The organism is Streptomyces sp. DSM 116795 (assembly GCF_055792905.1).
Genome location: NZ_CM147707.1, coordinates 1,370,972 through 1,601,657, shown reverse-complemented (window position 1 = coordinate 1,601,657; position 230,686 = coordinate 1,370,972). Strand labels below are relative to the sequence as shown.

General features: G+C 70.6%; 188 protein-coding genes and 4 pseudogenes (2 of these 192 cut by a window edge). 123 read left to right on the top strand and 69 right to left on the bottom strand.

The genetic code is table 11. From position 1 onward, the window contains the following. From ACSMXX_RS06785 to ACSMXX_RS06745, 9 genes are all read left to right on the top strand, one after another. Positions 1–2,641: the final stretch of a HAMP domain-containing protein gene (locus ACSMXX_RS06785; protein WP_473183138.1), read on the top strand. 3,071 nt of this gene lie to the left of the window's left edge; only the last 2,641 of its 5,712 coding nucleotides appear in the window; its start codon lies beyond the left edge, outside the window; it ends in the stop codon at positions 2,639–2,641. Positions 2,642–2,887: 246 nt separating this feature from the next. Further along, positions 2,888–3,595: a response regulator gene (locus tag ACSMXX_RS06780; protein WP_473183137.1), complete on the top strand. Its 708-nt coding sequence runs from the start codon at positions 2,888–2,890 to the stop codon at positions 3,593–3,595. Between the two features lie 201 nt (positions 3,596–3,796). Next, complete coding sequence (locus tag ACSMXX_RS06775) at positions 3,797–5,530, top strand: DNA translocase FtsK (RefSeq protein ID WP_473183136.1); 1,734 nt, start codon at positions 3,797–3,799, stop codon at positions 5,528–5,530. Beyond that, positions 5,515–6,549, top strand: coding sequence for a DNA translocase FtsK (locus ACSMXX_RS06770; protein ID WP_473183135.1), 1,035 nt, complete (start codon positions 5,515–5,517; stop codon positions 6,547–6,549). The genes ACSMXX_RS06775 and ACSMXX_RS06770 overlap by 16 nt, the downstream gene beginning before the upstream one ends. Positions 6,550–6,739: 190 nt before the next feature. Continuing rightward, complete coding sequence (locus ACSMXX_RS06765; RefSeq protein WP_473183134.1) at positions 6,740–7,564, top strand: helix-turn-helix domain-containing protein; 825 nt, start codon at positions 6,740–6,742, stop codon at positions 7,562–7,564. 150 nt (positions 7,565–7,714) lie between these two features. Then, positions 7,715–9,286, top strand: coding sequence for a 30S ribosomal protein S12 methylthiotransferase RimO (gene rimO / locus ACSMXX_RS06760; protein ID WP_473183133.1), 1,572 nt, complete (start codon positions 7,715–7,717; stop codon positions 9,284–9,286). Beyond that, positions 9,283–10,023 (top strand): CDP-diacylglycerol--glycerol-3-phosphate 3-phosphatidyltransferase, encoded by a 741-nt coding sequence (gene pgsA, locus ACSMXX_RS06755; RefSeq protein WP_473183132.1) that lies wholly within the window; start codon positions 9,283–9,285, stop codon positions 10,021–10,023. Before rimO ends, pgsA begins: the two co-directional genes overlap by 4 nt. After that, a complete protein-coding gene (locus ACSMXX_RS06750; protein ID WP_473183131.1) occupies positions 10,020–10,586 on the top strand; it encodes a CinA family protein in 567 nt (188 codons plus the stop codon). Before pgsA ends, ACSMXX_RS06750 begins: the two co-directional genes overlap by 4 nt. A gap of 132 nt (positions 10,587–10,718) precedes the next feature. Further along, complete coding sequence (locus ACSMXX_RS06745; protein ID WP_070010621.1) at positions 10,719–11,102, top strand: helix-turn-helix domain-containing protein; 384 nt, start codon at positions 10,719–10,721, stop codon at positions 11,100–11,102. A gap of 576 nt (positions 11,103–11,678) precedes the next feature. Here ACSMXX_RS06745 and ACSMXX_RS06740 read toward each other — a convergent pair. Together ACSMXX_RS06740 and ACSMXX_RS06735 are read right to left on the bottom strand one after the other, a co-directional pair. Further along, the gene (locus ACSMXX_RS06740) at positions 11,679–12,503 is read right to left on the bottom strand and encodes an Fpg/Nei family DNA glycosylase (RefSeq protein ID WP_473183130.1); all 825 of its coding nucleotides are present in this window, start codon (positions 12,501–12,503) and stop codon (positions 11,679–11,681) included. 171 nt (positions 12,504–12,674) lie between these two features. Continuing rightward, positions 12,675–17,429: an ATP-dependent helicase gene (locus ACSMXX_RS06735; protein WP_473183129.1), complete on the bottom strand. Its 4,755-nt coding sequence runs from the start codon at positions 17,427–17,429 to the stop codon at positions 12,675–12,677. Positions 17,430–17,486: 57 nt separating this feature from the next. Here ACSMXX_RS06735 and ACSMXX_RS06730 point away from each other — a divergent pair, with 57 nt between their 5' ends. From ACSMXX_RS06730 to recX, 6 genes are all read left to right on the top strand, one after another. Then, entirely contained in the window at positions 17,487–18,314 is an 828-nt protein-coding gene (locus ACSMXX_RS06730; protein ID WP_473183128.1) for an AraC family transcriptional regulator, read from the top strand. A gap of 107 nt (positions 18,315–18,421) precedes the next feature. Further along, on the top strand, positions 18,422–19,261 hold the full coding sequence (locus ACSMXX_RS06725) for an AzlC family ABC transporter permease (RefSeq protein WP_473183127.1): 840 nt from the start codon (positions 18,422–18,424) through the stop codon (positions 19,259–19,261). Further along, positions 19,258–19,572 carry an AzlD domain-containing protein gene (locus ACSMXX_RS06720; RefSeq protein WP_473183126.1) on the top strand — a complete coding sequence of 105 codons (315 nt, stop codon included), beginning with the start codon at positions 19,258–19,260 and terminating at the stop codon, positions 19,570–19,572. The genes ACSMXX_RS06725 and ACSMXX_RS06720 overlap by 4 nt, the downstream gene beginning before the upstream one ends. Before the next feature lie 55 nt (positions 19,573–19,627). Further along, on the top strand, positions 19,628–19,822 hold the full coding sequence (locus ACSMXX_RS06715; RefSeq protein ID WP_473183125.1) for a DUF3046 domain-containing protein: 195 nt from the start codon (positions 19,628–19,630) through the stop codon (positions 19,820–19,822). Positions 19,823–20,091: 269 nt separating this feature from the next. Further along, positions 20,092–21,225 (top strand): recombinase RecA, encoded by a 1,134-nt coding sequence (gene recA, locus ACSMXX_RS06710; protein ID WP_473183124.1) that lies wholly within the window; start codon positions 20,092–20,094, stop codon positions 21,223–21,225. 3 nt (positions 21,226–21,228) lie between these two features. Next, on the top strand, positions 21,229–22,134 hold the full coding sequence (gene recX, locus ACSMXX_RS06705; RefSeq protein ID WP_473183123.1) for a recombination regulator RecX: 906 nt from the start codon (positions 21,229–21,231) through the stop codon (positions 22,132–22,134). Between the two features lie 69 nt (positions 22,135–22,203). Here the strand turns inward: recX and ACSMXX_RS06700 are convergent, their stop codons facing one another. From ACSMXX_RS06700 to ACSMXX_RS06680, 5 genes are all read right to left on the bottom strand, one after another. Then, positions 22,204–24,096, bottom strand: coding sequence for an FAD-dependent monooxygenase (locus tag ACSMXX_RS06700; RefSeq protein WP_473183122.1), 1,893 nt, complete (start codon positions 24,094–24,096; stop codon positions 22,204–22,206). A gap of 353 nt (positions 24,097–24,449) precedes the next feature. After that, positions 24,450–25,322, bottom strand: a complete 873-nt coding sequence (locus tag ACSMXX_RS06695; protein WP_473183121.1) for an amino acid ABC transporter permease — start codon at positions 25,320–25,322, stop codon at positions 24,450–24,452. Next, a complete protein-coding gene (locus ACSMXX_RS06690; RefSeq protein ID WP_473183120.1) occupies positions 25,319–25,966 on the bottom strand; it encodes an amino acid ABC transporter permease in 648 nt (215 codons plus the stop codon). The genes ACSMXX_RS06695 and ACSMXX_RS06690 overlap by 4 nt, the downstream gene beginning before the upstream one ends. 156 nt (positions 25,967–26,122) lie before the next feature. Next, complete coding sequence (locus ACSMXX_RS06685) at positions 26,123–27,046, bottom strand: glutamate ABC transporter substrate-binding protein (RefSeq protein ID WP_473183119.1); 924 nt, start codon at positions 27,044–27,046, stop codon at positions 26,123–26,125. Between the two features lie 302 nt (positions 27,047–27,348). After that, entirely contained in the window at positions 27,349–28,125 is a 777-nt protein-coding gene (locus tag ACSMXX_RS06680) for an amino acid ABC transporter ATP-binding protein (RefSeq protein WP_473183118.1), read from the bottom strand. A gap of 274 nt (positions 28,126–28,399) precedes the next feature. On the opposite strand from ACSMXX_RS06680, the gene ACSMXX_RS06675 reads away from it, so the two are divergent. Next, positions 28,400–29,119: a response regulator transcription factor gene (locus ACSMXX_RS06675; RefSeq protein WP_473183117.1), complete on the top strand. Its 720-nt coding sequence runs from the start codon at positions 28,400–28,402 to the stop codon at positions 29,117–29,119. Positions 29,120–29,148: 29 nt separating this feature from the next. Then, positions 29,149–30,618, top strand: coding sequence for a sensor histidine kinase (locus tag ACSMXX_RS06670; protein ID WP_473183116.1), 1,470 nt, complete (start codon positions 29,149–29,151; stop codon positions 30,616–30,618). A 340-nt stretch (positions 30,619–30,958) separates the two neighbouring features. Here the strand turns inward: ACSMXX_RS06670 and ACSMXX_RS06665 are convergent, their stop codons facing one another. The 3 genes from ACSMXX_RS06665 to ACSMXX_RS06655 all read right to left on the bottom strand — a co-directional run bounded on the left by ACSMXX_RS06665 (position 30,959) and on the right by ACSMXX_RS06655 (position 35,191). Next, positions 30,959–33,994, bottom strand: a complete 3,036-nt coding sequence (locus ACSMXX_RS06665) for an alpha-mannosidase (RefSeq protein ID WP_473183115.1) — start codon at positions 33,992–33,994, stop codon at positions 30,959–30,961. A gap of 76 nt (positions 33,995–34,070) precedes the next feature. After that, on the bottom strand, positions 34,071–34,349 hold the full coding sequence (locus ACSMXX_RS06660; RefSeq protein ID WP_473183114.1) for a DUF397 domain-containing protein: 279 nt from the start codon (positions 34,347–34,349) through the stop codon (positions 34,071–34,073). Further along, a complete protein-coding gene (locus tag ACSMXX_RS06655; protein WP_473183113.1) occupies positions 34,346–35,191 on the bottom strand; it encodes a helix-turn-helix domain-containing protein in 846 nt (281 codons plus the stop codon). Before ACSMXX_RS06655 ends, ACSMXX_RS06660 begins: the two co-directional genes overlap by 4 nt. Positions 35,192–35,346: 155 nt before the next feature. On the opposite strand from ACSMXX_RS06655, the gene ACSMXX_RS06650 reads away from it, so the two are divergent. From ACSMXX_RS06650 to ACSMXX_RS06640, 3 genes are all read left to right on the top strand, one after another. Next, positions 35,347–35,832 carry an ATP-binding protein gene (locus ACSMXX_RS06650; protein ID WP_473183112.1) on the top strand — a complete coding sequence of 162 codons (486 nt, stop codon included), beginning with the start codon at positions 35,347–35,349 and terminating at the stop codon, positions 35,830–35,832. A gap of 166 nt (positions 35,833–35,998) precedes the next feature. Continuing rightward, positions 35,999–37,810 (top strand): P-loop NTPase fold protein, encoded by a 1,812-nt coding sequence (locus ACSMXX_RS06645; protein ID WP_473183111.1) that lies wholly within the window; start codon positions 35,999–36,001, stop codon positions 37,808–37,810. A 369-nt stretch (positions 37,811–38,179) separates the two neighbouring features. Further along, the gene (locus ACSMXX_RS06640; RefSeq protein ID WP_473183110.1) at positions 38,180–40,369 is read left to right on the top strand and encodes a WD40 repeat domain-containing serine/threonine protein kinase; all 2,190 of its coding nucleotides are present in this window, start codon (positions 38,180–38,182) and stop codon (positions 40,367–40,369) included. A gap of 9 nt (positions 40,370–40,378) precedes the next feature. Here ACSMXX_RS06640 and ACSMXX_RS06635 read toward each other — a convergent pair whose 3' ends face one another. From ACSMXX_RS06635 to ACSMXX_RS06625, 3 genes are all read right to left on the bottom strand, one after another. Further along, positions 40,379–40,726 (bottom strand): toxin-antitoxin system YwqK family antitoxin, encoded by a 348-nt coding sequence (locus tag ACSMXX_RS06635; protein ID WP_473183109.1) that lies wholly within the window; start codon positions 40,724–40,726, stop codon positions 40,379–40,381. 148 nt (positions 40,727–40,874) lie between these two features. After that, the gene (locus ACSMXX_RS06630) at positions 40,875–41,897 is read right to left on the bottom strand and encodes a TAXI family TRAP transporter solute-binding subunit (protein ID WP_473183108.1); all 1,023 of its coding nucleotides are present in this window, start codon (positions 41,895–41,897) and stop codon (positions 40,875–40,877) included. 217 nt (positions 41,898–42,114) lie between these two features. After that, a complete protein-coding gene (locus ACSMXX_RS06625; RefSeq protein ID WP_473183107.1) occupies positions 42,115–42,705 on the bottom strand; it encodes a TetR/AcrR family transcriptional regulator in 591 nt (196 codons plus the stop codon). Between the two features lie 99 nt (positions 42,706–42,804). Here ACSMXX_RS06625 and ACSMXX_RS06620 point away from each other — a divergent pair, with 99 nt between their 5' ends. The 3 genes from ACSMXX_RS06620 (at position 42,805) to ACSMXX_RS06610 (ending at position 46,231) form a co-directional block, all read left to right on the top strand. Next, a complete protein-coding gene (locus ACSMXX_RS06620) occupies positions 42,805–43,710 on the top strand; it encodes an oxidoreductase (RefSeq protein WP_473183106.1) in 906 nt (301 codons plus the stop codon). Positions 43,711–43,821: 111 nt separating this feature from the next. Next, complete coding sequence (gene miaB, locus ACSMXX_RS06615; protein ID WP_473183105.1) at positions 43,822–45,336, top strand: tRNA (N6-isopentenyl adenosine(37)-C2)-methylthiotransferase MiaB; 1,515 nt, start codon at positions 43,822–43,824, stop codon at positions 45,334–45,336. A gap of 157 nt (positions 45,337–45,493) precedes the next feature. Next, positions 45,494–46,231, top strand: a complete 738-nt coding sequence (locus tag ACSMXX_RS06610) for a class III extradiol dioxygenase subunit B-like domain-containing protein (protein WP_473183104.1) — start codon at positions 45,494–45,496, stop codon at positions 46,229–46,231. Between the two features lie 183 nt (positions 46,232–46,414). On the opposite strand, the gene ACSMXX_RS06605 is transcribed toward ACSMXX_RS06610, so the two are convergent. Then, the gene (locus ACSMXX_RS06605) at positions 46,415–46,642 is read right to left on the bottom strand and encodes an antitoxin (protein ID WP_473183103.1); all 228 of its coding nucleotides are present in this window, start codon (positions 46,640–46,642) and stop codon (positions 46,415–46,417) included. Positions 46,643–47,084: 442 nt separating this feature from the next. Between ACSMXX_RS06605 and miaA the strand changes: the two genes are divergently transcribed. The 6 genes from miaA to hflX all read left to right on the top strand — a co-directional run bounded on the left by miaA (position 47,085) and on the right by hflX (position 55,635). Beyond that, entirely contained in the window at positions 47,085–48,074 is a 990-nt protein-coding gene (gene miaA, locus ACSMXX_RS06600; RefSeq protein WP_473183102.1) for a tRNA (adenosine(37)-N6)-dimethylallyltransferase MiaA, read from the top strand. A gap of 272 nt (positions 48,075–48,346) precedes the next feature. Then, positions 48,347–48,835 (top strand): hypothetical protein, encoded by a 489-nt coding sequence (locus tag ACSMXX_RS06595; RefSeq protein ID WP_473184667.1) that lies wholly within the window; start codon positions 48,347–48,349, stop codon positions 48,833–48,835. A gap of 37 nt (positions 48,836–48,872) precedes the next feature. Continuing rightward, positions 48,873–49,742, top strand: coding sequence for a diaminopimelate epimerase (gene dapF / locus ACSMXX_RS06590; RefSeq protein ID WP_473183101.1), 870 nt, complete (start codon positions 48,873–48,875; stop codon positions 49,740–49,742). A gap of 231 nt (positions 49,743–49,973) precedes the next feature. Then, positions 49,974–52,187, top strand: a complete 2,214-nt coding sequence (locus ACSMXX_RS06585; RefSeq protein ID WP_473183100.1) for a RelA/SpoT family protein — start codon at positions 49,974–49,976, stop codon at positions 52,185–52,187. A gap of 99 nt (positions 52,188–52,286) precedes the next feature. Further along, positions 52,287–53,786, top strand: coding sequence for a M1 family metallopeptidase (locus ACSMXX_RS06580; protein WP_473183099.1), 1,500 nt, complete (start codon positions 52,287–52,289; stop codon positions 53,784–53,786). A 346-nt stretch (positions 53,787–54,132) separates the two neighbouring features. Then, positions 54,133–55,635 carry a GTPase HflX gene (gene hflX / locus ACSMXX_RS06575; RefSeq protein ID WP_473183098.1) on the top strand — a complete coding sequence of 501 codons (1,503 nt, stop codon included), beginning with the start codon at positions 54,133–54,135 and terminating at the stop codon, positions 55,633–55,635. A gap of 102 nt (positions 55,636–55,737) precedes the next feature. Here hflX and ACSMXX_RS06570 read toward each other — a convergent pair whose 3' ends face one another. Further along, positions 55,738–56,937, bottom strand: a complete 1,200-nt coding sequence (locus ACSMXX_RS06570) for a trypsin-like serine peptidase (RefSeq protein ID WP_473183097.1) — start codon at positions 56,935–56,937, stop codon at positions 55,738–55,740. A 526-nt stretch (positions 56,938–57,463) separates the two neighbouring features. Further along, positions 57,464–58,675, bottom strand: coding sequence for a trypsin-like serine peptidase (locus tag ACSMXX_RS06565; protein WP_473183096.1), 1,212 nt, complete (start codon positions 58,673–58,675; stop codon positions 57,464–57,466). 412 nt (positions 58,676–59,087) lie between these two features. Between ACSMXX_RS06565 and ACSMXX_RS06560 the strand changes: the two genes are divergently transcribed. From ACSMXX_RS06560 to ACSMXX_RS06545, 4 genes are all read left to right on the top strand, one after another. Next, positions 59,088–61,166, top strand: a complete 2,079-nt coding sequence (locus tag ACSMXX_RS06560; protein ID WP_473183095.1) for an IucA/IucC family protein — start codon at positions 59,088–59,090, stop codon at positions 61,164–61,166. 36 nt (positions 61,167–61,202) lie between these two features. Further along, positions 61,203–62,066, top strand: coding sequence for a GNAT family N-acetyltransferase (locus tag ACSMXX_RS06555; RefSeq protein WP_473183094.1), 864 nt, complete (start codon positions 61,203–61,205; stop codon positions 62,064–62,066). 154 nt (positions 62,067–62,220) lie between these two features. Next, positions 62,221–64,098, top strand: a complete 1,878-nt coding sequence (locus ACSMXX_RS06550; protein WP_473184666.1) for an IucA/IucC family protein — start codon at positions 62,221–62,223, stop codon at positions 64,096–64,098. Between the two features lie 52 nt (positions 64,099–64,150). Beyond that, entirely contained in the window at positions 64,151–66,208 is a 2,058-nt protein-coding gene (locus ACSMXX_RS06545; RefSeq protein WP_473183093.1) for an ATP-dependent DNA helicase, read from the top strand. Positions 66,209–66,389: 181 nt separating this feature from the next. On the opposite strand, the gene lexA is transcribed toward ACSMXX_RS06545, so the two are convergent. Continuing rightward, positions 66,390–67,202, bottom strand: a complete 813-nt coding sequence (gene lexA, locus ACSMXX_RS06540) for a transcriptional repressor LexA (RefSeq protein ID WP_473183092.1) — start codon at positions 67,200–67,202, stop codon at positions 66,390–66,392. A gap of 441 nt (positions 67,203–67,643) precedes the next feature. Here lexA and nrdR point away from each other — a divergent pair, with 441 nt between their 5' ends. From nrdR to ACSMXX_RS06505, 7 genes are all read left to right on the top strand, one after another. Then, the gene (gene nrdR / locus ACSMXX_RS06535) at positions 67,644–68,315 is read left to right on the top strand and encodes a transcriptional regulator NrdR (RefSeq protein WP_473183091.1); all 672 of its coding nucleotides are present in this window, start codon (positions 67,644–67,646) and stop codon (positions 68,313–68,315) included. A gap of 138 nt (positions 68,316–68,453) precedes the next feature. Continuing rightward, a complete protein-coding gene (locus tag ACSMXX_RS06530) occupies positions 68,454–71,342 on the top strand; it encodes a vitamin B12-dependent ribonucleotide reductase (RefSeq protein ID WP_473183090.1) in 2,889 nt (962 codons plus the stop codon). A gap of 184 nt (positions 71,343–71,526) precedes the next feature. Next, on the top strand, positions 71,527–72,405 hold the full coding sequence (locus ACSMXX_RS06525; RefSeq protein ID WP_473183089.1) for an SDR family oxidoreductase: 879 nt from the start codon (positions 71,527–71,529) through the stop codon (positions 72,403–72,405). 88 nt (positions 72,406–72,493) lie between these two features. Then, positions 72,494–73,102 carry a YdbC family protein gene (locus tag ACSMXX_RS06520; RefSeq protein WP_070010587.1) on the top strand — a complete coding sequence of 203 codons (609 nt, stop codon included), beginning with the start codon at positions 72,494–72,496 and terminating at the stop codon, positions 73,100–73,102. Between the two features lie 27 nt (positions 73,103–73,129). After that, complete coding sequence (locus ACSMXX_RS06515) at positions 73,130–73,789, top strand: histidine phosphatase family protein (protein WP_473183088.1); 660 nt, start codon at positions 73,130–73,132, stop codon at positions 73,787–73,789. Positions 73,790–74,101: 312 nt separating this feature from the next. Continuing rightward, entirely contained in the window at positions 74,102–74,797 is a 696-nt protein-coding gene (locus ACSMXX_RS06510; RefSeq protein WP_473184665.1) for a ribonuclease HII, read from the top strand. Between the two features lie 264 nt (positions 74,798–75,061). After that, positions 75,062–75,487 carry a hypothetical protein gene (locus tag ACSMXX_RS06505; protein ID WP_473183087.1) on the top strand — a complete coding sequence of 142 codons (426 nt, stop codon included), beginning with the start codon at positions 75,062–75,064 and terminating at the stop codon, positions 75,485–75,487. A gap of 160 nt (positions 75,488–75,647) precedes the next feature. Here the strand turns inward: ACSMXX_RS06505 and ACSMXX_RS06500 are convergent, their stop codons facing one another. After that, the gene (locus ACSMXX_RS06500; protein WP_473183086.1) at positions 75,648–77,840 is read right to left on the bottom strand and encodes a RecQ family ATP-dependent DNA helicase; all 2,193 of its coding nucleotides are present in this window, start codon (positions 77,838–77,840) and stop codon (positions 75,648–75,650) included. Between the two features lie 139 nt (positions 77,841–77,979). On the opposite strand from ACSMXX_RS06500, the gene ACSMXX_RS06495 reads away from it, so the two are divergent. From ACSMXX_RS06495 to ACSMXX_RS06465, 7 genes are all read left to right on the top strand, one after another. Continuing rightward, positions 77,980–79,224, top strand: a complete 1,245-nt coding sequence (locus tag ACSMXX_RS06495; RefSeq protein WP_473183085.1) for a DUF4192 domain-containing protein — start codon at positions 77,980–77,982, stop codon at positions 79,222–79,224. Positions 79,225–79,322: 98 nt separating this feature from the next. Further along, positions 79,323–81,485, top strand: a complete 2,163-nt coding sequence (locus ACSMXX_RS06490) for a glycogen debranching N-terminal domain-containing protein (protein WP_473183084.1) — start codon at positions 79,323–79,325, stop codon at positions 81,483–81,485. Between the two features lie 148 nt (positions 81,486–81,633). Beyond that, a complete protein-coding gene (locus tag ACSMXX_RS06485; RefSeq protein ID WP_473183083.1) occupies positions 81,634–82,395 on the top strand; it encodes an NUDIX hydrolase in 762 nt (253 codons plus the stop codon). Positions 82,396–82,595: 200 nt separating this feature from the next. Then, on the top strand, positions 82,596–85,190 hold the full coding sequence (locus tag ACSMXX_RS06480; RefSeq protein WP_473183082.1) for an ATP-binding cassette domain-containing protein: 2,595 nt from the start codon (positions 82,596–82,598) through the stop codon (positions 85,188–85,190). Positions 85,191–85,332: 142 nt separating this feature from the next. Next, positions 85,333–86,346 carry a FadR/GntR family transcriptional regulator gene (locus tag ACSMXX_RS06475; protein WP_473183081.1) on the top strand — a complete coding sequence of 338 codons (1,014 nt, stop codon included), beginning with the start codon at positions 85,333–85,335 and terminating at the stop codon, positions 86,344–86,346. A gap of 409 nt (positions 86,347–86,755) precedes the next feature. Further along, positions 86,756–88,378, top strand: a complete 1,623-nt coding sequence (locus ACSMXX_RS06470; RefSeq protein WP_473183080.1) for an RNA polymerase sigma factor — start codon at positions 86,756–86,758, stop codon at positions 88,376–88,378. A 209-nt stretch (positions 88,379–88,587) separates the two neighbouring features. Then, a complete protein-coding gene (locus ACSMXX_RS06465; protein ID WP_473183079.1) occupies positions 88,588–89,421 on the top strand; it encodes a serine protease in 834 nt (277 codons plus the stop codon). A gap of 244 nt (positions 89,422–89,665) precedes the next feature. Here ACSMXX_RS06465 and ACSMXX_RS06460 read toward each other — a convergent pair whose 3' ends face one another. Then, the gene (locus ACSMXX_RS06460; RefSeq protein ID WP_473183078.1) at positions 89,666–89,893 is read right to left on the bottom strand and encodes a DUF7455 domain-containing protein; all 228 of its coding nucleotides are present in this window, start codon (positions 89,891–89,893) and stop codon (positions 89,666–89,668) included. A 424-nt stretch (positions 89,894–90,317) separates the two neighbouring features. Between ACSMXX_RS06460 and ACSMXX_RS06455 the strand changes: the two genes are divergently transcribed. The 4 genes from ACSMXX_RS06455 (at position 90,318) to ACSMXX_RS06440 (ending at position 96,017) form a co-directional block, all read left to right on the top strand. Continuing rightward, a complete protein-coding gene (locus ACSMXX_RS06455; RefSeq protein ID WP_473183077.1) occupies positions 90,318–92,465 on the top strand; it encodes a DNA gyrase/topoisomerase IV subunit B in 2,148 nt (715 codons plus the stop codon). Positions 92,466–92,611: 146 nt separating this feature from the next. After that, entirely contained in the window at positions 92,612–93,226 is a 615-nt protein-coding gene (locus ACSMXX_RS06450) for a DUF485 domain-containing protein (RefSeq protein WP_473183076.1), read from the top strand. Beyond that, complete coding sequence (locus ACSMXX_RS06445) at positions 93,223–94,809, top strand: solute symporter family protein (protein ID WP_473183075.1); 1,587 nt, start codon at positions 93,223–93,225, stop codon at positions 94,807–94,809. Before ACSMXX_RS06450 ends, ACSMXX_RS06445 begins: the two co-directional genes overlap by 4 nt. 347 nt (positions 94,810–95,156) lie before the next feature. Next, positions 95,157–96,017 carry a glycoside hydrolase family 16 protein gene (locus tag ACSMXX_RS06440; RefSeq protein WP_473183074.1) on the top strand — a complete coding sequence of 287 codons (861 nt, stop codon included), beginning with the start codon at positions 95,157–95,159 and terminating at the stop codon, positions 96,015–96,017. A 140-nt stretch (positions 96,018–96,157) separates the two neighbouring features. Here the strand turns inward: ACSMXX_RS06440 and ACSMXX_RS06435 are convergent, their stop codons facing one another. Then, positions 96,158–97,900, bottom strand: a complete 1,743-nt coding sequence (locus tag ACSMXX_RS06435; RefSeq protein ID WP_473184664.1) for an ATP-binding protein — start codon at positions 97,898–97,900, stop codon at positions 96,158–96,160. A 371-nt stretch (positions 97,901–98,271) separates the two neighbouring features. On the opposite strand from ACSMXX_RS06435, the gene ACSMXX_RS06430 reads away from it, so the two are divergent. After that, a complete protein-coding gene (locus ACSMXX_RS06430; protein WP_473183073.1) occupies positions 98,272–99,510 on the top strand; it encodes a CobW family GTP-binding protein in 1,239 nt (412 codons plus the stop codon). 100 nt (positions 99,511–99,610) lie between these two features. Here the strand turns inward: ACSMXX_RS06430 and ACSMXX_RS06425 are convergent, their stop codons facing one another. Then, a complete protein-coding gene (locus ACSMXX_RS06425) occupies positions 99,611–102,055 on the bottom strand; it encodes a DNA gyrase/topoisomerase IV subunit A (protein ID WP_473183072.1) in 2,445 nt (814 codons plus the stop codon). Positions 102,056–102,349: 294 nt separating this feature from the next. Here ACSMXX_RS06425 and ACSMXX_RS06420 point away from each other — a divergent pair, with 294 nt between their 5' ends. The 3 genes from ACSMXX_RS06420 (at position 102,350) to ACSMXX_RS06410 (ending at position 106,637) form a co-directional block, all read left to right on the top strand. Next, positions 102,350–103,714: a M16 family metallopeptidase gene (locus tag ACSMXX_RS06420; RefSeq protein WP_473183071.1), complete on the top strand. Its 1,365-nt coding sequence runs from the start codon at positions 102,350–102,352 to the stop codon at positions 103,712–103,714. A 59-nt stretch (positions 103,715–103,773) separates the two neighbouring features. Next, positions 103,774–105,144 carry a M16 family metallopeptidase gene (locus ACSMXX_RS06415; protein ID WP_473184663.1) on the top strand — a complete coding sequence of 457 codons (1,371 nt, stop codon included), beginning with the start codon at positions 103,774–103,776 and terminating at the stop codon, positions 105,142–105,144. A gap of 650 nt (positions 105,145–105,794) precedes the next feature. After that, positions 105,795–106,637: a M23 family metallopeptidase gene (locus ACSMXX_RS06410; RefSeq protein ID WP_473183070.1), complete on the top strand. Its 843-nt coding sequence runs from the start codon at positions 105,795–105,797 to the stop codon at positions 106,635–106,637. 171 nt (positions 106,638–106,808) lie between these two features. On the opposite strand, the gene ACSMXX_RS06405 is transcribed toward ACSMXX_RS06410, so the two are convergent. Continuing rightward, positions 106,809–107,093, bottom strand: a complete 285-nt coding sequence (locus ACSMXX_RS06405) for an HPr family phosphocarrier protein (protein ID WP_473183069.1) — start codon at positions 107,091–107,093, stop codon at positions 106,809–106,811. A 140-nt stretch (positions 107,094–107,233) separates the two neighbouring features. Here ACSMXX_RS06405 and ACSMXX_RS06400 point away from each other — a divergent pair, with 140 nt between their 5' ends. From ACSMXX_RS06400 to ACSMXX_RS06385, 4 genes are all read left to right on the top strand, one after another. Beyond that, positions 107,234–110,137 carry a bifunctional acetate--CoA ligase family protein/GNAT family N-acetyltransferase gene (locus tag ACSMXX_RS06400; protein WP_473183068.1) on the top strand — a complete coding sequence of 968 codons (2,904 nt, stop codon included), beginning with the start codon at positions 107,234–107,236 and terminating at the stop codon, positions 110,135–110,137. A gap of 28 nt (positions 110,138–110,165) precedes the next feature. Continuing rightward, the gene (locus tag ACSMXX_RS06395) at positions 110,166–110,750 is read left to right on the top strand and encodes a DUF5998 family protein (protein WP_070011286.1); all 585 of its coding nucleotides are present in this window, start codon (positions 110,166–110,168) and stop codon (positions 110,748–110,750) included. Continuing rightward, complete coding sequence (locus ACSMXX_RS06390) at positions 110,750–111,943, top strand: alkaline phosphatase family protein (protein WP_473183067.1); 1,194 nt, start codon at positions 110,750–110,752, stop codon at positions 111,941–111,943. The genes ACSMXX_RS06395 and ACSMXX_RS06390 overlap by 1 nt, the downstream gene beginning before the upstream one ends. An 82-nt stretch (positions 111,944–112,025) precedes the next feature. Then, entirely contained in the window at positions 112,026–112,694 is a 669-nt protein-coding gene (locus tag ACSMXX_RS06385) for a thymidine kinase (protein ID WP_473183066.1), read from the top strand. On the opposite strand, the gene ACSMXX_RS06380 is transcribed toward ACSMXX_RS06385, so the two are convergent. Together ACSMXX_RS06380 and ACSMXX_RS06375 are read right to left on the bottom strand one after the other, a co-directional pair. After that, on the bottom strand, positions 112,691–113,482 hold the full coding sequence (locus tag ACSMXX_RS06380; RefSeq protein ID WP_473183065.1) for a class I SAM-dependent methyltransferase: 792 nt from the start codon (positions 113,480–113,482) through the stop codon (positions 112,691–112,693). The two genes, ACSMXX_RS06385 and ACSMXX_RS06380, sit on opposite strands and share 4 nt — an antisense overlap. Before the next feature lie 109 nt (positions 113,483–113,591). After that, entirely contained in the window at positions 113,592–114,386 is a 795-nt protein-coding gene (locus ACSMXX_RS06375; RefSeq protein ID WP_473183064.1) for a VOC family protein, read from the bottom strand. Positions 114,387–114,611: 225 nt separating this feature from the next. Here ACSMXX_RS06375 and ACSMXX_RS06370 point away from each other — a divergent pair, with 225 nt between their 5' ends. Further along, on the top strand, positions 114,612–115,454 hold the full coding sequence (locus ACSMXX_RS06370) for a sulfurtransferase (RefSeq protein ID WP_473183063.1): 843 nt from the start codon (positions 114,612–114,614) through the stop codon (positions 115,452–115,454). Positions 115,455–115,547: 93 nt separating this feature from the next. On the opposite strand, the gene sepH is transcribed toward ACSMXX_RS06370, so the two are convergent. Together sepH and ACSMXX_RS06360 are read right to left on the bottom strand one after the other, a co-directional pair. After that, a complete protein-coding gene (gene sepH, locus ACSMXX_RS06365) occupies positions 115,548–116,645 on the bottom strand; it encodes a septation protein SepH (RefSeq protein ID WP_473183062.1) in 1,098 nt (365 codons plus the stop codon). Positions 116,646–117,308: 663 nt separating this feature from the next. Beyond that, positions 117,309–118,676 carry a D-arabinono-1,4-lactone oxidase gene (locus tag ACSMXX_RS06360; RefSeq protein WP_473183061.1) on the bottom strand — a complete coding sequence of 456 codons (1,368 nt, stop codon included), beginning with the start codon at positions 118,674–118,676 and terminating at the stop codon, positions 117,309–117,311. 154 nt (positions 118,677–118,830) lie between these two features. Here ACSMXX_RS06360 and ACSMXX_RS06355 point away from each other — a divergent pair, with 154 nt between their 5' ends. Then, the gene (locus ACSMXX_RS06355) at positions 118,831–120,006 is read left to right on the top strand and encodes a ferrochelatase (RefSeq protein ID WP_473183060.1); all 1,176 of its coding nucleotides are present in this window, start codon (positions 118,831–118,833) and stop codon (positions 120,004–120,006) included. A 119-nt stretch (positions 120,007–120,125) separates the two neighbouring features. Next, positions 120,126–120,935, top strand: a complete 810-nt coding sequence (locus ACSMXX_RS06350; RefSeq protein WP_473183059.1) for an inositol monophosphatase family protein — start codon at positions 120,126–120,128, stop codon at positions 120,933–120,935. 202 nt (positions 120,936–121,137) lie between these two features. Here the strand turns inward: ACSMXX_RS06350 and ACSMXX_RS06345 are convergent, their stop codons facing one another. Next, positions 121,138–121,311, bottom strand: a complete 174-nt coding sequence (locus ACSMXX_RS06345; RefSeq protein ID WP_171904292.1) for a hypothetical protein — start codon at positions 121,309–121,311, stop codon at positions 121,138–121,140. Between the two features lie 342 nt (positions 121,312–121,653). Here ACSMXX_RS06345 and ACSMXX_RS06340 point away from each other — a divergent pair, with 342 nt between their 5' ends. From ACSMXX_RS06340 to ACSMXX_RS06325, 4 genes are all read left to right on the top strand, one after another. Further along, complete coding sequence (locus ACSMXX_RS06340; protein ID WP_473183058.1) at positions 121,654–122,307, top strand: response regulator transcription factor; 654 nt, start codon at positions 121,654–121,656, stop codon at positions 122,305–122,307. A gap of 5 nt (positions 122,308–122,312) precedes the next feature. Then, positions 122,313–123,596: a sensor histidine kinase gene (locus ACSMXX_RS06335; RefSeq protein ID WP_473183057.1), complete on the top strand. Its 1,284-nt coding sequence runs from the start codon at positions 122,313–122,315 to the stop codon at positions 123,594–123,596. A gap of 443 nt (positions 123,597–124,039) precedes the next feature. After that, positions 124,040–124,339, top strand: a complete 300-nt coding sequence (locus ACSMXX_RS06330) for a DUF4193 domain-containing protein (RefSeq protein WP_473183056.1) — start codon at positions 124,040–124,042, stop codon at positions 124,337–124,339. Positions 124,340–124,535: 196 nt separating this feature from the next. Then, positions 124,536–125,219, top strand: a complete 684-nt coding sequence (locus tag ACSMXX_RS06325) for a hypothetical protein (protein WP_473184662.1) — start codon at positions 124,536–124,538, stop codon at positions 125,217–125,219. A gap of 112 nt (positions 125,220–125,331) precedes the next feature. On the opposite strand, the gene ACSMXX_RS06320 is transcribed toward ACSMXX_RS06325, so the two are convergent. Then, a complete protein-coding gene (locus ACSMXX_RS06320) occupies positions 125,332–125,820 on the bottom strand; it encodes a DUF3093 domain-containing protein (protein WP_473183055.1) in 489 nt (162 codons plus the stop codon). A gap of 161 nt (positions 125,821–125,981) precedes the next feature. Between ACSMXX_RS06320 and ACSMXX_RS06315 the strand changes: the two genes are divergently transcribed. The 5 genes from ACSMXX_RS06315 (at position 125,982) to ACSMXX_RS06295 (ending at position 129,367) form a co-directional block, all read left to right on the top strand. After that, positions 125,982–126,545, top strand: coding sequence for a PaaI family thioesterase (locus tag ACSMXX_RS06315; protein ID WP_473184661.1), 564 nt, complete (start codon positions 125,982–125,984; stop codon positions 126,543–126,545). 20 nt (positions 126,546–126,565) lie between these two features. Next, complete coding sequence (gene dut / locus ACSMXX_RS06310) at positions 126,566–127,063, top strand: dUTP diphosphatase (RefSeq protein ID WP_473184660.1); 498 nt, start codon at positions 126,566–126,568, stop codon at positions 127,061–127,063. Position 127,064: 1 nt separating this feature from the next. Then, positions 127,065–127,850, top strand: a complete 786-nt coding sequence (locus ACSMXX_RS06305; protein ID WP_473183054.1) for a DUF3710 domain-containing protein — start codon at positions 127,065–127,067, stop codon at positions 127,848–127,850. Positions 127,851–128,028: 178 nt separating this feature from the next. Further along, positions 128,029–128,439 (top strand): OB-fold nucleic acid binding domain-containing protein, encoded by a 411-nt coding sequence (locus tag ACSMXX_RS06300; protein ID WP_473183053.1) that lies wholly within the window; start codon positions 128,029–128,031, stop codon positions 128,437–128,439. Positions 128,440–128,443: 4 nt separating this feature from the next. Next, positions 128,444–129,367 carry a DUF3159 domain-containing protein gene (locus ACSMXX_RS06295; RefSeq protein ID WP_473183052.1) on the top strand — a complete coding sequence of 308 codons (924 nt, stop codon included), beginning with the start codon at positions 128,444–128,446 and terminating at the stop codon, positions 129,365–129,367. Between the two features lie 82 nt (positions 129,368–129,449). Here the strand turns inward: ACSMXX_RS06295 and ACSMXX_RS06290 are convergent, their stop codons facing one another. Together ACSMXX_RS06290 and ACSMXX_RS06285 are read right to left on the bottom strand one after the other, a co-directional pair. Next, positions 129,450–130,121 (bottom strand): potassium channel family protein, encoded by a 672-nt coding sequence (locus ACSMXX_RS06290; protein ID WP_079123449.1) that lies wholly within the window; start codon positions 130,119–130,121, stop codon positions 129,450–129,452. Positions 130,122–130,155: 34 nt separating this feature from the next. Then, entirely contained in the window at positions 130,156–130,824 is a 669-nt protein-coding gene (locus ACSMXX_RS06285; protein ID WP_473183051.1) for a potassium channel family protein, read from the bottom strand. A gap of 78 nt (positions 130,825–130,902) precedes the next feature. On the opposite strand from ACSMXX_RS06285, the gene ACSMXX_RS06280 reads away from it, so the two are divergent. Further along, positions 130,903–133,020 (top strand): APC family permease, encoded by a 2,118-nt coding sequence (locus ACSMXX_RS06280; protein ID WP_473184659.1) that lies wholly within the window; start codon positions 130,903–130,905, stop codon positions 133,018–133,020. Positions 133,021–133,134: 114 nt separating this feature from the next. Further along, positions 133,135–134,487: a class I SAM-dependent RNA methyltransferase gene (locus tag ACSMXX_RS06275; RefSeq protein WP_473183050.1), complete on the top strand. Its 1,353-nt coding sequence runs from the start codon at positions 133,135–133,137 to the stop codon at positions 134,485–134,487. A gap of 462 nt (positions 134,488–134,949) precedes the next feature. Here ACSMXX_RS06275 and ACSMXX_RS06270 read toward each other — a convergent pair whose 3' ends face one another. Further along, complete coding sequence (locus ACSMXX_RS06270) at positions 134,950–135,654, bottom strand: DUF2470 domain-containing protein (RefSeq protein WP_473183049.1); 705 nt, start codon at positions 135,652–135,654, stop codon at positions 134,950–134,952. Positions 135,655–135,829: 175 nt separating this feature from the next. On the opposite strand from ACSMXX_RS06270, the gene ACSMXX_RS06265 reads away from it, so the two are divergent. Next, complete coding sequence (locus tag ACSMXX_RS06265; RefSeq protein ID WP_473183048.1) at positions 135,830–136,495, top strand: SIP domain-containing protein; 666 nt, start codon at positions 135,830–135,832, stop codon at positions 136,493–136,495. Positions 136,496–136,626: 131 nt separating this feature from the next. Next, positions 136,627–136,781, top strand: a pseudogene (locus ACSMXX_RS06260) (GNAT family N-acetyltransferase); the annotation flags it as partial. 31 nt (positions 136,782–136,812) lie between these two features. On the opposite strand, the gene ACSMXX_RS06255 reads toward ACSMXX_RS06260, so the two are convergent. The 4 genes from ACSMXX_RS06255 to ACSMXX_RS06240 form a co-directional block, all read right to left on the bottom strand. Continuing rightward, positions 136,813–137,700 (bottom strand): carbohydrate ABC transporter permease, encoded by an 888-nt coding sequence (locus ACSMXX_RS06255; protein ID WP_473183047.1) that lies wholly within the window; start codon positions 137,698–137,700, stop codon positions 136,813–136,815. Then, positions 137,697–138,545, bottom strand: a complete 849-nt coding sequence (locus ACSMXX_RS06250) for a carbohydrate ABC transporter permease (protein ID WP_473183046.1) — start codon at positions 138,543–138,545, stop codon at positions 137,697–137,699. Before ACSMXX_RS06250 ends, ACSMXX_RS06255 begins: the two co-directional genes overlap by 4 nt. 71 nt (positions 138,546–138,616) lie before the next feature. Then, the gene (locus ACSMXX_RS06245) at positions 138,617–139,948 is read right to left on the bottom strand and encodes an ABC transporter substrate-binding protein (RefSeq protein ID WP_473183045.1); all 1,332 of its coding nucleotides are present in this window, start codon (positions 139,946–139,948) and stop codon (positions 138,617–138,619) included. 125 nt (positions 139,949–140,073) lie between these two features. Then, positions 140,074–141,705, bottom strand: a complete 1,632-nt coding sequence (locus ACSMXX_RS06240; RefSeq protein ID WP_473183044.1) for an FAD-dependent oxidoreductase — start codon at positions 141,703–141,705, stop codon at positions 140,074–140,076. 43 nt (positions 141,706–141,748) lie between these two features. Here ACSMXX_RS06240 and ACSMXX_RS06235 point away from each other — a divergent pair, with 43 nt between their 5' ends. After that, entirely contained in the window at positions 141,749–142,594 is an 846-nt protein-coding gene (locus ACSMXX_RS06235; RefSeq protein ID WP_473183043.1) for a helix-turn-helix transcriptional regulator, read from the top strand. A gap of 126 nt (positions 142,595–142,720) precedes the next feature. Here the strand turns inward: ACSMXX_RS06235 and ACSMXX_RS06230 are convergent, their stop codons facing one another. Further along, positions 142,721–143,674, bottom strand: a complete 954-nt coding sequence (locus ACSMXX_RS06230) for a TIGR01777 family oxidoreductase (protein WP_473183042.1) — start codon at positions 143,672–143,674, stop codon at positions 142,721–142,723. Positions 143,675–143,807: 133 nt separating this feature from the next. Between ACSMXX_RS06230 and ACSMXX_RS06225 the strand changes: the two genes are divergently transcribed. Then, positions 143,808–144,446 carry a TetR/AcrR family transcriptional regulator gene (locus ACSMXX_RS06225; RefSeq protein ID WP_473183041.1) on the top strand — a complete coding sequence of 213 codons (639 nt, stop codon included), beginning with the start codon at positions 143,808–143,810 and terminating at the stop codon, positions 144,444–144,446. A 59-nt stretch (positions 144,447–144,505) separates the two neighbouring features. On the opposite strand, the gene ACSMXX_RS06220 is transcribed toward ACSMXX_RS06225, so the two are convergent. The 5 genes from ACSMXX_RS06220 to ACSMXX_RS06200 form a co-directional block, all read right to left on the bottom strand. Further along, positions 144,506–145,600 carry an ABC transporter permease gene (locus tag ACSMXX_RS06220; protein ID WP_473183040.1) on the bottom strand — a complete coding sequence of 365 codons (1,095 nt, stop codon included), beginning with the start codon at positions 145,598–145,600 and terminating at the stop codon, positions 144,506–144,508. Then, complete coding sequence (locus ACSMXX_RS06215) at positions 145,597–146,559, bottom strand: ABC transporter permease (protein ID WP_473183039.1); 963 nt, start codon at positions 146,557–146,559, stop codon at positions 145,597–145,599. Before ACSMXX_RS06215 ends, ACSMXX_RS06220 begins: the two co-directional genes overlap by 4 nt. Next, positions 146,552–148,180, bottom strand: a complete 1,629-nt coding sequence (locus tag ACSMXX_RS06210) for a sugar ABC transporter ATP-binding protein (protein WP_473183038.1) — start codon at positions 148,178–148,180, stop codon at positions 146,552–146,554. The genes ACSMXX_RS06215 and ACSMXX_RS06210 overlap by 8 nt, the downstream gene beginning before the upstream one ends. After that, the gene (locus ACSMXX_RS06205; protein WP_473183037.1) at positions 148,180–149,253 is read right to left on the bottom strand and encodes an ABC transporter substrate-binding protein; all 1,074 of its coding nucleotides are present in this window, start codon (positions 149,251–149,253) and stop codon (positions 148,180–148,182) included. The genes ACSMXX_RS06210 and ACSMXX_RS06205 overlap by 1 nt, the downstream gene beginning before the upstream one ends. Before the next feature lie 255 nt (positions 149,254–149,508). Further along, positions 149,509–150,540, bottom strand: coding sequence for a LacI family DNA-binding transcriptional regulator (locus ACSMXX_RS06200; protein ID WP_473183036.1), 1,032 nt, complete (start codon positions 150,538–150,540; stop codon positions 149,509–149,511). Positions 150,541–150,713: 173 nt separating this feature from the next. Here ACSMXX_RS06200 and ACSMXX_RS06195 point away from each other — a divergent pair, with 173 nt between their 5' ends. Continuing rightward, positions 150,714–153,410, top strand: a complete 2,697-nt coding sequence (locus tag ACSMXX_RS06195) for a PA14 domain-containing protein (protein WP_473183035.1) — start codon at positions 150,714–150,716, stop codon at positions 153,408–153,410. A gap of 179 nt (positions 153,411–153,589) precedes the next feature. On the opposite strand, the gene ACSMXX_RS06190 is transcribed toward ACSMXX_RS06195, so the two are convergent. The 6 genes from ACSMXX_RS06190 to ACSMXX_RS06165 all read right to left on the bottom strand — a co-directional run bounded on the left by ACSMXX_RS06190 (position 153,590) and on the right by ACSMXX_RS06165 (position 160,175). After that, positions 153,590–154,357: a S1 family peptidase gene (locus ACSMXX_RS06190; protein WP_473183034.1), complete on the bottom strand. Its 768-nt coding sequence runs from the start codon at positions 154,355–154,357 to the stop codon at positions 153,590–153,592. Positions 154,358–154,537: 180 nt separating this feature from the next. Next, positions 154,538–155,155 carry a TOPRIM nucleotidyl transferase/hydrolase domain-containing protein gene (locus ACSMXX_RS06185; protein ID WP_473183033.1) on the bottom strand — a complete coding sequence of 206 codons (618 nt, stop codon included), beginning with the start codon at positions 155,153–155,155 and terminating at the stop codon, positions 154,538–154,540. A gap of 197 nt (positions 155,156–155,352) precedes the next feature. Next, positions 155,353–156,165, bottom strand: a complete 813-nt coding sequence (locus tag ACSMXX_RS06180) for an enoyl-CoA hydratase-related protein (RefSeq protein ID WP_473183032.1) — start codon at positions 156,163–156,165, stop codon at positions 155,353–155,355. Beyond that, complete coding sequence (locus ACSMXX_RS06175; protein WP_473184658.1) at positions 156,089–158,368, bottom strand: acetate--CoA ligase family protein; 2,280 nt, start codon at positions 158,366–158,368, stop codon at positions 156,089–156,091. The genes ACSMXX_RS06180 and ACSMXX_RS06175 overlap by 77 nt, the downstream gene beginning before the upstream one ends. Continuing rightward, positions 158,368–159,597, bottom strand: coding sequence for an acyl-CoA dehydrogenase family protein (locus ACSMXX_RS06170; protein WP_473183031.1), 1,230 nt, complete (start codon positions 159,595–159,597; stop codon positions 158,368–158,370). The genes ACSMXX_RS06175 and ACSMXX_RS06170 overlap by 1 nt, the downstream gene beginning before the upstream one ends. An 11-nt stretch (positions 159,598–159,608) precedes the next feature. Further along, on the bottom strand, positions 159,609–160,175 hold the full coding sequence (locus ACSMXX_RS06165) for a thioesterase family protein (RefSeq protein WP_473183030.1): 567 nt from the start codon (positions 160,173–160,175) through the stop codon (positions 159,609–159,611). Positions 160,176–160,349: 174 nt separating this feature from the next. Between ACSMXX_RS06165 and ACSMXX_RS06160 the strand changes: the two genes are divergently transcribed. Continuing rightward, a complete protein-coding gene (locus ACSMXX_RS06160; RefSeq protein WP_473183029.1) occupies positions 160,350–161,186 on the top strand; it encodes an IclR family transcriptional regulator in 837 nt (278 codons plus the stop codon). Positions 161,187–161,354: 168 nt separating this feature from the next. On the opposite strand, the gene ACSMXX_RS06155 is transcribed toward ACSMXX_RS06160, so the two are convergent. The 3 genes from ACSMXX_RS06155 to ACSMXX_RS06145 form a co-directional block, all read right to left on the bottom strand. Next, positions 161,355–161,825 carry a hypothetical protein gene (locus ACSMXX_RS06155; RefSeq protein ID WP_473183028.1) on the bottom strand — a complete coding sequence of 157 codons (471 nt, stop codon included), beginning with the start codon at positions 161,823–161,825 and terminating at the stop codon, positions 161,355–161,357. A 446-nt stretch (positions 161,826–162,271) separates the two neighbouring features. Then, the gene (locus tag ACSMXX_RS06150; RefSeq protein ID WP_473183027.1) at positions 162,272–162,697 is read right to left on the bottom strand and encodes a hypothetical protein; all 426 of its coding nucleotides are present in this window, start codon (positions 162,695–162,697) and stop codon (positions 162,272–162,274) included. 28 nt (positions 162,698–162,725) lie between these two features. After that, on the bottom strand, positions 162,726–167,315 hold the full coding sequence (locus ACSMXX_RS06145) for a DUF6531 domain-containing protein (RefSeq protein ID WP_473183026.1): 4,590 nt from the start codon (positions 167,313–167,315) through the stop codon (positions 162,726–162,728). Between the two features lie 352 nt (positions 167,316–167,667). On the opposite strand from ACSMXX_RS06145, the gene ACSMXX_RS06140 reads away from it, so the two are divergent. From ACSMXX_RS06140 to ACSMXX_RS06100, 9 genes are all read left to right on the top strand, one after another. Then, positions 167,668–168,159, top strand: coding sequence for a DUF6069 family protein (locus tag ACSMXX_RS06140; RefSeq protein WP_473183025.1), 492 nt, complete (start codon positions 167,668–167,670; stop codon positions 168,157–168,159). 150 nt (positions 168,160–168,309) lie between these two features. After that, positions 168,310–168,549 carry a DUF6411 family protein gene (locus ACSMXX_RS06135; RefSeq protein ID WP_473183024.1) on the top strand — a complete coding sequence of 80 codons (240 nt, stop codon included), beginning with the start codon at positions 168,310–168,312 and terminating at the stop codon, positions 168,547–168,549. Between the two features lie 90 nt (positions 168,550–168,639). Then, positions 168,640–168,855: a hypothetical protein gene (locus ACSMXX_RS06130; protein WP_473183023.1), complete on the top strand. Its 216-nt coding sequence runs from the start codon at positions 168,640–168,642 to the stop codon at positions 168,853–168,855. A gap of 32 nt (positions 168,856–168,887) precedes the next feature. Then, positions 168,888–169,220 (top strand): hypothetical protein, encoded by a 333-nt coding sequence (locus tag ACSMXX_RS06125; RefSeq protein WP_473183022.1) that lies wholly within the window; start codon positions 168,888–168,890, stop codon positions 169,218–169,220. Beyond that, a complete protein-coding gene (locus tag ACSMXX_RS06120; protein WP_473183021.1) occupies positions 169,217–169,585 on the top strand; it encodes an ArsR/SmtB family transcription factor in 369 nt (122 codons plus the stop codon). Before ACSMXX_RS06125 ends, ACSMXX_RS06120 begins: the two co-directional genes overlap by 4 nt. Then, positions 169,582–169,953, top strand: coding sequence for an MmcQ/YjbR family DNA-binding protein (locus tag ACSMXX_RS06115; protein ID WP_473183020.1), 372 nt, complete (start codon positions 169,582–169,584; stop codon positions 169,951–169,953). The genes ACSMXX_RS06120 and ACSMXX_RS06115 overlap by 4 nt, the downstream gene beginning before the upstream one ends. Before the next feature lie 106 nt (positions 169,954–170,059). Beyond that, positions 170,060–170,770, top strand: a complete 711-nt coding sequence (locus tag ACSMXX_RS06110; protein WP_473184657.1) for a haloacid dehalogenase type II — start codon at positions 170,060–170,062, stop codon at positions 170,768–170,770. Positions 170,771–170,911: 141 nt separating this feature from the next. Continuing rightward, a complete protein-coding gene (locus tag ACSMXX_RS06105) occupies positions 170,912–171,472 on the top strand; it encodes a dihydrofolate reductase family protein (protein ID WP_473183019.1) in 561 nt (186 codons plus the stop codon). 176 nt (positions 171,473–171,648) lie between these two features. Beyond that, complete coding sequence (locus ACSMXX_RS06100; RefSeq protein ID WP_473183018.1) at positions 171,649–172,374, top strand: HAD family acid phosphatase; 726 nt, start codon at positions 171,649–171,651, stop codon at positions 172,372–172,374. A 130-nt stretch (positions 172,375–172,504) separates the two neighbouring features. Here the strand turns inward: ACSMXX_RS06100 and ACSMXX_RS06095 are convergent, their stop codons facing one another. Continuing rightward, positions 172,505–172,870, bottom strand: a complete 366-nt coding sequence (locus ACSMXX_RS06095; RefSeq protein WP_473183017.1) for a DUF805 domain-containing protein — start codon at positions 172,868–172,870, stop codon at positions 172,505–172,507. A gap of 250 nt (positions 172,871–173,120) precedes the next feature. On the opposite strand from ACSMXX_RS06095, the gene ACSMXX_RS06090 reads away from it, so the two are divergent. From ACSMXX_RS06090 to ACSMXX_RS06075, 4 genes are all read left to right on the top strand, one after another. Next, complete coding sequence (locus ACSMXX_RS06090; RefSeq protein WP_473183016.1) at positions 173,121–173,741, top strand: L-threonylcarbamoyladenylate synthase; 621 nt, start codon at positions 173,121–173,123, stop codon at positions 173,739–173,741. Positions 173,742–173,958: 217 nt separating this feature from the next. Next, positions 173,959–174,363, top strand: a complete 405-nt coding sequence (locus ACSMXX_RS06085) for a GntR family transcriptional regulator (RefSeq protein WP_473183015.1) — start codon at positions 173,959–173,961, stop codon at positions 174,361–174,363. 42 nt (positions 174,364–174,405) lie between these two features. Then, the gene (locus ACSMXX_RS06080) at positions 174,406–175,353 is read left to right on the top strand and encodes an ATP-binding cassette domain-containing protein (protein WP_473183014.1); all 948 of its coding nucleotides are present in this window, start codon (positions 174,406–174,408) and stop codon (positions 175,351–175,353) included. Further along, positions 175,350–176,294, top strand: a complete 945-nt coding sequence (locus ACSMXX_RS06075; protein WP_473183013.1) for a hypothetical protein — start codon at positions 175,350–175,352, stop codon at positions 176,292–176,294. Before ACSMXX_RS06080 ends, ACSMXX_RS06075 begins: the two co-directional genes overlap by 4 nt. A 240-nt stretch (positions 176,295–176,534) precedes the next feature. On the opposite strand, the gene ACSMXX_RS06070 is transcribed toward ACSMXX_RS06075, so the two are convergent. Genes ACSMXX_RS06070 through ACSMXX_RS06060 form a run of 3 tightly spaced genes read right to left on the bottom strand, consistent with a single transcriptional unit; the run spans position 176,535 to position 178,572 of the window. After that, positions 176,535–176,819, bottom strand: a complete 285-nt coding sequence (locus ACSMXX_RS06070) for a hypothetical protein (RefSeq protein WP_473183012.1) — start codon at positions 176,817–176,819, stop codon at positions 176,535–176,537. Positions 176,820–176,866: 47 nt separating this feature from the next. After that, positions 176,867–178,234, bottom strand: a complete 1,368-nt coding sequence (locus tag ACSMXX_RS06065) for a hypothetical protein (RefSeq protein WP_473183011.1) — start codon at positions 178,232–178,234, stop codon at positions 176,867–176,869. Positions 178,235–178,239: 5 nt separating this feature from the next. Continuing rightward, positions 178,240–178,572, bottom strand: a complete 333-nt coding sequence (locus ACSMXX_RS06060) for a hypothetical protein (RefSeq protein ID WP_473183010.1) — start codon at positions 178,570–178,572, stop codon at positions 178,240–178,242. A gap of 706 nt (positions 178,573–179,278) precedes the next feature. On the opposite strand from ACSMXX_RS06060, the gene ACSMXX_RS06055 reads away from it, so the two are divergent. The 12 genes and pseudogenes from ACSMXX_RS06055 (at position 179,279) to ACSMXX_RS06000 (ending at position 192,873) form a co-directional block, all read left to right on the top strand. After that, a complete protein-coding gene (locus tag ACSMXX_RS06055) occupies positions 179,279–180,310 on the top strand; it encodes a 2,5-dihydroxypyridine 5,6-dioxygenase NicX family protein (RefSeq protein WP_473183009.1) in 1,032 nt (343 codons plus the stop codon). Positions 180,311–180,366: 56 nt separating this feature from the next. Then, positions 180,367–181,635, top strand: coding sequence for an FAD-dependent monooxygenase (locus ACSMXX_RS06050; protein ID WP_473183008.1), 1,269 nt, complete (start codon positions 180,367–180,369; stop codon positions 181,633–181,635). 132 nt (positions 181,636–181,767) lie between these two features. Beyond that, on the top strand, positions 181,768–183,186 hold the full coding sequence (locus ACSMXX_RS06045; RefSeq protein ID WP_473183007.1) for an MFS transporter: 1,419 nt from the start codon (positions 181,768–181,770) through the stop codon (positions 183,184–183,186). 186 nt (positions 183,187–183,372) lie between these two features. Then, on the top strand, positions 183,373–184,242 hold the full coding sequence (locus ACSMXX_RS06040; protein WP_473183006.1) for an FAD binding domain-containing protein: 870 nt from the start codon (positions 183,373–183,375) through the stop codon (positions 184,240–184,242). After that, the gene (locus ACSMXX_RS06035) at positions 184,239–186,743 is read left to right on the top strand and encodes a xanthine dehydrogenase family protein molybdopterin-binding subunit (protein ID WP_473183005.1); all 2,505 of its coding nucleotides are present in this window, start codon (positions 184,239–184,241) and stop codon (positions 186,741–186,743) included. Before ACSMXX_RS06040 ends, ACSMXX_RS06035 begins: the two co-directional genes overlap by 4 nt. Next, positions 186,740–187,246, top strand: a pseudogene (locus ACSMXX_RS06030) ((2Fe-2S)-binding protein); the annotation flags it as partial. The gene ACSMXX_RS06035 and the pseudogene ACSMXX_RS06030, both read left to right, overlap by 4 nt. A 128-nt stretch (positions 187,247–187,374) precedes the next feature. Further along, on the top strand, positions 187,375–188,172 hold the full coding sequence (locus ACSMXX_RS06025) for an SRPBCC family protein (RefSeq protein WP_473183004.1): 798 nt from the start codon (positions 187,375–187,377) through the stop codon (positions 188,170–188,172). Positions 188,173–188,315: 143 nt separating this feature from the next. Beyond that, complete coding sequence (locus tag ACSMXX_RS06020) at positions 188,316–188,930, top strand: isochorismatase family protein (protein WP_473184656.1); 615 nt, start codon at positions 188,316–188,318, stop codon at positions 188,928–188,930. Positions 188,931–189,023: 93 nt separating this feature from the next. Then, positions 189,024–189,878 carry an alpha/beta fold hydrolase gene (locus tag ACSMXX_RS06015; RefSeq protein WP_473183003.1) on the top strand — a complete coding sequence of 285 codons (855 nt, stop codon included), beginning with the start codon at positions 189,024–189,026 and terminating at the stop codon, positions 189,876–189,878. 218 nt (positions 189,879–190,096) lie between these two features. Continuing rightward, positions 190,097–190,579 carry a MarR family winged helix-turn-helix transcriptional regulator gene (locus ACSMXX_RS06010; protein WP_473183002.1) on the top strand — a complete coding sequence of 161 codons (483 nt, stop codon included), beginning with the start codon at positions 190,097–190,099 and terminating at the stop codon, positions 190,577–190,579. A 246-nt stretch (positions 190,580–190,825) separates the two neighbouring features. Further along, a complete protein-coding gene (locus tag ACSMXX_RS06005; protein WP_473183001.1) occupies positions 190,826–191,557 on the top strand; it encodes a maleate cis-trans isomerase family protein in 732 nt (243 codons plus the stop codon). A 161-nt stretch (positions 191,558–191,718) separates the two neighbouring features. Then, entirely contained in the window at positions 191,719–192,873 is a 1,155-nt protein-coding gene (locus ACSMXX_RS06000) for a S8 family peptidase (protein ID WP_473183000.1), read from the top strand. Between the two features lie 88 nt (positions 192,874–192,961). Here the strand turns inward: ACSMXX_RS06000 and ACSMXX_RS05995 are convergent, their stop codons facing one another. Beyond that, positions 192,962–194,146, bottom strand: coding sequence for an L-talarate/galactarate dehydratase (locus ACSMXX_RS05995; RefSeq protein ID WP_473182999.1), 1,185 nt, complete (start codon positions 194,144–194,146; stop codon positions 192,962–192,964). A 356-nt stretch (positions 194,147–194,502) separates the two neighbouring features. Between ACSMXX_RS05995 and ACSMXX_RS05990 the strand changes: the two genes are divergently transcribed. Beyond that, on the top strand, positions 194,503–195,840 hold the full coding sequence (locus ACSMXX_RS05990; protein WP_473182998.1) for a gluconate:H+ symporter: 1,338 nt from the start codon (positions 194,503–194,505) through the stop codon (positions 195,838–195,840). 312 nt (positions 195,841–196,152) lie between these two features. Here ACSMXX_RS05990 and ACSMXX_RS05985 read toward each other — a convergent pair whose 3' ends face one another. Next, complete coding sequence (locus tag ACSMXX_RS05985; protein ID WP_473182997.1) at positions 196,153–196,836, bottom strand: GntR family transcriptional regulator; 684 nt, start codon at positions 196,834–196,836, stop codon at positions 196,153–196,155. 102 nt (positions 196,837–196,938) lie between these two features. Between ACSMXX_RS05985 and ACSMXX_RS05980 the strand changes: the two genes are divergently transcribed. Continuing rightward, the gene (locus ACSMXX_RS05980) at positions 196,939–198,105 is read left to right on the top strand and encodes a mandelate racemase/muconate lactonizing enzyme family protein (protein WP_473182996.1); all 1,167 of its coding nucleotides are present in this window, start codon (positions 196,939–196,941) and stop codon (positions 198,103–198,105) included. Between the two features lie 159 nt (positions 198,106–198,264). Then, complete coding sequence (locus ACSMXX_RS05975; RefSeq protein ID WP_473182995.1) at positions 198,265–199,605, top strand: cation:dicarboxylate symporter family transporter; 1,341 nt, start codon at positions 198,265–198,267, stop codon at positions 199,603–199,605. A 329-nt stretch (positions 199,606–199,934) separates the two neighbouring features. Here the strand turns inward: ACSMXX_RS05975 and ACSMXX_RS05970 are convergent, their stop codons facing one another. From ACSMXX_RS05970 to ACSMXX_RS05960, 3 genes are read right to left on the bottom strand one after another with little or no spacing between them, the layout of a single operon-like run. Continuing rightward, positions 199,935–200,156, bottom strand: coding sequence for a glycine zipper domain-containing protein (locus ACSMXX_RS05970; RefSeq protein ID WP_473182994.1), 222 nt, complete (start codon positions 200,154–200,156; stop codon positions 199,935–199,937). A gap of 23 nt (positions 200,157–200,179) precedes the next feature. After that, positions 200,180–200,386 (bottom strand): DUF397 domain-containing protein, encoded by a 207-nt coding sequence (locus tag ACSMXX_RS05965; RefSeq protein ID WP_473182993.1) that lies wholly within the window; start codon positions 200,384–200,386, stop codon positions 200,180–200,182. After that, a complete protein-coding gene (locus tag ACSMXX_RS05960; protein ID WP_473182992.1) occupies positions 200,383–201,207 on the bottom strand; it encodes a helix-turn-helix domain-containing protein in 825 nt (274 codons plus the stop codon). Before ACSMXX_RS05960 ends, ACSMXX_RS05965 begins: the two co-directional genes overlap by 4 nt. Positions 201,208–201,427: 220 nt before the next feature. On the opposite strand from ACSMXX_RS05960, the gene ACSMXX_RS05955 reads away from it, so the two are divergent. Then, on the top strand, positions 201,428–201,835 hold the full coding sequence (locus tag ACSMXX_RS05955) for an ATP-binding protein (RefSeq protein WP_473182991.1): 408 nt from the start codon (positions 201,428–201,430) through the stop codon (positions 201,833–201,835). Between the two features lie 31 nt (positions 201,836–201,866). Here the strand turns inward: ACSMXX_RS05955 and ACSMXX_RS05950 are convergent, their stop codons facing one another. From ACSMXX_RS05950 to ACSMXX_RS05920, 7 genes and pseudogenes are all read right to left on the bottom strand, one after another. Further along, on the bottom strand, positions 201,867–203,249 hold the full coding sequence (locus ACSMXX_RS05950; RefSeq protein ID WP_473182990.1) for a DUF6895 family protein: 1,383 nt from the start codon (positions 203,247–203,249) through the stop codon (positions 201,867–201,869). Next, positions 203,246–204,046 (bottom strand): ABC transporter permease, encoded by an 801-nt coding sequence (locus ACSMXX_RS05945; protein WP_473182989.1) that lies wholly within the window; start codon positions 204,044–204,046, stop codon positions 203,246–203,248. The genes ACSMXX_RS05950 and ACSMXX_RS05945 overlap by 4 nt, the downstream gene beginning before the upstream one ends. Then, positions 204,043–204,993, bottom strand: a complete 951-nt coding sequence (locus tag ACSMXX_RS05940; RefSeq protein ID WP_473182988.1) for an ABC transporter ATP-binding protein — start codon at positions 204,991–204,993, stop codon at positions 204,043–204,045. The genes ACSMXX_RS05945 and ACSMXX_RS05940 overlap by 4 nt, the downstream gene beginning before the upstream one ends. A gap of 26 nt (positions 204,994–205,019) precedes the next feature. Next, a complete protein-coding gene (locus ACSMXX_RS05935; protein WP_473182987.1) occupies positions 205,020–206,375 on the bottom strand; it encodes a lanthionine synthetase C family protein in 1,356 nt (451 codons plus the stop codon). After that, a pseudogene (locus tag ACSMXX_RS05930) lies at positions 206,372–207,366 on the bottom strand (thiopeptide-type bacteriocin biosynthesis protein). The gene ACSMXX_RS05935 and the pseudogene ACSMXX_RS05930 overlap by 4 nt, the downstream one beginning before the upstream one ends. Before the next feature lie 126 nt (positions 207,367–207,492). Then, positions 207,493–209,391 (bottom strand): annotated as a pseudogene (locus ACSMXX_RS05925) (lantibiotic dehydratase family protein); the annotation flags it as partial. A gap of 317 nt (positions 209,392–209,708) precedes the next feature. Next, the gene (locus ACSMXX_RS05920) at positions 209,709–209,879 is read right to left on the bottom strand and encodes a gallidermin/nisin family lantibiotic (protein WP_473182986.1); all 171 of its coding nucleotides are present in this window, start codon (positions 209,877–209,879) and stop codon (positions 209,709–209,711) included. Positions 209,880–210,108: 229 nt separating this feature from the next. On the opposite strand from ACSMXX_RS05920, the gene ACSMXX_RS05915 reads away from it, so the two are divergent. The 7 genes from ACSMXX_RS05915 (at position 210,109) to ACSMXX_RS05885 (ending at position 215,782) form a co-directional block, all read left to right on the top strand. Continuing rightward, positions 210,109–210,666, top strand: a complete 558-nt coding sequence (locus ACSMXX_RS05915; protein ID WP_473182985.1) for an RNA polymerase sigma factor — start codon at positions 210,109–210,111, stop codon at positions 210,664–210,666. Further along, the gene (locus tag ACSMXX_RS05910; protein ID WP_473182984.1) at positions 210,663–211,610 is read left to right on the top strand and encodes a hypothetical protein; all 948 of its coding nucleotides are present in this window, start codon (positions 210,663–210,665) and stop codon (positions 211,608–211,610) included. Before ACSMXX_RS05915 ends, ACSMXX_RS05910 begins: the two co-directional genes overlap by 4 nt. A 214-nt stretch (positions 211,611–211,824) precedes the next feature. Continuing rightward, entirely contained in the window at positions 211,825–212,511 is a 687-nt protein-coding gene (locus tag ACSMXX_RS05905) for a hypothetical protein (protein WP_473182983.1), read from the top strand. Beyond that, complete coding sequence (locus ACSMXX_RS05900; protein WP_473182982.1) at positions 212,508–213,299, top strand: hypothetical protein; 792 nt, start codon at positions 212,508–212,510, stop codon at positions 213,297–213,299. The genes ACSMXX_RS05905 and ACSMXX_RS05900 overlap by 4 nt, the downstream gene beginning before the upstream one ends. Next, the gene (locus ACSMXX_RS05895; protein WP_473182981.1) at positions 213,296–214,198 is read left to right on the top strand and encodes an ATP-binding cassette domain-containing protein; all 903 of its coding nucleotides are present in this window, start codon (positions 213,296–213,298) and stop codon (positions 214,196–214,198) included. The genes ACSMXX_RS05900 and ACSMXX_RS05895 overlap by 4 nt, the downstream gene beginning before the upstream one ends. Next, complete coding sequence (locus tag ACSMXX_RS05890) at positions 214,195–214,692, top strand: DUF2511 domain-containing protein (protein ID WP_473182980.1); 498 nt, start codon at positions 214,195–214,197, stop codon at positions 214,690–214,692. Before ACSMXX_RS05895 ends, ACSMXX_RS05890 begins: the two co-directional genes overlap by 4 nt. A gap of 97 nt (positions 214,693–214,789) precedes the next feature. Beyond that, entirely contained in the window at positions 214,790–215,782 is a 993-nt protein-coding gene (locus ACSMXX_RS05885) for a helix-turn-helix domain-containing protein (protein WP_473182979.1), read from the top strand. 160 nt (positions 215,783–215,942) lie between these two features. Here ACSMXX_RS05885 and ACSMXX_RS05880 read toward each other — a convergent pair whose 3' ends face one another. Both ACSMXX_RS05880 and ACSMXX_RS05875 read right to left on the bottom strand, forming a co-directional pair. Next, positions 215,943–216,692, bottom strand: a complete 750-nt coding sequence (locus tag ACSMXX_RS05880) for an ABC transporter ATP-binding protein (RefSeq protein WP_473182978.1) — start codon at positions 216,690–216,692, stop codon at positions 215,943–215,945. Position 216,693: 1 nt separating this feature from the next. Next, complete coding sequence (locus tag ACSMXX_RS05875) at positions 216,694–217,497, bottom strand: lantibiotic immunity ABC transporter MutE/EpiE family permease subunit (protein ID WP_473182977.1); 804 nt, start codon at positions 217,495–217,497, stop codon at positions 216,694–216,696. A 304-nt stretch (positions 217,498–217,801) separates the two neighbouring features. Here ACSMXX_RS05875 and ACSMXX_RS05870 point away from each other — a divergent pair, with 304 nt between their 5' ends. The 7 genes from ACSMXX_RS05870 to ACSMXX_RS05840 all read left to right on the top strand — a co-directional run bounded on the left by ACSMXX_RS05870 (position 217,802) and on the right by ACSMXX_RS05840 (position 223,878). Beyond that, positions 217,802–218,110: a hypothetical protein gene (locus ACSMXX_RS05870; RefSeq protein ID WP_473182976.1), complete on the top strand. Its 309-nt coding sequence runs from the start codon at positions 217,802–217,804 to the stop codon at positions 218,108–218,110. A gap of 62 nt (positions 218,111–218,172) precedes the next feature. Next, a complete protein-coding gene (locus ACSMXX_RS05865; protein ID WP_473182975.1) occupies positions 218,173–218,448 on the top strand; it encodes a hypothetical protein in 276 nt (91 codons plus the stop codon). A gap of 490 nt (positions 218,449–218,938) precedes the next feature. Next, positions 218,939–219,841 (top strand): S1 family peptidase, encoded by a 903-nt coding sequence (locus ACSMXX_RS05860; RefSeq protein ID WP_473182974.1) that lies wholly within the window; start codon positions 218,939–218,941, stop codon positions 219,839–219,841. 277 nt (positions 219,842–220,118) lie between these two features. Then, on the top strand, positions 220,119–221,540 hold the full coding sequence (locus tag ACSMXX_RS05855) for a molybdopterin-dependent oxidoreductase (protein ID WP_473182973.1): 1,422 nt from the start codon (positions 220,119–220,121) through the stop codon (positions 221,538–221,540). A gap of 53 nt (positions 221,541–221,593) precedes the next feature. After that, positions 221,594–222,097, top strand: coding sequence for a hypothetical protein (locus ACSMXX_RS05850; protein ID WP_473184655.1), 504 nt, complete (start codon positions 221,594–221,596; stop codon positions 222,095–222,097). A gap of 235 nt (positions 222,098–222,332) precedes the next feature. After that, the gene (locus tag ACSMXX_RS05845; protein ID WP_473182972.1) at positions 222,333–223,214 is read left to right on the top strand and encodes a hypothetical protein; all 882 of its coding nucleotides are present in this window, start codon (positions 222,333–222,335) and stop codon (positions 223,212–223,214) included. A 73-nt stretch (positions 223,215–223,287) separates the two neighbouring features. Further along, positions 223,288–223,878 (top strand): PadR family transcriptional regulator, encoded by a 591-nt coding sequence (locus tag ACSMXX_RS05840; protein ID WP_473182971.1) that lies wholly within the window; start codon positions 223,288–223,290, stop codon positions 223,876–223,878. Positions 223,879–223,999: 121 nt separating this feature from the next. Here the strand turns inward: ACSMXX_RS05840 and ACSMXX_RS05835 are convergent, their stop codons facing one another. Beyond that, a complete protein-coding gene (locus tag ACSMXX_RS05835; RefSeq protein WP_473182970.1) occupies positions 224,000–226,183 on the bottom strand; it encodes a hypothetical protein in 2,184 nt (727 codons plus the stop codon). Positions 226,184–227,199: 1,016 nt separating this feature from the next. On the opposite strand from ACSMXX_RS05835, the gene ACSMXX_RS05830 reads away from it, so the two are divergent. After that, on the top strand, positions 227,200–230,686 hold the start of the coding sequence (locus tag ACSMXX_RS05830; protein WP_473182969.1) for an SDR family NAD(P)-dependent oxidoreductase. The gene runs 3,965 nt beyond the window's last position; 3,487 of the gene's 7,452 nt are visible here — the first part of the coding sequence; it begins with the start codon at positions 227,200–227,202; its stop codon lies beyond the right edge, outside the window.

Genomic DNA, 230,686 nt, shown 5'->3' with positions numbered 1-230,686 from the left:
CGGTCAGGCACGCGTACGGGGCGTCGCGGGCACGTGGAAGGACCTGACCGACTCGGTGAACGAGATGGCCTCCAACCTCACCCGTCAGATGCGCGCCATCGCCGACGTCGCCACCGCCGTGACCCGCGGCGACCACAACGTACGCATCGACGTGGAGGCCGCGGGCGAGATCCTGCAGCTCCAGGGCTACATCAACACCATGATCGCCAACCTGCGCGAGACCACCCTCGCCAACCAGGAGCAGGACTGGCTCAAGGGCAACCTCGCGCGCATCTCCGGTCTCATGCAGGGCCGCCGCGACCTCAAGGACGTCGCCGGTCTGATCATGAGCGAGCTGACGCCCGTGGTTTCCGCGCAGCACGGAGCCTTCTTCCTCGCCTTCTCCACCGGTGAGGACAAGGAGGACGTGGGCATCGGCGCGGACCACAGCGCCGACGGCAACTACGAGCTGCGCATGGTCGGCAGTTACGGCTACTCCACCGAGGCCATGCCGACGACCTTCACGCCCGGCGAGTCCCTGATCGGCACGGCGGCGCAGGAGGCCCGCACGATCCTCGTCGAGAACGCGCCGCCGGGCTATCTGAAGATCTCCTCCGGGCTGGGAGAGGCGCCGCCCGCGCACGTGATCGTGCTGCCCGTCGTCTTCGAGGGGACGATCCTCGGCGTCATCGAGCTTGCGGCGTTCCAGCCGTTCGCGCAGATCCAGAAGGACTTCCTCAACCAGATCGCGGAAATGATCGCGACGAGCGTCAACACGATCAGCGTCAACACGAAGACCGAGGTTCTGCTGCAGCAGTCGCAGGAGCTGACCGAGCAGCTGCGGGAGCGCTCGGAGGAGCTGGAGAACCGGCAGCGCGCGCTGCAGGAGTCCAACGCGCAGCTTGAGGAGAAGGCCGAGCAGCTCGCCCAGACCAACAGCGACATCGAGATCAAGAACAGGGAGATCGAGGAGGCGCGGCAGGTCCTGGAGGAGCGTGCCGAGCAGCTGTCGGTCTCGATGCGCTACAAGTCCGAGTTCCTGGCGAACATGAGCCACGAGCTGCGTACTCCGCTCAACTCGCTGCTCATCCTGGCGAAGCTGCTCGCGGACAACGCCGAGGGGAATCTCTCGCCGAAGCAGGTCGAGTTCGCCGAGACGATCCACGGTGCGGGCTCCGACCTGCTCCAGCTGATCAACGACATCCTCGACCTGTCGAAGGTCGAGGCGGGCAAGATGGACGTCAGCCCCACGCGCATCGCGCTCGTCCAGCTCGTCGACTACGTCGAGGCCACCTTTCGCCCGCTCACCGCGGAGAAGGGGCTCGACTTCTCCGTACGCGTCTCGCCGGAGCTGCCCGCCACGCTGCACACCGACGAGCAGCGGCTGCTGCAGGTGCTGCGCAACCTGCTCTCCAACGCGGTGAAGTTCACCGACACCGGCGCCGTCGAGCTGGTGATCCGCTCGGCCCAGGCGGACGTTCCCGACGTGATCAAGGAGCAGATGCTCGAGCACGGATCACTGCTGGACGCCGACGCCGAGATGATCGCCTTCTCGGTGACCGACACCGGCATCGGGATCGCTGCCAGCAAGATGCGGGTGATCTTCGAGGCGTTCAAGCAGGCGGACGGCACGACGAGCCGCAAGTACGGAGGCACGGGCCTGGGCCTGTCGATCAGCCGGGAGATCGCCCGGCTGCTGGGCGGCGAGATCTACGCGGCGAGCGAAGCGGGCCGCGGTTCAACCTTCACGCTCTACCTGCCGCTGCATCCGACCGAACTGCCGCCCCAGGGCTATGCGCAGCTGGGTTCGGGGACGCTCGCCGTCGCCGCGGCCGCCGAGACGAGGGCGGCCGCCGCCGAGCGCATCGAACCGCTTGAACGGGCGGACGTGACGCCGCAGCTCGAGGCCGGGGGCGAGGAGGCCGAGCACGCCGAAGAGGCCGGCGCCGCGGAGTCCGGCGAGGCGCAGGACCAGTCCGCGAGCGACGTCGCCGCGTCGGAGGCTGAACGGGCCGCCGCCTCGCTCGTACGGCGCCGCCGGCAGCGCAACGCCGCGGAGCCCGAGCAGCAGCGGGAGTTGCCCCCCGAGGCGCAGCCGGAGCCCCGCGCGCTCCAGAACGGCCGCGGCGCTCAGGGGGCGCAGAACGGCCGTACGTCCTCGGGCACCGGGTCCCGGCCGGGCGGCCGTACCGGAGCCGCCTCGAAGGGCGCCGAGGGCGCGCAGGACGAGGACGCCTGGCTGCACAGCGGGCAGGACCTCGTCGAGCCGGGTCCCGGCGGCGACTTCGGCGGCGAGAAGGTGCTGATCGTCGACGACGACATCCGGAACGTCTTCGCACTCACGAGCGTCCTCGAACAGCACGGACTTCAGGTCCTCTACGCCGAGAACGGCCGGGAGGGGATCGAGGTGCTGGAGCAGCACGACGACGTCACCGTGGTGCTGATGGACATCATGATGCCCGAGATGGACGGCTATGCGACGACGGCGGCGATTCGCAAGATGCCGCAGTTCGCGGGGCTGCCGATCATCGCTCTGACGGCCAAGGCGATGAAGGGCGACCGGGAGAAGAGCATCGACGCCGGAGCGTCCGACTACGTGACGAAACCTGTGGACACCGACCACCTGCTCTCTGTCATGCAGGAGTGGATGAGCGCGCGCTGATGTGGCACCGTGCTGGTAGCAGTCGACCGCTGACGGAGTGTGTCGAAGACGTGTGGAAGTGCGGTCATCCGGGAACCTTTTGGTCCCCTGAGGCGTTTCTGCTGTGTGCACAGTGACATCACGGTGACAGGGTGTGGCGAACGTCGGCATGCGGCTACGATGACCCGCACAAGGACGGGCGGCGCTGTCGATGAGCGGCCCCCAGGGGCGGCGTCCGACGGACTGCCGGGGCGAGGAGGACGGGCCATGGTGCAGAAGGCCAAGATCCTCCTGGTCGATGACCGGCCGGAGAATCTGCTGGCGCTGGAGGCCATTCTCTCCGCGCTCGATCAGACACTGGTGCGGGCATCGTCAGGGGAGGAAGCGCTCAAGGCGCTGCTGACGGACGACTTCGCGGTCATTCTGCTCGACGTGCAGATGCCAGGCATGGACGGCTTCGAGACGGCGGCCCACATCAAGCGCCGGGAGCGTACGCGCGACATCCCGATCATCTTCCTGACGGCGATCAACCACGGCCCGCACCACACCTTCCGGGGCTATGCGGCAGGCGCGGTGGACTACATCTCCAAGCCGTTCGACCCGTGGGTGCTGCGTGCCAAGGTCTCCGTCTTCGTAGAGCTCTACATGAAGAACGTTCAGCTGCGTGAGCAGGCATCCCTGCTGCGGCGTCAGTTGGAGAACGGCAGCGGCCCCGGCCAAGGCGCGGCGGAGAGTGCGGAGACCGAGGAAGGCGCCGAGCCCCCTGGTCTGCTCGCCGAGTTGTCCGCGCGTCTCGCCGCCGTGGAGGAGCAGGCGGAGGCGCTCTCCAAGCAGCTCGGCGACAGCGCCGAAGCGGCCACGGTCGCCACGGCCGCCCATCTGGAACGGAAAATCACCGGGCTCCGCAGGGCACTTGACGCCCTGGAACCCGGCGCCGGCGGCAGCGCCTCGGCTCAGGTTCCCTCGCAGAACTGACGAGTCGGGCGCGCCGGTCGCGAGCCGTACGAGCACCTGACGCCACGTCAGCGTCCCTGCCCGGGGCCATTCCTGTGCGAACCGTCCCTGCCCCGCAAGGAAGGGCGGGGACGGCCGTCTGCCTCTACGCACCGCGGGCCCGGCGCTCGCGCTGCACAGCCGTTCGTGCCCCGGCAGCCCGACGACGGTAACCTCACAGCCATGGCCTCTCGTACGTCCGGCTCCGGAAAGGCAGCCAAGAAAGCGCCCGCGAAGAAGGCTGCCGCGAAAAAGGCGCCGGCGAAGCAGGCCACCGCCAAGAAGGCAGCGGCCAAGAAGCCGGCCGCCAAGGCGAAAGCCAAGTCCGCACCCAAGCCGGCGCCCTCGCCCACGGGCGGCATCTACCGGCTGGTGCGCGCCTGCTGGCTCGGCGTCGCCCACGCCGTCGGTGCACTCTTCCGCGGCATAGGGCGCAGCACGAAGGGGCTCGATCCCGCGCACCGCAAGGACGGGCTGGCCCTGCTGCTGTTCGGCATCGCGCTGGTCGTGGCCGCGGGTACCTGGTCCAACCTCGACGGCACGGTCGGCGACCTCATCAAGATGCTCATCACGGGAGCGTTCGGACGGCTCGACCTTCTGGTGCCGGTGCTGCTCGGCGTGATCGCCGTACGGCTCATCCGGCACCCGGAGAAGCCGGAGGCCAACGGCCGCATCGTCGTGGGGCTTTCGGCGCTCCTCATCGGCGGGCTCGGCCTCGTGCACATCGCCTGCGGGGCTCCCGGGCGCGGTGCGGGTGAGAGCGCGATCCAGGACTCGGGCGGCCTCATCGGCTGGGCGGCCTCGCGGCCCCTCATCGAGACGGTCGGCCAGGTGCTGGCCGTGCCGCTGCTCGTACTGGTCGCCCTCTTCGGGCTCCTCGTCGTCACCGCCACTCCCGTCAACGCGATTCCGCGGCGGCTGCGTTCGCTCGCCGTGAAGCTGGGGCTCGCCGACGCCCCTTCCCCTGCACGGGAGTTCGAAGACGACGAGACGGACGGGGAGCAGCCCGCACGCCCCGGGCGCGGCCGCTCACACAGCATGCGCAAGGAATACCTCGACCCGGCGCACGCGGAGAAGGAAGCTCTCGACCGGCGCCGCTCCTCACGCAAGGGCCGTGCACGGCGCGGCGGCGCGGCGGCGGACGCCGGTCATCACGACGAGTCGGTCGACATCGCAGCGGACGCCGCCGCTTCGCTCGACGGCGCGCTGCTGCACGGCGTGCAGCCCTCGCCGCTCGTCGCCGACCTGAGCAGCGGCGTCTCCTCCGGCGAGCGGCGCAGGGCCGCCGCCGCGCGGGACGGGGAGGCTCCGGACGACGGGCCGGGGCGCAAGGAGACGGGGGCGGACGGGAAGGGCGCCGGCAGGCACGAGGACACCCCCGTACCCGATCTGACGAAGCAGTCCGCACAGCAGGAGCCGGATTCGCTTCCGCCGCGCGCCGAACAGCTTCAGCTCTCCGGCGACATCACCTACGCGTTGCCGTCCCTGGACCTGCTGGAGCGCGGCGGCCCCGGGCGTACGCGGAGCGCGGCCAACGACCGGGTCGTGGAGTCGCTGACGAACGTCTTCAGCGAGTTCAAGGTGGACGCCACCGTCACCGGCTTCACCCGGGGCCCCACCGTGACCCGGTACGTGATCGAGCTCGGGCCGGCGGTCAAGGTCGAGAAGATCACGGCCCTGACGAAGAACATCGCCTATGCCGTGGCCAGTCCGGACGTGCGCATCATCAGCCCCATCCCGGGCAAGTCGGCGGTCGGCATCGAAATCCCCAACAGCGACCGGGAGATGGTGAACCTCGGCGACGTGCTGCGGTCCGCCGAGGCCGCCGGCGAGGAACACCCGATGCTCGTCGGCCTCGGCAAGGACGTCGAGGGGGCTATGTCTCGGCCAATCTCGCCCGCATGCCGCACATCCTGATCGCGGGTGCCACCGGTTCCGGCAAGTCCTCCTGCATCAACTGCCTCATCACCTCCGTGCTGGCGCGTGCCACCCCGGAGGACGTACGGATGGTCCTCGTCGACCCCAAGCGGGTCGAACTGACCGCCTACGAAGGCATTCCGCACCTCATCACGCCCATCATCACGAACCCGAAGAAGGCCGCCGAGGCCCTGCAGTGGGTCGTGCGCGAGATGGACCTGCGCTACGACGACCTCGCCGCCTACGGCTACCGCCACATCGACGACTTCAACGCGGCGGTGCGCAGCGGCAAGGCCACCGCTCCCGAAGGCAGCGAGCGCGAGCTGGCCCCGTACCCGTATCTCCTGGTCATCGTCGACGAGTTGGCGGACCTGATGATGGTGGCGCCGCGGGACGTCGAGGACGCGATCGTACGGATCACACAGCTCGCGCGTGCCGCCGGCATCCATCTGGTGCTGGCCACACAGCGTCCGTCCGTCGACGTCGTAACGGGCCTGATCAAGGCCAATGTGCCTTCCAGGCTGGGCTTCTCCACCTCGTCCCTCGCCGACAGCCGCGTCATCCTCGACCAGGCGGGCGCCGAGAAGCTGATCGGCAAGGGCGACGGGCTCTTTCTCCCGATGGGCGCGAACAAGTCCGTCCGCATGCAGGGCGCCTTCGTCGGCGAGGAGGAGATCCACGCGGTGGTCACGCACTGCAAGGCGCAGATGTCCCCGGTCTTCCGCGAGGACGTCGTCGTCGGGCAGAGCAAGAAGAAGGAGATCGACGAGGAGATCGGCGACGATCTGGACCTGCTCTGCCAGGCGGCCGAACTGGTGGTCTCCACACAGTTCGGTTCCACGTCGATGCTGCAGCGGAAGCTCCGCGTGGGCTTCGCCAAGGCCGGGCGGCTGATGGATCTGATGGAGTCGCGCGGCGTGGTCGGGCCGAGCGAGGGGTCGAAGGCCCGGGATGTGCTGATCAAGCCCGACGAACTTGATGGTGTGCTGGCGGTGATCCGCGGGGAGTCTCACCCATAAGGACGAGTGAGGCAACCGTTTCCCTGGCGTATACGTCAAGTTGGAGAAGGGAGCGGGCGGAAGTGTCCGAAGTCAGGCGGTACGACAATCCTGATGGCGTACAAAGTTCGTCCGTCCGCTTGCCCCACTCTTTTGCTCCGCCCCTAGACTGAACGTCCAGCAGGTGGCTACACGCTCGAAAGGCGCCCCCGTGTCCATCGGCAATGCAGCGGAAGAGGACCGTCCAACGGTCGGTCAAGCCCTCCAGCAAGCCCGTACCGAAGCACGGCTGACTGTCGACGAAGTCAGTACGTCTACGAGAGTGCGCGTCCCTATCGTGCAGGCGATCGAGGCTGATGACTTCTCCCGCTGCGGCGGTGACGTCTATGCCCGCGGGCACGTCCGTACCCTGGCACGCGAAGTCGGACTTGATCCTCAGGAGCTCGTCGCGCAGTACGACGAGGAGCACGGGGGGCGTCCTCAGCCGACCCCGCCCGCCGCGCTCTTCGAAGCCGAACGCATCCGCCCGGAACGGCGCAGGCCGAACTGGACGGCCGCGATGGTCGCCGCGATCGTGGCGGTGGTCGGCTTCGTCGGCTTCACCCTCGTGGGAGGGGGCGGTGACCAGGAGCCCTCCAAGGCGAAGGAGACGCCCTCCGCCAAGCCCACGGAGACCGACACCCCGTCAAGGCCTCCCGAGACCACGGATCCCGCCGAGGACCAGAAGCCTTCGGACAGTCCGGAGCCTTCCGACAGCGCGATCGCCGCGGCACCCGCCGACAAGGTGACGGTGCAGATGACGGCGGAGCAGGACGTGTGGATCTCCGCGCGGGACCACAACGGACGGCTGGTCCACGAAGGCGTGCTGAAGAAGAGCAAGAGCAAGGTCTTCACCGACGACAAGCGGCTCAGCCTCGTACTCGGCAACGCCGGCGGCGTGAAGCTCTACGTCAACGGCAAGCAAGTCGAGAACGTCGGCGAGGACGGTCAGGTCCAGCGCGTCAGCTACACCCGGGGCGACCCGGAAGCGGGCTAGCCCGCAACCGCACGGCAGGACCCGGCCAGCCCGCCTGACCTGGGCACCGCCGCGGAACCCGCACACGGTCTCAGTCGCAGCGCGTCCCGCCCACCGGCCGCAGCATCACCTGCGGCCGGTGGGCGGGACGTGACGAAGTACGCTGAGTCCATGCCCGAACCCCGCACCGTCGCCCTTGTCACGCTTGGCTGCGCCCGTAACGAAGTCGACTCCGAAGAGCTCGCAGGCCGCCTGGCGGCGGACGGCTGGGACCTGGTGGAAGACGCTGCGGACGCCGACGTCGCCGTCGTCAACACATGCGGGTTCGTCGAGGCTGCCAAGAAGGACTCCGTCGACGCGCTGCTCGAGGCCAACGACCTGAAGTCCGGCGCGGGTTCGGACGGCGCCGGCCGCACGAAGGCCGTCGTGGCGGTGGGCTGCATGGCGGAGCGGTACGGCAAGGAGCTCGCCGAGGCGCTGCCCGAGGCCGACGGCGTGCTCGGATTCGACGACTACGCCGACATCTCCGGCCGGCTCCAGACCATCCTCGGCGGCGGCGTGCACGCCCCGCACACCCCGCGCGACCGCCGCAAGCTGCTGCCCATCAGCCCTGCCGAGCGGCAGGACGCCGGCTCCGGCGTCGCGCTGCCCGGGCACGGTGCGCCCGAGGACCTTCCGGCCGGAGTGGCTCCGGCGTCCGGGCCCCGTGCGCCTCTGCGGCGGCGGCTGGGAAGCAGCCCCGTGGCGTCCGTGAAGCTGGCATCCGGCTGCGACCGGCGCTGCTCGTTCTGCGCGATCCCCTCCTTCCGCGGCTCGTTCATCTCACGGCGGCCGTCCGACGTACTGGGGGAGACGCGCTGGCTGGCCGAGCAGGGCGTGCGCGAGGTGATGCTCGTCTCCGAGAACAACACCTCCTACGGGAAGGACCTGGGCGACATCCGGCTGCTTGAGACGCTGCTGCCCGAACTGGCCGCCGTGGAGGGCATCGAACGGGTCAGGGTCAGCTATCTGCAGCCGGCCGAGATGCGCCCCGACCTGATCGACGTACTGACGCAGACGGAGAAGATCGCCCCGTACTTCGATCTGTCCTTCCAGCACTCCGCGCCGGGCGTGCTGCGGGCGATGCGGCGGTTCGGCGACACCGAGAGTTTTCTGGAGCTGCTGGGTACGATCAGATCCAAGTCGCCGCAGGCGGGCGTCCGTTCGAACTTCATCGTGGGGTTTCCCGGCGAGAGCGAGGCCGACGTCGCCGAGCTGGAGCGCTTCCTCGGCGAGGCCCGGCTGGATGCCGTCGGAGTCTTCGGATACTCCGACGAGGACGGGACGGAGGCCGCCGGCTACCAGGCGAAGAACGCCCCCGACGTCGTCTCGGAGCGCCTGGAGAGGGTCTCCCGGCTTGCTGAGGAGCTCACGGCGCAGCGCGCCGAGGAGCGGCTCGGCGAGACGGTGCAGGTGCTCGTCGAGGCCGTGGAGCATGACGAGGACGGGGCGGGCGAAGGCGCAAGCAACGCCTCGGCCGGCGGCACCGTGCTTCTCGGCCGCGCCGCGCACCAGGCGCCCGAGACGGACGGCCAGGTGCTGCTGAGCGGGGGGCCCACTCCGGTACGGGGCTCCGCGATCGGACGTATGGTCGAGGCGAAAGTGGTCGCCACAGAAGGCGTGGACCTGGTCGCCGAGCCGCTGCACGGCGGTGCCGAGGGGGGCGATGAGGGCGGCGGAGGCAGCAAGGAGGCCGGCGGATGACAGGAGTGCCGGCTTCCGCGGCGAGTGGTGGTGCGATGGCCAAACCCCAGCACAAGCCCCAGTACGAGGCGCTGTCCGGTGCCGCTGCGGGATCGGTCCGCCGGGTCAGCCTGTGGAACATCGCCAACATCCTCACGATGGTGCGGCTGCTGCTCGTCCCCGGTTTCGTGGCCCTGATGATGTGGCACGGCGGGCACGACCCGGCCTGGCGCTCCTTCGCCTGGGCCGCCTTCACCGTCGCGATGATCACGGACCTGTTCGACGGTGAGCTTGCCCGCCGCTACGACCTCGTCACCGACTTCGGCAAGATCGCCGACCCGATCGCGGACAAGGCGATCATGGGGGCCGCGCTGGCCTGCCTGTCCGTACTGGGGGATCTGCCCTGGTGGGTCACCGGCCTGATCCTCTTCCGCGAGCTCGGTATCACCGCGATGCGCTTCTGGGTGATCCGGCACGGCGTCATTCCCGCCAGCAGGGGCGGCAAGCTCAAGACCCTTGCGCAGGGCGTCGCGGTGGGCATGTACGTGCTGGCGCTGACCGGGCCGCTCGCGACGCTGCGCTGGTGGGTGATGGCGGTAGCCGTCGTGCTCACGGTCGTGACCGGGCTCGACTACGTACGGCAGGCGATCGTGCTGCGCCGGGCGGGACGGGCGCGTGAGCGGGCGGCGCGGACGGCTGGGACGGACGGAACCGGGACGACCGGGACGGCAGGGACGACCGGTCCGGAGCAGCCGTGAGTGACTCCCTGGAACCGGATGAGTGTGAAGAGGCTTACTTCGGCGTCGCCGCGGAGGTGCTGGAGCTGCTCGTGGAGCGTGGGGAGACACTGGCCGTCGCCGAGTCGCTGACCGGCGGCATGGTGGCCGCCGAGATCACGGCGGCGCCGGGCTCCTCACGGGCGTTCCGAGGCTCGGTCACGGCGTATGCGACGGATCTGAAGAGGGACCTCCTGGGCGTGGACGGGGCGCTGCTGGCGGAACGGGGCGCCGTCGACGAGGAAGTGGCGCGCGGGATGGCTGAGGGCGTGCGAGGGGCGCTGCGCGCCTCCTGGGGACTCTCCACGACCGGGGTGGCCGGGCCCGAGCCGCAGGACGGCCGGCCGGTCGGCACGGTCTTCGCGGCCGTCGCGGGTCCGCACGGCGGGACGGTGTCCCGCGGGCTGAAGTTCGAGGGCGACCGGGGGGAGATCCGCGAGCGGAGCGTGACGGGTGCGCTGGAGCTGCTGCGGGGCGAACTGGCCGGGAACGTACGGAGGAAGGGTAAGGAACAAGACGGGGGGAATGGTTGTTTGCAGCCCTGAGTGAACACGACATCGCTCCCCGCACGGGTGCAGCCCGAGGCGGTACGGTGGAGCCTGAAGGATTCACGCCCGATGGGGTGGTGGGTATATCAAGCTGTGGAAGACGCCGCGCGTTGAGAGGGAGGAGCACCGATGATTCTGCTCCGTCGCCTGCTGGGTGACGTGCTGCGTCGGCAGCGCCAGCGCCAGGGACGAACCCTGCGCGAAGTCTCTTCATCTGCCCGGGTTTCGCTCGGGTATCTCTCCGAGGTCGAGCGTGGCCAGAAGGAAGCTTCCTCGGAGCTGTTGTCCTCGATCTGCGATGCGCTGGATGTGCGGATGTCCGAGCTGATGCGGGAGGTCAGCGACGAGCTGGCGCTCGCGGAGCTGGCCGAGTCCGCTGCGAGCGACACCGTGCCCGCGCCGATGCGTCGTACTGTCCTCAATCCCGTCTCCGTGACATCGGTCACAGGAGTCCCGGAAGAGCGCGTCACGATCAAGGCGCCCGCGGAGGCCGTCGACGTGGTCGCGGCCTGACGCGTCCCCGTTAGGGACTACGCGACAGCGAGAGAGTTGGCCGAGAGGCCCTGCCGGTAAGTCCGGCAGGGCCTCTCGGTGTCTGTGGGGCGTGCGCTGTGGTGCGCCGGCGTCGGCCGTCCCCGTCCCGCTGCTGTCGCGGGGTCGCACTGAGTGCGCGACCATGGGCGGAGCGTGTCCAGCGACCGGCTCGTCCGGGAGGTGCGGGAGATGGCGGGGTGCATACGGCCGCCGGCTGTGCGCCGGGCCCTGACAGCCGTCGGCACAGTCGCAGCCGTGTGGCTCGTGTGGCGGCTCATAGCCCCCGGTGCACCGCCGGCTGATGCCATGGCGGCAGTGCTCGGCTGGGGGCTGGGGCTGGTGCCCGTCCATGTGACGCTGAGGGGCCCGCAGCAGGGGGAGGCCGGTCCGCGTACGACGGTGCGGCGTCCTGCGCAGATGTACGAGCGAGGGGCCGGCCGGCGAGGGGCAGTGGGACGAACGGACGGGCCGGAGAGGCGAGTTCGGTGGCAGGGGGATCGAGGACCGGGGTGAGCTCCGGCCGGGCAACGGCTACATCGGCTACCACTGCAACGGCTACCACTGCCGCGGCTGCGGGCCGGGTTGGCAGCGGGGGCAGAAGAAGGCGGTGCGCGGGCGTTCGGGCGGCCCGTGCGTGCCCGTGCGCACGCGGGTGCCGCAACGGTGGCAGGGGCGGTGGGTGCGCCCGTACACCCACAGAGCGCGGTCGCGGTCCGAACCGGCGGGCGCCTGGGTGGTGCGGCGGTCGAGGCGCTCCTTGTTGGCGTCGAGGAGATTGCGGGCGGCGGCGAGCAGCTTCTCCAGGCGTGGCGGTGGCAGCTCGCCGAGGGGGCTCCAGGGTGAAAGGCCCGCGAGAAAGCACAGTTCGGCGCCGTAGACGTTGCCGATGCCTGCGAGATTGCGCTGGTCCAGCAGCGCTTCGACGAGGGGGCGGTCCGGCTCCGCGAGGAGGCGCCGCCGGGCCTCGTGTACGTCCCAGTCGGGGCCCAGAAGGTCGGGGCCCAGATGCCCGAGCGCGGCCGACTCCTCGTCGGTACGCAGCAGTTCGAGGAGGGGGAGGCGGTAGCCCGTCGCCGTGCCGGCGGCCGTCGCCAGGATCGCCCGGATCTGGTGCGACGGCCCGCCGCCACCTCGTGCGGGACGTTCCGGGGTGCTGACCCGCCACGCGCCCTCCATGCCGAGATGCGAGTGGACCGTCACGCCGCTCTCGACGCGGATGAGGATGTGCTTGCCGCGGGGGACGGCTTCGAGAGCGCGGCGCCCGGTGAGATCCGCGGTCGCGAGGCGGGGTACGCGGAAGTCGGTACGGGTGAGGACCTGCCCGGCGAACATTCCGTGCAGCCGGCGGGCCGTGTACCAGACCGTGTCTCCTTCGGGCATGCGCTCATCCTCGCAACGGAGGCGAGGGCGGGGCCGGCGACGTGGGCCGCGGCGGGGCCGGCGGTGAAGACCCCGGTGAAGACCGCGGTGAGCGACCTGCGCCGGCGATCGTCGCCTGTACGCCGACTCCCGGCGACGCAGGGGCTCTTGCCCTTCCCCGGACCGTTGCTGTCATCGGGCCCGCAGGCGCAGCCCGCGCGGGGTGGCGTGGAAGCCGGCGCTCTCCAGGAGGCTGCCGAAAGGTGACGAGAGCGCCGGAGCTCCGTTCACCCGTTCCACGGTGACCGTGCCGAGAGCGCCCTCCAGGGCGGCGCGTGCCAGCGCCTCCGCTGCCGTGGCGGGCGCGGGCACCCTGCCCGTATCCATGACGTCGTCGTCCGGAGCTGTGCCGCCGTCCGCGGGGGTGCCCGGCCAGACGAGCAGCGTCTTGCCGCCGCGCTCCATGTAGATCGTCAACTCGCCGTCGACCAGGACGACCACGGCTCCCGCCTTGCGGCCCGGTTTGTGCGTCGCGCCCTCGGGCGGCTCGGGCCAGGGGAGGGCCGCTCCGTATGCGTTCGCCGGGTCGGCGGCGGCCAGCACCACGGCGCGGAAGTGCTGGTCCCGCTCGCGGGCCGTGTGCACCGCGCGGAGCCTGTCGATGGCGCCGTCCATCGCGAACTGCGCGGCGCCCAGGCCCTCCACGACATATCCGCGCCGTGCCTGCCCGCTCTCCTCGAATACCGACAGCACCCTGTACGCGGCGGAGAAGCCGCCCTCCACACCCTCCGCGGCCACGGCGCCGCGCGTGACGATGCCGTGCCGGTCGAGGAGCGTACGGGCAAGGGCGTGCGCCCGGTGCGTCGCGTCCGTCTCGGCGGCGGGCAGCAGGGACCAGCGGCCGGCGACGGTCGGCGGGCCGTTGCGGGAAGCGGTGGGCCGGTTCGTGCCGCTGCGGGTGGCGGCGGCGGTCAGGGAGCCGTAACGCCCGCGCGGGACCGCTCGCTTGGCGCGGTGTGCCGTCGCCCCCGCCGTACGGCCGGAGCCGAGGAGGGCGCGCAGCGGAGCCAGCGTGTCGTTGGAGACGCGGCCGGACCAGGCCAGATCCCAGAGGGCGTCGGCCAGTTGCGGATCGGTGGCCTCCGGGTCGCTGGAGGCACGCACCTGGTCGGCGATCTGACGGAAGAACAGGCCGTAACCGGGAGCCAGCGCATCGAGGACGGCCTGCTGAAGGGGCCCCGGCTCCAGCGGCAGGGGCGGCGGCAGCAGCAGACCCGCCGAGTCGGCCGGATACAGGGAGACCCAGCCGTCCTTGCCGGGCAGCGAACCCGCGCCGGCCCAGACGATCTCGCCGGAGGTGGTCAGTTCGTCGAGCATGCCGGGGCCGTAGTCACGTACGCGACCGGGCAGGACCAGCTTCTCCAGCGCCGAGGCGGGCACCGGCGCGCCCTGCAACTGCTCTACGGTGCGCATCAGTCCGTCGATGCCGCGCACGCTGCCGGCGCCCGACGGGGACACGTGCTGCCACTGGGGGAGGAAGGCCGCGAGCGCGGACCCCGGCACCGGCTCCAGCTCCTGGCGCAGCGCCGCGAGCGAACGGCGCCGCAGCCGGCGCAGCACTGCGGCGTCGCACCACTCCTGGCCCACGCCGGCGGGATGGAACTCTCCCTGCACGAGACGTCCGCCCGCCCCGAGCCGCTGCAGCGCTCCTTCCGCCACGGCCGTGCCAAGCCCGAAGTGTGCCGCGGCGTCGGCGGAGACGAACGGCCCGTGCGTACGGGCGTACCGGGCGAGAAGGTCCCCGAGCGGATCGGGCACGGGCTCGGTGAACGCCTCCGGGACCCCCACGGGCAGGGCGACGCCCAGCGCGTCACGCAGGCGCCCCGCGTCCTCGACGGCCGCGAAGTGCTCCTCTCCCGCGATACGGACGCGGATGGCCCGCCGGGCCGACTCCAGATCCACGGCCCACTGCGGATCGGCTCCACGCTCGCGCAGCGCGGATGTCGTCAGCGGGCCCAGCAGCCGGAGCAGATCGGCCACGCCCTCGGAGTCCTTCACACGCCGGTCCTCGCTCAGCCACTGCAGCTCGCGCTCCAGCTCCGTCAGGACTTCGGCGTCGAGCAGCTCACGCAGCTCCGCCCGGCCCAGCAGCTCGGCCAGCAGCCGGGAGTCCAGCGACAGCGCCGCCGCGCGGCGCTCCGCCAGCGGTGAGTCGCCCTCGTACAGATACTGCGCGACATAGCCGAAGAGCAGCGACCGGGCGAAGGGGGACGGATCGGCGGTGGTGACCTCGACCACGCGGACCCGGCGTGCCTCGATGTCGCCCATCAGCTCCGAGAGGCCCGGCACGTCGAAGACGTCCTGGAGGCATTCGCGGACCGCCTCCAGCACGATCGGGAAGGAGCCGAACTCCGATGCGACCTGGAGGAGTTGGGCGGCGCGCTGCCGCTGCTGCCACAGCGGCGTGCGCTTGCCGGGGTTGCGGCGGGGCAGCAGCAGCGCACGTGCGGCGCACTCCCGGAAGCGGGCGGCGAACAGCGCCGAGCCGCCCACCTGGTCGGTGACGATCTGCTCGACGTCGCCCGCGTCGAAGAGGACGTCGGAGACGCCGACCGGGGCCTGCCCGTCGTCGAAGGCCGCACTGCCCCCGGACGGAGCGGCCTCGGCGGCCTCCTCCAGCAGATCCAGGCCCATCAGGTCGGCGTCGGGGAGGCGGAGTACGAGACCGTCGTCGGCGTGCATGACCTGGGCGTCCATGCCGTACCGCTCGGTGAGACGGGCACCGAGGGCCAGCGCCCACGGCGCGTGGACCTGCGCACCGAAGGGGGAATGCACGACGATCCGCCAGTCGCCCAGCTCGTCGCGGAAGCGTTCGACCACGATCGTCCGGTCGTCGGGGACGTGACCGCAGGCGCTGCGCTGCTCGTCGAGATACGTGAGCAGATTGCCGACCGCCAGCTCGTCGAGCCCCGCCGCCGAGAGCCGCTCGCGCGCCGCCTCCGGGCCGAGCGAGCCGATCTCGCGGAGGAACCCGCCCAGCGCACGCCCCAACTCCAGGGGACGGCCCAGCTGATCGCCCTTCCAGAAGGGCAGCCGGCCCGGCACACCGGGAGCGGGGGTGACGAGCACACGGTCCCGGGTGATGTCCTCGATCCGCCAGGAGGTGGTGCCCAGGGTGAAGACGTCACCCACGCGGGACTCGTAGACCATCTCCTCGTCGAGCTCGCCGACCCGGCCGCCGCCCTTCTTCGGATCGGCGCCGGCCAGGAAGACGCCGAAGAGACCGCGGTCGGGGATCGTGCCCCCCGACGTGACCGCGAGACGCTGCGCGCCGGGCCGGCCGCTGAGGGTCTGCGCCACCCTGTCCCACACCAGACGGGGCCGCAGCTCGGCGAACGCGTCGGACGGATAGCGGCCCGCGAGCATGTCCAGCACGGCGTGGTAGGCCGACTCGGGAAGAGAGGCGAACGGCGCCGCGCGGCGCACCAACAGCAGCAGCTCCTCCACGTCCCACGTGTCCACGGAGACCATCGCGACCAGCTGCTGCGCCAGAACGTCCAGCGGATTCGCCGGGATGCGCAGGGCCTCGATGGCACCCTCGCGCATCCGCTCCGTGACCACCGCCGACTGGACCAGGTCTCCCCGGTACTTGGGAAAGACCACACCGGCCGAGACGGCGCCGACCTGATGGCCCGCACGCCCCACCCGCTGCAGCCCCGACGCGACCGACGGAGGCGACTCGACCTGGACGACCAGGTCCACCGCCCCCATGTCGATGCCCAGCTCCAGGCTGGAAGTGGCGACGACGGCGGGCAGCCGCCCCGACTTCAGCTCCTCCTCCACCTGCGCGCGCTGGTCCTTGGAGACCGAACCGTGGTGCGCACGGGCCAGCAGCGGCGGAGCGCCCTTCGCCGACCCCGCCTCGGCCATCACCTCCGCCGGCGAATGGTGCTCGGGCATGGGCTCGCCGGTGGCGCGCTCGTACGCGATCTCGTTCAGCCTGTTGCACAGACGCTCCGCGAGGCGGCGGGAGTTGGCGAAGACGATGGTCGAGCGGTGCGCCTGCACGAGGTCGGCGATGCGCTCCTCCACCGAGGGCCAGATCGACGGCTTCCCGCCTCCGCCCGGACCGCCTCCGCCCGGAGTGCCGCCGCCGGCGTCCTGGGCGGGCGAGCCGCTCAGCTCGCCCATGTCCTCGACGGGCACCACCACCGACAGATCGAACTCCTTGCCGGACTGCGGCTGCACCACGGTCGCCTTGCGCTGCGGCGAGAGGAAACGCGCCACCTCGTCCACGGGCCGCACCGTCGCGGAGAGGCCGATACGGCGGGCGGGCCGCTCCAGCAGCTCGTCCAGCCGCTCCAGCGACAGCGCCAGATGAGCGCCCCGCTTGGTGCCGGCCACCGCGTGCACCTCGTCCAGAATCACCGTCTCGACGCCGGAGAGGGCCTCGCGGGCGGCGGAGGTGAGCATCAGGAACAGGGACTCGGGCGTGGTGATCATGATGTCCGGCGGGCGGCGGGCCAGCGAGCGCCGCTCGGCGGCCGGGGTGTCACCGGAGCGGATGCCGACCCTGATGTCCGGCTCGGGCCGGCCGAGCCGGAGCGACTCCTGGCGGATGCCGGTCAGCGGGCTGCGCAGATTGCGCTCCACGTCGACCGCGAGCGCCTTCAGCGGCGAGACATACAGCACACGGCAGCGCTTGACCGGGTCCGCGGGCGGGGGAGCGGAGGCCAGCCTGTCGAGCGACGCGAGGAAGGCGGCCAGGGTCTTGCCGGAGCCGGTGGGCGCCACGACCAGCGCGTCCGACTCCTCCGCCAGCGCGCGCCAGGCGCCCTCCTGGGCGGACGTGGGCGCGCGGAAGGCTCCCGTGAACCAGGCCCGGGTCGCGGGTGAGAAGGCATCGAGAGCCGAGGCGGGTGAGGAGCCCGGCGAGATCTGACCCATGGAGTCCATCGTGCACCTCACCACTGACAAGCCCGCCATACAGCGCAGAATGGCCCCATGGGAGCGGGAGAGAGCGCGCGGCACTGGCGGCATCCGCAGCTGCCGGGCGTCGATCTGCTGCGGGCGCGCTATCTGACCAAGACGTTCGCCCGGCACACGCACGACGCCTACGTCATCGGTGCCATCGCCGAGGGCGTGGAGGTCTTCGAGCACCGCGGTGCCGAGCACCGTGCCGGACCCGGCGGGCTCGCGCTGATCAACCCCGGCATCCCGCACTCGGCCCACGCGGGCGGGCCGGAGGGCTGGCGTTACGACGTGCTGTATCCGGCCCCCGGAGTCGTCGCCGGCATAGCCGCCGAGACCGCGTCGCTCCGCGGCACCCCGGGCTTCGCCACCGCGGTCGCCGACGACCCCGGGAGCGCCCGCCTCGTCGCCCGCGTACACCGCGCCGCAGAAGGAGGGCAGATGCTCGCCGCCGACAGTCTGCTGCGGATCGCGGTGGCCCGGCTGCTGCGGCTGCACGGCGGTCCGCTGCCCTCCCGACCGGTCATGACGGCAGGGGCCCGGACCGCGGAGCGCGCTCGTGCGGTCCTGGAGGAGCGGATGGCGGACCCTCCCACCCTCGAGGCGCTCGCGGGCGAGCTGGCCACCGGGGTCTTCGCGCTGCTGCGGGCCTACCGCGAGCTGTACGGGATGCCGCCGCACGCCTGGCTGACCGACGCCCGCGTGCACCGGGCACGCTCGCTGCTGGACGCGGGCGTGCCACCCGCGGACGCCGCAGCCGCAGTGGGCTTCACCGACCAGTCGCACCTCAGCCGGCACTTCGGACGCATCGTGGGTGTACCGCCGGGCGCCTACCAGCGCGAGCGTCTGCGGCCCGGGTGAACCGCCGGCGACGGGCTGCTTGAGCGCTGCACCGGTGTACGGGCCGGCGACCGGGGGCGCAAGAACGTACAAGACCGCGGATGCGTCCCGCGGCTAACGTGACGCCCGTGCTCGAACAGAAAGACGACTCACAGCCGCCCACCAGCCCGCACCCGCACCCCGCTCCGGGAGCCGACGACCGCGCCGTCGTACGCGACGCGCTGGGCGTGGGCGTCGCCGTCGGGCTGTCCGGATTCGCGTTCGGGGTGACGGCGGCCGGCGCGGGCGTCAGCCTGCCGCAGACCTGCGCGCTCAGTCTCCTCGTCTTCACGGGGGCCTCGCAGTTCGCCCTCGTCGGCGCGCTCGCGGCGGGTGCGAGCCCGCTCACGGCCGCGGCGGGAGCGTTCTTCCTGGGCGTACGGAACGCCTTCTACGGACTGCGCCTGGCCACCCTGCTGCGGCTGCCGCGCGCGATACGTCCCCTTGCCGCGCACATGGTCATCGACGAGACCGCCGCGGTCACGCTCGCCCAGAGCACCCGGCGGGGCGCCCGCATCGGCTTCACGGTCACCGGCGTGACCCTCTTCGTGCTGTGGAACCTCACCACGCTGCTCGGCGCGCTGGGAGCGGGCGCGCTCGGCGACACGAAGACATGGGGGCTGGACGCGGCAGGGCCCGCGGTCTTCCTGGCACTGCTGGCACCCATGCTCCGCACGGCCGCCGCCCGTGCGACCGCGGCTCTGGCCGTCGCGCTGGGGCTCGGGCTGCTGCCCGTACTGCCGGGCGGTGTGCCGGTACTGCTCGCGGCGCTGGCGGCACCGGCCGTACTGCTGCTGCGCGGGCGCCGGGAACGGGAACGGGAGCCGGAGCGCGGGACGGAGAGGGAGACAGAAGCCACGACGGTGACAGATGCCGCGACGGAGACGGGGACGGAGATGTCGACGGAGACGGGGGAGGAGCGGCGATGAGCGTGTGGATCGCGATCGGTGCGACGGCGCTGGGCTGCTACGCCGCCAAGCTGCTCGGGCTGTCCGTGCCCGAAGGCATGCTGGAACGCCCTTTCGTCAAGCGGCTGGTGACGCTGCTTCCGGTCGCGCTGCTCGCCGCGCTGACGGCACAGCAGACCTTCAGCGACGGCGGGGTGCTGCTGCTGGACGCGAAGGCGGCGGGGCTGGGGGCGGCTGCGGTGGCGCTGCTGCTGCGTGCGCCCTTCCTCGTGGTGATCGCGGCTGCGGTGCTGGTCACGGCTGCGGTACGGGCGCTGGGGTGGTCCCCCTGAGCGGCGGGCCGACGGGGCCGGCGGCCGGTTCGGTACGGGGCTGGATACTGGGCCCATGCGCTTGACGGACTTCTGGCAGCGGATGGCGGACCACTTCGGCGAGTCCTATGCGGACTCCTTCGCCCATGACCATGTGATGTCCGAACTCGGCGGCCGTACGGTCTGCGAGGCCCTGGACGCCGGCTGGGCGGCGAAGGACGTCTGGCGCACGGTGTGTGCCGTCATGGAGGTGCCCGCCGAGAAGCGGTGACCTGGCCGGCGTGTCCTTCGTGGCCGTGGGCGGTGGCCGTCGGCTGCGCCGTGCCGAACTCGCCTTTTTGGGCGGGGATTTCGGTAGTTGTCCACAGGATTTCAGGGTCGCTTGACGCAAAAATCGAACATCGATTCTTATGGAGCCTCTGGCGGGGTTCTCCCGCTCCCCCTTACCGGGTGAGGAGCAGGGAGCCGGGCCGATTGTCAGTGGCAGACGCTAGCGTCGTGGACGTGAAGCGATCGACTCAAGCAAACCGGGTGGCACCCATGGCAGAGACCGACCGCGAGAAGGCGCTCGAAACCGCCCTCGCGCAGATTGAACGGCAGTTCGGCAAGGGCGCCGTGATGCGCATGGGGGAGCGGCCGAACGAGCCCGTTGAGGTCATCCCCACGGGTTCCACCGCCCTCGATGTGGCTCTCGGCGCCGGCGGCCTCCCGCGCGGCCGCGTCGTGGAGGTGTTCGGGCCGGAGTCCTCCGGAAAGACGACCCTGACGTTGCACGCGGTGGCCAATGCCCAGAAGGGGGGCGGCACGGTCGCGTTCGTCGACGCGGAGCACGCCCTCGACCCCGAGTACGCGAAGAAGCTCGGCGTCGACACGGACGCGCTGATCCTCTCCCAGCCGGACAACGGCGAACAGGCCCTGGAAATCGTCGACATGCTCATCCGTTCCGGTGCGCTCGACCTGATCGTCATCGACTCCGTCGCCGCGCTCGTGCCGCGTGCGGAGATCGAGGGCGAGATGGGCGATTCGCACGTTGGCCTCCAGGCCCGGCTGATGAGCCAGGCGCTCCGGAAGATCACCGGCGCGCTGAACCACTCCAAGACGACGGCGATCTTCATCAACCAGCTGCGCGAGAAGGTCGGCGTCATGTTCGGGTCGCCCGAGACCACTACGGGTGGCCGCGCGCTGAAGTTCTACGCCTCCGTGCGGCTCGACATCCGCCGCATCGAGACCCTCAAGGACGGCACCGACGCGGTGGGCAACCGCACCCGCGTCAAGGTCGTCAAGAACAAGGTCGCCCCGCCGTTCAAGCAGGCCGAGTTCGACATCCTCTACGGACAGGGCATCAGCCGCGAGGGCGGGTTGATCGACATGGGCGTGGAGAACGGCTTCATCCGCAAGTCGGGCGCTTGGTACACCTACGAGGGCGACCAGCTCGGCCAGGGCAAGGAGAACTCCCGCAACTTCCTGCGCGACAACCCTGATCTGGCCAACGAGATCGAGAAGAAGATCAAGGAGAAGCTGGGCATCGGAGTGGCGCCGGAAGAGCCCGGCACCGAGCCCGGTGCCGACGCCGCCGGTGCGGCGGTGCCCCCGGCCGACGGTGCCGCAGAAGCGGTCAAGGCGGCTCCGGCTTCGAAGGCGAAGGCTCCCAAGTCCGCGGCCGCGAAGAGCTGATCCGTGACACGGCGCACCCAATGGCCGGTCCAGGAAGACAGCGGTGGCCCCACTTCGTCGAGGGCCGAGGTGGGGTCACCGCGTACTGCCCGTACGTCACGCAGGCGCAAGTCCGACGCCCGGCGCACGGGTGAGGGAGCGCTGCCGGGCGACGCCGAGGACGGCGGCGAGCACCCCGGCCGCGGCGGCCCACGGGCCGCGGGCCGGTCGGGAGGCGAGGCCGGTGAGACTCCTCATGGGTCCGCGTTTGAACCTGCTCGCGACGGTGCTCACGACGCAGGCGCAGAGGCAGATTCAGAGACAGATTCAGAAGCAGGCGCGGATTCAGGGGCAGGCGCAGACGGGATTGCAGACGCCGAAGGTGACGGTGAGGAGGGCCGGTCGCAGGGCGCCCGGCCGGAGAAGGACCCTGCGGAGCAGGCGCGGGCCATCTGTCTGAGGCTGCTCACCGGTACGCCGCGCACGCGTCGGCAGCTCGCCGATGCCCTGCGGAAGCGGGAGATCCCGGACGACGTCGCCGGGGAGGTGCTCTCCCGCTTCGAGGAGGTCGGGCTGATCGACGACGTCGCTTTCGCCGACGCGTGGGTCGAATCCCGGCATCACAGCCGAGGGCTGGCCCGCAGGGCACTCGCCCGCGAACTGCGCACCAAAGGGGTGGATTCCCAGGTCATCGAGGACGCCGTCGGGCAGCTCGATGCCGAGCGTGAGGCGGAGACGGCGCGTGCTCTGGTGGAGGGGAAGCTGCGATCCACCAGAGGGCTCGACCGGGAGAAGCGCATCCGCCGCCTCGCCGGGATGCTCGCCCGCCGGGGGTACGGCGAAGGGCTCGCGCTGCGTGTGGTGCGGCAGGCGCTGGAGGAAGAGGGCGACGATCCGGAGCTGCTGGACCGGTATCTGCCCGAGGACTGACTCCTCAACTCGCCGGTTGACCCTGGTTCGTCACCCGTCACCCGTCACCCGTCACCCGTCACCCGTCGCTTACCGGCGTGCCCCGCGGGACGTGGCCGGCCGGTTCCGGTCAAGGGTGCCTCCGCGCACGGCGTCCGCGCACGCTCGTAGCTGACCGGTGCGCGGCCCCGGCAGGGCTGCCACCAGATGACCGTCGGGCCGTATCACCAGCACGGTGTGCGCGGCCGCGCCCGGATACTGCTCCGTCACCAGCAGCCGGGCCTTCAGCGGCAACGCGTCCACTGCCGCGGCCAGTTCGGGCATCAGGCCCGCCGAGAGCCAGTGCCGGCTGTCCCAGACGGCGGTGCCGGGAGCGACGAGCAGCACCAGCAGTTCGCTGCCCGAGCCGCACAGCTGCGCGCGCAGTCTCCCGCGCTCCCCGTCCAGAGCGATCACCGGCACATCGTCGACGGGCCCTCCGGGCGGCGTATCGACCGGCACCGTCTCGACCGCGCTCCGCGCGGGGGTGAGCGGCGAGTGCCGGTATGTGGCAGGCGCCCCCAGCAGCCCCCGCCCCAAGTGTCCGTCCGTCAGCAGTTCCAGTGGGGTACGGGCGCCGCCGCCCGGCAGCATCGACCGCAGACCGCCGCCTTCGCGGCGCACCAGCGGCAGCGCCTGGTCGACCGCGCGGAGCCGGGCTCCCACGGCGCCGCGCCGCTCCGACTCGTAGCTGTCCAGGAGCACTTCGACGGCGTCCCGGTCGACGCGCGGCCCCCGTACACCGTTGGCCTCGTGCCAGGCCAGAGCCAGCTTCCAGGCGAGGTTCGCCGCGTCGCGCAGCCCTTCGTCCACCGACTGCACGCCGAGCGCGCCGACGAGATGGGCGGCGTCGCCCGCGAGGAACGTACGTTCCACCCGCCAGCGTCGAGCGAGCCGCTGGTGCGAGGTGTGGACGCCGGTGTCGAGGAGTTCGTACGGACCGATGTCCCCCGCGCCGCCGCGACCACCGCCGCCACCGCCACCATCACGGCCCACGCCGCCGCCTCCGCTGCCGCGCCCCCCTCCGTGCCACTCGCCGAGGGTGGCGTGGACGCGCTCCAACAGGGCGTCCGGGGTGACGAGTTCGCCGCGCGGTGGCAGCAGCCAGTCGAGGCGCCATACGTCGTCCGGCAGCGGCCGGGCCGTCACCTCCGGCTGCCGTCCGCCCGTACCGCCCGCGCCGCGACCACCGGTGCTCCGCCCGTCGCCTCCTCCGCCGCTGCCTCTGCCGCCCAACTCCCGGTGCAGCAACGCCTGTTGCTCCCACGGAAGCTGTGTGCGCAGCGCAGCGACCGCATGCCGCTCGACGGCCGTGCGGCCCGCGAAGGGCACCCCGAGCAGTTTCCGTACGGTGGAGCGCGCGCCGTCGCAGCCGACGAGATAGCTGCCACGCCACCAAGTGCCGCCCCTGCCGGGCCTGTTGCCCCGCCCCGCACCCACCTCGGGCGTGCGGTCCGGACCGTCCCCGCCTTCCCCGTCGCCGGCGCCGGCCACCAGGGCGGCCGGGGCGACGGAGCCGCGCGGTCTCGTGTGCGCGGTGACACCCTTGGCGTCCTGCTCGATGATGTCGACGTGGCTGCGGGTGACGATCTGCGCGAGCTTCTCCCGCGAGAGTGCGTCACGCAGCCCGCGCTCCAGCGCGTGCTGCTCCAGATGCAGCGGTGCCGTCTCCTCCGTCAACTCCACGTCCTGGACGAGCTGTTGACGGCGCCTCGTGCTCCAGCGGGTCCAGCGCGCGCCGGGGACGGCGGAGTCAGGGCCCGTCAGCGCCGTGAGCCACGAAGCGGTGTCGGGGCGCAGCACGCAGCTGCGGGCGGCCCGCACGGTCACGTCGCCGTCGCTGTTGTCCAGCAACAGCGACGGCACACCGGATTTCGCGAGCGCCAGTGACAGCGCGAGCCCGGCCGGCCCCGCGCCGACGACGATGACTTCGGACTCGCTCACGCGCGGGTCCCCGTGCGGTGCCGGACACCGCGGACCGCCCGGCCCGCACCGGCGGCTGAGGAGGGGGAAGCGGGAACGGGTGGAGCACAGTGCGCGATCACGAAACGTATGCAACCCAGTGCCAGGTCACCCGTCAAGCTGAGCCGGAACGGCGGAAGCGGCTGCCCGGACAGATCGTGACAAGTCCAGGCCGCCGCTCCCGTGCTGACGGCCGCTGCCGGCCGCTCCTCTGCGATCGCCACCGCTCCCGCCACCGCTCCCGGCCCGCTCCTCAGCGGATTGCCGAGCGCTCCTCTGCGGATTGCCGGGCGCTCCTCTGCGGTGCGGCCGCGCTCCTCGCCCAGCGCCCCGCGTCAGGTCGCCGGGCCGGCGCCCCCGCCCATGTCGGGTGTCGCCGTCTGGGCGTCGGCAACCTTGATGCCCGTCTTGGCCCGCCGCCCGCGCTTCTCGATCCAGTTGGCGAGCGCGGACAGGGCGAGGCACATCGCGACGTAGATGGCGCCGAAGACCAGCACGACCGGGACGTACGGGTTCTCCCCGTCGACGAGGATGGTGCTGGCCATCTGCCGCCCGGCGTACAGGAGTTCCTCGTAGGTGATGACGAAGCCGAGCGAGGTGTCCTTCAGCGTCACGACGAGCTGGCTGACGATCGTCGGCAGCATGGACCGCACGGCCTGCGGGATGAGGACCGTGGTCATCACCTGGGTCTTGCTCATGCCCAGCGCATACGCGGCTTCGCTCTGCCCCCTGGGAACGGCGAGGATGCCCGCGCGGAGCACCTCGGCCTGCACCGCGCCGTTGTAGAGCGTGAGGCCGATGACCACCGCCCACAGCGGGTCGCTGGTGAAGAAGCCGACCCACAGCACGTAGATGGTGATCAGCAGCGGCACGGCGCGGAAGAGTTCGATGACGCCGGTCGCCACCCAGCTCACGGGCCTGTGCTCGGAGAGCCGCGCCACCGCGAGCAGCACGGCCAGCACCAGCGACAGCACACCCGCCATCGCGAACGCCTCAAGGGTGCTGACGATGCCGTTGGCGATGGAGTTGCGCACGCCGGCGTAGTTGAAGATGTCCCACATCGCCCCGTCCAGCTGGCCCTTCGCGGCAAGCCTGTAGACGAAGAAGGCGATCAGCCCGAGGACCGCGGCGGATCCCACGACGGCGTAGACGCGGTTGCGTGCACGGGCCTTGGGACCGGGAGCGTCGAAGAGAACGGACGAGCTCATCGGGCGACCTCCAGCCTGCGCTCCAGCAGCCGGAAGAGGCCGCTGATCAGGAAGACGAGCACGAGGTAGGCGAGGGCCACCCAGACGAAGATGACCATGACGTTGTAGCCCTTGTCGCTCAGCACCTTCTGGACGCTGAAGAGTTCGGGGTTGTTGAAGGCGCCGGCGATGGCGGAGTTCTTCGTGAGGGCGATCATGATGCTGCTCAGCGGAGGAAGCACGGTGCGGGTCGCCTGCGGCAGTACGACCATGCGCAGCGTCTGGACGAAGGTCATGCCCAGGCTGCGGGCGGCCTCGGCCTGCCCGAGCGCCACCGTGCTGATACCGGAGCGCACCGCTTCGCACACGAACGACGAGGTGTAGAAGCCGAGCGCCAGCACGCCCAGGATGTATGAGCTCATTCCGGGGAAGACGACCTGCGGCAGTACGAAGAAGGCCACGAGGAACAGCAGCGTCAACGGGGTGTTGCGCAGCAGCGTCACCCACACCGTGCCGAACGCGCGCAGCGGCGGCACCGGCGAGACCCGGAAGCCGGCTATCAGCACGCCGAGTATGAGCGCGAGCGCGGCACTGGCCGCGGTCAGCGAGACCGTTCCGATGAATCCGTCTCGGAACAGGTCCAGGTGGTCGAGCAGAACATTCATAGGGTCTCCGCAGGGCGGTCAGGGAATGCCGCGTCCCGTACGCCCGCCCGTGCGGACGGGCGTACGGGACGCGGGGTGGCGCCGGCCGGCCGGTCGGTCGTGACCGCCGCGCGAGGTGGACTCTGCCGTCGGATCAGGCCGACGCGCCCAGGGCCGTCAGTCGCGCTCGAGGGCCGGCGGCTCCTCGAACTTCGAACCGGAGCGGCCCAGCGTCGCGTCGTAGGCCTTCTTGTAGCTGCCGTCCTTCTGGTGCGCCTCGACGGCGTCGAGCACGGCGCTCTGCAGCTCCTTGTCGCCCTTCTTGAGGCCGATGCCGTACGGCTCGTCGCTGAAGGTCTCGCCGACGACCTTGAGCTTGGTCGGACGCTCGGCGGCGTAGCCCTTGAGGATGGCGTCGTCGGTGGTCATGGCGTCGACCTGGCCGTCGAGCAGCTGCTTGACGCATTCGGTGTACTTGCCGAACTCGACTGTCTCGGCACCGTACTTGGACTTGTTGTCCTTGAGGTTCTGCAGCGGGGTCGAGCCGACGATCGAGCAGACCTTCTTGCCCTTGATGCTGTCCGGACCCTTGATCGACTTCTCGTCCTTGCGGACCAGGAGGTCCTGTCCGGCCATGTAGTACGGGCCTGCGAAGCTGACCTGCTTCTTGCGCTCGTCGTTGATCGTGTACGTGCCGACCATCAGGTCGACCTGCCCCTTGGAGATCGCGGTTTCCCGGATCGAGGAGTCGATCGTCTTGAACTGCACGTCCTTCTCGGGGTCGAAGCCGAGGTCGGCGGCGACCATCTTGGCGACCTCGATGTCGAAGCCCTCGTACTTCTTGGACGAGGGGTCCTGGAAGCCGAGGTAGGGCTGGTCGGACTTGGCGCCGATGATCAGCTTGCCGCGCTTCTGGGCCTTCTTGAGCACGGGTGAGTCGACCTTGACGTCCTTGGCGACCTTGTACTTCGGCAGCGCCTTGGTGTCCGTGTCGCCGCCCGGTTTGTCACCGGCGGTGCCTTCCTTGCCTCCGCAGGCGGTGGCGGACAGGGCGAGAGTGAGGACCACGGCCGCCGAGGCGGCGGTCTTCCGGAACTTCATGTTGGGCATCCCTTGCGCTCGGTGTTCTGCTGGTCGGCGGTAGTTACACCGCCGGTCGTGCGGGTCGCCGGCGGTGCGGGCGGCTGCCGCGGCGTCCGGCCTCCGGCTGCCGGTGGGGTGGCAGCCGGACGGCCGGTGAACCGGGGCGGCGGGGGCCGGCGGTCGTTGCGGGGCGTTGCTGGGACTGGGACTGGAGTGGACTCGGAACTGCTTCGCAATCTGCTCGGAACTGCTCTCTGAACTGCGCTGATCTGCCCCGGAACCGACCGATTCCTGCTCGGGGAGCTCCGCTCAGCGGCACATCAGTGATGAAGGATCTTCGCAAGGAAGTCCTTCGCCCGGTCACTGCGGGGGTTGTTGAAGAACTGGTCCGGCGTCGCCTCCTCGACGATCCGCCCGTCCGACATGAAGACGACGCGGTTGGCGGCCGAGCGTGCGAAGCCCATCTCGTGCGTGACGACGACCATCGTCATGCCCTCGTCGGCGAGCTGCTTCATCACCTCGAGGACCTCGTTGATCATCTCGGGGTCGAGAGCGGACGTGGGCTCGTCGAAGAGCATCACCTTGGGGTCCATGGCGAGCGCACGGGCGATGGCCACCCGCTGCTGCTGCCCCCCGGAGAGCTGTGCGGGGTACTTGTCGGCCTGGTTGCCGACGCCGACGCGGTCGAGGAGGGCACGTGCCTTCGTCTCGGCGGCCTGCTTCTCGGTGCGGCGGACCTTGGTCTGCCCCAGCATCACGTTCTCCAGCACCGTCTTGTGCGCGAAGAGGTTGAACGCCTGGAAGACCATGCCGACGTCCGCACGCAGCTTCGCCAGCGGCTTGCCCTCCTGCGGCAGCGGCTTCCCGTCGATGGAGATGTGGCCCGAGTCGACCGTCTCCAGCCGGTTGATGGTGCGGCACAGGGTGGACTTGCCCGACCCGGAGGGCCCGATGACGACGACGACCTCTCCGCGAGCGATCGTCAGGTCGATGTCCTGGAGTACATGCAGCGCACCGAAGTGCTTGTTGACGTTGTCCAGTACGACCAGATCTTCCGCGGCCGGCGCGGCGTCCTTGGTCACCGATACTTCGCTCATCGGCGTGTAGCTCCGTCCTCGTCGGTTGCGAGGACACTAATGAGCAACCGCCACCAGCGTCATTACATCTGAGGGGAAATTGAGCATAACGATCCCGTCGCGGTCGACACCCGCACGCACGAGCGCCGCGGAATCCGTAGTCTGTCGTACCGGCTGCATAACGGAAAGCCGGTGAGATCAGGAGCCCCTTGACTCACCTGCACCGATACGGGTGGATGCAGTGCTGTTGCGCGGTCTGCCGCGCACCTGGACGGCATCGCGGAGGGAGGCCCGAGTGAGGTTGCTGCTCGTCGAGGATGACAATCACGTCGCCGCGGCGCTCTCTGCCGTGCTCGGGCGGCACGGCTTCGACGTGGTGCACGCCCGCAGCGGCGAGGAGGCCCTGCGTGAGCTGCTGCCCTCCGACGAGGTGGCGCCCTTCGGCGTCGTCCTGCTCGACCTGGGGCTGCCGGACCAGGACGGCTTCGAGGTGTGCGGCCGCATCCGGAAGATAAGCACCACCCCCGTGATCATGGTGACCGCGCGCGGCGGCGTGCGCTCCCGCATCCACGGCCTCAACCTCGGGGCCGACGACTACGTGGTCAAGCCGTACGACACCGGTGAGCTGCTCGCCCGCATCCACGCCGTCAGCCGCCGCGCCGCCCCCGACGAGAGCGAGGGGACGGCACGGGACGAGGCCACCCCCGCGGACACCACCCTCCGCGTCGGAGCCGTCACCATCGAGCTGCCCACACGGCAGGTGTGCGTCGACGGCACGGCGGTCTCCCTGACCCGCAAGGAGTTCGACGTGCTGGCCCTGCTCGCGCAGCGCCCCGGCGTCGTCTTCCGCCGTGAGCAGATCATCAGCGAGGTGTGGCGTACCAGCTGGGAGGGGACGGGCCGGACTCTGGAGGTGCATGTGGCTTCGCTGCGCTCCAAGCTGCGCCTGCCCGCACTGATCGAGACCGTACGGGGCGTCGGCTACCGTCTTGTCGAGCCGTCGCAGACCGTCTAGCCGCAGGGGACCGGGGGCCGGAAGAGGACATGCACGCCCGTCTGCTGCCACTGCTGCTCGTCCTGCTCGCCGGGGTGCTGCTCGCGCTCGGCTTCCCGCTCGCCGCGAGCCAGGCCGCCGCCGAACAGCAGCGCGTCGTCGTCGACCGCATCGACGACACGGCCCGCTTCGCCGCGCTCGCCCAGTTCGTGGCCTCCTCGCCGGACGAGGGTGAACGCCGGGCAATACTCCAGGACGAGCTGGAGCGCTACCACTCCCTCTACGGCATCGAGGCCGGCGTCTTCCTCCGCGACGGCCGTGCCCTCGCCGTCGCGCCCGGCAACTGGGACGTGCCCGACTCCGGACAGGGCGCCGACGCCTTCGCCGAGGCGCTCGCCGGACGGCGCAGCCACGACCCCGCGCAGGTGTGGCCCTGGCAGGAGGGACGCATCGCCGTCGCCTCGCCCGTCATCCGCGACGGTGACGTGGCGGCGGTGGTGCTCACCGATTCGCCGACCGGTCACCTGCGCTCGCGCATCCTGCAGGGCTGGCTGCCGATCATCGCGGGTGAGGCTGCCGCGACGCTGCTCGCCGTCGGTCTGGCGCTGCGCCTGACGGGCTGGGTGCTCCGTCCCGTACGGACCCTGGACCGGGCCGCCCACGAGATCGCCGTCGGCCGGTTCAAGTCCCGCGTCGCCGTCTCGGGCGGTCCTCCCGAGCTGCGGCGGCTGACCCGTTCCTTCAACGAGATGGCCGACAACGTCGAGGACGTGCTGGAGCAGCAGCGCGCCTTCGTGGCCGACGCCTCGCACCAGCTCCGCAACCCGCTCTCCGCCCTGCTGCTGCGCATCGAGCTGCTCGGCCTCGAACTGCCCGAAGGCGAGGAGGAGTTCAAGTCCGTACAGGCCGAGGGGAACCGGCTGGCCCGGGTGCTGGACGATCTGCTGGATCTGGCTCTGGCGGAACACGCCTCGGCCGATCTGCAGGTGACGGACGTGGCGGAGCTGGCGGCGGAGCGCGTGGAGGCGTGGAGTCCGGTCGCCGACATCAGGGGCTGCGTGCTGGAGTCGGCCGGGCCGCAGGCGGTGACGGGATGGGCCGATCCCGTCGCGCTCTCCAGTGCCCTGGACGCGGTCGTCGACAACGCGATCAAGTTCACGCCGGAGGGCGAGCGGGTCACCGTGAGCGTCTCCAGGGAGGGCGACAGCGTCACCGTGGAGGTCGCCGACCACGGGCCGGGGCTCAGCGAGGAGGAGATGGAGCGGATCGGCGACCGCTTCTGGCGCAGCAACCGGCACCAGAACATCTCGGGCTCCGGGCTCGGCCTGTCCATCTCGAGGGCGCTGCTGGCATCAGGCGGCGCGGAGCTCGCGTACGCGCACAACGAGCCGAAGGGGCTGCGCGTCCTGATCACCGTTCCGCGGAACCCGCCCACGGCGGACGACGGCGACGACGGTCCGCAGGGGAAGGCGGTCTCCCTGACGAAGCGGCCCCGGGAATCCGCTGACGCGGAGGGGTGACTCCCGGCTCCGCCGAGTTCGCCGGGTGCTGCCGGGGGCCGGTGGCGGGCCTCCGCCTCTCCGGACTCCGTCCGGGCCGCCGAGAGGGCTTCGCTCCTCTGCGCTGCGGGGTTGAGGGGCGCCGCGCTCCGCGGCGGCGGGTGGCGGCAGGGCCTGGAGCGGGCTGAGCCCCGCAGCCCGCGGCACCGCGGAGTCCGGTCCCCGCGGGCGGCCGCCGTGCCGTGTGCCGGCGGGGCCGGGCGGATGCCCGACGCGGGGCGAGCCCAGGGGGCTTCGCCCCTCCGCGCCGCGGGGTTGAGGGCCCCCGCGGCGGCCGCCCCCGCGCGGCAAGCGCACCCCGTTACGTCCTCGCCAAACGCAGCGTGAGGATCTGGAACGGGCGGAGCGTGACCTCCATCGAGCCGTCAGCGGAGAGTTCGTGTGCCGGGGCGCCCTCCATCGGCCGTTCCAGAAGGTCCGTCTCCGTCACCGACGTCACCGGCACGCCCGCCGACAGCACCGCCCGCGCGCGCCCGCCGTGCGACTCGTACAGACGCACCACCACATCCCCGCTGCGGTCGTCCGCCAGCTTGACCGCCTCGACCACCACCTGGTCGTCGTCGACGCCGACGAGCGGAGCCACAGCCCGGCCGGCACCCCGCACCGTGCGCTCCGGCAGGTTGATCCAGTGGCCCTCCCGCACCGCGTCGCCCACGCTCGCGCCCGGCGCGAGCGCGAAGCGCAGCCGGTGGGTGCCCTGGTCGGTCTCCGGGTCCGGGTAGCGGGGCGCCCGCAGCAGAGACAGCCGCACGGTGGTGGTCTGGCCGCCGTCCTCGCGGACCGTACGGGTCACGTCGTGCCCGTACGTCGAGTCGTTGACCAGCGCGGCGCCCCAGCCCGGCTCCTCCACCTGGAGCCAGCGGTGGGCGCAGATCTCGAACTTGGCCGTCTCCCATGAGGTGTTGGTGTGCGTCGGACGGAACACGTGCCCGAACTGCGTCTCGCCCGCCGACCGGTCCGCCTTCACATCCAGCGGGAAGGCCGCCTTGAGGAACATCTCGCTCTCGTGCCAGTCGACTTCGGTGTCGATGTCGAGCACCTTCGAACCGGCGCGCAGCGTCAGCCGCTGCACAACCGTCGAGCCGCCGAAGGCGCGCGCGACGCGGACGGTCGCGCGCTCCTCGCCCGACTCGGCCAGATCCAGCTCGTCCGTACCGGTCAGGTCGGTGACGTTGTGCCGGTAGAAGGAGTCGACGTCCCATGCGTCCCAGTGGTTGGGCAGGTCCGGGTGGATCTGGAGCAGGTTGGCCGCCTCGCCCGGTGCGACGCTTTCGCGGCGGGCGTCCTTGTCGTACGCGGAGACGACCAGGCCGCGCCCGTCGACCTCGATCCGCAGCAGCCCGTTGGCCAGGACCCAGCCGCCGCCGGGGCGTGCCTCCGCCGTGACGGGCGTGCCGCCGGTGCGCTCGCGGGCAGGCGCCGCGCCGCCCCCTGCCACGCCGTCGCGCGCGTGCGGCGCGGCGTTGAAGACGACGGGAACGTCGCCCTCGCCCGCGAGCGCCGCCTGCGCACCCGCGATGATCTCCTCCAGCTCGGCCCGCACACGTGCGTACGTGTCCCGGGCCTCACGGTGCACCCAGGCGATCGACGAGCCGGGCAGGATGTCGTGGAACTGGTGCAGCAGCACCGTCTTCCACAGCTCGTCCAGCTGCTCGTACGGATAGCTGTGCCCGGTGCGTACGGCCGCCGTAGCCGCCCACAACTCGGCCTCGCGCAGCAGGGATTCGCTGTGCCGGTTGCCCTGCTTGGTCTTCGCCTGCGAGGTGTACGTACCGCGGTGCAGCTCCAGATACAGCTCGCCCGCCCACACGGGCGCCTTCTGCGCGTACTCCTCGTGTGCCTTGGAGAAGAACGCCGACGGCTTCTCGACCGTCACCCGCGGCGAGCCCTCCAGGTCCCTCAGCCGTTCCGCCCGCGCCAGCATCTCGCGCGTCGAACCGCCGCCGCCGTCGCCCCAGCCGAAGGGCGCCATCGAGCGCGAAGCGCCGCCCTTCTCCTGGTAGTTGCGGGCGGCGTGCGCCATTTCCGCGCCGCCCAGGTCGGAGTTGTAGGTGTCGACGGGCGGGAAGTGCGTGAAGACGCGCGTGCCGTCGATGCCCTCCCACCAGAAGGTGTGGTGCGGGAACTTGTTGGTCTCGCTCCAGGAGATCTTCTGCGTCAGGAACCACTTGGCCCCCGCCAGCTTCACGATCTGCGGCATCGCCGCCGTGTAGCCGAAGGAGTCCGGCAGCCACACCTCCTTCGTCTCGACGCCGAACTCCTCCAGGAAGAACCGCTTCCCGTAGACGAACTGCCGCGCCATGGCCTCGCCGCCGACCATGTTCGTGTCGGACTCGACCCACATGCCGCCCACCGGCACGAACTGGCCGTCCGCCACCTTCTTCTTGACCTTCGCGTAGACCTCGGGCCGGTAGTTCTTGATCCACTCAAGCTGCTGTGCGGAGGACATGGCGAAGACGAACTCGGGGTGGTCGTCCATGAGATTGACCATGTTCGACGCCGTACGGGCCACCTTCCGTACGGTCTCGCGCACCGGCCACAGCCACGCCGAGTCGATGTGCGCGTGCCCGACGGCGCTGATCCGGTGCGCGGAGGGGCGCGCGGGTGTGGAGAGCACACCGCTGAGTGCGGCACGTGCACGAGAGGCGCTGCCAACGATGTCATGCAGGCTGAGAGCGTCCAGGGAATCCTCGATCGCCCGCAGCAACTCCCAGCGCCGCGCGTCCTCCAGCGGCAGCTCCCGCATCAGCGAACCGGCCACCTCCAGGTCCTGCACCAGCTCCCACACCTCGGTCTCGAAGAGCGCGAGGTCCATCCGGCGCAGCCGGTAGAGCGGACGGTCGCTGGAGGTGAGCCTGTCGCCCTGGTACGTAGGCGTCTGGGGCGTGTTGACGATGGGGTTCGCCGCGGCCTCGACGAACAGCTCCACCTCCTCGCCGCCGGCCGCCGCCTCGGCGATGCGGACCCAGTCGTTACGGGGGTTCAGCGCCTTGACCGCTTCGCCGTCCGCCCGGTAGATCAGCCCCTCGCACTGGAAGCCCGGCATGTTCCGCTCGAAGCCGAGATCCAGCACCGCCTCGACCGTGCGGCCCTGCCACTCCTGCGGCACCTGCCCCGTGACCTTGAACCACGTCGTGCCCCACGCCGGGCCCCACCGCTCACCGGCCTTCGAGGGCGCATACGTGGCGGCGAGCCCTTCGGCTACGGGCACCGGCTCGCCCGGTACGTCCCAGCGCTCGACGGTCAGGGCGAGAGGGCTGCTGTATACGGCCGGCTTGATCCGCTCGGCCAGGACACGGCGCAGGCGGTCCTCAACGATGCGGCGGTCGTCGTGCATGCGGCTGCTCCGATCTACGGGTCCTCTGGTGCTCGATACGTTCCACCTGGTGAGGAGCCTGCCATCCCGCTGGCCGCTACGACAGCGTTGTGTTTCGGCGTGCGGTGGCGTATTGGAGGAACGCCGTCCAGCCGGTACGGGGCACCGTGAGCAGGGGACCCTCCGGGTCCTTGGAGTCCCGGATGCGGACGGCGGAGGTCGCGTCGGCGACTTCGACGCAGTTGTTGCCCTCTGCGTCGCTGTAGCTGCTCTTGCGCCAGGCGACTTCGACGCACTCGCCGCCCTCATTGTCGCTGTAGCTGCTCTTCACCCAGATCAGCTCGTTTTGGAGGCGAACGGCATCTTCGTCGGTCATCTTTCTCCCAGCAACTGCTCGATGAACTCATGAGATTCACGAGGCGTAAGAGCCTGCGCTCGGATAATCCCATATCGTGCATCGATGGTCCGCACGTCGGCGTGCGCTGTGAACCACGTGCTGCGTCCCTGACTTTCCGTGTACGCAACCCTTGGCTGGTCAGCCGGTTCAAGGATGGTCATCGCACCCACCAGGCCCGCGTGCTCCTCGCGGTCCGTCGGCATGACCTGGATCTCGACGTGGCGCAGCTGCCCGACATTCAGCAGGTGTCCCAGCTGATCACGAAGCACCGGCATCCCACCCAAGGGGCGGCGTAGCACCACCTCCTCGATGACGAAACTCAGAACGGGAAACGGTTGTCTCACCAAGGCGGACTGGCGTGAAAGTCGCGCCTCGACCTGCTGGTCGACCTTCTCTTCGGTGAGCGTGGGCCGACGCATTTTGTAGATGGCCCGCGCGTAGTCCTCGGTCTGCAACAAACCAGGAATCACGTGGTTGTTGTACGTGTGGATCTCGGTTGCCTCAGCTTCCAGCATCGCGAATTCGCGGAACCTAGCTGGGTACCGGGCCCGCTCGACATCGTCCTCCACGGCCTTCAGCAACCCGCCCGCATCAAGCACCCGCTCCGCGCCGTCGATGAACTGCGGCTTCGGCGCACGCCGCCCCCGCTCGACCGACGCCACCAAGTCGACGCCGTAACCGATCCGTTCGCCCAGTTCTGCCTGCGTGAGGCCCGCCCGCTCCCGCAGGAACTTGATCTGCCTGCCGATCGCCTTCAGCAGCGGGTCGACGGCGTCGCCGCCGGCCTCCGTCCGCTGCGCGACGTGTTCGCCCTCGGTCATGTCACGCCACCCCCTTCGTGCCCGTACTCAACGGGCGACGGGGCACTCCGTCACCGCTGATGCGGCGTACAGCGCCACGACCGCACAGGTACCGGGACCCCTCGTACCGCCCGAACCCCTCGACCCATCATGACCTTTCAGCCACTCTCCGTAACGTGAAAACCCAGATCGCCCCGACCGAAATCGGCGCCCCCGTACACGAGTTCGCCCAGCTGTTCAGTTCGACCCCGCGAGGGGCCCGCCTGGCCCGGTTGATGGGAGCCGATCAACTGGCCGCGTGGGGCTGGCCGTACGACGACGAGGTCTCCCGTACGGGGACGCTGCTCATCGCGGAGCTGGCCGCCAACGCCGCCACCCACGGACGTGTCCCCGGACGCAGCTTCAGACTGCGCCTGGTGACGGGCCCGGGCCTGCTGCTCCCGGCCACCCTCCGTGTCGAAGTCGCGGACGCACAGGACGAGTTCGGCCCGATCGGCCCGGTCGGGCCCGAACCCCCGCCCCTGGCCGCCGAGTCGGGGCGGGGCCTGCTGCTCGTGGAGGCCCTCGCGGCCCGCTGGGGCGTCACGCCCCGCTCGCCCTCCGGCAAGACCGTCTGGGCGGACCTGGACGTGGGCCAGGGTCAGGGCCTGACGCTGTGGTGAGCCCAGCACCGGGCTGTTCGAATGCCCGGAGGAAATGCCGACAGGTGCAGGGTGGGTGTTGGGCGGTCCGACTTCCGCCGCTGGTACGGCAGTTGAGCCCCGTTGACCCCGTCGCGTACGACTACGATGGCGGCCGTTTCGACGGCGCACACGACGGGGGCACGCCTTGGCCGGGTTCAACCCGCTGCAGTTCTCACTGATCAACGACGAGCCGGTGGTCGACCCGCAAGCGGACTTCCTGGGTGCCCGCGACCCCGCTCAGCAACTCGCCGCGCTGCTGGTCGCCTCCCGGAGTTCCACGCCCTTCACACTGGCTGTCGACTCGGGGTGGGGGACGGGCAAGAGCAGCCTGATGCATCTCGTCGACAAGGAGTTGACGGAGGTCCACGGGGCTCGCACGGTCTGGTACAACGCGTGGACTTCGACCGGCGCCGACGCTCTCGAAGGCCTGCTCAAGTCCGTCCTGATGGAATTCGACAAGCGTGTCCTGCGCCGCGCGGTGCACCGGATCTCCGAGCGCAGAACGCTGCTGACCCTGATCCGCGCCCTGTTCATGCTGGTGGCCGGGCCGCTGGGTGTGAGCCGCCTGGTCGACGAGCTGTGGCGAGGGCTGGCCGTGAGTCCGCAGGCCCGCAACGAGATGCGGGATGCGATCAAGGAGGCAGTGCAGGAGCGGGTGGAGACGGGCGAATTCTCGCCCCAGCACCTGCTGGTCGTCTTCATCGACGACCTGGACCGCTGTTCGGAGGAGACGGTTCTCGCGGTGTGCGAGGCGGTGAAGGTCTATCTGGACGTACCGGGGCTCGCGTTCGTCATCGGCTGTGACCGTTCGGCGCTTGCTTCCAACGGTCTGCTGCGTGATCTGTCACCCGCCGGGTCGGCCTTCATGGAGAAGATCTTCCAGACGACGTACCGGATTCGCGTGCCGGACAGCAGCGGAATCGAGGACTTCATCCGTCGCTGCGCGCATGATTCCGGCATCCACATGCTGCTCGACGCCGGACTCGTCTCCCGCATCGCGAAGCACTCCGAGCGCAATCCGCGACGTATCAAGAAGCTGATCAACGGATTCGTGCTGGAGATCGGACTCAACCCGCTGTGGCGGGACTTCGTGAACCGGGCCGTCGACACCGTGATCAGCGCTCTTGTGCTTCAGTACCTCTACCCCGACTTCTACCGGATGCTGGTCGGTGGAGACAGCGCCCAGAGTGATGTCCTCGCCGAGTTCCAGACCTACCGTCAGGTCCGGCTCAGACTGCTCGAGGTCGACGGCGGCGCAGCGAGTGGCGCCGAAGTGACGCGCTTCTTCGCGGAGCATCACGTGCGTCAGCCATCGCTGCAGAACCCGGACGCCTGGGCTGAGAACCTGTCCGATCTGGAAAAGCAACTGCCCAGTGGATTTCCCGATTTGGCCAACGACCGCGGATTCACGTCCCTGATCGACGACTTGATGAAGGAGCCGGAGTCCGAGGAGCTGATCGAGCGGCTCCGGCAGCAGCCGCGCCAGAGCGTCGCCGAGCCCGCTGCACCGCAGCCGGAGTCGTACGTGGCGGCGTACCGCGCCGAGCCCTCCGTCGCAGACCGTCCGGGGGCGCGTTCCAGGCCACCGCTGGAGGACATGCGCATCCTGTGGATCGACGACAATCCGTCCAGCGTGGAGCTCGACGTCCGGGCGATGCGTGGCGCCGGGGCGTACGTCGACGTCGTCGAGAACAGGGCGGAGGCAGAGCGGCATCTCGCAGCCGAAGAGCATGACCTGCTGATCTCCGACATCACTCGCGGCGACGATCACGAGGCCGGGTTCACCGATGTCGAAGGGCTCCGCCGCGGCAACTTCTACCTGGGTCCCGTGATCTTCTTCACCGGACGGGTCACTCCCGCCCGGGAGGCAAGGGCCGGGGAGTTGAGAGCCGGGATCACGGCGAGCCCGGACATACTCCAGCAACTGGTCGTCAGGGTTGCGCAGGAGCGCGACTAGCGCGCGGTCCCTGCCGTTCGCGTCCGGCAACTGGACGGCGCAGGCTTGTGCGCAGCCGCCGTAGCGGAATCGCCTCCCTCAGGCGGGCGTCGAGACGCGGCGACGCGCCTGTCCCTTCAACATGCGGCGCGACAGGCTGAGTCGGACCGCTCCGCCGCGGGAGCGAGCAACGTCCCCGCGGTACTCCGGCACCCCTGGACGATCTGGCCAGCGGTGTCGGGGTCGTCTACTCTGTGGCTCGCTCGGACCCCCGCGAGGCCTGGACCTGGTAGCCCGGGCGGGCCGTCGCCGGGGCCGCCGGGCGATCCGCGCCGCATCAGTCGGCGGACGGCGCGGTGTGGACTCGGACGCACGGGGGGAGACGTCGGCATGTCTCAACTGGGCCATGAACGCCCGGCAGTTCCGCCTGCCGGCGGGGGACAGCGACCGGGCTGGCCGACCACTCCGCCGCCGCACCGGCCGCTCGGTTCCGCCGATCCGGCCGAGGTCGGTCCGTACCGGCTGGAGGCGGTCCTGGGCGCCGGCGGGATGGGCCGCGTGTATCTGGGGCACACGCCGGCGGGCAGCGAGGTGGCGGTCAAGCTCGTGCACCGCGAGTACGCGGGCGACACGGCCTTCCGTAAGCGCTTCGAGCAGGAAGTGGCCGCGGCCAGGCGGGTCCAGGGGCTCTACACCGTGCCCGTGGTCGACGCGGACCTGCGGGCCGACGAGCCCTGGCTGGCCACGGCCTACGTTCCCGGGCCGTCCCTTCAGGACGCCGTGGACGATGGGGGTCCCCCCGGACGAAGTCCAGGGGGAGGTCCGCTGCCGGTCGATGCCGCACTGGCACTGATCGCCAGGGTGGCCGAAGCCCTGCAGTCCATCCACGCCGCCGGCGTGATCCACCGCGACCTCAAGCCCTCCAACATCATCCTCACCGCCGAGGGACCCAAGGTCATCGACTTCGGTATCGCACGCGCCGCGGACGTCACATCGGTGACCGGTACGGGGATGCGGGCGGGAACGCCCGCGTACATGGCGCCCGAATACATCAGAGGGCAGGCCCTCACCGAAGCCGTCGACATCTTCGCCCTCGGACTCGTCGCGCACTTCGCCGCCACCGGACGGCTCGCCTTCGGCGGCGGCAGCGCCCACAGCGTCACCTATCGCATCCTCGAACAGGATCCCGACCTCGACGACTGCCCCGAGCCCGTCCGTACGGTCGCTGCCCGCTGCCTGGAGAAGGACCCCCAACGGCGGCCCACCCCCGCCGAGGTCATCGAGCTCTGCCGCCGGACGCCCACGCCGGAAGGCACGGTCGTCGACGTCCACTCGGCTCCGACTCAGCCTGCTCAGCCCGCTGCCCCCGTCCAGCCGGGACCGCCCGGCGAGTTCGGACCGCCCGTGCCGGCCCCGACGAAGCAGGACCCGGCTCCGGGAGCGCCGCGTCGAGCGCCGGGCTCTTCCCCGCCGGGCTCTTCCCCGCCGGAGGCGTACTCCCAGAATCCCTATGCCTCCCTTGGCTCTTCGGCAGCGGGGAAGTCAGATGCGTGGGTCGTCTGGGGCGCGCTCGGCGCCTTCCTTCTTGTGGCCGCCCTGATCTCCGCCATCCTCTTCCTTCCCGAACGCGAAGGCTCTCCTCCCTGGCGCAAACCCACGGCCACGCTCACCAGTCAGAAGGACGCGGTTCGCGACGTTGCGTTCAGTCCGGACGGGAAGACACTCGCTGCCGGTGTCCAGAAGGGCATGGTGCGGCTGTGGGACGTAGCGGGGCGCGAACAGCGCGGCACCCTCACCCAGCGTGACGACCGCGGTGAGGAACAAGTGCAGGGGATCTTGTCTGTGGCGTTCAGCCCCGACGGCAAGCTGCTCGCCGCCGTCGCCGGCGACGGCACGGTGGGACTGTGGGACGTGGCGGAGCGCCGGCAGATCGCGACCCTCACGGCGAGTACCTCGCATCCAGTCAGAGACGTCGCGTTCAGCCCGGACAGCAAGCTGCTCGCCACCGGCAGCGAGGACGGCAAGGTGCGGCTGTGGGACGCCGACAGCAAGAAGCACCGCGATCTCGCGACTCTCGATCACGGCCTGCCGGTGTGGGACGTCGTCTTCAGCCCGGACGGCCGGTCGGTGGCCTCCGCGGGTTATGAACCGGCCGGCGGTGCGCCGCCCACGGCGAAGCTGTGGGACGTGGCCGGCCACAAGGAACGCCACACCTTGCGCCACTCCGGGAGCGTCACGGGTGTGGCGTTCCGTCAGGACGGCGGGACTCTGGTCACCGTCAGTTCGTCAGACAAGATTAGGCAGTGGGATGTGGCCAGCGGTCGCGAGACGGACCCCCTCAACGACGGAGGGTTCACCTCTGCCGACGGTGTGGCGTCCAGCCCGGACGGCGAGACGATCGCCACCGTCCACTGGCGTGAGGTGCGCCTGTGGGATTTGGCAGACGGCGAACCACGGGCCGTCCTGGAGGGGAACAAGAACGGTGTGAGCGGCCTGGCCTACAGCCCGAGCGGCCGGCTCCTCGCAACCGCGGCCGAGGACGGCAAGGTGCGATTGTGGAAAACGGCGAAGGCCAGGTGACCCGCGCGGTCAGCGGTGGGTCCTCCGCTTCGACTCCTTGCCTTCCTTGTCGTAAGTGACCCATTCCCCGGTCTTCTTGCCGTGGCTGTACTCGCCCTCGTCCCAGAGCTGCCCGCCCTCGTACCAGCGACGCCACAAGCCGTGCTGCTCGCCGTCGACGAACGCGCCCTGCTGGAGCAGGCCGCCGCCCTTGCGGTGCCAGATCCACTCGCCGTCCAACTGCCCGGCCTTGTACGTGCCTTGGGCCTGCATGCCGCCGTCGCGGAACCAGAAGGTCCACGGCCCGTGGCGTTCGCCGTCGTCGTCGTACTCGCCCTCGCCGGAGAGCGTCCCGTCCTTGAAGTGTTCCTGCGCCATGAGGCGGAGCCTAGGGCGTGTCCGCGAAGTAGCGTCGTCCGCCCGTTAGCGCGGTCCTGGGGGCACGCCCCCTCGCTGCGCTGGGGGGACCCCCACTCAGACGGAGTCTGGGGGAGGGACTTTCCGGACACGGCCTAGGGGCGACGCCTCACGGCTTGACCGACCTGTAGTAGTGACGGGCGCCCCTGTGCAGCGGCAGCGGTGCCGTGTAGATCGCCGTGCGCCTGTCGACCTTCTGCGCCGCGTGGACCTTCTCGCCGATCTGGTCGCGGCTGTTGAGCACCGCGCGGGTCATGCCCTCCGTGAGGGCGGTGTCCGTTTGGTCGGTCGTCACCAGCAGATTCGCGACGGCCACCGTGTTGACGGGCTCTCCCTGCTGCACCGCCGGATAGGCGTCGGCCGGCATCACCGCGGCGCGGTAATGGCGCGTCTCCGGTTGCAGGGCGTGGAGCTCCTCCACCAGGTCGCCGAGCTGGACGAGCTGGATGTTGGTCTTGGCGGAGAGGTTCTCGATGGCGCTCGTCGGCAGGCCGCCGGACCAGAAGAAGGCGTCGATCTTGCCCTTCTCCAGCAGTCCGGGCATGCGGTCGATGCCCTGGCGCACCGCGTGCACGTCCTTGTCCACGTCCAGGCCGGCGGCGCGCAGCAGCCGTCCCGCGATGAGGTTCACGCCGGAGCGTTTCTGGCCGACGCCGACCCGCATGCCCTTGAGGTCCCTCGCGCTGCGTACGCCCGAACCCGCCGGGACGACGAGCTGGATGTAGTCGTCGTACAGCCGCGCGCACGCGCGCAGCCGTTCGGCTCCCGGTTCCTTGCCGTCGCGGTACGTCGCAACGGCGTCCGAGGCTGCGATGGTGAAGGAGGCCTTGCCGGAGGTGAGCATGTCCAGGTTCTGCACCGATCCCTGGCTGGGCAGCAGCCGCAGCCGGACGTCGGGCATCTCGCGGTGCAGCCGGTCCTGGAGGAGGGTGCCGTAGCGCGCGTAGACCCCGGTGGGCACGCCGGTGGCGAAGGAGACCTTGCCGCTGGGGGCCGCGCTGCCGCCGGGCAGCAGCCACCACAGCAGCAGCCCGAGCACGACGGCCACGGCCGCTGCGGCGCGGAGCACGTACCGCCTGCCCGGGCGCAGGCGGCCGCCCGTGAGGTGTGCGATTCGGGGGAGACCGGCCATGGACGGTGATCGTGCCAGCCACGGGCGCGGGAAGCGAGGCCGGGGAGCCCGTCGGATGCCCGGCGGCTGCTCCGCAGGGCCCGCGCGGTCCGTGCGTGCCCGGTGCGTACGGCGCCGCAGTGCGTGCGCTGTGGGGTCCGTGCGGTGCCCGGTTCGTGGCGTGGTCGGGGTGCGCGGAGCTCGGGGTGCGTCGGTGCTCGGGCGCCCCGGCCGGCGGTCACCGCCGGCGCAGCCCCGAGAGCAGCCTCTCGACGGCGTCGGGCACGACGGTCTCCAGTTCCTCCACGTCGAGCATCCCGCTGTTGGCCATCGCGGCGAGCCCGTGGAGCGTCGCGAGCGCCACCTGCGCCAGGGACTCCGGGTCGCCGGGTTCGAGTTCGCCCGACTCCTGCGCCTTCGAGATGACGCCCAGGGAGACCGCGAACGCCTGCTCCGCCGCCGCGTGCACGGACTCGGCGCCCTCGCGGTGCTTGCCCGCGTACATCAGCTCCAGCAGGGCCGCGTGCCTCGTGGCGAAGCGGACATATGCGCCGGCGAGGGCCTGGAGCCGGGCGGTGCAGTCCGGTTCGGCGTCCCGTACGGCTCCGTCGAGGACCTGGCCGAGGCGTACGAATCCGTCCTCGGCGAGCGCGTCCAGCAGCGCCTGCCGGTCGCCGAAGTGGCGGCGGGGGGCGCCGTGGCTGACGCCGGTGTCGCGGGCGAGTTCACGGAGGGAGAGCGCCTGCACCCCACGCTCACGCACCGTCTCCTCGGCCCGTGCGAGAAGGGCGGCACGGAGATTGCCGTGATGGTACGAGCGGGCGCGCATGGCGGCAGAGTACTCGACCGCCGTTCTGCCTCCCTGGTCAACGACCCCTTTGTCCAGCGGCGTTGACGAGCAATGTAGTCACTGACTACATTCGCACCCATGACTACTTCCGCATGGACAGCGCAGCAACTCCCCGACCTCTCAGGCCGCACCGTCGTCGTCACCGGCGCCAACAGCGGACTCGGCCTCATCACGGCACGTGAGACGGCCCGCGCCGGCGCCCACGTCGTCCTCGCCGTACGGGACACGGCACGCGGTGCGGCCGCCGCGTCCACGGTTCGGGGCAGCACCGAGGTGCGGCGGCTCGACCTCGCCGACCTGGCCTCCGTACGCACCTTCGCCGAGGAGTGGCAGGGCGCGCTCGACCTCCTGATCAACAATGCCGGCGTGATGGCGATACCCGAGCGCCGCACGGCCGACGGCTTCGAGATGCAGATCGGCACCAACCACCTCGGCCACTTCGCCCTCACCAACCTCCTGCTGCCGCACATCACCGGCCGCGTCGTGACCGTCTCCTCCGGGATGCACCGCATGGGACGCATCGCCTTCGACGACCTCAACTCCCGTGGCGGCTACAGCCGTTGGCGCGCCTACGGACAGTCCAAGCTCGCGAACCTCCTCTTCACCGCCGAACTGGCCAGGCGCCTGGAGTCCGCGGGTTCCAAGGTCACCACCCACGCCGCGCACCCCGGCTACGCCGCGACCAACCTTCAGGGCCACACCACGAACAAGCTGGAGAAGGCCTTCATGGCGATCGGCAACCGGCTGGTCGCGCAGCGGGACGAGATGGGCGCGCTGCCGACGCTCTACGCCGCCACCCAGCCGCTCTCCAGCGGCAGTTACACCGGGCCCGGCGGCCTGATGGAGAGCCGCGGATACCCCGCACCGGCCGGCAGGAGCGCGGCCGCGCGCAACGAGCGCGACGCCGAGCGCCTGTGGAGCCTGTCGGAGAGCCTGACCGGAGTCGCCTTCCCGCTCACCTCGGCCGCCCCCGGACGCGCCTGAGCCGCGGTCTTCCGCCGGAACGGGGCAGAGGGTGACGGGGCCCCTCGGGAGCGGGGGACCCGGAAGCGGGGGGCGTGCGCCGCGCCCGAGCGCGTACCCTGTCCGACTGAGATGACTGCGAAGACTTACGAGCTGCGGACGTTCGGCTGCCAGATGAACGTCCACGACAGCGAGCGGATGGCGGGCCTGCTGGAGGAGGCGGGCTACGTGCGCGCGCCCGAGGGCGCGAACGGCGGCGACAGCGGTGCCGCCGCGGATCTGGTCGTCTTCAACACCTGCGCGGTGCGGGAGAACGCCGACAACCGCCTCTACGGCAACCTCGGTCAGCTCGCGCCGAAGAAGGCCGCGCGGCCCGGGATGCAGATCGCGGTCGGCGGCTGCCTGGCGCAGAAGGACCGCGAGACGATCGTGAAGAAGGCCCCCTGGGTCGACGTCGTCTTCGGCACGCACAACGTCGGCAAGCTGCCGGTGCTGCTGGAGCGGGCCCGTATCCAGGAGGAGGCGCAGGTCGAGGTCGCCGAGTCGCTGGAGGCCTTCCCCTCGACGCTGCCGACGCGGCGCGAGAGCGCGTACGCGGCCTGGGTCTCCGTCTCCGTCGGGTGCAACAACACCTGCACCTTCTGCATCGTTCCGCAGCTGCGCGGCAAGGAGAAGGACCGCCGGCCCGGCGACATCCTGGCCGAGGTCGAGGCGCTGGTCGCCGAGGGCGTCACGGAGATCACGCTGCTCGGGCAGAACGTCAACGCCTACGGCTCGGACATCGGCGACCGCGAGGCGTTCAGCAAGCTGCTGCGCGCCTGCGGCCGCATCGAGGGCCTGGAGCGCGTCCGCTTCACCTCCCCCCATCCCCGCGACTTCACGGACGACGTGATCGCGGCCATGGCGGAGACCCCGAACGTGATGCCGCAGCTGCACATGCCCCTGCAGTCCGGTTCGTCGCGGGTGCTGAAGGCGATGCGGCGCTCCTACCGGCAGGAGCGCTTCCTGAGCATCATCGAGAAGGTGCGGGCGGCGATGCCGGAGGCGGCCCTTACGACGGACATCATCGTGGGCTTCCCCGGCGAGACCGAGGAGGACTTCCAGGAGACGCTGCACGTCGTGCGCGAGGCGCGCTTCGCGCAGGCGTTCACGTTCCAGTACAGCAAGCGGCCCGGGACGCCCGCCGCCGGGATGGACGGGCAGATCCCCAAGAAGACCGTCCAGGAGCGGTACGAACGGCTCGTCGCCCTCCAGGAGGAGATCTCCTGGGAGGAGAACAAGAAGCAGGTCGGACGCACCCTCGAACTGCTCGTCTCCGAGGGCGAGGGCCGTAAGAACGACGCCACGAAGCGGCTGTCCGGACGCGCCCCCGACAACCGGCTCGTGCACTTCGCCCGCCCCGGGGAACCGGTGCGCCCCGGCGACATGGTCGCCGTCGAGGTCACCTACGCGGCGCCGCACCACCTGCTCGCCGAGGCGCCGCCCGCCTCCGTGCGGCGTACGCGCGCGGGCGACGCGTGGGAGGCGCGGAACGCCGCTCCCCGCGAGGCGGCCGGGCAGCAAGGCGTGATGCTGGGGCTGCCGGCCGTCGGCGCCCCCGAACCGCTGCCGGCCGACGCGGGCGGCAGCGGCTGCGGCGTCTGCTGACGCGGTCTGCTGATGCGTCCGGAGCGGCACCTCAGCCGCCCGTAGCCGCCCGTCGTCCGACGGGTGACGGGTGCCGCCGGCCGGCGCGATTCCGGGACCGGCACGAGTCCGCATCGCGTGGTTACGCAGAGCGACTTGCGGCGTTAGGCTGCCCGCCATGCTTGTCGCCGCCGCCACATGCCCTTGCCCGCCCCTCCTCGTTCCCGAGGTCGCCGGAGGCGCGGCCCACGAGATGGACGCCGCCCGCGCCGCATGCGACGACGCCCTCGGCGCCCTCGCCGCCGCGCGCCCGGACCGTCTCGTCGTCGCCGGCCCCGCGGAGCAGTCCGCGCGGGGCACGCATCCCCAGGGCGCGCGGGGTTCCTTCCGCGGTTACGGGGTGGATCTGGAGGTCTCCCTGGGCAAGGGAGAGCCTCCCGCCGAAGCCCGCCCGCTGCCGTCGTCCCTGGCCGTCGGGGCGTGGCTGCTGACGCGCAACGAATGGACGGCTGCACCCGTCGAGGGCCTCGGCGTGGGCGAACCGCTCAGCCGTGCGCGTTGCGAGGAGACGGGGCGTCAACTCGCGGACGCTGCCGAACGGGTGGCGCTGCTGGTCATGGGCGACGGCACCAACTGCCGTACGGTCAAGGCCCCCGGCTACTTCGACGAGCGCGCCACGGCCTTCGACGCGGAGGCGGCCCGGGCCCTGGGGAGCGCCGACGCCGGCGGACTGCTGGCGCTGGACGAGGAGTTGGCGTACGAGCTGAACGCATCGGGCCGTTCCTGCTGGCAGTTGCTCGCGGGCGCGGCGGGCAGCGGCGGAAGCGGGGACGGGAACGCCGGCCGGCTGCGGGGCAAGCTGCTCTACGACGAAGCCCCTTACGGCGTCGGCTACTTCGTCGCGAGCTGGACCTGACCGGTCCGGGCTCGCGTCCCGGATTTCACGGCCCCGTTCTGCCCGGGATGCAGCCGGATGTGACCTGACGCGAACGGGCGCGCGCCCGCCGGATCTCCGGCGGGCGCACGCCCACGTGTGTGCTTGCGGCCCTTGCGGAGGGCCGCGGACCGACAGCTGCCGGCCGTCCGGAACAGGGCGCGGTCAGGACCCGCTCTGCGGGCCCTTCCCGCCGCCGCGTCCCTCCGAGCCGCCCCCCTGGCGGCCGTACTTCTCGGCCTGGTCCTTGGCCTTCTGGGTGCTGGACCGGATCTGGTTGCTGTACTTGCCCTTGGTCTTCGAGTCGGCCATGCCTGCGGCCTTGTCGATTCCCTTGGTCACCTTGTCGCTGTGCTGGCCCAGCATCCCCTTGACCTTGTCCATGAAGCCCATGGCGGACACCTTCCTTCCGTCCGGCAGTTTCAGTTGCGGGCGTCGTCCGCGGCTTCGCTGTCGGCTGCTCCGTCTGCTGACTGCTGCTTCGGGATGCCGACATCCTCGGATTCGTCCCCGGATCCGGCCGCCGCAACCTCCTCATTCTTGGCCTTTCCGGCCGCCCCGGCCTCAGTGGCCGTAGCGGCGCCGGCGGCCGGCTTCCGGGGCGACCCGGAAGAGCGGCGCAGAAGTCTTGCAAAGACGCCCATATCTACACTCCTGACCTTACTCACGTGGCTGCGATCCGGCGCACCGGGAACGAGCGCCTCTCCCCGCCTGCGGCGGAACCGTCCCGGAATTCGGCTGCGGGACCCTCGCAACAGGCAACGAAACCGGCGGGCCGCCGTCACGTAGCTCGTTCGGGTCCGGAGGGGTGCGGGAGGTTTGCGACACTGACGGCGTGAATGCCGCACTCCCGTCCCCGTCCCGGTCGGCCTCCCCGGCTGCGTCCCCGTCCGGGTTCCCGTCGGCCCCGCCCGTCGTCGCGGTCGTCGGCCCCACCGCCGCCGGGAAGTCCGACCTGGGCGTCGCCCTCGCCCGCCACCTCGGCGGCGAGGTGATCAACGCGGACTCGATGCAGCTCTACCGCGGCATGGACATCGGTACGGCGAAGCTCAGCCGCAGCGAGCGCGAGGGCGTCCCGCACCGTCTGCTGGACATCTGGGACGTGACGGTCGCGGCCAGCGTCGCCGAGTACCAGCGGCTCGCACGGGCGGAGATAGAGCGGCTGCGCGCCGCCGGCCGGGTCCCGGTCCTGGTGGGCGGCTCGGGCCTGTACGTACGGGGCGCCATCGACGCCATGGACTTCCCGGGCACCGACCCGGCCGTACGGTCCCGGCTCGAGGACGAACTCGCCGCACAGGGCTCCGGAGCGCTGCACAGCCGGCTGGCCGGGGCGGACCCGCAGGCGGCCCGAGCGATCCTGCCGAGCAACGGACGCCGCATCGTGCGCGCCCTGGAGGTGATCGAGATCACCGGACGTCCCTTCACGGCGAACCTTCCCGGCCACGAGGCGGTCTACGAGACGGTGCAGGTCGGAGTCGACGTCTCCCGGCCGGAGCTGGACGAGCGGATCGCGGCCCGCGTCGACCGGATGTGGGAGGAGGGCCTCGTCACGGAGGTACGGGAGCTGGAGGCGGCGGGACTGCGTACCGGCCGTACCGCGTCGCGTGCGCTCGGTTACCAGCAGGTCCTCGCCACGCTCGCCGGTGAGTGCACCGAGCAGGAGGCGCGCGAGGAGACCGTACGCGCCACGAAGCGTTTCGCCCGGCGCCAGGATTCCTGGTTCCGCCGCGACCCGCGTGTGCACTGGCTCAGCGGCGCGGAGGACGACAGGCCGGAACTGACCGGAAAGGCACTGGCCTTGCTGGAAGAAGCGGTCACAGCCTGATCACGTCATGGCATCGGGACGTCCCGGGCGTCCGTCGGGGCCATACGGGCGTGCCATCATCGACCATCGATCGGAGCCTGCAGTTCGAGTTGGGAGGGCGGGTGGCGATGGAGGCCGGCCCTCGTGACAATGAGGAGACCGCCGTCGACGAGGTTGAGCGTGCCGCATCCGTGGGTCGCATCGACGACCTCCAGGAGTTCGACGGGCGTAGCGGAAGCGTGCCCCTCGGCAACGGGGACGCCGCAGCCGACCGCCCGCGCGGAGCACGGGAGATGACCGACGGCCCGGACTCCGGCGAGGACGCTGACGCCGGCGAAGGCCGGGACACCGCTGACGCCCCCGAAGCCGGCGACGACGCAGGCCCGGACGTCCGCGGCGAACAGGACGGCTCCGACGCACCCCCCGAGGCCGACGGAACGCCCGTGGAGCCGCAGGAACTGCGCCCGCAGCGGAAGCTCCGGGTGTGGCAGCTCGCCCCCATCGTGGTGCTGAGTGCGCTGGGCTCGCTGATGTTCGCCTTCCCGCTCGCCTTCGAACCCGGCGGCGGTACGGGCGCGGTCGTCTCCATGCTCGGGCTGCTGATCTGCGGCTGCGCCGCCGGCTGGGCCGTGGTGGCGGCCCGCAGGGTCGGGCTGTCCTGGCCGGGTCTGCCCGCCCCGGACTCGGGGGAGCGCCCGGACTGGCGGATCGTCGCGCTGTACGCGGTCGTCGTCGGCACGGTCGTGATGCTCGCGATCTGGCGCGTGGCCAGGCTGAGCTGATCCGGCGGCCACGCCACGCTCCCGTACGATCGTCCGTATGACCGGCGTGCGACCCGTGCCGTTCCTCAAGGGGCACGGCACCGAGAACGACTTCGTGATCCTCCCCGACCCGGACGGGCTCCTCGACCTGTCACCCGAGACGGTCGCGCGGCTGTGCGACCGCCGGGCCGGAATCGGCGGCGACGGGCTTCTGCGGGTCGTACGCTCCGCGGCGCACCCGGAGGCACGGGCGATGGCCGGCGACGCGGAGTGGTTCATGGACTACCGCAACGCCGACGGTTCGGTCGCGGAGATGTGCGGCAACGGCGTGCGCGTCTTCGTGCGCCACCTGGAGCGTGCCGGCCTGGTCAAGCCCGGGGAGGTCGCCGTCGCGACCCGCGCGGGCGTGAAGCGCACGCATCTCGCCGGGGACGGCTCGGGCGTCACCGTCTCCATGGGCGCGGCCGTGCTGCCGGACGGGGCCGTGACCGTACGGGTGGGAGAGCGGAGCTGGCCCGCCCTGCACGTGAGCATGGGCAATCCGCACGCGGTCGCCTTCGTCGGTGATCTCGCCGACGCGGGAAGGCTGTTGGAGCCTCCGGGCGTGGAGCCCGCGACCGCATATCCCGCCGGTACGAACGTCGAGTTCGTGGTGGACCGCGGGCCGCGGCACGTCGCGATGCGCGTGCACGAGCGCGGCTCCGGCGAGACCCGCTCCTGCGGTACGGGCGCGTGCGCCGTGATGGTCGCGGCGGCACGGCGCGACGGCGTGGACCCGGCGGCCGACGGCGAGGACGCCACATACACCGTCGATCTGCCGGGCGGCACCCTCGTGATCACCGAACGGGCGGACGGCGGGGTCGAGATGACCGGCCCGGCTGTGATCGTCGCCGAAGGGACCGTCGACCCGGAGTGGCTGCGCGCCTAGGGCTGACCTTTCCGGTCACAGCACTAGGGCGCAGAAGGGCTGTGTGAGCCCTCCGCCGCGTGCGATCTGAAGGGCATTCAGGATTCGAACTCCCAAGTGCCCTGTGCCCGAACGTCCCTCGGACGGGTGATCCGTTTCACGCTGCGCAGGACCCGGACATCAGGGTGTGCTGGGGTCGGTACCATCACAGGCCCCGGGCCTGGCCGGGGCGTCGCGTCAGCGGGAGGTGCCATGAAGAGTCTCCGAAGGCTCAGCCGCGCGGCCCTGCTGGGGCAGGCACCGCGCCGTGACGGCCTCCCGGACGCCATCGAGCACGTGGCTCAGGTGCACCGCGCGCACCATCCCGGGGCCGATCTCGGCGTGCTGCGCCGCGCGTACGTCCTCGCCGAGTCCTCGCACCGCGGTCAGATGCGCAAGAGCGGCGACCCCTACATCACACACCCGCTCGCCGTGACGCTGCTGCTGGCCCAACTCGGCGCCGAGACGACCACGTTGACCGCCTCCTTGCTCCACGACACCGTCGAGGACACGGATGTGACGCTGGAGCAGGTGCGCAAGGAGTTCGGCGAGGAGGTCGGGTATCTCGTCGACGGCGTCACCAAGCTGGAGAAGGTGGACCACGGCGCGGCCGCCGAGCCGGAGACCTTCCGCAAGATGCTGGTCGCGACCGGCAACGACGTCCGGGTGATGTCGATCAAACTCGCCGACAGGCTGCACAACATGCGCACCCTCGGCGTCATGCGTCCCGAGAAGCAGGTCCGCATCGCCAAGGTCACCCGTGACGTTCTGATCCCGCTCGCCGAACGACTCGGAGTGCAAGCGGTCAAGAGCGAGCTGGAAGACCTCACGTTCGCGATCCTGCACCCCGAAGAGCACGCCCTGGCAAGGGAGTTGATCTCGGAGCACGTCCGTGAGCCCGATCCGCTCACCGGCGTCGCCACGTCCGTACGGAGGCTGCTGCGTGAGGCGGACATCGCCGCGCAGGTGCTGATCCGGCCGCGGCACACGGTTTCCGTGCACCGACTGCGCCTCAAACGCGGTGAGTTGGGCCCGTGCGACTTCTCGCGGCTGCTCATCATGGTCGAGGAGGACGCCGACTGCTACGCGGTCCTCGGCGAACTGCACACCTGCTTCACGCCGCTCGTCGCGGAGTTCAAGGACTTCATCGCCGCGCCCAAGTTCAATCTCTACCGCTCGCTGCACACCGCCATCGCCGACGACGAGGGCAGGGTCGCCGAAGTCCTCGTGCGTACACGGCAGATGCACCGGATCGCCGAAGCGGGGGTGATCGCTCTGGGCGACCCGCACCGTGCTTCGGCTTCGGCCGCGGAGCCCGGACCGGCGCAGGCCGTCGAGGGCGAGGGCACCGGCGAGCACGGCGGCCGCGGCTGGCTCTCCCGGCTGCTGGAGTGGCAGAGCCACGCCACCGACACCGAGACCTTCTGGGCGGAGCTGCACGACGAGCTGGCGCAGGACGGCGAGATCACCGTCTACTGCGCCTCGCCCGGTGCGGCGCCCGCGTCCGGCGGCGGCCCGCTGGCCCTGCCCGCGGGCGCGACGTGCGTCGACGCGGCCTACGCGCGGTACGGAGACGCGGCGCACCGCTGCATCGGCGTCCGCGTCAACGGACGGCTGACAGCGCTGAGCACCGTCCTGCGGGACGGCGACGCCGTTCAGCTGTTCATGGAGCCCGCCGCCGGGGCGGTCCCCTCCGGGCCGTCGCCGGAGTGGCTGGAGCACGCCCGTACGCCCGCCGCCCGCATCGCCATCCGGCAATGGCTCGCGGCCCATCCGCCCGCGCCCGAGCAGGAGCCGGCCCCGGTGGGGCGGGGCGAAACGGGTGGGGACGCCGCCGCCCGTGTGTGGTTCGACGACGACGTGCCTCCGGGGTCCGTGCTTCGCGACGCCGCCGGGGAGTCCCGTACGGGCGGGAGCGTGCGCACCGCCCCGCGCGCGGAGTGCGACATGGCGGCGGGAGCCGGGGAGGGCACCGCCTCCGTCGTCGCGGAGGACCCGCACGCGGCGGTACGGCTGGCCGGCTGCTGTACGCCCGTGCCGCCCGACAGCGTCACCGGATTCGCGGTGCGCGGCGGCACGGTCACCGTCCACCGCGACAGCTGCCACTCCGTGACCCGGATGACCTCCACCGGGCGGCGTCCGGTGCCGGTGCGCTGGGAGCAGGGCGCATCCGGGTGCAGGGTGACGCTGCGTGCGGAGGCTCTGGGCCGGACACATCTGCTGGCCGACCTGACCGAGATCATCGCGGCCCAGGGCGCGACCGTGGTCTCCGCCGAGGTCGAGCCGCCCCGCGAGCAGCGCGTACTGCACACGTACACGCTGCAACTGCCCGATGCCGCCGGGCTGCCGGCCCTGATGCGCGCGATGCGCCGGGTCCCCGGGGTCTACGACGTCACGCGGGCCGCGCGCCCGGTTCCGGCCCGCTGACGGCGGGCGGCAAGGGCGACCGCCGGGTACCGACTTCTTTCGGGTGTGCCGCTGCTGTGCCGACCCGGAAGCCGATCGATGTGCTGATAGCACTAATGCATGGTCGACTCATCTCTCGCAGTGAAAAGGCCTGCTCACAACCCCCGCATCCGAGCCCGGAACCACAACCGCGCCCTCGCCCGTACGTCCGCGGCCGTCGCCTGCGCAGTCCTCGCGCTCGTCGGTGCGGGGCTGCCCGCCCCGGAGCCTCTCGGAGCGGGCGACCGTCTCTTCCCGCACCTGGGCAACCCCGGGTACGACGTGCGCGCCTACGACATCTCCTTCCGCTACGGCGGCGACAACACCGAGCCGCTTCAGGCCCGTACGGTCATCGATGCCGACGTCACCGCCGAGGACGGACTCCCGCGCTTCAACCTCGACTTCGCGTCCGGCAAGGTGCGCTCCGTCAGCGTGGGCGGGCGCGCAGCCCGGTTCGAGCGGGCGGGCGAGGACCTGGCCGTGACCCCCTCGGCGACGGTCCGCAAGGGCCAGCGCATGCGGGTCGTCGTCCGGCACACGAGCCCGACGCAGGGCGTGACGAACGGCGGCTGGGTACGTACCCGGGACGGGCTGGCCATGGCCAACCAGCCCGACGCCGCGCACCGCGTCTTCCCCGGCAACGACCACCCCTCGGACAAGGCCCGCTTCACCTTCCACGTCACCGCCCCCAGCGAACTGACCGTCGTCGCCGGAGGACGGCTCCGGAGCAAGGCCCCGCGGGGAGAGAACACCCGGTGGACGTACCGGGTCGCTCACCCCATGGCCACCGAGCTCGCCCAGGTCTCCGTCGGCCGCTCCCACGTACGGCGAGCGAAGGGCCCGCACGGCCTGCCGCTGCGGGACGTGGTGCCGGTTCGCGACCGGGAGAAGCTGCGGCCCTGGCTGGAGAAGACCCCCCGTCAGATGAAGTGGCTGGAGCGGCGGCTGGGTCCCTACCCCTTCGAGACCTACGGGGTGCTGATCGCCGACGCGCAGACGGGGTTCGAGCTGGAGACGCAGACGCTCTCGCTCTTCGAGAAGCAGCTCTTCACCATCCGCTCGGTCCCGTCCTGGTACAAGGAGTCGGTGATGGTGCACGAGCTCGCACACCAGTGGCTCGGCGACAGCGTCTCCCCCCAGACGTGGGACGACCTGTGGCTGAACGAAGGCCACGCCACCTGGTACGAGTGGCTCTACGGCGCCGAACGCGGCGGCACCTCGCTGGACTCCCGGGCGCGGAAGGCGTACGAGAAGTCGGACAGCTGGCGCAAGCAGCACGGACCTCCCGCGAAGCTGCACGCGCTGAAGCCGGACAACAAGACCGACATCTTCCGCAAGAGCGTCTACGACGGCTCGGCGGTCGCGCTCTACGCGCTCCGCCAGAAGATCGGCAACGAGGACTTCTTGCGCCTGCAGCGTGAATGGATCACTCAGCACCGCGACGGAAACGCCTCCACCGCGGACTTCGTACGGCTCGCGAGTGCCGTCGCGAAGAAGGATCTGACCGGATTCCTCAAGGACTGGCTGTACGGCGAGAAGACCCCGCCGATGCCCGGGCACCCGGACTGGCGCAGCTCCTGAGAGACAGCCCCGGGAGCCCCCTTCGCAACCGGCAGGGGAGCGGCGGGTCTTCGGCAGGCGGAACGCGGCCCGGGCCCTTGTCCGGGCCGCTGCCCGTGCGTACCGGGGCCCTGGGGTTCGGTGCGGCTGTGTGCGGTGGCCCGGCCCGGGCCGGCAGCGCGGCGGCCCGGCGGCCCGGCACAAATCCGGGTGACGGCACCGGGTGCCCGTGCCACCATTTCGGTCGGCGCACGACGCGCTTCGCCGGGCCTGCGGCGGGAATCAATACCGCCTGACGAGCGTTGCCCATAAAGGAAAGACCGGCGTTTCTCCCGGCCCGCATCTCTCACTCCGACCTAAGGATCCAATGACCTTCTCCTCTTCTCTTCCGCACAATGGCCAGCGAGTCGCCGAGTCCGACCGCCGAGCTGACGCCCTGATGGAAGAGGACGTTGCTTGGAGTGACGGGGTCGACGGCGAGCGTGACGGCGATCAGTACGACCGCAGCGAGCGTGCCGCCTTGCGCCGCGTGGCGGGTCTCTCCACCGAGCTGGAGGACGTCACAGAGGTCGAGTACCGGCAGCTGCGCCTGGAGCGCGTGGTGCTCGTGGGCGTGTGGACGTCCGGCAGCGCACAGGACGCGGAGAACTCCCTGGCGGAGCTCGCCGCCCTGGCGGAGACGGCGGGGGCTCTCGTGCTCGACGGGGTCGTCCAGCGCCGTGACAAGCCGGACCCGGCCACGTACATCGGATCCGGCAAGGCGCAGGAGCTGCGCGACATCGTGCTGGACAGCGGCGCGGACACCGTCGTCTGCGACGGTGAACTGAGCCCCGGCCAGCTGATCCATCTCGAGGACGTCGTCAAGGTCAAGGTCGTCGACCGTACGGCCCTGATCCTGGACATCTTCGCGCAGCACGCCAAGTCCCGTGAGGGCAAGGCCCAGGTGGCGCTGGCACAGATGCAGTACATGCTGCCGAGGCTGCGCGGCTGGGGTCAGTCGCTCTCCCGGCAGATGGGCGGCGGTGGCTCCGGCTCGGCCGGAGGCGGCATGGCGACCCGTGGCCCCGGTGAGACCAAGATCGAGACGGACCGCCGGCGCATCCGCGAGAAGATGGCCAAGATGCGCCGTGAGATCGGCGAGATGAAGACGGGCCGCGAGATCAAGCGGCAGGAGCGGCGCCGCAACAGGGTGCCGTCGGTCGCCATCGCCGGTTACACCAACGCGGGCAAGTCCTCGCTGCTCAACAGGCTCACGGGCGCGGGCGTCCTCGTGGAGAACTCCCTGTTCGCCACGCTGGATCCGACCGTACGCAAGGCCGAGACGCCCAGTGGCAGGCTGCACACGCTCACCGACACCGTCGGCTTCGTCCGGCATCTGCCGCACCACCTGGTGGACGCCTTCCGTTCCACGATGGAGGAGGTGGCAGACGCCGACCTCATCGTGCATGTGGTCGACGGCGCGCACCCCGCTCCCGAGGAGCAACTGGCCTCTGTGCGCGGTGTGATCCGGGACGTGGGTGCCTCGGGCGTGCCGGAGATCGTGGTCGTCAACAAGGCCGACGCCGCCGAACCGCTCGTCCTGGAACGGCTGTTGCGCGCGGAGACCGACGCGATCGCGGTGTCCGCACGGACCGGGCAGGGCGTCGAGGAGCTGCGTGCCCTCATCGACGAGGAACTGCCGCGTCCCTCCGTCGAGTTGGAGGCGCTGGTTCCGTACACCGAGGGCAAGCTGGTCTCGCGTGTGCACAACGAGGGCGAGGTGCTCTCCGAGACCCACACGGAGGACGGCACGCTGCTCAAGGCGCGTGTGCACGCGGAACTGGCGGCGGAGCTCCGCAAGTTCGTGCCGCAGGGGGCTGCGGACCTGTAAGCGGCGGCAGCGTCGCCGGCGGCTCAGGACACGGCTGCGGCCCGCCTTCCCCGTCAACCGGGGGGCGGGCCGCAGCCGTTGTGCTCGCAGGCCGGCGAGGTCTCAGTTCTTGCCGGCGTACTTCCTGCTGACGGCGTCGAAGACGCCCTTGGCCGACGGCCCGAGGCGTGGTCCGGCCAGCCAGGCCGCGGGCTGCGGGCCGATCGAATTGACCGACACCAGTTCGGGCTTGCCGCCCCTGCCCTTCATGAACCAGCCGCCGCCGGAGGACCCGCCGGTCATGGTGCAGCCGATCCGGTAGAGCGCCGGCTGCGACGGGTCGATAGTCAGGGCGCCCGGCCTGTCGGTGCAGCTGTACATCTTCGCGCCGTCGAACGGGGGCGCCGCCGGGTAGCCGTAGGAGCTGAGCCCCGAGAAGCGGTCGGCGCGCGGCGCACGGAAGTTGACCTTCACGGCGGCGCCGACCGTCTCCTCCAGCGACTTGCCCGCTGGCCGCTCGGGCCGTACGTGCAGCACGGCGAAGTCCTGCTGCGAGCCGCCGCCACCCGAAGCGGAACCCTTCTTGATCCAGTAGTCGCTGGTCTGGGCCCACTCGCCCCACCACTGGCCGTACGGGGCGACGTCCCGCGGCTGTGAGCTCTCCACCTGGGACGGCGGCAGGCCGCGGTTGTTGTAGGCGGGCACGAACATGATGTTGCGCAGCCAGCCGCCGTCGCGGCCGGAGTGCACACAGTGCCCGGCGGTGGCCACCAGGTTGGACTTCCCGGGGTTGCGCGGGTCCTCGACCACCGTTCCGGAACAGACCATCGGGCCCTTCGGGGTGTCCATGAAGACCTTGCCCGCGGGCGCCGCGTGCCGCGTGTACGGCGTCTGCACGCCGCGCGCCTTCACCGGGCGCGGTTCGGGTCCGGTGGCCTCGGCGCCGGAGGCCGCCTCGACGTCGGCGGGGACGCGCTTGCCGTTGTCCTCGGCCTCGTCCATGCGGTCCCGTTTCCAGTGGTCCTTGATGTAGGGGTTCACGAACTCGGAGCCCTCACGGACCCATTGGTCGCGGTCCCAGTTCTTCCATTCGCCGTTGCGCCACTTCTCGAGATCCTTCAGCGACGTCGGAAGATCCTTCGGCAGGTCCTCCGGGATGCCCAGATCTCCGGTCGGCGACGGCTTGGCGGACGCCTCGGCCCGCGCGTCGGTGCCGCCGCCGTCGCCGGTCTGGCAGGCGGTCAGGGTGAGCGCGAGCGCCGCGAGTACGGCGGCCGCGGCCGTGCCGGTACGGCGGTGCCGTCGGCTGCGTATCGATGACATGGAAGGGATCCCCCTGGGACTGGAACCGGAGCCCGGCCCGGAACGGGCCGGCTGGTGAGACTGACGAGGCTGAGGAGGCAGGCGGAGGCACGCGCAGGAGGCGTGCGGCGAGAGCCGACGGAAGCCTGCGGAAGCCGGCGGGGCGGGACGCCGGATGCGAATCCGGATGCGGACGCGCATGCGTGTTGCGTGCCGCCGGACCACCGGGCCGTCCCGGCGGTCCGGCGGCAGGCAGCGTCAACAGCCCGCCCCTGACTGCAGGTTCGCGGGCCACCGCGAACCTGCAGCCGGCGGCGCCTGCTGCATGGCGCCTGCTGCTCGGCGACCGCTCCGCGGCGCCTAGGGCCTCTCGTTTGGATCTTGCTGGGCTCGCGTGCCCCGGCACCGCGCCTCGCGGCGTTGTCGTCGGTCGCCGCTGCTCCGCAGGGACTCCCTCCTCCGCCTTTCCCCCAGCTACCGCTGGGAGGTGCCCCCACCACGGCACCGGACCTCGCTCCCTGATCCAGCCTGATCCAAACGACAGACCCTACTTCGCGGAGATGCCGGCGAAGACGCCCTTGGCTTCCTTGCCGAGACGGGGCCCGGCGAGCCAGCCGCCCTCCACGGGCCCGACCGATGTGACGGAGAGCAGCTGCCCGCCACTCGGGCTGAGCCAGCCGCCGCCGGAGGACCCGCCCGTCATGGTGCAGCCGACGCGGTACATGGTGGGCTGGCGGGGGTCGAGCGTCAGGCGCCCGGGCTTGCCGCTGCAGGTGAGCATCTTCGTACCGTCGAAGGGCGGCGCCGCCGGGTAGCCGTGCGGGGTGAGACCCGGAATCGACTTCACCCGGGGCGTGCTGAAGTTGATCTTGGCCGCCTTTCCGACGGTCTCCTGCAGCGACGGGCCGGACTTCCTGTCCTCCGGGCGCACCTTCATCATGGCGAAGTCCTGCGGCGCGCCCTTGCCGCCCGTCTTCGAGCCCTTCTCGATCCAGTGGTCCGTGGTGCGCGCGTTCCTCGCCCACCACACGCCGTCAGGGGCGACGTCCTCCTTGGCCGCCTTGGCCAGCTGGGCCTCGGAGAGACCCTTGGGGTTGTAGCGGGGGACGAAGACGACGTTGCGGAACCAGCCTCCGCTCCTGCCCGCGTGCACACAGTGCCCGGCCGTCGCCACGAGGTTCGACTTGCCCGGGTTGGCCGGGTCCTCGACGACGGTGCCGGAGCAGACCATCGACCCCTGCGGGGTGTCCATGAACACCTTGCCGACCGGCGGACTGGACTTGGTGTAGGGGAGCTTGACCTGCTTCGCCTTCACGCGCGCCGGGGTGGGGTCGGTGGCTCCCTCGTCCTCGCCGCTGCCGTCGCCGCTCCCGCCGTCGTCGATCTCGCTGTCGTCGACCTCGCGGTCGTTCCCGTCGGCGTCCTTCATCCGGTCCGGGTCCCACAGGTCATCGATGATCGGGTTGATGAACTCCTTGGCGCGCCGGAGCCATTCGTCCCGGTCCCAGTTCTTCCATTCACCGTTGCGCCACTTGTCGAGGTCCTCGAGCGAGCTCGGCAGGTCCTTGGGCAGATCCTCCGGAAGGCCGAGGTCCCGCTTCTTGTCCTGCTCGGCCGCCGACGCGGAAGCAGTCGGCTCGCCCCCCGCGCCGTCGTCCTCCGGGCCGCAGGCGGTCGCCGTTACGGCCAGTGCCGCGACGACCGCCGCGACGGCCAGAGCGGGACGTCGCCGCCGCCCGGGCCTCATGGTCGCTGACATGAATGAACTCCCCCTGAATGTCCTCGTGCTTGTTGAATTGTCATGACCGCCCTGCAGAAGGCGGGACGAGCCTCCCGGCGGAAGCCGAGGTGGGACCTCACCGGCGAAGCCAGGGGAAACTATGCCCCGTGCGGTGGGGGACGGGCCCGGCGGGGTCCACGGTTCCGACCGGTTCACGCCACAGATCTTCACTGCGCCCGTGATCGGGGCGCTCCGGCTTCGTTGGTACGGACGGGGGATGCGGCCCGCACTTCTGCGCGCCGAGTCGAGACCGGAGGAGACCTCTGTGAACGCGCGTACCGGAGCGGCTTGTTCAGTCCCGCGGGACCTCGTCGCCAGTGACGAGTCCGGCACTCCCGTACCGCACGCGCCGCCGGTTCCCGGTGCCCCCCTGACGCCGTCCGCTCCGCCGGTGGCTTCGGCGCCGTCCGCACCCGCGTCCGTGCCGGTGGTGTCCGTACCTGGGGCATCCGTGCCCGCGCCGCCGAGTGCCCCGTCCACCGCCTCCGCGTCCGCGGGACTCCTGCCCGGTCAGGCGCAGGGCCCGGGGCCCGGTCAGCCCGGTCACCGTACGGACGCTCCCGCCGGCGCCGGCCGGGACGACCCGGCGCGTACCGCCGATGCCGCCGGCATCGCCAACCTGCTGTGCTGCTGGGTACGGGAGAGAGACATCCCTGCGCCCGCGGACGGCAAGCCCCTCCTGCTCCCCATGGACGCCACCGGAGTCACCGTGCGCGTCCCCGTGCGCTACTGGTCGCCCACCGGGCGGCACGCCTTCGGGCCGCCGCTGCTCGACGGCGCCGCCGAGGGCGCCCCACCGCTCGACGCCGTGGCCCTGGCCGCACTCATCGCGCGCGAGGCCGCCCACCAGGGCCGCGGCGGCAGCCCCGGCACAGCGCAGCCGGACGCCGGCACGGGCGGCAGGACGGACGCTGGCACGGACGGCGGTACGGACCGCGGTACGGACGCTCCCGTCCCCGGTGCGCAGGGCGCCTTGGGCACAGCAGGTCCCGCCCCCGCGGAGGCCGCCGACCTCGTGGCCCGGGTCGCCGACTCCGTACGCCGCGCCACCGAGTTCCTGACCGAGCGCGCCATCGAGCCCGGACTCCCGCACGGGAACGGCCCGTTCCTCGACGCCGAACAGTCGCTCGTCCTCGGCCACCCGCTGCACCCTGCCCCCAAGAGCCGCCAGGGTCTCTCCGACGACGAGTGCCGTGCGTACTCGCCCGAACTGCGGGCCGCCTTCCCGCTGCACTGGATCGCGGTGGACGAGTCCGTCCTCGCATGCGACTCCGCCTGGACGGAGCGGGGACGCACCGTCGGCGCCGAGCAGCTGGCCGTCCGGCTGGCGGGGGAGGCTCTCACCTCCCGACTGCCCGCCGGCAGCGTGCCGTTGCCGCTGCACCCCTGGCAGGCGCGCCGGCTCTCGCACCGTCCCGCCGTGGCCCGGCTCCTCGCCGACGGGCTGCTGACCGACCTGGGCGAGGCAGCGGACCTCTGGCACCCGACGTCGTCGGTCCGTACGGTGATGCGGCCCGGCGGACCGGCGATGCTCAAGCTCTCCCTCGGCCTGCCCATCACCAACTCCCGCCGGGAGAACCTGCGCAAGGAACTGCTCCGCGGACTCGAAGTGCACCGGCTGCTGCGCTCCGGCCTCGGCGCCCAGTGGCGCGCGGTGCATCCCGGTTTCGACATCGTCCGCGACCCGGCGTGGCTCGGAGTCGACGGGCCGGACGGGCAGCCGCTGCAGGGGCTGGACACGGTGATCCGGCACAACCCCTTCGGACCGGACGACGACGCCGTCTGCGTGGCGGGGCTGACGGCCGAGCACCCCCGGCCCGGTTCACCGCGTGGGTCGCTGCGCTCACGTCTGGCGGACATCGTCGAAGGGCTCGCCGCACGCACGGACCGGTCCGTGACGACCGTGACCACCGAGTGGTTCCTGCGCTACCTCGACGCGGTCGTGGCGCCGGTGCTCTGGCTGGACGCACACGCCGGCATCGCTCTGGAGGCACACCAGCAGAACACCCTCGTACTGCTCGACCGTGCCGGATGGCCGGCGGGCGGCCGGTACCGCGACAACCAGGGCTACTACTTCCGCGAGTCCCGGCGCGACGCCATCGGGCAGCGGCTTCCCGGTGCGAGCCCCGGTGTCGAGAGCGACTCCTTCGTCGACGACGCCGTGGCCGACGAGCGCTTCGCGTACTACCTCGGGATCAACAACGTGCTCGGCCTGATCGGCGCCATGGGCGTCCAGCGGCTCGCAGACGAACGGGTGCTGCTCGCCGCCGCGCGCCGGTTCCTGCGGACGCGGGCGGAACGCGCCGGCGACGGCGGCCCCGTCTCGGCGCTGCCAGCCCTGCTGCTGGATTCGCCGACGCTGCGCTGCAAGGCCAACCTGCTCACGCGGCTCCACGGCATGGACGAACTCGTGGGCCCCGTCGACACGCAGTCCGTCTACGTCACCGTCACCAACCCCCTTTACCGGTGAGCGGCCGCGCCGCACCCCGAGAGGAGGAGCCCTCACGTGAACCTTCCGAACCCGGGTGCGTCCGGCACACCTGACACCTCCGCGCCGTCCGCCGGCGAACCGGCCCGTGAGGCGGGCGGTGACGACACCATCGACCTGCGGCTCACCGGCGAACTGGCGGAACTGCTGGCCGAACACGAGCAGTACGGACGGGACGCCTCCGACGTCCGCGTACGGCACACGCATGCGGTTGCGGACGTGCCGGGGGAGCGGCCCGGGACCAGCCCCGGGACCGGCCCCGGGTCAGGGCCGGAGCCCGGGCGCGGGCCGCGGCCCGCGGCGCCCCGGGGCGACCTGCTCGACTCCGTCGGCAACTGGCCGGCTTCCGTGACCCCCGTGGGCACCGTTCGGCTCGTCCCCGTCCGCATGGAGCGCGACCTGCGGCTGATCGCCGCCTGGATGAACGACCCCGCGGTGGCCGCCTTCTGGGAGCTGGCCGGTCCTCCCGAGGTGACGGCGGCACATCTGCGCGCCCAGCTGGAGGGCGACGGGCGCAGCGTGCCCTGCCTGGGCGTACTCGACGGAGTCCCGATGAGCTACTGGGAGATCTACCGCGCCGACCTCGACCCGATCGCCCGCCACTGCCGTGCCCGTCCGCACGACACGGGGCTCCACCTTCTGATCGGCGGCGTGCCCGACCGGGGGCGCGGGATCGGCACCGCACTGCTGCGCGCCGTCGCCGATCTCGTACTCGACCAACGGCCCCGCTGCGGGCGGGTGCTGGCCGAGCCGGACGTACGGAACGTCGCCTCCGTCGCCGCCTTCCTCAGCGCCGGCTTCCGGCTGTCCGCCGAGGTCGATCTGCCCGGCAAGCGTGCCGCGCTCATGGTCCGCGACCGGGCGCTGCGCGACGTGCTCTGAGGGCCGCCCACGTCCCAGCACTGCGGCCGGCCCTGCCAAGGCCCGGCCACTCCTGTCCTGTCCCCGAACAAGGAGATCCACTGTGCACCTGCCGGACCCCGACGACCGCCACGACGAATCCCGAACCCCTGCCGCGCCCGCCCTGCCGCCCGGCATGGACCACGACAGCTGGCGCAGGGCCGGCCGGCGCCTGCTGGTGAAGATGATCAGTGAGTTCGCGTACGAGGAGATCATCCGGCCCGTGCCCGATACGCAGCACGACTTAAGTGCCGGAGCGGAGCCGTCCGAGCCGTCCGACGTTTCCGAGCCGTCCGACGTTTCCGAGCCGTCCGAGCCGTCCGAGCCGTCCGAGCCGTCCGAGCTGTCCGGGGCAGACGAACGAACCTCCGCCGCACCCCTCCCGTACCGCCTCCGCGTCAGCGACGACCTCACCCTCCGCTTCCGCGCCCGCCGCGGCGCCTACGGGCACTGGAACATCGACCCCGCCTCGCTCACCCCCGCCGACGCCGACCCCTTCGGCTTCGTCCTGCGCGCGCACGACACGCTCCTCGGACTCACCGGCGACACGACCGGCCACCTCATCCGCGAGCTGTCGGCCACCCTCCTCGCCGACGTACGGCTCAGCGAGCGCGAACTGCCCGCCGCCCGCCTCGCCGACCTCGGATACGCGGAGCTCGAAGGCCACCAGAAGGGCCACCCCTGGCTCGTCGCCAACAAGGGCCGCCTCGGCTTCTCCGCCTCCGACGCCGACCGCTGGACGCCCGAGGCACGCCGCGAGCAGTGCCTGCCGTGGATCGCCGTACGGACCGGCCTCGCCGCCTACCGCGGCGTCCCCACCCTCGCGGAGCCGCACCGCCTGTACGAGCGCGAACTCAGCCCCGACACCCTCCGGGACTTCCGCCACACCCTGCGCTCCCGGGGGCTGCCCTCCGAGGACTACCTCTTTTTGCCCGTACACCCCTGGCAGTGGGACGAGACGATCGCGCCGCTCTTCGCCGACTCGCTCGCCAAGGGCGAGATCGTCCCGCTCCGCTCCGACGGCGATCTGCGGCTGCCGCAGCAGTCGGTGCGTACCTTCCTCAACACGAGCCGGCCCGAACGGCACACCGTGAAGCTGCCGCTCTCCGTGCTCAACACCCTTGTCTGGCGCGGCCTTCCGACGGAACGGACCCTCGCGGCGCCGGCCGTCACGCAGTGGATCCACGGGCTGCGCGACGGCGACGCGTTCCTGCGCGACGAGTGCCGGGTGATCCTGCTCGGCGAGGTCGCCTCCGTCACCGTCGGACACCCCCTCTACGACCGGCTGCCGCAGGTGCCGTACCAGTACCGGGAACTGCTGGGCTGCATCTGGCGCGAACCGCTCGTCGGGCAGCTCGAATCGGGGGAGCGGGCGCGCACCCTCGCCTCCCTCATCCACACCGACGCCCGCGAGAGGTCGCTCACCGCCGAACTCGTCGAGCGGTCCGGTCTCCCGCCGCGAGTGTGGCTGCGCCGTCTCTTCGCCGCGCTCCTGCCGCCGCTGCTGCACTTCCTCTACCGCTACGGAACGGTCTTCTCCCCGCACGGCGAGAACGCGATCGTCGTCTTCGACGATGACGACGTCCCCGTACGGCTGGCCGTCAAGGACTTCGTCGACGACGTCAACATCAGCGCCGAGCCGGTACCCGAGCTGGAGGACATGCCCGCGGAGGTGCGCGGGGTGCTGCTGACCGAGCCGCCGCACTTCCTCACCCAGTTCATCCACTCCGGTCTCTTCGTCGGCGTCTTCCGCTATCTCGCGCCGCTGTACGAGGAGCAACTGCACGTCCCGGAGGAGGAGTTCTGGTCGCTGCTGCGCTCGGAGACCGACCGCTACCACGCCCGTTTCCCCGAATTGAAGGAACGCTTCGCGGCCTTCGACCTGCTCACCCCGCGCATCGAACGCCTCTGCCTGAACCGCAACCGGCTGCACATGGACGGCTACCGCGACAGCTCCGAGCGTCCCCACGCCGCCGTGCACGGCACCGTCCCCAACCCTCTGCACCCCGCGTGAGCGCACCGGTGGCGGACGCGGTGTCAGAGGCGCCCCGTAGGGTGTCGGATCTATGAGCAAGCCCGCCCTCACCGATCTCCTGCACGCCGCCGTCACCGCCGTCGGCGGTACGGAACGGCCCGGTCAGGTCGCCATGGCCCAAGCCGTCGAGGAGGCGGTCGGAAGCGGCACCCATCTGCTGATCCAGGCGGGCACCGGCACCGGCAAGTCCCTGGGGTATCTCGTCCCCGCGCTGGCGCAGGGCGAGCCCGTCGTCATCGCCACGGCCACGCTCGCCCTGCAGCGGCAGCTGGTGGAGCGCGATCTGCCCCGTACGGTCGAGGCGCTGCATCCGCTGCTGCGCCGGCGGGCCGCCTTCGCCATGCTCAAGGGCCGCTCCAACTACCTCTGCCTGCACCGTCTCCACGAGGGCGTGCCGCAGGAAGAGGAGCTCTTCGACCCTCCCCTGGCCTTCGGCATGGGGGACCCCAAGGCCGCGGCCCCCACCTCCCGGCTCGGCAAGGACCTGCTGCGCCTGCGGGACTGGTCCGACGGCACGGACACCGGCGACAGGGACGATCTGCGTCCGGGGGTCTCCGACCGTGCCTGGTCCCAGGTCTCGGTCTCCTCGCGCGAATGCCTGGGCGCCTCGAAGTGCGCGTACGGGGCGGAGTGCTTCGCGGAGGCCGCCCGCGAGCGGGCCAAGCTCGCGGAGGTCATCGTCACGAACCACGCGCTGCTCGCGATCGACGCCATCGAGGACGCTCCGGTGCTGCCGCCCCACGAGGTCCTGATCGTCGACGAGGGACATGAGCTGGTCTCCCGCGTGACCGGTGTGGCCACCGGCGAACTGACGCCCGGCGGCGTCAACCGCGCGGTCCGCCGGGCGGCGAGGCTCATCGACGAGAAGACGGCCGACCGGCTCCAGACCGCCGCCGAGGGCTTCGAGCGGCTGATGGAGCTGGCCCTGCCCGGCCGGCTCGAAGTTCTCCCGGACGATCTCGCGCATGCCCTGATGGCTCTGCGCGACGCCGCACGCGAGGGCATCACGACCCTCGGCAACACCCGCGACAAGTCCGTGCAGGACGAGGACGCGGTGCGCAAACAGGCCCTGGCCTCGATGGAGAACGTGCACGACGTCGCCGAACGGGTCGTGCAGGCCTCCGAGTTCGACGTGATCTGGTATGAGCGGCACGACCGCTACGGCGCCTCCTTGCGCGTCGCCCCGCTGTCCGTCTCGGGGCTGCTGCGGGAGAAGCTCTTCGCCGACCGCTCGGTCGTGCTCACCTCGGCCACGCTCAAGCTCGGCGGCGACTTCAACGGGGTCGGGGCCTCGCTCGGCCTGGCCCCCGAGCGCGTACTGAGCGACGACTCTCCCGGCGGCGAGGGCGAGCGGCAGCCGCAGGAGACTCCCCGGTGGCGCGGCCTCGACGCGGGCTCCCCGTTCGACTACCGCAAGCAGGGCATCCTCTACGTCGCCGGCCATCTGGCGCCGCCCGGGCGCGAGCCGTCCCGGCGCGACATGCTCGACGAGCTCGCCGATCTGGTGGGTGCGGCAGGCGGCCGTACGCTCGGGCTCTTCTCGTCGATGCGGGCCGCCCAGACCGCGGCTGAGGACCTACGCGGCAGGCTCGACGTGCCCGTGCTGCTGCAGGGCGAGGAGACGCTGGGGGAGCTGATCCGCCGCTTCGCGGAGGACGCCGAGACGTGCCTGTTCGGCACGCTCTCGCTCTGGCAGGGCGTCGATGTGCCGGGCGCGAACTGCCAGTTGGTGGTGATGGACCGGATTCCCTTCCCCCGTCCCGACGACCCGCTGATGAGCGCCAGGCAGAAGGCCGTCGAGGAGCACGGCGGCAACGGCTTCATGGCTGTCGCGGCCACGCATGCGGCGCTGCTGATGGCGCAGGGCTCGGGGCGGCTCGTGCGGGATTCCGGGGACCGCGGCGTGGTCGCGGTGCTCGATCCGAGGCTGGAGCGGGCGCGCTACGGCAGCTTTCTGCGGGCCTCGATGCCGGACTTCTGGTACACGACGGACCGCGCCCAGGTGCGGCGTTCACTCGCCGCGATCGACGCGAAAGCGAAGGCGGAGGCGAAGGCGGTGGCGGAAGCCAAGGCGGAAGCGAAGGGCTAGGGACGGAAACGCCCCACGGACGACTCCACGGAGGCCCCCGCCGGAGCGGGGTCCGGCTCGCCGTCGCGTCGGCAGCACACACAGCCCGGCGGCACACACGGCGGAGCCGCCGGTTCCGGCGCAGTGGAACCGGCGGCTCGTGACTCGCGAGGGGCCCGGGCCACGGGCCTTGAACGGGGCCTCAGACCCTGCGCAGCACCGCGACGACCTTGCCGAGGATCGTCGCGTCGTCACCGGGGATGGGCTGATACGCGGAGTTGTGCGGCAGCAGCCACACGTGACCGTCCTCGCGCTTGAAGCGCTTCACGGTGGCCTCGCCGTCCAGCATCGCCGCGACGATGTCCCCGTTCTCGGCGACGGGCTGCCGCCGTACGGTGACCCAGTCGCCGTCGCAGATCGCCGCCTCGACCATCGAGTCGCCGACGACCTTGAGCACGAACAGCTCGCCGTCACCGACGAGTTGACGCGGCAGGGGGAAGACGTCCTCGACCGACTCCTCCGCGAGGATCGGGCCACCGGCGGCGATCCGGCCGACCAGCGGCACGTAGGACGCCGACGGCTTGCCCGTGGTGTCGGTGGCGACCTGGGCGGCCGGGGTGTCCGAACCGCGCACCTCGTAGGCGCGCGGCCGGTGCGGGTCGCGCCGGAGGAAGCCCTTGCGTTCCAGGGCCATCAACTGGTGCGCGACCGACGAGGTGCTTGAGAGGCCGACGGCCTGGCCGATCTCCCGCATGGACGGTGGGTATCCGCGGCGCTGCACCGAGTCACGGATCACTTCGATCACGCGGCGCTGGCGGTCCGTGAGCCCCGAGCTGTCGGCCCGGATTCCCGGAGGTCGCCCCGGCAGCGAGCGCTTTGCCTGTTGAATGTCCTGTGCCTCGGCGTCCAGGGCGCCGTCCGCCTCTTCCACCGGGGTCACCGGCGGGATGTGGTCGAGCGACTGTGCGGAACGGTTCTGGGACGTGATGGTGGCACTGTCTGCTGTGGTGGTCACGGCGGCCCCTCTCGAGCGTTTCTCCCTAGTGGGACAACGGTAGTTGGTTTCGAAAGGTTGCGCCAAACACACGTTCGAGTGAAATATTGCTGGTTCTCTGCCGGGACCGGCGTCCGCGGTGTAGATGCCCGCTGCTGCCGAGTGTCCGTACCCCCTCACGGAGTGTGGCAGGCGTGACCCGTCCGCAGGGGGCGCATCCGCTCTCGCGTACTCTCGTCCACTGTCGCCAACATGCGACACGCTTCCCTCCAACTCGCGTGCCGACACCAGATCTAGTGGTTAGATTGGCGCACGCCACCCACAAGTTGTGGTCCCGCTGCTCCCAGTTGGGAGATTGTGGACTATGCTGGTGGCAACTTCGCGGACTCCTGCCGGGTCCGTGCGAGGGCGTAACAGTCATGCACGAAGCGGGCTTTCGCAGGCTCAAGGAGGGTGGGGGAAATGCACTGTCCCTTCTGCCGGCACCCCGACAGCCGTGTCGTCGACAGCCGCACCACCGACGACGGCACCGCGATCAGGCGGCGCCGCCAGTGCCCCGACTGCTCCCGTCGCTTTACCACCGTGGAGAGCGCGTCCTTGATGGTGATCAAGCGCAGCGGTGTCACGGAGCCGTTCAGCCGGGACAAGGTGATCGCGGGCGTACGCAAGGCATGTCAGGGGCGCCCGGTCACCGAGGACGCCCTCGCTCAGCTCGGCCAGCGGGTCGAGGAGACGGCGCGGGCGACGGGCAGCGCCGAGCTGTCCACCCATGACGTCGGCCTCGCGATACTCGGTCCCCTCCAGGACCTCGATCTTGTGGCCTATCTGCGGTTCGCCTCCGTCTACCGCGCATTCGATTCCCTTGAGGACTTCGAGGACGCGGTGACGGAGCTGCGGGAGGCCCGCGAGAGCGACCCGGGCGCCTGCGAAGGTGCAGGTGACGAGGGTGACGGGGGCCACGCGCCCCGGGGGAGTCAGGGAGACCAGGCCGACCAGGCAGACCTGGGCGCCCGCGACCGCGAGGCCCGCGAGGCCAGGGGGGCCCGCGAATCCCGCGGCGGGGGCACGGAGAGCAGGGCGGACGACCCTGGCGTGGGCCCGGAGGCGCCACTTCCGGCGCGCTCCGCCGACTGACCGGCGGAGCATCGAGAAGACCTTCGGCTCCGGCGGGGGTGCGCACCGTCGCGCAGGCCGCCGAGAGTCATGAACAAGCAAGGTGTCCCGGGAAGATCCGGGGCGCATCGGGGCGTTATGCCCGTTAAGGGAGGCGGAATGACAGAGACGACGAGCGGCCCGGTACGCGGCTCCCGCGCGAAGGGCGGCAAGGTGACGAAGGGGCTGCGGGCCGAGCGCATCCACACCACCCCCGGCGTCCATCCCTACGACGAGGTGCAGTGGGAGCGCCGGGACGTTGTCATGACCAACTGGCGTGACGGCTCGGTCAACTTCGAGCAGCGCGGCGTCGAATTCCCCGCCTTCTGGTCGGTGAACGCGACCAACATCGTGACCAGCAAGTACTTCCGCGGCGCGGTGGGCACCCCGCAGCGCGAGAACAGCCTGAAGCAGCTGATCGACCGTGTCGTGAAGACGTACCGCGCGGCAGGCGAGAAGCACGGTTACTTCGCGTCTCCGGCGGACGCCGAGATCTTCGAGCACGAGCTCGCCTACGCGGTTCTGCACCAGATCTTCAGCTTCAACTCCCCTGTGTGGTTCAACGTGGGCACCACACAGCCGCAGCAGGTCTCGGCCTGCTTCATCCTCTCCGTGGACGACTCCATGGAGTCGATCCTCGACTGGTACAAGGAAGAGGGGATGATCTTCAAGGGCGGTTCCGGCGCAGGCCTGAATCTCTCCCGGATCCGCTCCTCCAAGGAGCTGCTCTCCTCCGGAGGCAACGCCTCCGGGCCCGTCTCCTTCATGCGCGGTGCGGACGCCTCCGCGGGCACGATCAAGTCCGGCGGAGCGACGCGCCGCGCCGCCAAGATGGTCGTACTCGACGTCGACCACCCGGACGTCGAGGCCTTCATCGAGACGAAGGTGAAGGAGGAGGAGAAGATCCGCGCGCTGCGCGACGCGGGCTTCGACATGGACTTGGGTGGCGACGACATCACCTCCGTCCAGTACCAGAACGCCAACAACTCGGTGCGTGTGACGGACGAGTTCATGAAGGCGGTCGAGTCCGGTTCGAAGTTCGGGCTCCGCGGCCGCATGACGGGTGAGGCCGTCGGCGAGGTCGACGCCAAGGAGCTCTTCCGCAAGATGGCCGAGGCGGCGCACGTCTGCGCGGACCCGGGCATCCAGTACGACGACACCATCAACCACTGGCACACCTCGCCGGAGTCGGGCCGTATCACCGCCTCCAACCCGTGCAGCGAGTACATGCACCTGGACAACTCGTCGTGCAACCTCGCCTCCCTGAACCTGATGAAGTTCCTGCGCGACGACGACGAGGGCCACCAGTCCTTCGACGCCGGGCGCTTCGCGAAGGTCGTCGAGCTCGTCATCACGGCGATGGACATCTCCATCTCCTTCGCCGACTTCCCGACCGAGAAGATCGGTGAGACGACGCGGGCCTTCCGCCAGCTGGGCATCGGCTACGCCAACCTGGGCGCCCTGCTGATGGCGACGGGCCACGCGTACGACTCGGACGGCGGCCGCGCGCTCGCCGGGAGCATCACGTCGCTGATGACGGGCACCTCGTACCGGCGCTCGGCCGAACTGGCGGCCGTCGTCGGCCCGTACGAGGGCTACGCGCGCAACTCCGACGCCCACAACCGCGTCATGCGGCAGCACTCCGACGCCAACGACTCGGCACAGCGCGCCGACGACCTGGACAGCCCGGTGTGGGCCGCCGCCACGGAGGCGTGGCAGGACGTGCTGCGCCTCGGCAAGAAGCACGGCTTCCGCAACGCGCAGGCCTCCGTGCTGGCCCCGACCGGCACCATCGGCCTGATGATGGACTGCGACACCACCGGCGTCGAACCCGACCTGGCCCTGGTGAAGTTCAAGAAGCTCGTCGGCGGCGGCTCGATGCAGATCGTGAACAACACCGTGCCCAAGGCGCTGAAGCGGCTGGGCTACCAGGCGGAGCAGATCGAGGCGATCGTCGAGCACATCGCCGAGCACGGCAACATCTCCGACGCCCCGGGCCTGCGTCTGGAGCACTACGACGTCTTCGACTGCGCCATGGGCGAGCGTTCCATCTCCCCGATGGGGCACGTACGGATGATGGCCGCGGCGCAGCCGTTCCTCTCGGGGGCGATCTCCAAGACGGTGAACATGCCTGCGTCCTCCACCGTCGAGGACGTCGAGGAGATCTACCTCCAGGGCTGGAAGCTCGGCACGAAGGCGCTCGCCGTCTACGTGGAGAACTCCAAGGTCGGCCAGCCGCTCTCCGCCAAGCGCAAGGAGGAGAAGGCCGAACCGGAGCCGGAGAAGGTCGTGGAGTACCGGCCGGTGCGGCAGCGCCTGCCCAAGGGCCGTCCCGGCATCACCACGTCGTTCACGGTGGGCGGCGCCGAGGGCTACATGACGGCGAACTCCTACCCCGACGACGGGCTGGGTGAGGTCTTCCTGAAGATGTCCAAGCAGGGTTCGACCCTCGCGGGCATGATGGACGCCTTCTCCATCGCGGTCTCGGTCGGCCTGCAGTACGGGGTGCCGCTGGAGACGTACGTATCGAAGTTCACGAACATGCGCTTCGAGCCGGCGGGCATGACGGACGACCCGGATGTGCGGATGGCGCAGTCGATCGTCGACTACATCTTCCGGCGTCTCGCCCTGGACTTCCTGCCCTTCGAGACGCGGTCCGCGCTGGGCATCCACTCGGCGAGCGAGCGTCAGCGTCATCTGGAGACGGGTTCGTACGAGCCGTCCGAGGACGAACTCGACGTGGAGGGGCTCGCGCAGTCCGCTCCCAAGGCCGAGACCGTCAAGGAGGCCAAGGAGAAGGCGAAGGAAGAGGCCAAGGCGGAGGGAGTCAGCGAAGCCCAGGCCCCGGCTCCGGCGCCGGGCGGCGCGCACAACTCCACGGAGCTGATGGAGATGCAGCTCGGAATGAACGCCGATGCGCCGCTGTGCTTCTCCTGCGGGACGAAGATGCGCCGGGCGGGAAGCTGCTACCTCTGCGAGGGCTGCGGCTCGACCAGCGGATGCAGCTGAACGGCCGGCCGCTGATGTGTGACGCCTGACGAGGGCGGCACCAGGGCGACGAGGCGGGGACCGGCGGATGCGCCGGTCCCCGCCTCCGCTGTTGCCGGGTCGGTGGAGTGCGGCGTGGGTTGGCGGCGCGGGTGGCGGTGGCGGCGCCGCATGCGGAGCGGGGACTCGTGGAGTGGAGAACGGCATGAGCACAGGAGAGGCAGGCCCGGTCGGCCCGGTCCTGGTCACCGGAGGCACGGGCACCCTCGGCCGCCAGGTCGTACGGAAGCTGCTGGCGCGCGGGCAGGCGGTCAGGGTGCTCAGCCGCCGTACGCACCCGGAGCGCGAGGCTCCGGCTCGGGCCGGCGCGACTGCGGGCACGGGCGAGGGGCCCGCCGTGCCCGGATGGGCAACAGGGGATCTCACCTCGGGTGCCGGCCTCGATGCCGCGGTGGCGGGAGTCGCGAGCGTCATCCACTGCGCCACGAGCGGGACCCGCAAGGATGTCGTGGGGACGAACCGGCTGACCGAGGCGCTGAGACGGTCGGGCGGCAGCCCTCACCTGGTCTACATCTCCATCGTGGGAGTCGACCTGGTGCCGTTCTTCTACTACCGGGCCAAGCTGGAGGCGGAGCGCGTCGTCCAGGACAGCGGACTGCCGTGGACGGTCCTGCGCGCCACCCAGTTCCACGATCTGGTCGCGCGTCTCACCACGGCGCAGCGGTGGTTGCCCTTCACGCTCTTCCCCGCCGGCCTGTCCTTCCAGCCGGTCGAGGTGGAGGAGGTCGCGGAACGCCTGGTGGAGCTTGCCCTCGGACCGCCCGCGGGGCGGGTGCCGGACATGGGCGGACCCCAGGTGCGCACGTCCCGTGAGCTGGCCCGGCTGACTCTCGATGCGTACGGGCGTCGCCGTCCGTTGCTGCCGGTCCCGCTCGCGGGCAGGGCGGCGCGGGGCTACAAGGCCGGGCACCACATGACGGCGGCACACGACATGACGAAGGCCGCACACGCTGGGGGACTCACTACCTACGCCGAGTATCTGGCTGCCACGGCGAGCCCGGTGCGGGACGGCCGCGGGAGGTGATCCGCGGCGCCGGTTGGGCCCCCGGCGCGAGGGGCGCGCGGGACCGTGTGCGTACGACTGGTCACCCGGTTGGCCGTACGATGGCGCGGTGCTGGTCAAGTGGATGCGCTGCACCGTCGTGGACCGTCGGGGGTTCGAGCGGGGACAGCGGAAGTGGGCTGGGCTGCTCGGTGAGCCGGGTTTCCGGGGTCAGGGCGGCGGATGGAGCCGCGCCAGGGAGGGTGTGGCGCATCTGTTCGGCTTCTGGGAGAGCCGTGCCTTCTACGACTCGTTCATGGCGCGGTCCCATGACCGGCTGCACGCGGCCCAGGTCGGCACGTACAGAGACATGCGGGTGCGCCTCTTCGAATACCGCTTCGATGTGAAGACCGGCTTCCGGCCCGTCTTCGCGGACGCCGATCTGCTGCGGGTCGCCCACTGCAGAGTGCGCGGCGACCGCATCGAGCACTACACGCTGATGCAGGAGAAGGTCTGGAACCCGGCGATGGCGGGGTCGCCCGGCATGCTGCGCGGAGTGTTCACACAGGCGCAGACCGAAGACGAGTTCATGGTGCTGTCCATGTGGGACTCGACGGCGGAACACGGCAAGTACCGCACCGAGCGGGTGGAGCGACTCGCGCTCCGTGCCCAGCTGGGAGCCGATGTGACCGGAATCGCCGGGGACGTGATCGACCTCGAACCTTCCTGGACCGTCTGATTTCGCCGCGGGCCATAGAGTGGCCATATGGCACGACCGAGGCGCATCGTCCTGGTCCGGCACGGAGAGTCGGAGGGAAACCAGGACGACTCCATCTATGAGCGTGTGCCCGATCATGCCCTCGCGCTGACCGAGAAGGGGATGCGGCAGGCCCAGGCCACGGGGGAGCGGCTGCGTGAGCTCTTCGGCGAAGAACATGTCTCCGCCTATGTCTCCCCCTACCGGCGCACGCACCAGACGCTCGCCGCCTTCGGGCTCGATCCGGCTCTGCTGCGCGTACGGGAGGAGCCGCGGCTGCGGGAGCAGGACTGGGGCAACTGGCAGGACCGCGAGGACGTACGGAAACAGAAGGAGTACCGGGACGCCTACGGGCACTTCTTCTACCGCTTCGCGCAGGGGGAGTCCGGGGCGGACGTCTATGACAGGGCGGGTGCGTTCCTGGAGAGCCTCTGGCGCAGCTTCGAGCTGCCCGACCACCCGCCGAACGTGCTGATCGTCACGCACGGGCTGACCATGCGCCTCTTCTGCATGCGCTGGCTGCACTGGACGGTGGCCGAGTTCGAGTCGCTGTCGAATCCCGGGAACGCGGAGACCCGTACGCTGGAATTGGGGAAGGACGGGCGCTACCACCTCGACCGCCCCTTCGAGCAATGGTGCATCCCGCGCTCGTACGGAACCTGCATGTGACGGTCCACCGGCTGCGGACTGCGGACCGGGCACATGGACCACGACAACCGGACGACGCACTGTGAACGCTTGACCATGAACCCCGAACCCCAAGATCCCGCAACCGGCGACGCGTCGGGCGAGCCGGGCGGCAAGCCGTATGCGCCGCACGGCCGTTGGGGCATCCCGCAGGACGACAAGTGGGCGGACACGTGGGAGGGAACGGGCGAGGGGGCGGACGATTCCGGTTCCTCGGCTCCCTCCGGCCCCGTCTGCCCCACCGGTGGCCCCAGCGGGCACACGGAGGAAGGCCGGCGCTACGCTGAACCGGCCATGCCGATCACTCCTCCAACACACCGCGTCGAACGGTCGATTCGTGCCAAGACGGGCGCCAAGATCGTGGCGGGAATCGACGAGGTCGGCCGGGGAGCCTGGGCGGGGCCGGTGACCGTGTGCGCCGCCGTCACCGGGCTGCGCCGTCCGCCGGAGGGCCTCACCGACTCCAAGCTGCTGACAGTGAAGCGGCGAACGGAACTGGCCGATGTGCTCGATGACTGGGTCTCGGCGCACGCCCTCGGCCACTCCTCGTCCGACGAGATCGACGAGCTGGGGATGACGGCCGCACTCCGGCTGGCCGCCCTGCGTGCACTCGAAGCCCTGCCCGTCTGTCCGGACGCGGTGATCCTCGACGGCAAGCACGACTACCTGGGGGTTCCCTGGCAGGTGCGCACCGTGATCAAGGGCGACCAGTCCTGCGTCTCCGTGGCTGCCGCCTCCGTGCTGGCGAAGGTGCGCAGGGACGCCCTCATGGCCGAACTCGGCACTGCCCACGCCGACTTCGCCTTCGGGGACAACGCCGGGTACCCCTCGCCCGTGCACAAGACCGCGCTCCAGGCGCTCGGGCCCACCCCCCACCACCGGCTGTCGTGGGCGTTCATGGACGCGCTGCCCCGGTGGCAGCACCTCAAGCGCACCCGTGCCGTCCCGGACGAAGAGACCCCGGCCGCCGAGCAGATGGGCTTCTTCTGACCAGCCCGCCGTCGAACGCGAAACCGCTGGCCGAACCCGCTTACGTGCCTCGTGCCGGCGTTTGATAGACATCACCTCATGCCTCTCACCCCTGAGGAGCCACAGATTCACGAGAGTGTCCCGGGCAGCCGCAACTCCGCGGCAGCGACCCGGACCCCGCAGGCTTCCCGCCCCGCAGCACCCATCCCCGGACCCCGGGCTCCGTCGCGTCCCAAGCCGCCGCGCGCGGACAGCAAGGGGCCGACGCCGGGCCGGCCCGGCACCGTGCGCACAGCAGGTTCGCAGCGGACCGCCGCCGCGCCCGCCCGAACCGCTGCGCAGATCGAACTGGTCACCGCCGCCGATGCGACGGCAGTCGACGTCGCGGACGAGACGGTGGACAAGCTTCTGGACGAGGGCACTCCTCCGGGTGACGTCCTCGTGGTCACCACGGGCGAACAGCATCCGTGGGCGCAGCATGAACTCTCCTTCGGTGAGGACGCCTACTGGCGTCAGCTTGCCGACGGTGAGGACGTCTTCTGCGTACACACCACGGCGTTGTCAAGCGTCGGGCGCCGGGCGGTGGTCGTCCTCGCCGTCAACGGAGGCACGGACTCCGAGGCCGCCGACGCACTGCCCGCAGCGCTCACGAAGGCGGGACGCAGCCTGATCGTCTGCGGTGACCCGCAGCGTCTGCGTCAACTGCTCTGAGTCGCGGGACTTCGTCCACCTCCGGGCCCGGCCGTCGCTTCAGGGGCGCCGAGGGCGCCGAGTCCTGGCGTCTGTCTCCTGCGTCTGTGTGCTCGCCTCCAGGTGGGTGCGCACCTTCGCTCACCGGCGGCGTGCCCGGAGGCGTAGGGCCGCCCGGGCATCACCCCTGGGCGGCGAGGACCAGTGGCAGCACCCGCTCCGCGCCCGCCCGCAGCAGCAGCCGCGCCGCAACCGCGAGCGTCCAGCCGGTGTCCGTGAAGTCGTCCACCAGCAGCACCGGACCGGCCGCGTCCGCGACCGCGGCAGAGAGCGGCTCCGGCAGGATCAGCGACCCGTGCAGTGCGCGGAGCCGCTGTGCCCCGTTGCTGCGCATGGGTGCGACGGCCGGAACACCTTCCGCGTACGCCACCGTGCCGAGGAGCGGCATGCGCCCGATCTGCGTTATGCGCTCGCCGAGTGACTGCACCAGTCGGGGCCGAGACCGCGATGCCATGGTGACCACGCCTACAGGCCGGGCCGGGGCGTCCGGCGCTCCCGTGCCCCAACCGCCGGGAGCCTTGGCCCAGTCGGCGAGCACGTCCACCACCGCCTGGACGACGTCATCGGGCACCGGGCCGTCCTCCGACTGCGGTGCGAGGAGCGGGCGGAGCCGGTTGCCCCAGCCGATGTCCGAGAGCCTGCCCAACGCCCGGCCGGTCGCGGGCTGTTCACCGGAAGGGATCTTCCCCTTCAGGTCCACTCCGATCGCCGGCAGACCTGTCGGCCACATCTTGCGCGGCTCCACTTCGACTCCCGGCCGGGCGAGTTCACCGCGGGCAGCCTCCAGGGTGACGGCGGAGATATCGGCCGTGAACCGTGGGCCCGTGCAGTTGTCGCAGCGTCCGCACGGAGCCGCCTCCTCGTCGTCGAGCTGGCGGCGCAGGAACTCCATCCGGCAGCCCCTGGTCGCCGAATAGTCCCGCATGGCCTGCTGTTCGGCTTCGCGCTGGCGGGCCACCCAGGCGTAGCGCTCCGCGTCGTACTGCCACGACCTGCCGGTGACCGTCCAGCCGCCGCGCACCCTCCGCACCGCGCCGTCCACGTCGAGCACCTTCAGCATGGTCTCCAGCCTCGACCGGCGCAGCTCGACCTGCGGCTCCAGCGCGGGCAGCGACAGCGGCCTGTCCGCCGCTTCCATCACATCGAGAGTCCTGCGCACCTGGTCCTCGGAGGGGAACGCGAGTGAGGCGAAATAGCGCCAGATCGCCTCGTCCTCCCGGCCCGGCAGCAGCAGCACCTCGGCGTGCTCCACGCCGCGGCCGGCGCGGCCCACCTGCTGGTAGTAGGCGATAGGGGAGGAAGGGGAGCCGAGATGGATGACGAAGCCCAGGTCGGGTTTGTCGAAGCCCATGCCCAGGGCGGACGTCGCCACGAGGGCCTTGACCCGGTTGGCCAGCAGGTCCGCCTCCGCGGCTTCCCGTTCCGTGTTCTCCGACTTGCCCGTGTAGGCGGCCACCGTGTGTCCCTGCCCTCGGAGGAACGCCGTCACCTCTTCCGCGGCCGCGACCGTGAGGGTGTAGACGATGCCGGAGCCCGGCAGCTTCTCGAGGTGATCGGACAGCCAGGCCATTCGGTGGGCCGCGTCGGGGAGTTGGAGGACACCGAGGCTGAGGCTCTCCCTTTCCAGCGGTCCGCGCAGCACGAGCGCCTCTCCGGCGGCCCGGTCAGGGCCGGCGCCGTCGTCCGCCTGGCCCGTGCCGAGTTGCTCGGCGACGTCGGCGGTCACCCTGGCGTTGGCCGTGGCCGTCGTGGCCAGCACCGGTACACCGGCGGGCAGTTCGGCCAGCATCGTGCGCAGCCGGCGGTAGTCCGGCCGGAAATCGTGCCCCCAGTCGGAGATGCAGTGGGCTTCGTCCACCACCAGCAGGCCGGTGGCCGCGGTCAGTTCGGGAAGCACCTGGTCCCTGAAGTCGGGATTGTTCAGCCGCTCGGGGCTCACCAGCAGCACATCCACGGTCCCTTCGGCGATCTCCGCCTGGATCGCCTCCCAGTCCTGCGTGTTCGAGGAGTTGATGGTGTGGGCGCGGATACCGGCGCCCGCCGCCGCGGTCACCTGGTTCCGCATCAGGGCGAGCAGGGGCGAGACGATGACGGTGGGCCCCTGCCCGGCCGCCCGCAGCAGCGCGGTCGCGACGAAGTAGACAGCGGACTTGCCCCATCCGGTGCGCTGGACCACGAGAGCTCGCCGCCGGTCCGCGACCAGCGCCTCGATGGCCAGCCACTGGTCGTCGCGCAGCCGTGCCTCGCCCGAGGCGTCGCCGACGAGGCGGGCGAGGACAGCATCGGCCTTGAGGCGCAGTTCCGTGTCGTTCATGGCTCCATGCAACCGGATGCCGGACGCATCCGGCCAATGAGCCTGTGGAAAACCGAGCTTCAGTAAGAAAGCAATATGAATAGGCGTGGCTGTGGATAAGTGATGACGAACAGCGACTCGTTCCCGGCACGGTTGCGTCATGACTCAGCGAGACAACGGCCACCACGGCCACAGCGAGGACGGCACACCGCGCGAGCCTGGGGCCACCGCCCCCGCCGGCGCACCGCCCGGGGCGAAGAGCGAGATCGCGTTGCGCAGCCCGGCCGAGCTGGCCGACGCCCTTCCGTACCTGCTCGGCTTCTATCCGGACGACTCCATCGTGGTCGTCGCCCTGCACGGTCCGCGAGGGCGCTTCGGCGGGCGGATCCGGATCGGTATCCCCACCGCCTGCGAAGAATGGGGCGCCGTCTCCGAGCAGGTCGCCGCCTGTCTGGAGGGCGAAGTGAGAGCGGACGGCCGGCGGCCCGAAGGAGCCATCGTCTTCCTCTGCCAGGATCCCGGCGCCGGGCAGAAGAAGGAGGAGGTGATGCAGCGCCTGCGACCGCTCGCTCAGGCGCTGCGTACGGCCTGCGGGGCACGGGAGATTCCCGTCTACGAGGCTCTTTGCCTGTCGGACGGCTCCTATTGGTCCTACTGCTGTCCCGACTCGGCATGCTGCCCGCCCGAAGGCCGCTCCTTGGGCGCGACCGGAACATCCGCCATGGCAGCCGCTGCTGCCTATGCGGGAATCCAAGTCCGGGGCTCTCTGCGGGAGATGGAACGACGGCTGACCGCGCTCGGGTCCGGTGTGGCCGAGGCGCAGGAACGCGCTCTCGATTCCGCGAGCTCGGCCCTCGTCCCCCGCATGCTGGCCCCGGACGGCTGTGCGGTCGTGAGAGCGGAGACGCTGCGCCTGGCCCGGTCGCTGCTGGACCGGTTCCGTGAGGCAGTTCCGGATCAGGCTGACAGCGTCCTCGCCGACGAGCACGACGACGGGCTCCTCGGCCATGACGACGCGGCAGCGGTGATCCTCGGCCTCCAGGACCGCCGGACACGTGACCGGGCGGCAGAGTGGATGGAAGGCTCCGACTCGGGCCCTGCGCTGCGGCTTTGGCGTGCCTTGTCCCGGCGCTGCGTCGGGCCGTACAGCGAGCACGCGGCGGCTCCTCTGACGCTCGCCGGCTGGGTCGCCTGGTCCGCCGGAGACGGGCCTTCTGCCCGCGTCGCCCTCGACCGTGCCCTTCGCAGCGACCCCGATTACGTATTCGCACAGCTGCTTCACCGCGCCTTCAACGACGGCATGGATCCGGAGCCCTTGCGCCGCTGCATGCGCAAGGAGAGGGCTGTGCGCCAGGCGGAGGACAAGCGCGGCCCTGCCGGCCCCACGGCCTGCAGTGTGCCGTGACCAGCATGCTCGTCAGCCGTTCAACTCTGTGCAGACGCCGCTCATCTCCAGCCCCGGCCCAGACAGGGCCACACACAAGAGGAAGCGGAGGTACGTCCATGTCCACGATGTCGCAGCCGGTTTCGCCGCAGCCGCGCACCCCGGGCCGGCACTCGCCGGCCGTGGCGCCACCCGCTCGTTCCGCTGAGCGGGGAGAGACGTCCGCCTCTGGACGCACCCCTGCGGAGCCCCCGCCGCGCGCGGCGGAGCACCAGTCCGCCCATGCCGCGCTGATCTGCGTCGCCGCACCGCATCTCGCGGTGTCCGCGGAGCACGGCCAGTTGAACGGCGAAGGCATGGAGGGCTTCTACTACGCGGGCAGACGAGTTATCGCTCGCTGCCGTCTTCTCCTGGGCGGCAAGGAGCCGCTCCCGCTGCAGGGACGCATGATGAGCGCCAGGCAGGCCCGCTTCACCGCAACAGCGCGGACCACGGTCGGGACCGGGCCCGACCCGGCGCTCGTCGTCGACAGGCTGAGATCGGCGGACGGCACGGAGCGCGTCACCGTGCGCAACACCGGCGGGCGGCCGGTGAGGCTGCCTCTCGAGCTGCGTCTCGGCACCGACCTGGCAGAGATCGCCGCCATCGCAGTCGGACGGGCCGGTAACGAGCTTCCGGCCTCGGTTCACGGTTCCGGCCTGTCGTGGTCGGCCGGAAATCTCCGCGCCGCCGTCTCCGCGGAGCCACAGCCGGACACCCGCTGGGCTCAGCTGGGACTGCTGAGATGGGACTGGGAGCTGCAACCCGGTTCCGAACGCAGCATCGTCCTCAGGACCGACCTGGTACGGACGCCCTCGAAACCCACCGGTGTCCAGAAGGGCAAGGCCAAGAGCAGGGGCAGCAGCAGGAAGAGCGTCGCGGGCCCCGTCTCCCTCCTCGCCTCCGGCCGGCCGCCGAGGCTCTGGCGCGGTGCCCGTGCGGACGGTGACGACCCCAGGGTCGTGGCGCTCTTCAGCGCCGGCCTCGACGACGCCAACTCGCTGCTGATGCACGATCCGGCCGCACCGTCGGACCTGCATCTCGCGGCGGGAGCACCGTGGCGCTGCGCCCTGGCCCCTGCCGAGTCCCTCCGTGCGGCCCGGATGGTGCTGCCCCTCGGCACTCGCCTGGCGGCGGGCACCCTGCGCACACTCGCCCGTGGCCAGCTCGGCGGACCCGGCCCGGATGCGGGCCGCCTCCCAGGGGCGCTGCGTCATGCCGGCCCGTACGCCCCGCCGAGCTGCAGCGGGACGGAGGCCACCCTGCTCTTTCCCGCCGTCCTGGCCGAGGCACGGCTGTGGGGCCTGTCCGAGTGCGATACGCAGCAGCTCCTGCCTGCCGCCGAACGGTGCCTGACCTGGATGCTCAACACCGCGGGAGAGGGGATGTTCGTGCCCGACCCGGCGCCCGACGGCCCGTACCGCTGCGAAGTGCAGGCGAGCGCGCACCGCGCGGCGCTGCTCGGCGCCGACCTCCTCGACGCCTGCGGAGGCGACGGGGGAGAAGCGCTGCGGGAGTGGGCTGAGGAGCTGGCCCACCGCTTCCGGGAGGAGTTCTGGCTGGAAGAGGGGACCGGAGCGAGACCCGTGGCGGTCCGCACCCGGGGTGGGGCCGCCCTGACTCATCTGAGTTCCGCCGCAGTGGAGTTGCTTGACACGGGCCTGGCCGGAGGGGGTCGTCCCGCCGCCGGGCTGCTGACAAAGGTGCAGACGGAACAGCTCTGCCGGTATCTGGTGAGTCCCGAACTCGACTCCGGCTGGGGACTGCGCAGCCTCGGCCATGGCGACGCGCGGCACAACCCGTTCGGGCATCGTGGCGGTGCCGTGCGCGTACAGGAGTCCGTGAGCGCGGTGGCCGGGCTCGCCGCGGCGGGCCATGAGAAGGAGGCATGTTCACTGCTGCACGGAGTGCTCGACGCGGCAGCGTCGTTCGGCTTCCGGCTGCCCGAGATGTATGCGGCTGAGCAGCGGCCCGGAGGCGGTGTGCCGCTTCCGCACCCCGCGGCATGCCGGCCCGCGGCGGTGGCCGCGGCGGGAGCCGTGCATCTGCTCGTCACGCTCGCCGGGGTCCGCCCGGACGTCCCGGCGGGAACGGTGTCCGTGCGGCCGTTGCCGGACCCGTCGCTCGGTGCAGTGCGGTTCGCCGGTTTGCGTGTCGCCGGGGAGCCGTTCACCGTCCGGGTGAGCGGCACCGGGGAGCGAGAGGTGGAGGAGGTGGCGGACGGAGTGAGAATCGTCGACTGAGGGAAGGTCGGTGCACCAACAGCCGGTACGCCCGCGGCAGTAGCACCGGAGGCGGTCTGGAGCGCGGCCCGGATCATTGCCCGCGCCGCGGTTGAAGAGCCGCGGGGAACTGCCTGATTATCGTCAGGAAGACGACTATGATCATGGCATGCCCTACGAGCCGTCGGCCTTCCCTCCCTTCGCCGTCACCGTCGACCTCGTGGTGCTCACGGTGCGCAGACATGCGCTCTGTGCACTGGCGGTACGTCGTGGCGAAGCACCGTACGAGGGCAAGTGGGCACTCCCCGGGGGATTCGTCCGGGAAGACGAGGATCTCGCTTCGGCCGCCGCGCGTGAACTCGCCGAGGAGACGGGCCTGCAGGCGCACGACACGGTCGGCGGACTTCCCCATGCGCATCTCGAACAACTGGCGACCTACGGCGATCCCGCCCGCGATCCGCGGATGCGGGTTGTCAGTGTCGCCCACCTCGTCCTCGCGCCTGACCTGCCGTCACCCACGCCCGGAGGAGACGCACGGGGCGCCCGTTGGGCTCCTGTCGACGACCTCCTCGTCGACGGCGATGCCGCCCGTCGCCATGCTGACGACGGCGACAAGGCATCTCTGGCCTTCGACCACGACCAGATCCTCGCGGCAGGCGTGGAAAGGGCGCGTTCGAAGATCGAGTACTCGTCGCTCGCCACCGCTTTCTGTCCACCGGAGTTCACGGTCGGCGAGCTGCGCAGGGTCTACGAAGCGGTCTGGGGAGTGGTACTCGATCCGCGCAACTTCCATCGCAAGGTGACCGGGACACCAGGCTTCCTGGTCCCCAGCGGAGGAACGACCACGCGTCAGGGTGGCCGTCCCGCACAGCTGTTCCGAGCCGGCGGCGCGACTCTGCTCAACCCGCCGATGCTGCGCCCCGAAGTCTGACCCCCCGCACCGCCGCCTGCACCGCCCCCGGCGCCGTCCCAGGCACCGCCCACCGGTCAATCCGCACACGGGTATTCACCCGCGCCCATAGCGCGCACTCCGCCAACGGACTCGGCCGGGCGCGGTGCATTGCCGGTGAAACCATGACATGTCGCGTTATCTTTCCTGAGTGCATCCCCCATGCGTACGCGGGAGAAGCGATGATCCAGGCAATCGGGCTCACAAGCCTGCCTCGCCGTCACCAACTCAAGCCCGCTGTCGACGACCTCACCTTCGAGGCCCGTCCCGGCAGAGTCACCGTTCTCCACGGACCCGAAGGCTCGGGTAAGACAACTGCCCTGCGTCTCATGCTCCAGCTTCAGGCCGGGCGCGGAACGGCCCTCTTCCGGGGGCGTCCCGTACACCGCATCACGAACCTCGCCCGCGAAGTCGGCGTGCTGTTCGGCGAAGTGAACGGGCACCCAGGCCGCACCGCCCGCGGCCATCTGCGGATGCTCGCCGCTGCGGCGGGTGTCCCGGCCGGCCGAGCGGACGACGTACTCGACGTCGTCGGTCTCAGCGGCCTGGCCGACCAGCGGATGAGCACGTTCTCCCGCGGAATGGACCGACGCCTGGGCATGGCCTGCGCCTTGCTGGGAGATCCGCACACGCTGGTCCTCGACGAACCGGCAAACGGCCTGTCCCCTCGGGAGACCGCCTGGCTCTATTCACTGCTCCGGGGATACGCGCACCAGGGCGGTGCCGTCCTGGTCACTTCACACCTCTCCGAAGAGGCGGCCGAACTGGCCGACCGCGTCGTCAGCATCGACTTGGGCCGGCTGATCGCCGACCAGGGCGCCGCGGACTTCGTGCGTACCCGCCTCCGCCCGCGCGTCGCCGTGCGGACCCCGCATGCGGAACGCCTCGTCGCCGTACTCACGCAGGAGGGACGCAAGGCGGGCAAGGACCGCGACAACGGCCCCCTCAAGGTCGTACGCGAAGGAGGCACGAGAGTCTCGGTCTACGGCAGCAGCTGTGCCGAAGTCGGGGAGTGCGCCCACCGGAACGGCATCCTCGTCCATCAACTGACCGACGAGAGCGGGGACACCGGAGACGCGCACGCCCCTGGTCCACTCGACCGCGCCGACGGACGGGGGGCGTCCCGGAGCAAGGCCGCGCCCGTCTCCGCAGCCGCAGCGACCGCGTCGGCGCAAGCCGAGGCGGCAGCCGCCGATGACGCCGCCGCGCCCACCTCCGCTCCCGTGGCTTCGGAACCGGAAAGCGAGGGGACACCTGCCGAACCCGGACCCGGACCCGGACCCGGACCCGGACCCGGACCCGGACCCACAACGGACCCGGTACTCCTGGAACTCGAAGAGCTCGCGGAGCTCGAAGACCCGGCCACGGACGACGCCGCCGCGCCCGACTCCCGCCCCGGAACGGTGAGTTCGGAGCAGCAGCCGCACCCCGGATCCGACTTCCGGCACGACTCCGGACAGGACCCCGACGCCGACCCCGACTCCGACGCCGACCCCGACGCGGAGCCGGCGCCCGTGCTGGTCACGAGCTCTGCGGCTGCACCGGCGTCCGCCACGACCGCAGCCCCCGCCCTGCCCGAATCGGCGTACGCGAGAACCGCGTCCGGCGAAGACACGCCTCCGAACGGCCCGGACGCAAGTCCCGGTACGGATCCCGAGGCCGACTCGGAGACGATCGCCTCGGAGGCACCGACGGTCCGGCTCAGCGAGAGCCCTCTCGCCGCCCCGTCCAACGCCACCACCGCCCCCGCCCCCGGCATCGTGCTGAAGCCGCTGGCCGACCCGGACATCCGCGCCAGGTCCACCCCCGCCGAGTCCACCTCCCCCAACTCCGCCGAGTCCGCCAACTCCGCCTCTGCCAAGTCCACGTCCCCCTGGGCCCCGAGCCGCCCGCCCGCACGTGCCGCCGCCGAACTACCGCCGCAGCTGCACGCGATCGCGCGTCCCGGCCCTGCCGCCCCTCTGCGCTACGAGCTGTGCCGCCTGATCAGCATCCGCAGCACCTGGACCGCGATGGCCCTGACGCTGCTGGTGGCGCTCTGCGTCGGTCTCGTCATGGCGCGCACGGGCGCGGGACTTCCGTCCGGTTCGGGCGACTCCCTGACACCGGCCGTGCGCCTCCTGACGGGCTGGCCCGCGGGGGGCGTCTTCCTCCTGCCGCCCGCGGCCGTCGCTGCCGGGCTGCTGGGGGCCTTCGCCTTCGGTGAGGAGTTCCGCTATCCCGCGCTCGCGCCGGCCCGTTCGCCCGTACCGCGCCGTCTCAGCCTCCTCGCGGCCAAACTCGCCGTCTCGGCGACGCTGGCCCTGCTGCTCAGCGTCATGGTCGCGATCGTCAACGCAGCAGGCGTGACGCTGCTCTTCGGTTCCGAAGCCCTCGCGCTCCCCTCGGACACGACCCCTGTGGCCGACGGCTCGTGGCAACTGCATATCGCGGCCGTTTCCGCATTCGCGGTCGGCTGTGCCTGGGCGGGAGTTCTGGCTGCGGGAATCTTCCGGTCCGGCGCGGTGGGCACGGCGGTCGTGGTCATGGTTCCCCTGCTGCTCGCGCCAGTTGTACGGACGCTGCTCGGCGATGCCCCGGGTCCGGACCGTTCCGCCGGCGGACTTCCCGGACGTCTGGAAGCCGCATTGCTGGTGCCCTGGCCTCCGGGAACCGAACGCTGGGTGGCCGCCGTGCTGGAACTGGCCTCCCAACCGGTCGGCTCCGCACTGGCGTTGTCGCTGACGGTGCTGCTCGCCGGATACCTCGTCACCGTCCTGAACAGCAAGGTCAGATAGCGCCGCCGCGACACCTCAAGCCTCGTTTCGCAGGCAGCCCTTCCGCATCAACATGCCGCATATGACAAGGAGATGACCCCGGGGCAACGCCTTCTTTCCGATAAGGCGTCAATTGTCCCGAAGTCAGTGATCACCCTTTCGTGTGCTTTTCACCAAAGCCCTCAAGGCCGCCCGGAGGGCCGCCGACAAAGGATGCGTGACTACCCTTGCGCACTCCATGATGACCTCCGCTCGCTCCGCCGACTCCGGCCTCACCGGCCCGGGCGAACTCGACCGTTACGCGTATGCCGAGTCCTCCGGCACGGCACGCACGACCAGCAACGTCCCTGCCTGGCAAGGCTCCGAGGCCGACATCAACCGCGCCGGCCGGCGTGCGGCCGGCAGCCGCGGCCGCGGTCTGCACGGCCAACTCGTCCAGCAGCTCGGCCAGATGATCGTCTCCGGTGACCTGGGGGCCGACCGTCCCCTCGTCCCCGAGGAGATCGGCCACCGCTTCGAGGTCTCCCGCACCGTCGTCCGCGAATCCCTCCGCGTCCTTGAGGCGAAGGGGCTGGTCAGTGCCCGGCCCAACGTCGGTACCCGGGTGCGCCCCGTAAGTGACTGGAACCTGCTCGACCCCGACATCATCGAGTGGCGGGCCTTCGGTCCGCAGCGCGAGGACCAGCGCCGGGAGCTGCGTGAACTGCGAAGCACCATCGAGCCGTTGGCCGCGCGTCTCGCCGCCGGCCAGGTACGCGACGAGGTGCAGCAGCGCCTCGCGGACATGGTGGAGATCATGACGCACGCCGTCGGCCAGGGGGACACCCTGACCTTCTCCCGCGCGGACGCCGAGTTCCACGGCCAGCTTCTGCAGGCGGCCGGGAATCGCATGCTCGAACACCTCTCGGGCATCGTCTGCGCTGCCCTCCAGGTGTCCGGCGGCTCCGGTACGGGATGCGACGTCGCCACGGAGGCCTCGATCGCCCAGCACCAGCGGGTGGTCGACGCGCTCGCCTCCGGTGAGGGCGCCGCCGCCGAGTCGGCGATGCGGCACGTCCTCAGCGGCCGCCCCGACGCCGGGGCTCCCCCGGTCTCGCAGCCCGGAGTCGGGAGCGGCGGCTCCGCCTCGGGTGCGGCCGGTGCCGACCACGTGGTCCCCCCGCCGCGCGAGCACTGAGGCCGCGGCCGCAGAGCAGCGAGGGCCGCCCCGTGCCGACCGCAGGCGGGCGCATGGTGACGCCGGTCGCGTCCGGCAGGCCTCGTTCCGCTGCGGAATCGGATGCGCCGCCGAATTCCGGCGGCGCATCCGTTTCCGCCCTCGTGCATGCGGGGCAGCTTCCTGGGAGTGGCGTCCTTTTCGTCGACCTCTTTCCAGAATGTATGGAGAAGGGTGTGACCCGGGCCACGTGTATTGCCCGTAACGCTTCGCGTCACAGCGCGATGACTCAAGAGGTGACAGCCGAGGAGGGAATACGGCACCCGCAGCCGGTGCTCGTACAGGCGCTGTATCCCTTCCCAGCCGAACCCGCGCCGTCGGTTCATCCCCACCGGCGGTTTGCCGTTTCCATCGTTCCGAGAGGTTGTTCGTGTCGGCCAGCACATCCCGTACGCTCCCCGCGGAGATCGCCGAATCCGAATCTGTGGTGGCGCTCATCGAGCGGGGAAAGGCTGAGGGGCAGATCGGCGGCGACGACGTGCGTCGGGCCTTCGAGGCTGACCAGATTCCGCCAACCCAGTGGAAGAACGTACTGCGCAGCCTCAACCAGATCCTCGACGAGGAGGGTGTGACGCTGATGGTGAGTGCCGCAGAGGCCCCCAAGCGCACCCGTAAGAGCGTTGCGGCCAAGACTCCCGCCAAGCGCACCGCCACGAAGACGGTTCCGGCCAGGTCGGCGGCCGCGAAGAAGGCGGCCGGCAATCCGGAGACGGCGCCGGCGGAGGCCGACGCCGCGATCGCGGAGGACGTCGTCGACGTGAGTGCCGTCGAGGCGGTCGCCGCCGAGATGGCCGCCGAGCCGGTCAAGAAGGCCGTCGCCAAGAAGGCCACCGCGAAGAAGACGGCCAAGAAGGCGGCGGCGAAGAAGGCCGCTCCGAAGAAGACCGCCGCCAAGAAGTCCGTCGTCGACGAGATCCTCGAGGACGGCGACGAGTCGGCCGAGGAAGCACCGGCCAAGCCTGCGAACAAGCCCGGCGCCGACGACGGCCCCACGGCCGAGGTCAAGAACGAGAACGAGGGCTTCGTCCTCTCCGACGACGACGAGGACGACGCCCCGGCCCAGCAGGTCGCCGCAGCCGGCGCGACCGCCGACCCGGTCAAGGACTACCTCAAGCAGATCGGCAAGGTTCCCCTGCTCAACGCCGAGCAGGAGGTCGAGCTCGCGAAGCGTATCGAGGCTGGCCTGTTCGCCGAGGACAAGCTGGCACCCGCCACGGACAAGCTGGCACCCAAGCTCAAGCGCGAGCTGGAGATCATCGCCGAGGACGGCCGCCGCGCCAAGAACCACCTGCTGGAGGCCAACCTCCGCCTCGTGGTCTCCCTGGCCAAGCGCTACACGGGCCGCGGCATGCTCTTCCTGGACCTGATCCAGGAGGGCAACCTCGGTCTCATCCGCGCCGTCGAGAAGTTCGACTACACCAAGGGCTACAAGTTCTCGACGTACGCGACGTGGTGGATCCGGCAGGCGATCACGCGCGCGATGGCCGACCAGGCCCGCACCATCCGCATTCCGGTGCACATGGTCGAGGTCATCAACAAACTCGCCCGCGTGCAGCGGCAGATGCTCCAGGACCTTGGCCGCGAGCCCTCCCCGGAGGAGCTGGCCAAGGAGCTGGACATGACGCCGGAGAAGGTCGTCGAGGTCCAGAAGTACGGGCGTGAGCCGATCTCGCTGCACACGCCTCTCGGTGAGGACGGCGACAGCGAATTCGGCGACCTCATCGAGGACTCGGAAGCCGTCGTCCCCGCCGACGCCGTCAGCTTCACGCTCCTCCAGGAGCAGCTCCACTCGGTGCTGGACACGCTCAGCGAGCGTGAGGCGGGCGTGGTGTCGATGCGCTTCGGACTGACGGACGGTCAGCCCAAAACCCTCGACGAGATCGGCAAGGTGTACGGCGTCACGCGCGAGCGGATCCGTCAGATCGAGTCCAAGACGATGTCGAAGCTGCGCCACCCCTCCCGTTCCCAGGTCCTGCGCGACTACCTGGACTGAGGAGAGCAGCGGCGGTGCTCAGGACGCACAGGACGCCTGAGCACTACGCCTGAGACAGGCACCTGAGACAGGGGCCGGTGACCTTACCAAGGGTCACCGGCCCCTGCCGTGCGTAGGCACCTTCCCCTCAGGATGCGGAGCTGCTCCATCCGGATCACTCTTGATGGTCCGGAAGGCCTTCCCCGGGGCCGTCACCGCCAGGAGGCTGTATGCGTCCGCTGCGCGCTCTCCCGTTGCCCTCGCTGATACCCGCGCTGCTCGGCGTCCTGCTCGCGCTTCTGCCGGCGCCACAGGCCCAGGCGCGGGACCGGGCCGTGGTGGGCGGCCGCGCCGTGGACGCCGCGGAGCACCCGTGGGTGGTGGCGCTCGGCAGCCGTGACCGCTTCGGGGACGCCCGTTCCGGCCAGTTCTGCGGAGGGGCGCTCGTGGGGGCCCGTACGGTGATCACGGCCGCGCACTGCCTGAGCCGGGAGGTGCTGGGAGTCGCACATGGAGAGGTCGACGACCTGCACGTCATATCCGGGCGGAACGATCTCGGTGAGGACACCGGGCGCGAGGTGAAGGTGCGCAAGAAGTGGATCAACCCCGGCTACGACACCGGGACGAACACGGGCGACATCGCGGTACTCACTCTCGACGAGGCCATGCCCGAGGGCTCCACGATCGCGATGGCCGGCAGCGGCGACCGCGGCTACACCCCCGGCTCCGCGGCCGAGGTCTACGGCTGGGGCGACGTCAGCGGGAACGGCGACTACGCGCCGCAGCTGCGTGCCGCCGAGGTGGACATGCTGGAGGACTCGGCCTGTGCCCGTGCGTACCCGAGCCGCTCCGAAGGGGCCTTCGACAAGGAATCCATGGTGTGTGCGGGGGTCGCGCAGGGCGGCCGGGACGCCTGCCAGGGCGACAGCGGCGGACCGCTGGTGGCGCACGGAAAGGTCGTGGGGCTCGTGTCGTGGGGGGCCGGCTGCGGCGAGGAGGGGCGGCCCGGCGTCTACACCCGTGTCTCGGCCGTGGCGGGCCTCGTCCGCGAACACAGCGGATGAACACATCCATCGGGGGTTGTTCGCTGATAGCGGAAGGGCGGAGTCTCAAGCCCGCAACGGAGCCCGCGCCCGCTCGCCCCGGCCTTTTTGCGGGCCCGGCGGGACCCGGCCCGGGATATGGACCTGGATATGGACCCGGACATGAAAGGGCGGCCACCCGGTGTCACCGGATGACCGCCCTCCGATTCCGGCCTTCAGCCGGTCCGAGCTCGTCGGTTCGGGACGTCTTGTCAGGTCAGGACACTCAGCCCTCGCCGGCCTCACTGCCGGCAGGAGCGGTGAGCTTCTCCGTCTCGTCCTGTATCTCCGCGGCGATCTTCTTGAGCTCCGGCTCGAACTTACGCCCGTGGTGTGCGCAGAACAGCAGCTCTCCGCCGCTGAGCAGTACGACGCGCAGGTAGGCCTGGGCGTTGCAGCGGTCGCAGCGGTCGGCGGCCGTCAACGGAGTCGCGGGGGTCAGAACAGTAGTCACGTCGCCTCTTCTCTAGCTCGACGAGCTGTCGTACCAGGGTCAACATCCAACCAGGTCGAAAACGTTCCCGCTGTCGACCGATCCTCGAAGATTTCTCCCCGGGGCGGCTGCATGTTGCCGGGTGGCGGCGAATGAGCCGTATTGCGTGGATTGCTTCGTGGTCAGGGTGCTTGGTTGCTGTTGTCCAGTTGTTTGTCTGTGCAGTGTTCCCGTGTTGAAGGGGACGTGCCCGGAGCCTAAATGGTTCATGCGCCAAAGGGAACGTGATGTGTGCGTCACCCCATCGTGTTATCGAACGTACGAACGAGATTCGGCTACCATGTATGCCTTCATGGGTGGCGCGGCACGCCCTGTCCTGCAGTCTCGGTACCCTCTGACGCGGCAACCAGCCACCACAAGCAGAATTCAGCGAGGAGCGAACCGCGTGACCGCCGACTCTTCCCTGGCCTCCGGCAGGGGGAACACCAAGCCGTCCACCGCGCTGCTCGCCGGGGCAGACAGGGACGGCGGCACGAACTACACCGCGCGGCACCTGCTCGTCCTGGAGGGGCTCGAAGCGGTGCGCAAGCGCCCCGGCATGTACATCGGATCCACGGACAGCCGCGGTCTCATGCACTGCCTGTGGGAGATCATCGACAATTCCGTCGACGAGGCCCTGGGCGGGCACTGCGACCGGATCGAGATCGTCCTGTACGAGGACGGCTCGGTGGAGATCCGTGACAACGGCCGTGGCATCCCCGTCGACGTCGAGCCCAAGACCGGGCTGTCCGGCGTCGAGGTCGTGATGACGAAGCTGCACGCGGGCGGGAAGTTCGGCGGCGGCTCCTACGCGGCCTCGGGCGGCCTGCACGGAGTGGGCGCCTCCGTCGTCAACGCGCTCTCCTCCCGGCTGGACATCGAGGTCGACCGCGGCAGCCGTACGCACTCCATCAGCTTCCGCCGCGGCGTTCCCGGCATCTTCACCGAGTCCGGCCCGGACGCCCCCTTCGATCCCGCGAGCGGGCTGCGCAAGGGCAAGAAGCTGCCGAAGAGCCGCACCGGTACGCGCGTGCGCTACTGGGCGGACCGGCAGATCTTCCTCAAGGACGCGAGGCTCTCCCTGGAGACGCTGCACGGGCGCGCCCGGCAGACCGCGTTCCTCGTACCGGGACTCACGCTGATCGTGCGGGACGAGCGGAGACTGGACGGGCAGGACGTCTCGGAGGAGATCTTCCGCTACGACGGCGGCATCAGCGAGTTCTGCGAGTACCTGGCGCAGGACAAGCCCGTCAGCGACGTGCTGCGCCTGCAGGGGAAGGGCCAGTTCAAGGAGACGGTGCCGGTCCTCGACGACCGCGGCCACATGATCCCCACTGAGGTCCAGCGCGAACTGGTCGTCGACATCGCGCTCCGCTGGGGCACGGGCTACGACTCCACCCTGAAGTCCTTCGTCAACATCATCGCCACTCCCAAGGGCGGCACCCACGTCTCCGGATTCGAGCGGTCCGTGGCCAAGACCGTCAACGAGGCGCTGCGCTCCACGAAGATCCTGCGGGTCGCCGAGGACGACGTATCCAAGGACGACGCGATGGAGGGCCTCACCGCGGTGGTGACCGTGCGGCTGGCCGAGCCCCAGTTCGAGGGTCAGACGAAGGAGGTGCTGGGCACCTCGGCGGCCTCCCGCATCGTCGCGCAGGTCGTGAGCACGGAGCTCAAGAACTTCCTGACCTCGACCAAGAGGGACGCCAAGCAGCAGGCGCGTGCCGTGCTGGAGAAGATCGCCGCGGCGGCCCGTACGCGCATCGCCGCGCGTCAGCACAAGGAGGCGCAGCGGCGGAAGACTGCACTGGAATCGTCCTCGCTGCCCGCCAAGCTGGCCGATTGCCGCAGTGACGACGTCGACCGCAGCGAACTGTTCATCGTCGAGGGCGACTCGGCGCTGGGCACCGCCAAACTGGCCCGCAATTCCGAGTTCCAGGCACTGCTGCCGATCCGCGGCAAGATCCTCAATGTCCAGAAGTCCTCTGTCTCGGACATGCTGAAGAACGCGGAATGCGGATCGATCATCCAGGTGATAGGAGCCGGGTCCGGGCGGACCTTCGACATCGACCAGGCGCGGTACGGCAAGGTCATCTTCCTCGCCGACGCGGACGTGGACGGCGCGCACATCCGCATCCTGCTGCTCACCCTCTTCCAGCGCTACATGCGGCCGATGATCGAGGAGGGCCGTGTCTTCTCGGCGGTGCCCCCGCTGCACCGGATCGAACTGGTCAGTCCCAAGAAGGGGCAGGAGAAGTACATCTACACCTACTCCGACAACGAGCTGCGGCAGACGCTGCTCGAACTGGAGCGCACCAAGGTGCGGTACAAGGACTCGATCCAGCGGTACAAGGGCCTCGGTGAGATGGACGCCGGGCAGCTCGCGGAGACCACCATGGATCCGCGTCACCGCACGCTGCGCCGTATCAACATCAGCGATCTGGAGGCGGCGGAGACGGCCTTCGATCTGCTGATGGGCAGCGAGGTCGCACCCCGCAGGGAGTTCATCAGCTCCTCCGCGGCGACGCTGGACCGCGCACGTATCGACGTCTGAGACGCGGCTCCGGCGCCCGCCCGGAGAGGGCGCCGGAGAGTGCGATCGTGTCGTGGTCATATACGGCTACCCGGTAAGTCACCTGAAGGGGTGAACAGTCCGGGATGCCCCATCCGTGATCTTCTGTGCGTGCCCATCCTTGGGCCATGCGCACCGATGATCCCTGGTACGACGCCGTGGCCTCCGGCTGGAGTGACCACGACGCACCGCTCGCTGCGGGCACCACGGCCGCGGTCCGGTTCCCTGGCCGTGAGCAGTGCACAGGTTCAGGCGCCGGGGGCGTCACCGGAGGCGGTGACTCCGCAGAGTCCGCAGAGTCCGCAGAGCCTGAAGCATCCCCGGGATTCGGTGACTTGCCCGGCCGTGACGCGCAGGTCCGTGGCGCGCAGACGCGCGATGCGCACGCTGCCGTCTATCTCGCGGTTCAGCGCAGCGACGCCTTCCAGCAGGTGCGGCGGCGTTACCGGCGCTTCGTGCTGCCCGTCAGCGTGGCGTTCCTGGCCTGGTATCTCGCCTACGTCGTCACCGCGACCGCCGCGCCGGAGCTGATGGCCCGCCCCGTGGCCGGTGTGTTCAACGTGGCCATGGCCGCCGGCCTCGCGCAGTTCGCCAGCACCTTCCTGCTGACGTGGGCGTACGTGCGTCACGCACGGCTGCGGCGGGACGCGCTCGCGCTCGAACTCCGCTGGGAGACACAGGACATGACCCGTGCGCACGTCGGCGCCCCCGCCCCCCGTACCGCCTGGGAGAACCTGCGTTGACCGGCACTCATCAGACTCTGACGCTGGTGCTCTTCAGCGCCGTCATCGCCGTCACCCTGGCCATCACCACCTGGGCGGGCCGCCGACGACAGGGCTCGCCGGAGGAGTTCTACGCGGGCGGACGCCTCTTCAGCCCGATGGAGAACGGCTTCGCCATCGCCGGCGACTACATGTCGGCCGCTTCGTTCCTCGGAATCTCCGGTCTCATCGCTCTCTACGGCTACGACGGCATGCTCTATGCGGTCGGCTTCCTGGTCGCGTGGCTGGTGGTGCTGCTTCTCGTCGCCGAACTCGTCCGCAACTGCGGTCGGTTCACGCTGGCGGACGTCGTCACCGCACGGCTGCGCGAGCGCCCGGTCCGTATCGCCTCGGGCGTCTCGTGCGTGACCGTCTCCGTGCTCTACCTCGTCGCGCAGATGGTCGGTGCGGGCAGTCTCGTGGCGCTGCTGCTGGGAGGTGCGAGCGGTGCGGCGCGTTCCTGGACGGTGGTGGGGGTGGGCGCGCTCATGGTCGTCTACGTCTCGTGCGGCGGCATGCGTGCGACCACGTGGATTCAGATCGTGAAGGCGGTGCTGCTGCTGGGCGGAGCCGTCACGCTGACGGTGCTGGTGCTGACGCGTTTCGGCGGCGACCTGGGCGCGTTGCTGAGCGGTGCCGCCGAACGCAGCGGCCACGGACGGGACTTCCTCGCGCCCGGGCTGCGCTACGGCGGCGAGTGGACACACCGGCTGGACTTCATCAGCCTCGGCCTCGCGCTCGTACTGGGGACGGCGGGGCTGCCGCACATCCTCTCCCGCTTCTACACCGTGCCCACGGCGCGTGCCGCGCGCCGCTCCGTCGTCTGGTCGATCGGGCTGATCGGCGCCTTCTACCTGATGACGATCGTGCTCGGGTTCGGGGCCGCGGCCCTGCTGGGCAGCGGCGCCCTGCGCGGTTCCGATGCGGCGGGGAACACGGCGGTGCCGCTGCTGTCGCTGGAGCTGGGAGGGGGAGCCGGGTCGACTGGAGGCGCGGTGCTGTTCGCAGTCGTCGCGGCGGTCGCCTTCGCCACGATCCTCGCCGTCGTCGCGGGGATCACGCTCGCCTCGTCCGCGTCGGTCGCCCACGATCTCTACGCCTCGCTGAGCAAGCGCGGTGCGCGCGGGGAGGTGGGTGTCGCCCGGGTCGCCGCCGTCGGGGTCGGCGTCGCCGCGATCGGGCTCGGGCTTCTCGCTCAGCATCTCAACGTCGCGTTCCTGGTCGGTCTGGCGTTCGCCGTCGCCGCCGCCGCGAATCTGCCGGTGCTGCTCTATGCCCTGTTCTGGCGCCGGTTCACCACCAAGGGAGCGGTCTGGTCGGTGTACGGCGGGCTGGTCCCGGCTCTCGTGCTCGTGGTGCTCTCGCCGGTCGTCTCGGGCGGGCCGGACGCCCTCTTCCCCCAACTGGACTTCGCCGTCTTCCCGTTGGAGAACCCCGGGGTGGTCGCTATTCCGCTCGGGTTCTTCTTCGGGTGGCTCGGCACCGTCACGTCGCGGGAGGTGGCGGACGACGCCAGGCACGCGGAGACCGAGGTGCGTTCGCTGACGGGAGCCGGAGCCGTGTGACGCCGCACGGCCGGGCTTGGCCGGCTTGGCGTGGGCGCGGTCGGGCACGGTGCGTGCGCGCGTGTGCCGGTGGATGCGGCCAAGTTGTGAAGGCGAGGGCCGAGATAGGTCCGGACCTATTGACATCGGTGTCGCGGCGCCGGAGATTGTCTTCAAGAGATGACGGCATGCCCATCGATGCGGTCCGCCTCCCCCTGCTACTGCCGGGCCAACTGCCGTTCGCCTCGCAGCCGTTCACCGGGGCGCGGCTCGTCCTTCGGACTGCCGGAGCGCGACCCGGCCGCCCCAGCGACCGGGACCTTCTGGGCCGCCGCGTGTGGCCCCTCCCCACAGGAAGGCACCGCTCGATGAGATCCAAGACATCCCTGACGGCCGGGCTGTTCGCCGCACTCGTCCTGGCCGCGACCCCGCTGCTGACGACATCCGCGAACGCCGCCGTACCTCCCACCGGCGGGCACTCGGCCAAGGCCGCGGAGTTCGGCGACGACTTCGACGGGCCGGCCGGGAGCCCCGTCGACGGATCGAAGTGGCAGCTGGAGACCGGCGACAACGTCAGCAACCACGAGCGCCAGTACTACACATCCGGAACGGACAACGCGGCGCTGGACGGCAACGGGAACCTCGTCATCACCGCCAAGAAGGAGAACCCGGGCAACTACAGCTGCTGGTACGGGCCGTGCGAGTACACCTCTGCGCGGCTCAACACGGCGAAGACCTTCACCACCACATACGGGCACGCCGAAGCCCGCATGAAGGTCCCCCAGGGGCAGGGCATGTGGCCCGCGTTCTGGATGCTGGGTGAGGACATCGGCAGCACGGGCTGGCCCGGCTGCGGCGAGATCGACATCATGGAGAACATCGGATCCGAACCGAGCACGGTGCACGGCACGATCCACGGGCCCGGGTATTCCGGAGGAGAAGGCATCGGCGCCGGCTACTCCCTGCCGGACGGGCAGAAGTTCTCCGACGACTTCCACACCTTCGCCGTCGACTGGTCACCGGAGAAGATCACTTGGTCGGTCGACGGCAACGAATACCAGACCCGCACGCCTGCCGACCTGGGCGGCGACCGCTGGGTCTTCGACCACCCCTTCTTCATGATCCTCAACCTCGCAGTCGGCGGCTACTGGCCGGGTGACCCTGACGGCAGCACCACCTTCCCGCAGCAGCTCGTCGTCGACTACGTCCGCGTGACCGGCGGCAACTGACACCTGTCAGTCGGCACCTGTCAGTCGGCACCTGACAGGGCGACTGGCAGGGCGACTGACAGGTGCCGTGCGGATGCTGCCGACCGTGGCACGAGTCTCCGGGCCGGCGTTGCCGGGCGCCGGTCCGGACTCCGGCGGGCTCACACCGGTGCGCCCGCCGGATGCAGCGCCTGCGGCAGTACCACCGTGAACTCCGCGCCTCCGCAGGCCGCTTCGCCGACCTGTGCCGTGCCGCCGTGGCGCTCCGCGAGCCGGCGAACAAGCGCCAGGCCCAGCCCCCGCTGACGGTGCGGGGGCGGGTCCTTTGTCGACCACCCCTCGGCGAAGACCAGCTCACGCTGGCCGGAAGGGATTCCGGGGCCGCTGTCGGTCACCCTGAGGACGATGCCGGTGCCGCCGTCCTCGTCTTCGGCCGGGGCTTCGGCCCCGGGTTCAGGCTCGGCCTCGGCTTCGCATTCGTCGAGGTCCTTTCCCCGGGCGTCAGCCTTGTCGGCGTCGGCGATCTCCGCGACCGAGACGGGCTCCGTGTGGAGCTCCACCTCGACCAGGGCGTCCGCCGAACCCGCCGCCGCGTCCAGCGCGTTGTCGACGAGGTTCCCCAGCACGGTGGCCAGTTCACGGGGGTCGACCAGCCGGTCGGGCAGACGCGTGTCAGATGTGAGGCGCAGAGCGACCCCGCGCTCGGCGGCCACCGTCGCCTTCCCCACCAGCAGCGCGGCCAGCAGTGGGTCCTCAACGCGCTCGGCGATCTGCTCCGCCGTGGCCCGCTGCACACCGACGGCCTCGCTGAGATACGCGGCAGCCTCCTCGTACTGCTCCAGCTGAAGCAGCCCCAGCAGCAGGTGCATCCGGTTGGCGTGCTCGTGGTCCTGCGCGCGCAGGGCGTCGATCAGGCCGCGGGAACCGTCGAGTTCGCGGCCGAGCAGTTCCAGCTCCGTACGGTCGCGGAAGGTGGCCACCGCGCCCCCGTCGTCCGTGGGCATGCGGTTGGCGACGAGCACCCTGCCGCCGCTGACGGTGAGCAGATCCGCGCCGGTGACGCTGCCGCACAGCACGTCCGCGGTGCGTCCGGGCCCGAGCACCTCTGCCAGCGGCCGGCCGGTGTCCTCGGGACGCAGCTCCAGCAGCCGCTGTGCCTCGTCGTTGACCAGCCTGATCCTGCCGTCCGCGTCGAGGGCGACGACGCCCTCGCGGATGCCGTGCAGCATCGCCTCCCGCTCGTCCAGGAGGGAGGAGATGTCGGAGAAGGCCAGGTCGTGGGTCTGCCGCTGCAGTCTGCGGGAGACGAGCAGGGAGGCGAGGACGCCGACGGCGAGCGCCCCGCCCGCGTACGCGAGCAGCTCCGGCACCGCTTCGAGGAACCGCTCACGTACACCGTCGTACGCGATGCCGACGGAGACCGCCCCGATCACCTCGCCGTGCTCGTCGCGCAGCGGTACCTTGCCGCGGGCGGAGCGGCCCAGGGTGCCCTCGTCGATATGGCGCACCTCGTGTCCGGCGAGTGCGGCGCCCGGATCGGTGGAGACGTGCCGTCCGACCCGGCGCGGCTCGGGGTGCGACCAGCGGATACCGCGGGTGTCCAGCACCACGACGTAGCCGGCCCCGGTGGCCTTGCGTATCTGCTCGGCCCGCCGCTGGACGGGGCCGTGGGGGGTGGGGCCGGGCCCGGTGGTGAGGCCGTGCGCGAATTCGGGCCGGGCGGCGGTCGTCTGCGCGATGGCCAGGGCACGGTCCATCGCTCGCTCGTCCAGCTCGTCGCTGAGGGGAGCCAGGAAGAAGCCCGTGACCAGGGCGGTGACGCCGGTGGCGAGCGCCAGCTGCATCAGCAGCACCTGGGCGAAGACCCGCTGCGGCCAGCGGACACGGCCGAGGGACGCGGACAGGCGCCGCCGGCCCGACGGTGCTGCTGTCGGCGTCCCCGGCGGCGTTCCCTGTGGCGTTCCCTGTGGCGACTCGGCCGGCGACTCCGGTGAGGCAGCCGCTCCGCTGCCTGGGACGGCACCGGAAAGCGCTCCGGCGCCGGCTCCGGTGCGGGGCTCGGGGGTGGAAGCTTCGAATGGAGCGGTCACGGAGACCTCGGTGCTCTGCGGGACGGAGAATCGGGGGCGGGGACGGCCGCGGGGCAGGCAGGGCGGGAGGGGGGCATGCCCTGTGAGGACCGTAACCGGTCGGTGGAGCTGTGCGCTGTGACGTGCGGCATCGCCGCGTACGATCGGCAGCCGCCCCGTACCTCGCACACCTCGGAGGATCACTCGTGGCCCGTCCACGGCGCGTACCGGTCATCGTCCTGGCGGGCTTCCTCGGCTCGGGCAAGACCACCCTGCTCAACTACCTGCTGCGGCACAGCGGCGGCACCCGCGTCGGCGCGGTCGTCAACGACTTCGGCAGCATCGAGATCGACGCCATGACGGTGGCCGGTCAGGCCGACTCGACGGTCCCACTCGGCGACGGATGCCTGTGCTGTGCGGTGGACACGAGCGACATGGACGTGGTGCTGGACCGGCTCGCGCACCCGTCGGCAGGCATGGACGTGATCGTCGTGGAAGCCAGCGGTCTGGCGGAACCCGAGACCGTGATCCGCATGATCCTCGCCTCCGGAAGCGAGCACATCGTCTACGGCGGGCTCGTCGAGGTCGTCGACGGTGCCGAGTTCGAGCACGTCCGTACGCGCCATCCAGAGCTGGAGCGGCATGTGCGGGCCGCCGACCTCGTGGTGCTGGGCAAGGCGGACCGGGTGGGCGAGCGGGAACTGCGCCGGCTGCGGACGACGCTGGAGAGGATCGCCCCCGGGAGACCCGTCGTGCCCGCCGCACACGGGCGGATCGATCCCGCGCTGCTCTTCGACCCCGTGCACCGGCCGCGCCCGCCCGTCGAGCAGCTCTCCTTCGACGTTCTGTGGCGGGAGACGGACGACGAGGCCGACGACGACGCCGCGGAGCCGGGTGCGGGCGAATGCCGGGGTGACGAACGGGGCGAGGGCAGGGGCGCGGACCACTCCGGTCATCTGCACGCGGCGTACGAGAGCGTCGAGTTCACGTCGGCGAAGCCCTTGGATCCCAGGCGCTTCCTGGGCTTCCTGGACAGCCGCCCGTCAGGCCTCTACCGGATCAAGGGCTTCGTCGACTTCGGGACGGCCGACCCCGTGAACAGATACACCGTGCACGCCGTAGGCGGATTCCTCCGCTTCGCACCCTCGCGGCGGCGGACGGGCGAAGAGGGCCTGACGCAGCTCGTGCTGATCGGCGCCGGGACCGATGGCGAGGCGCTGCGCAAGGAACTTACGGGGTGCGTCGTCACCGACGACTCCGGCCCGCGGGACCCGCACGCGATGTGGGGCGTACTGCGGTACGTGGAGGCCGTCGACGACGGACCGGACGGCCCCGATGCCGAAGTGCCCGCCGCCGAGGCCGAGTTCGACGCCGAGTTCGACGCCGAGTCGGACACCGGCCTCGACGACGCGGGCTTCGCCACCGGCCCCGGCGCGGAGCACTGACCGACCCGCTGCGCCCGACTGCCGGCCGTGCGCACCTTGCACCCGGCCGCGCCCTGTCCCGCAGGGCGCGGCGCTCGTCCCGTCCGCCCCGGCGCGGCCCCTACACGGGCCCCGCCACCACGGCGACCGGCTTCTTCAGCGGCACCCCTGAACCGTCCCTGCGCGGATCCATCTCGGGCAGCTCCGCCGGAGTGCCGTTCTGCGCCGCGGCCTTGGCCGGAACGGGCCCCGCCCACGCCAGGGTCAGCGAGTCCTCGCCCTTCAGGAACCGCTGGCAGCGCACACCCCCCGTCGCGCGCCCCTTCCTCGGGAACTGGTCGAACGGCGTGAGCTTGGCCGTACTGATCGAGTCGTCCAGCGTGCCGTGCGATCCGGAGAGCGTGAAGACCGCCGCGTCCACGGCCGGATCGATGGCGGTGAAGGAGATCACCTTCGCCTCGCCCGTGAGCTTGATGCCGGCCATGCCGCCCGCCGCACGCCCTTGCGGCCTGACCTGGTTCGCCGCGTAGCGGAGCAACTGCGCCTCGTCGGTGATGAAGACCAGGTCCTCCTCGCCCGTACGAAGCTCCGCGCCGCCCACGACGCGGTCCCCCTCGCGGAGCGAGATGACCTCCAACTCCTCCTTGTGCGACGGGTAGTCGGGGACGACCCGCTTCACCACGCCCGCCTCGGTGCCCAGCGCGAGGCCGGGCGAGGACTCGTCCAGCGTGGTCAGACAGATCACGCGCTCCTCGTCCTCCAGGGTCAGGAACTCCGAAATCTGTGCGCCGCCCGCCAGGTTGGGCGCCGTCGCCGACTCCGGAAGCTGCGGCAGGTCGACGACGGGGAGCCGCAGCAGCCGCCCCGCCGAGGTGACGACGCCGATCTCGCTGCGCGTCGTCGCGGGCACGGCGGAGACGATCACGTCGTGCTTGGCGCGCTTCGCCTCCTGGGCGAAGGCCGGTTCGCCGTTGACCGTACGGGCGAGCAGCCCCGTCGAGGACATCAGCACCCGGCACGGATCGTCGGCGACCTCCAGCGGTACGGACGCGACGGGAGCGCCGGCCGACTCCAGCAGCTCGGTGCGGCGCGGCGTGGCGTACTTCTTCGCCACCTGGGCGAGTTCGCCCGAGACGAGCTTGCGCAGCTCCGCGTCGGAGTCGAGGATCCGGGTCAGCTCCTCGATCTCCGCACGCAGCCGGTCGCGTTCGCTCTCGAGCTCGATGCGGTCGAACTTGGTCAGGCGGCGCAGCGGAGTGTCCAGGATGTACTGCGTCTGCACGTCGCTGAGGCCGAAGCGGGCGATGAGCGACTCCTTGGCCTGTGCCGCGTTCTCACTCGACCGGATGATCCTGATGACCTCGTCGATGTCGACGAGCGCCACCAGCAGGCCCTCGACCAGGTGCAGCCTGTCGCGCCGCTTGCCGCGCCGGAATTCGCTGCGCCTGCGGACCACCGTGAAGCGGTGGTCGACGTAGACCTCCAGCAGCTCCTTCAGGCCGAGCGTGAGCGGCTGGCCGTCCACCAGCGCCACGTTGTTGATGCCGAAGGACTCCTCCATGGGCGTCAGCTTGTAGAGCTGCTCCAGGACGGCCTCCGGATTGAAGCCGTTCTTCACCTCGATGACCAGACGCAGCCCGTGCGCCCGGTCGGTGAGGTCCTTCACGTCCGCGATGCCCTGCAGGCGCTTGGAGTTGACCAGGTCCTTGATCTTGGAGATGACCTTCTCCGGGCCGACGGTGAAAGGCAGCTCCGTCACGACCAGGCCCTTGCGGCGCGGTGTGACCTGCTCGACGGCGACCGTCGCGCGCATCTTGAAGCTGCCGCGGCCGCTCGCGTATGCGTCCTTGATGCCGTCCATGCCGACGATCCGCCCGCCCGTGGGCAGGTCCGGGCCCGGCACATGGCGCATCAGCGTCTCGAGGTCGGCGCCCGGGTGCTTGATCAAGTGCCGGGCGGCGGCGATGACTTCGCCGAGGTTGTGCGGAGCCATGTTCGTCGCCATGCCGACGGCGATGCCGGAGGAGCCGTTGACGAGCAGGTTGGGGTAGGCGGCCGGCAGGGCGCCGGGCTCCTGCTCGCTGCCGTCGTAGTTGGCGGCGAAGTCGACCGTGTCCTCGTCGATCGACTCGACCATCAGGCCCGCGGCGGGTGCGGCCCGGCACTCCGTGTACCGCATCGCGGCGGGCGGGTCGTCGTTGCCCAGCGAGCCGAAGTTGCCGTGGCCGTCGACCAGCGGCAGCCGCATGGAGAACGGCTGGGCCATGCGCACCAGCGCGTCGTAGATCGCGGAGTCGCCGTGGGGGTGGAGCTTGCCCATCACCTCGCCGACGACCCGGGCGCACTTGACGTAACTGCGGTCGGGACGCAGGCCCATCTCGTGCATCTGGTAGAGGATGCGCCGCTGCACGGGCTTCATCCCGTCGCGGGCGTCGGGCAGCGCCCGCGAGTAGATGACCGAGTAGGCGTACTCCAGGAAGGAGCCCTGCATCTCGTCGACGACGTCGATGTCGAGGATCCGTTCCTCGAAATCGTCCGGCTGTGTCTTCGTACTGCGGGGGGCCATCGCGGCTGCGGCTCCTTCTGTGCATTCCGCGCCGGCGGCCCGGGGCGGGACCCGGCCGGTGCGGAGGCGGCTCTGACGCGGACCATTGTGGACCGCGGCGCTGACAACCGGTTCCCCGACCCGGCGGTCGGGGCCGGTCCGTGCCGTTCCCCGCCGCTCGCGCGGGGAATGACGGGGACCGAGCCCGGTACACGGGCGTACGGTACGGGAACTTCGCACGCGCTCGGGCCGGTTGCATAGGGTGACAGGACCGCTTGCGCACGTACACGCATCTGACGCGATCGAAGGGACTCCATGCCCATGGGTCACACTGCCACGCCCCCGCCGGCCACCGGCGGGCTGACAGCGACTGAGCACCGGCTGGCCAACGGCCTGCGCGTGGTGCTCTCCGAGGACCATCTCACTCCGGTCGCAGCGGTCTGTCTCTGGTACGACGTCGGTTCCCGGCACGAGGTCGCCGGCCGCACCGGGCTCGCCCACCTCTTCGAGCACCTGATGTTCCAGGGCTCCGCGCAGGTGCAGGGCAACGGGCACTTCGAGCTGGTGCAGGGCGCCGGCGGCTCGCTCAACGGCTCCACGAGCTTCGAGCGTACGAACTACTACGAGACCATGCCCGCCCACGAGTTGGAGCTCGCGCTCTGGCTGGAGGCGGACCGCATGGGCTCCCTGCTGACCGCCCTGGACGACGAGTCCATGGAGAACCAGCGCGACGTGGTCAAGAACGAGCGCCGCCAGCGCTACGACAACGTGCCCTACGGCACCGCGTTCGAGAAGCTCACGGCCATGGCCTACCCGGAGGGCCACCCGTACCACCACACCCCGATCGGCTCGATGGCCGACCTGGACGCGGCATCGCTGGAGGACGCCCGGGAGTTCTTCCGTACGTACTACGCGCCGAACAACGCCGTGCTGACCGTCGTCGGCGACATCGACACGGAGCGGACACTCGGCTGGATCGAGAAGTACTTCGGCTCCGTCCCGGGCCACGAGGGCAAGAAGCCGCCGCGGGACGGCACTCTGCCGGACGTCATCGGCGAGCAGATGCGCGAGATCGTCGAAGAGGAGGTGCCGTCCCGGGCGTTGATGGCCGCCTACCGGCTGCCGCACGACGGCACGCGCGAGTGCGACGCCGCGGACCTGGCGCTGACCGCGCTCGGCGGCGGCGAGTCCTCCCGCATCAACAAGCGCCTGGTGCGCCGCGACAGGCTCGCGGTCGGCGCCGGGTTCGGGCTGCTGCGGCTCGCGGGTGCGCCCTCCCTCGGCTGGCTGGACGTCAAGGCGTCCGGCGGCGTCGAGGTGACCGAGATCGAGGCGGCCGTCGACGACGAGCTGCGGCGTTTCGCGGAGGAGGGCCCGACGCCGGAGGAGATGGAGCGCGCCCAGGCCCAGTTGGAGCGCGAGTGGCTCGACAGGCTCGCCACCGTGGGCGGCCGCGCCGACGAACTCTGCCGCTACGCGGTGCTGTTCGGCGACCCCCAGCTCGCCCTGACCGCCGTGCAGCGCGTCCTGGACATCACCGCTGAGGAGGTGCGCGAGGTGGCCGCCGCGCAGCTACGTCCGGACAACCGTGCGGTGCTCGTGTACGAGCCCACCGAGCCCACCGAGCAGGCCGCCGCCGGCGACGACGAGACCCACGAGACCGAGGAGCCCGGCCAGTGAGCGACGCCCCGAACCCGCAGACCGCCCCGGCAGGCACCTCACAGGCGCAGGGCAGGCAGATGGAGTTCCACCCGCGGCCCAGCGGCGGTCAGCCCAAGCCCTGGGCCTTCCCCGCACCGGACCGCGGCGTGCTCGGCAACGGGCTCACGGTGCTGCGCTGTCACCGCCCGGGCCAGCAGGTCGTCGCCGTCGAAGTCACGCTGCAGGCGCCGCTGGACGCCGAGCCGGCCGGCCTCGACGGCGTGGCGACGATCATGGCTCGCGCCTTCTCCGAGGGCACGGACAAGCTCGACGCCGAGGCCTTCGCCGACGAGCTGGAGAGCTGCGGAGCCTCCATCGACGCATACGCCGACCACGCGGCCGTGCGCGCCTCGCTGGAGGTTCCCGCCTCCCGGCTGCGCAAGGCGCTCGGCCTGTTCGCCGACGCGCTGCGCGCACCCGCCTTCCCGGAGAGCGAGATCGAACGTCTCGTCGGCAACCGCCTGGACGAGATCCCGCACGAGCTGGCCAACCCGACGCGGCGTGCCGCCAAGGAGCTCGCGAAGGAGCTGTATCCGGCCACCGCCCGGATGTCCCGTCCGCGGCAGGGCACGGAGGAGACGGTCGCCCGTATCGACGCGGCGGCGGTCCGCGCCTTCTACGACGCGCACGTACGGCCCGCCACGGCCACCGCCGTCGTGGTCGGCGACCTTGAGGGCGTCGACCTGGACGCGGTGCTGACCGACACCCTGGGCGCCTGGACGGGGCCGGCGGCCGAGCCGCGGCAGGCGGCCCCCATCACCGCCGACGACACCGGGCGCGTGATCATCGTCGACCGTCCGGGCGCGGTGCAGACGCAGCTGCTGATCGGCCGCATCGGGCCCGACCGGCACGACCGCGTCTGGCCTGCGCAGGTCCTGGGCACGTACTGCCTGGGCGGCACCCTCACCTCCCGGCTGGACCGCGTGCTGCGCGAGGAGAAGGGCTACACCTACGGTGTGCGCGCCTTCGGGCAGGTCCTGCGCTCCACCGCCGAGGGCACGGGCGCGGCGCTGCTGGCGGTCTCCGGCTCGGTCGCCACGGACGTCACCGGCCCGGCCCTCGCCGATCTCTGGCACGTGCTGCGCACCCTTGCCGCCGAGGGGCTCACGGACGACGAGCGCGACGTCGCCGTGCAGAACCTGGTGGGCGTCGCACCGCTGAAGTACGAGACGGCTGCCGCCGTCGCCGACACCCTCGCGGAGCAGGTCGAGCAGCAACTACCCGACGACTACCAGGCGAACGTCTACGCGGAGCTGGCCCGTACCGGCACGGTCGAGGCCACGGCCGCCGTCGTGGCGGCCTTCCCGCCGGACAGGCTGGTGACGGTGCTCGTCGGCGACGCCTCCCAGATCGCCGATCCCGTACGGGAGTTGGGGATCGGCGAGGTCAAGGTGGTGACCGGCGGCTGAGAGAGCCGCCCGGCTCAAACGCCGCCAGGACGGTGCGGCCAAGAACACCGCCAGCACCGCCAACACCGCCAACACAGCCAGGAACACGGCCAGGAACAGGCGCCCCGGTTCACACAGAGCGTGAACCGGGGCGCTGTGCTGTCCCGCCGAATGGCCGGTGAGAGACGGTCCTTATGTCCGGACTGGGAGGAAGTGCCCCGGTCCGTAGTGTGGGCTGTGCGACAAATCAAGGGTTTGGTTTGGCCGTTGGCAGATGTCCCGTTTAGCGTCGATCCGGCTGTTCGTCAGAAGTGACCGCGACCGCGGCCGACGTTCGGCTTCGCCGAGTCTCCCGTACGACGACGTACACAGGGAGAGCCGGGGGCTCTTCCCTCGCCGCGCCGCGAAGGCGCAGAGGGTCCTCTCCCAGCCGGACCGGAAACGGTACGGCGGAGGAGGGGGTGGGGTGAATCGGTCCGCTCCGCTGCGGACCGTAGGAGACCTTCCTGCTCCGAACCGACTGGGGGCCCCTCCCGCCGGATTCCCGCTGGATACCGCCGGGCGTTCCGCCGCAGCGATGCGCGGAGCCCCGTGCGCGACCCTGCGCGGACTCATGCAGGCAGGAGGCAGACCCGGTAGGCGAGAAGGAGGGAAAGGAGTCACGCCACCCCATGGCGTTCATCCGTGCCACCGGGACGCACCGCCGTACCCGCCCCAAGAGTCGACGTGCGAAGGCCGCAGGCATAGCCGGCCTGACCGTCGGCGTCGTCGGAACGCTCGCGACCCCCGCGCTGGCCGAGACCGGCCAGCAGACGCAGGCAGCGAGCGGTTCCGCTGAGAAGACCGTCCAGGAGACCCGTGACGATGCCGGTCGCGATGCCGGCTCCGGCGCCGCGCACGACACCGGCCTCAGCCGTGCCGTCGGATTCGGCGACTCGATAGCCCAGACCGTCAGCGAACAGGCCGTGGTCCAGAAGGAGGCCGCCGCCCAGGCGAAGGCCGCGAACGAGGCCAAGCGCAAGGCCGCCGCCGAGAAGGCCGAGCGCGAGCGCGAAGCCAAGGAGAAGGCCGAGCGGGCCGCGAGGGCGAAGAAGCGGGCGAAGCTCAACGCCTACGTCGCCCCGCTGGAGGACGCCTCTCTGTCCACCCCGTACCAGAGCTCGGGCGGGCTGTGGTCCTCCGGCAGCCACACCGGCGTCGACTTCCAGGCCGGCGAGGGCACCGAGGTGCGGTCGGTCGCGTCCGGCGAGGTCGTCGAGGCAGGCAGCGACGGCTCGTTCGGCAACAGTGTCGTCATCAAGCACCGGGACGGCACCCACACCCAGTACGGTCATCTGTCGTCGGTCAGCGTCTCGGCCGGCCAGACGGTCAAGGCAGGCCAGAAGATCGCGCTCTCGGGCTCAACCGGGAACACGACAGGTCCGCATCTGCACTTCGAGGCCCGTACGGGCGCCGACTACGGCTCGGACATGGATCCGGTCGCCTACCTCCGCAAGCACGGCGTCGACCTCTGACGCAGTCGGGCGGCGTCCGTCGCACGGAGCACGACGAAGCCCCCGGCCGCACCTGGCGGCCGGGGGCTTCGTGTGGCTGTCCGGATGTGTGGCTGTCCGGCATCGTCTGTCCGGATGTGTGGCCGGGTGCCGGATCCGTATGAACCGGACGCTATCCGCGTAGAGGGGACGTCAGACGGTCTCGGGCAGTTCCTCCAGGCCCTCGGAGACCAGCGTGGCCAGACGCTCCAGCGCGCCCTCGGCCTCCACTGCGTCCGACGCCAGCACGATCACCTCACCGGCCTCCGCGCCCAGGCCCAGGACGCCGAGCATCGACGCCGCATTGACCGGGGTGCCGTCGTCGCCCTTCTTGACGGTGACGGGAACACCGGCCGCAGCCGCCGCGCGGCAGAAGATCGAAGCAGGACGGGCGTGCAAGCCCTCCGCCCACCCGACGGTGACGCGGCGCTCTACCATGGTTGTTGCCCTTCGAATCGTGCTTGCGTCCGGCCGGAACAAGTCTCGCATGCCTCTCCCGGCCGACAGCCGCACCCCCTTGACGTGCGCTGCCGGATGTCCGGGGCCGTGCCCGCCGGTACGGCCGTACCCTGATCTCCATGCGTACCCCTGGGGAGCGTTCGTACCCGGCGCACTGGGAGGCCGACGTGGTGCTCCGCGACGGCGGCACCGCACTGATCAGGCCCATCACCCCGGACGACGCCGGGCGCCTCGTCGACTTCTACGAACGCGTATCCGACGAATCCAAGTACTACCGCTTCTTCGCGCCCTACCCGCGTCTCTCGGACCGTGACGTGCGCCGCTTCACGCACCACGACTACGTCGACCGCGTGGGCCTTGCCGCCACCGTCGGGGGCGAGTTCATCGCAACGGTCCGCTACGACCGCGTCGACGACAGCGGGCGTGCAGCCACGGCCTCCTCCGGCGAGGAGTCCGCACAGGCGGAAGTGGCCTTCCTCGTACGCGACGACCAGCAGGGGCGCGGCGTCGCCTCCGCGCTGCTGGAGCACATCGCCGCCGTCGCACGTGAGCGCGGCATCCAGCGCTTCATCGCCGAAGTGCTGCCCGCCAACACCAAGATGATCAAGGTGTTCACCGACGCGGGCTACTCGCAGCACCGCAGCTTCGAGGACGGCTCCGTCCATCTCACCTTCGACCTCGAACCGACCGAGCGCTCGCTCGCGGTCATGAGCGCACGCGAACAGCGCGCGGAGGGCCGCTCCGTGGAGCGGCTGCTCGCACCCGGTTCGGTCGCGGTGATCGGCGCGAGCCGCTCGCCGCGGGGTGCCGGACGGCGGGTCCTGGAGAGCCTGCACACCGGCGGCTTCACGGGCCGGGTGTACGCGGTCAACCGCGAGCTTCCCGAGGACGGCGGCGAGCTCGGCGGCGTCTCCGCGTTCCGCTCCGTAAGGGACGTGCCCGAGCACCTCGATCTGGCCGTCGTCGCCGTTCCCGCGGACCAGGTGCATGCGCTCGCGCGGGAGTGCGGGGAGGCGGGTGTGCAGGGACTGGTCGTGCTCACCGCCGACTTCAGCCGTGCCGAGCAACGCGAACTCGTGCGGCTCGCCCGCTCGTACGGCACCCGCGTCATCGGCCCGAACGCCTTCGGACTGATGAACACCGCTCCGGACGTGCGGCTCAACGCGACGCTCTCGCCCGAGATGCCGGGGCGGGGCAGGGTCGGCCTGTTCACGCAGTCCGGCGCGATCGGCATCGCGCTGCTGGCCGGCCTCCACCAGCGCGGCATCGGGCTGTCCAGCTTCGTCTCCGCGGGCAACCGCGCGGACGTCTCGGGCAACGACGTACTCCAGCACTGGGACGACGATCCCGACACGGACGTCACGCTGCTGTACCTCGAATCGATCGGCAACCCGCGGAAGTTCACCCGGCTGGCCAGGCGCATCGCCGCCCGCAAGCCGGTCGTCGTCGTCAAGGGCGCGCGGCACAGCGGGAGCGCACCGCCCGCGGGTCATGCCGCGCCGGTCGCCCGTACGCCGGTGGCGACCGTCACCACGCTGCTCCGGCAGGCCGGCGTCGTCATGGTCGACACGGTCACCGAACTGCTGGACGCGGGCGCCCTGCTCGTCTCCCAGCCGCTCCCGGCGGGGCCGCGCACCGCAATCCTCGGCAACGCCGAGTCGCTCGGGCTGCTCTCGTACGACGCCGCTCTCGCCGGAGAGCTGCGGCCGCAGCCGGTGCGCGACCTGGGTACGTCCGCGACGCCGGGGGAGTACCGGCGGGCCGTGCGCGACGCCCTCGACGACCCGGAGACCGACGCGGTCGTCGTCACCGTCATCCCGTGGGTCGGCGAGAGCCTCGCCGCCGAGCTGGCGGAGGCCCTGCGCGAGGCATCCGAGGGCGCGGAGAAGCCCGTGACCGTCGTACATCTGGCCATCGAGGGCCTGGAGAAGGCCCTCGCCGAACGCGGCATCCCCTCCTATCCCGCTCCCGAACGGGCGGTGCGCGCCCTCTCGGAGGCGGCGCACTACGCGAGCTGGCGCCGCGAGGCGGAGAACCCGGGCCGGGTACCGGAGTTCGAGGCCGACGAGACGGCGGCCGCCGCGCTGCTGGAGCGTGCGGCGGCGGACGCGGCGGAGCAGGCACAGGAGGCAGACCAGCCGCAGGACGCCGCCCCGGCAGCCGACGAGGACGGGGCCGGAGCCGAGGCCGAGGACGGGGCCGGAACCGGGGCCGGAGCCGAGGCCGAGGACGGGGCCGACACCGCAGCCGGAGCCGCCCGCCCCGCAGCAGAAGGGCATGCCGGGGAGGCCCGTCCCACCTCCGTACCGGCGGCCCTCACGGCGGAACCGGACCGGAGCATCACTCTCAGTTCCGGCGACGCAGCGGACCTGCTCTCCTGCTACGGCATCGAGGTCCAGCCCACCCTGCCCGCGCTCAGCCCCGACGATGCCGCCGCCGCGGCACGCCGCCTCGGCTACCCGGTCGCCCTCAAGACCACGGCCCCGCATCTGCGCCACCGCCCCGATCTCGGCGGCGTACGCCTGGACATCTCCTCGAAGACCGAACTGCGCCGCGACTACGCGGAGCTCACGGACGCACTCGGCGATCCCGCCGAACTGCGCCCCGTCGTGCAGGCCATGGCGCCGCGCGGCATCGACACCGTCATCAGGGCCGCGGTCGATCCGTCCATCGGGGCCGTGATCTCCTTCGGCCTCGCGGGGACGCCGTCCGAGCTGCTCGAAGACGTGGCGCACCGGCTCGTGCCCGTCACCGACAAGGACGCCGCGGAACTGGTACGCACCATTCGCAGCGCTCCGATACTGTTCGGCTGGCGCGGCACCCAGCCCGTGGACGTCGAGTCCCTGGAAGGCCTGCTGCTGCGGGTCTCCCGCCTCCTGCACGACCGTCCCGAGATCGTCGCCGTCGACCTGGAGCCCGTCGTCGTCGCCCCCCGCGGACACACGGTTCTCGGCGCGGCCGTCCGCGTCGCCGAGCCGTCGCCGCAGACGGACCTGGGCCGCCGCAGCCTGCCCGCTTACTGAGAGTCCGCGGGCCCGTAGGATGGCCCGCATGGCGAAGACCGGTACGACGACCCAGGGGCTGCGTGAGGCGATCGAGCGCAGCGGCTACTACCCGACCCTCGTTGGCGAGGCCGTCGAGGCGGCGGTGGGCGGCGAGCCCGTCACTTCCTACCTCGTACACCAGGAGACGACGTTCGACTCCAACGAGGTGCGTCGTCACGTCACGGTCCTCGTCCTCACCGGCACGCGCTTCCTCGTCAGCCACACCGACGAGCAGCCCGCGGACGGCACCTCGTCCTCCCCGTATGCGACGACGTCCACGGAGTCGGTGAAGATCCAGCGCATCTCGTCCGTCGTGCTCTCCCGCGTCGTCGCCGACCCGGAGTCCTACACGCCCGGCACCCTGCCCCGCGAGGTCGTGCTCACCATCGGCTGGGGCGCCGTCTCCCGGCTCGACATGGAGCCCGCCACCTGCGGGGACCCCAACTGCGAGGCGGATCACGGCTATACGGGCTCCTCCACGGCCGACGACCTCTCGCTGCGGGTCAGCGAGGCCGCCGACGGGCCGGACACCGTGCGCCAGACCCTCGCCTTCGCGCAGGCGCTCTCAGAGGCGACGGTGACCCCTTCCTGATGGCACAGGCCGCCACCGAGAATCCGCAGGAACCGCTGCCGCTCGATCCGCGCACCGCCCCCGTACCCCGCTACGGACAGGCGTCGCTGTCGGACCTGCTGCCCGCCGTCGTCACCGCCCAAGGGCTGGAAGGGCTGCCGACCGGGCTGCGGCTGGAGCCGGCCGACCGTGCCTGTGTGTTCCTCGTCGACGGCCTCGGCTGGGAGGCGCTGCGGGCGCACCCGGAGGAGACGCCGTTCCTCACGTCGCTTCTGGACACCTCCCTCGGCGGCACGGGCACCGCCCTGACCGCCGGTTTCCCCTCCACGACCGCGACTTCGCTGGCCTCCGTCGGTACGGGCCTGCCCCCTGGGATGCACGGGCTGCCGGGCTATACGGCCCTCGACCCGGACACCGGCAGGCTGATGAACCAGCTGCGCTGGCAGCCCTGGACGGAGCCGCACGTGTGGCAGCCGTATCCGACGGTCTTCCAGCTCGCCGACACCGCCGGAATCACCGCCAGCCAGGTCTCCGCGCCGCACTTCGAGCAGACGCCGCTCACGCGCGTCGCCCTGTCGGGGGGCACGTTCTTCGGAGTGCTCAGCGCCGAGGACCGCATGGACCGGGCCGCCGAAAGGCTCGCCGCCGCGGACCGCACGCTCGTCTACACGTACTACGCCGAACTCGACGGCCACGGTCACCGGTACGGAATCGACTCGGACGCCTGGCGCGGCCAGTTGATGTACGTCGACCGGCTCGCCCAGCGGCTCGCCGAGCAACTGCCGCCCCGCTCGGCGCTGTACATCACCGCCGACCACGGCATGGTCGACGTGCCGACGACACCGCAGGCACGTTTCGACGTCGACGAGGACTGGGAACTGAGCGCCGGTGTCGCCCAGCTCGGCGGCGAGGGCCGGATGCGCCATCTCTACGCCGTTCCCGGGGCCGCCCGCGACGTGGCGTCGGTGTGGCGCGAGGTGCTCGCCGGCCACGCATGGGTGGCCACCCGCGAAGAGGCCGTGGAACTGGGGTGGTTCGGGCCGCGGATCGACGATCGCGTGCACGCCCGTATCGGTGACGTGGTGGCCGCGATGAGCGGGGACGCCGCCGTGGTGGCCACCGAACGCGAGCCGAAGGAGTCCGCGCTCATCGGCATGCACGGCTCGGCCACCTCCGCCGAACAGCTCGTCCCGCTCCTCGAAGTCCGTACGTAGCCGTAGCGCCCGTACGCAGGCCGGACCGGCCCGTACGAGGTGCACACGCCCTGCCCGCCCGCGCAGAAAGGCCGACGTCCCCATGCCAGAGCTGGTGTTCTTCTCCGGAACGATGGACTGCGGAAAGTCGACACTCGCTCTCCAGATCGAGCACAACCGTTCCACGCGCGGCCTGCAGGGCATGATCTTCACGCGCAACGACCGCGCGGGGGAGGGGCGGCTGTCTTCCCGGCTCGGTCTGGTGACCGACGCCGTCGAGGCGCGGGACGGCTTCGACTTCCACTCCCACCTCGTCAAGCATCTGACGGCGGGCGGCCGCACTGACTACGTCATCGTGGACGAGGCGCAGTTCCTCACGCCGGAACAGATCGACCAACTGGCCCGCATCGTCGATGACTTGGGCATGGACGTATTCGCCTTCGGCATCGCGACGGACTTCCGGACAAGGCTCTTCCCGGGCTCCCAGCGGCTGATGGAACTGGCCGACCGCATCGAGGTGCTGCAGGTCGAGGCGCTGTGCTGGTGCGGCGCGCGGGCCACGCACAACGCCCGTACGGTCGGCGGGAAGATGGTCGTCGAGGGGGCGCAGGTCGTCGTCGGCGACGTCGGCGATCCGACGGGCGAAGTCGGCTATGAGGTGCTCTGCCGCCGCCATCACCGCCGCCGGCTGACCTCGGCGGCGGCGCGGGCCGGGGCGCTCTCCCCGGACGTGCTGCCCATCGACGCCCCCGCCACGCCCCACGTCTTCTAGGGCCTGTCCGGTTCTAGGGCCTGTCCGGCGGAATCCGACGGCGGTACCTCTACGACGAAGAACAGGAAGCAGGTCTTGGTCGAGAGGTCATGGAAGTCGTCGGGGAACAACTCGCGGGCGGCGGGGTCGGGCTGCGGCTCGCTGATGGCGGAAAGACGGAAGCCGGCGGTGGTGAAGGCATCGGTCATCGCGTGCAGTGGCTTGCGCCAGAACTTCATCGGGACGGACTGCCCGTTGAACGTCCAGTCGAAGGCATAGCTGGTGGTCGCGAAGTAGTCGGGCCGAGGATCCTGCATCGTGTAGGCCACGAAAGGGTGGTCCACCGACGCGATCAGCCGGCCGCCGGGTCTGAGCACTCGCCGCAACTCGGCCAGCGTCGGCCCCCAGTCCTCCAAGTAGTGCAGCACCAACGACGCGACCACGTCGTCGAACGCCCCGTCGGCGAACGGCAGACGCTCGCTCAGGTCGACCACGTGCAGGGCCACGTCGTCACCCAGCCGCCGCCTGGCCAAGGCCAGCATCCCGGCGCTGGCGTCGATGCCGGTGACGACGGCACCGCGCTCGCGCAGTGCGGCGGACAGGGGGCCTGAGCCACAGCCGGCGTCCAGGACCCGGCGACCGGACACGTCCCCGGCCAGGGCCAGCATCGCGGGCCGCGCGTAGTACGCGTTCACGAGGTTGTTCTCGGTTTCCGCCGAGTACGCCTCGGCGAAACTGTCGTAGTCGTTCACCCGTGCCGGATTCGCAGACTGGGCGCGGCTCTCGGGCACATCCGTGACTCCGTCCATCGTCGCAGGCTAGTAGCCACACGATCCGCCGCACGTCTTCCGGAGAGGTGCCCCCGGCTGACCGGCTGACCGGCTGACCGGTTGCCGGGGGCGCAGTGACCCCGGCCGTTCAGACGTGTGCGGTCACGCTGAACTGAGCGCCTTCCGGATCGGCTGCCGTGGCGACCCGTCCGTGCGGGGTGTCGGACGGCAAGTGCACGATGGAGCCGCCGAGTTCGAGGACGCGCCGGGCTGTGGCGTCGGTGTCGGCGACGGCGAAGTAGGTCTTCCAGTACGGTCCGCGGTCGCGTGGCAGGGCGCGCCCGACGCCGTGGATGCCCGCCACCGGCGTGCCGCCGACGTGCAGCGTCAGATAGTCGTCCTCCCCGTCCTCCCCGTCCGCCGTGGTCCCGCCGCTCTCACCGGCGCCGGCTCCGCCGTCGGACTCGTAGCCGAAGACCGCGGGGTAGAAGACGCCGGCCACCGAGGAGTCGCGCGTGATCAGTTCGTACCAGACGGGTGCGCCCGGCACCTCCGCCGTGGCCGGATTCAGACTGTCCGGCTGCGGCGCCGGCTGCCACACACCGAAGCTCGCACCCGCGGTGTCCGCCGCGATCGCCATCCGCCCCGCGCTGTCGGCCTCCAGCGGCCCGACGGCGACCGTGCCGCCGCGTTCGCGGATCACTCCGGCCGTCGCGTCGGCGTCGTCGCATGCCATGTACGGCAGCCAGGCGACGTTCAGACTCCTTCCGGGCACGATCTCGCCGAGCCCGGCCACCTCGTGTCCGTCTGCCAACGCCCGTACGTAGGGACCCGGTTGATCCGGACCCGTGTAGAACTCCCATCCGAACAGCTCGTGGTAGAACTCCTGGCTGCGCCCGAGCTCGCGCACCAGCAGACTCGCCCAGCACGGTGTGCCGGGCATCTGTCTCGAATGCGAGTGCCGAGTCACTGACTCCGTCATGCGTCGTCTCCCTTGTGACCATCGTCGATGTGGCCGCGTCGTGTGTTGTCTGAGATGGACCGCTCCGGGTCCTGTTCCGTGCCCCTTGCTGATGGTCCCACCACCTGTTGCGCCATAGTCACCGACACCGCCGGTAATTCCCTTTTCGCCGCAGTCTGTTCCGCACACGTGAGTGAAAATGGCGGCATGACAGTCATCACTTCCGCATCAGCTCTTGCGGACGAACTCGCCGCCGGCGAGCCCCCGGTGCTCCTCGACGTCCGCTGGCAGCTCGGCGGCCCTGACGGCAGGCCCGACTACGAGGCAGGCCATCTGCCCGGAGCCGTCTACGTCGACCTGGACTCCGAACTGGCCTCTCCGCCGGGCGTGTCGGGCCGCCATCCCCTGCCCGTCCCGGAGGTCTTCGAGGCGGCAATGCGTCGCGCGGGCGTCTCCGGTGACCGCCCCGTTGTCGTCTACGACGGCGGTACGGGCTGGGCCGCGGCGCGTGCCTGGTGGCTGCTGCGCTGGGCCGGTCACGGCGACGTCCGGGTACTGGACGGCGGCCTGGCCGCATGGGACGGGCCCCTGGAGGCGGGCGAAGTCACGCCCGAGCAGGGCGACTTCACCGCCCGCCCGGGAGCGCTTCGCGTCCTGGACGCGGACGGCGCGGCGGCGCTGGCCCGGCGCGGGGTTCTGCTGGACGCGCGGGCCGCCGAGCGGTATCGGGGCGATGCCGAGCCGATCGACCCGGTCGGCGGTCACATCCCGGGCGCCGTGTCCGCGCCGACGGCGGAGAACGTACAGGACGCCGAACGCGAGGGAGCGCCGCTGCTGCGTTCCCCGGGCGAACTGCGCGACCGATTCCGGGAGTTGGGCGTCACCGACGCGACCGAGGTCGGCGTCTACTGCGGCTCGGGCGTCTCGGCGGCCCATGAGGTCCTCGCCCTGGCTCAGGCGGGCATCGACGCGGTCCTGTACCCGGGCTCCTGGAGCGAATGGTCGGCCGACCCCGCCCGGCCGGTCGCCACAGGACCGGAACCAGGCTGATGAGCGACCGCTGATTGCGCGCCGACCGGTCCGCCGCCGACGACGGTCCCGCGCCCCGCCGCAGCGTCCGCGCGGCGCCGGGGCGCGTGTCCGTCAGTCCTTCTTGCGGCGGGTGCCGAAGACGATCTCGTCCCAACTGGGCACCGCGGCACGGCGACCGGGGCGCACACCGTCCGCCTCGGCCTGCCGGTCGGTGTTCCCCTTCAGCCGGTCGCGGTGCGCGCTGACCGAGCGCGGCATCAGCACGTCCGCGTACGCGGAACCGGCGCCCGCCGCCGTCGCCGGAGGCTCGACGGCCTCCTCCTCTTCTTCCGCCTCACGCTCGTCCTCGGACGAGGTCTCCGTCTCCGACGGGGACGAGGTGTGAGCGGCGGAGGCAGGGGCGCCCTGCTGCTCCGGCACGACCATGTCGCCCCGGAAGTTCGGCACGGCCTCCAACAGGCTTGTCAGCGAGTCGGGTTGGTCGCCGTCCCCGTCCGCGCCTTCGCCCGACGGGCCGCCGCCGGAGAAGCCGGCGGGCTCCAGCTCCGCGCGGTCTCCGCCGCGCTCGCCCTTGTCGCCGCGCTCCCTGGGGAGCCTTGCGATCCGCGGCACGAACGGGGTGCTGGGCTCGGGGGTGTCGTCGGTCTCGCCGATGAGCGAGCGGGCCTCGTCGTCGACGGCCTGTACGAGCCGGCGCGGCGGGTCGTACGTCCAGGTCGCGGAGTGCGGCTGACCGGCCACGCGGTAGGCGAGCAGCACTTCCCAGGTGCCGTCGTCGCGTCTCCAGGAGTCCCAGTGCACCGCGTCCTTGTCGGCGCCGCGCAGCAGCAGCCGCTCGGCCACGGCCTCGCCGAGCTGAGGTCCGGCGTTCTCCCCGGGGCGGCGGACCGGCGTCTTGCGTGCGCGCTCGGCCATGAACGCGCGCTCGGCCAGTACGGGGCCCTCGAAGCGGCGTACGCGGTCGACGGGGATGCCCGCGAGCTGTGCGACCTCCTCAGCGGAGGCACCGGCCCGTATGCGCGCCTGGATGTCGCGGGGACGCAGGTGGCTCTCGACCTCGATCTCGATCTGGCCGAGACGTGCGCGGTCGTTGCGTACGGCGGCGCGCAGCCGCTCGTCAATCGGAAGCGTGTATTCCGTGCTGTCGGCAGCTTTGAGCACCAGACGTGTGCCGTCGTTGCTGACGGCCACGACACGCAGTTCGGGCATGTGAACCTCCCGGGTGGTGCCTGCCGACATCACGTGCGTCGCTGCTCCCGCTGGACGAGTGTGGCCTGCCCGTGTGCGGCTTGCCACAACCTTGCCGACCTGTCCCACGTCCGGGACCTTCCCGGAACCGCATGCGGCACGGTTATCACTTCGCAACGCATAGTGACCGTCCTCGTCACCTGTGCTGCCTGAGCCGGGTCTGAGCCGAGGCCAGGGCTCGTCACACTACTCCATTAGGGCCACGGGGGTGGACCGGCACGCCGTTCAAATTGCTCGCGGGGAAAGGGGTTTGAGGCCCGGACAGGTCTTGAAGGGGCGTTCACGGGTGGCCAGAGTCACAGAACCGCCCGGAACGGAACCATTGCCTTCGGATACTGCCCACTTGGAGGCACGTTATGAACGGATCGCCCATCGCCGGGTGTTGACAGGCCGGCCCGGCAAGTCCCCCGGACCGGGGACCACTTCGGACGAACCGCCGAGCCGTTCGGCACGCGCACGGGTGCGCCGGGGGCGGACGGAGGCAGAGCCCCGGCGAACGGAGCGGTGGCATGCTCCCCCCGGCTGCACCGGGGACCTCCCGGGGGCACCGCCGAGTCACTGGCCGGAATGGAACCGCCGGCCGGAACCGCCGGCCCGAACCACCGGCACCCGTGCGGGATTCCGTCACTCGCCGAGCACGCGCCGCAGATAGTCGTTGCCGAAGACGCGATCCGGGTCGAGCCTGTCGCGGACCCTGGTGAATTCCGCGAAGCGCGGATAGGACGACGCGAGATACGCGACCTCCCGTGAGTGGATCTTGCCCCAGTGCGGACGCCCACGGTGCACCGTCATGATCCGCTCGGCCTCCGTGAAGTACGCCTCGTGCGGCGAGCCCCGGTACATGTGCACCGCGATGTACGCCGTCTCACGTCCGTGCGCCGTCGAGAGCGGGATCCCGTCCGCCGGCGCCGTACGCACCTCGACCGGGAAGCTGACGTGCAGGCGGGAGCGTTCGATGAGCTGCTTCAGCTCGCGCAGCGCCGGAACGAGCGCCTGACGCGGCAGGGCGTACTCCATCTCGATGAAACGCACGCGCCGGGGGCTGGTGAAGACCCGGTAGGGGATGTCGGTGTACGTACGGGCCGAGAGGGCCCGGCCGGCGATGCGGGCCATGGACGGCACCACGGCCGGTGCCGCCGCGCCCAGCGAACAGACGCCCTGGAAGACGCCGTTGGAGAGCAGCTCGTCGTCGATCCAGCCGCGCACACGGGGCAGCGGATCAGCCGGTCCGTCGCTGCGGTTGTTGCGCTTGGTGTTGCAGCTGTCGGTGTGCGGGAACCAGTAGAACTCGAAGTGCTCGTTCTCGGCCACGAGTTGATCGAAGTCGCCGGTGACCCTGTCGAACGCCATCGGTTCCTCGCGCGCGGTCAGCAGGAACTCCGGTTCGACGGAGAACGTCAGCTCGCTGATCACCCCGAGGGCGCCGAGCCCGAGCCGTGCCGCTGCGAAGACCTCCGCGTTCTCCCGCTCCGAGCAGCGCAGCACCGACCCGTCCGCGCACACCAGCTCCAGCCCGGTGACCTGCGCCGCGAGCGACGCCGACGTACGGCCCGTGCCGTGTGTCCCCGTGCTGACGGCACCGGAGGCCGTCTGCTCCATGATGTCGCCCATGTTGGTCAGCGACAGTCCGGCTGCCGCCAGCGTCTCGTTGAGGTGCTGCAGCGAGGTTCCGGCGGCGACCGTCACCGTGCCGGCGTCGCGGTCCAACTCCCGGACTCCGACGAGGCGTTCGGGCCGGATCAGCATTCCGTCCGTGGCCGCCGCGGCCGTGAAGGAGTGCCCGGTGCCCACTGCCTTGACGCGCAGCCCTTCCTCGGCGGCGCGGCGTACCGCTTCCGCCAGCGCCCCGGTGGTGGAGGGCGAGACGGTGCGTGCGGGGGCCATGGCGACGTTCCCGGCCCAGTTGCGCCAGGTCGTGCGGGTGCCCTTCGCCGGCCGGTCCACTTGGGCCGGCCGGCTGCTCCGGCCGCTGCTCGTCGGCTGCGCGCTCATCAGGCCGTGCCCCCTCTCGCGGTGACATCGGATCATACTCACGGTCCAGGGCCCGTACGGCCGAGGGTTCCGCGGGAGGCGGGACGGGGGGCGGGAGCCGGGTAGCCGGGAGCCGGGAGGCGCCCCGCAGACCCCGGGATGGCAGGATCGGGACATGTCCGATGTGCTCGATGCCGGTGGCGCTGCCGACGACTCAGCCGGCGTTTCCGCCTCCGATGGTGCCCGTCCCTACGACGCCCTGCTGCTGTTGTCGTTCGGAGGTCCGGAGGGCCCCGACGACGTCGTGCCGTTCCTGGAGAACGTCACCCGGGGGCGCGGCATCCCGCGCGAGCGCCTCGCCGAAGTCGGCGAGCACTACTTCCTCTTCGGCGGTGTCAGCCCGATCAACGCGCAGTGCCGGACGCTGATGGACGCCCTGCGCAAGGACTTCGCCGAGCAGGGCGTCGAACTCCCCGTGTACTGGGGCAACCGCAACTGGGCGCCGTATCTGACCGACACCCTGCGCGAGATGGCGCGCGACGGCCGGCACCGCGTGCTGACGTTCGCGACCAGCGCCTACGCCTCGTACTCCGGATGCCGTCAGTACCGGGAGAACCTCGCAGAGGCGCTGGCCGCCCTCGAAGCGGAGGGGGTCCGGACGCCCCGCGTCGACAAGCTGCGCCACTTCTTCAACCACCCGGGCTTCGTCGAGCCGGTCGCCGACGGCGTCGTCGCCGCGCTGGAAGCGCTGCCCGCGCGGGTGCGGGAGGGCGCGCATCTCGCCTTCACCACCCACTCCATTCCCACCTCCGCCGCCGACACCTCGGGGCCGCCCGGGCAGCACGGCGCCGGGGGTGCGTACGTCGCACAGCATCTGGACGCCGCCCGGTTCGTCGCCTCCGCCGTGGCGGAGCGTACGGGCACCGAGCGGCCCTGGCGGCTGGTGTACCAGTCGCGCAGCGGTCCTCCTTCGGTGCCGTGGCTGGAGCCGGACATCTGCGACCACCTGGAGACCCTGCACACGCAGGGCGCGCCGGGGGCCGTGATGGTGCCGATCGGCTTCGTCTCGGACCACATGGAGGTCCTCTACGACCTCGACACCGAGGCCACCGCCAAAGCCGCGGAGCTCGGGCTGCCCGTGACCCGGTCCGCGACCGTCGGCGCGGACCCGCGTTTCACGGCCGCCGTACGCGAACTGGTTCTGGAGCGCGCGGCCGCAGAGCGTGGCGCGCGTCCCGAACGGTGCGCTGTCGGCACCCTTGGACCCAGCCACGACGTGTGCCCAGTGGGCTGCTGCCCGGGCCGTACGGCGAAACCCGCCGCCGCGGGAGCGGACAGCCCCTTCGCGTGAGGCAGCGCGACCGGACACCCTCAGCGCACTTCACGCGTAAGGCCGCCGCCTCCCGAGCAGGAAGCAAGGGTGGGAAACACACGCGACCCGCAGGACCAGAGCACCGAGCAAGGAGAATCGTGAGCGCCCAGGTCGACCAGCTCAAGGCCGAACTCCTCGAACTCGCCCTGGAGGCCGCCCACCGCGCCGGTGCCCTCCTCCACGACGGACGCCCCGCGGACCTGGAGGTCTCCGCGACCAAGTCCAGTTCCGTGGACGTGGTCACGGAGATGGACCTCGCCTCCGAGAAGCTGATCACCGGATATCTCTCGGAGCGCCGTCCCGACGACGCCTTCCTCGGCGAGGAGGGCGCGTCCTCGTCCGGCACGAGCGGCGTCCGCTGGATCGTCGATCCACTCGACGGCACTGTGAACTACCTGTACGGGCTTCCCGGCTGGGCCGTCTCCATCGCCGCCGAGTTCGAAGGGGAGACCGTCATCGGCGTCGTCGAGTCGCCGCCCCGCCGCGAGACCTTCCGTGCCGCGCTCGGCCACGGCGCCTTCTGCAACGCCCAGCCCCTCCGCTGCCGCCCGGCGCCCCCGTTCGACCAGGCCCTCGTCGCCACCGGCTTCAACTACGTGGCCGAGCGCCGCGCCGCCCAGGCGGAACTGGTGCGGCAGTTGATCCCCCGCGTCCGCGACATCCGCCGCTCCGGCTCTGCCGCCGTCGATCTGTGCGATGTCGCCGCCGGGCGGCTCGACGCCTTCTACGAGCGTGGGCTGCACGCCTGGGACCTGGCCGCCGGCGACCTCATCGCGCGTGAGGCGGGAGCTCGTACCGGCGGACGCCCCGGTCTGGCACCGGACGGCGAACTGGCCGTCGCGGCCTCGCCGGGTGTCTTCGAGATCCTCCAGCCGCTGCTCGACCGCCTCGGCGCCTGGCACGACTGAGCCGCGCGGCGCCGTTCCGACGGCCCGGCCCAGCCTGCCCCTGCGCACAGCGGCGTCCCGGTCATGAGTGAGCCCGGACATGAGTGAGCCCCGGGGCGGGGGGCTCCCGGGGCTCATCGTCCGTATGCGGTCGGGTGCGGGCGGCGGCTTCGAACGGGGAAGGGAAGAACCGAAAGGCCGGTCGAATCCGCGGGCCGGGCGTTCAGACCGAGCCGGCGCCGATCTCCACGCCGTGCTCGGCGGCGATCCGGTGGAGGTCTTCCAGCTCCGACTGTTCGACGTCCACGAGGAAGTCGTCGCCCGACTCACGAGCGCGGCTGAGGTCGCTCTCGGTGTTCTGTATGCGCTGCAGAAGTCCGGCAGTGAACGCGTCCATGGTGCGCCCCCTCGTCATGGGTCGGTGGCACGGGGTGTGTGCCGAGGGTTCTGTCGATCATGATCACGAGGTGCTCCCTGGCTGGACGGTCGGCTGCCGGAGCGACCGATCTCTCGGCCGGGGTGGCAAGCCGCCTACAGGGCGTGATCGCGGGGTGTGCCCCTCGTCCTCCCCCTCCGCAACCTCAGAGAAACCTCAAGTCCCGAAAATTCTCGCGGGCCGCCGGCGACCTGGCTCTTACCGACGATTTACCGACGTACGGGGCAGGATTGCAGCATCACAGCAAGTCGCCGCACGGCTCGTGTGCGGGCGGAATTCAGCACCCAGGAAGGAAAAGGTGCCGTGCGCGTACTCGTCGTCGAGGACGAACAGCTGCTCGCCGACGCCGTCGCCACCGGGCTCCGCAGGGAAGCCATGGCAGTCGACGTGGTCTACGACGGATCAGCGGCCCAGGAACGCATCGACGTCAACGACTACGACGTCGTCGTCCTCGACCGCGATCTCCCCCTCGTGCACGGCGACGACGTCTGCCGCAGCATCGTCGAACTCGGCCTGCCCACGAGAGTGCTGATGCTCACCGCCTCCGGCGACGTCAGCGACCGGGTCGAGGGCCTGGAGATCGGTGCGGACGACTATCTGCCCAAGCCGTTCGCGTTCTCCGAACTGGTCGCGCGCGTACGGGCGCTCGGCCGCCGTGCCACCTCCCCGCTGCCGCCGGTGCTGGAGCGCGCCGGCATCCGGCTCGACCCGAACCGGCGCGAGGTCTTCCGTAACGGCTCGGAGATTCAGCTCGCCCCGAAGGAGTTCGCAGTGCTGGAGGTGCTGATGCGCGGGGAGGGCACCGTCGTCTCCGCCGAGCAGCTGCTGGAGAAGGCCTGGGACGAGAACACCGACCCCTTCACCAACGTCGTACGAGTCACCGTGATGACGCTGCGCCGCAAGCTCGGCGAGCCGCCCGTGATCCTCACCGTTCCCGGCGCCGGATACAGGATCTGATCGCCATGGCCGCCCACACGACCCCCTCGGGGCCGGCGGAGCCCCGGCAGCAGCCCTCGTCCGGGCCCGCCTCGGCGCCGCCGAAGCCCACCTGGGACCCGGGGGAGCCCGCTCGTCCGTACCCCTGGCTGCGTCCGACGATCCGGATACGGCTCACGCTGCTGTACGGCGGCATGTTCCTCATCGCGGGAATGGTGCTGCTCACCCTGATCTATCTGCTCGCGGCCGAGGCGCTGCACGAGGGCAGCAAGCTTCCCTTCCGCATCCTCAACGCCAACGCACAGCTCACCTCCGACAGTTGCCCCGGCCTGACGGGCACGCTGCCGAGCGAGCAGTTCATGGAACGGCTCGGCGAATGCACCGACGCACAGCGCGCCGTCGCCCTGGACGAGCTGCTGCAGCGCTCCCTGATGGCGCTGCTCGGCCTCGCCGTGGCCGCCTTCGCCTTCGGTTACGTGATGGCGGGGCGGGTTCTCTCGCCGCTGGGACGCATCACCCGCACCGCACGCCAGGTCGCCAGCTCGGATCTGCACAAGCGGATCGAGCTGGAGGGCCCGGACGACGAGTTGAAGGAGCTGTCGGACACCTTCGACGAGATGCTGGACAGGCTCGACCGCGCCTTCACCGCCCAGCAGCGCTTCGTGGCGAACGCCTCCCACGAGCTGCGCACGCCACTCGCGATCAACCGCACGCTGCTGGAGGTCCAGCTCTCCGACCCGGAGGCCTCGCAGGACCTGCAGCAGCTCGGCAAGACCCTCCTCGCCACCAACGAGCGCAGCGAACAGCTGGTGGAAGGGCTGTTGCTGCTCGCGCGCAGCGAGAACGAGATCGTCGACCGCAAGCCCGTGGACCTCGCAGAGGTCGCCGGCCGCGCCGTCGAGCAGGTGCGCGCTGAGGCGGACGGCAAGGGGGTCGAGCTGCGCGGAGCGCGGCAGCCGGTGTACGTACAGGGGAACGGGGTGCTTCTGGAGCGCGTCGCCCTCAACCTCGTGCAGAACGCGGTGCGTTACAACCGCCAGGAGGGCGGATGGGTCTCCGTCGCCACGGAGCCCCTGCCCGGCCACGCGATGCTGCTGGTCGAGAACACGGGCCCGGCCGTCCCGGCCTACGAGGTCGACAACCTCTTCGAGCCCTTCCGGCGGCTGGGCGGGGACCGTACGGGCAGCGACAGGGGAGTGGGGCTCGGCCTGTCGATCGTCCGCTCGGTGGTGCGGGCGCACGGCGGCACGGTGACCGCGGAGGGGCGGGAGGAGGGCGGCCTTGCGCTGCGCGTCGTGCTGCCTGTCTGAGTTTCCGCAGCGGCGTCCGTACCGGGGCATGCACAGACGGTTCCGGGGAACCGGGCCCGCGAGGGTAACTGCCCGGGTTCGCTATATGCGGAATTTTGTCCGGCGGCGCACACCGGACGGGTCTGTGATCGATCACACACGCGATTTTCCCGCTGCCCACCCACGGTGATCTCGTTACGGGAAGAATTACCGGAAAATCCAGGTTTCCGCAGGTGGAGATCGTGGGCAGTACCCGGGGTGCGTGCGCGCAGCGCGAGCAGGGGACCGTTTAAGGTCCTCCTCGGCAGCCGACGCGATCACCTCTTCAGGGGCGCGGTTGGGTGTCGATTGAGTAACAGACCTTGATGTGAGGCAAAATCTCCGCCTCAGGTCGGGCACAAGTCCGGCCTCTCACGCGTTACGTGCGCTGGAGACACCAAAGAAACCCAGAGGGGGAGAGCGAAATGGCAACGGACTACGACACCCCACGCAAGACCGATGACGACGTCAATGAAGACAGCATCGAGGAGCTGAAGGCCCGGCGGAACGACAAGTCGGCGTCCAACGTCGACGTCGACGAGTTCGAGCAGGCCGAAGGCCTGGAGCTGCCCGGCGCGGATCTCTCCAACGAGGAGCTGTCCGTACGGGTCCTGCCGCGTCAAGCCGACGAGTTCACGTGCATGAACTGCTTCCTCGTCCATCACCGGTCGCAGCTCGCCGCTGAGAAGAACGGCCAGCCCGTCTGCCGCGACTGCGCGGCCTGAGCGGAGCGGGGCTGCCGTAGTGGCGGACGACACGCGTGACGACGAGCGAGGCGAGCCCGACCAGCGGACCTCGCTCGTGCCTGTCCCCGCGAAGTCGCGTCAACGCTCGCGTCTGCCGTGGCCGCGCAAGGGGGGCGGCGGCGCAGCGGGGGGCAGCGACGTCGAGGTGCGCGCTGACGCGAACGAGGAAGACACGGTGAAGCAGCGCGGCAACGGAAGGGTGCGCGCCTTCCTGGGCCTCGTCGCCGACCGTGTGATCGAGACGGCTCCGCGTATCCCCGTACGGGACATGGAGACGCTGCGCCACCAGTTCCCCGGCCTGGGCCGGGAGGAGATCGCCGACAAGCTGGTGGCCGGAGCGGTGCGCGGCTCGGCGACCGTCGGAGCCGGGGTCGGAGCCGCCGCGATGCTGCCGGTGCCGCCGGCGATGCCCGCCGAGCTGGCCGCCGAGATCGTCGGTGTGGCTTCCGTCGAGCTGAAGCTCATCGCGGAGCTGCACGAGGTGTACGGACACCGTCCGCCCGGCAACGTGAAGCAGCGGGCAGCCGCCTACCTCGGGGCGTGGACCTCCGAACGCGGCATCGACATCACCAGACCCACCACGCTGAACGCCGCCCTCGGCGGCCAGATGAAGCGCGAGCTGCGGCAGCAGCTGCTCAAGCGCACCGTGCGCAATCTCCCCAACCTGACGCCCTTCATGGTCGGCGCCGCGGTCGGCGCGGTCATGAACAGCCGGGACACCAAGAAGATCGCGGAGAAGATCCGCGAGGACCTGCGTGCCTCCGGCAACGGCTGGGAGGTGCTGCCGCTCGACGGCGGCGCACGCCGGGACGGCACCGGACCGGCCGGCAGGCCCGCCCTGCCGCCCTCCGCGGACTGACTCCGCGCCTGGGCGGGCCCTGCGTCCCGCGAGCCCTCGCGGGCCCTTCAGGCCCTTCAAGGCGCCGTGCGGCTCGCAACGCCCAGTGCAGTTCTCCAGGGCCCCGGAAACGTCATTCCTGCCCCGGTCGCGGTTCCGCGGCGGTGGAGGAGGCGGCCGAGGCCAGCGCGTCGGCCAGTCGCTTCGGCGTACGCGACGACAGAAAGACGTACGGCGTCGGATCGGCCGGATCCGTCACCTCCACACGCACCGCGGTCCGGATGTAGCTGCGCAGCAGCATGTGCGCACGCGGATCCGCCTTGTGCGTGCGCCAGGCGAAGGCCTCCTCCTCGTCCAGCACATGCGCCGTTCCCAGCGCCGACAGCGGTACGCGTGCGTCTCCCGCGACGAGCGAGTCCCCGAGGACGCGGATGCGCGCGGAGCCGTACGAGCTGACGGCCACAGCGGCCAGGACGCCCGCCGCCGCCAGCCCGCCGAGCATCGGCAGCACACCGAGGGGCAGCATCACCAGCGCGCCCCCGACACCGGTGAGGGCGGCGATGAGCCACCAGGAGCGGGGAGCCGTGAGGCGTTCGTCGTAGGGCCGTTCCCGAGCAACCATGCGCCCAGCCTGTCACGCGCCGCCGGCTGCCCACGGGCGGGATCCGCGGGCCTTCGGCGCCCTTGGGCGGCAACCCGGCGGTAAGGTCTGCACACGTGAGTACAGCCCGACCGCGGAACGCGCCCGAGACCGAGGGCCGCCCCGATCCGCCCAAGACACCGCTGACGCCGCCGTCCGGCGCCGCCGCAGCGGTACGGCACCCCGACGCCCCGGCGCCAGGAGAGCTTCTCGGCTCCCACTACGAGCACTGTTTCGGCTGCGGCGGCGCACAGTCGCACGGCCTGCACCTGGAGGTCAGGGCCGGCGAAGGCGTGGACGTCACCGCCGAGTTCAGGGTGCGTCCCGTACACCAGGGCGCTCCCGGACTCGCACACGGCGGCGTGCTCTCCACGGCACTGGACGAGACGATGGGCTCGCTCGGCTGGCTCATGCACATGATCGTGGTGACGGGACACCTGCAGACGGACTTCGTCCGCCCCGTCCCGGTCGACACCGTGCTCCACCTGAGCGCGGCGGTCGCCGCCGTGGACGGCCGCAAGGTCTTCACCAGGGCGACGGGCAGGATCGGCAGCCCAGACGGACCCGTTGCCGTGCGCGCCGAGGCCCTGTTCATCAAGGTGGACGTCGAGCACTTCACCGACCACGGGCGGGACGAGGAGATCCAGGCCGCCATGGCCGATCCCGACCAGGTCCGGCGCGCACGGGCTTTCGAGGTGAACCCGTGAACGGGACGCCCGTCGACGTCATGCTGCGGCGCCTGGACCCGGGCGTCCCCGTTCCCGCGTACGCACACCCCGGCGACGCGGGCTGCGACCTCGTCACGACCGAGGCTGCCGAACTCGCACCCGGCGAGCGCGCGGTACTGCCCACGGGCATCGCCATCGCGCTCCCCGAGGGCTTCGCGGCGTTCGTGCACCCGCGCTCCGGGCTGGCCGCCCGCTGCGGCGTCTCCTTGGTCAATGCACCCGGAACCGTCGACGCCGGGTACCGTGGAGAGATCAAGGTGATCGTGGCCAATCTTGATCCGCGCCAGACCGTGCGGTTCGAGCGTCTCGACCGCATTGCCCAACTCGTCGTCCAGCAGGTGGAGAAGGTGCGTTTCCACGAGGTGGCGGAGTTGCCGGGCTCGGCGCGGGCCGCGGGGGGATTCGGCTCCACAGGCGGTCACAGCGAGGCCGCCGCACATCAGAATGACTACGTTCCGGTCGGAGCCGACCGGCATTCCGACCTGAGAGGACAGTGACGTGTTCGGACGTCGTCGCAAGAAGAGCGAAGAGCCTGAGACGGGCACCTCGGACGACTTCGGCTCGTACGGGCAGGAGGCCGAGGATGCCGGTTCCGCCGACGCGGTCACGGACGCCGAAGCGACGCGCGTGAAGCTGCCGCCGGCGCCCCGCCCCGACGGTCCCTGGGACGTCAGCGAGGTCACTGATCCGGGCAGCGGCCGTGTGAACCTCGGCGGTGTCTACGTACCCGGCGTGGAGGGCATGGAACTGCGCGTCGAGGTCGCCGGCGAGTCGATCGTCGCCGCCACGCTCGTCGTGCAGGACAGCGCACTCCAGCTGCAGGCGTTCGCCGCCCCGAAGCGCGAGGGCCTCTGGGAAGAGGTACGCGAGGAGATCGCGACCGGCATCACCAAGCAGGGCGGCGTGATCGACGAGGTCGAGGGCCCGCTGGGCTGGGAGCTGCGCGCTCAGGTCCCGGTGCAGCTCCCGGACGGTACGAACGGGGTCCAGGTCGTGCGCTTCGTCGGCGTCGACGGTCCGCGCTGGTTCCTGCGGGGCGTGATCTCCGGGCAGGGCGCGGTCCAGCCGCAGACGGGCGGGCTGCTGGAGCAGGTCTTCCGCGACACGGTCATCGTGCGCGGGGAGTCGCCCATGGCTCCGCGCGACCCGATCGTCCTCAAGCTGCCGGAGGACGCCCAGATGGTGCCGGACGGCGTCCAGCAGGAGACCGTCGAGGAGGGCTCGCGCTTCGCGGGCGGCCTCGACAAGCTGCAGCGCGGACCGGAGATCACCGAGGTGCGCTGACCGCTCCACGCCACGACCGCACCGCGGTCCCGCCGCACCGGATGACGGAAGACGGAACGAGCCGCCGCGTGCCCGCAGGAAGCGGGCCGCGGCGGCTCGTCGGCGTCGGGGACGCCGTCTCCCCGTGCTACGGCCACGGGCCCCATGGGCGACCGGCCGCACCGGTACGCTTGCAGGCATGAGTGGCGCCACCCGAGCAGAGAAGGCACAGCGCGGTGAAGGCGGGCGCTTCAAGCGTTTCCTGGAGCGGCTGTCCTCGTCCGAGGAGGATCTGCACTCGCAGGAGCTGCGGCAGGAGGCCGACAGCACCGGCTGCACCCGCATCGCGGCATGCGGCGACCGTCAGATCGTTCGCGTGACAGGTACTCTGCGCACGGTCACCCTGCGCCCGCGGGCCGGGGTGCCGACGCTGGAGGCGGAGCTGTTCGACGGCTCCGCCGCCCTGGACGTGGTCTGGCTGGGGCGCCGCGCCATCGCGGGCATCGAGCCGGGCCGCAGCCTGACGGCGTGGGGGCGGATATCGATGAATCACGGCCGCCCGGTGATGTTCAACCCGAAGTACGAGTTGCGACCCCTCGGACAGGAGTAGCTGGGTGACCCCCCTCGACAAGCCGACCGCGGACGGAGCCGGAGCGCGGACCGGTACAGGCCCCGAAGCCGGAACGGGATCCGAAGCCGGGAACGGGGCCGACGGTGCGGCGGTCGCCCCCCGCGCCGTCACCGAAGCCGCCCTCTTCGAAGCCTTCGGCGGGCTCCGTGGCCTGGTGGAGACGACCCTTCCCGGCCTGCTCTTCATCTCCTGGTACACGTTCAACAAGGACATCCACTCCGCGGCGCTGACGGCTCTCGCCATCTCAGCGCTGCTCGGGGTCCTCCGGCTGGTCCGCCGCGACACCGTCAAGCACGCCTTCAGCGGGGTCTTCGGCGTCGCCTTCGGTGTGCTCTTCGCGATGATGACCGGCAACGCCAAGGACTTCTATCTGCCCGGCATGTTCTACGGGCTGGGTCTGGCTCTCGCGTACATCATCACTGCGGCCGCCGGGGTGCCCCTGCTGGGGCTCGTGCTCGGACCGGTCTTCAAGGAGAACCTCTCCTGGCGGAAGAGGAACCCGGGCCGCAAGAAGGCGTACACGAAGGCCAGTTACGCCTGGGGACTCATCCTGCTCGGCAAGTCCGCCATCCTCTTCCCGCTGTACCTGTGGGGAGACACCACCCGGTTCGGCTGGGTCACGGTGGCGCTGAAGATCCCGCCGTTCCTGCTTGCCGTCTATCTGACGTGGATCTTCCTGGCGAAGGCCCCCGCGCCCATCAACGTCATCGCGGAGATGGAGGCGGAGGAGAAGGCCGAGAAGGAGCGCGAGGAGCGGCAGAAGCAGGAGGCGGAGCAGCGCAGAACGCTCGCCGCGATCGGCGACGACTTCACCGACGAGGCCTCACGCGCCCTGCTCGCCGAGTCCGAACGGGTACGGGACGATCCCGGCTCCGGGGCCGGACCGGGCGGACGGCACCGCCGCTGACGGCCGCTCACCGCTGAGCAGGCCCCCGGCCCCCGGGCCGCGGCGCTTTCACGACGCCGGCGCGGGCTACGGAAGCGGGGGGCTACGACGGTTCGCCGCGCACCGAGAGCAGGTCCTCCAGTTGCTCCTCGCGCGCGGGCGCGGCCACGAACAGCAGCTCGTCGCCGACCTCCAGCGCGTCGTCGCTGTCCGGCACCAGCACCCGGTTGCCCCGGATGATGGTGACCAGAGCGGTGTCCTCGGGCCACGTCACGTCGCCCACACGCGTCCCGGCCAGTGCGGCCTCCGGCGGCAGCGTCAGCTCGACCAGGTTCGCGTCGCCCTGCGAGAAGCGCAGCAGCCGTACCAGGTCGCCCACGCTCACGGCCTCCTCGACGAGCGCCGACATCAGCCGCGGCGTCGAGACGGCGACGTCGACGCCCCACGACTCGTTGAACAGCCATTCGTTCTTGGGGTTGTTGACGCGTGAGACCACGCGCGGAACCCCGTACTCCGTCTTGGCGAGCAGCGACACCACCAGGTTGACCTTGTCGTCGCCGGTGGCCGCGATCACGACGTTGCAGCGCTCCAGGGCGGCCTCGTCGAGCGAGGTGATCTCGCACGCGTCGGCCAGCAGCCACTCCGCCTGCGGCACCCGCTCCACCGAGATCGCCGTCGGTGCCTTGTCGATGAGCAGCACCTCGTGCCCGTTCTCCAGCAGCTCGCCCGCGATCGAGCGGCCCACGGCGCCCGCGCCCGCAATGGCTACCCTCATCGGAGAAGTCCCCTGTTCGCTGTGCGTACGCCGGTCACGAGCGCCCCTCCTCGGGACCCGTCGCGAAGACGGCCTCCACCTGATCGATCTGATCGCTGCGCATCATCACATGCACCAGATCGCCTTCCTGCAGCACCGTCTCCGATGTCGGCAGCATCGCCTCGCCCACCCTGGTGAGGAAGGCGACCCGCACTCCGGCCTCCTCCTGCAGTCTGCTGACCCGGTGGCCCACCCAGTCCGAGGAGGTGTGCACCTCGGCGAGCTGCACCCCGCCGCTTGGATCCCGCCACAGCGGCTCCGAGCCGGAGGGCAGCAGCCTGCGCAGCATCTGGTCGGCCGTCCAGCGGACGGTGGCCACCGTGGGGATGCCCAGGCGCTGGTAGACCTCGGCCCGCTTGGGGTCGTAGATGCGGGCCGCGACGTGCTCGATGCCGAACATCTCCCGCGCGACCCGTGCCGCGATGATGTTGGAGTTGTCACCGCTGCTGACGGCGGCGAACGCGCCGGCCTCCTCGATCCCGGCCTCCCGCAGGGTGTCCTGGTCGAAGCCCACTCCGGATACCCGGCGCCCGCCGAAGCCCGATCCCAGGCGGCGGAAAGCCGTCGGGTCCTGGTCCACGACCGCGACGGTATGGCCCTGCTGTTCCAGCGCCTGTGCGAGCTCGGCACCAACCCTGCCGCAGCCCATGATCACAACATGCACGCCCGTCCCTCTCGTCACATACAGCGGGCCGTCTCAGGATCGCACGACCGACCGCATACGATCCCTCCCGTGCCTAGGATGACCCATCTCCCGAAGCGGCTACTGCTCGGGCGTGCGCTCCGCAGCGACCGGCTGGCCGAAACACTGCTGCCCAAGCGGATCGCGCTGCCCGTCTTCGCCTCCGACCCGCTGTCGTCGGTGGCGTACGCGCCGGGAGAGGTTCTCCTCGTCCTGTCGGTCGCCGGCGTCTCCGCCTACCACTTCAGCCCGTGGATCGCAGTCGCCGTCGTGGTGCTGCTGTTCACCGTCGTCGCCTCGTACCGGCAGAACGTACGCGCGTACCCCTCGGGGGGCGGTGACTACGAGGTCGCCACGACGAACATGGGCAGGCGCGCCGGGCTGACCGTCGCGAGCGCGCTGCTCGTCGACTACGTGCTGACCGTCGCCGTGTCCATCTCCTCCGGGGTGGAGAACCTCGGCTCCGCCGTGCCGTTCATCGTCGAGCACAAGACCCTGGTGGCCGTCGTCATCATCGTGCTGCTGACGCTGATGAACCTGCGCGGCGTACGGGAGTCGGGCAAGCTCTTCGCCATCCCCACCTACTGCTTCGTGGTGGGCGTCTTCGCGATGATCCTCTGGGGCGTCATACGCGGGGCCGTGCTCGGCGAGGACATGCGGGCGCCCACGGCCGACTTCGAGATCCATGCCGAAGAGAGCGGCGGACTCACGGGGTTCGCCCTCGCCTTCCTGCTCCTGCGGGCCTTCTCCTCCGGCTGTGCCGCCCTGACGGGCGTCGAGGCGATCAGCAACGGAGTGCCCGCCTTCCGCAAGCCCAAGTCCCGCAACGCGGCCAACACCCTCGCCATGATGGGCCTGATCGCGGCCGTCATGTTCGGCGGCGTGATCGTCCTGGCCCTCGCCACCGACGTGAAGATGGCGGAGAACCCGGCAACGGACCTGCTCATCAACGGGCGTCCCGCCGGCTCCGATTACACGCAGAACCCGGTCATCTCGCAGGTGGCCGCCGCGGTCTTCGGCGACGGCACCCTCCCCTTCATCTTCCTCGCGGCCGCCACCGCGCTCGTGCTCTTCCTCGCCGCCAACACCGCCTACAACGGCTTCCCGCTGCTCGGTTCGATCCTGGCCCAGGACCGTTATCTGCCGCGGCAGTTGCACACCCGCGGCGACCGTCTCGCCTTCTCCAACGGCATTGTGCTGCTGGCCGGGGCCGCCGCCATACTCGTCGTGGTCTACAACGCCGACTCCACCCGCCTCATCCAGCTCTACATCGTCGGCGTCTTCGTCTCCTTCACGCTCAGCCAGATCGGCATGGTCCGGCACTGGAACCGGCTGCTCTCCGACGAGAACGACGTGACGGCGCGGCGCCGCATGTACCGCTCCAGGACCATCAACGCCTTCGGCGCCTTCTGCACGGGGCTCGTCCTGGTCGTCGTACTCGTGACCAAGTTCTCGCACGGCGCGTGGGTCTCGCTGCTGGGCATGCTGCTCTTCTACGGCGTGATGACCGCGATCCGCCGGCACTACGACCTCGTCGCCGAGGAACTCGCCGCCGACGACCCGGACGAGAAGCGCGTACGTCCCTCCCGTGTGCACTCCATCGTGCTCGTCTCCAAGACGCACAAGCCGACGCTGCGTGCGCTCGCGTACGCCCGGCTGATGCGTTCGGACACGCTGGAGGCCCTCACGATCAGCGTGGACGCCCAGGAGACGGCACAGCTGCGCAGGGAGTGGGAGGAGACGGGCATCGACGTGCCGCTGAAGATCCTCGACTCGCCCTACCGCGAGATCACGCGGCCCGTCATCGACTACGTCAAGCGGCTGCGCAGGGAGAACCCGCGAGACGTCGTCAGCGTCTACATCCCGGAGTACGTCGTGGGCCGCTGGTACGAGCAGCTACTGCACAACCAGAGTGCGCTGCGCCTCAAGGGCCGGCTGCTCTACACGCCCGGCGTGATGGTGACCTCCGTGCCCTGGCAGCTGGAGTCCTCCGAGGTGGCGCGCAAGCGCCTCAAGAAGCGCGCGGACTGGGCCGCGCCCGGTTCCGTACGGCGCGGGCCCACGGCACGTCCGGGAGCGGGACGCGGGAACGGCGGCGGTGGCGGCGGGACCGGCCCGGGCAGCGGAGGGAGCGGCGGGGGCACGACGACCGGGAAGCCGGGCGGCGACGGGCAGTAGACTGCACCGCTGCCCCCGCGTTCGCGCGTTCGCACCATCGCGCCGCCATCGCGCCGCCGTCCGGGCGGCCGCCGAGCCGGCGCCTCGATCCCGTACCTCTGGAGCTCACCCGTCATGCCGTCCGAAACCCCCGCAGACGCCCTTGCCCCCTCGCTCGTGGGCGAGGAGTACGAGGTCGAGATCGGCCCCGTCGCGCACGGCGGGCACTGCGTCGCCCGTACGGAGGCGGGGCGGGTGCTGTTCGTACGGCACACGCTCCCCGGCGAGCGCGTCGTCGCGCGCGTCACCGAGGGCCGCGAGGACTCCCGGTTCCTGCGCGCGGACGCCGTCGAGGTGCTGGAGGCGGCGAAGGACCGCATCCCCGCGCCCTGCCCCTTCTCAGGGCCGGGCCGCTGTGGCGGCTGCGACTGGCAGCACACCAAGCCCGGTGCGCAGCGGCGCATGAAGGGCGAGGTGCTGACCGAACAGCTGTGGCGGTTGGCGCAGTTGACCCCTCAGGACGTCTCGTGGGACGGCACCGTCGAGCCGGCGCCGGGCGACAAGGTGCCCGCGGGGGAGGTCCCGGCGTGGCGCACCCGTGTGCAGTTCGCGGTGGACGACGAGGGGCGTGCGGGGCTGCGGCGGCACCGCTCGCACGAGGTCGAGCCCGTCGACCGTTGCCTGATCGCCGCCCCGGGCGTGGAGGAACTGGGCGTCGAGCGCCGCGAGTGGCCGCAGATGGCCGGGGTCGAGGCGACGGCTGCCACCGGCTCGCAGGACCGGCAGGTCGTCCTCACACCGAAGCCCGGCGGGCGTCTGCCCATCGTCGAACTGGACCGTCCCGTCTCGGTGTTGAGGGCGGGGGAGCGCGGCAGCGACAAGGGTGTCCTGCACCGCGTGCACGGCCGTGACTTCGTGCGCGAGCGCGCCGACGGCCGTACGTGGCGGGTGGGCGCCGGCGGTTTCTGGCAGGTGCACCCGCAGGCGGCGGAGCTGCTCGTGGACGCGCTGATGCGCGGACTCACGCCGCGCAAGGGGGAGATGGCGCTCGACCTGTACTGCGGGGTCGGGCTCTTCGCGGGCGCCCTGGCCGACCGCGTCGGCGAGAGCGGGGCCGTACTCGGCATCGAGTCGTCCAAGCGGGCCGTGGAGGACGCCCGGCACAACCTCGCCGACTTCCCGAGGACCCGCGTCGAGCAGGGCAAGGTCGAGTCCGTACTGCCGCGCACGGGCATCGCCGAGGCGGACCTCGTCGTCCTGGACCCGCCGCGCGCGGGCGCGGGCAGGCAGACGGTGCGCCACATCGCGGGGCTGGGCCCGCGCCGCGTCGGCTATGTGGCGTGCGATCCGGCCGCGCTGGCCCGCGACTTGGACTACTTCCGCGACGCGGGGTACGTGCCGCGCTTCCTGCGCGCTTTCGATCTCTTCCCGATGACGCACCATCTGGAGTGCGTTGCGATTCTGGAACCGGCCGCGAAGGGCTCCTGATCTGCAGTTCCGCCGATGTGCATAAATGTGCGCTGCGGGCGCTGAGCCCAGGCCTTGACACCCGGGCACCGCTCCTCTCGGGCTCCGTGGACGGCACCGACTCGTCATCTGCCGTCTGATCGCCGCCCCTCAGCGGTACCTCCTTGATGAACCACGCGGCGAGGAAGCAGAGCAGGGCCGTGGCGCCGGTGACCAGAAAGACCGTATGTGTGCCGTCGGCCACCGTGTGTTCGTAGACCTCACGCACCGGGGCAGGCAGCCGCTCCAGCGATGCCGCGTCGAGTTGGGCGGGCTGCCCGCTGCCGCCTCCGAGTCCGGCAGCGGCACCTGCCTGCTGGGTCATGGTCTCGCGTCTCGAGCTGCGCGAGCAGGAAGAGGCCGACGGGGATGAGGGCGCCGCCGATGATCGGGTACGCGCGGTACCTGCCGGTGCGTGTGGTGGCACGTCCCGCGGACCCGGGATCAACTCAGCAGGTGGTTGGGACGGGAAGTGCGGCGGGCAGCGTCCAGCAGGGCCTGGATCCGGGAGTCGGCTTGGCCGGGATCCTTTGCCGGTGTCGTGAACGGCAGCCGGGCATCACGGTGGGCGTCGGGGTACTCAAGGCGCAATGTCATGCCGTACCGGTCCAGTGCCACCGGAACAGCGCGCAACATGCCCTTGTCCGGCTGCGGTCGCACGAGACGCAGAAGCGGTGGAACGCATTCGCCGTGGTCGTCCCAGAGATGCGTCAGCATGCTCGCCTCGCAGGTGGCCAAGGGATCCGGGGCCGTGGCCTGCAGTGCGTCGAGCGCTACGAACTCTCGTGCGCGGGAGTCTTCGAGGACCGCCTGGCCGAACTCCATACAGGTGCTCGCTGTGCCCTCCGGGTCGAACGGGGCCGACAGCATTCCGGTCAAGGTGACTCGAGCCCGTACGCGGTCGCGCACCGGTGTGGGTGCGATGTCGGTCAGCTGCAGTCGCACCGGGACTCGCATCCCGTCGCCGGGGGGAGGGACTTCGGGGGGCGCGTGAAGGTGGAAACCGCCCACCGCCTCCGTGCCGTGGAGTCGTTGCACCTCGGCATGAAGCCCGTCGCTCGCGACCGTCATCGAATGGGCCGCGACCAGGATCGACCGCACGCGTTCGGCGGGCGTCGGCTCTGTGGCACGGGTGCGGAAGGGGCGCATCCAAGTTCTCCCATGGCAGCCGGTCGGAGAGAGCGGGTAGCCACGCGGACGTGGCGTGATTAGGTTAGGCTAACCTAACATGACCTTGCCCGTAGTCACGCCAAGGGGGCGACGCATGGCCCGAGTTCCGAAGGTTCTCGCTGAGTACGCTCAGCGTCGCGGGTTCAGTACGGAGGTGACATCCGTTGAACGGCCTTCTCCCTCGCTGCTGCGCATCACCTTTCACAGCCCTTCATTGAAGTCCCGGACCGTCTCGCCGTGCGATGTCACCGCGTTCCGCGTACGCGCCAACGACTTCCGCCACTACACGCCCGAGTCGCACGACCCTGACGCCGGCACAGCCACGGTCCTGATTCACCACCACGGCCGCGCCGATGCCCCCGGACTCAGGCTGATCGAATCGCTTGCGCCGGGCAGCGAGATCATTTGGTGCGGGCTGGAGTCCGCGAGAAGTTTCCGCTGGAACTCGCCCCGTTCAGCATTCGCCATGGGGGACGCGAGCACGCTGGGGCTGATGGCGGCACTCGCTGAACGCGCGAACGCGGAGGATGCGCGCCTGCTGGTCGCCGTCGAGGCCGAGCCGTCGGACTGTGACTACGTACGCACAATGCTCCCCGAAGCAGTCGTTCTGCCCGCAGTCGAGGAGCCCGGTGCCGCCCTCGATGAGTGGCTCGGCGAAGCCGGCCGGCACCTCCGCGCACTCTCTCCCGAGACCGTGTATCTCGCCGGACACGGCGGCTCGATACAGCGGCAACGCGATGCGTTGCGCACGCGGCACGGGTTCGACCGACGTGCCATCCGCACCCAGCCGTATTGGGCGACCGGTCGCACCGGACTATGAGCACGCGGCCTCGCCGAGGCACGGTCCCTGCCGCGCATCGCGTACTTCGCTCCGGAGCCGCTCACGGCACTGTCACGACCGCTGTGATCAGGGCTTGCCCGTGATCCGCCGGTGCTGGCTGAGCTTCCGCCGTGAACGACGCCACGTATGGCATACGCATCAGACGGGGAAGTCCGGCCGACGCGCAGGCCGTTCTGGACATGCTCGACTCTGCGGTGGCGTGGATGAACGGTCGCGGCAACACCGAGCAGTGGGCACGACGCCGTATTCGCAGAGGCCAGGCGGGCCGGAAGAGGACTGCCGGATCGGGGTGCTGCTCATTTGACGGCTCCTGCGGTCAGGCCGGCGATCACCTGGCGCTGCAGGACGAGGAACAGTGCGATGGGGACCAGCATGATGACGGTTGCCCCGGCCATGGCGCCGGTGACGTTGTACCCGAACTGCGACTCGAAGCCGGCCAAGGCCAGCTGCACGTTGTGGTTGGACTGAGTGACGGTGAGCAGATTGGCGAAGAAGAACTCGTTCCAGATCTTCACGAACGCCACGACACACACAGTGGCGATGGCCGGTCGCGACAGCGGCAGGATGATCCGCCGCAGGGTGGTGAAGTACCCGGCGCCGTCCATGAGGGCGGCTTCTTCGATCTCTTGGGGCAACGACAGCAGGAAAGATCGCATCACGATGAAGGAGAACGGCAGCTCCAGCGCCGAATAGAAGATCATCAACCCGATGCGGGAGTCGAACATGCCAAGCTCGCGCACCACGAAGAACACCGGTGTCGCCAGCCCCACCAATGGGATGGCCAGGGCCAGGGCGAACATGGCGACGAGGAAGTTCCTGCCGAGGAATGCGTAGCGGGCGAGCGGATAGGCGGCCAGAAACGCCACGGTGACGGCGCCGATCGTGCCACCGGTCGCGTACAGCAGCGTGTTGAGCACGTAGGTGTGCAGATGGATCTCAGTGAACGCGTCGATGTAGCCCTGGAAGGTCGCAGGAGAGGGGAAGAACCCCTTGCCCGAGTAGACCTGCGGGCCCGTCTTGAAGGAAGACAGCATCACCCACACGGTGGGCAGCAGCGACAGCAGCGTGACCACGGTAAGGAAGCCGTAAACGAGCACCAGGGCCCACGAGCGCGGACGGGTGCGTCGCACGCTACGTCGGCGGGCGTCGGTGGTCGACGTCGTGGCAGGCGGGGTGGCGGTCACAGGGCTCGCTCTCCGATCCGGAAGACTCGCCGGACTGTGACGATGAGCGTCGCGCCCAGAATCAAGATCACGGAGCCGACGGCGTTGGCGTAGCCCCACTGCCCGTGCACGTAGGCACGGTAGGCGTAAAGGGCGAGAGTGGTGGTGGCGTCGTTCGGGCCGCCGGAAGTCAGGATGTAGACCAGGTCGAACATGCCGATGTCGACCAGGAGCCGCACGAGGATGACAGTTCCGATGATGTTGCGCAGCAGCGGCAGGACGACGAACAGCTGGCGCTGGATCAGGCTCGCACCGTCCGCTTCGGCGGCTTCGAGGAGTTCGGTGGGGATCGAGGCCACCTCCGCCATGACGACCACGACCACGAACCCGATGATGAACACGAATGTGCCGGCCACAGCCCACCGGGCGGTACCGCTGTTGAACAGCCAGTCGTGCTGGCCGCCCGTGACGGGGGCGAGCAGGTTGTTCAGCAGGCCGTAGGACGGGTTGTAGAACATCGAGAACACCAACGCGTACGCGGCCCCAGAGATGACGAACGGGATGAAGATGATCGTGCGGAAGAGCTTCCAGCCCGGCACTTTCATGGCAAGGATCATGCCGACTGCCACGCCGAGTGGCACCTGGATGACCATGGATGCGCCGCAGTAGAAGAGCGTGTTGCCCGCGGCCTTCCAGAACACCGGGTCGGAGAACAGCTGGCGGTAGTTGTCCAGTCCGGTGAACGCGAAGTCGACACCGCCCCAGCGGGAGAACGCCGTTACGGCCAGCACGACGAGCGGCACCAGGAAGAACAGGGCGAACAAGACGAGGGCCGGCAGGATCGAGACGGCGACGTGGCGATGCATGCCGGTGGGGATACGCGGTCCGGCCGTGGGCTTGGGCGCCCGCGGCCGAACCTGGTGCGTGGTTCTCACAGCTAGCTCCCCGCCGCGGAGTCGGTGGCCAGGCGCGACAAGAAGGCCTTCGTATCCATCTTTCCCTTGACGTAGGCGGGCCACAGGTTCTTCCACGCCGCATCGATGCCCCCCGGTGCGTGGACCCGTGCGTGGGGGAAGGTCTTAGCAACCCGGGGGATCTGGGTGACCAGGCGCGAGCTGAGCGGCTCGAGCCCTCCCGCCTTGACGGTGGCGGCGGGCACCTTGACGGGTGGGTTGGAGCCCGTGGCCTTGGCCTGTTCGACGACCTCGTCGGTGGAGGACATGAACCTCACGAACGCGCCCACCGCTTCGAGCTTGGTCTGGTCGTTCGTACCCGACACCCAGCCGGCGCCCGAGACGACGATCAGCCCTCGTCCGGCGTCCCATCCGGGGGACGGGGCGTATTCGGTGTCGTCGTACAGCCCTCCTGCGGCGTTTGCCGACTTCAGGTTGGTCTTGACGAACCATGGCCCGTTGGGGACGGTCGCGGCCTTGCCGGCCAGGTACTTCGAGGCGGCGTTCTGGAAGTCGCCGGAGAAGGAGTCGGCGTTCACATAGCCCTTGGCCTGCCAGCCGCGAAGGCGCTCGGTGGCCTTGACGGCGGCCTTGTTGGTCGACCAGTCCTTGCTGGTGGCGATCTCAGAGCTGAGGAAGTCACGGCCTGCCGGCTGCGTGCCGATGAGGTTGGACCACATCAAAAGGGTCGCCCAGTCCCCGTCGAGTGCAATCGGGGTCGCGCCTGCGTCCTTGAGCTTGGCGGCCATTGCCTCGAAGTCGTCCCAGGTGGTGGGGAACGAGTCGTAGCCCACTTTTGCCAGGAGTTTCTTGTTGTAGAAGATCCCGATGGGATCCTGCTGCTGCGGAATGGCCCACCGTTGTCCGTCCTCGCCCGACAACGCGTCGAAGGCGCGGGGCTGGAACGAGGCGGCCCACTTCGCGTCGGCCTTGAGGTCGGGCGCGAAGTCGTGCAGCTTGCCCGTACTCGACAACGACTTGATCTCCGTGTTGTTCAGCTGGAAGACGTCGGGCAGGTCGTTGGCCAGTGCGAGGCGCTGGTAGTACTGCAGCCTTGCGTCCCCTGAGCCGGCGTTCGCGTTCTGCAGCGTCTTGACGCGGTACTTGCCTTTGTTGGCCTCGTTGAAGCGCTGTGCAGCCTCGAAGTTGAACTGCAGGAACGGGTCGGTGGTGGACTCCTGGCAGGTCGCACAGGTGATCTCGATCTCTCCGGCGGCGTTGGTCGCCCTGCCTTTCGAGGTTGAGCAGGCGCCGAGAGCTCCCGCCATGATGACGGCGGTCGTCGTCGCGGCGACGACGGTCTTGGTTCTACGCATGGTCCGCCTCACTTCTTCGTACGGCGTGGTTGGGGTGTTACGAGGTCCATTGCTGGTCGGCAAGTTGGAATGCAGGCCGCAGGTTGGAACGCAGGCCGAGCGCCGACGCGCTTCAGTGGTGGTCGTCAGTAGCCGACGATCTTCGGCCAGTGCCGCTCGACGCCGACGGCGTCCAGCTCGGCCTGGAACTCGCCGAGCAGCTTGTCGTCGGCGCGGACCTGGGAGGGGGTGACGTCTCGGGCCGCGCAGAAGCCGATGAGGTGGCCGTCGACCTCGCCGATGTTCCACTCCACCAGGGGCATCCGGTAGGCGCCGTTGGTGATGTGGGTGGTGCCGATGTTCTTCGCGCCGGCAAGCAGGTTGGTGATCCGTACGGGAATGAGCGCGCCCAGGGGCAGCTCGAAAGGGCAGCAGCCGATGTCGATGTAGGAGTCGCCGCCGGTGGAGGGATGCAGGTCGATGCGGTACATGCCGACCCCGACGCTGTCGCGGTGCTGCACGGCGCCGCGGTCCCCGCGAATCTCCAGGGAGATCTCCTGCTCGACGATCGTGTGCTCGGCCACGATGCGACGCGACTCGCGGATGTAAGGCGCCTTGGCCAGCCCATCGGGGCTGTCGCCCAGCACATCGCCACGCAGACGCAGCCCCGGCCAGCCAATGCCGCCATCGGGACGGGGAGCGGCGGTCTGCAGCCAGTACAGCAGGCTCAACGACAGCTCACGGGCCCGGTTCAGGTGGAACTCGGCCTGCTCCGCGGGAACATCGAAGATCGGACCGTCCCAGTAGTCCACCTGCGGCCAGTTCACCAACGTGATGTCGGACTCGTAGGCGTCGGGCAGAAAGTTCTGCGCTGCCGCGATCCGGCGGAAAGTCCACAGATTGCGGTCCATGCGCCCCACCCGCTGGTCCGCGTAGTCCGGGCGGATGAGCGTGTGGTCCTCGACGGGGTTCGGCAAGAACGTGTGGTGCGAGGGCGCGAGCGTTTTGGGATGGGGCGCAGTCAGCGATAGCCGGCCGTCCGGCCAGTCCGTCGCCGAAGAGGTCAGGAAGTGTTCGTAGCTGTCGGGGCGCGCGATCGTGAAGTCCCCACCCTCGACGTGGTCGAGGGCGAGGCACACCGAGATCGGCTGCATATTGAGTGGGGCCGGCAGTTCCGGAGCGTGCGGTTCACCGGTGACGTCCCGCGACTCGGCGCCGGTGACGTACTCGACGCCGGCCAGCGGCAGCAGGTCGCCGGTCTCCGTTGCATCGACGAACCAGGTAGCGCTCACCGTCGCAAGATCACCACTACGACGATTGCGTAGAGCAATCGACTCCAGTGTGTCGGGATCGTCCGTGTTCGTCATGGAAACCGGCTCGTGCTCCATCAGCACCCGGATGCGCCCGGATGCCCGGTGCGGGGCGAGGAGAGCCTCGATTACGGCGAGGGACACGCGCGGCTCGTGGCAGAGGTCGGAGACCTTGGCGGAGCCGGGATTGAAGGCCACCGTGCTGCGGGCCGCCTCGGTCAAGGGGTAGTGGTGGCGGTAGTAGGAGCGAACAGCCTCACGGAACTCGCGGTAGGTGGCTGTGCAGCCGAACTGCTCGATCCACACGTGCTCGTCCGGGGGGACCCCCTGGGTCGTCAGGACGCCGCCGAGCCAGTCGGTCGGCTCGGTCAGGACAACGCTCACGCCACGTCGCGCCGCGGCCAGGGCGGCAGAGACGCCGCCCAGGCCACCGCCGACCACGAGAAGTTGTGTCTCAATCTCGTTCATGCCGAGATCTCACCACCGGAAATGCGCCGGTAACATGGCCAGGGTGAGCAAGCCTGTGTCTGGAATTGATGCCGCTTCCCGACGCCTGAGAATCGTCAATTCTGTGGTCCGCAGCGTCGTCCACCCTTCCGGCTCCCGAATCGGGCCCCGCCTTCAGGGCGATGTTCAGCTGATGCTGATCCATGCCGGAACGATGGTCGTGCAGGTAGACGACCGCGACCCGTACGCCGTCCCCGAGGGGCAGATGTGCATCCTGCTGCCCGGGCACACCGAGGTGATCGGCTTCGCCGAGGGCGCCGAGACCCGCCAGACGCTCGTACGCGGTGAGCTTGACGAGCTCACCCCACAGATGAACCGGTGGCTGGAGGCATTGCGCCCCACCAGACCGTTGTCCTCCGCCCTGACGTACATGGCGCGCGAAGCTCTGATCACCGAGCAGACCCGCCTCACCGCCCAAGGCGCACTGGTCGACGCGCTGGCTACGGCACTGCTGTGGCGCTTCATCGCCGAGTTCGAGAATCTGCCCGCTGCGCTGCCGGCGCCCATCGAGGACGCCCGGCTGTTCATCCACCGCAATGTCCAGAGCGACATCAGCCTGACGACCATTTCCACAGTCGCGAGGGTGAGCCCTGAGCACCTGGTGCGCTTGTTCCGTGAGCACATGAACACCACACCCATGCGTTACGTGTGGGACCGACGCGTCACTCACGGCATCGAGCTGTTGACCAGCTCGGGGCTGCCTGTCGGATCGATCGCGGCGTGCTCGGGCTTCAAGACGAGCTTCCATTTCGCGCGCAAGGTCAAGGAGGCCACCGGCCTGTCACCGACGGCGCTGCGCGCGCGCAACTGGTCCCAGCACTCAACAGACGCCAACGACGACCCGGCCTGAGGCTGGGACGGCTTCCGAGTGCGGCCCGGCCGCGAAAGCCTCCTGAACTGCGGTTCTGCGCATGCGCATACGGGCGGTGCGAGTGCTGCGGGCGGCATCGTCGGCCGGCGGTGTGCAGTTGCGGCTTCAGGCGGTGGACCGGTCCGCGCGCACTCGGCTTACGAGGTCGGCGGCGGCCCGCGGCCATTCGCGGTGGTCGAATGCGAAGCCGGCTTCGAGGAGACGGCCGGGCGTGACGCGGCGGCTCTTCAGCAGGAGTTCGGTGTCGGTGCGAAGCGCGAACGCGCCGAGCTGTGCCATCCACTTCGTCGCGGGCAGACCCAGCGGGACCCCCCAGGCAGTACGCAGCGCGCGCATGAACGCGCGCTGCGGCAAGGGAGCAGGGGCGGCGAGATTCACAGCCCCGGTGAGCTCGTCCTTCTCGATCAGGAACTCCACCGCACGGACGAAGTCGTGGTCGTGTATCCAGGACACGTACTGCTCACCTCCGGCCACCGGGCCGCCGAGCCCCAGCCGTGCCAGTCGCAGCAGGACGTCGAAGATGCCACCGCGGTCGGGACTCATCACCATGGCTGAGCGCAGGGCGACCTTGCGGGTGTGCGGAGTTCGGGCTCGCGCCTGTTCGCGCTCCCAGTTCTTCGCGATCTTGATGCTGTACGCCCAGTAGTCCGGAACGTCGGGCTCGGTGCCGCCAAGGATGCCGGTGGCCTCGTCGTTGGGTGCGTCGAAGCGGTGGGCGTAGATGGTCGCGGTGCTCATCTGAAGCCAGACACGGGGAGGCCTGTCGACGGCGGCGATGGCCTGGCCCACCAACCGGGCGGAGTCCACGCGAGAGTCCATCATCGCCTGGAGATTGGCCTGCGTATAACGGCAACTGACGCTGCGTCCGGCCAGGTTGATCACAGCGTCACAGCCTGCGATGGCGTCCACCCACGTACCCAGCGTCTTCCCGTCCCAGCGAACGTCACTGTCGCGGACCGGCCTTCTGCTCAGAACGACGACCTCATGGCCGGAGGCGGTCAGGGCGCGGTGGAGAATCCCGCCCACCTGACCGGTACCCCCAGGTATGACGATCTTCATCGGTTCCCCCTTCGTGGGCGCAAGCCGTTTGAGCGGTCGCTCAAACGTGTTTCTCAGTTTAAGCACTCGCTCAATGGGTGTGCCATACTCGCGGCCGTACGGTCCGGATCTGATCGGAGGTGGCGCTGTGGCCGTGGGCGCGGACACGCGCACGAAGCTGCTGGCGGGTGCGCTGCGGACCGTGACCGAGCACGGGTATGCGAAGACCTCCGCCCGTACCGTCGCCGCTGCGGCCGGGGTCAACCAGGCGCTGGTCTTCTACCACTTCGGCAGCGTCGACGAACTCCTGGCCGCGGCCTGCCGGTACGGCGCGGAGCAGCGGGTCGAGCTCTACCGCGAACGCCTCGCCCAGGTGCAGAGCCTGGCCGAACTGCTCGCGCTCGGGCGGGAGTTGCACGCCGAGGAGCGCGTCAGCGGGAATGTCGCCGTCCTCGCCCAGCTCCTCTCCGGCGCCCAGACCCAGCCGCGGCTCGCCCCCGCCACCGCCGCGGGACTCGCCCTGTGGATCGACGAGATCGAGCAGGTGCTGGCCCGGGTTCTCGCCGGTTCGCCGATCGCCGAGTTCGTCGACGCCCCCGGCCTCGCACGTGCGGTGGCGGCGGGCTTCGTCGGGCTGGAGCTCTACGAGGGCGTCGACGAGCAGGGCGCGCAGCGTGCCCTGGACGCGCTGGAGCAGCTGTCGGGGCTGGTCGGCGTGCTGGAAGAGCTGGGTCCGGTCACCCAGCGGGCCGTACGGGCCAGGCTGCGGCGGGGCACCGGGCGGCGCGGGTAGGCCACCCCGTACCCGGCGGGCGCCCGAGGGGTCATACGGGCGGGGTCATACCGGCGCGGTCATGCGGGCGAGGTCAGGCGGGCCTTTCGCCGGCGACCCAGCCACGTCTGCACGACCACGACCACGACCAGGAAGGCGCCGCTGACCACCTGCTGGTAGGCGGAGTCGAGCGAGCCGATCTGGTTGATGACGTTCTGGATGACCGTCAGCAGCAGCACGCCGACCAGCGACCCGCTCACGAAGCCCATTCCGCCGGACAGCAGCGTCCCGCCGATGACGACGGCTGAGATCGCCTCCAGCTCCATGCCCTGGCCGAGAATCGTCACCCCGGAGGACAGCCTGGCGGCGTTGAGCGCTCCGGCCAGTCCGGCCAGCAGCCCGGACAGGACGTACACCGACACCTTCGTGCGGGCCACCGATGTGCCCATGAGCGACGCGGCGTCCTCGTTGCCGCCGACGGCGTAGACGTGCTGGCCGAACCGTGTGCGGCGCAGCAGCAGACCGCCGAGCACGAACAGCGCCAGCATGATCCACACCGGTACGCCCAGTCCGAGCAGCTTGCCGCGCCCAAGGTCGGCGAAGAGGGAGTCCTTCGCGATCAGGAAGGTGTCGGCGCCCTCGTCGGTGATGTTGAGCATCAGCCCCCGTGCACCCAGCATCGCCGCCAGCGTGACGATGAACGGCGCGAGCCGGGCCCGGGCGATGAGCAGGCCGTTGATCAGCCCGATCGTGCCGCACACCGTCAGCGCCAGCAGCAGTGCGACGACCGGGCCGTACTGCGAGCCCCAGGCGGCGAGCACCCCACCGAGCGCGAAGACGGAGCCGACCGACAGGTCGATGCCGCCGGAGACGATCACGAACGTCATGCCGAGCGCGACGATGGCCAGGAAGGCGGAAGAGACGGCGATGTTCTGCAGGTTGCCGGCGCCGGCGAACGAGTCGAAGGACAGCGAGGCGATCAGCACCGTCAGCAGCAACGCCACGAGCGCGCCGTGCTGTTGGGCGAGGGTGCTCAGCCGCTCGGCCCGGGCGCCATTGCCGCCCGGGCCTCCGGGGCCGTCCTTGCCCGCTGTCCGGGTTTTCAGCGCGGGACCGCCCGGCCCGGCCGGTTCGGGCGAACCGGCGCCGCGGTGGCGGGTGTTCGTCGCGCTCATCGCTTCCCCCTCTCGCGTGCCGCGTACACCGCGAGAACGATGACGGCGGCCTGCGCGATCTGCGTCCACGAGGGAGGCAGATCGTGCTTTATGAGCGTGGCCGTCAGCAGCTGGATGAGCACGGCGCCGGCGACGGTGCCGCCCACGCGTACCCGGCCGCCGCTGAGCGGGGTGCCGCCCACCACGACGGCGGTGATGGCCGACAGTTCCATCAGGCTGCCCAGCGATGTGGGGTCGCTGGCCTGGAGCCGGGCCGTGGCCAGGAATCCCGCGACGGCCGCCAGCGCACCGGAGGCGACGTAGACGCACAACAGCACGCGGTGCACGGGGAGTCCGGCCAGCCGGGCCGCGGGGCGGCTGTCGCCGATCGCCAGCAGCTGTCTGCCGAAGGTCGTACGCCGCACCGTGAAGCCGACCAGCAGTACGAGGGCCAGCGCGATCAGCACCGGGTAGGGAATGCCCAGCAGGTCGCCCGAGCCCAGGGCGCGCATCCCCGGGTCGCGCACGTCCTCCAGCTGCGGGACCAGCACGAGGGCAAGGCCCCGGCCGCCCACCATGAGCGCCAGCGTCGCCACGATGGGCTGGACGCCGACGAACGCGACCAGCGAGCCGTTGACCAGGCCGACGGCGATACCGCCCAGCACCGTCGCCAGCAGCGCGATCCACGGCCCGTAACCCAGGTACAGCGCCACCAGTGAGGTGGAAAGGGCCATCACCGAGCCCACCGACAGGTCGATTCCCTCGGAGCCGATGGCAAGCGCCATGCCCAGAGCCACGATCAGGATGGGGGCCACCTGCACGGCCTGCGTACGGAAGTTCTCCGCGGACAGGAAATGGTCGGTGAAGGCGATGTTGAACAGCAGCAATGCCGCGACGCCCACGTAGACGCCGTACGCCTGGAGCCAGGCGTGGACCGCGGCCCGGTCCGGTGCGGTGCGGACGGGCGCGACCTCAGCCATGCGATGCCCCTTCTCGCTCGGAACCCGGCTCGGAACCCGGCGCGGAGTCATCCGTGGGGGCATGCGGGGGAGCCTCCGAGTGCGGTTCCTCCTCCGCCGCCCCGGCGATGGCCTCCATGAGCCGGTCCTCGGTGACCTCGTCCCCGGTCAGCTCGCCGACCACGGCCCCGTCCCGGAGCACCACGACCCGGTCCGACCCTTCGATCAGCTCCTCCAGGTCGGAGGAGATCAGCAGCACGCCCAGCCCTTCGGCGGCCAGTTCGTCCACCAGCTTCTGCACCTCGGCCTTGGCCCCGACGTCGATGCCCCGTGTGGGCTCGTCCAGCAGCAGCACCTTCGGCTCGGCCGCCAGCCAGCGGGCCAGCAGGACCTTCTGCTGGTTGCCGCCGGACAGTTCGCCGGCCTTCTGGTGCGGCGAGGACGCCTTGATCCGCAGCCGCTCCATGAAGGTGCGCACGAGTGCGTCGATGCGCGCCTCGGACACCAGCCCGGCCCGGGAGAGCCGGGGCAGTACGGCCAGCGCGATGTTCTCGCGTACGGAAAGGCCGGGCACGATGCCCTCGCTCTTGCGGTCCTCGGGCAGCAGGGAGATGCCTGCGCGGATGGCCGCGCCCGGGGAGCCCGTACGTACGGGCGAACCGGCCACCGTGACCCGCCCGGCGCCGGGCGGCATGGCACCTGCGACCGCCTTGGCCGTCTCCGTACGTCCGGAGCCCAGCAGCCCGCCCAGGCCGACCACTTCACCGGGGCGTACCGCGAAGGAGACCCCGTGCAACTGGTGCGGGACGCTGAGGCCTTCGGCGTGCAGCACCGGCTCCGCGGAGGCCGCCTCGTGGTCGCCGCCGAACTTGGTGGTGCCCTCGGCCCGTACCTCGCCGATCTCCCGCCCGAGCATCAGCGAGACCAGCCGCAGCCGCTCCAGTCCCTCCAAGGGGCCGGTGTGGACGGTGCGTCCGTCGCGCAGCACGGTGACCGCGTCGCACACGGCATACAGCTCGTCGAGCCGGTGGCTGACGTAGACCACGGCGACGCCCCGGTCCCGCAGCCGCCGGATGACGCCGAAGAGGGTCTCGACCTCCCGGGGCTCCAGCGAGGACGTCGGCTCGTCCATGACGACGACCCGCGCGTCGACCGAGACCGCGCGGGCCAGGGCGACCATCTGCTGTGCCCCGACGCCCAGTTCGCCCAGGGGCCGGCGCACGTCGGCGCGGACGCCGTAGTCGCCCAGCAGCCGCTCGCTCTCCCGGTGCATCCGGGCGAAGTCGATCAGCCCCAGCCTGCCGCGCGGCTCGCGGCCCAGGAAGAGGTTGCGGGCCACGCTCATCAGCGGGACGAGGTTGACCTCCTGGTAGATGGTGGAGATCCCCGCCCGCTGGGCGGCCAGCGGAGTGGCGAACGAGACGGGCTCGCCGCCGCACCGCACCTCGCCCTCGTCCGGCGCGTACACGCCGGTCAGCACCTTGATGAGCGTGGACTTTCCCGCGCCGTTCTCGCCGATCAGCGCGTGCACCTCGCCCGGACGTACGCCGAAGTCGACGTCGTCCAGGGCGAGTACACCGGGGAAGCGCTTGGTCAGCCCACGCGTGGAGAGCGCATACGCCGCAGGGCGGGTAGGGGGCATCAGTACGCCTTGCTCAGGTCCTGCTCGGCGTTGGCCGCGGTGTAGGCGCTGTCCTTGATGACGATGCTCTGGCCGACCTTCTCGCCGCGGGTGAAGTCGTCGAGCGTGGCGAAGGCGAGAGGACCGAAGCGGGGGTTGGACTCGATCACGCCGTGAATCCACTTGTCGGTGATGCCCTGCACGGCGTTGCGCGTGCCGTCCACCGTCACGATCTTCACGTCGCCGGCCTTCTTGCCGGCACTCTTGAGCGCGTTGACCGCGCCCAGGCCCATCTCGTCGTTCTCCGCGTAGATCCCGTCGATGTCCGGCTTGGACTGGATGAGCTGCTCGGTGACCTGCTGGCCCTTCTCACGGGCGAATTCGCCGGTCTGCTTGAAGACGACCTTCAGGCCGGGGGCCTTCTGCTTGATGCGGTCGCGGAAGCCCTCGGTGCGTTCGGTGGTGACGTTGTTGCCCGGTGTGCCGAGCAGGATCGCGACCTTGCCCTTGCCTCCGGTGGCCTCGATCATCTGGTCGGCGGCGCGGCGGCCCTGCTGGACGAAGTCGGAGCCGATGAAGCTCACATAGTCCTTGCACGCCGTGGCGTTGATCTGCCGGTCGACGGTGACGATGGGGATCTTCTTCGCCGCGGCCTGCTTGAGCACCGGGTCCCAGCCGTCCGAGTTGAGCGGCGCGATGACCAGCAGGTCGGCGCCCTTGGAGATGAGGTCCTGCACGTCGCTGATCTGCTTGGAGAACTGCGACTGGGCGTTCGCCGTCAGCAGCTTGATCCCGCGCTTCTTCGCCTCCGCTTTGATCGAGGCGGTCTCGGCTATCCGGAAGGGGTTGGCCTCCTTCTCGGACTGCGAGAAGCCGACGGTGGCCTTGCTCAGGTCCAGCTTCTTGCCGCCGTACCGGCCGACGGTGCAGGTCTTGGCGCCCTTGGTGGGCTCGGCGGCGACCTGCCCGCCGCCTTCGCCGGAGCCGGACTTCGACTTGTTTGCCTCGTCCTCCGACTTGGCACAGCCGCTGGCGAGGGCGAGAGCGGCGAGGAGGGCGGTGGCGGCGGTGAGACGCCTGGCGAGCGGCTTCATGGGTACCCCCACGGTGTGTCGTGCAGAAGACGTGACGCTAGGTTTTTACATCGTTGAATAGATTTCTGTAAACAGTGCGCGCATGAACTGGTCCTTGCGAGGGCGGGGTTCGAGCCTCTGCCGGGTCTCCTGCCTGCGACAACTGCCGATTCCGCGCCGATTCCGGTGCCGGCGCCGGTGCCGGTTTCCGGGTGTCCGGTGCCGGTTTCCGATTGTCCGGGTGTCCGGTGCCGGTGTACGCGGGCCGCCCGCGGGTCAGTCCGGAGGACGCCGTCCGCGTGTGCTCTCCCGCTCCACCAGGGTGAATCCCGGCTGGAGTTGACGGGTCGCAGCGCCGTCGCCGGTGTCCTTCCCGGCCAGGCGTCCGACGATCGACTCCACCGCCAGCCGGGCTATGGCCTGCTTGTCCGGTGCCACCGTCGTCAGCGTCACGGCGCCGTACCGTCCCTCCGTCAGATCGTCGAAGCCGACGACTGCGACGTCCTCCGGCACCCGCAGTCCCCGCTCGGACATCACCCGCATCGCCCCGATCGCGATCAGGTCGTTGTAGGCGAACACCGCGTCAGGTCGCTCACCCGCGTCCAGCAGGGCCGCCATCGCCGCCGCCCCGTCGGCGCGGTCCCAGCCCTCCACCAGCGCGACGAGAGCGTCGTCGGCCTTCACGCCGCGGGCGGCCAACTCCGCCTGCCAGCCCAGGAGTCGGAGGTGGGAGGGCTGACTGGGACGGTCGTCCCGTGCCCCGAGGAACGCGATGCGGCGGCGGCCCAGATCCAGTAGGTGGCGCACCGCGGCGCGGGCTGCCGCGATGTTGTCGATGGCGACGTGGTCGTGCGGCAGGTCGTAACGCCGCTCGCCGATCAGCACCAGCGGGGCACTGTCCGTACGCGCCGCGAGGTCTTCGGTCTCCAGTTCCAGCGGGTTGAGGATCAGCCCGTCGATGACCTGTGCCTGGAAGCCCTGGGTGACGAGGAGTTCGCGCTCGCGGCTGCCCTGGGTGTGGTCCAGCAGGACGGTGTAGTCGTGCGCCGCGGCGGCGTCGATCACGGCCCCGGCCAGTTCGGCGAAGTACGGGTTGCCCAGCTCGGGCACCGCGAGCGCGATGATCCCGGTGCGGCCCTTGCGCAGGTGGCGGGCCGTGATGTTCGGCCGGTAGCCCAGCGCGTCGATGGCGCTCTGCACCTTCTCCCGGGTGGCGGGGGTGACGTGCTGATATTTGTTCACCACGTTGGAGACGGTCTTGATCGACACCCCGGCGTATTCCGCGACGTCCTTGAGACTCACCCTCACCCTGCGCTCCCCATTCTCGGCGGGCCGCTGTGCTTGCGCTGCCGTCACGCGCCTGGACAGGTGACAGCAGCCGTGCTGTCATGCCAACAACCCTTGCTTCCAACGTTATACAAGACGGATCGGGACAAGGGCAGTGCCGCAACCATCTCCTGCACACCTCATCCGGAGGTCCCGTGAGACGCGCACACACCTGGCCGGCGGCTGCTGCCGCCGCATTCTCCCTCCTCGTTCTCCTGGCGGTCTCGCTGGGATCCGTACCGCCCGCGGCGGCCGCTCCGCCCGCTCAGGAACCTCCCGTGGTGCACGGACTCAAGGGCGAGTACTGGACCCAGTCGGCCCCCGGCGCATACGACTTCGGCACCCTGCAGGCCACCGCCTTCGATCCCTCCCTCGACTTCGCGGACCTGGAGCCGCGACTCCAGGAGCGCAGCGGCCGGGCCGACCACGCCAGCGTCCGCTGGACCGGGACGATCACCCCCACGAAGACGGGCGAACACACCTTCCACATCAGCGGCGACAACGGCTTCCGCATGTGGATCGACGGCGAACCGGTCATCGACCACTGGGTTCCCGACTGGGACAACGAGCAGAACTCCGCCCCCGTCCGACTTCAGGAGGGCGTCCGGCACTCCGTGAAGATCGAGTACTTCGAGGAGGAGGGCGGCTCCAACCTGCACGTGCGCTGGACCCCGCCCGGCGGCGAGAAGACCGCGATCCCGCAGTCCGCCTACACCCCGCCCGAGGACTTCGACTACGACGGACCGGCCGAGCTGCGCGTCGGCACCTCCGGGCGCACTCTGGAGCTGGCCTTCGCACAGCGCCTGACCGAACCGCCCGCCGGCTTCCCGGAGCACCTCAAGGCCGTGATCGGCGGCGTCGAATGGCCGCTGGGCGGCGCACGGCTGGATCCGGACGACGACCACCGGCTCGTCGTCACGCTCCCCGAGCCCGTGGTCGGCCAGGGCGGTACGGCGGACGTGCGCTACGACGGCGACGGCGGTCTCGTCGACGCGGACGGCGAGCCGGTCGGCGGCTTCTGGACCGCGGGCGAGAACGGGTCGGAGTACCAGCTCAAGACCGACTGGGCCGACGAGGCCGGACCGGACAACGCGCTGCCCGAGTACCCCCGGCCCCAGCTCAAGCGCGACCAGTGGCGCAACCTGAACGGCATCTGGCAGTTCGCCGGCGCCGAGGAGGGCGAGCAGCCGCCGACCGGCGAGAAGCGCCGCCTGGAGGAGAAGATCCTCGTGCCCTACCCCGTCGAGTCCCAGCTCTCCGGCCTCGAACGGCACGAGGAACGCATGTGGTACAAGCGGTCGTTCACCGTTCCCGCCGACTGGGACATCGGCTCGGGCAAGCGTCTGCACCTCAACTTCGACGCCGTCGACTGGCGGGCCACCGTATACGTCAACGGCGAGCGGGTCGCGGCGCACAAGGGCGGCTACGACCGCTTCACCGCCGACGTCACCGACGCCCTGCGGCCGGGGCCGGACCAGGAACTCGTCGTCGGCGTCCACGACCCGACGGACTCTCCCGAGGGGGAGAACCCGCCCGTGGGCAAGCAGCGGCTGGAGCCGGAGGGCATCTGGTACACCCCGTCGTCGGGCATCTGGCAGACCGTCTGGATGGAGCCCGTCGCCGCCGAGCACACCACGGACGTCAAGACGACACCGGATGTGAGCGGCGAGCAGGTGACCGTCACCGCGCGCGGCGTGCCCGACGGCGTGCCCGTCACGGCCGTGGCGTACGACACGAGGGGTGGCGGAGCCGGCGAGGGCGTCGGTGGCGAGAGCGGCGAGAGCGGCGACAGGGGCGGCACGGGCCGCGAAGTCGGACGGGCCACCGGAACCGGCGACGAGCCCTTCGACGTCCCCGTGCCCGATCCGAAGCTGTGGTCGCCGGACGACCCGCACCTCTACACCCTCAAGGTGACGGTGGGGGAGGGCAGTTCGGCCGACACGGTCGAGAGCTACTTCGGCATGCGCGAGATCGCGGTGAAGGACATCGACGGCAAGCGCCGCATGGTGCTCAACGGCAAGCCGGTCTTCTCCATGGCCACACTCGACCAGGGCTTCTGGCCCGACGGGCTGTACACCGCGCCCACCGACGAGGCCCTCGCGTACGACCTGCGGGCGCACAAGGAGCTGGGTTTCAACTCGGTGCGCAAGCACATCAAGGTCGAGCCCGACCGCTGGTTCTACCACGCCGACCGCCTCGGCCTGCTGGTGTGGCAGGACATGCCCTCGATGCGCTCGGACCGCACGCCGGACCAGCAGGCACGCCTGCAGTACGAACACGAGATGAAGCGCATGGTCGAGCAGCACGACAGCCATCCTTCGGTGATCATGTGGGTCACCTTCAACGAGGGCTGGGGGCAGTACGACCAGGCACGTATCGCCGACTACGCGAAGGGACTCGATCCCACGCGCCTGGTCAACAACATGAGCGGCCACAACTGCTGTGGCGCCGTCGACGGCGGCAACGGCGACATCTCCGACGCACACGGCTATCCCGGCGCCCAACTGCCCGAGCCGGACGGTGAACGGGCCCTGGTAAGCGGTGAGTACGGCGGCCTCGGGCTGGCCGTGCCCGGCCATTCGTGGCCGGTACGGCACACGTACGTCGGTGTGGAGAAGGAGAAGTACACCGACGAGTACCTCGCCAAGCTCAAGGACATCGAGCAGTTCGCCGCCTGCGAGGGCAGCAGCGGCGCCGTCTACACCCAGATCACCGACCTGGAAGGGGAGTTGAACGGCCTGATGACCTACGACCGGAAGGTCGGCAAGGCCGACACGGGCCGCCTCGCCGCGGCACACGCCGCCCTCCTGGAGGGCGTCGCCGAGGACACCCTGACCTGCGAACGCGGCTGAAGCGCGTCCCTTCGCCTTCGCCTTCCCCTGCGCCGTCCCCCGCCCCTGCCACGGGCCCGGCCCCGTGGCAGGGGCGGGGGAAGGGGCCCGGGCAGCGCGCACCGGGCGCTGTGGCTGGGGCGGCCGCCGCCCCGCTCGTGCGGCGGGGCGGCGCCGTCGAGCGGCGTTGTGCGCGCGGGTCAGGAGAGGGTCAGGCCGTAGGCCGCGAGGGCTTCGGTGATGGGCTGGTAGAAGGTCGAGCCGCCGCCGGAGCCGACGATGAAGCCGAGGGCGGTGCCGCCGGAGAAGGCGGGGCCTCCTTCGTCGCCCGGCTCCGAGTGCGCGGTGGAGCGGAAGAGGCCGTTGACGGTGCCCTGCGGGTAGTCGACCGACACGTTGACCGCCTCGACGGTGCCGCACTGCAGGCCGCTGACACGTCCCACATGGCACATGGACTGGCCGACGGCGGGGGAGGCGCTGCGGGTGATGTCGACCGGTTCGCCGGAGCCGGTGTTGATCTCGCCTGGGCGTGCCACGTCGGGGTTGGTGTAGCGGATCAGCCCGTAGTCGTCGCCGGGGAAGGACGATCCGGCCGTCGAGCCCACCGGCACGGTCATGGCGGGGTCGGCGTACCAGGTGTCCGCGCCCGTCACGCAGTGGCCGGGGCTGATGGCGTAGTCGTCGGTGCCGTCGGTGGCGTTGAAGCTCACAGTGCAGACGCGCCCCGCCGCGTAGAGGGAGTCGCCGCCTCGGACGGTCGACTGTACGGTGGCGGGCTGCCGGCTCTGCGTGCCGGTGCCGGCTGTGCCGGAGGTGTCACCGCCCGACGCGGCGTTTGCGGCCGGCGCGGGCAGCGCCCCGAGCAGCAGCAGGGCGAAGAAGGCACAACCTGCGGTGAGACGTCCGCGCCTCCTCGAATGCGGGCCTGCGTCAGGTCTTCGGAGTCTTCGGGGTCTCCGTGATGTCATCGTCCAGTCCTCCTGGAGTGCCGCGCCACGGCCGCAACTGCAGGCCGCAGCTTGCGTGTTGGGCCCGCCATCGGGCCGTCTGTCCGAGCTTGCCCATTGTGTGAGAACGGCCGCGGGCGCACCAGGCGGTCTCGCTCCCGCGTTCGTCCGACTTCTGGCGGGGCCGACATCGCCCGGCGGTCAGAGGCCGGCGAGCAGGTCGTCCAGTGGGGCGGGAACGCGGTCGGGATCGAGGGCCTCGACGAGCACGCGGCCGTAGCGGATCTTGCGACCCTTCTTCGTGCCGAGGAAGCGCCGCAGCTGCTGCTGTGAGGTGCGGCCCCGCTGTGCGGGCTGCCGCAGGAAGGTCCGCAGGGCGCGAAGGTCGCCCTCCGCCCGGACGAGCTCCTCCACTTGTGTCACGCCCAGCGCGCGGATGAGTTCGTCTTCCAGATCCGCCGCGCAGACGAAGAACTCCCGCTGTGCTGCGCCGGCCCGCTCCAAGCCGCGGTCGTAGAAGCCGCGCTCCGCCTCGTCGCACAGCCCCGTGAGGCGGAGGCCCAGGCCGGGCGGCCCGAGGAGGTGGGCGAAACGTCCGACGCTCATCGCACCGCCCATCGGCAGGACGCAGACTCCTTCGGCCGCCAGGTCCCGTCCGCGGCTCTCGGCCAGCGCGCTGACCGCTTCGACGTCGCTCGACCCTTCGAGCAGGACGGCTGTCCGGACGCGCAGGCGGGCGGCCAGCTCGTGCGCGGGGTCGCCGGGGCCGCCCGCCGCCCATGCGGTGACCGCCTCCCGGAACGAGCCCATGTCAGCCATGCGACGAGTCTCCGGGCTTTCCGGCCACCACGGTAGGGAATTTCCGCCGGCGCGGCGGTCGGCGGTGAGGACGCGTGCCCGGCGGTCACGGTCCGGACGGTGGGGATCGTCCGAAACGGTCCGGACGAAGGACGTGGAGGACGCATGTGCCGCTGCCACCACCGCCGCCCCGGACCGGTCGCGGGGCCTGACTGGCGCTACGACGCAGACGGACCGTGGAACGCCGGGAGCCGGCTCCAGCGGGGCGCCCGCTTCTCCGCGAAGGCGCGCGGCCCCTCCTGCGCGTCCTCGGAGGCCAGCATGGCCCGGTAGCGGGGCATGCCGGTGCCGCGCATGCGGACGTAGGCGTCCTCGACCCCCAACTGCTCCGTCGTGCGCAGCACTTCCTTCACGGCGGCCACGGCCAGGGGCGCACCCTCCCGGATCGTGTGTGCCAGGGTGAGCGCCTTCTCCAGTGCGGTGTACGGGCGTTCGGCGACCTGGTTCACCAGTCCCCACCGTGCGGCTTCCCCGGCGTCCAGCCGCCGGCCGGTCAGCAGCAGCTCCGTCGCCACGGCGCGCGGCAGCCTGCGCGGCAGCCGCAGCACACCGCCGGAGTCGGCGATCAGGCCGACCTTCACCTCAGGGAGGGCGAACTCCGCGTGGGCGTCGGCCACGATCAGGTCGGCGGCGAGGGCGAGTTCGAAGCCGCCGCCCAGTGCGAGTCCGTTCACGGCGGCGATCACCGGCTTGTCGAGGTCGAACAGCTCGGTCAGCCCCGCGAATCCGCCGGGCCCGTGGTCGGCGTCGACGGCCTCGCCGGCGGCCGCCGCCTTCAGGTCCCAGCCCGCGGAGAAGAACCGCTCGCCGGCGCCGGTGACAACGGCGGCCCGCAGGGTGCCGTCCCTGCGGAGGCGGTCGAAGGCCTCGTACAGGGCGTGACTCGTGGGGGAGTCAATGGCGTTGGCCTTGGGGCGGTCCAGTGTGATCACGAGTACGCCGTCGTGTACGTCGAGTCGTACGGGGTCCATGGTGTCCTTCTCCGTCGTTGCCGTCGTTGCCGTCGTTGCCGTCGTCGCCGTCGTGACCGTTGCTCCGGTTGCCGTCGTTCCGGTCGTCCGGGTGCCGTGCGACGCGTCTGAGCAGTACGTCCGCGGCGACCGCGCCCCGTCCCTCAGGCAGTACCAGCAGCGGGTTGACGTCCAGTTCGGTGACCTCGGGGTGGTCGCGTACGCAGGCGGCGACGGCCTGGACCGCGTCGACCGCCGCGCGTACGTCGCCCGCCGGGCCGCCCCGGAAGCCGCACAGCAGCGGCCACAGGCGCAGCGAGGAGATCGCGGCCTCGATCTCCTCTCGGGTGGCGGGGAGCAGCAACGTGGCCGTGTCCCGGACCAGTTCCACCAGTACGCCGCCCGCGCCGAGCGTCAGCGCGGGGCCGAAGACCGGGTCGTGGTGCACGCCGACGAGGAGTTCCGCGACGGCGTCCGGCACCATCCGCTCGATGAGGAACCGGTCGGCGAGCCCCGCCATGCCCGAGACGGCCTCGTCCACCGCCGCCTCACCGGCCAGCCCGAGGCGTACGCCGCCCGCTTCGCTCTTGTGCGCCAAGCCGGCGGCGAGGGCCTTGACGACGACGGGGAAGCCCAGACCGCGAGCGGCATGCGCGGCCGCGCCGGGTGCCGTCACGGCGCCGTCCGGGACGGTCAGGCCGTACCGGGCAAGCACCCGCTTTCCCGCGTGCTCGTCCAGCACCTCCTCGTCTCCGCGGGCGGTGAGGCGGCGTACCGGGCCGTGCGGCGGCGACAACCGGTCGGCCGCGCGCTGGGCGGTGCCGATCCGGTGGGCCGCCGCGACGGCCCGTACGCAGTCCGCCAGCCCCTGCAAGGGGGCGATTCCCTCCGACAGCAGCCGCCGCGCGGCCGGTTCCGGCACCCCTTCGGGCAGCGAGCCGACGACGCACGCCGGGGCACCGGTCTGGCGCTGTGCCGCGGCGTAGGCGTCCAGTGTGGTGATCCAGCCGTCGCTCTCGCACCGGTCGGCGCGTGGCATGTCGAGCAGCAGCAGGTTCATGTCGCAGTCCGCTCCCAGGAGTGCGGTGAAACACTCCCGCTGCGCGGTGAAGTCGCCCCAGATGTAGGTGTGGTAGTCGAGCGGATTGCGTACGTGCACGTGCTCGCCCAGGACTTCGCGCAGCCGCCGTGCCGACTGCGCGGGGAGCGGCGGGAGTTCGACGCCGTGCCGCTGTGCGGTGTCGGCGAGCAGGGCGGCCTCGCCGCCGGAGCAGCTGGCCGAGGTGATCCGGGCACGCCCCGCCGGGTACGGGACCCCGTCCGGACCGCCGTCCGGCCGCCCCCTGAGCGCTCCGTGTACGTGCAGCAGCTTCAGCGTCTCCACGAAGGTGCCGATCTCCTCCACCCGTGCGACACCGGTGCGCCGGAACAGGGCGTCGCACAGCACGTCCGATCCGGCGAGAGCGCTCGTGTGGCTCATGGTGGTCTGCGCGCCGAGCTCCGAAGTGCCCGTCTTCAGCGCCACCACCGGCACTCCGCGCCGCAGCGCGGACAGTGCCGCGCGGGCGAACCCGGCGGCGTCCGCGATCCCTTCCATGTGCAGCCCGATGGCGGTCACCCGCGGGTCCTCCAGCAGCGCCTCGATCAGCCGGGGTGTCCCCGTGACCGCACCGTTCCCGGCGGTGATCACGTACGAGAGGGGGAGAGCGCGGCGCTGCATGGTGAGGTTCTGGGCGATGTTGCCGCTCTGGGTGATGACGGCGACGCCGCTGTCCGTACGGACGCCGCCGTGCTGGTCGGGCCAGAGTGCCGTGCCGTCCAGGTAGTTGAGGACGCCGATGCAGTTGGGGCCGATCACCGGCATGTCGCCTGCGGCGGTACGCAGCGCCTCTTCCAGCGCGGCGCCCCGCGGCCCGTCCTCGGCGAAGCCGGACGCGTGGCACACGGCCCCTCCGGCGCCGCGCCCGGCGAGTTCCGCGACGATGCCCACGGTGGCCTCCCCGGGCACCGCGAGGAACGCGGCGTCGGGCGCCGCGGGAAGCTCGGCCGTGCTGCGGTGACAGGGCAGGCCTTCGATGTGCTCCCGCCTCGGGTGTACGGGCCACAGCTCGCCCTCATAGCCGACGGCGCGGCACTGACGTACGGCCTCGGCCGCCGGTTCGCCGCCGTACAGGGCGATGTGACGGGGCGCCAGCAGCCGCTTGAGGGAGGGCGGGCCCGCCATCAAGCGCCCAGGGGACGCAGCAGGGAGCGGGAGATGATGTGCCGCTGGATCTCGCTCGTACCGTCCCAGATGCGCTCGACGCGGGCATCGCGCCAATAGCGTTCGATGGGCAGTTCGGCCATGAGTCCCATGCCGCCGAAGGTCTGGAGCGCCTGGTCGGTGATGCGGCCCAGGACCTCCGAGGCGTACAGCTTGGCCATCGCCGCGTCGCGGTCGGTCATGGTGCCCTGGTCCTGCTTCCAGGCGGCGCGCAGGGTCAGCAGTTCGGCGGCCTCCAATTCGGTGGCCATGTCGGCGAGCGGGAAGCTCACGCCCTGGAAGCGGCCGACTGGCTGCCCGAACTGCTCGCGTTCGGCGGCCCATTCGAGGGTGAGGTCGAGGACGCGGCGGGCGCGGCCGATGCTCGTGGCGGCGACCTGGAGGCGGCTGGCGCCGAGCCACTGCCCCATCAGCCCGAAGCCTTCCCCCTCCTCGCCCAGACGCTGCGCGGCCGGCAACCGTACGTCGGTGAAGGTCAGTTCGCACTGGTGGTAGCCGCGGTGCGACACGCACCCGGAGCCGCGCCGCACTTCCACGCCCGGTGCGTCGAGGTCCACCAGGAAGGCGGTGATGAGGTTCTTGGTGCCGCGCGGTGTCTTCTCGGTGCCGGTGGCCGCGAACACGATGGCGAAGTCGGCCATGTCGGCGTGCGAGATGAAGTGCTTGGTGCCGTTCAGTACGTAGCTGCTGCCGGCGTTTCCGCCGGCGTCGCCGCTGTCGCCGCCGCGGCCGCTGTCGTCCCCGACGGCGCTCCCGTCGCCCTCCCGTACGGCGCGGGTCCGCATCGAGCGCACGTCGGAGCCGGCGCCCGGCTCGGTCATGGCGAGACAGTCGTGCCGCTCGCCGCGGACCGCGGGGAGCAGGTAGCGGGTGCGCTGCTCTCCCTCGCAGGCTTCGAGGATGTTGCTGGGGCGTGCGACGAGCATCTGGAGGGCGAGACCGGTCTTGCCCAGCTCGCGTTCGACGAGGGTCAGGCTGACCGCGTCGAGTCCGCCGCCGCCGATCTCCGCCGGCATGTTCGCCGCGTACAGCCCTGCTTCGATTGCCTTCTCCCGGATGCTGCGGGCCAGTTCGGGCGGCACGTCGTCGAGCCTTTCGACCTCGTCGGCGTGCGGGTCCAGTTCGTTCGTCACGAACTTGCCGACGGTCTCGACGATCATCCGCTGCTCGTCGGTGAGCGTGAACTCCACGGTTTCTCCTCTCACGTGGCCCGGCGGCCGCGGTCGCCGGGTATGCCCATGGGTTTGCCGACCGCTTCGGGCACGGGCAGTACGTCGTGCGCGGCCTGGATCGCGCCGAGCCGGCGCAGCAGTTCTCCGGGGAGCGGGCAGGCCCTGCCCTGCTCCGTGTCGACGTGCAGCAGCATCTGTTCGGCGGTGGCCAGCAGGGCGCCGTCCGCGCCGTGCCGCATCTCGTGGAAGAGGTGCACACGCTTGGCGTCGTGGTCGAGCAGCCGCAGCGTGAGCCGGAGCGGTTCACCCTCGGTGGCCTCGCGCTTGTTGTGCAGGTGCGTCTCGACCGTGTAGAGCGACCCGCCGTCCGCCCGGTACTCCTCGTCGATGCCGAGGAAGCGGAAGAAGGCGTCGGAGTTGTCACCGAAGACGAGCAAGTAACACGACTCGCTCATGTGCCCGTTGTAGTCCACCCACTCCGGCCGCACCGGAGTGCTGTGCAGCGCCAGCGGCGCCGGAACGGGAGCCGAGTCCACCCATGGCCGGTGGCCCGTCCCCTCGTACGGGGTGACGACGCGTGCCGCGTTCTCTGCCATCTGCCCACCTGAGATCGTCCCGCATGGATCGCATATTGTGCGACGTACGTTCGCAATATGCGACGCTACGAGTGGGCGTTCCGGCTCGTCAAGGGGCGGCGAACGCCCGCACGGGCCCCGGCCGGGCGGACAACTACGCTTCCCGGAACAGACGGAGAGAGCGGAGGCAACGGAATGGACGCGGCGCACGCCCCGGCCGCCCCGGCCGAGCACAACGAGCAGGACGAGCAGGTCGAGCAGGGCGGGACACGTACGGGCGGCGGCCGGGTACAGGCACTCGAGCGGGCCATCGCCCTGCTCAACGCCGTCTCCGCGAGCGCTCCCGACGGGCGCCCCGTCGCCGAACTCGCCGCGGAATGCGGGCTGAACCGGGCTACGGCCTGGCGGCTGCTGGCCACCCTGGAACATCACGCCCTGGTCGAGCGCGACCCGGCCGGCAACCGGTACACCATCGGTTCCGCGATCAGCCGCATGGCCTCGAACGCGAGCGTGGAAGGGCTGATCCGCCGCTCACACGACGTACTGGAGCGGCTGTGCCGGGACACCGGTGAGACGGCGAACCTCGCGGTGGCCGGGCGGCTCGGACTCACATACGTCGACGAGGTCGTCCCGTCCGCGGTGCTCAGCGCGCGCTGGCTCGGCCGGCAGGTCCCGATCCACGCCACCTCAGCCGGCAAGGCGCTGCTGGCCTGGCAGACGCCCGGAGAGGTGGACGCCCTGCTGTCCGGTCCGCTGGCCGGGTACACCGAGACCACCCACACCGACCGGCAGGCCCTGCACGCCGAACTCGCAAAGGTCCGCGCCCAGGGCTACAGCGTCAGCGTCGGCGAACTCGAACCCCAGCTGTACGGTGTCGCCGCCCCCGTTCTCGACGCGGGCGACCGCCCCGTCGCCGTCGTCAGCGTCTGGGGCCCGCGGGACCGCGTTCCCGAATCCCGTTTCGCGGAACTCGGGGCGCAGGCACGGCAGGCGGCGCGCGAAGTACGCGAACGCCTCGCGCCGGGGGCGTGATCGCCGCCGGCGCACGGCGACACCGGTCACGCGGGCGGGTTCTCCTGGGGCGAGCGGGGCGGCGCCGGACGCCGCCCCGCCGCTGACCGGATGACTCGGTTGCGCGGTGCCTCGGAAGTGGTGCTTTCGGAAGCGGTGCTTCGGTAGTGGTGCCTCGGACGTGGTGCCTCAGAAGGTGAACGGCCCCGGCGACTGGGGCGAGGTGGCGGTGCAGTTCACCGTGATGGTCCCGAAGATCACGAGCTTCACCGACTTCGCCTCCATGATGTCGCCGGCGGCGACGGTGCCGTCCAGCGGACCGGAGTTGACGTCGTCACCTGCGGACATCGCGGGGTTGGACTTCCCCGTGAAGGTCGCGGTGTCGCTGCCGTTCTTCGTCATGGTGAGCGTGGTCTCGACCGATCCGGCGGCCACATCGATCGGAGCCTTCACGGCCGAGGAGGAGAGCGTGATCGTCGCGGCGGTTCCGTCCTGCGTGGCCTTGAGAGTGGCCTCGCCGGCGCCGGCGCTTCCGCAGTCGGCCGACACGGTGGCCGTCGTCGGGTCGACGGCGGCCGCGGTCGGCGCGAACGCCACAGCGCCCGCCGCAAGTACGGCCGTACCCAGTGCAGTTGCGTACGCTGATCTGCTGCGTCCCATGGAAATGCCTTCCGGTTGTGGGGGAGTTGCATGACCACCGCAAACGCGCTTCACGTCTGACGCGCGGGGGACGCGGTGTGGGGGCGGTGCGTGCTGCGGTCTCCAGGGATGCGAACGGCCGTCACTCAGGCCGCACTCCGGGACGCCACAGGTCTGGCCAGTCAGTCCACGCGTTGCTAATTGATGCGCGTGATGCGGGTGAACGCAAGGGCGCCGGGGGCGACTTCAGGCCATCTCCGCGACGCGGAGGGCGCCGCGGGGGCTTGGCGTGCGGGGGGCGAAGCGCGCATTGTCTGCCTCCGCCCCGTCGGAGGCAGCCCCACCAGGAAGAACGTCCGTGGCAGCCACCTGGTCGCTGTCGGCGAGCGCTGGCCGACGTGGGTCGGCTATTTGAACCCGCACCAACGGCGAGATGCAGGCTGAGCCCTGTCAGGGACAGAGAAATGTCATGCCATGTGGACGTCGACGTCCTTGGGCTCATTCCCGCTCGAGAGGCGGCTGGGAGTGTGCGTCGAACCCGTAGGGTCTTCCAGCCAGAAGAGAGCGCCAGCCGCGACGAAACCCGCAACACCCTCTCCTCGAAGTCGGTAGACCCTTCGATCACCGATCTCGCATCCGATCAATGAGGTGAAGGCCTGCACTTCTGAAGGGTCGGCTTCGGCGATCTCCAGATTGTGATAGCTGTCCGCGACGGCGATCGCGGCAACATCTTTGAACTGAACGTCGATGACCGTGTCACTCTTGAGGTAGCGACCTGAATGGTAGCCAGTCTTCCCGCTTCTCAACAAGAATTCACCGTGCGTGCCCCCGGCGCTGGAGAGATGGAACTTCCGTTCCTCGAACTTCACGGGAAGGGGGGTCTTGCGTGCCATTTTCGTCCTATCCGTCTGCAGTCAAGCTTTATCCGTCGAATGGCCTGTTCAGCAGATTTCCACCACTGTAGAAATCAATCTTGTCGAGAACGCCCAGCTCGTGCATGACGCTGAGCTCCCATTGCGTGGGAACCGCTCGGCCAAGACTGTCCGCCATCCTGGCGTTGTTCAGTTGCTCCAGGGGCGTGTCTCCTTCGAGGCCATCCAGCATGAACGAAACCCGTGCTCCGGGGTAATCCATCCGCAACAGTTCACCCGAGGTGTAAACCGTTCCTCGCCAGTCAGGGTCTCTGAGAAGGTGCCGGGCGCCGATGCGTTCGGCGAAGTCTTCCAGACCGTGGTAGCGCGACCCCAGTGCAATATGGTCTGGTTCGCTCTCCTGCGATGTCCGACAGTCAGGCGCCAGGCCCAAGGGATCGGTTGCACTGCAGGGGTTGGTGACGTAGGCGGCTGGGTTCGGTGCTGGGACGAGCCCGAGGGGGTCCGGGGAGGTGTAGCGGGCGGTTTCGGGGTCGTAGTGGCGGAAGTAGTTGTAGTGGAGGGCGGTTTCGGGGTCCTCGTACTGGCCCGGGAAGCGTAATGGGGTGTGGGCCGTGGCATCGCGGTTGCGGGTGGTGGTGCCCCAGAGGGTGGTGCGGGTGTGCCAGGCGATGTGGCCGGTTTCGTCGACGAGTTCGGTGGGGGTGCCCACCAGGTCGGTGACGATGGCGAAGAAGCGGGAGTCGTACTCGTCCTGGGTGAGGTCGTCCGTCGCCCGTGGTTTGCGTTCGAGTTGGGTGAGTGGGCGGTGCCCTTCGTGGTCCCAGGTGAGGGTGACGCCGGTGGTGGTGTCGGTCTGTTCGGCGAGGCGCGTGCCGTCCCAGGTGAAGTGAACGGCCTCGACGGCACTTTGACCGTCTTCGGCCATGCGGTACTTCGCGGTGCGGCGGCCCATGGGGTCGTAGGTGTAGCGCCACTGTGTGCCGTCGGGTGTGGTGCATGAGGTGAGGCGGTCCTCAACGTCCCACTCGTAGCGCCAGGTGTCCGGCTTGCGGGAGAGGCGGCGCTTCTGGCGCAGGGTCATGCGGCCCGCGGCGTCGTGTTCGTAACGGATGCTGCCGGCGGTGAGGATGCGGGTGCCGGTGTACTGGCGTTCGCCGCGGGCTTCCGTCCGGCCCGCGTCCTCGGGCCACGTCGCCTCGGTCTGGTTGCCCGCCTGGTCGTAGGCGTAGGACTCGGTCCAGCCGTCGGCGGTGACCGTCAACGGGCGTCCGGCCGGGTCCAGTTCCATCTGCTGCCGGGCGCCGGTCACGTCGTCGGTGATGGATGTGAGGTGGTTGTCGGCCCGGTAGGTGTAGGTGCGGGCGCGGAGGGTTCTGCCCGGGGTGGCGAGGTTGTGGGCGACGGGGCGGCCGGCCATGTCCCATGCGGTGGTCAGTGCCACAGGTGAGGTGTCGGAGCCCAGAGCGCGGGTCAGTTCGTGGCCGAGGGCGTCGTGCGTGAAGTCCAGGCGGTGGCCGTCGGCGGTCAGTGCCGAGCGGTTGCCGGCCTCGTCGTATGCGAGCTCCGTGAAGGCGCCGGTGGGGGTGGTGCGGGAGGTGCGGCGGCCGAGTACGTCGTAGGTGAAGCGTGTGGTGCGGCCGTCGACGGTCTCGGACAGGAGCCGCCCCATCACGTCCCGTTCGAAGGTGAGGGTGGAGGTCGGAGAGACGGCCTGTGTGAGGGTGCCGGCGGCGTCATACGAGTAGTCGGTGCGGAATCCGGACGCGTCCTTGGTCCTCACACGGCCCAAGTCGTCGTAGGTGTAGGCGATCTCTTGCCCGAGCGGCGTGGTGCGTGATGTGACGCGGCCCAACGCGTCGTGGGTGTAGGTGACTTCGCGGTCGTCGAAGTCGGACTCCGCGGTCAGGTTCCCGGCGCGGTCGTATGTGTAGTCCCAGGTGAGGCCCTGGGGGTTGTGGACCTGGGCGAGGCGGAGCTCGGCGTCGTATGCGAAGGAGTACCGGACGCCGTCGGAACCCGTACGGGCGGAGACCTTGTCGAAATGGGTGTACTCGAAGACAGTGGTGCCGCCCTGGGGGTCGGTGCGGCTGAGGCAGTTGCCCTCGCCGTCCCAGGTGAGGTGTTCGGTGCGGCCGTCCGGGGTGGTGCGCGCCGAGACACGGCCTTCCACGGTCCACACCGCGCGAGTGATCGCGCCGAGGGGGTCGGTGATGGTGGTGGGCCGGCCGAAGGCGTCGCGTTCGACGGTGGCGACACTGCCGGACTCGTCCGTGACGGAGACGGGCAGGCCCGCGTCGTTGATGGCGTAGGTGGCTGTCGCGCCTGACGGGTCCGTGGCAGTGGCCACGGCACCGGTGCGGTGGTGGGTGAATCGGCTGGTCGTGCCGTCCGCGTCGATGACGGCGGTGCGGTTTCCCCACTCGTCGAACTCCTGGGCCCACACAGCTCCGTCGGGTCCGGTCGAGGAGACCGGAAGGTTCAGTTCGTTGTAAGCCGCGGTGACGTGGCTGCCGTCCGGGAGGTGGACGGCTGTGAGGTTATGCGCTTCGTCGTACTCGTACCTGATGGTCGCGCCGAGAGGGTCGGTGCGGGAGAGGAGGTTGTCGTATCGGTCCCACTCCGAAGTGGTCGTGTGGCCAAGGGGGTTGGTCTCGGCGGTGATCTGGTGGAGGGCGTTGAGCTGGTAGACGGTGGTGGCGCCGGTGGCGTCGGTGAAGTGGGTGGTGCGCTGGACGCGGTCGTAGGACCAGCGGGAGGAGAGGTAGCCCTCGGGCCCGATCGTCTCGGTGACTCGGTTCGCCTCGTCGTAGACGTAGCGGTACGTGGAGTCGTTGCGGTCCGTCCATGCGGTGATGCGGCCGTGCGTGTCGTAGTCGAAGACCAGGGCCTGGCCGCTGGAGTTGGTGACGTGTGTGAGGTTTCCCGCCGCGTCGTGGCCGTAGGACATGACCTCCACGGGGCCGTCCGGGGTGGTGAGCGCAAGCCTGGTGAGGCGTCCGAGATCTGTGTGCAGGTTGACGCGGTAGCCGCCGGAGTGGACGAGCGTGGTGGGGGTGCCGTCCTCAAGACGGGCGAGGCTGATCTCGTTGCTGTTGCGGTCCTGCCACCAGCGCAGCCAGTACCAGCCTGAGCGGTGAGCCGGGCTGTCCGCGAAGCCGCGTGTGATGCCGGTGTGCGGGTCGTCGATGCGGTAGGTGATCTCGCCGAGTGCGCCCGTGCCCTCCCAGCTCAGTGGCAGGCGAGGTCCTTCCTCCGGCAGGACCTCGTCTTCGCCGTCGGCAGCGGGAAGGCGGGGGTAGTAGAGGATCGAGCCGTCCTCGCGTGCCCACCGCACTGCGCCCTTGGCGTCGACTTCGAGGCGCTCGTCCAGGGTGGAGGCCCATGAAGGGCCGAAGAACTGACCGTAGCGGTATGTCGACAGATGCGTCCGTGTGATCAGCAGCGGCAGCATGCCGGGCAGGGCGAGATCGGTCTGGGTGAGCAGCATCTCGCCGCTGGCCACATCGACCGGGTCCGTCTTGCAGACCCTGTTCTGTCCGTCGCGGCCGGTCAGCCGCATGTCCGACCCGGATTTGTCCATGGAGTCGGGCTTCACATGGCTGGAACTGCCGCCCGGTCCACCGCCGCCGGGGCCTTTGCCGTCGGTGCGTGAGTTGATGCCTTTGAGGTCGTCGACGATGGAGTCTTCGTTGCGTTTGTGGTTCTTGGAGGTGGTGCGGATGGCGCGGGTCATGCCGTCGGATATGTGGTCCCGCAGGGCGGGGCCGGCCTTCTTGGCGGCTTTGACGCCGGAGTCGATGAGGGCGTCGAAGGGGGCGGTGAAGGCGTCCTTGCCGCGGACGCGGCCGTGACTGGAGTCGGCGCGGTCCAGTTTCGACAGGGCGCCGGAGTCCATCTTGGAGCCGAGGCCGGCGAGGCTGGTGGCGGCTGTTTCGTGTTCGTCGTGGTCGACTTTGACCTTGCCGGTCTTGCCGGGGCCGGAGCCGAAACCGGCCGAGCCGGGTGCGGAGTTGAGCTGGGTGGCGTCCTTGCCCTTGGGCGGGCCGTCGCCGCCGGGCAGGCCGAGTGCCTCGGAGCCGAGCTCGACGAGGAGGTCGGCGGCTTTGCTCTCCAGTTTCGCGACCACGGGTTCGGTCAGCTTCGCGACGAGCTCCTCCACGATCGCCTCGGAGGCTTCCTTGATGGCGCGGCGGATCGCCTCCCGGCAGGCGGCGCTGGCCGCGGCGCCGCCCAGGGCCGACAGGCCGCCGGTGAAGACGGCTGCTGCGAGGGAGATGCCGACCGCGGCGGCCATGACGCCGAGTTCGATCTCGGCTTTGCGTTTCATTCCTTCGATGAGTCCGGCGACCACGTCCATGGCGTCGGCGAAGGTGCGGGAGACGTCGGCGACGTCCTGGAGATGTTTGCCCTTGACCTTTCCCCAGTGTGCTTCGAGGGCGTCGGCGGCAGCGCCTTCGCCGGAGGAGAGCAGTCGCTGGATCGCGCGGTGGGCCTCGGCTCCGTGGTCCTCGATGCTTTCGGCGAACTCCCGTAGCCCGCCGGCCATTTCGCGGTAATCGTCCTCGTCCACGTTCGGGAAACTGATCCCGATGTAGTCCAGGACCTCGTCGGCCCACTCCGGCAGCGTGTAACCCACCGTCAACTCCCCCGTTGCCCCCGCTACTTCGCGCCCTCCCCAGGGCACTTGTTCGACAGAATGCCACACCGTCATCCGTCGGAGCACGGCGATAATCGGACGCCTGGGAGCTGAACACGAGGTCAGCGGATGCTCGCTCCGTCTCCGTCTCCGTCTCCGTCTCCGGCTCCCGCTCCCGCTCCGCTTCAGCCGTCTGGCGCCGGCTGTCGCACGGGACCGGGACGGGCCGGCGGCGGGTCGGCCGGACCCCGGACCGCACCCAATCCGTCCTCCCGGACGCGATGAGTTCCGCCGCCCGCGAGCGTCTGTCTCTTCGGAGCCCTCGGTCGAGGACCCGTACGAGGAGGCAGAGATGAGCGAGAACCCCACCAGCGACACGACCGCGCCCAGGCCCACAGGGGCCGGACCCGCACCCAGTCCGATCCGGTCCCGGATCATCGCGCAGCCGGTCTGGCGGCTCGGTGTTCTCGTCGCCCTCGTAGGAGCCGCGGTCACCGAGGTGTTCGCGCTGGGTGCGCGCGGACTCGGCGTTCCCATGGAGGCCGCCTCCCCGGGCGCCCCGGCCGCCGAGCAGATCCCGGCCTTCGGCTTCGCGTTCGGAGTCCTCTTCAATTCCGTCCTGGGGATCGTCCTCGCGGTGGCCCTCGCCCGGTGGGCAAGGCGGCCCGCACGGATCTTCCTGATCACGACGGTCGCGCTCACCGCGTTGTCGCTGGTCCCGCCGGCACTCGCCCCGCACACCGCGGTCTCGACGCAGATAGTGCTGGCCTTCTCCCATCTGGTGGCGGCAGCCGTCATCATCCCGCCGCTGACGCTCCGGCTGAAGCACGCCGAGGGACGTTGAGCGAGCGGACCGCTGCGGGACGACTCCACGTACGCCGAGTGAACGCGAAGCATCCGAATTCGGTAACTTCCGTCACATCGCCGCCCGTACGGCGTACGGGCGCCTGCAGGGGGCACTCCAGGGTTCCGTCTCAACCAAGGAGTGGTCCGCGTGATCATCGGCATCGTCGTGGCCTGTGCCGTCCTGGCCGTACTGGCCTTCCTGCTCCCGCGGTTCTCACACCGTCCGCAGCGCGGGGCGCAACGCTCTCTGGGAACCGGGTCCCAGGTGGCGGGCAAAGCACCCGGGATGTCCGGCCGCCTGCTCAGCAAGCCGTTCCGCAGCAGTTCGCGTGCAGTGGGCAAGAGCGGGCGTGCCGGGCGCCGGACTCGCCGCCGTATGCCCTTCTGATACCTCGCCGGCTCGGGGTCCGGTCCGCCCCCGTACGCGGGTGGGGCATGCCGGATTCCGTCCGCCCGGGCCGGCGATCAGCATGAACGTGTGAAGACATCGATACCGGCGCGGCTCTCCTGGCTGCTGCTGGGGGTGTTCGGCAACCTGTCGTTGCTGAACTGGGCGGAACCGCTCTCCTTCGACGACAACAAGGTGCACCTCGTCGTCGGCATCCTGGCGACGGCGGGCGCCTGCGCCGCACATCTCGACGACCGCATCGCCGGCCGCGGGACAAGCCGTGCCGGCCGCCCGGTGGAGCCTTGATTTCATTTAGCGAGTACGCTAATAATCGCTCCATGAGTGATCCGATCACGTCCATCGCCCGCTACCGCGTCAAGCCGGGCAGCGAGAACGAGTTCCTGGAGATCGTCGACCGGCACTGGACCACCCTGCGCGAGGTCGAGCTGGTCACCGCCCGCGAACCGGAGGTCTTTCTGGGCACGGAGAAGGGGACGCAGGGGCCGCTCGTCGTAGAGATCTTCGACTGGGCGGACGAGGACGCGTCCGGACGTGCCCATACTCATCCCCTGGTCAGCCGGATCTGGGAGGCGATGGGCCCGCTGTGCGAGGAACGGGAGGGTCAGCCGCCGTTCGAGTTCCTCAACGTGCGGAGGCTCACCCGCCAGTGAGCTCGTCCGGTGACGCCAAGCCGGCGCGGGGACTGCGTGACCTCGACGACATCGACGCCGTCTTCGACGCGCTCAGCCACGCCTCCCGGCGGCACATCCTCCAGGTGCTGGCCGCCCGCGACGGTTCCCTGAACGCCGGTGAACTCGCCGCCCGGTTCAGCCACTCCTGGCCGACGACGACGCGCCATCTGGGAGTGCTGGTCGACGCAGGGCTGGTCTCGGTGTCCGCCGCGGGCCGTGAACGCCGCTACCGGCTGGAGCGTCAACGGCTCGGTGACGTACTGGCGTTGTGGCTCGGCAGCATCGGCTTCGCACTCGGACCGTCCGGGAGCGACGGGCCCGGCAGCAGAGAGGAGCGGGGATGAGCAACATGGACCGCCTGGAGCGGATCGCGGCGGAACTGCCGGAAGCGGAGCGCGTCGACATCGAGCAGTGGGGCGACCATCCGACCTTCCGCGTACGCGGGAGGAACTTCGTGTTCTGCGACGGAGAGGCTCAGCACCTCTCGCTCAAGCTGACACGGGAGGAGGCCGCGGCCGTCGTGGCGACGGACCCGGACGTCGAACCGGCCGGCTACGGGCTGGGCAGGCACGGGTGGATCGCCCTCACCCTCGCCCCGGACGCCGGCCGGGAGCGCTGGCAGCAGATCACGGAGTGGGTCCGCACCTCGTACACCCTCGTCGCGCCGAAGAAGCTGGCACGCGCGGTCCTGGAGGAGGACGGCACCCTCTGACCTCCGCGGGCCGGGAATCAGGACGGCTGCCCGCCGCGTTCGGCCAACAGCCACTTCCACGCCACCGCGTCGTCCAGGAGTCCCTCCCATGTCAGAGCTGGAGATCGTGCCGGAGCTGGAGATCGACGCCGTCGTGTTCGACGTGCTCGGCACGCTCGTCGACGAGCCCGCCGGTATCCGCGCGGGCATCCGTGAACTCGACCCGTCGCTCGGGGATTCCAGGATCGAGCAGCTCTTGTCGCTGTGGCAGCAGCACGTCGGCCGTGAGCAGCGACGCATCCTCGACGGCGTACGGTCCTACGTCGCCGGCGACGTCCTCGACCGGGAAGCCGCCCGCCTCGTAGCCGACGCCGCCGGAATCGGCGACCCGACCGCCGTAGCGGCGCTGGCCCTGTCAGGCCGCCGGCTCCCGCCGTGGCCCGACACCGTGGCGGGGCTCGCGCGGCTTGCCGGACGGTTCCCGCTGATCGGGCTCTCCAACGCGAGCCGGACGGCGCTGCTGGGGCTCAACGCCCACGCCGGCCTGCGCTGGCACCAGGCCCTGTCCGCCGAGGACGTCCGGACCTACAAGCCGGACCCGGCGGTCTACCAGCTGGCCGTCACCGTCTCCGGTCGACCGCCGCAGCAGCTGCTGATGGCCGCCGCCCACGCCTGGGACCTGCGCGCAGCGCAGGCGCTCGGCCTGCGCACCGCCTACGTCGCGCGCCCCGTCGGCGACCCGCCCCTCTCCTCGGACCGGTTCGACCTGTACGCCGAGGACCTGGCCGACCTGGCCGGTCAACTCGGCCACCTGGCCGGCCAACTCGGCGGCGCCTGAGGCCTGTCCGGCCGAACCTGTGCCTGGCGCCTCGCCTGCGCTCGTCGAAACACGGCCGCCTGACGCCGCGGCCCACCGATGATTCCCGGCCTTCGGCGCGGTCGTACGGGATGAACCGAACCGACTTCGCAGAGGGACGGCATGCGCACACTCGCGATCACGCAGAACATCACCGTCGACGGCTCCGTCGAAATGATCACTGACTGGTTCGACCCTCAGGGCCAGGGCGCTGCGGACATGACCGACGTCATGGAGGAGAACCGGCTGCAGAGCAGCCAGGCCGACGCGGTGCTCCTGGGCCGGCAGACGTTCGAGGACTTCCGGGGCTACTGGCCGCTGCAGACCGACGACACCACTGGCGTCACCGACTACCTCAACAGGGTCCAGAAGTACGTCGTCTCCTCCTCGCTCACCGACCCCGGGTGGGAGAACTCGACCGTGCTGGCGGGCGACCCGGTCGAGGAGGTGGCCGCGCTGAAGTCCCGGAGCGGCAAGGACATCGTGCTCACCGGCAGCATCACTCTGGCGCACGCGGTGATCGGGGCGGGCCTTGCCGACGAGTACCGCCTCTTCGTGTATCCCGTGGTCCAGGGCCGCGGCAGGCGCCTCTTCCCCGACGGGTACGAGATTCCGCGACTGCGGCTGGTGGAGTCGAAGGCCTTCCGGAGCGGTATCACCTTGCAGCGCTACGCGCCCGCCTGACGCCCGGCGTCGTCAATGGCTGCTTTTGCACGGTGCAGAACATGTCATTACTACCGATCGGTAGCCGGAACTTTCCACTCCGTCCATGATGAGACGTGAACATGCCACCGGGCCCCGCGCCGACCCGGCGAGGGGCCATCCCAAGTCGGCTTTCGCGACTCAGGAGTGACCCCCCCATGCATGTACGTAACTGGAAGAAGCGGCTCACGGTGTCCGTCGCCGGAGCGGCTGTCGCGACGGCGACGGCCGTCGGCGTGGCTCCCGCCACGGCCGCGCCCCCGCAGGCCCCGGCGACTGCGCAGGCCCCGGCGACCGCGCCCGCCGACTCGCAGGCGGCGCCCGCCACTTCCGCCTCGACCTTCGCCAAGCCGCACGGCGCCGACGCCCACTCCGCGCTCGCGGAAGAGGTCGACTACGACAAGTGGCAGCGCGACGTCAGCGCGGTCACGGACGAGGCCCGCCCGTACCTCGAGCAGCGCATATCGCAGGGCGACGGCGAGAAGATGGCCATCGTCCTCGACATCGACAACACCTCGCTGGAGACGCACTTCCATCCCGTCTGGGAGCTGCCGACGCCCGCGGTCAAGCAGACGCTGGAGCTCGCCCGTTACGCCGACTCCCAAGGCGTGGCCGTCTACTTCGTCACCGCGCGCCCCGGCATCATCTACTCGCTCACCAAGGACAACCTGGAGAAGGAAGGCTTCCCGATCGCCGGTCTGTACGTGCGTGATCTGCCGGACATCTTCGACGAGGTCAGCAAGTACAAGACGGCCAAACGGGCCGAGATCGAGTCCAAGGGCTACAAGATCATCGCCAACATCGGCAACACTCCGACCGACGTGGTGGGCGGGCACGCCGAGAAGACCTTCAAACTGCCGGACTACGACGGCGCGTTGAGCTGACGCTTCGAGGCGGACGCTTCGAAGCGGACGCTTCGAGAAGGAGCGAACGGCCAGGGCTGCGCGAGCGCCCTGGCCGTTCACCGTTCGCACGCACCGCTGCTGAGCGGCCCCGGTGCTGAGCTGCGAACCGTCAATGGACCGGAGAGAGTGCGGGGTTGGGGCCGTATGCGTTGTATTCCAGATCGCCCTGGCGCGCGAGCATGACCAACAGCACGGCCCAGCCCAGGACGGGGGCGAGAACGAGGAGCTGCCACCAGCCGGAACGCCCGGAGTCGTGCAGCCGCCGGGCTCCCACGGCGAGTACGGGGATGAGCGTCGCGAGGGCGTAGGCGAGGGAGACGAAGGACGCGGGCCCGCGCACGGCGTCGATGTGCTCGGGAATGTAGAGCGCCGTGGAGATGACGATGTCGACCAGGAAGAACATCCAGTACTCCCTGCGCCGCGCTCTCCCGTCGAACAATGCGTAGTTCTTCAGGACTTTCAAGTACCAGTACATCGGTTGCTCCAGTAACGCGGCCCCGTGGCCTGCGGTCTGCGTACGTCGGATCGGTGGGCAAAGGTGAGCGGGCGGGGCACGAGGTCGTCGCGCGCTCCAAGAGCACGATTCGCGCAGGGCGATGCGGGGGAGTGAGTAATCGCCGCTCAACTTCGCTGTGTGGCCGGCCCGTCACGGCGAGGCCGGCCGCTACGTGGTCGCTGTTCCGGTCATCCGGCCGGTACTTGCCGAGGTCACGTAGGGTCGGCGGATGGCGAAGTACTTCGACGTGCACCCCGACAATCCGCAACCGCGCACCATCAGCACGGTGGCCGACAGTCTCCGCTCCGGCGCGCTCGTCGCGTATCCGACGGACTCCTGTTTCGCCCTGGGATGCCAGCTGGGCAGCCGCGACGGGATGGACCGGATCCGGTCGATCCGCAACCTCGACGACCGTCACCACTTCACGCTCGTGTGCCAGAACTTCGCGCAGCTGGGCCAGTTCGTCCACGTCGACAACGACGTGTTCCGCGCGATCAAGGCGGCGACGCCCGGCAGTTACACCTTCATCCTCCCGGCGACCAAGGAGGTGCCGCGCCGTCTGCTGCATCCGAAGAAGAAGACGGTCGGCGTCCGGATCCCGGATCACGCCGTGACCCAGGCGCTGCTGGCCGCACTCGGCGAGCCGGTGCTCTCCAGCACCCTGCTCCTGCCCGAGGAGGAAGAGCCGATGACGCAGGGCTGGGAGATCAAGGAAAGGCTCGACCACGCGGTGGACGCGGTGATCGATTCGGGCGACTGCGGTACGGAGCCGACCACGGTCATCGACTTCTCGGGCGGCGGCGCCGAGATCGTACGCCGGGGCGCGGGCGACACCGCGCGCTTCGAGTAGCCGCACCGGCGACATCTCGCCGCCGCGCCGGGCGGCATGGCACACCGGCGCCTCACATGTCATCGCCCTCCCCCGCGCAGCAGACGCGGGGGAGGGCGATGACGTGCGTGGGGGCCACCGCGAACGTGCGCGAACGTGACCGAACGACCAGGGACTTGACAGCCACCACACCTTCATACACCCTTTCACTACTCAATTAGTGAAAGGGTGCTGGGGCTTGACCGCAGCAGGATCAATCCAGTTCCGAATCGACCGCCGCAGTGGTGTCGCCACCTACGTGCAGTTCGTCCAGCAGGTCAGGCAGGCCTTGCGGCTGGGCCTGCTGCACCCCGGCGACAAGCTCCCCACTGCCCGCGAGGTCGTCGAGGCGACGGCCGTCAATCCGAACACCGTGCTGAAGGCGTACCGCGAGCTGGAGCGCGAAGGGCTGGTCGAAGCCCACCGGGGGCTCGGCACTTTCGTCCGGGAGACGGTCGGTGCCGCTCCGGCCGTCGACTCCCCGTACCGGGCCGGCCTGGAGGACTGGGTTGCCCGCGCCCGCGAAGGCGGCCTGGAGCGGGAGGACCTGGAGGCCCTCTTCGACTCCGTGCTGAACAAGCACTTTCCGCAGGAGACCGCATGAACATCCCGCATGAGACCCGATGAACATCCCGCAGGAGACCCCATGAACAACGACGCGTCCGCCCTGGAGGCGACCGGCCTGGGCATGACGTACACGCGCCGCAAGAAGGCCGTGCTCGCCGACTGTTCCTTCCGGCTCCCACAGGGACACATATGCGCCCTGGTGGGCCCGAACGGCGCCGGCAAGACCACCCTGCTCAGACTCGCGGCCGGGCTGCTCCGGCCCACCGCCGGGACTCTCACCGTGCTCGGACGGACCCCTGCCGAGGCGCGCGAACGCATCGCGTACGTCGCACAGTCCAAGCCGCTGCACCCGCATCTGTCCGTCGCCGCCACCCTCCGGTACGGCGCGGAGCTCAACCGCCGGTCCGGCCGCTGGGACCAGCAGGCCGCCGAACGGATCGCGTACGGCGACGAATCCCTCGATCCCGCCGCGAAGATCCGGACGCTCTCGGGAGGGCAGCGCACCCGCGTGGCGCTCGCCCTCGCCTTCGGCAAGCGGGCCGAACTGCTGCTGATCGACGAGCCGATGGCGGATCTCGACCCGCTGGCCCGGCAGCAGCTCACGGGAGCGTTGATGTCGTCCGCCGTCGAGGACGGAACCACCATCGTGATGTCCTCCCACGTGATCCCCGAGCTGGAGGGCACCTGCGACTTCCTCTTCCTGGTCGCCGGCGGCCGGCTCCGGCTCGGTGGCGGGTTCGAGGAGGTCATGGCGGCACACACCCTGCTCACCGGCACCGCCGCCCCCGGCGCCGAGAGCGGAACCGTGATCGAGCAGCGGCCCGCGGGCCGTGGCTGCACGGCTCTCGTCCGTCCGGACGGTGAACAGCTCGGCGACTGGATCGCCGAGCGGCCCACCACGGAGGAGGTCCTGCTGGCCCACATCCGCAACACCCAGGCCCCGCCGTTCCTCACCGAGGCCGCACGCCCCGTCCCCCGTCCCGTTCAGCGCCCGCAGAGCGCCCCGTCGCAGGAGAACGCCGCATGAGCAGCACCCCCACCCGAACGCGCCCTGCGGCCCCTGCCCGTACAGGCTCCGCCCGCCCCGGTCGCTGGACCGTCTTCCGGCTGCACCGCACGGCCATGTGGATCTGGATCGCCTTCGTGGTGATCACCGCGGCGGCCCTGCTCTGGTTGCGATTCGGCCCGGACGCGGCGTCCGCCGTGCAGTTCAAGGCCGAGTGCGGCAGCAGTCTCGGGCTCGCCGAGGGCCGCTGCAGTCCGCTCTCCGAGGGCGCGGAGGCGCTCTTCGACTTCGACTTCTACGTCGGCGAGCTGGCGTGGCTCCTGCGCAACCTCGCCCCCGTTGTGGCGGGCTGGGCCGGTGCCGTACTGATCGGACGCGAACTGGAGAACGGCACCGCGGAGTTGGCCTGGACGCAGTCCATCAGCCCTGCCCGCTGGCTCGCGGAGAAGCTCGCGGCGCCCGCGGCGCTGCTGGCTGGCGGAACGGGCCTGCTCGTCCTCCAGTTCCGCGGTCTCCTCGACTGGGCGGGGGCCCACCGGCTGCTCACCGCGGGCTACGAGACCAACGACTTCTACTTCGCGTTCGGGCCCTCGCTCGTCGCACACGTTCTGCTCGGCCTGGCCGCCGGCGTCCTCGCCGCCCTTCTCACCCGGAGGATGCTGCCCGCCCTCGCCGTCGGAGCCTTCGCCACCTGGGCCGTCGCCTGGCTCGTGGGCCCGTGGCGCACCGAGATCTGGCCGACGGTCACGCGTGCCGCCAAGGGCGAGGGTCCCTTCGGCTTCACGGCGTGGCCCTGCGACTACGACCAGGCCGACCACAAGTACTCGGTCGACGCCTGCCTGGGCGCCCAGCCGGCCTCCAACTACTGGCCGGCCCAGCTCGCGGAGACGGGCTTCGTCCTCCTCCTCGCCGTCCTCGTCACGGCAGGCGCGTTCTGGTGCCTTCGGAGGCGTACGGGGTGATTCCGGGGCTGGTGGTGGCGCCCAGCGCTCACGGGATTCTGGTCCCCTCACTGTCAAGGACCCGTGACGGGCTGGCGGCTCCGGGGGCTATGCCGGCATTCACGCCGGCCCCCTGTGGGCGATCCGGCTCGCACTGTCGCTCTGAAGACAGCCGGCACCGCTCGGGTGCGTTGGCCGGCAGCGCTGGTGACTCCAAGGCCGTGCAGCGTTTCAATCGCGAAGTGGCAGCTCGTGAGAGCGTCACCAGGGGTCGTAGGTGAAGACCAGATACGCGTAGCGAATGCCTGCGAGGACAAGCATGACGGCCGGTGGTGCGAACCAGCGTCGCCGCAGCCAGCCCAGCCTCACAGGCAGGATGGTCAGCAGCAGCGTCGGCACGGCGAACCCGGTCGCGAACAGCGCGCCAAGGCCGGCGCCCTCCAGTGCCTCCTGGTCGTGTTCGTCCTGCGGCATCATCCAGAACGCGATGAAGAGCCAGAACGCGGCGACGAGATTGCATCCGCCGAGCACAAGCATGCTGAGCACGGATCCAAGGGTGCGTGCCCGCCCCGCTCGCTGTTCCTGCTGCACGGTCACCTCAGGGCCCGCCCGGCCTGTTCACGGTTCTGCTCGAATCTGTCGGCGTAGCCCTGGGCGTCGCCGCCCTCCCAGTGGGGGCCGCCGTTGTACCGGGCGGCCAGCTCGCGGTACTGGGCTTGCGTCATCTCCTCGGGCGGCACGTCGGCGAAGGAGCTCTGGGCCTTGAGGTCCGCCATGTACTTCGCGGAGATCAGCATGTTCTGGCTGGGGTCCTTCAACGAGGTGGTCAGTTCGTCGCGTTGGTCCTCGGTGAGGTTCTCCGGGTCGTACCCAAGAACCTCCGCGGCGCGGCGGACCTGCACGGCCATCGGGCCGTAGGAGGTGTTGTCCTTGTCTCCGGCGAGCGGGCCGGGAAGGTGGTCCGGGGTGAGCGGGCTCCACCCGGACTCGGCGGCGCTACGGGCCCAGTTGGTCATGCCGTCGGCAACGTAGGGCTTGCCGCCGACCTCGATCCAGGCGATGCCCGCCATCATGTCCGGCGGAAGACCGTACGCCCGCGCGGCCTCGTTGATGGCACCCTTGTTCGCCGCGATCCACTCCTCCTTGCTGCCGAAGGCGTCGGTCAGCCACATGCTGTCGACGTCAGGCATGCTCTTTCGGTTGTTCCGAAGGTCCTGCAGCAGCGGCGAGACCTTCTCGTCGCCGACCATCGGCAAGCTCCCCTTGCCCTCGGTACTGCCGGGCAGCTGCGTCAGCGGGTTGTCGGCGGCCTCCACCTTCTCGAACGACAGCGCCTTGACCTTGAAGAGGAGTGCCGCCGCGTCCTTGTTCGCGGTGCGGAAGTCGGGGATCAGCGCTTTGGCCCGCTTGAGCGCGGCCACGCACTCTGCGCGCGGACCCTGCTCCGCGCGCAGGGCGGCGCTGAACGCCTCGTCGGCCTGGCGGTAGTAACGGTTGGCATCGTCTTTGATGGCGTCGGCGTCCACGCCCAGTTCGGCGAACCAGTCGAGCACGCCCGTCGTGGACCGCACGTCCTCCCATCGCCGCATCGGCTCGGCATCCTGTGCCGTACGCGTTATCGGCATGGCCTCGCGGGAGATCACCTCAGAGAGCCGGTCCTGCGCGTCTCCGCCCTGCCGGAGACTCTTCCGGGCCTCCTCCACGGCGTCGGCGTACTTCAGCAGCGCCTTCCAAGCCGCTTCATAACCTTCCATCAGCCCTTGGACCAGGCCCCTTACGTCCTTCAGCCGCTCCTCGTAGGAGGCTCGGGCGTCGCTGGTCCACTCCACGGCCTGCGCCTTCTTGACCGATGGTTCAAGGGAATCAAGCAGGTCGCGCATGCGCTTGTATTCAGCGGCGTTGCGCTCGATCAGCTTCGGGTCGCAGTCCTCCAGGAACTCGACGTCCGCGTAGTAGGTCACCGCGATCAGTTCCCCTCTGGCGCGACGTACACCGACGAGTCGACGAAGTCCTTCAGCGCGGCTGCGGTGCTGCTTTCCACGGCGGTGTAGTTGTTGCCTGTGGCCTTGAGCAGGGTGGAAAGCGCGGTCAGCAGCGCGGCGAGGTCCTGGCCCTGGTCGGCGGCGAAGCGGGCGAAGTCCAGCACCGCGCCCGACACGTCCCTGTGCGAGCGCGGCACGCGCGCCATGGTGCCGACGTCGCCGTCGAGACTGCCCTGTTCGAGCAGTCCAGCGATCTCCAGCAGCAGGTGCGCGCTGCCGTCGATCGATTCAGGCACCGCGCTGAAGCCCTCACCCATCCCCGATTCCCCCGTTCCCCCGGTTCACGTCGATGGCAAGGCTAGCCAATGCCACTGGCTGGGCGGCAGCTTGCCTCCGGGAGGTGAGGCGGTTTTCGGCCGCCGAACACGCGAACCGGAGCAGGAGCTCCCCGGGTTCTCCGGAAACCATCAACTGGCTTGGTCTGATGCCCCGTTGAAGGCGACGACCGATCAGTAGATCTACAGCGGCGCCGACCAACGATCCCTCGCTGACGATGTGCTGCACCACACAGGCTTTGCGGCACGTCGCTACCTACCTACCTACCTGGCGCGCGTCCTCCATTGGCGCCCCCGCGACGCGGGCGTCGCCCCGTGCCCGGCGGTTGAGTCCGCTGACCAGGTCGGCCGCACTCGCGGTCGGCCTGTCGTGTGTGCTCGGACGTGGGGCGCATCAGTGGTCAGGAGCGGTCGATGACCGGTCACCGCCGATCAAGCTCTGGCGAAAAATCGGCGTTAACTCCTGGCTCAACCCTTGCCAAGCGGAGTTAGTACGTGTTCGGATTAGTTCTGCCCAGGCGTACAGCGCCTGCAGATTTCCGCTGGTCAGAGCCTATGCGGTGGGCCGATTTCGGCCTGCGCCGACGACGTCCCGACGGCCCCGACGGTCCGGTTTCCGCGGTGGAGCGCCGTCACGGACAGGCCACAGGCCCCCATAGCTGAAGCGAAGACTCCTGGAGGAACATCCATGTTCGATCTCTCGTCCGTCGATCTGCTCGACGCGTTCACCCGAGAACTGGAGCTGTGCAAGCTCGAGAAGGACGAGCACGTCGTCGTCCTCGCCGAGCCCGGCAGCCGCGGCGACTACGTGGCCGCCGCGTTCGGAGCCGCGAAGTCCCTGGGAGCCCACGTCATCTCCGCGACCGTGCCCGGCGGCAGCGCCGCCCCGATGGACAGCACCCACACTGGAGCGGGGCCCGGCCTGACCTCCGTGCTCAACGACACCGCCGCCCAGGACCTGCTGAAATCGGCCGACCTTGTCGTCGACCTCACCCAGGAGGGCTTCATCCACGCCCCCGTCCAGCAGGAGATCCTGCGGGCCGGCACCCGCATCATCTTCGTCTGCGACGCGCCCGACGTCCTCATCCGCAACCTGCCGCAGGCGAGCGACAAGGAGCGCGTCCTGGAGGCGTCCGGCCTCCTCAAGCGCTCGGAGATCATGCGCGTCACCTCCGGCGCCGGTACGGACCTGACGGTGCAGCTCAAGGGCTCGCACCCGGAGTTCCAGGTCGGCTTCGCCGACGACCCGGGCCGCTGGGACCACTGGCCGAGCACGATGGTGCTGTGCTGGCCGGAATTCTCCGACGGGCAGCTGGTGCTGGCGGAGGGCGACATCCTGCTGCCGTTCAAGGAGTACGTCCGTGACCCGGTCACTCTGCACATCGCCGACGGCCACATCGAGAAGATCTCCGGCGGCGCCGAGGCGAAGCTCCTGGACAGCTTCTTCGAGGACTGCGACGACCGGTGGGGCCGCAGCCTCTCCCACATGGGATGGGGCCTGATGAAGACCGCCGACTGGTTCGCCACCGCCCTGCACGGCAAGGGCGACCTGATGGGCATGGACGCCCGCGCCTTCGCCGGGAACTTCCTCTGGTCGACCGGCCCGCACCCGGTGCTCGGCCGTGAGTCCTACGCCCACGTGGACATCGCGATGCGCGGCTGCACCGTCTCCGTCGACGGCACGGACGTCGTGGTCGACGGGAAGCTCACCGAGCGCTGACCAACGGCCCCACCGGGCCGCGCCGTCCCTCGTACACGCCTCGCCTTGGAGGAGCTTTGGCGCCCAGCCAGTCTTTCGAAGTCACCGTCGTCGGCGGTGGATTGGGCGGTCTGACCGCCGCGCTCGCCCTGCGCCACAGGGGCATCCGGGTCACCGTCCTGGAGCAGGCACCCGAGCTGGGAGAGGTGGGCGCCGGAATCCAGACGGCGCCCAACGCCAGCCGCGTCCTGCTCGGACTCGGACTGCGCCGGCAGCTGGAGGCCATCCACACCGAGCCGCAGGACCAGGTGCGGCGCCGGTGGAAGGACGGCAGCGTCGTCGGCCTGACCAGGCTGGGCCAGTTCTGCAAGGACCGGTACAACGCCCCGTACTGGCACTACCACCGCGCCGATCTGCACCGCGTGATCATGGACGCCTGTACGGATCCAGGCGGTCCGGGCCCCGTGGTGACCCTGCACACCGACAAGAAGGTCACCGGCCTGGACCGCGGTGACCCCCGGCGCCCCGCGGCCCTCACCGGCGACGGCTGCCGCTACGAGAGCGACGCCCTCATCGGGGCGGACGGAATCCGCTCGCGGGTGCGTGACGCGATGGGCGCCGAGGACACCCTGCTCTTCTCCGGCGAGATGGCCTTCCGGGCACTCATCCCGGGCGACCTGATCGCCGCCGACCCGGCGACGAGATGGCTGGTCGACCGCTACCAGAGCACCATCTGGTACGGCCCCGACCGGCACCTCGTCCACTACATGATCCGCAGCGGCGAATTCCTGAACGTCGTCGCCTGCGTACCCTGCACCGACGAGGTCGCCGAGAAGTGGGTGGTGTCCTCCAGCGCGCAGGAGCTTGCCGAGGCCTTCCCCGGCTGGGACGACCGGGTCCCCACGATGCTCTCCAAGGCAAAGGAGGACGTGTCCTGCTTCGCCCTCTACCACCGGCGTCCCGACCCCGTGTGGATGGACGATCATGTCGCCCTGCTGGGCGACGCGTGCCATGCCATGCTTCCCTACCAGGCACAAGGCGCCTCGCAGGCCATGGAGGACGCCGCCGTACTCGCGGAGGAACTGGGAGCCGTCACCGCCGACGGCATCCGGGGAGCGCTGCGCCGCTACGTGGACCGGCGGGCCAAGCACGCCGGGATGGTGCAGCAGGCCTCACTCCGGAACAAGACCTTCTACCACTTCCCCGACGGGCCCGAGCAGCGCGAACGCGACGCCAAGCTCAAGCACTTCGACGGGGAGTCCGACGTCTCCTACGACTGGCTGTGGAGCGGCACGCCGCTCAACGACCCCGACCTGGGGTCCTTCTCGTACCAATTCTCCCGGTGAGCTGCGCGGGCGCGTCGATGCGGCGCCCCCGCTGTCCCCGCTGTCCCCCCTGACAACAGGCGAGCGAACCGGCGTCGGCGTCGTCCACCGCGACGACCCGCACGAGCCCATCACCGAACCGTGGAGCGAACCGTGAAGACAGGCGATCAGATAGTCCAGGAACTCCCATGGAAATGGGGTGTCCAGGGCAGGATTTTCATCATCGGTGGCCTCGGCTACCTGTTCGACGCGTGGGACATCGCGCTCAACGGCTTCCTCATGCCGCTGCTGTCCAAGGACTTCGGCCTCACCGTCGGCGAGAGCGGTCTCGTCGCGACGGCCAACCTCGTCGGCATGGCGGTCGGAGCCGTCGTGTGGGGCGCCATCGCCGACCGCATCGGCCGGAAGCGGGCCTTCAGCGCGACGCTGCTGATCTTCGCGCTCTTCTCGGTGCTCGGTGCGCTCTCGCCCGACTACTCGGTCTTCCTGGTGCTGCGCTTCCTCGCGGGCGTCGGCCTCGGCGGGTGCATCCCCGTCGACTACGCCCTCGTCAGTGAGTTCTCACCGCGCAAGCACCGCGGCCGCATCCTGACCGCGCTCGACCTGTGGTGGCCCGTCGGCGTCACGCTGTGCGGCCTGGCCTCGACCATGATGGTGCCGCTGCCGGGCAACTGGCGCTGGATGCTCGCGACGATGGTCCTGCCCGCGCTGCTGCTGTTCTGGGTACGCCGCGGAGTGCCCGAGTCCCCGATCTACCTCACCCGGGTCGGCCGGGAGGCCGAGGCGCGGCAGGTCATCGACACGCTCGTCGCACGCACCGGTGCGATGCCCGAGCAGTACGAGATCCCGGTGCCCGCCGCGGGCGAGGGCTCCGACCGGCCGAAGGGCCTGCGCGCCGGCTACGAGCAATTCCTCAAGCTGTGGAAGTTCAACCCGCGCATCACCTCGGTGTGCTGGCTGCTGTTCGTCACGATCATGCTGGTCTACTACGCGGCCCTGACCTGGATGCCTTCGATCCTCAAGGACGAGGGATACAACGACACCGCGTCCTTCATGGGCCCGACCCTGATGAGCGGCGTCGGCATCCTGGGCGTCCTGGCCTCCACCTGGCTCGTCGAGATCACCGGGCGCAAGTGGCTCATCGGGGTCTGCGCCCCCCTCTCGACCGCGGCCCTGGTGGGCTTCGCACTGGTGCTGAAGGTGGAGACCGCGGCCATGGTCGCGATCGCCGTCTTCGGCTTCCTCATCCAGCTGACCATTCCGGTGCTCTACGCGTACGCCGCCGAGCTGTACCCGACGACGCTGCGCGCCAGCGGCTTCGGGTGGGCCTCGTCGGTCAGCCGGATCAGCACCGGGTTCGCCCCGATGCTGTTCGGGTCGCTGATGTGGCCGCTGCTCGGGCTGCCGATGACCTTCACCGTGCTGGGAGTGGTCGTGGTCCTCGCGGTGGTCTGGATGGCCTTCGGCGCCCCCGAGACCAAGGGCAAGGACCTGGACGACATCGACGAGGAACCGGTCCGTGAACCGGTGACTGTTCCGCCGCCGGCTGAGAAGACGCCCGTACAGGGCTAGTGCCGGGAGGGGCACTAGCAGGTGAGCCGTCCTGCGGGCGCGGGTGCGTGGCCCCTCGCCCCGCCCCGCAGGACACCTCGTCCCGCCCCGCAGGACACCGCCTGATCAACGGCCGTACGGCCACCTCGGCCGCCCGGCCACCGGCCCTTCCACCGACCCACGCCGCCCCCCCGGGAGGAGAGCGCGATGAAGCCCGCCGCTTTCACGTATCACCGTGCGCGCGACGTCGAGGGCGCAGCACGCCTGCTCGCCGAGCTCGGAGACGAGGCGAAGATCATCGCGGGAGGCCAGAGCCTCGTGGCGATGATGAACTTCCGGCTGGCACGGCCGCAGCACCTGGTCGACATAGGCGGCCTCGACGGCCTGGACGGTGTCCGCACCGGCCCGGACGGCGGGCTCCACATCGGCGCCCTGGCCACACACCACGCCGTGGAGACCGCACCGCCCGAGGCGCTGGGTGCGGACTTCGCCGTCGTACGGGAGGCCATGCGCTGGATCGGGCATCTGCCGATCCGCACCCGGGGAACCGTCGGCGGGAGCCTGGCGCACGCCGACTCCACGGCCGAGTGGTGCCTGCTCGCCGTGCTTCTCGACGCGGAACTGGTGGTCCGGGGCCCGTCGGGGGAGCGGCGCATCGCGGCGGGGGACTTCTTTCACGGCTACTACACGACCGCGCTGGAGCCCGAGGAGATCATCGTCGAGGTGGTCTTCCCGCGGCCCGCGCGCAACGCCGCGCTCACCGAATTCGCCGAGAGGCGTGGCGACTTCGCCGTCGTCGCCGCTGCCGTCGACCTCCGGCTCGCACCCGGCGGGGCGCGTGTCGACGGTGGGCGCGTGGCGCTGGGCGGGGTTGCCCCGCAGCCCGTACGGGTGCCGGAGGCCGAGGCGGTGCTTGCCCGCGGTGGGACCGCGGGGCCGGAACTCTTCGCCGAGTGCGCCGAGTCGGCGGCCGCCGCGGCCAACCCCCCGAGCGACGCGAACGGCAGCGCCCAGTACCGCAGGAGGCTCATCCGCACGCTGGTGGTGCGCGCATGCGAGGAGGCGACGGCCCGATGACGAACGAACAGTCTCAGAGCGGCCACGGCAGCAACAACCACGCCCGTACTCAAGGGAGTTGGATCGGCGCATCCGTGGGGCGCCGCGAGGACCCGCGCCTGCTCAGCGGCCGCGGGCGCTTCACCGACGACCTGGAGGTTCCGGGCACGCTCCACGCCCAGTTCGTGCGCTCGACCGTCGCCCACGCCACGGTCACCTCTCTCGACCTGTCCGCCGTACGCCAAGTACCGGGCGTGGTCGCGGCGTTCGACGCCGAGGATCTCGGCCTGGCCGACATCACCGCGCGGCTCGGCCGTCCCCTCACCGAGTTCGTGCCCACCGGCATGCCCGTACTCGCGCGGGACCGGGTCCGGTACGCCGGTGAGCCGCTGGCGGTGGTCGTCGCGCGTGATCCGTACGCCGCCGAGGACGGCGTCGAGGCGGCGAAGGTGACGTACGAGGCGCGTACGCCCGTCGTCTCCGAGGAAGCCGCACTGGCACCGGGCGCGCCGCTCGTGCACGACGAGGCGAGCGCCAACACCCTGCTGGACGTCTCCATGTTCGCCACCGAAGGCATCGACGAGGTCTTCGACGAGGCGCCGTGCGTCGTACACGTCGACACCAGGACGGGACGGCAGAACGCCCTTCCCCTGGAGACGCGGGGAGTCCTCGCCGGCTGGGACGACCGCGAGGAGCAGCTGCTGATGCGCACCTCCACCCAGGTGCCGCACCAGGTGCGTACGACTGCGGCCCGCTGCCTGGGACTCGACGAACGCGCCGTGCGGGTCGTCGTCCCCGACATGGGCGGCGGCTTCGGGCTCAAGTGCGTCGTCGGCCGCGAGGAGATCGCGGTGGGTGCGGCGGCGCTGCGACTGGGCCGCCACGTGAAGTGGATCGAGGACCGCAAGGACGCCCTGACCGCCTCCTTCCTCGCCCGCGAGCAGCACTACGACGTGCGTGCGGCCTTCGACGGGGACGGCCGCATCCTCGGCCTCGACGCCGCGATCGTCTGCGACATGGGCGCCTACTCCTGCTATCCCTTCACCGCCGGCATCGAACCGCTGATGGCGTCGGCCGAGATGCCCGGCGTGTACAAGGTGCCCGCCTACCGCGTACGGGCCCGCGCCGTCACCACCAACAAGGCGCCCACGGCGCCCTACCGGGGCGTGAGCAGGCCGCAGTACGTGATGGTCATGGAGCGGATCTTCGAGCGTGCCGCACGCGAACTGGGCCTGGGCGCCACGGAGATACGCCGCCGCAACCTCATCACGCAGTTCCCCTACACCGGCGTCAACAACGTGACGTACGACCCCGGTTCGTATCTGGAGTCGCTGAATCTGTGCGAGAGCGTGCTGACCGAGGAGGGCTGGTACGCGGCGAAGGAGAAGGCCGCCGCCGAGGGCCGCCGCATCGGCATCGGCTACTCCTGCTTCAGCGAGCGCACCGGCTACGGCTCGGGAGCCTTCGCGCAGCGCAAGATGGAGGTCGTCCCCGGCTTCGACATCTCAGAGGTACGGATGGACACCAGCGGCGCGCTCGTCGTCACGACCGGCACCATGAGCCACGGCCAGAGCCACGAGACGACGATGGCGCAGATCGCCGCGGACGAACTCGGCCTGGACATCGCGCAGGTGCGCATCCACCAGGGCGACACCGACCGGATCACCTACGGCTGGGGCACCTTCGCGTCCCGCTCCATCGCCATCGGCGGCAGCGCCGTGCGGCTCGCTGCGGCGAAGCTCGGCGACAAGCTGAAGACGATCGCCGCCTCGGTGCTCGAAGTCCCCGCCGAGGAGCTGGAGTTGGGCGAGGGGCTGGTCGCGCATCCCGCGGGCGGCGGCTCGGTCGGCTACAAGGAGATCGCCGACATCGCCTACCTGAAGTCGCATCTGCTGCCCAAGGGCGCGGAGCCGGGCCTGACGGCCACCGCCACCTTCGACGTCACCGGCGACGGCACCTTCTCCAACGCCACCCACGGCGTCGTCGTCGAACTCCACGAGGGGACGGGCCAGGTGGAGATCCTGCGCTACGTCTGCGTCGAGGACTGCGGCGTGGCCATCAACCCCAAGGTGGTGGAGGGCCAGACCAGGGGCGGCATCGCCCAGGGCATCGCCGGTGCCCTGTTCGAGCAGGTCACCTACGACGAGCAGGGCGCACCGTCCGCGGTCAGCTTCATGGAGTACAAGGTGCCCACCGCGATGGAGATCCCCGAGGTGAGCATCCACCACCTGGAGACGCCCTGCGCGTTCACCGAGACCGGCGCGAAGGGCGTGGGGGAGGGCGGCACCATCGGCGCGCCCGCCGCCGTGATCAACGCGGTCAACGACGGACTGCTGCACACCGGCGTCGAGTTGAACGACACCCCTATAACGCCGGAGACGGTGGCGGACGCGCTCGCCAGGGCCGTGCCCACGGGCGTGCGCGCGGCCCCGCCCGCAGCCGTGCCCGCGACGGCACCCGCGGCGGCGCAGAGTGCGCCCCGCACGGCGGAATCACCGGAGCACATGGAGCACACGTCATGACGGAGACTGCACACCGCGCGGCCGATCCGCAGCACCGGCAGCTGATCGGCCTGCACGTCAACGGCGAGACGCACGAGGTCCTTACCGAGGCCCGCCGCACCCTCGTGGACGTCCTCCGGCACGACCTGCGCCTGACCGGCACCCATGTCGGCTGCGAGCACGGAATCTGCGGCGCCTGCACGGTGCTGCTCGACGGCGCGCCCGTACGGGCATGCCTGATGTTCGCCGCGCAGGCCGAGGGCCGCGAGATCCGCACCGTCGAATCGCTGGCGGACGGGCGCGAACTCAGCGATCTCCAGCGGGCGTTCGGCGAACACCACGGTCTGCAGTGCGGCTTCTGCACCCCCGGGTTCCTGATGCTCGCGGAAGGCTTCCTGGCCGAGCGGCCGCAGGCGTCGAAGGAGGAGATACGCGAGGTCGTCGCCTCCAACCTGTGCCGCTGCACCGGCTACCAGACCATCGTCGAGGCGATCGACGACTGCGCCACGCGCCGCCGCGCCGCACTGCAGCAGCGCCTGGACGAGGCACGCGGGGACGAGACCCGTCTGGACGATGCGTGCGAGGCACGTCCGGACGAGGCACGACCGGACGAGGCACACACGGGCGGCACCGAAGAGCAGGAGGAGGTTCCATGCGGATCGACAGCGCGGTCCCGGTAAAGGCGTCGCCCGATGAGGTGTTCGCCCTCGTCAACGACGTGGAGCGGGTAGCCGGCTGCATGCCGGGCGCCACGCTGGAGGGGAAGGACGGCGACGCCTGGTCGGGGAGGGTGAAGGTCAAGGTCGGGCCGATCACCGCCGCCTACGCCGGCACCGTACGTTTCCTGGAGGTCGACGAGGAGAAGCGGCGGCTGCGCGTACAGGCGCGGGGCGCCGACACGCACGGCAGCGGCGACGCCGAGGCGGAGGTCGGCCTCGAGGTGGCGGAGGCCCCGGAGGGCGCCGAACTGCGGCTGACCACCGACCTCGTGATCCGCGGGAAGATCGCTCAGTTCGGCAAGGGCGCGGTCGCGGCCGTCTCGGACCGGATTCTCCAGCAGTTCGCGCGCAACCTCGGCAACCTGTTGGAGCAGGAACGGCGCGGCGCCGCACCGGCCCCGCAGCCGGCCACAGCCGTCGCCTCCGCCGGGGACGGCCCCGGCGCGGCGCATGTGCCGCATGCCCCGCAAGCCTCACCGCCGCCTCAAGTGCCCGCCGCCGCAGGGGAGTCCGCAAGTTCGCTCGCCACTCCCGGCCCCGGCCCCGTCGCCGCCGACGCCGAACTGAACGGCCTGTCGGTACTCGTCCCGCCGTCCGTGGCCAAGTACGCCCCGGTCGTCGGCGCGTTCGCCTTCGGCCTCTTCGAGGGCTGGCTGCTCAGCCGCGCCCTGGGCGCCGGGAAGCACAACGGGACGCACCACTGCTGCACGGCGGCGAGGAGGCACCGGTGAGCGAGGAGCCGTACGCGCGGAAGGGCCAGGACCGCGATGGCCAAGCCGACGGTCAGAGCCGCGAGGGCCAAGACCGCGAGGGCCCAGGCCGCTACGGCGAGGAGACCGACCGCACCTACGAGCGCGCGGGTTTCGGCGCGCCGGTGCGCCGAGGCAGCAGGCCCGCCCTCGTCGTCGTCGACCTCACCCGCGGGTTCACCGAGGACTCCTTCCCCTCCGGCGCCGACATGACCGAGGTGGTCGAGGCCACCGCGACCCTCGTGGACGCGGCGCGCCCCGTCCGCGTTCCGGTGATCTGGACCGCGATCGCCTACAGCCCGGCCGAGGCGCAGGGCAACTCGGTGACCTGGCTGGAGAAGGCGCCCGGCATGCGCGCCCTCGTCGAGGGCACCCAGGCCGTCGCGCTCGATCCGCGGCTGCCGCACCGGCCGGAGGACCAACTCGTCGTTAAGAAGGGCGCGTCGGCGTTCTTCGGCACGTCGCTCGCCGCCACGCTGACCGCACTCGGATGCGACACGGTGCTGGTCTGCGGCGCCACGACCAGCGGCTGCGTACGGGCCACGGCGGTGGACGCCGTGCAGTCCGGCTTCCCCGTCCTGGTTCCGCACGAGTGCGCTGGCGACCGCGCCCAAGGGCCGCACGACGCCGCGCTGTTCGACATCCAGGCCAAGTACGGGGACGTCGTACCGCTCTCCGACGCCCTCGCGTATCTGGGCAAGCTGCCCGCTCCCGCGCTGCCCGGCCATCCGGCCGACTGACCGCCGCCACCGGCCCGTTGCCGTCGGTACGCCGACGCCGACGCCGACGCCCGCTCCCGCACCACCCGCACTGACGAATCCGAGGAACCCCACATGCCGGACCGGTTCATCACCCAGCCCGCCCTCGCCGACCTCGCCGGCGTCCCCGCCCGCAGCCGCTGGATCCGCTCCGGCTCGCTGCGGCTGCACGCCCTCGACTACGGCGACGAAACCGGCGGTGAGCGCGTGCCGATGCTGCTGCTGCCGGGCATCACCAGCCCCGCCGTCACGATGGACTTCGTCGCACGGCGCCTGACCGACCTCGTACGCCCGATCGTCCCGGACATCCGCGGCCGGGGTTTCTCGGACGACGGCGAGGGCTACGCGCTGGAGGCGTACGCCGAGGACACCGAGGCCTGGGTCACCGGCCTCGGCCTGCAACGTCCCGTGATCGCGGGCCACTCGATGGGCGCCCGGATCGCGGCCGTCACGGCTGTACGGGCGAAGGTGGCCGTCCGCGGCACGGTGCTCGTCGACCCGCCCATGAGCGGCCCCGGCAGGGACCCGTACCCGACGACGCTGCCCGCCTTCCTCGGCCAACTTGAGCAGGCCGTGCGCGGCACCGACGCCGACGAGGTGGCCAAGGCCTGGCCCCGCTGGCCCCGCCGCGAGCAGGAGCTGCGCGCCCGCTGGCTCTCCAGCTGCGGCGAGGAGGCGCTGCGGGCGACCCATCACGGCTTCGAGACCGAGGACTTCTTCGACTGGTGGCCTTCGGTCCCCACACCCACGGCGCTGCTCTACGGAGAGGACAGCCCGGTCGTCACACCCGCCGGCGTCGAGGAGGCGACGGAGAAGCACCCGCAGGCCGGGCTGACCGGAATTCCCGATTCCGGGCACATGGTCTTCTGGGACAACCCCGGCGCCGCCCTCGACGCCCTCCGCGAGGCACTCGCCGCCGTCCTCGCGTGAACGGGCGGCGGGACGCGGCAGCCGGTGCGGCAGCCGGTACGGGAACCGGCGCGGAAGGCGTTGCCGTAGCCAGTGCGGAAGGCGTTGCCGTATCCGGTGCGGAATCCGGTGCGGAATCCGGTGCCCGAGCCGGGGTCGCAGCCGTTGCGGAAACCGGTGCCGGAGCCGGTTCGGGAGGCGCGGGACGGCCCGTCGCGCCGCCGTGCTTTAGTGGGCTCATGGCTGACAAGACCACACCGGCCTCGGGCACGGCTGCCCCTCCCGCTGCGCTGCTCGCAGCTCCCGGATACCAGGTTCGCCGCCTCTACCAGGCCTACCTCGCGGCATGGCTGCGCAGCGTCGATCCGACGCTGACAGGCCCGCAGTTCGCGGTTCTCACCGCGGTCGACGCCGCGCCGGGACACGACCAGAGCGCGATGGCCTCGGCGGTGGCGCTGGACACGTCGACGATGGCGGACGTGGCCCGGCGCCTGGAGAAGCGCGGGCTGATAGTGCGTCGTACGGCTGCCGACGACGGGCGCCGCAAGCTCCTCTACCTCACCGAGGAGGGCGAGCGGACGCTGCGCGAGGCGGACGACCGCGCCCGGGCCCTCGACGAGCGGCTGCTGGAGGGCTACCAATCCAGCGCGGAGCGCAGCGAGTTGATGCGTGAGCTGACGCAGCTGGCGGACCACTGGGAGCGGCTCTCCGCGGATGCCTGACCCGGAGAGATGACCCCCGGTGGCCCGCACGCGAGGCCCCGCCCCCGGAAAGCGAACGATCCGGGGCCTTGCGCGACCAATTAGTACGTGTTCGGATTAACTCTGTGTGCGGCTGCTGCGCGCCACCGTACGCCGGAAAGACTGGAGGCCCCCATGGCAGAGCACGCAGAGCACTCGGACCACGGACGAAACACAGACCACGCACGGAGCACGGACCACGCACGGAGCACGGACCACCACATCGGCATGATCGTTCCGAGCTCCAATCTGACGATGGAGACCGAACTGCCGCGCATGCTGCGGGAGCGGGAGGCCGCCGACCCGCGCGACCGCTTCGTCTTCCACAGCAGCCGGATGCGGATGCAGAAGGTGACGCCGGAGCAACTGCGGGAGATGAACGCCCAGACGGAGCGGGCCTCCCTCGAACTCGCCGACGCCCGGCCCGATGTCGTCGCCACCGCCTGCCTCGTGGCGATCATGGCGCAGGGCCCGGGCCACCACTGCACCGCGGAGGACGAGATCACCTCCGTACTCAAGGGGCAGGGCGCGGAGGTGCCGGTCGTCTCCAGTGCGGGCGCGCTGCTCAGCGGGATCGAGGCGCTGGGCGCGAAGCGCGTCGCGGTCATCACGCCGTACATGAAGCCGCTCACCGAGACGGTCGTGAACTACATCGAGGACGCGGGCAGCGAGGTCGTCGACTCGCTGAGCCTGGAGGTCCCCGACAACCTGGCCGTCGCCCGCCTCGACCCCGCCGGCCTGCGCGAGCACTGGCGGCGCCTCGACCTCAGCGGTGCCGACGCGATCGTGCTGTCGGCGTGTGTGCAGATGCCGTCGCTCTCGGCCGTGCAGTACGTCGAGGACGCCTCCGGCCTGCCCGTGCTGACGGCCGCGACGGCCACGGCGTACCGCATCCTGGCCGAACTCGGCCTGAAGCCTTTCGTCCCGGACGCAGGAGCGCTGCTCGACGGCCGGCGCTGAACCCCGGGACCCCATTCATCCGCGGGACAGGTGTGCACAGAGTCTTGCCTAGTTGAACGGGTGTTCGTACCTTCTTGTTACCCCCCAGTTAATTAGTCACCGCGGCGTGCCACCGTGCGCGCCGTGGCGGAACCGTGCGTGTCGACAGGAAGAAGGCTCACATGCAGTTGCGCTTCTCTGTGCTCGCGGCAGTCCCACTCGTCATGTGCGCCCCACCCGCTACGGCGGGCGCGGCCACGCCGGACGACCCCCTCGTGGCGGTCGCGCAGGCTACTGGAACGGCAGTCCCCGGTCAGTACATCGTCACCCTCAAGTCCGGCGCGGAGGCCGGCGGCCTGACTCGCGCGGCGGGCGTACGGCCGAAGCAGACCTACGACGCCGTCATCGACGGCTTCGCGGCCAAGCTGACCACCGGGCAGCTCAACGCCCTGCGCGCCAACCCCGACGTAGCGCGTATCGAGGAGGACCAGCAGGTCCGCGCCTCCACCACCCAGAACAACGCCACCTGGGGCCTGGACCGCATCGACCAGCGCAACCTGCCGCTGTCCAGCAGCTACAGCTACAACACCGCCGCCTCCGATGTGACGGCGTACATCATCGACACCGGCATCGAGGCTGGCCACCCCGAGTTCGGCAACCGGGCCGCGAGCGCCTACGACGCCACGCTCGGTGGCCTCGGCATGGACTGCAACGGCCACGGCACGCACGTCGCCGGCACCATAGGCGGCTCCACATACGGAGTGGCCAAGGGCGTCAAGCTCCGCGGTGTAAAGGTCCTCAACTGCGCCGGTCTGGGAACCAACGCGGACGTGATCGAGGGTATGGACTGGGTCCGCACCCACGCGGCCAAGCCCGCCGTCGCCAACATGTCCCTCGGCGGCGGCTACTCCGCAGCAGTGAACGATGCGGCGACGAAGCTGAGCAACTCCGGCGTCTTCCTGGCTGTTGCGGCCGGCAACGACGGCGAAGACGCCTGCAACACATCGCCGGCCGGCGCCGCCGGGGTGACGACGGTCGCTGCTTCCGACAAGAACGACAACGCTGCCTCCTTCACCAACAACGGCTCCTGCGTGGAGACCTTCGCACCGGGTGTGGGCATCACCTCCGCGTGGCTCCTCGGCGGCACCAACACCATCAGCGGCACCTCCATGGCCTCCCCGCACGTCGCGGGCGTCGGCGCGCTCTACAAGGGTGCGAACGGCGACGCCGCCTCGTCCACCGTCAACAACTGGATCACCGGCAACGCGACCAGCGGTGTGATCAAGAACAATCCCGCCGGCACCCCCAACCGGCTGCTGTTCAAGAACACCTTCTGACCGCCGGCCCACTCCACGGCGGGCCCGGAACTTCAGTCCGGGCCCGCCACGGCAAGTCCCAGGGGTGCCCGCCGAAATCGCCCTCCCGTCAGGGCCCGTTGACGATCTCGCACTCCTGCTGCGTCCACGCGCGCGCCTGTTCGGTGAGGGTGATGCCGAGGCCGGGGCGCCGGGGCAGGTGCATGCGGCCGTCGCCGATCTCGACGCGTTCCTCGAACAACGGCTCCAGCCAGTCGAAGTGCTCGACCCACGGCTCGTACGGGTAGGCCGCGGCGAGATGGAGGTGGATCTCCATCGCGAAGTGCGGTGCGAGCTGAAGGTGCTGGTGCTCTGCGAGGGCGGCGAGCTTGAGGAACTGGGTGATGCCGCCGATGCGCGGCGCGTCGGGCTGGATGACGTCAGCCGCTCCGGCCCGTATCAACTCCCAGTGCTCCGCTACGGATGCGAGCATCTCGCCGGTGGCGACGGGGGTGTCCAGGGAGGCGGCGAGCGCGGCATGGCCCTGGGCGTCGTAGGCGTCGAGGGGCTCTTCGAGCCAGACCAGCCCGAACTCCTCCATGGCACGGCCCATGCGCTGCGCGGTCGGCCTGTCCCACTGCTGGTTGGCGTCGGCCATCAGCGGCACGTCGTCGCCCAACTGCTCGCGTACGGCGGTGAGTCGGCGCAGGTCTTCGGCCCGGTCCGGATGGCCCACCTTGATCTTGACTCCGCCGATTCCGCCGGCGACGGACGCCGAGGCGTTCTCCACGAGGTCTTCGACGGGGGTGTGCAGAAAGCCGCCGGAGGTGTTGTAGCAGCGTACGGAGTCGCGGTGGGCGCCCAGCAGTTTGGCCAGCGGCAGACCGGCACGCTTGGCCTTCATGTCCCACAGCGCGATGTCGAAGGCGGCGAGGGCCTGCGTGGCGAGACCGCTGCGGCCCACTGATGCGCCCGACCAGACGAGCTTCGTCCAGAGCCGTCCGATGTCGCTCGGGTCCTCGCCGATCAGATCGGGTGCGACCTCCTTGGCGTGGGCGAACTGGCCCGGGCCTCCCGCGCGCTTGGAGTAGCTGAAACCGATCCCCTCGTGGCCGTCGTCCGTCGCGATCTCGGCGAAGAGCAGGGCCACTTCGGTCATCGGCCGCTGCCTGCCGGTGAGCACCTTGGCGTCGCTGACGGGTGTGCCGAGGGGGAGGCGGACGGAGGAGAGCCTGACCCGGCGAATCGTGCCGGCGGCCGCGCCGCCGCCGTCTTCGGGGTGCGCTGCGTGGAGGGCGCTGTGTGTCGTGTTCACGGCTGTGTCCCGGAAGTCGAGGTGTCTCGGACGTCGAGCTGTCCCGGGGCCGGGGGAGTCCGATTCCGCTCCGGCGGCTGCACACCCATTGACCCCGCCTGGCCACAACCTTAGCCTCCATTCTCATACATGGACACCATCTCTGTATGAAGACAAGCATCGATCCCGGTGCCGGTACCGGGGCCCGTGAACTAGCCCTGCAGACCGTGGAGTTCGTTCACATCGCTGAACCGCCGGAGCCGGTCGTCCGGCTCGCGCCCGTACGGGACCGCCGACGCCGACGGCGCGGCCCCTTGCGCGAGCCCGCAAGCACAGACGCCACGCCATGCCATGCCACGCCTGAGGAGAACTGCCGTATGCCCCTGGTCGCCGTCGGGATCAGCGTTCTGGTCCTGCTCTTCCTGATGACCAAACTGAAACTCAACGGCTTCGTCGCCCTGCTCCTGGTGGCCGTCGGGGTCGGGCTGGTGCAGGGGATACCCGCAGCAGAAATACCGGAGGTACTCGCGGGAGGCATCGGGGACCAGATCGGCGACACCATGCTCACCATCGGCCTCGGCGCCATGGTCGGCCGCGTCATGGGGGACTCCGGCGCCGCCCAGCGCGTCGCCGGCAAGCTCCTCGACGCCTTCGGCCAACAGCGCGTGCAGGTGGCAATGGTGGTGACGGCCATGCTCATCGGCGTCACCATGTTCTACGAGGTCGCCTTCGTCATCATCGTGCCCGTCGCGTTCACGATCGTCAGGGTCACCGGCAAGAACCTGCTGTGGGTCGGGCTTCCGATGTCGATCACCCTGTCCACCATGCACAGCTTCCTGCCGCCGCACCCCGGCCCGACCGCGGTGGCCGCGTCCTTCCACGCCTCGATCGGACTGACGCTGTTCTACGGGCTCTTCATCGCCGTGCCCCTGGGCGCGCTCATCGCGCTCGTCTGGCCGCGGCTTCCGTTCGTGAAGGCGATGAACCCCAGCATTCCCAAGGGCCTTGTCAGCGAACGCGTCTTCACCGACGAGGAGATGCCGGGCATGGCCTGGTCGCTGTGCGTCGCGCTCTTCCCCGTCGTGCTGATCGCGGGAGCCGCCGTGACCGACATGGCTGCTTCCGGCTCGAACGGATTCCTGCACTTCATCGCCTTCATCGGCTCGGCACCGATCGCGCTGCTGCTCACGCTGCTCCTGGCGGCCTGGGCGTTCGGCCCGCGGATCGGCCGCAGCCTGTCCGAAGTCAGCGCGTCGTGTACGTCGGCCGCCCAGGCGATGGCGATGATCCTGCTGGTCATCGGCGCCGGCGGCGCATTCAAGCAGGTCCTCGTCGACGGCGGCATCTCCGACTACATCAAGGACGTCACCCAGGGGTGGCCGGTGTCGCCGATCATCCTCGCGTGGCTGATCGCGGTCATCCTGCGGGTCGCACTGGGGTCGGCGACGGTCGCCGTCGTCACCGCCTCGGGTGTGGTGCTGCCGCTCCTGGCGGGCAGCGGAGTCCACCCCGAGATCATGGTGCTCGCCGTCTCCTGCGGATCGATCGCCTTCTCACACGTCAACGACCCGGGCTTCTGGATGTTCAAGGAGTACTTCAACCTGTCGGTCATCGACGCGATCAAGGCACGCACCACGTACACGACGGTGCTGGGAATCCTCGGCCTGGGCGGCGTCCTGGTGCTCGAACGGTGCCTCGACGCGCTCAGTCTGTGAGAGCGGCTAACGCAATGAGAGGTGGATCAGCCTTGACTGCCGTGCCTGTGTGGTGAGTTGAACGTTTTTGGGTGCTGTGGGGACTTCGCCGTGGATCGTGTCGGATGAGCTGTGGGCCGGATCGAGCTGCTGCTACGCATGGTCGCGCCGGCTGATCACTGTGGACCGCCACTTGGCGCTCACGCATCGCCCTTCCGTGCGAGCGCCCTGCCTGAGGCTCAAGCGGAGCCTGCGGGTGTCTCACCACCGGCGCTGAATGCCACCGAGGTTGAGTTCGCGTGGCACTTGCTGCGGCTGCTTCCCCATGGCGGCTCAGCTTGCCTGGGTACCTTCGCGGTCTTCGAGCGCGGTGATGGCGGTGGCGGTCAGGCTGTGGATGATGTGGTCCCGCATGAGCTGAGCTGCCTCAGCAGCCCGGCCGGCCTTGATGAGTTCAACGAGGTCGTGATGCTCCTGGAGGTCCCGCGTCCGGGGTTCGTCGCCGGGCGGCAGTTCGAGTCCGAGGCGGCGGTAGCGGTCGGACTTGTCCCACAGGTCGTCCAGGAGGCGGATGAGAACGTCGTTGTGGGATGCACGGTACAGCGCCTGATGAAAGGTGCGATGGGCGGTGAGCGCATCCTCGCCCCACTGGCGCGTGACGGGGAGCAGCTTGTCGACCGCAGCTTGCATGGCGGTGATGTCCTCGGGAGTGCGCCGTGCCGCGGCGAGTTCAGCCGCCGTGGGATCCAGCGAGAGTCGTACCTCGAACAGTTGCCGCGCCTCCTCAGAGTTCATGGACGACACCCGGACATCGCGGTGGGTCTCGACGTCGACCAGACCCTCGCTGCTGAGCCGCCTGATGGCCTCGCGTAGGGGCGTGATGCTCATGTTGAGAGAGCCGGCCAGTTCGTACTGGGCCAACCGTGAACCGGCCGGGATGGCGCCGGAGAGGATCTGGCGACGGAGCTCCGTGTAGGCAAGATCGCTCTTGCTGAGAAAGAGGTTCGTGCCTTCCATCGCCCCTGCGAATCCTTCCGGACGTCCTGACCCTTGACAGCGCCTGTTCGGCCATCTCACTCTAACATCCTCGCAACTTATAAGATATGAGAAAGGCTTCGAGTGAAGATCACTGCTGTGTACGAAGGCACCGTCCCGATCAGCTCCTCCATCCGCAATGCTTGGATCGACTTCAGCGCGATGGACTGCTCGATCGTGGCGATCGTCAGCGACGTCATCCGCGACGGAAAGCCCGTCGTGGGGTACGGCTTCAACTCCAACGGCCGCTACAGCGCGGGCGAGATCCTGCGCCGGCGCATCCTGCCGCGGCTGATGGACGCCGAGCCCGGCAGCCTGCTGGACGAGCAGGGCGAGCTGGACCCCGCCAAGGCGTGGGAGATCATGCTCCGCAATGAAAAGCCCGGCGGACACGGGGAACGTTCGGTCGCGGTCGGTGTGGTGGACATGGCACTGTTCGACCTCGCTTCCAAGATCGCGGACAAGCCGCTGTACCGGTGGCTGTCGGACCGCTACGGCGACGGCGAGCCCGACGACTCGGTCTTCGTCTACGCCGCTGGCGGCTACTACGCCCCGGGCAAGTCCCTGGGTGATCTGGCAGACGAGATGCGCGGCTTCCTCGACCTGGGCTACGACGTGGTCAAGATGAAGATCGGCGGCGCCGACCTGGCGGAGGACCTGCGCCGCATCGAGGCCGTCATCGACGTCCTGGATGGGGACGGCTCCAGGCTCGCAGTCGATGTCAACGGCCGCTTCGACCTCGCCACCGCGCTGGAGTACGGACGGGCGATCGAGCCCTACGGCCTCTTCTGGTACGAGGAGATCGGCGACCCACTGGACTACCGCCTCAACGCCGTGGTCGCCGAGAACTACTCCGGCCGGATCGCCACCGGCGAGAACCTCTTCTCCCTGCAGGACGCCCGCAACCTCATTCGCTACGGGGGTCTGCGTCCTGACCGGGACATCATCCAGGTCGATCCCGCGCTGAGCTACGGCCTGGTGGAGTACTTGCGCATCCAGGACATGCTGCGTCAGCACGGCTGGTCCGCACGCCGCTGCATCCCGCACGGCGGACACCAGTTCTCTCTGCACATCGCCGCCGCTCTCAAGCTCGGCGGCAATGAGTCCTATCCGGGCGAGTTCCAGCCCACCGGCGGCTTCGCCGACGACGCCGTCGTCGAGAAGAGCCAGGTCGGCCTCACCGACACCCCGGGGGTTGGCTTCGAAGGCAAGGCCGCCTTCTACAGGGTGCTGCGCGAGCTGCACACCTGACCGAACCGAGCCCAAGCCGCCCGAACGACGCAGAAGTTCAGACCACCAGCGCACAGCTGCATCTACGCACCGCACACATCACCCGAGACGGGGACTGCCTCTCGTCCCCTGCACCCGGCAGGACAGGGATCTTCAGCATCATCGCAAGGGAGCACAGCCATGACATCCACCACCGCCTCCGACCGCCCGCCGCGATCGCGGCTGAACCGACTCATCCGTGAGCTGTGGTTCCAGGTGGTGCTGGCCGCAGTCCTCGGGATCGCCGTCGGCATCGCAGCACCCAGCTTCGGAGAAGCCCTCAGCCCGCTCAACGACTGGTTCATCGCACTGGTCAAGATGATCGTGATACCCGTCGTCTTCTGCGTGGTGACCACCGGCATCGCCTCCATGGACAACCTGCGCAAGGCGGGCCGCATCGGCGTGAAGGCGATCGGCTACTTCCTCGTGCTGTCGCTGGCATCGATGCTGATCGGCCTGGTCGTCGCAAACGTCTTCCAACCCGGCGCCGGGCTCAACGTCGACCCCTCGACGCTGAACACTGACGACGTCCCCAAGACCAGCGAGGAACACGCCACCTTCACGGGGTTCATCTCTTCCCTGATCCCCACCTCACTGTTCGGCGCGATCACCGGGGACGCGATCCTGGCCGCCCTGCTGGTCTCGATCGTCTTCGGCATAGCGCTGAACATGGCCGGGGAGGAGGCGGCCCCACTGACCAACGGCATCCGCGCCCTCTCGGACGTGGTGTTCCGGATCGTCGGCTGGGTGATGCGGCTGGCTCCTGTGGGCACCTTCGGCGCCCTGGCCATGGTGGTCTCCACCTACGGTGCTGAGAGCCTGAAACAACTCGCCTATCTCATCATCCTGTTCACCGCGACCTGCATCGTCTACGTCCTGGTGCTGCTAGGGGCCATCATGCGGATCTGCGGCCTCGGACTCTTCGCTCTCATTCGGTTCCTCAAGGCCGAGCTGCTCGTGGCACTCAGCACCTGCTCCAGCGAGGCCGTCCTGCCGCAGCTCGTGCGCAAATTGGAGACCCTCGGCGTCGGCCGGCCCGTGGTCGGCATCGTCATCCCCTCCGGCTTCTCCTTCAACCTCGACGGCTCCGCGGTCTACCTGACGATGGCCTCCATGTTCATGGCCCAAGCCGTCGGTATCGATCTGTCCTGGCAACAGCAGCTGGTCATGGTGGGCGTCATGATGCTCACCAGCAAGGGCACTGCCGGCATCGCTGGCGGCGCGTTCATCGTTCTCGCCAGCACGGTCACCGCAGTCGGCCACATCCCCCTGGCTGCCCTGTCACTGATCGTCGGGATCGACCGCATCCTCAACGAGGGCCGGGTCTTCATCAACGTCCTTGGTAACGCCATCGCCACCATCGTGATCGGCAAGTGGGAGAACGACTTCGACAGCACCCAAGCCCGCTCCATGCTCTATCCCAAGAAGACGCCCCCATCGTCGGAAACAGCCGAAGAGGCCAAGGTCGGCGCCGGCACCTGACCAGACCGGCTCGCCAGCGACTTCTAAGAGCCCGCGCAGCCTCTGAGGATCACCACGGTTGCCGTACCTCTCTGCTCTACAGCGTGCGGAGGCCTCGTTCCGATCGCGGAACGAGGCCTCCGCACGAAGTCAACGTGCATAGAGGTCCGCTGAGCGTCGTTCTGGGCAGCCCAGACTGGAGGCAACTCCTCCGGGAACTGGCGTCGCTACCACAGCAGGGCAGAACCGCCCACCGGAGCCTACTGATCAACGGCCAGTACAGCAGCTCGTCGCCCAATCCCCACAGGCCCACTCCATTCTGTTAGCCGCTCTATGCGGCGAGGGATCGGTCAGGCGTCGTCCGCGGGGGGTTCGCCCGTCTTGCGGCGGGACTGCCCCATCATGCCGATCGCGATGCCGAACGGAATGCCCACCCCGATGCCGAGGGCGATGTTGTCGAACACGACCAGTCCGAAGACCGACCCGATCGCCATGCCGATTGCGATGCCGATCCCGGTCTTGTTGCCACTCCCGCTCGCGCTCGGAGTGCTCTCCTCGTTGCCCTCAGCCATCCGGCCATTGTGCGGTGCGGTGGTCAGATCCGCGAGGCGTGCTCCAGGAACGCCGTCCACTCATCGACTCCGAAGGAGAGCACGGGCCCTCTGGCTTCTTCCTTCGAGTCCCGCACGTGGACGGTTCGGGGGCAGGCGGCGACCTCGACGCAGTCGCCACCTTCGCTGCCGCTGTAGCTGCTCTTGACCCAGGTCAGTTGGGGGGCGGTGGTTGTGGCTTCGGCGCTCACAGTTCTCCCAAGGACTTCTCGATGAAGGCCAGCGACTCACGTGGTGTGAGTGCCTGCGCACGGATAATCCCATGCCGGGCGGCGATGGCGCGCACTTCGTCTCTTGCCGTAACTGTTGTGCTGCGCCCCTGGGCTTCCATGTACGCCACCTGTTCGCCGCCCTTCGGGCTGAGCAGTTTGAACGGACCGTCCAGACCGGCGTGGTCCTGTCGGTCGCACGGCATGATCTGGATCTCCACATTGCGCTTCTGGCCGATGAGGAGCAAGTGCTCCAACTGGCCCCGGAGCACCGCGACTCCACCGATGGGCCGCCGCAGCACAGGCTCCTCGATGGCGAAGCTGACTGTGATCGCCGGGCGCTGATTGAAGAGCTCCTGGCGTGCCATCCGGGCCGTTACTCGCTCCTCGACCGTCTCCTCGTCCAGCAGTGGGCGGCGCATAGCGAGGACTGCCCTCGCATAATCCTCCGTCTGCAACAGCCCGTTGAGCACGTGAGTGTCGTACGCGTGCAGTTCGACCGCCTCCGCTTCCAACCGCGCCGCGTCGCGGAAGAACGCCGGGTACCGTGCCCGCGCGACCTCCTCCTTCATCGCGCTGAGGAGGCCGCCCGCCTCCAGTACGCGGTCCGCCGCGTCGATCATCTCCGGCTTCGGGATGCGGCGTCCCCGCTCCACGGAGGCGACGTGGTCCGCGCCGTATCCGATGCGCGAGCCCAGCTCCGACTGGGTCAACTCGGCCCGCTCCCGCAGGAGTTTGAGCTGTCTGCCGAAGCACTTGAGGAAGGCGCCCGAGCCCTCCCCGTCCGCTCCCTGGGTCGTCATGTCCGTACCTCCGCACCGCCTCGTGGTCCCTCACGGCGGGTAACGACGGTCAGACCGGTCAGTGCGCGCGCGGCACCGGTACAGCCGGTCTCCGTACCCCGTGATCTGCTGGTCACAGTAGGTGCGGGCGGACACGCTCGGAGGCATGTCCGAGGAAATGCAGGAAACAAGTCCCGCCGTCCGCACGGAGGTTGAGCCTCAGCTTGCACAGTCCGTCACCGTGACCGCTCCCAGGTTCGCCATGCGCTTCACCTCGACCCCGCGTGGAGCCCGTCTCGCGCGGCGGCTGGTCGCACGGCGGCTGGACGACTGGGGCCATCCGTACGGCTCGGAGATCAACGAGACCATGACCCTCATCGCCGGTGAGCTCGCCGCCAACGCCGTACGGCACGGGCACGTCCCCGGGCGCGACTTCCGGCTCGCCCTGACGACGGCGCCCGGTGTGCTGCGTATCGAAGTGACGGACACACGTGGCGAGTTGCGCCCCACGTGCAGAGTGACCGGTCCGGACGCGGAAAGCGGTCGCGGGCTGCTGCTCGTCTCGCAGCTCGCGGAGCGCTGGGCCGTCACCACCGCAGGGCCCACGCACCCCGGCAAGACGGTGTGGGCCGAGGTGCGGGTGCCGTGAAGCAGCGGCACGCGAATCAGGGACCGGCGCCTCAGCGGACCCGCCAGGCCGCGAGCAGTGTGGCGGCGGAGCGTGCCGTCGAGTCGTCGCCGTGCCCGAGCAGTTCGGCCGTACGCAGCAGATCCTCCAGGACGTCCTCGTCGCGCGCCTGTACTGCGAGTACGAGCAGCGGGCCGAGCTGGGCCCGCCACGCGGCGCGTTCGGCGGCGGCGCGGGACGCCGTGCGGGCATCCCGCGCCCAGCGGCGGATCTCCTGTGGCTCGGCGCGGGGCAGCGGGACGAACTGCGGTGCGGCGGGCTGCTGTTCCGGCCCAGCTCCGTCAGCCCGGGAACGCGCGGGTGCCCTCCGCCGGGCGCCCGCGGCGAGCGCCGCCGCCAGGGTGGTGTGGTAGCAGGTGCCGAATAGGTATGCCGCCGCCTTGTCTCCGCTCAGACCGGCCAGCACCTCGGGACGGTGCACCGGGCTGGGCACCGCACCGTCCGGACGGGCCGCGGCGGCCAGTGCCTGCCAGCCGGCGCGTATCAGAGGGCCGTTCCCGGCACCGTCCCCGGTCCCGTTCGCGCTGTCCAAGGCGGCGCCGCACAGCAGGAGTTCGGCGAGGAGATCGAGGCTGCCCTTGGCCAGTTGCACACCGAGCAGCACCCGTACGGCTTCGCGCAGCACCGCCGATTGCCCTTCCCCGCCCAGGTGTTCGCCGCTGCGGCCGAAGTCCGTGACGTAGAAGAGGACATGGGTGAGCGCGTAGACCTCGTCGTCGGTCAGCCGGAGGACGTCCGGCTCCAGTGCGGCGATGCTCTGCCGGTGGAGCGTGCCGATGCCGGGCAGCGACGCGGGGGCGGTGAAGCCGCCGCGGTCGATGAAGTAGCGCAGCTCGATCCTGTTCAGCACCGGCTTGTACGGCCGGGTGTGGCCGCCCGCGTCCGCCGCGAGCAGCGCCTCGCACCGCTCGCGCAGCGCGGGCTGCGGGCGCCCGAGCACCTCCAGCAGCCCGACGAGGTTGAGGTGGTACGGGAAGAGCCCGTCACCGCGGCGCAGCCCCCGCTCGAACTCCCCGGTGCGGGCGGCCCGTTCGGCGAGGTCGAGTGCGCGGCTCGGCAGCGGCGCGTCCCTGAGCAGGATGCCCGAGCGGTCGAGTACGCGTATCAGGCCGAGGAGTTCGAGGAGCGGACCCGGCCGGAACGGGCGGGGAGGCAGATACTCCTCCCAGCGCTGCGGGGCGAACCACTCCAGGTTCGCCTCGGTCCACCGGAGCGCGCCTTCCAGCACCAGGCCCGCCGCCTCGCCCTCCGTGAGCTCTGACTGTTCCGGCTGCTCCGCCGGCTCCCTCTGTCCCGTCCGCCGAGTGCCGTCGCCGTCCGTCGTGGCGTGCGCGGGGAGAACGGGCCAGCCGGGAGCCCGGTCGGCGACGCTCACCGGCCGCTCCGGACCCGCAGCAGCGTCAGGACCGCCGCGAGGATCGCGGCCAGTGCGCACAGATCCGCCCACCAGGGCAGCATGCCGCCTCCGCCCAGCAAGGTCTGGCGGGCCAGGTCCACCGCGTACGTCATGGGGTTGACGTGCATGATCCAGGCCAGCCAGTCAGGAGCGGCCTCCGTGTTGAAGACGGATCCCGAGAGGAACAGCATCGGGAACATCGCCATCTGCACGGTCGCCTGCAGCGTCTGCACGCGCTTGATGAGCGTGGCCAGGCAGAGCCCGATGACGCTGAAGACGGTGGCGGCCAGCGCATAGCAGCCGACGGCGGCTATGAAGCGCGGTGCCGTCAGGGAAACCCCCATCAGCGGGGAGAAGGCGAGCATCACGATGCTCTGCAGGGTCACCATCCCCGCCCCGGCGAGCACCTTGCCCAGCGGCAGGCAGATCCGCGGCACGGGGGCCACGAGGAGCTCCCGCAGCACGCCGTACTCGCGGTCCCATGCGTAGCTCTGCCCCGAGGCGATGCCGATCGAGACCACCTGGATGGCGATGATCCCGGGGAAGACATAGGCGCTGAACGACGTCGAGCCGACCGAGCCGACCATTCCGTCGAAGCCGACCGCGTAGACGAGCACGAAGAAGAGGATCTGCACGGCCTGGCTGCACAGCACGCCCAGCTTCTTGACCTGACGCAGCAGGTCCCGGTGGGCGATGACGCCCACGGCGCGCAGCGCCACCCTCAGCCGGCCGTCGGCCTCGGCGGGGGGAGGGACGGCAGTCACTGTCGCGGTCATGAGGGCATCACGCTCTCCCGCTCCTGCGGCGCCCTGCCGGCGGCCGCCGCGGCCAGATAGACGTCGTTCATGGACGGGTGGCGCACGGAGACCGTCAGCCCGGGAACGTCCAGGGCTCTGACCACCTCGGCGATACGGGTCTCCGGGTCGGCGCAGTGCACCGCGACGCCGCCCGCCTCCGTCAGCGGCTCGAAGCCCGCCGCGCGCAACTGGCGGGCGGCCGCCTCCTCGTCGGCGCACGTCACCACGACGCGCGACGAGTCGAGGCTGCTCTTGAGCCGGCCGATGCTGCCCTGCCGTACGACGCGGCCCCGTTGCAGGATGACGATCTCGTCCGCGTACTCCGCCTCGTCCATGTAGTGCGTCGAGTACAGGACGGTGACGCCGAGTTCGTCGCGCAGCCGCAGCAGATCCGCCCATACGGCGGCGCGTGCGGTGGGATCCAGGCCGTTGGTCGGTTCGTCGAGAATGAGGAGCCCGGGACGGTGCAGCAGCGCGCGGGCGATCTCCACGCGGCGTGCGAGCCCGCCGGAGAGTTCCTCGACGGGCTGGCGGTGGCGGTCCGACAGCTCGAACAGGTCCAGCATCAGCCGCGTACGTGCACGTGCGTCGTCGCGCTTCATGCCGAACAGGCGGGCGTGGAACCATAGGTTGCGCTCGATGGAGAGTTCCTTGTCCAGGGTGCGTTCCTGGAAGACCAGCCCGATGCGGCGGCGTGCGGCCATGGGGGCCTTCCGCACATCGTGGCCGAAGATCCGCACGGTGCCTTCGTCGGGCCGCGCGGCCGTCGACAGCACGCCCAGCATGCTGGACTTGCCCGCCCCGTTGGGGCCCAGCAGCGCGGTGATGCGGCCCGGCGGCGAGCCGACCGACACACCGTCCACGGCGGTCACCTTGCCGTAGCGGACGACGAGACCGCTGATCTCGAAAGCAGGGGGCTGGGGCATGGGCGTTCCCTTCTTCGCCGGCCGGGTCACGCCAGGCCCAGCGTGCGGTCCCACGGCAGCGGACCGCTGACGGGCGGAAGCAGCGACAGCGCGACACCGGCGGCGCCTTCGAGCATTCCCGCCGTGTCGACCGCGCGGTGCGGGACCGGCGAGCGGGCGGCGGCGGGGAAGCGCATGAGGTGACGGAAGCCGAACGGGGCCTCCTCGTCGGCGCAGGCGAGCACCTTGTCCGTCAGGCGCCCGCAGCCGGCGAGCAGTTCGGGGTCGCCGGCCTCCTCGGTCACCCGCGTCAGCACGCGCAGCAGCCCGGCGTATCCATGGCAGACCGTGGCCCCCTCGATGGCCCACAGGGACTCGTCCCGCCGCAGAGCCGCGCGCAATGCGTCGAGTGCAGCGGTGCACCAGTCCTCGCGGCCCATGACCTTCCCGGCGCGGAACAGGGCCGCGGCCACTCCCGGTGTCCCGTAGCACCAGGCCGTGCGTGTGAACAGCTCGCGCGGGCGCTCCGGCGCCAGTTCGTCGTCCCATCCGGCGCGGGCGGGCCAGTAGGGGCCCGCCTCGTCGTGGAGCATCCAGCCGGTCAGCCAGTCGGCGACGCGGCCGACGGCCTCGCGCGTTCCCGGCACTTCCCGGCCTGCCTCGCAGGCGGAGCAGAGAACGGCGAGCGGGCCGGCGATGCCGTGCGCCATGCCCAGGTTGAAGTCCCCGCGCGGATAGGCCTCGCGGTCGCGTTCGCTGATCTGCAGCTCGGCGGAGACCCACCAGCCGGGCACCTCGTGCCCGCCGACCCGGACGGGCTCGGTGACGCGCACGAGGTGGCGGAGCGAAGCGGTCAGAGCTGCCTCGACGTCGGGCCCGCTCTCGGCCGGGTCGGCCGCCGAATCCAGGAGCAGCCGCGCCGTGCCCGAAAGCCCGTTGATGAGGTCGTACGCCGCCCAGTCGACACCCGTGCCACCGGCGCGGGCGCGGGAGTCGAACACGCGCAGCCGTTCCGTCTGGTCGGCGGCGACCCACTCGGCCAGCTTCCGGCGCAGCGAACCGTAGTGCCCCTCCGGGCCGGCGCAGGTCTGGGCGGCGGCGAGCAGAGCGGCCGGGCCGGAGAAGAGCCCGCGGCTGGGCGCGGAGTTCATCGCGCGGCCCGCAGCCGCGAGGTGCCGGTGGGCGACCTGGCGCCACGAGTCGTCGGTGCGGGCGAGCTCGCCGTAGAGGAGCGCGGTGCCGGGCAGGCCGTTGGCCAGCGTCAGCGGTCCCCACATCACGGCGTCGTAGACCGGGTCGCGATTGTCGTCGCGGGAGGCGACGGAGGCGACACGGCCTGGGTCGGAGAGCCGCTCCGCGACGAGGGAGACGGCTTCCGAGCCGCGTACGAGCGTGTCGTTCATGACTGGTGCCTCCGGCGGTTGAGTTGGTCCTGTACGGCGCCCCGGGCGATGCCGAGCACCGTCATCTCGCGGGCGCTCTCACCCCCGAACAGGCGGTTGCAGACCATGTGCAGCAGACTTCCGACGACCCGCCCCTCGGGGGTACTTGCGGACCCGGAGTCCCTCACGAACCCGGCGAGCCGGCGTACCGCCTCGTCCCGCGGACGCAGCGCGTCGAGGGCGCGGGCGCCTGCCGTCTCACGGGAGAAGGCGGGCCAGCCGCCGTACGGATCGACGAGCCGGCGCCAGCGGGCCGAGCGGGCGCGGAAGGCGGACGGCAGAGCACGGCGGGAGCCGGTCATGGACAGCCACGCCGCGGCGCCGTCGTCGCCGAAGTCCTCGGTGACCAGCGGGTTCCCTGGGGCCGGGGCACCGAAGGCGTGGGCGAGCGCGGCGCAGGAGACCACCGCCAGGTCGTCGGTCCCGTACTCGTTCGACGGGTCCTTGGCCAGGCGCAGCAGTTCGATCGCGGCCTCGCTGTCGTACCGGAAGACCTGCTCCGCGAGTTGCTGCGCGGTGGGGCCGCCGTAGCGTTCGGTCTCCGGGTCGTACTGGGCGAGGGTGTGGCTGCGCAGCAGACCCTCCCGCTGCCACGCCGGAGCAGCTCACCCGCAGCGGGTGCGACCCCGCCCCACAGCCGCTCCGGATGGGCACCGTGCAGCCGCAGCCGTAAGTGGTGGCCGCCTTCGTCGGTGTAGCGGATGAAGAACCAGTTGTCGGCGCCCGACTCGCCCGCCACGCGGGCCAGTTCGGGAATGTGGTCGCGCAGCAGGTCGTCCTGCGTACGGGCCGAGCCGTGCAGTTTCAGATAGAGCCACTCTCCGCCGAGACCGTGCACCGTGCGCGCGGGCTGGCGGTGTCCCGCGTACGGGCGGCGGCGTGCGCGGCCGGTCTCCCGGCGGACCAGCGGCACGACGAGTTCGAAGGCATGGCCCGCGAGCGGGCTCTCCATCCAGTTCTCGTACTCGCCGGGGACCTCCTGTGCGATGAGATCCGGGTGCCGGAGGACCTGGTCGAGCAGGAGCTCACGGTGCCAGGCCAGATCCAGGTCGAGCAGCAGCCGCTGGTCGGCGGTGACGGCGAGGACGTGCCGCGGTACGTCCCACTCGTTCCGCCACTGCGCGACGGCGGCGTCCCAGCTGGCGACGCGTGCCTCGCCGTCCTGCCCGCGCGGCTTGTCCGGCAGCTTTCCGGCCCGGTCGCGCAGCACGTCCAGCCGCCAGACCGCGCAGGCCAGCACGAAGCGTCCGTACCGTACGCGGGGCACGAACGGTGCGTCGGCCAGCGCGCCCCAGTTCCACGGCTCCCACAGACGCTGTCCCTCGAGGCCGATCTCCCACAGCAGCCGCACCGCGTTGGGTGCCTGGGCGGGGGCGCTGACCATGTTGCCGAGCACCGGCACGATCTCGCGGCCGGTGGGCATGTGCACGGCCGTCAGCCGGTCCAGCGTGGCGCCGACGCCGATGTCGTCCAGGCGCAGCTCTTCCGTGCCGGCGGCGTCGGGGAGCCCGACGCTGATGCGGCGGCCGGTCGCCGGGGAGGTGTGGGCGAGGTTGGCGGCGCGCCCGGAGCGCGGCATGAACGCCAGGTCGACGGGCAGCGCGTCCTGCACGTGTACGGGATTGTCCCGGTGCAGATCAGCGAACTCCTGCTGCCATCCGGGGTGTTGGTCGGCGAAGCGGGCGAAGGTGGACCCCGCCCTGTGCGAACCCGGCGAGGGCGAGAGGAAGACCCGGAACTCGCCCTCGTCCAGCGCCTCGACGGAGGGCGCCGCGACCTGGACCGTGACCTCGCAGGAGTTGGGCAGGTCCGCCGGGTCCGCGGTGTCGTGGCACAGCTCTTCGAGGTCCGTGTCGCCGAGCACGACCTCACGGCGGCCGTGCCGGTGTGCGGCGGCGGCCAGCCTCGCCATGGCACGGTCTCGTCGGGCGGTGCGCGGGTCGTCGGGGGTGACGGGCGCCGCCTCGCTGTTCGGCCAGCCGTAACCGGAGGGGGCGCCGAGCCCCGTCGCCTCGTCGAGGAGCTCCAGGACGGGGACGAGCCGGTCCGCCCCGTAGGCGTCCAGGAAGCGGCGGTGGTAGTCGCGCAGCGCGAACAGGCCGAGCTTGGCGCGGGAGAGGCGCCACATCACACCGGTGGCCTCCTCCACCACGTCGCGCACCTCGTACGGCAGGTGGAGCCCGGTGTCGAGACGGGTGTCGATGTGCACCGGAGTGTCGTCGGGCTCGACGGCACGCGCCGCTGACAGCAGCCGGCCCAGCTGTTCACGGCCCTCGCCGACGGCGCGTTCGTCATAGGCGCGGCGCTCCTTGTCGACCGCCAGGAGCGCCGCGTGGATCCCCCGGGCCTCCTCCGAAGGGGCCTCCACCCCGGCGAGCAGTTCCAGCACATGGCTCAGCGGGTCGCCGCCGTCGAGCGGGGGCCGCAGCCCGGTGATGAGGATCTCCTGCCGCACCAGCTCGGCGAGCAGGCCCCGTACGCGTTCGGCGGGGGCTCCCGGGAAGGCCGCGGCGGTGCGCACGACCAGCTCTTCGTAGGGCAGCGGTGCGGCGGACTCGGCGACGGCCCGCGCGACCACGGGTGTCATGCGTACGGACACCGCGGCGCGTCCCTCTCCGCTGTCGCCGGGGCGCACGCCCTGGGTGGAGGGAGAGGTGAGGACCAGCCTTTCGCCACGGTGCACCAGCGCCTGGTGCGCCTGGACGCCGAGCGTGGAGAGCACCGCGAGGTCGGATTCCAGCCGGTGCACGATCCTGGTGAGCCACTGCATGTCGGCGTGCGTGCGGGTACGGTGCACCGTCCCCCGCTCAGCCTTCGCAGCGGAGTCGAACTGGCCGGTGGCGACGCCGGCGAAGAGACCGAAGGGTGTGGGACGCGTCCGCATCCGGATGTCGTAGCGCAGCACGGCGAGCGCGGCGCGGCGGAGCTGCCCCGCCTTGGCCGCGGAGGCGCCGCGCTCGGTGACGCGGCGGACCATCGCGCTGAGGCTCGGTGAGGCCAGGTCCAGCGCTTCGCTCAGCACCTCGTTCCCCGCGACGGAGGCGAGCAGTTCCGCGCAGGCCGACAGGTCACCCGGTCCGCTTCCGTCGCCGGAGGGGAGAGGGAGCCCCGGGGCACCCGGCGCCAGCGGTGCCCGGTGCAGGAAGACATCCTTCGCCTCGAACGGTCTCTTCTGTGACGGCTCCCGCACGATTCCCCCTATTCGTCCGCTCGTCCGCTTGTTCCGGCGTTCGTGTGCCCGGGATCAGCCCGTGGGGCCGGGCGGGCGCCCGCCCGGCCCCACGGTGAATCAGGTCAGCAGCAGTGGCTGCAGCCGGAGCCGCCGCCTTCGCTGGTGCAGCCCGGGGTGCAGTACGAGATGCTCGTGATGGCCGGGCCTGCGACGGACTTCTCCACGCCGATCTCCAGGTCGAGATCGAAGAGGTCCGCGTCGTTGTGCGTCTGAGCAAGGGCGATGTTTCCCATGCCGATTCCTCCCGTTGGACCGAAATGAATGTGCTCGGGTCGCGATCCCGAGATTCACCGAATCATGGGGTTCACGGCGGATCAACGGATTCCGACTGCCTTGGCAGCTCTGGCAGTTCGATGGCAGAAACGGGAGAAGTGCGGTGCCTGGCGATCATTTCCGGCCTGAATCGGGGATTCCTCCCTGTGATGCGTGAACCGGACGCCGCTTCCCTGATACGTACATGCTGTGTGTTCGGACGAAGCTCTGCTCAACGCCGTCGCCGACGGCGACCAGGCGGCTCTGCGTGCCCTCTACGAGCGGCATGCCGCCGCCGCGCTCCGCCTCATCCGCAGGCTCACCTCGGACCAGGGAGTCGCCGAGGAGATCCTCCAGGAGACCTGGCTGGCCGTCTGGCGCTCCGCGGAGGGGTTCCGCGGCGATTCCTCCGTACGCGGATGGCTCTTGGGCGTGGCCCGGAGGCAGGCGCACAACCAACTCCGCAAGTCCCGCCCCCAGTTGGCGGACCTGTCGGAGGCTCACGAAGTGCCGGACCCTTCGCCGGGCGTCGAGGAGCAGATCATGAGGGAGGCCGAGCGCACGGAGTTACTCGCGGCGGTACGTGCTCTTCCCGGGCACCTGCGCGAAGTCCTCGCCCTGGTGCTGGTGGACGAGCTGGCCTACACGGAAGTCGCCACGGTGCTCGCCATCCCTGTGGGCACCGTCAAGAGCCGGATGTCCCACGCGCGAAGGCGGCTGGGCAGCGTGCTCGCCGCCACGCGCCTGGAAGGATCGGGACGACCATGACGGAACACCTCACGGACGACGTCCTGGCGCAGGTGGCACGGTCGGTGCCGGACGCCGGGAGCCGCAAGGAGCACCTGGACGGCTGCCTCGACTGCCGTACGCGGATGGCAGTGTGGCAGAACATCGGCTCGGCAGTCCGGGCGGAAGAGGCCGAACAGGCCGTGTCCCCGCCGTCGTTCGACGTTCTGCTCGGCCCTGCGCTCGCCGCCGGCGAGGCCGGGGCGGCCGCTGGAGTGCCGTACGGGCGGAGCGCGGCACCGGTGCCGCAGCAGGCCGGCGCCCGTGGAGCCGTCCCCGCACGGCCCCCGCACGACCCGGCCAGGTCCTGGCGTACGGCATGGCAGTTGACGCTGCGCCAGGCCGTTCTGATGCCCCGGATGTGGGCGCCGCTGAGCGCCGCCGGCTTCGTGGGCGCGGCAGTGGCGGCCTCGGCGCGCGTACAGGACGGATTCGGCGTGCGGCTCTTCGGTGCCGCGGTGGTGCTGCTGGTGATCCTAGGTGCCCTGACGGTGGCCTCACCCCGCAGGGACCCGCGCCGGGAGCTGCTGTTCACCCTGCCGGTGCCGCCCGCCGCCGTGTTCCTTTCGAGGCTCACGGTGGTGCTCGTCGCCGACGTCGCCATGGCGGTTGCCTGTTCGGCGTTCGTCGACGGGCCAGGCTGGTGGGGCGTGGTGACGAGCTGGCTCGGTGAGGCACTGCTGGCCGCCTCCCTGGCGCTCGCCCTCGCCGTCCGCGTCGCACCCGCGCTCGGAGCCTCCGCGGGCGGGGCGGTGTGGCTGCTCGGCGTCGTGGGAGGTCCCGAGGGCCTGTTCGCCACACCGGTGGACGCGCTGCTGAACGTGATGCTGTCGACGTCGCCCTGGACGCTGCTGCTGGCGTTCGCCCTGCTCGGCTGGGCCGCCGGAGCCATGCGGTCCTACGGCGCGTCCGGTGCCCCGCGGTAGCCCGAGCGCGGAGCCGCGTCGCAGACCGTACGGAGAGAAGGGCGCCCGCGGTGCGAAACGGCCGCAATCAGGCGTGAACCATCCGGCTCCGGGGCGCTACGTACATGGCGCACCGCTGCTCACCCGCCGGTCTCCCCCGTGGCCGGCCCTGAGCGGCGGTGCGCCTCCGGTCCCGACGGGACGGGGGAGGGGGATGAACGGGAGGAGCTGCGAGATGACGACTGCGACGGTGTGGCGGCACGAAGCGCGCCGCTGCGGCAGGCAGGCATTCGTGCTGCCGCTGCTCGCGGCGCTCGCGGCCGGTTTCGCGGCGCTCGCCGGGCCCGAAGGCCAGACGATTCTGGGGCGTTCGCTGCTGACGGGCGCGCTGCCCGCCGCGACGGCGCTGGCCTGCGCTGCGGTGGTCGCGCGGGAGCGGCTGCTGGAGCTTCATCTGTCGCTGCCGACCCCCTACCCGCGGACCGTCGCGCGCCGCCTCGCCTGGCCGGCCGCCGTCACGGCCGGTCTGGCGCTGCTGCTGGTGACGCTGGTGGCGACCGCGGGCGCCCACCCCGTCGACGTGGGCGCCACGCTGGTCGAACTGGCAGGGCTGACCGTGCTGTTGAGCGGGCTGGCCGTATGGGCGACGGTGCGGTCGGGATCGGCCGGGCCCGCCACAGGGCTGGTCGTGGCCGCGGTTCTGGCCAAGCTGCTGCTGATCGACAGGGTCGTTCCGGCGGGAGCGGGGCAGGGGGTGCCGGCTCTGCTGGCCGGCTCCGTGCTGACGGCGCTGGCCCTGCGGTCGCTCGGCGGGGGAGGGGCGGGACGTGCGCCGGGCATGTACGGGCGCCGGCAGGGAGGCGGCATCCGGCTCGGCCGCGACGTCTCCGGGCCGCAATCGCCGAACGGGGAGGAACGATGAACACACTGCTGTGGACGTTGCGGTACGAGGCGCTGATGGCGGCCCGCCGCAAGGTCGTATGGGGGGCCGTGCTGCCCCTCGCCCTGCTGAGTCTGCTGCTGGCGGCCACGTCGCCCGTGGTCACCGGGCACAGCGACCCGGCAGCGAGAGCCGGTGCCGGCGCGGTCCTCGTCAACACCCTCTGCACGCTCGGCGTTGGCCTCGCCCTGGCCGACCGGCTGCGCCGGGGCTTCGAAGCGCGCGGAATGCAGGAGCTGCTGACGGCCACACCCGCGCGGCCCCTGACCCGGACGGCCGGGGCCCTCGCGGGTCCGCTGGTGACCGCACTCGCTCCGGTCGCCGTGCTCTTCCTGCTGGCGGCCGCCGTGCTCGCGGGCGCGGCGGGTTCCGCGGCGCCGCTGACCTCGGCGGTGGTCGCCCTGGTGGCGGTCGTGCTTCCGGCGACACTGTTCGTCACCGCCTTCGCCGGGCTGCTGGGCGCGGTGATGCCGGTCGCCGCCGCGCGGGCCGTCACCGTCGTGGTGTGGCTGTGGGCCTGCCACTTCCCGCCCGGATTCTCACCACTGCCCACGGCGACAGGCACGGTCCTGTCCCCGCTCGGGGGCCACTCCCTGGTCGCCTGGGCGCACGCACCGGAGGTATGGGCGACGAGGGAGGGCGGCGGTGTGCTGCGTCCCGAAGCGACCGACGCGACCGCACTGGCGAACGTCCTGCTCGTCCTGGCCGCGGCCGCGGTCTGCCACGCCCTGGGTCATCTCATCGCCCGCCGTCGAGACGGAGCCAAATGAACATCACCACTGAGCAGTTGACGAAGATCTACCCCGGCGGCCGGCGCGCTCTCGACGCGGTCGACCTCCACATCGAGAGCGGCACGGTCGGACTGCTGGGCGCCAACGGCGCCGGAAAGACGACCCTGTTGCGCATCCTCACTGGCGTGCTGCGCCCCACTTCCGGCCAGGTGACCGTGGGCGGTCACGATCTGTCGACCACCGCCGGGCTCACCGCTGTCAAGGGAGCCCTGGGATATCTCCCGCAGGAGCTCTCCCTCTATCCGGACCTGACGGCCCGTGAGTTCCTCGACTACATCGGGGTGCTCAAGGGCATCCACGACAAGCGCGAACGCCGCCGGCAGGCGGAGGAGCGGATCAACGAGGTGGGGCTGGCGGAGCGCGCGGGGGAGCGCCTCTCGGGATTCTCCGGCGGCATGAAGCGGCGGGTCGGCATCGCACAGGCCTTGATGGGAGACCCATCGCTGCTGATCGTGGACGAGCCCACCACCGGCCTCGACCCGCATGAGCGCATGCGCTTCCGGTCGCTGCTCGCCGGGCTCGGCCGCGGCCGCACCGTACTGCTTTCGACGCACATCCTCGACGACGTCGCCCAGACCTGCCCCGCGGTCGCGGTCCTCTCCTCGGGGCGTCTGGTCTTCCACGACGCCACCACGGCGCTCGTCAGCGAGGCCGCCGGCTGCACCTTCGTGCTCCAGGCCGCGGGGCCCGGGGCGGGGCCGCCGCCCGGGGCCGAGGTGGTGAGCGCGGTGACCACCGCGGAGGGATCCGAGTACCGGATCGTCACCTCCGCTCCACCCGTCGGCGCCCGGCCGGTCGAGCCGTCGCTGGAGGACGGCTATGCGGCGCTCCTCGGTGCAGTCGGCACGGCCAAAGCCACCAGCCCGATCGAACAGTGAGGCAGCGACAAGTGACCTTCAACCGCCCTGACTTCACCGCAGCCACCACCTCCATCGACACCGCAGCCACCGACACCGCAGCCACCGCCCGTGGCGTACGCGGCCGCCGTCCCCTCGTGGTCGCGGCGGCCTCGGTCCTGACGGGGCTCATGCTGCTCGGGGCGTCCGCCTGTGGTGGCGGCGGCCGGTCCCAGCCGGAGACGACCGATCCCGAGCCGCTGCCCAGCCCGACCTCGACGAAGCAGGAGATGAGTGAGAAGAACCTCGGCTACACATGGCCGCTGAAGACCGACCGGGGCACCGCCGAGTGCCGCGAGGGCGGCCAGGCGGTCTTCACGGTGCCCGACGGCACCACGTACGCGCTCAACGAGCGTGCCCGGCAAGCCGGTTACCGCGACATCGAGCCCGTACGTGCGAGCGGTGACGACGGTGAAAAGGTGAGCCTCGGCTCTCTGCGCAGCAGAACCATGAAGCTCTGCCGGCTTGCGCGGTGACCGGCACCGGACTGCTCACAGGTCCGCAGCGGCGTGTTGGCCAGAACGCGCCGCCGGACACGCACCACCACGGGGACGAACGACGGGGGACAACGCGATGTATCAGCACGAGCAGAGACGGCCTTCGAACACAGGCGAACTCCATGTCCTGGTCCACTCCGGACTCAAGGCCCACTTCAACTCACCGAACTCCCAGCTCCACACGATCCGTTCGGGCCTCGGCCGTGTCGACTTCGTCGACGACGCGGATCTGACCGCGCCCGGAGAGCCGCTCGACCTGCCGGTTCTCATTCCCGTGACAAGCGAGTTCCAGGCCGAAGGACTGCGCGCGGTGAGGGTGCGGCATCCGATGACCCTGCTTGTCGCCGTCACCAACGACGTATCGGGAATGCGGACTTACTACGCCATCCGTTCGGGAGCGGACTTCGTCTTCAACATGGCCATCCCCGGCGAGAGCCAGGTCGACATGCTCTTCGCCCAGCTCCGTTCGCACAGCACGGCCGCTCCCTCCGAGACCGGGTCTGATCCCTTCCCCGAGGCACCCGCGGACCAGGGTGCTCTCCACGTCCGTCGCCATGAAGAGCATGGTCGCCCGGATTCACTCCCGCGGCACGGTGGCCGCCCCGGCCCGTCCCGCGGCATCCCGGGAGAGGCACGGACATCCCAGCCGGGCGCCACGACAGGACGGCAGACCTTACGAGCCGGGGCCGCACCACGAGCCGGGACCGCACCACCAGCCGGGACAGCGCCGCTCTCCGGCAACGGGCAGCACGGTCACGTCTCCGCTCCCGCATCCGGACCGGGGTCCGAAGAACACGCGCCCGCCGGCGACGGCGAGCTCGCGCGGGCCGACGCCCACGAGACCGACACGGGCCTTATGCGGCTCCTGTGTTCGTCCATGACCGTCTCGGAGATCGCGCGCCGCTACTACTGCTCCGAGCGGACCATGTACCGGCGCATCCGCAAGCTCTACGACGACCTCGGTGTGCGCAGCCGCGCAGAGCTCATTCCGCTTGCCTCCGTGCTGAGCCTGAATCAGCCGCGGCCGGCGCACCTGCCTCAGCAGCGCGACCGCCGGACGGCCTGCTGACGCCGGTACGGACTCCGCGCCGTCCGCCCGCATTCCGCGGCGCGCCCTGCCGTACCGACGACCACGATCCGTACAGATGACAACTCGGCGAAGCCCGCCGGTGGCCCCGTGACCAGTCCCGGTCCCGGTCTCGGAGCCACCGGCAGTGCTCGTCGCACCGTCAGCGGATGCCTGCATCGGCGGTCTCCAGAAGACGGAAGAAGCCGGCCTCCACGTCGCCGTCGACGGCCAGGCCATCCAGCGACCCCTCGTACTGGGTGCGGCCGGCTGTCAGCACCTGCACCCTGTCGCAGACCTGGGCCACCTCGCCGAGCTGGTGACTGGCGATGAGCACCGCCACGCCCTCACCGGCGAGCGAGCGGATGATTCCGCGCATCTCCCGGATGCCGACGGGGTCGAGACCGTTGGTCGGCTCGTCCAGGATGATCAGCCGGGGCCTGGCGAGCAGCGCGATGGCGATCCCCAGACGCCAGCGCATGCCGAGCGAGTACGCCCCGACCCGCCGGCCGCGTGCGTCGGTCATCTTGACCAGACGCAGGGCCGGTTCGATCCACTCCATCGGCACGCAGCGCAGCTTGGCGTGCACCTTTAGCGTCTCGTCCGCGGTCAGCGTCGGCCACAGCCCCGGAACCTCGATCAGAGCACCGACGTCGGCGAGCGACTCCCGGCCCACAGGTCTGCCGAAGATCTCGATGCTGCCCGAGGTCGGGCGCTGCAGCCCCAGCAGCGCCTTCATGAGGGTCGTCTTCCCGGCGCCGTTCGGACCGAGGAGGCCGCACACTTCGCCCTCTTCGACTGTGAGGTCCACACCGTCGAGGGCGCGGTGCGTCCCGTAGTGCTTGTGCAGCCCGCGGATCGTGACCGCGGGTGGCGTCGCCGCCTGTGCGCCGGGTGTCGTTCCACTGGACATGTCAGATCTCCTTACGGCTCATGTGCATGCGGCCGATGAACAGCAGCACGGCGGTGAGCCCCACGGTGAGACCCAGCGCCAGCGGAATGGCCGACATGTCGGTGACAGGGCTGTCCTCTGGCAGCGGCACCCCGTTGGGCCCGATGCCGGCGAGCGGCAGCACCACACGCATGGGCCAGGCGAAGGGAACGGCGAACCAGAAGACCTTGTCCGAGACGAGCGCACCGCACAGCAGGCCCGCGACGCCGACTCCGATGCTGGGGCCCATGCCCCACATCACCGCGACGAGCACTGCCAGCGCCGTCATGGACAGCCCGACCAGCCACGGGAGATAGACGGCCGCGGCCACCGTCCCCAACCCCTCGGGGAAGTGCCCGCTGATCACCGCTCCCAGGGCGAGCATTACCAGGAGCACGGTCGAGGAGACGAAGCCGAGGACGCCGAGAGCGGCCACCTTGCCGACGAAGTAGCGGCCGCGTGGCACTCCGTACGACAGCAGCAGCCGCCACGGGTCGTGATCAGCGCGGACGGTCAGGGCCGCCGCGAGGCCGGCCGTCATCGGCACCAGGACGCCCCAGAACTCCAGGGTCACGTTGCGGAACACCTCGAAGGTCTGACCCGCGCGGGCCTCGGAGGAGCCGAGTGAGCCGAGGAAGAGCGGAATGGTGATGATCACGGGCGCCAGCAGGTGATACCAGAAGATGAAGCCCCTCTTGTTGCGGGCCAGCTCGGTGCCCGTGACCGTCGCCAGTGAGGGGTTGTCCCGCTGCCCCGGCCGGATGGGGATAGCCGTTTCGTGCGCCATGTGCTCTCCTACGGGCCGCCTGTCTGTTACCCCCTGTACGTAGCGGCGGCGGGAGCTTCGGTTCACGGTTCCGTGGAGCGGCGCATCCCGGTGACGTCAGGGACCCCGGAGATCAGGCCCGTCGCCGTCATCACGGGGGAGGGGCGGCAGCCGACTGACAGAGATCGTCGCCGGGTGGCGGACATCTGCCACCGGACTGCCGGATTACCTGCCAAAGGGACATTCCGTCGCACGACGGTGCGAAGGTCGTCGGGCGCCGCCGGGCCGGCATGGCCCGGCTTCACCACCGTCAGGGAGGAAAATCATGAAGACGCTCCGCCGCGTGCTCGTCCCCGGAGTCATGGCCCTCGCGCTCGGAGGGCTCGTGGCCCCCTCGGCCTCCGCCGCCGGCAGCGCGCCGCAGGCTCCGGCGCACAGCGCCGAGATCCAGCGCACGTGGCACGCCACGGTGCAGTGCCAGATCGTCCGTATCAGCGACAACAACGTCGTCGGTTACGACCGGGCCGACGGCTCGGGCAACACCAAGGACAAGGCGATCAAGGCAGCCAAGGCCAACGTTCCCGTGCCGTCGGGCCACTACAAGCGGCACTGCGACGCAAAGCGCGTCTGGTAGCGTCCGAAGCGATGCGAGGGGAGGCGAGCGGGAAACCGGAACTCGCCTCCCTTTCTTCCTGATTGAGAAATCCCGAGTACACCGAGAACGGGGTGTGGACCTTGCCTGAAGAGCCGAGTGTGTGGGAAGTCCGGCTGGGCGTCTACGCCACCGAGCAGCAGGCCGAGCAGGTCAAGGAGCAGATCACGAGGCTGCTCTGCCCGGATCCCGACCACGCGCCGCCGTGCCCCATTCCGTGGTCCGCGATGCTTCTTCACGAGTCGGATCTCGAGGATGCCGATTCCTATTCCGACCTCGTCGAGCAGGCCCGGATCGAAAAGCGTCACCCAGGTGAATGAGCTCGTTCGTTCCGCATTTCCGTGCACCTGAACAGACGGGTGCAGCGGCGCAGTTGCGCAATTCTCATCGCGGCGGCCCCGAGTGGCGGGCCCGGCCGTCGGTGATCACCCATCACGCCCCGGCGGCCCGCCGCGCGTCCCGCGGCTCGCGCGACCCCGCCAACTGAGAGGCGCCCGGCGGCGGTTGGGCCCGGCGCCTCCGCGGTTGTCTACCGGGCGCGGCCGACCCCAGTGGTTGGTTGGAGCACACAGTTCGCGGGCGTCCGCTTCTCCCGTTATGGGGTGGATCAAAGTGACATTTCGTCCCGCCGAGTATCTTTCACTTTTTCAACTTTGAAGCAGCATCTTGCGTGGACCGGGGGCCTGGGCAAATATTCCCCCCAGCGCTTGTCAGGGACACGGCGGGCAACATGCCCGCCGTGGGTCTCCGGCTGCGCCCAACGGGCCCACCACCCCAAGGGCCCCCGTTCTCCAAACTGGAGGAAATTCAGTGAGAATCACGCGAACCACCCCCCATCGCACCATTGCGAGACGCGTGCGCCTCATAGCAGTAACGTCCGGTCTCGCCACCGCGGCCGCGATCGCCCTCCCGGCGAGCGGCGCCTCGGCGGCCGAGCCCACGCCCACGGAGTTCAGCGCCGCGGCGCTGAGCGACGCGTCCGACGCGCTGCGCAGCGCGCACGTCGGCGGCGCCGCCTGGTACACGGACAAGAAGACCGACAAGGTCGTCGTCACCGTCGACAGCACGGTCTCCAAGGCCGACCTGGCGAAGATCAAGAAGGAGGCCGGCCGCAACGCCGGCGCCCTCGAAATCAACCGCACCGAGGGCAAGTTCAGCAAGTACATAGCCGGCGGCGAGGCCATCACCACGGGTGGCGCGCGCTGCTCGCTCGGCTTCAACGTGCAGGACGGCTCCGGCAACAAGTTCGCCCTGACGGCCGGCCACTGCACCAACATCGGCAGCTCCTGGTCGATCGGCACGACGGTCGGCAGCAGCTTCCCCGGCAACGACTACGGCCTCATCCAGCACTCCGACCCGGGTGCCGCTGACGGACGTGTCTCCCTCTACAACGGCTCGTTCCAGGAGATCACCGGTGCCGGTGACGCCTCCGTCGGGCAGTCCGTGCAGCGCAGCGGCAGCACGACCGGTCTGCACGGCGGCAGCGTGACGGGGCTCAACGCCACCGTCGACTACGGCCCCGACGGCATCGTCGAAGGCATGATCCAGACCGACGTCTGCGCCGAGCCCGGCGACAGCGGCGGCGCGCTCTTCTCCGGCGAGACCGCTCTCGGTCTGACCTCCGGCGGCAGCGGCAACTGCTCCTCCGGCGGCGTGACGTTCTACCAGCCCGTGCCCGAGGCGCTGGGCGCCTACGGCGTGAGCATCATCTGAACCCACCGTCAGTACGGCAGGGACGCCCTCCCTGTGTGAGGTGACTGCCGGCCTGTGCGCCCCAGCGGGGGTGCGCAGGCCGGCTGCTGTGTGTGCGGGGCATGCGCCGAGGTGGCGGAAGGGGCATCCCCGCCCGCCGGGCGGCGGCGTACCGCGGACATCCCGGTGGATCGAACAGTCCGGTGACGCGGCCGCCGTCCTCCGGGCCGTGGTCCGCCCCGCGGCATAGCGTCGGTGCCGACGGGCCGCACGGGCGTCGCGCACCGCGGAGGATGGGATGCAGGCCAAGGAGCACCAGGGGGACTCACGCCCCCCGGGACAGGGTGAGTCCGGGGGGACCGGTCATGGCGCACGCCGCGCGCCCGAACAGCGGCGCGGAGGCGGGAAGTTCGCCCGTATCCGGGACGGTGCCCGCGACGCGGGACCGCCGCCCGGTCCCACACGGCCGGGGTTCTGGCGCAGCCCGCTGCGCGGCCCGTGGCTGACCTCGGTGTTCGGGCTGATCCTGCTCGTCGGTGTCACCGTGCTGTTCGTGACGGGGCTGCTCTCGTACGCCGCCTACAACCCCGGCCTGGGACCGCCCAACGACAAGACGCCCGAGGCAGACCTGCTCGGCTTCTACCTCTTCCCCTGGCCGACCGATCCGCCGTGGCTGTACCGCCTCAACCAGGGAGTGCACGTCACGCTCGGGGTGGTGCTGGTGCCGGTGCTGCTGGCGAAGCTGTGGTCGGTCGTGCCGAAGCTGTTCTCCTGGCCGCCGGTGCGCTCGCTCGGCCATGCGCTGGAGCGGCTGTCGCTGCTGCTGCTCGTGGGCGGCGCGATCTTCGAGTTCGCGACCGGTCTGCTGGATGTGCAGCTGGACTACATCTTCCCGGGCTCCTTCTACACCCTCCACTTCTACGGCGCATGGGTCTTCATCGGCGCCTTCGTCGTGCACATCGCCTTCCGCGTCCCCCTCATGGTCCGTGCGCTGCGCAGCCGTGATCTGCGCCGCGAGCTGCGTACCCCGGCCCGGCGCACCGAGCCCGAACCGGCCGACGAGACGGGCCTGGTCACCCCCGATCCGGCACCGGCCACGATGTCGCGGCGCGGCGCCCTGGGCATGGTGGGTGCCGGCTCGGCCGTGCTGTTCGTGGTGACGGCGGGTCAGAGCATCGGCGGATCGCTGCGGGAGACGGCCGTGCTGGCGCCGCGTCACACCGACCCGGGCCCGGGGCCCAACGGCTTCCAGATCAACAAGACCGCCGAGGCACGGGGCATCCGTGCCGCGGACATCGGCGGAGAGTGGCGGCTGACGGTGCGTGGTCCGGACGGACGGAAGAAGGTCCTCACACGGCAGGAGCTGCTGGAGATGCCACAGCACACCGCCGCGCTCCCGATCGCCTGCGTGGAGGGATGGTCGACCGAGGACCAGCAGTGGAGCGGTGTACGGCTGTCGATGCTGGCGGCGCTGGCCGGATTCCGGGAGGACGATCCTCCGGGCGTCTTCGTCGAATCGGCGCAGCGCAGCGGCTCGTTCCGCTCGGCGGGGCTGCGCGACAACCAGGTCCGCGACCAGCGGTCGCTGCTCGCTCTCCGGGTCAACGGCGCCGATCTGTCGCCGGACCACGGCTATCCCGCGCGGGTCATCGTCCCCGCCAACCCGGGCGTGAACAACACGAAATGGGTCACGGACCTGACCTTCGGGACGCGGCCGTGACTGGCAGGGGCAGAGGCAGTGGCAGTGGAGGTGGCAGTGCCAAGGGCCTGGGCCTGGGCGGCTTCCGGGCGCGGTACGGTGCCTCGCCGCTGCATCTGCTGCTGGTGCTCTGTTCGTTCGCGCTGACCGGGTACGCGGGCGTCCGGCTGCTGGACGGGGACACCCTCGGCGTCGTCCTGTGGTTCGTGGGTGGGGCCGTGGTGCACGACCTGGTCCTGGTGCCGCTGTACTCGGCGGCCGACCGCGCGCTGCGGACCGCCGGCGCCCGCCTCCCCCTCAGGAGCCGTACGAGCGACGCGGCCGCCTGGCGGGAGCAGATCAACTACGTACGTGTGCCCGCCTTCGTCTCACTCGTGCTGCTTCTCGTCTGGTATCCGCTCATCTTCGACCGGGTCGGCCACTACGCCTCGTACACCGGCCTGGAGCCGGGCGTCTTCATGGGCCGGTGGCTGCTGGTCACCGCGGCGCTCTTCGCCGTCTCCGCCCTCTGCCTGGCGGTGCGTGCGTGGCGTGGACGGCGTGGACGGAAGCGTCCGCCGCGCGAGGGCGGCGGCTGAGACACCACGTGGGCCGTTTCGTCCTGACAGCGGACGGCCGGCCCGGTCGGGTGCGGCGTCCACTGATGTGCGGTGGGGGCCGATCGAGCAGTTGCGCGAAACGACCTAGGGGTCGCCCCCCCATTGGTCCCTGAATCCCCTCGCGTGTGCCTCGAACGGCATGGGTGCTCTCGTAGAGTCGAAACCAACTAGTCGACATCGACTGCTCTCTCCGCCCACGCGAGGACATCCGCCCATGCCCACCCCCGCACCCCGTAGCGCACGCGCACTGCTCGCCGTCCACGCGGTCGTCGCGCTGCTCATGACGCGGCTCCCGCCGCCCTTCCCCGTCCACTTCCCCGAGTTGCGAGCCCCCCTCTGGTTCGGTGTCGCGCTGGTGGCCGGCGCTCTCGCGGCACTCGTCTCGCGCCGGCTGCGGCCGCGCGCACCCCGCGGCGTCGTGCTCGGCCTCGGCTGGGTGCAGCTGTTGCTCACGCTCGTCAACGCCATACCCGTCGGCGACATAGTGGCGCTGTTCGGCACCTGGCTGTCGGTGTCCGCCCTCGCTCTCCTCGCGGGCCAGCTCAGGAGGCGGCCGCGGAAGGCGCTCGTCGCCGCGCACGTCATCAGCTCGGCGAGCTGGGTGGGGATCGGCGTGGTCTTCGTAGCCCTGTCGGTCGTCGCGCTGACGACCTCCGACATCCACGCCGCGCAGGTCACCTACGAGCTGATGGAACAGTTCGACCAGACGCTGCTGCCCTGGGCCAACTTCGCCGCCACGCTGACGGGGATAGCGCTCGGGCTGACGACGAAGTGGGGCCTCGTCCGGTACTGGTGGGTCGCGACCAAGCTGGTGATCTCCGTGACGATCCTCGTCATGGCCTTCGGCTTCCTGCACGACGCGGTGGTGACCGCCGCCGGGCAGGCCGCGCGCCTCGCCGCGACGGGGGGTACCGTCGCGCGGATCGACGGGAACTCCGAGGTCGTTTTCTGGGGCTTCACCACGGCGCTGTTCAGCCTGCTCGCGGCCATGCTGCTGTCGCTGTACAAGCCGGGCGGGAAGACGCCCGTCGGAAGGCGCACGGCAACCGTTTCCCGCCGTCGGCCGGTGCGTCCTGAGCTGCTCGCCGAGACGTAACCTGAGGGTCCGCTGCTCCGCGGAATCTGCGAGATCGGCGAGATCCGCGAGATCAAAGAGAGAAGGGGTGTCCATGGCGAAACGCGTCAGCAATCCGCTCGCGCTGGCTGTGCTCGCCTTCCTCATGCAACGGCCCATGCATCCCTACGAGTTGGGCAAGCTCCTCAAGCAGCGCAACACCCAGGAGAGCATCAGCTACAAGCACGCCTCGCTGTACATGGTGGTCGGGCAGCTCAACCGTGACGGATACATCGCGGCGCAGGAGACGGTGCGCGAGGGCCAGCGTCCCGAGCGCACCGTGTACCGGCTGACGGCCGAGGGCGAGGCCGAACTGCGCGCGCGGATGCGGGAGTTGGTGGGCGAGCCGGTCAAGGAGTACCCGCGGTTCGAGGCGGCGCTGTCGCTGATCGCGGTGCTGCCGCCCGAGGAGGTCACGGACCTGCTGGAGCAGCGGCGGGGCGCGCTGACCGAGCGGGCCGAGCGGATCCGGGCGCACCTGCGGGAGTCGACGACCGACCCGCTGTGGCTCATCGAGGACGAGTACCGGCTGGAGCTGACGCTGGCCGAGGTGCGGTTCGTCGACCGGTTCCAGCACCTCATCGCGCGGGGCGGGCCCGAGTTCGGTGAGTTCTGGCGGGAGTTGCACGCCTCGCGGCAGACATGACGCGAAGGTGACGCGGCCGGACCTGCCGGTACCGGACAGGTGCCGGACAGGTGCCGGACCGGTCTGCCCGCAGCAGGCGCGAGGCGCCGCGACCATGTTCGGCGAACTCGTCTCCCGCTTCTCACGCCTGTCGGTGCGCCCCGCGCCGTACGACGGCGAAACCGTGGGCGGGGACGGTGACTCGGGCGCCGGGCCCGGTCGCCGTGCGGCTGCCCACTGGGCGTGCCCGCACGTCGTACAGCTCGACGGTCACGGGCCCCTGCCCGGGCAGCTTCACTCCGGCCGTGTGCGGCTGTCCGTCGCCGTTGTGCAGCAGGGCGAGGCCCCCCTCCGGTCCGGACAGCACCAGGCGTGCCACCGCGGGCCGTACGAGCACGGCGTCCACCCGCAGCGGCCGCTCCCCGACCCCTTCGGCCCCGGCCCGCAGCAGAACGCCCGGTGCGAAGGTGCCCGGCAGCGCCACGGGCGTCAGAGCGCCCGGCGTGGCCGTGATGCCTTGTTCGCCGCCGGTGCCGTGGTCGATGCGTGAAGTGCGGCCGATGCGGGAGCCGCGGCCGGCGTGGTCGGCGCCCGGCGCGGTACGGTCCGCCTGCCAGACCGTCGCACCCGCTTCCCCGTCGGCCACGAGGTTCACGACCGGCGAGGCGAGCAGCGGTCCCCGCACGTCGTCCGGCAGCGTCCATGACACGGCGCCGTCCTCGCGCAGCGCGGCGTACGCGCCGCCGCTGTACTCCGACTCCCCGGTCCAGGCCGGGTCGGGGCGCACCGCCTTCGCCGCGCCCGTCAACTCGCCGTCCTCCGCCTCCAGTACTCGCATCCCGTCACGCTCCACGCCCACCTCACCAGAGCCGCCGAGCCCGAGCGGGCGGGCGGCGGCGCTCGCACCGCCGTCCGGCAGGGAGTCGAGCGCGAGCATCGACAGCAGGCCGTGGATAGTGGATTCGGCGCCCGAGTTGCGGTTGATCTCGCCGTCGGGCGCGATCCCGTCGAAGGTGACGCCGGTGTCCGGGTCGTAGACCGCCTCGCCTGCCGCGTTCGCGCCGAAGTACCAGGACGCGGTGAGCGCGGCCAGCGGATACAGACCCGGAGCGGCGCCCATGTCCGCGACCGCCAGCAGTGCGCGCAGCCGCGAGTCGACGCCGTACGCGATCTGGTTGCGGTCGACCGGCGCGGGCAGCCAGCCGTTGTCGCAGCCTCCGGCGGTGAGCAGTTCGGGCGTGAATCCGGCGGTGTCGGCCAGCGCCGTACGCAGCAGCCCGGGACGCCCGAGCACGTCCGCGGCGGCGGCGAGAGCGGTCGGCATCTGCGCACCCCACGCGTGCCACTGGGAGAGGGACGTGGCGCTGGGAAGCACCGCACCGTACGGCCAGCGTCCAGGACCGCCGGACGCCAGTGCGGCGACGCCCTCCGCGAGCCGGGCCGCCGCGCTGCGGGCGCGGGCGCCGCCGCCCGCGCGCACGTACGCCGCGAGTCCGAGCACGGCCTCTGAGGTGGCGTCCGCACCGTGCGTGATGAGCCAGCCGGGGACGCGCCGGCCGTCGGCCGTCTCCCAGGTCCCGTAGCGGGTGAGCACGTCGCGTTCCAGCGCGCTCAGGGCGAGTTCGAGGCGGCCGCGGAGGAACGAGGCGAAGGCGGGGTCGGCACGCCGGAAGCCCTCGAAGCCCTCGCCGAGCGCCCATATGAGACGGGCCAGCCAGTAGGAGGGGCCGGAGTCGGACGGGTCGGGCTTCTCCGGCGGGCGGGCGCTGCGGGTGAGGGTGCCGTCGGCCTGCTGCCACAGGACGACGTTGCCTGCATGCGGCCCTTCGGTGGTCTGCAAGTAGCAGATGCCGCGGAGGAGTTGACGCGCGGAGCGCCGGCTGCGCGCCGAGCCCGTGGAGCTCCAGTGCCTGAGATAGACGACGGCTGCGCGGGCCACGTCGTCGGCGTTGAAGGCACCCTGCTCGTAGTGACCGGTCTCCGGGTCCAGCGCGCCGCCGCCGGTGCGCCGGTACGAGCCGTCCTGCTCACGTTCCGCGTAGGTCCACAGCGTGCCCAGCGCGGGCTCTTCGCGCAGCCTGTACGTGTCGTGCCCGGGGAGCGGCGGGGGTGTCACCGTGTCGCAGAGGAAGTCGAGATGGGCCAGTTCGGTCAGCGGACGGCGAGCGTGACGGCGGCCGGCGCGGCCGGTGCCCGCGGCCCCCTCGCGCGCGGGTGCGGCCTGTGCGCGCGCGGCCTGTGCGTGCGCGGCGCCGAGCACCGACGCGGCCGGTACGGCGGCTCCCAGGGCGAGAAGTCTTCTGCGGGGCACGCTCGGCACGCTCATTGCTTCGGCTCCTCATCGATCGATCGACGACGGCTGCCGGCAGCGGCCCGTCGTCCGTCGTCCCGTGCCCGGCCCGGGGCGCGCCGGCCAGGAGGGCTCGCACCCTGCCCGTTTAAATCGGTTTAGACAAGCGTCCGGGCGCACTTGGGGCGCCGCCAATACCGCTGGATCGCCGGGCTGTCGAGACCGTCGTACGAACAGGCGGAAAAGAGCGGGTGGTTGAGGCCCGTACGAGCCGACGAGCGTGGCCGGATGGGGCTGTGGCGGCCGAAAGCGCACCTTCATGCCCCGTCGGGCCGCCGAAATCGCATCCCACGAACTCCCGTACACGTGAATTCGTGGCAGGTACTTGCCATTGTGTGTCCTTCTCTTGTGACTCACGAGTATCCCGGCGTACTTTCTCCGCGCGTAGACATTCCGACCCCCACCGGGACAGTCGCCAGGAGGCCGCCGTGACCGCCAACCACCTTGACGCAGGCGTGAGATCGAGCAGACGCACACCGACGGGCACGGGTCGCCCACCGGCCGTCCCCGGGGTGTGCCCGGGCTGACGCGCTCCGGTTCCCGGCGTGCGTTCGCGCATTTGCGCAAGGACGACCACCGACGCCGGGAGCTGGGGCACAATCCCCGGACAACCGGATTCGTCCGGCGTCACACGTCTCAGGTCGCGGGCAGGGTCGACCTCCTGCCGCCGGCCTGCCCGGCGAGTCCGCCGGCGGTTCCGGAAATCCCCGCTTGAATGCTGTGATCTGCCACACAGGCCCTGTGTGGTACGTAAGCGGACGGTTACATGGCCATGACAAACGTAATGACCGTTGCGTTCCGTCTCGATGACGTGTGTGTCAAGGCCCGGCTCGCTGTACCAGGGAGGGCGAATTGCCCTGTCGTGGGTACCGCCCTCCCGGTTGACGGAGAGTGACGAGCACACGGAAAACCTTCGGTTGACCGCGTAGTAACCGTCCCGTCTACTACGCATGGTCAGCTGACCGCAGCGATCGTGCAGTCGGGAGAGCCCAATGAGGATGCTGGATACGGACGCGTCCGACGTGTCCTCGCCATCGGTTCCAGTCATCGCGATCAACCCCGTTCACCGGCCGTCACCCCGGCTCACCGCGGCCGCATGCGCCGCGGGCGCACTCGGAGTGCTCGAACTGCCCGCCGGCGACGGCGCGCTGCGCGAGGCCGCGGAGCATCTCGACCGCACGAACCGCTGGGCCGCGCGCCCGTTCGGCGTCCGCATCCGTCCCGGCTGTCCCGTGACGGCGGGCGACCTTCCCGACGCCGCGGACACGGTCCTCCTCGCCGACCCCGCCAGGTCGCCGGGGGAGTTCGGCGGACGGCGCGTCCTCGTCGAGGTCACGGGGCTGGACGAGGCGCGCCGCGCCGCGGCGGCCGGCGCGCACGGGCTGATCGTCCGAGGCACCGAAAGCGGCGGCCGGGCGGGGGAGTTGAGCACCTTCGTGCTGCTGCAGCAGGTCTTGAAGGATCGCAGCCTGGCGGACCGCAGGCAGGCGGACCGCGGCCCGGCGGACGGCGGCGGCGAACCGGCTGCCGGGCTGCCGGACTGGATGCCGGTGTGGGCGTGCGGGGGAGTCGGACCCCGAACCGCTGCCGCGGCCGTCGCGGGCGGCGCCGCCGGCGTAGTGCTCGACACGCAGCTCGCGCTGCTGGACGAGGCGGGTCTGCCGCTGGAGATCACCGAGGCTCTGGCCGGTCTCGACGGCTCCGAGACCGTGCTGCACCACGGCATGCGCGTGCTGCGGCGGCGCGGCCCCGGCGCTCCCGAACTGCCCGAGGACGCCGGAGAGTTCGTCTCCCGCATCGGCGGCGACGACCTTCGTACGCAGTTCCTCCCCATCGGCCAGGACGCCTTCCTCGCAGCGTCGTTCGCGCGCCGCTGGAAGACGGTCACCGACGTCGTACGGGGCATCCGCGAGGCCGTCGCCGCCGCCTTCGAGGACGACGAGGCGACCGTCGCGCTCGGCCCCGGCGCTCCGGGCGCCGCCGCCCTCGGTACCCGGCTGCCCGTCGCACAGGGCCCGATGACCCGCGTCAGCGACCAGCCGGAGTTCGCCGCGGCCGTCGCCGCGGACGGCGCGCTGCCCTTCCTGGCCCTCGCCCTCGCCGGCGCGGAGCAGACCAGGGCGATGCTGGAGGCCACCAAGTCCGCGCTGGGCGAGGCCCCTTGGGGGGTGGGCATCCTCGGATTCGCGGACGAGGAGATCAGGGCGGCGCAGCTGGAGGCGGTACGCCAGGTGCGGCCCACCCACGCGATCATCGCCGGTGGCCGGCCCGCGCAGGCCGCCGCGCTGGAGGCGGAGGGCATATCCACCTTCCTGCACGTGCCTTCGCCGGGCCTGCTGCGGCAGTTCCTCGCCGCCGGAGCCCGCAAGTTCATCTTCGAGGGCGCCGAGTGCGGCGGCCACGTCGGACCGCGCAACAGCTTCCCGCTGTGGGAGGCCCAGACCGAGATCCTGCTGGAGTTCGCGGAGAAGGAGAGACCCGGCGCTGCCGGTGAGATCACCGTCCTATTCGCCGGCGGCGTGCACGACGAACGTTCTGCTTCGATGGTCGCCGCACTGGCCGCACCGTTGACCCGTGCCGGGATCGCCACCGGCGTACTGATGGGCACCGCCTACCTGTTCACCGAGGAAGCCGTGCATGCCGGGGCCATCCTTCCCCGGTTCCAGCAGCAGGTCGTCGCCGCCGAGCGCACCGACCTCCTGGAGACCGCACCCGGGCACGCCACCCGGTGCGCACACAGCGCGTTCACCTCGCAGTTCGCCGCCCTCAAGGAACAGCTGCGGCAGGCCGGGGTGCCCGAGCGGGAGATCTGGGAGCAGCTGGAGAAGTTCAACGTCGGGCGGTTGCGCGTGGCCAGCAAGGGCATCGAGCGCGTCGGGCCCGAGCTGCGCGGCGTGGACGAGCAGCGCCAGGGCGATGAGGGCATGTTCATGGCCGGCGAGGTCTGCGTGCTGCGTAAGGACGTCACGACGGTCGCGGCGCTCCACGAGTCCGTCGGCCGGCGCGCAGCCGTACGGCTGCGGGAACGCGCAGGTGAACTGCGGGCCGAACTCGGCATCGCGCAGCGCGGATCCGGGCACGAAGAAGAGGGCCACGCTCCCGAACCGCTGCGCATCGCGATCGTCGGCATGGCGGGGATGTTCCCCGGTGCCGAGGACCTGACCGCCTTCTGGGCCAACGTGCTCGCGGGCAAGGACTGCGTGACCGAGGTGCCCGGCGAGCGCTGGGACCCGGAGCTGTACTACGCGCCCGACGGCGCCGGGGAGCGCACTCCGTCGCGCTGGGGAGGATTCCTCCCCGAAATCCCCTTCGACCCGCTCAGTTTCGGCATCCCGCCCGCCTCGCTGGCGAGCATCGAGCCGGTGCAGCTGCTGGCGCTGGAGGCCGCGCGGCGTGCGCTGGCCGACGCCGGCTGCGAGGGAAGGCCGGTCGACCATTCCCGTACGTCCGTCGTCTTCGGGGCGGAGGCCGGCAGCGATCTGTCCAACGCGAGCGTGCTGCGCACGGTGCTCCCCTCCTACCTCGGCGGCGACCTGCCCGAAGCACTCGACGAGCAACTGCCGCATCTGACCGAGGACTCCTTCCCCGGCGTGCTCGCCAACGTCATCGCGGGCCGCATCGCCAACCGCCTCAACCTCGGCGGCACCAATTACACCGTCGACGCCGCGTGCGCGTCCTCGTTGACGGCCGTGGACGTGGCCTGCAAGGAACTGGTCACCGGAACCAGCGACATGGTGCTGTGCGGCGGCGCCGACCTGCACAACGGCATCAACGACTATCTGCTCTTCTCCTCCGTGCACGCCCTCTCGCCCACCGGGCGCTCCTCCACGTTCGACGACGGCGCCGACGGGATCGCGCTCGGCGAGGGCGTCGGCTGCGTCGTGCTCAAGCGCCTCGCCGACGCCGAACGCGACGGCGACCGCGTCTACGCCGTGATCGACGGCGTCGGCAGCGCCAGCGACGGCCGGGCCCTCGGCCTCACCGCACCCCGCCCCGAGGGCCAGCGCTCCGCGCTCACCCGCGCATACCGCAACGCGGGCGTCTCACCCGCGCAGATCGGCCTGATCGAAGCGCACGGCACGGGCACCGTCGTGGGCGACCGTACGGAACTGACCACGCTCACCGAGGTGTTCACCGAGGCGGGCGCCGAGCCGGGCAGCTGCGCCATCGGCTCGGTGAAGTCCCAGATCGGGCACACCAAGTGCGCGGCCGGGCTCGCCGGACTGATCAAGACGACCCTCGCGCTGTACCACGGTGTGAAGCCGCCGACGTTGCACGTCGAGCAGCCCAACGCCGCCTGGAACCAGGAGAGCAGCCCGTTCTTCTTCCACGCGGCGGCCAGGCCCTGGGCCGCCGAGGCGTCCGAACGTGTCGCGGGTGTAAGCGCATTCGGCTTCGGCGGCACGAACTTCCACGCCGTGCTGCGCGCCTACGACCAGGCGCCTTCCGTGCACTCCAGCGACGAATGGCCCGTCGAGC

What these genes read in the sequence shown, in the direction of transcription:
- ACSMXX_RS06780 (WP_473183137.1), top strand. Translation starts at nt 2,888, where the DNA reads ATGGTGCAGAAGGCCAAGATCCTCCTGGTCGATGACCGGCCGGAGAAT.
- ACSMXX_RS06775 (WP_473183136.1), top strand. Translation starts at nt 3,797, where the DNA reads ATGGCCTCTCGTACGTCCGGCTCCGGAAAGGCAGCCAAGAAAGCGCCC.
- ACSMXX_RS06770 (WP_473183135.1), top strand. Translation starts at nt 5,515, where the DNA reads ATGCCGCACATCCTGATCGCGGGTGCCACCGGTTCCGGCAAGTCCTCC.
- rimO (WP_473183133.1), top strand. Translation starts at nt 7,715, where the DNA reads ATGCCCGAACCCCGCACCGTCGCCCTTGTCACGCTTGGCTGCGCCCGT.
- pgsA (WP_473183132.1), top strand. Translation starts at nt 9,283, where the DNA reads ATGACAGGAGTGCCGGCTTCCGCGGCGAGTGGTGGTGCGATGGCCAAA.
- ACSMXX_RS06745 (WP_070010621.1), top strand. Translation starts at nt 10,719, where the DNA reads ATGATTCTGCTCCGTCGCCTGCTGGGTGACGTGCTGCGTCGGCAGCGC.
- ACSMXX_RS06740 (WP_473183130.1), bottom strand. Translation starts at nt 12,503, where the DNA reads ATGCCCGAAGGAGACACGGTCTGGTACACGGCCCGCCGGCTGCACGGA.
- ACSMXX_RS06735 (WP_473183129.1), bottom strand. Translation starts at nt 17,429, where the DNA reads ATGGGTCAGATCTCGCCGGGCTCCTCACCCGCCTCGGCTCTCGATGCC.
- ACSMXX_RS06730 (WP_473183128.1), top strand. Translation starts at nt 17,487, where the DNA reads ATGGGAGCGGGAGAGAGCGCGCGGCACTGGCGGCATCCGCAGCTGCCG.
- ACSMXX_RS06720 (WP_473183126.1), top strand. Translation starts at nt 19,258, where the DNA reads ATGAGCGTGTGGATCGCGATCGGTGCGACGGCGCTGGGCTGCTACGCC.
- ACSMXX_RS06715 (WP_473183125.1), top strand. Translation starts at nt 19,628, where the DNA reads ATGCGCTTGACGGACTTCTGGCAGCGGATGGCGGACCACTTCGGCGAG.
- recA (WP_473183124.1), top strand. Translation starts at nt 20,092, where the DNA reads ATGGCAGAGACCGACCGCGAGAAGGCGCTCGAAACCGCCCTCGCGCAG.
- ACSMXX_RS06695 (WP_473183121.1), bottom strand. Translation starts at nt 25,322, where the DNA reads ATGAGCTCGTCCGTTCTCTTCGACGCTCCCGGTCCCAAGGCCCGTGCA.
- ACSMXX_RS06690 (WP_473183120.1), bottom strand. Translation starts at nt 25,966, where the DNA reads ATGAATGTTCTGCTCGACCACCTGGACCTGTTCCGAGACGGATTCATC.
- ACSMXX_RS06685 (WP_473183119.1), bottom strand. Translation starts at nt 27,046, where the DNA reads ATGAAGTTCCGGAAGACCGCCGCCTCGGCGGCCGTGGTCCTCACTCTC.
- ACSMXX_RS06680 (WP_473183118.1), bottom strand. Translation starts at nt 28,125, where the DNA reads ATGAGCGAAGTATCGGTGACCAAGGACGCCGCGCCGGCCGCGGAAGAT.
- ACSMXX_RS06670 (WP_473183116.1), top strand. Translation starts at nt 29,149, where the DNA reads ATGCACGCCCGTCTGCTGCCACTGCTGCTCGTCCTGCTCGCCGGGGTG.
- ACSMXX_RS06665 (WP_473183115.1), bottom strand. Translation starts at nt 33,994, where the DNA reads ATGCACGACGACCGCCGCATCGTTGAGGACCGCCTGCGCCGTGTCCTG.
- ACSMXX_RS06660 (WP_473183114.1), bottom strand. Translation starts at nt 34,349, where the DNA reads ATGACCGACGAAGATGCCGTTCGCCTCCAAAACGAGCTGATCTGGGTG.
- ACSMXX_RS06655 (WP_473183113.1), bottom strand. Translation starts at nt 35,191, where the DNA reads ATGACCGAGGGCGAACACGTCGCGCAGCGGACGGAGGCCGGCGGCGAC.
- ACSMXX_RS06640 (WP_473183110.1), top strand. Translation starts at nt 38,180, where the DNA reads ATGTCTCAACTGGGCCATGAACGCCCGGCAGTTCCGCCTGCCGGCGGG.
- ACSMXX_RS06635 (WP_473183109.1), bottom strand. Translation starts at nt 40,726, where the DNA reads ATGGCGCAGGAACACTTCAAGGACGGGACGCTCTCCGGCGAGGGCGAG.
- ACSMXX_RS06630 (WP_473183108.1), bottom strand. Translation starts at nt 41,897, where the DNA reads ATGGCCGGTCTCCCCCGAATCGCACACCTCACGGGCGGCCGCCTGCGC.
- ACSMXX_RS06625 (WP_473183107.1), bottom strand. Translation starts at nt 42,705, where the DNA reads ATGCGCGCCCGCTCGTACCATCACGGCAATCTCCGTGCCGCCCTTCTC.
- ACSMXX_RS06620 (WP_473183106.1), top strand. Translation starts at nt 42,805, where the DNA reads ATGACTACTTCCGCATGGACAGCGCAGCAACTCCCCGACCTCTCAGGC.
- miaB (WP_473183105.1), top strand. Translation starts at nt 43,822, where the DNA reads ATGACTGCGAAGACTTACGAGCTGCGGACGTTCGGCTGCCAGATGAAC.
- ACSMXX_RS06610 (WP_473183104.1), top strand. Translation starts at nt 45,494, where the DNA reads ATGCTTGTCGCCGCCGCCACATGCCCTTGCCCGCCCCTCCTCGTTCCC.
- ACSMXX_RS06605 (WP_473183103.1), bottom strand. Translation starts at nt 46,642, where the DNA reads ATGGGCTTCATGGACAAGGTCAAGGGGATGCTGGGCCAGCACAGCGAC.
- ACSMXX_RS06595 (WP_473184667.1), top strand. Translation starts at nt 48,347, where the DNA reads ATGACCGACGGCCCGGACTCCGGCGAGGACGCTGACGCCGGCGAAGGC.
- dapF (WP_473183101.1), top strand. Translation starts at nt 48,873, where the DNA reads ATGACCGGCGTGCGACCCGTGCCGTTCCTCAAGGGGCACGGCACCGAG.
- ACSMXX_RS06585 (WP_473183100.1), top strand. Translation starts at nt 49,974, where the DNA reads ATGAAGAGTCTCCGAAGGCTCAGCCGCGCGGCCCTGCTGGGGCAGGCA.
- ACSMXX_RS06580 (WP_473183099.1), top strand. Translation starts at nt 52,287, where the DNA reads ATGGTCGACTCATCTCTCGCAGTGAAAAGGCCTGCTCACAACCCCCGC.
- hflX (WP_473183098.1), top strand. Translation starts at nt 54,133, where the DNA reads ATGACCTTCTCCTCTTCTCTTCCGCACAATGGCCAGCGAGTCGCCGAG.
- ACSMXX_RS06570 (WP_473183097.1), bottom strand. Translation starts at nt 56,937, where the DNA reads ATGTCATCGATACGCAGCCGACGGCACCGCCGTACCGGCACGGCCGCG.
- ACSMXX_RS06565 (WP_473183096.1), bottom strand. Translation starts at nt 58,675, where the DNA reads ATGTCAGCGACCATGAGGCCCGGGCGGCGGCGACGTCCCGCTCTGGCC.
- ACSMXX_RS06550 (WP_473184666.1), top strand. Translation starts at nt 62,221, where the DNA reads ATGGACCACGACAGCTGGCGCAGGGCCGGCCGGCGCCTGCTGGTGAAG.
- ACSMXX_RS06545 (WP_473183093.1), top strand. Translation starts at nt 64,151, where the DNA reads ATGAGCAAGCCCGCCCTCACCGATCTCCTGCACGCCGCCGTCACCGCC.
- nrdR (WP_473183091.1), top strand. Translation starts at nt 67,644, where the DNA reads ATGCACTGTCCCTTCTGCCGGCACCCCGACAGCCGTGTCGTCGACAGC.
- ACSMXX_RS06530 (WP_473183090.1), top strand. Translation starts at nt 68,454, where the DNA reads ATGACAGAGACGACGAGCGGCCCGGTACGCGGCTCCCGCGCGAAGGGC.
- ACSMXX_RS06525 (WP_473183089.1), top strand. Translation starts at nt 71,527, where the DNA reads ATGAGCACAGGAGAGGCAGGCCCGGTCGGCCCGGTCCTGGTCACCGGA.
- ACSMXX_RS06515 (WP_473183088.1), top strand. Translation starts at nt 73,130, where the DNA reads ATGGCACGACCGAGGCGCATCGTCCTGGTCCGGCACGGAGAGTCGGAG.
- ACSMXX_RS06510 (WP_473184665.1), top strand. Translation starts at nt 74,102, where the DNA reads ATGCCGATCACTCCTCCAACACACCGCGTCGAACGGTCGATTCGTGCC.
- ACSMXX_RS06500 (WP_473183086.1), bottom strand. Translation starts at nt 77,840, where the DNA reads ATGAACGACACGGAACTGCGCCTCAAGGCCGATGCTGTCCTCGCCCGC.
- ACSMXX_RS06495 (WP_473183085.1), top strand. Translation starts at nt 77,980, where the DNA reads ATGACTCAGCGAGACAACGGCCACCACGGCCACAGCGAGGACGGCACA.
- ACSMXX_RS06490 (WP_473183084.1), top strand. Translation starts at nt 79,323, where the DNA reads ATGTCCACGATGTCGCAGCCGGTTTCGCCGCAGCCGCGCACCCCGGGC.
- ACSMXX_RS06485 (WP_473183083.1), top strand. Translation starts at nt 81,634, where the DNA reads ATGCCCTACGAGCCGTCGGCCTTCCCTCCCTTCGCCGTCACCGTCGAC.
- ACSMXX_RS06480 (WP_473183082.1), top strand. Translation starts at nt 82,596, where the DNA reads ATGATCCAGGCAATCGGGCTCACAAGCCTGCCTCGCCGTCACCAACTC.
- ACSMXX_RS06465 (WP_473183079.1), top strand. Translation starts at nt 88,588, where the DNA reads ATGCGTCCGCTGCGCGCTCTCCCGTTGCCCTCGCTGATACCCGCGCTG.
- ACSMXX_RS06450 (WP_473183076.1), top strand. Translation starts at nt 92,612, where the DNA reads ATGCGCACCGATGATCCCTGGTACGACGCCGTGGCCTCCGGCTGGAGT.
- ACSMXX_RS06440 (WP_473183074.1), top strand. Translation starts at nt 95,157, where the DNA reads ATGAGATCCAAGACATCCCTGACGGCCGGGCTGTTCGCCGCACTCGTC.
- ACSMXX_RS06425 (WP_473183072.1), bottom strand. Translation starts at nt 102,055, where the DNA reads ATGGCCCCCCGCAGTACGAAGACACAGCCGGACGATTTCGAGGAACGG.
- ACSMXX_RS06420 (WP_473183071.1), top strand. Translation starts at nt 102,350, where the DNA reads ATGCCCATGGGTCACACTGCCACGCCCCCGCCGGCCACCGGCGGGCTG.
- ACSMXX_RS06415 (WP_473184663.1), top strand. Translation starts at nt 103,774, where the DNA reads ATGGAGTTCCACCCGCGGCCCAGCGGCGGTCAGCCCAAGCCCTGGGCC.
- ACSMXX_RS06410 (WP_473183070.1), top strand. Translation starts at nt 105,795, where the DNA reads ATGGCGTTCATCCGTGCCACCGGGACGCACCGCCGTACCCGCCCCAAG.
- ACSMXX_RS06405 (WP_473183069.1), bottom strand. Translation starts at nt 107,093, where the DNA reads ATGGTAGAGCGCCGCGTCACCGTCGGGTGGGCGGAGGGCTTGCACGCC.
- ACSMXX_RS06400 (WP_473183068.1), top strand. Translation starts at nt 107,234, where the DNA reads ATGCGTACCCCTGGGGAGCGTTCGTACCCGGCGCACTGGGAGGCCGAC.
- ACSMXX_RS06395 (WP_070011286.1), top strand. Translation starts at nt 110,166, where the DNA reads ATGGCGAAGACCGGTACGACGACCCAGGGGCTGCGTGAGGCGATCGAG.
- ACSMXX_RS06390 (WP_473183067.1), top strand. Translation starts at nt 110,750, where the DNA reads ATGGCACAGGCCGCCACCGAGAATCCGCAGGAACCGCTGCCGCTCGAT.
- ACSMXX_RS06385 (WP_473183066.1), top strand. Translation starts at nt 112,026, where the DNA reads ATGCCAGAGCTGGTGTTCTTCTCCGGAACGATGGACTGCGGAAAGTCG.
- ACSMXX_RS06380 (WP_473183065.1), bottom strand. Translation starts at nt 113,482, where the DNA reads ATGGACGGAGTCACGGATGTGCCCGAGAGCCGCGCCCAGTCTGCGAAT.
- ACSMXX_RS06375 (WP_473183064.1), bottom strand. Translation starts at nt 114,386, where the DNA reads ATGCCCGGCACACCGTGCTGGGCGAGTCTGCTGGTGCGCGAGCTCGGG.
- ACSMXX_RS06370 (WP_473183063.1), top strand. Translation starts at nt 114,612, where the DNA reads ATGACAGTCATCACTTCCGCATCAGCTCTTGCGGACGAACTCGCCGCC.
- sepH (WP_473183062.1), bottom strand. Translation starts at nt 116,645, where the DNA reads ATGCCCGAACTGCGTGTCGTGGCCGTCAGCAACGACGGCACACGTCTG.
- ACSMXX_RS06360 (WP_473183061.1), bottom strand. Translation starts at nt 118,676, where the DNA reads ATGAGCGCGCAGCCGACGAGCAGCGGCCGGAGCAGCCGGCCGGCCCAA.
- ACSMXX_RS06355 (WP_473183060.1), top strand. Translation starts at nt 118,831, where the DNA reads ATGTCCGATGTGCTCGATGCCGGTGGCGCTGCCGACGACTCAGCCGGC.
- ACSMXX_RS06345 (WP_171904292.1), bottom strand. Translation starts at nt 121,311, where the DNA reads ATGGACGCGTTCACTGCCGGACTTCTGCAGCGCATACAGAACACCGAG.
- ACSMXX_RS06335 (WP_473183057.1), top strand. Translation starts at nt 122,313, where the DNA reads ATGGCCGCCCACACGACCCCCTCGGGGCCGGCGGAGCCCCGGCAGCAG.
- ACSMXX_RS06330 (WP_473183056.1), top strand. Translation starts at nt 124,040, where the DNA reads ATGGCAACGGACTACGACACCCCACGCAAGACCGATGACGACGTCAAT.
- ACSMXX_RS06320 (WP_473183055.1), bottom strand. Translation starts at nt 125,820, where the DNA reads ATGGTTGCTCGGGAACGGCCCTACGACGAACGCCTCACGGCTCCCCGC.
- dut (WP_473184660.1), top strand. Translation starts at nt 126,566, where the DNA reads ATGCTGCGGCGCCTGGACCCGGGCGTCCCCGTTCCCGCGTACGCACAC.
- ACSMXX_RS06300 (WP_473183053.1), top strand. Translation starts at nt 128,029, where the DNA reads ATGAGTGGCGCCACCCGAGCAGAGAAGGCACAGCGCGGTGAAGGCGGG.
- ACSMXX_RS06290 (WP_079123449.1), bottom strand. Translation starts at nt 130,121, where the DNA reads ATGAGGGTAGCCATTGCGGGCGCGGGCGCCGTGGGCCGCTCGATCGCG.
- ACSMXX_RS06280 (WP_473184659.1), top strand. Translation starts at nt 130,903, where the DNA reads ATGACCCATCTCCCGAAGCGGCTACTGCTCGGGCGTGCGCTCCGCAGC.
- ACSMXX_RS06275 (WP_473183050.1), top strand. Translation starts at nt 133,135, where the DNA reads ATGCCGTCCGAAACCCCCGCAGACGCCCTTGCCCCCTCGCTCGTGGGC.
- ACSMXX_RS06270 (WP_473183049.1), bottom strand. Translation starts at nt 135,654, where the DNA reads ATGCGCCCCTTCCGCACCCGTGCCACAGAGCCGACGCCCGCCGAACGC.
- ACSMXX_RS06250 (WP_473183046.1), bottom strand. Translation starts at nt 138,545, where the DNA reads ATGCATCGCCACGTCGCCGTCTCGATCCTGCCGGCCCTCGTCTTGTTC.
- ACSMXX_RS06245 (WP_473183045.1), bottom strand. Translation starts at nt 139,948, where the DNA reads ATGCGTAGAACCAAGACCGTCGTCGCCGCGACGACGACCGCCGTCATC.
- ACSMXX_RS06240 (WP_473183044.1), bottom strand. Translation starts at nt 141,705, where the DNA reads ATGAACGAGATTGAGACACAACTTCTCGTGGTCGGCGGTGGCCTGGGC.
- ACSMXX_RS06230 (WP_473183042.1), bottom strand. Translation starts at nt 143,674, where the DNA reads ATGAAGATCGTCATACCTGGGGGTACCGGTCAGGTGGGCGGGATTCTC.
- ACSMXX_RS06220 (WP_473183040.1), bottom strand. Translation starts at nt 145,600, where the DNA reads ATGAGCGCGACGAACACCCGCCACCGCGGCGCCGGTTCGCCCGAACCG.
- ACSMXX_RS06215 (WP_473183039.1), bottom strand. Translation starts at nt 146,559, where the DNA reads ATGGCTGAGGTCGCGCCCGTCCGCACCGCACCGGACCGGGCCGCGGTC.
- ACSMXX_RS06210 (WP_473183038.1), bottom strand. Translation starts at nt 148,180, where the DNA reads ATGCCCCCTACCCGCCCTGCGGCGTATGCGCTCTCCACGCGTGGGCTG.
- ACSMXX_RS06205 (WP_473183037.1), bottom strand. Translation starts at nt 149,253, where the DNA reads ATGAAGCCGCTCGCCAGGCGTCTCACCGCCGCCACCGCCCTCCTCGCC.
- ACSMXX_RS06190 (WP_473183034.1), bottom strand. Translation starts at nt 154,357, where the DNA reads ATGACATCACGGAGACCCCGAAGACTCCGAAGACCTGACGCAGGCCCG.
- ACSMXX_RS06185 (WP_473183033.1), bottom strand. Translation starts at nt 155,155, where the DNA reads ATGGCTGACATGGGCTCGTTCCGGGAGGCGGTCACCGCATGGGCGGCG.
- ACSMXX_RS06180 (WP_473183032.1), bottom strand. Translation starts at nt 156,165, where the DNA reads ATGGACCCCGTACGACTCGACGTACACGACGGCGTACTCGTGATCACA.
- ACSMXX_RS06175 (WP_473184658.1), bottom strand. Translation starts at nt 158,368, where the DNA reads ATGGCGGGCCCGCCCTCCCTCAAGCGGCTGCTGGCGCCCCGTCACATC.
- ACSMXX_RS06165 (WP_473183030.1), bottom strand. Translation starts at nt 160,175, where the DNA reads ATGGCAGAGAACGCGGCACGCGTCGTCACCCCGTACGAGGGGACGGGC.
- ACSMXX_RS06160 (WP_473183029.1), top strand. Translation starts at nt 160,350, where the DNA reads ATGGACGCGGCGCACGCCCCGGCCGCCCCGGCCGAGCACAACGAGCAG.
- ACSMXX_RS06155 (WP_473183028.1), bottom strand. Translation starts at nt 161,825, where the DNA reads ATGGGACGCAGCAGATCAGCGTACGCAACTGCACTGGGTACGGCCGTA.
- ACSMXX_RS06150 (WP_473183027.1), bottom strand. Translation starts at nt 162,697, where the DNA reads ATGGCACGCAAGACCCCCCTTCCCGTGAAGTTCGAGGAACGGAAGTTC.
- ACSMXX_RS06140 (WP_473183025.1), top strand. Translation starts at nt 167,668, where the DNA reads ATGAGCGAGAACCCCACCAGCGACACGACCGCGCCCAGGCCCACAGGG.
- ACSMXX_RS06125 (WP_473183022.1), top strand. Translation starts at nt 168,888, where the DNA reads ATGAGTGATCCGATCACGTCCATCGCCCGCTACCGCGTCAAGCCGGGC.
- ACSMXX_RS06115 (WP_473183020.1), top strand. Translation starts at nt 169,582, where the DNA reads ATGAGCAACATGGACCGCCTGGAGCGGATCGCGGCGGAACTGCCGGAA.
- ACSMXX_RS06105 (WP_473183019.1), top strand. Translation starts at nt 170,912, where the DNA reads ATGCGCACACTCGCGATCACGCAGAACATCACCGTCGACGGCTCCGTC.
- ACSMXX_RS06100 (WP_473183018.1), top strand. Translation starts at nt 171,649, where the DNA reads ATGCATGTACGTAACTGGAAGAAGCGGCTCACGGTGTCCGTCGCCGGA.
- ACSMXX_RS06095 (WP_473183017.1), bottom strand. Translation starts at nt 172,870, where the DNA reads ATGTACTGGTACTTGAAAGTCCTGAAGAACTACGCATTGTTCGACGGG.
- ACSMXX_RS06090 (WP_473183016.1), top strand. Translation starts at nt 173,121, where the DNA reads ATGGCGAAGTACTTCGACGTGCACCCCGACAATCCGCAACCGCGCACC.
- ACSMXX_RS06080 (WP_473183014.1), top strand. Translation starts at nt 174,406, where the DNA reads ATGAACAACGACGCGTCCGCCCTGGAGGCGACCGGCCTGGGCATGACG.
- ACSMXX_RS06075 (WP_473183013.1), top strand. Translation starts at nt 175,350, where the DNA reads ATGAGCAGCACCCCCACCCGAACGCGCCCTGCGGCCCCTGCCCGTACA.
- ACSMXX_RS06060 (WP_473183010.1), bottom strand. Translation starts at nt 178,572, where the DNA reads ATGGGTGAGGGCTTCAGCGCGGTGCCTGAATCGATCGACGGCAGCGCG.
- ACSMXX_RS06055 (WP_473183009.1), top strand. Translation starts at nt 179,279, where the DNA reads ATGTTCGATCTCTCGTCCGTCGATCTGCTCGACGCGTTCACCCGAGAA.
- ACSMXX_RS06040 (WP_473183006.1), top strand. Translation starts at nt 183,373, where the DNA reads ATGAAGCCCGCCGCTTTCACGTATCACCGTGCGCGCGACGTCGAGGGC.
- ACSMXX_RS06035 (WP_473183005.1), top strand. Translation starts at nt 184,239, where the DNA reads ATGACGAACGAACAGTCTCAGAGCGGCCACGGCAGCAACAACCACGCC.
- ACSMXX_RS06025 (WP_473183004.1), top strand. Translation starts at nt 187,375, where the DNA reads ATGCGGATCGACAGCGCGGTCCCGGTAAAGGCGTCGCCCGATGAGGTG.
- ACSMXX_RS06015 (WP_473183003.1), top strand. Translation starts at nt 189,024, where the DNA reads ATGCCGGACCGGTTCATCACCCAGCCCGCCCTCGCCGACCTCGCCGGC.
- ACSMXX_RS06010 (WP_473183002.1), top strand. Translation starts at nt 190,097, where the DNA reads ATGGCTGACAAGACCACACCGGCCTCGGGCACGGCTGCCCCTCCCGCT.
- ACSMXX_RS06005 (WP_473183001.1), top strand. Translation starts at nt 190,826, where the DNA reads ATGATCGTTCCGAGCTCCAATCTGACGATGGAGACCGAACTGCCGCGC.
- ACSMXX_RS06000 (WP_473183000.1), top strand. Translation starts at nt 191,719, where the DNA reads ATGCAGTTGCGCTTCTCTGTGCTCGCGGCAGTCCCACTCGTCATGTGC.
- ACSMXX_RS05990 (WP_473182998.1), top strand. Translation starts at nt 194,503, where the DNA reads ATGCCCCTGGTCGCCGTCGGGATCAGCGTTCTGGTCCTGCTCTTCCTG.
- ACSMXX_RS05985 (WP_473182997.1), bottom strand. Translation starts at nt 196,836, where the DNA reads ATGGAAGGCACGAACCTCTTTCTCAGCAAGAGCGATCTTGCCTACACG.
- ACSMXX_RS05975 (WP_473182995.1), top strand. Translation starts at nt 198,265, where the DNA reads ATGACATCCACCACCGCCTCCGACCGCCCGCCGCGATCGCGGCTGAAC.
- ACSMXX_RS05970 (WP_473182994.1), bottom strand. Translation starts at nt 200,156, where the DNA reads ATGGCTGAGGGCAACGAGGAGAGCACTCCGAGCGCGAGCGGGAGTGGC.
- ACSMXX_RS05960 (WP_473182992.1), bottom strand. Translation starts at nt 201,207, where the DNA reads ATGACGACCCAGGGAGCGGACGGGGAGGGCTCGGGCGCCTTCCTCAAG.
- ACSMXX_RS05945 (WP_473182989.1), bottom strand. Translation starts at nt 204,046, where the DNA reads ATGACCGCGACAGTGACTGCCGTCCCTCCCCCCGCCGAGGCCGACGGC.
- ACSMXX_RS05940 (WP_473182988.1), bottom strand. Translation starts at nt 204,993, where the DNA reads ATGCCCCAGCCCCCTGCTTTCGAGATCAGCGGTCTCGTCGTCCGCTAC.
- ACSMXX_RS05935 (WP_473182987.1), bottom strand. Translation starts at nt 206,375, where the DNA reads ATGAACGACACGCTCGTACGCGGCTCGGAAGCCGTCTCCCTCGTCGCG.
- ACSMXX_RS05920 (WP_473182986.1), bottom strand. Translation starts at nt 209,879, where the DNA reads ATGGGAAACATCGCCCTTGCTCAGACGCACAACGACGCGGACCTCTTC.
- ACSMXX_RS05910 (WP_473182984.1), top strand. Translation starts at nt 210,663, where the DNA reads ATGACGGAACACCTCACGGACGACGTCCTGGCGCAGGTGGCACGGTCG.
- ACSMXX_RS05905 (WP_473182983.1), top strand. Translation starts at nt 211,825, where the DNA reads ATGACGACTGCGACGGTGTGGCGGCACGAAGCGCGCCGCTGCGGCAGG.
- ACSMXX_RS05900 (WP_473182982.1), top strand. Translation starts at nt 212,508, where the DNA reads ATGAACACACTGCTGTGGACGTTGCGGTACGAGGCGCTGATGGCGGCC.
- ACSMXX_RS05895 (WP_473182981.1), top strand. Translation starts at nt 213,296, where the DNA reads ATGAACATCACCACTGAGCAGTTGACGAAGATCTACCCCGGCGGCCGG.
- ACSMXX_RS05885 (WP_473182979.1), top strand. Translation starts at nt 214,790, where the DNA reads ATGTATCAGCACGAGCAGAGACGGCCTTCGAACACAGGCGAACTCCAT.
- ACSMXX_RS05880 (WP_473182978.1), bottom strand. Translation starts at nt 216,692, where the DNA reads ATGTCCAGTGGAACGACACCCGGCGCACAGGCGGCGACGCCACCCGCG.
- ACSMXX_RS05875 (WP_473182977.1), bottom strand. Translation starts at nt 217,497, where the DNA reads ATGGCGCACGAAACGGCTATCCCCATCCGGCCGGGGCAGCGGGACAAC.
- ACSMXX_RS05870 (WP_473182976.1), top strand. Translation starts at nt 217,802, where the DNA reads ATGAAGACGCTCCGCCGCGTGCTCGTCCCCGGAGTCATGGCCCTCGCG.
- ACSMXX_RS05855 (WP_473182973.1), top strand. Translation starts at nt 220,119, where the DNA reads ATGCAGGCCAAGGAGCACCAGGGGGACTCACGCCCCCCGGGACAGGGT.
- ACSMXX_RS05845 (WP_473182972.1), top strand. Translation starts at nt 222,333, where the DNA reads ATGCCCACCCCCGCACCCCGTAGCGCACGCGCACTGCTCGCCGTCCAC.
- ACSMXX_RS05840 (WP_473182971.1), top strand. Translation starts at nt 223,288, where the DNA reads ATGGCGAAACGCGTCAGCAATCCGCTCGCGCTGGCTGTGCTCGCCTTC.
- ACSMXX_RS05835 (WP_473182970.1), bottom strand. Translation starts at nt 226,183, where the DNA reads ATGAGCGTGCCGAGCGTGCCCCGCAGAAGACTTCTCGCCCTGGGAGCC.